Source organism: Martinezella lusitana (assembly GCF_014207095.1).
Classification (GTDB): domain Bacteria; phylum Pseudomonadota; class Alphaproteobacteria; order Rhizobiales; family Rhizobiaceae; genus Rhizobium; species Rhizobium lusitanum_B.
In genome coordinates this window covers 1-165410 of record NZ_JACHBG010000011.1, presented here as the reverse complement: position 1 = coordinate 165410, position 165410 = coordinate 1, and the positions used below count along the sequence as shown (strand labels likewise).

The following is a 165410-nucleotide window of genomic DNA, read 5'->3' as shown; positions in this document are numbered from 1 at the left end:
ATGATGAATGCATCCTCTCCCGGCCGAAATGGCCGTCGACCAATGCGGCGCTGTCAGCATAACTTCGCAAGGAGAAATGGTCATAGCATCTGGCTTTGGCGTACCGTCGATCAGATGGGCTTCGTCCTCGACGTCCTTGTGCAACGTTGCCGCAACACAAAGGCTGCAAATCAGCGCGGCACCTTCAGCATTTCGTCTCCATTCACGATCCGATCGCCAACCTCTGTCATATCCCGCGCAACGACATTCCATCTGCCAATGATCGCCAACTGTCAGAAGTCGCAATGGGAATGTGGTGCAAGATCGTCCACCTGCACGCTGCCTGAGACAAAGTAAAGCCGCAACCTCTCGTCTTCGCGCGGCCAACTTTACAGCGTGTCCATGATCAGTTCGCAATGAATATCTTTGCGCGTCAAAATTGGACCAAGCGCCGGCGAGCTGGAACCATTTCGCGAATCTGGACCGCCTCGATGATCCAAGACCGGTGCACCTTATCAGTCCAATAAAGCCATGGACCAAGGATGGATTGTTCATTTGTGTCGAGATCTCATCCAACGTTGCGTTTCATCGCGCCCCCGCCTGGATGCCGATATCGCAAGTTCGTCAACAGCGTCTTCGCGACAGAACTGATCGGCCTCAAATCCAGATTGGCGTTAGAGCGGTGTGAAACTGAACATCGATGTCCTACAGCGTGGTCGAGAACCTCAATGTCGCTCACATCTGCTGGCGTGCAGTCGCGACGTAGAACGGGCGCCTTGTTTCTTCCGGATTCTGCTGCTAGGGGATCTGTCGTGGCTTGAAGAGCCATGAAATCCGGTCGCAGCCCACCCGGTCAAAACAAGGGATCCTGAATTATGAAGACTATCGTCGTCTGCTCCGGCGGATTGGACTCCGTTTCGCTCGCCCATAAAGTTGCGGCCGAACACCAGCTTATCGGCCTCGTCTCCTTCGACTATGGCCAGCGGCATCGCAAGGAAGTGGAATTCGCCAGCGCCTGCGCCGAGCGGCTCGGCGTACCGCATCAGGTCATCGACATAACGGCCATTGGCAAGCATCTGACCGGATCGGCGCTCACCGACGATGTTGATGTGCCTGACGGACATTATGCCGAGGAGACCATGAAGGCGACGGTGGTGCCGAACCGCAACGCGATCATGCTGGCAATCGCCTTCGGCCTGGCGGCTGCACAGAAGGCGGATGCAGTCGCGGTTGCCGTTCATGGCGGCGATCATTTCATCTATCCCGATTGTCGGCCCGGCTTCATCGATGCTTTTCAGCAGATGCAAAACCATGCGTTCGACGGCTATGCCAGTGTTTCGCTCTATGCACCCTATGTGACGGTCTCGAAGGCAGATATCGTCACCGATGGTGCTCGGCACGCAACACCCTTTTCCGAAACCTGGTCCTGCTACAAAGGCGGTGAGCGTCATTGCGGTCGTTGCGGCACCTGCGTCGAGCGGCGCGAGGCCTTCCACCTTGCCGGCATTGAAGATCCCACCGACTACGAGGATCCCGACTTTTGGGTGGCAGCAACCTCGGGCTTCTCTGCCGAGGAGGTGAAGTGATGTTCAGCATCACCAAGGAGTTCCATTTCTCCGCTTCGCATCAGCTTTCGCATCTGCCTGACGATCATCAATGCGCGCGCCTGCATGGGCATAACTACATCGTCGTGGTGGAGCTTTCGGCCGCGGAGCTCGATGAAAACGGCTTTGTCCGTGACTATCATGAGCTTCAGCCGTTGAAGCGCTACATCGACGATGAGTTCGATCATCGCCATCTCAATGATGTCCTCGGTCATGATCGCGTTACGTCGGAGTGCCTCGCCAGGCATTTCTACGATTGGTGCAAGGTCCGCTTGCCGGAGACTTCGGCCGTACGCGTCAGCGAGACGCCAAAGACATGGGCGGAATATCGGCCATGAGTAAAGCACGCATTCGCGTGAGCGAGATCTTTGGGCCGACCATCCAGGGCGAGGGGATATTGATCGGTCTCCCGACGATTTTCGTACGTACCGGCGGCTGTGACTATCGGTGCTCCTGGTGCGATACGCTGCATGCGGTCGACAGCGACTACCGCGACCAGTGGCAGCCGATGTCTGTCGGTAAAATTTGGTACGAGGTGACGCAGCTCTCCGGAGGCAAGCCGCTGACGATTTCGCTCTCCGGCGGCAATCCCGCGATCCAGCCGCTCGGCCCGTTGATCGCGCATGGTCATCGGGAAGGCTATCGTTTTGCGCTGGAAACGCAGGGGAGCGTGCCCAAGGAATGGTTTGCACAGCTCGATGTACTGGTGTTGAGCCCGAAGCCGCCTTCGAGTGGGATGACGACGGATTGGGCTGTTTTCGACGACTGTCTGCGCATGGCAGGTGGCAAACCGCAGATCGCATTGAAGATCGTCGTATTCGACGAGATCGACTATGCCTATGCGCGGGAAACTTCATTGCGCTATCCCCAATTGCCTCTCTATTTGCAACCTGGCAATCACACGCCGCCGCCGCCTGACAAAGACGACGCCCCTGTAGATGTTGACGGCGTTGTTGAACGAATGCGTTGGCTGGTTGACAAGGTCTGCGATGATCGATGGTTTGAGCCGAGGGTGCTACCGCAATTGCATGTCATCATCTGGGGCAACAAGCGCGGCGTCTGAGCCATCGCCGGCAAATCGCGTATCCTCAATTGGCATTGTTGTGCAGTCATTCCCATTCTTGAACTGCGCCGATTAGGGATCTGGTCTCAGCCAACGACCTGCCGAGCAACAGGTGACCGCGTCTCAAGCTTGATCGTCAGACATAGGCGGTATCTGGGCATCGCTTGTCAAAGCGCGCCGCTACGATTGAGTGAAATCGCATGGACGTCCGCGGTTGCGGTTGTAAATAGCTTTCGCGTTGATTTGTGTCGAGGTTTCACCCGACTTCGCGTTTTGTCGAGACGCTGCCTGGACTTCGACACCGCAAATTCGTCGGTGGCGTCTTCGCGACTGGACGGATCAGCCTCAAATGCAAATCTGGGTCAACGCGTTATGAAACGGAAGACCTCTGCGACGTCTAGGAAGTATCGACAGTTGATCCATAGGACGATTGCGGCTGCGATGACGACAGCGAGGCAGTTTCTTGCGGTTTTCTCGAAATGGATACGATCTCTGGTGGATATGCTCGAATTCCGAAAAGCAGCCTTCGACCAAGGGCCGCTATCATTGGAGATGCTCATCGGGTGAATGCTACTGCGTACGGGAGGGATCGTTGGAAATGGCGTCGTGGCCCGATCGTCTACCGTGGCATCAGGCAGCTTGACAGTATCGCAGTACTCACAATCTGCTACCGCGAGACAGGTTGCTGCAGATGTTTTAGTCGTTTCAGTACCTCCCTGTAACGGCGTGAGAGGGGTGCTTCATAGCCACCTGGGAGATCCACATGCATGTCACCCGAGCCGGCGTTGCGAAGCCCGACTATGCGAGCCCCGTTGACCAGCCAAGACCGGTGCGTTCGTTCGAACCCGGACGGGGTCAATCGCTCCGTATAAGACGATAGAGTTCCACGGAGAAGCAGCCGCCGTCCGTCTTCCAACAACACTTCGACGTAATTGCCGGCGGCACGTAGAGCCAGTACCGCTCTTAGGGGAACCCGTACGGTCTGGCCCCTTACCCGGATGTCGAAAGTTGCTTCACGCTCGAACTCCGGAGCTTTGTCGCGTTTTGGGGTTTGCGCACGCGAGTGGCAGACGGTTAGTAAAGCCGTGATGAGCAGATAAGTTAGGACATCCTTGCGATATTCGTAAAAGCAATCACCTGGCTCAAAATGATAGTGGGCGCCCACTATGCCAAAGATGGTTATTCTCATGACTACCATGGTGACGACATGCTGCGCTGAAAAGCAGAGACTGGCGAACGCGTGGATGAAAACCATGAATAGCCATGGCATCTGACCGGGCCTTGCGTGTCTGAGAGCAAGCACAACAATCCAAAGTGCTCCTAAAATCGAGACACCGCTTGTTGCCTCGGTTACACTTGGGATCCATAATTCTGCATCCGGGCCATGACGGAGTGAGTTGTGGGCGAGAGTGAATATGTTCGAAAGATCGACCGCAGCTACGCCAGCCGCGATTGTCGTGAAAGAGGCCACATCCAGGCCAAATCGACCGACTTTCGTCACGTTGAAATCGCCACTCGTCCCAACACTCATTTTTTCATCCCTCTTGCCTCGCCAACCGTACCTCAATTCTTGTCCATGAAAATGGCTCGATCATAGTCCGGTTTAGCCGACCAGAAAACGCCAATGGTAAGGGAAGCATTTAACGAGCAAAAGCTACAGGGGCACGAACCATATGAGAGAGAATTGCATCTCCGCAATCGCACGGGGCATCGTCGCCATGCTTGCGGTAGCCGTGGCCGCATATTCGTCGCGATATTATGGCGTGCTGGAAAACGCATGGTTCGGTATCGATCCGAAAATAAAGGCGGTCATATTGCAGGCGCCACTGCCCGCGCTGTTGCACATGCTGATTGCTCCTGTTGCGCTGGCCTTAGGTCCGTTCCAGTTCTATCCGGGATTGAGGATGCGTCATCCAAAACTGCATCGCTGGTCGGGCCGAGTTTATGTCGTGACGTGCATTGCAGGTGGAGTTGGCGCGTTAGCTACAGCACCATTTGCGTCGGGTGGGGTGATAGCTGGCCTCGGATTCGGACTTCTTGCCGTATTGTGGATCGGCACGACCGCCGCCGCCTGGATCTCGGCCGTTCGACGAAGTTTTGCACGGCACCGGCTGCTCATGCGGTTCAGCTATGCAATGACCTTTGGCGCCGTCGTCCTTCGTCTCCAGATCCCGATCGGCTTCGCGTTGGGCTACGAGAGCTATTCGAGCATGTCGCCCGTGCTTGCATTTACGTCCTGGATACCCAATGTCGTGATCGTCGCCCTGTATTCGACATGGCAAACTTGGCGCTGTTCTCAGTCAGGTAAACTCAATGCAAGTTCCGCGTCGTCGAGGCCAAATGTCGTCAATCGATGAGGATCACGTCTGGTTGCGGCGGAACGGAATTTGTTCCGCCAGACAGACGGCGACGCCACCTTGTTTCATCGAAGTCAGAGGCAGCGGTTTTGTTCGCGAACTTACGCCGCTGCGCCGGTTACGGCTTTCCACTCCGCCATCGCGCGGATGCGATGAATGTGGGTGGCTAGGGCTGAGCGCTTCTGATGTGGCGGCACGAAAAGATTTCTGACCGCTGAAAAGATCGAGATGAACCATTGCAGACGGCCGACAGATCGGAAGCCCATGCATCATCTGCTCTCGTTTTCGAAGTGGCACATGAGATTTCTCTGCGCGATTATTCAGGCCCTTGTGCGATCGATGTTCGACGCCGGGCATCCCATCTCGTGTTGCCGTCCCCTATGAGCGCAACTTACCGGTGACGATGGGTTTCGGCGTCAGATCCCGCTTTCTCAGCAGCCTGAGTGGCAATCGCTTGGCAGCCTTGGTATCGCGGCGGGCCTGGACGATCTCGTCGAGACCATAGCCGTCCTGGTCAACCGCGCGCCAAAGCCAGTGCATTCTGCCGCCGATGGAAATCACACCTTCGTCCGGATGCCAGATATCCTTTCGCGACGGCTTCTTTCTGCGCAACCGTTTCACACAAGCTGCCCCGAATTTGCGGCCCCGTCGCTGGATCGTTTCGGAAGACACCATGATGTGCCCGCTGCAGAAGCATTTCCTCGACCAGTCGCAGACTTGCCGGAAATACAGTTATACCGCATGGGCATGATCTGCGACGGAAAGCGGCGGTTCTTATAACTGATCGTCGGTTCGCTCATTCCCGCCCAGTTTGCCACAAGCCGTTAAGCCACAAACAATGTGACAGCGCTCCGATTTGTCCTCGACGTCCTGGTGCAGAGCCGCCGCGATGCCAAAGCGGCAAAACGCCTAATGGGGAAATTGTTGAAAGGCCAAGGCGAGGCGCCGCGTGTTGTCCTCACCATAACGGCCTGCGGAAATAAGCACGAGAAGAGAATCAAATGATCGGTCGACTGATATTGATGTATCCGGACGAGATGCGACGGACGGGAGTGTTCTTCCTGCTCGGGCTCATCATGGTTGCGCTCTATGGGCTCGGCATCAGCCCAGCCTGGATCGGCCAAATGCTGCCGGCAACGGCGGCGGACTGGCTTGTTGCCAATCCCGTGCTCGTACGGCTCCTGGGCGCGGTGATGATCGTGCTCATCTCTGCCGCGAACTGGAACGCGTTACGGCAGTTGCCGCGTTGCTGCCAGGTGATTGGCGTTTGGATCGAGCTCTTCGTACTCCTGATGCTGTTCTTTTATTCCTTCAACCTGTCCTTCGCCTTCGTCGCCAAGAAGGCGGGTTTCTACACTCATGGAAAAATCCGTGGCGGACCTGAATGGCGAATGCAAAGAGGGCAAATAATGACCGTCGACGCACGCATTACGGCGTGGCGCCTGATCGGATCTCTTCACCCAATGCCGACCACTGACCGTCAAAATCTGAAAAGCTGCGAACGCAATCGCGCCCTTCTGTCTTGGCCCGGTACAGCGCCCGGTCGGCATGATCCAGCAGAACCCCTAACTCTTCGGCTCCACTAGCGGCGGCAATACCAAAACTTGCCGTAGGACACAGGCCGCCTTGAACGATGCCGGGCGCAGAAACCTTGAAAGCCTGTCTGAGGTCTTCAGCAACCTGGTGTGCCAAGCCGAGATCGGACGACGGCAGCAGAATGGCGAACTCTTCGCCGCCGAGCCGAGCGAGGATGGCGCCCGGAGGAGACTTATGTGAGAGTAGTTCTGCAAAACACTGGATGACCCTATCGCCTGTCGCGTGCCCGAAGCGATCGTTGATCGACTTGAAGAGGTCGAGATCACTCACGATCAAGGCCGATGAGCCTCGATTCGACCGCGCGTGCAGGATCGCGTTTGCGTGGCGCTCGAAGCCGCGTCGGTTCAGCAATCCAGACAGATAGTCGCGTTCAGCTTCAGATCGGATTTTTTCTGTAACGTCGACCGCGATGATCGCAAAAATACTGACCGCCAATGTCGAGCATATCAGCGTGTCGGATATCGAGATGGCAAGCCAATAAGCGCTTTCGAAATCCTCACCGACAAGGGAAGGCATTGCAAACAGAGGCCGACAACCGAAGGTAATCGCAGACGCCGCGACCAGCCAGAACAGCAACGATTCAACAGATGTGCGCTTCGGTCTTTCCGGTATTTCGTCGAGGATAGTTAGACAAATAGCGGCGAGGCCGAGTCCTATTATCGCAGCCCGTGCTACCAGGCTGTCATGCACGACCGTGTAAAATCCAAGGCCAGACAAGGTCGCGAGCACGATGATCACGAGAACAGTATAGTGAGGTCGTTTCTTATATTTCTGCGAAATCCCTACCGAAAGCAGCACCATCGTCAACAGGATCAGCGCGTTACTCACCAAGCGAAGCGGCAAGGTCTGCTGGTTCAGAGCAATAAATGCGATAATGAAGCAAACCGTGCGGATCGCATAGGACGAGGCAAAAATCGCGATGTAAGGCAACCTGCGATGCTGCCACCATAGCGCCAGCAGGCTTATACTAAAAATCGCCGACATTGCTGGGTTAAGTACCCCTAGTACAATGTAACTCATCGCCTCCTAACGCAACAGCCTCCACCGATCTGACCATTACAGAAATTACAGCACAGATCGGGTTTCAGGTAAGTAAAATGACATGGTAAACGCGAGGCGAAACAATACAGCATAAATATTGGGAAATTGAATATTCATGGCAACCAAACGAATATTTCCCGATCTTGTTCAAACAGGATCACGTTCCGCTCCTGCTGGCTCGGAGGCATAGGCGGGCGACTCAGCGTCGTGCGAAGTCTCCGTGAGGAAGCTGTCTCCCGTCGCCAGCTGGCGGCCGAGATTCTGCAAAAAGCTCTCAAACCTTTCCGTGCTTTTGGTGCTCGCGGCGGCCTGAGCGGAATCCGGCAGCGGCGTGATCGTCATCCAGAATCGAATGAACAGTGCGATGGTTTCGCCGAGCACGGCAACAGTAGCCGCTAAGATCTGGTATCTGCTTGTCGACGAACATATTGCGTCTAACTTCACGAAAGATCGTCGCATGATGTCGTCCGAGCTTCTCGGCGATGACCGAGACACCGAGGCCTGCCGTCCTCCAGCGAGCAATCTTACGGCGTTCATCCAATCCAATCTGGAAGTAGGTGCGTCTCATCGCGTCTTCCTTGCGAGTGATAACTCATTGGCATCGTTCACAAGTCGCACGTCATCCTTGAACCCACTGTGACGGCCAACGCAGGAAGGTTTAAGCGTATCGATACATTGCAGGTTGAAAACTGGTTGGCTTGATTTTTCCGCATAGACGAGGTCGGCTGTACTAGAATCGCAATTTTAGTACAGCCGATTGGGGACATACGCGTTGCCGTCTCGCTCGGGTGAACAAGTGATCTCGGTGCCCCAAAGAGCTTCCTCCTTGCACTGACAAAACCGGTGCCGATGACATCAGCTGAGGATCGAAGATGCCCCATCAAGCGCCACGACTGCGACCGCAACAAATTTCGTCATTGTAGAACTGCCGCAAATGGTCGGATCTGCAAGTTCGCTTGACTTTGCGCCGTCCTCTGACACCCTGAAGTATCTTCAGGAATTGGATGATCATGACCCCAGAGCGCTTTTCCGAATGCCTTCTGCATATCCGCTGGACGCCGATCAATCTGGCAAGCGCCCTGCAATGCGACCTGTCATGGGTGGAGGCGCTGGAGGCAGGCAATGTCGAAGTGCCGGCAGGATTGGCGACATGGCTGGAAACCCTCGCGCAATGCCACGAGGCAGCCGGCGTGCCGACCACCTATCGCGGCCGCGGGCACGAGTGATCCTTGTGAAGTCGAATCCGGAAGGCGAACGTAAATCCGGGAGCTGCGGATAGCTGACCCGAAGGGGAGGGATTTGAGATGAATGATGATTTTCGCCTAAAGCTCATCAAGATTAGAGACGAAAAGATCGCGCATCGCGACGAACTGCTTGAGATGAAGATGCGAGCCGCGAGTGCGAAGCAGGTCAGCGGTGATATCGATATTGACGGAATGATCGCCCACGAACAACTCGCGATCGATAACCTCGACGATGCGATTGCGCGCCTCAACTGAGGGCGATTGTTCGCTACCATTCGGCGAAATCTGGCCATCGAGTTTCTCAAGCCGCCGGCTAATGATGCGAAAAGTTGGAGATGTGATGACGAGATTCGCTTTGGCGGTCGGTGTGGTGATTGCTTTCGTTTCTCCGACAGCCACTCATGCCGCAGAGAAGGCGAAACACCCTTCGTCGTACCGAATTTGTTACGTAAGCCGCAGCGGCCAGCGGTGAAGACACAGAAGGCGCGCCGGAAACCTCGCAAAAGAACGGGACACACGAAAAGAGTTAGACCTGGTTCACTTCGCGGCGAAAGGCGCGGGCGATCTCCACCTGACGGATCCCCTTCTCATGCATACGCGCGATGACGCGACGTTCGTCCATACTCAACTGCACAATAGAGCGGGCCATTTCATCCTCCTCAAACCATGGCCATTATTCTCTTCGTTGCATTTGAAAATGGAATCTGCCCAGATGAGTTCCGTCCTAAACAAGGGGCCGATTGCAGAAAGAGTGACCATGAAGTGGCGTTTTGAGGACATACTCACTTTCGTGCGCGTGATGGAGTCCGGCAGTATCACCGCCGCGGCGGAGCGAATGAATTCGTCCAAGTCCGTGCTAAGCAGGCGCATTTCCAATCTGGAGTCCGCGCTCGGCGTCGAGCTTTTTCAACGGTCGACTCGGCACGTCAAGCCGACCGACAATGGTGATGCCTTCTATGAAAGGATGATCCCGCTCATCCACGAGATCAACCAAACCGTCGAGAGACTTTCGACTACGGGCGAGAAGAGCCTTCGAGGTCAGCTGCGCATCACCGCGCCGATGTCGTTCGGCGCGATGTATTTAGGTCCAGTCATTGCTGAATTCGCGCAGCGGCACTCCGGCCTCGAACTCGCTATCGACTACGAAGATAGGCTCGTTGATCTCGTCCAGGGTGGTTACGATATCGGAATTCGCATCGGCCACCTGCGTGATTCCAGTTTGCGAGCGCGCAAGCTATGCGATTGTCCGCGCGTCGTCGTATGCAGCCCCTCCTATGTTGAAGCCCACGGAGAACCCCAGTCGGTGGCGGAACTCGCAAATCACCAAGGCATCGACTATGCCTACGTTCACGCCAATCGCCTATGGCAGTTCGAGCCGGAAGGGAAGGGTGGTTCCCCGGTGAACGTCTCCATGCGCAGCCGCATTGTCATAAACAACGGCGGAGCCATGAGGGAGATGGCGATTGCGGGTCTTGGGATCGCGTCCTTGCCTATTTTTCTCGCGGCCGATGGATTGCGAGAAGGATCGCTCGTTCAAATCCTCCGGAATTACAGGCTGACGCCGTATACGATTTCCGCGGTTTATCCTCCCACCCATCACGTGTCGACGAAAGTGCGGACCTTCATCAACTTCCTCGTTCAGTTCTTCACTGCGCCCTTGCCATGGGAGGACGACGAAGCGGGGCAGCTGGCGCTTCGCCGGCTGCGTAGCATAAGGCGACCTGATGGCTGAAATGCCGGGAATTCAGTTACCGAAAACGGCAAAGCAGCGTCGGACGACGCAAACCCAGCGTAATTGCGGTGGCAAGCAAAGTGATGGCCCCTAGGATAAGAAAGGCGCCGGCATAGCTCAAGATGAACGTTTGTCGCTGCACAATGCGGTATCCGGATCGAGCTACCAGGCGAGTTTCAGCTCCCCACCAAAATAGTCGCTATCGTGACCGCCTGCATGTCGAATTGTGTTACCCACACCGAAATGCACATATTCCGCGGCAGCGGACAGGTTGGCATTTATCGCGTAATCCAATCGCAGCTGGGTATAGTATCCGGTCCAGTTGCTTCCCTGGCCGGCGGTCCCGGCTAGTGCATGGATGGGCGCAGCGTAAATGGCATCACCCATCGTTTCCCGCCACTGCAATCCAATCGCGGCCATGACGGTAGCGGACTCCGTCGGTTTAAAGGTAACCGACGGTTTTACATGGATAAGGTTTGCGTAAGTGGTATAGCCTGCAAGGTTAAAATAGGAGCCATTGGCGAACAGGCTATTGAAGGTTCCGACTGTGTCATCGCCCGAATGGCGGTCACCTGAAGCCCCGTCAAGTTGAAGGCCTAAGCGCGGTTCCCACGCTACATCCTCAAACGTGTAACCAAATCGAGAGCCGACGGCCCATGCAACGACGCCCTTCGACCCAACGGTTCCGAACTGGAACATCCCTTCGATGTCCCAGTCCCACGGCCCGGAGCGACCGAAATATCGGGCATCGATCCCGCTGCGGTTCTCATCACCAGACGCATCGAGGTAGGCAGCGCTTTCTTTATGGTAGAATCCGTAATAGCCCGAAATGCCGCCGTTAGGGACGTCGTGCTCAAAACGGAGGGCGCTGAAACTGATATTGCCGCTGGACGCATCGTCGAACGGCCCTTCGTCAAAATACTGCACGACCTGACTGACGAAGCCCTTGAAGCGCCAGGGTGTCGCGTCCCACTCTGCCCAAACGGCATCAAATGCCTGACGAACGTTCGGACCATCCCGTGACGAGACGAACCGCTGAAGGTCGAAACCGATCTCCTGGCGACCTACGCGGGCAAGAAGCGTGCCTGAATCGAATTCGTGCTTGTATCCGAGGAACGCTTGGCGGAGGTCAAGTTGGTTTTCGTCTGCGGGCGTCGGGGTTTCTTTTCCGAAAGCGCGCACGTCCTCAAACTGGGTGAAAATCTGCCAGGTGTCTAGGAGATGGACGTCGACATGGAATTGCAGACGCTGCAAGAGGTAAGAGTCCCCGCCCACGGCCCCGATGCCGAAGCCAGGCGCGTCGTTGCTTTCAAAGCGCTCGCGTAGATTCATGCCAAACGATATGTAGCTGTCCGTATCACCAACAAAAAGCGGAATGTACTTGAACTGGTCTAGCGGCTCGGTTCGAAGCTTCGGATCCGCAAGCACGGACCAATCTTCTTCCCATCGGTTCGATTTGATGGCCGGGCGCTTCCTTTGTTCGGCGGAATCACCAGCGGCATGTGCGCCAAATGCTTGGGCGTACAGCGCCAGCGCACTCAGACAGATGACGATGCAGGGCCCATTGGAGGTCATGAATTCTCCTCGTTGCATTTGGCCCTGAACGGGTGTGGGCGCCCGGATGCTGAGAGTCTCTCCCCGTGCCGGGTTGCGTCCGCTTTAGGCAAGTATGCCGCATCCAAAAACTGTAGATAAAGTCCACGGCGACGACTGTCGAGCCTTTCCTGCCAAGCTTGAGAAGCAGATCCTAACTCCGCCCTCAAAGGGGCCATTGGCCATAGTTGGGCGTGGCCCTCCTTCGCTACCGGCAGCTTTAAGAGTCGGTTCGAGCACTGAACCACACTTTTGCAGCTTTGGACTGCTATTCGACGCGATCCAAGAAGAACGCAAACTCCGTAGCCTCTACGTTCTTCACCCCGTTCTCGTGGAAATGGCGAATATGCGCCGATTCATTGTGATGCCTGTCCCGATGCTCCTGGGAAGCCCAGTGCTCAACAAAGACAAAGCGCCCTGGGTCGTTCCTGTCGACGTACAGGTTGTAGTTTAGGCTCCCGTCTTCCTTGCGGGACTCATCGGTGACCACTTTGAGATCACGCCGCAACTCATCTTCCTTGCCCGCCTTCGCGCGCAGGACGACGACAATGTTCAGTTCGCTCATTGTAGGAACTTCCTTGTTGTGACAGCTAAATAATAGAGGCCCGAGGAAGTTGGTCTTCCTCGGGCCTCTATTGCTATTAAGCTCGATCGTATCCGAACTGGATGCCTGCGGTGCCGCCGGTTTCAATGAACAGGTCTATGAACTGCGGCACAGTTTCCTGGCGCTTCCAATCCCTCTGCAACTCACAGAAGAGTTGGGCAACGCTGATCATCTTGCCCCCGGCTTGCTCGATACGGCGAAGGGCCGCCTCGTGTGCAGCGACAGAAGTACCACCGACGGCATCGGCGACGACATAGACTTCATAACCTTCCGCCAGTGCATCAATAGCCGGGAAAGTCAGGCAAGCTTCTGTCCAAAGAGCCGTCATGATGAGCTTCTTGCGTCCGGTCTGCTCGATGGCTTGGCGAAACTCGACATCTTCCCAGGAGTTGATGGACGTGCGGTCGTAAGTCGGCACACCTTCAAGTGCCTTCCGAATCTGTGGGATCGGCGGTTTGTTCAGGCCTGTCTTAACATTGACCGTCGAATGCACGATCGGCAACCCATAGACCTTGGCCGCCTTCGACGCTCCGACGATATTGTTAATGAGAAGCTGGCGATCCATCGACGCGATCGAATTCACTTGGACAGGCTGGTAATCGATGATCACAAAGGCTGAGTTCTTTGGACTAAGGAGCCGATCCTTAACAGGATCACGGATAGGTTCGCTGGTCATGGCGTAATCTCCTCTTTGTTTAGTCATTGGTTCAATCGCGCGCATTTAACGCTTGATTTTGAAACGTCGATCAAAGCGAGTAAGCCAAAAGGCCGACAGGTTGAGCGCACATTTGGCGGACGCTGCGTTTGACGGCGACGCCTATCTTAATCTAGCACCGCAGCAGCAGAAAGGGAGATTTGAAGGAGCGAACGCGGCGTTCCGTTCCTTGCAACGATGCTGAGCTTGATTGGCGTTTGCGAATATGCGCTAGTTCAGTCTGATGCCCAATTGTATCCCGTGGATGGTGATGTCCGGTTAACTGCGGCTGGAAGATCTACGGCTATTTCACCGTGATGTGCCAGAGGCCAGTCAGCTACAAACGCCTTCGCTTTCCGCCGTCGGTGATCGCCCACGCAGTCTGGCTGTGTTTCCGATGTCCATTCTGTCTGATGAAGAAACCGGGGTGCCGCCCCAAGTGCATCGTTACCGACAAGCTTGGTTCTGACGGCGCAGCACGACGTCAGATCATGCCGGCGGCCGAGCACCGATCACATAAAGGGCTGAACAATGGCGCCGAAAACTCGCATCTGCCGCTGCGAAAACGGGAGCGGGCGATGCAGCGGTTCCGCTCACCGGCTGCCCTGGATCGCCTCGGCGCGACAGCACATTGGAAGGCCCTGGCCGGAATAGCCGCCTGATCACTCCGAGCCTGCCGAAATGCATACTCGCTCCGATTAAGCTGACATCACCAGGTGCGGGGACTAGCCGCCGACTGATGCGGAGGTAGCCGACGCAGCAGCCATATTGTAGGGCGTTGCTTACGATTACAGACGATCTGCTGGCGTCGGCTCGAACTGGATAATACGACTTTTTGTCAAATAGGACTTTAGTCTGACGCGCTGAAAACCGTAACAGGGCGGGCGGAATTCTCAAATAAAAACAATGAAGGACCGAGTTGGCTTTGGATCGCATCTCATCCTTATGGGGTAAGACGAGATCATTCTATTAGCTAATATGAAAACACGCGGAAAAGCGTAGGCTTTTTCCCGTGTTGGGATGGAGCAATCGTCATCTGGGGGACTCTGATGGCCATGTTGCGGCTGCACCATGCGCAAGCCAGTTCGATCCTGTTCGAAGCCAACGCGACTCCCGAGATGCTTCGTCACGAGACACCGGTGAACCTGTCGCTCAATGCCGCGCGAGCGGGCAACAATTGGCCCGCTTCCGACCTGGGCATGTGGCCGCCCCAATCTATTCCGCCTTGTCGCGGCATGGGCGCATATTTCACTCCTCTCAGGAAACCTGATGCCCTTTGCCGTCCGGCCGTGTCGAACGGATTCAGCTAGGCCAGGGCAACAGCGTCCGCATCGGCGGCACGAGCGTGGCCGCCAAGATTGTCGTGAACATTCAGAGCAACAGTCAGGTGACAAAGGAATTCAACGCGCAGGGCATCCCACTCATTCAGAGCTCGCAGTCATTGAGATCTTGAAAGTCGGGATGGCGCAAAAATGTAGGGAGAATAGCCATGTCATTGATCTCCGTTACCGGCAACGTAATTGCTGACGAAGACCTCGGAATTGTGACTCTCGCGGCCGATAGCGACCCGACTAGCCCCGACAACAACGTTACATTGTCCAATTTTCAGACGGGTATTCCCGCATCGTCTTCGCTTGGCACATCGCTAACGAGCATTGGCCTTTATCCCTCGACGACGACCGGAACCGGCACGACGCAGGCGATCGGCATCTCGGAGAACGCGATCATCAGCGCCACCGTGTCGAATATGATTTTCAGCGATAGCAGCGGCAACACGTTGAACGGAGTCGATTCAGGCTTCAAGGCGATCGATGGTAACGAGATCTTCCTCTATTCCGACCCGACCAATCCAGACATCGTCCTTGGCCGTGAATCGAACAGCGCCGGTGCTGTCGCATTCGCTCTCTTGCTGCAGCCGACAAGCGGCGGCGCGACAGTCTGGGTCGTGCAGTACGAGGCGCTTACCAACACCAACCCTGCCGTGGGCGAGGACGCCAACACGCTCGACCTTGCCAACCGCGTCTATGTCAGCGGGACGTCAACCGCATCATTCAACATCGGCACCAAGGACCCTGGCCAGAACTACTGGTTGCCTTTCACGGATCCTACCACGACCACAACCGTCCTCGTGACCGGGCTCGATGCGAGCTCGGCTAATCCCGACACCGTCAACACCAGTTCGTCCGGCGACGGGAGCGACAGCCAGTCAATCACTCCCACTGAAGGGCTGCGCTTCGATTTCGTTTCCAGCTATACCGGCGGTTCCACAAAGGACAAAACGTTCCTCACCGACGGTACTCTCAACAGCCTCGTCTATAAAGAAGGCACGGGTGCGACCTTCGACATCAGCCAGGTAACCCCCACGGGTGACAAGGTCAACATTCAGATCATTGCTCAGAACGAGACCGGCGCCACTTTCGGCAGCACGCAGACGAATACCTCTGCGAATACCGTGGCATTGGGCGAAATCGACGTTTACACCACTGGCGGAACCTTGCTTGCCTCGTCGACGCGCACCACCGGTAACAACGGCATCACCTTCGGTGGCACCACCAGCGCGCCGAACGGCGTCGTCAACGGACTTGGCGTAGATGAAGTCGTAAAGTTCTTCTCCGCCGGCGGCGCCAACTTCGATCAGTTCGTGGTTGAGAATATCACCGGCACCGGCAACACACCCGGCTTCGACATTCTCAATGTCACGCAAACGCAAACGATTAGCGCGACGACCGAGGTCGGATCGCATATCCTGTTCGAGGATAGTGTGCCGATGGCAAGCGCAAATACCCAGGTTGCAACGGTCGACGAAGATGCGCTCGTCGGTGAAGCCACCGGCGAAACCGGCTTTGGTGGGACCGCCATTGGCAATGTCTCCAACCTCTTCACTCCCGGTGTCGATACGCCGCTTACCTACCGGCTCATTACGGACACATCGAGCCTGCCGACGAATGTGACGTCGCATGGCGTTGCGGTGACCTATGCGGTCACCAGTAGCGGCGGTGTCGATACGCTGACGGCGTCCGCTGGAGCAACGACTGTCTTTACCTTGGCGCTGACAGAGAGCACGGGTGCCTACACGTTCAAACTTTTCGCGTCGATCGACAACGAAACACCTCAGAACGGCTCCCCCGAAGGCACTTTCTCCTTCGATGTCAGCAAGCTGCTCCAGGCAACCGATGCCGACGGGCATTTTGGCGCTGGCGATACGGCCACCGCTGCGGCCAATGCCCTGAAGCTGACCATCATCGACGATCAGCCGACGGTGACGGCCAATAGCCAGACGGCGACGGTCGATGAAGATGCGCTGGTCGGTGAAGCCACCGGTGAGACCGGTTTTGGTGGCACCGCCACCGGCAATGTCTCCAACCTGTTCAATACGGGGGCGGATACGCCGGCGACCTACTCGCTGTCGGGTTCGACCTCTGGTCTACCGGCGCTGACGTCGCATGGTGTCGCCGTGACCTATGCCATCACCAGCAGCGGCGGCGTCGACACGCTGACGGCTTCCGCAGGCGCGACGACGGTGTTCACCCTATCGCTGACGGAAAGTAGCGGAGCCTACAGCTTCACGCTGTCGGCGGCGATCGATAACGAAACGCCGCAGAACGGCTCACCGGAGGGGACGTTCTCCTTCGATGTCAGCAACCTGCTGCATGTCACCGACGATGACGGCAGCACGACGGCGGCTGCGGCCAATGCCCTGAAGCTGACGATCATCGACGATCAGCCGACGGTGACGGCCAATACGCAGACGGCGACGGTCGACGAAGACGCACTCGTCGGTGAAGCCACCGGCGAGACCGGTTTTGGCGGTACCGCCACCGGCAATGTCTCCAACCTGTTCAATACGGGGGCCGATACGCCGGCAACCTACTCGCTGTCCGGCTCGACCTCTGGCCTGCCGGCACTGACCTCGCATGGTGTCGCCGTGACCTATGCGATCACCAGCAGCGGTGGCGTCGATACGCTGACGGCATCCGCTGGAGCAACGACTGTGTTTACCCTGTCGCTGACCGAGGCGACCGGAGCTTACAGCTTCACGCTGTCGGCGGCGATCGATAACGAAACGCCGCAGAACGGCTCACCGGAGGGGACCTTCTCCTTCGATGTCAGCAACCTGCTGCATGTCACCGACGATGACGGCAGCACGACGGCGGCGGCAGCCAATGCGCTGAAGCTGACCATCATCGACGATCAGCCGACGGTGACCGCCAATACCCAGACCGCGACGGTCGACGAAGATGCGCTCGTCGGTGAAGCCACCGGCGAGACCGGCTTTGGCGGTACTGCTACAGGCAATGTCTCCAACCTGTTCAATACGGGGGCGGATACACCCGCGACCTACTCGCTGTCGGGCTCAACCTCAGGCCTGCCGGCGCTGACCTCGCATGGTGTCGCCGTGACCTATGCGATCACCAGCAGCGGTGGCGTCGATACGCTGACCGCCACGGCTGGAGCGACGACGGTGTTCACCTTGGCGCTGACCGAGGCGACCGGCGCTTATAGCTTCACGTTATCTGCCGCGATCGACAATGAGAGCCCGCAGAATGGCTCACCGGAGGGGACCTTCTCCTTCGATGTCAGCAACCTGCTGCATGTCACCGATGACGATGGCAGCACGACGGCGGCGGCAGCCAACGCGCTGAAGCTGACGATCATCGACGATCAGCCGACGGTGACGGCCAATACGCAGACCGCGACGGTCGATGAAGATGCACTGGTCGGTGAAGCCACCGGCGAGACCGGTTTTGGTGGCACCGCCACCGGCAATGTCTCCAATCTGTTCACGACCGGGGCGGATACGCCGGCGACCTATAGCCTGTCCGGCTCGACCTCCGGTCTGCCGGCACTGACCTCGCATGGTGTCGCCGTGACCTATGCGATCACCAGCAGCGGCGGCGTCGACACACTGACGGCATCCGCTGGCGCGACCACGGTATTCACGCTGGCACTGACGGAAAGTACCGGCGCTTACAGCTTCACGTTATCTGCCGCGATCGACAATGAGAGCCCGCAGAATGGCTCGCCGGAGGGCACCTTCTCCTTCGATGTCAGCAACCTGCTGCATGTCACCGACGATGACGGCAGCACGACGGCGGCGGCGGCCAATGCGCTGAAGCTGACCATCATCGACGATCAGCCGACGGTGACGGCCAATACGCAGACCGCGACGGTCGACGAAGATGCGCTCGTCGGTGAAGCCACCGGCGAGACCGGCTTTGGCGGTACTGCTACAGGCAATGTCTCCAACCTGTTCAATACGGGGGCGGATACACCCGCGACCTACTCGCTGTCGGGTTCGACCTCTGGTCTGCCGGCGCTGACCTCGCATGGTGTCGCCGTGACCTATGCGATCTCGACCAATGCTGGTGTCGATACCTTGACCGCCATGGCTGGAGCAACGACGGTGTTCACGCTGGCGCTGACCGAGGCGACCGGCGCTTACAGCTTCACGCTGTCGGCGGCCATCGACAATGAGAGCCCGCAGAACGGTTCGCCAGAGGGCACCTTCTCCTTCGATGTCAGCAACCTGCTGCATGTCACCGACGATGACGGCAGCACGACGGCGGCTGCGACCAATGCGCTGAAGCTGACCATCATCGACGACCAACCGACGGTGACGGCCAATACGCAGACGGCGACGGTCGACGAAGACGCGCTGGTCGGTGAAGCCACCGGTGAGACCGGTTTTGGTGGCACCGCCACCGGCAATGTCTCCAACCTGTTCAATACGGGGGCGGATACGCCGGCGACCTACTCGCTGTCGGGTTCGACCTCTGGTCTACCGGCGCTGACGTCGCATGGTGTCGCCGTGACCTATGCCATCACCAGCAGCGGCGGCGTCGACACGCTGACGGCTTCCGCAGGCGCGACGACGGTGTTCACCCTATCGCTGACGGAAAGTAGCGGAGCCTACAGCTTCACGCTGTCGGCGGCGATCGATAACGAAACGCCGCAGAACGGCTCACCGGAGGGGACGTTCTCCTTCGATGTCAGCAACCTGCTGCATGTCACCGATGACGATGGCAGCACGACGGCGGCTGCAGCCAATGCGCTGAAGCTGACCATCATCGATGATCAGCCGACGGTGACCGCCAACACCCAGACGGCGACGGTGGACGAAGATGCACTCGTCGGTGAAGCCACCGGTGAGACCGGTTTTGGTGGCACCGCCATTGGCAATGTCTCCAACCTGTTCAATACAGGAGCCGATACACCCGCGACCTACTCGCTGTCGGGCTCGACCTCTGGTCTACCGGCACTGACCTCGCATGGCGTCGCCGTGACCTATGCGATCACCAGCAGCGGTGGCGTCGACACGCTGACGGCTTCCGCAGGCGCGACCACGGTGTTCACGCTGGCACTGACGGAAAGTAGCGGAGCCTACAGCTTCACGTTATCTGCCGCGATCGACAATGAGACGCCGCAGAACGGTTCGCCGGAGGGGACATTCTCCTTCGATGTCAGCAACCTGCTGCATGTCACCGACGATGACGGCAGCACGACGGCGGCTGCAGCCAATGCGCTGAAGCTGACCATCATCGACGATCAGCCGACGGTGACGGCCAATACCCAGACGGCGACGGTCGATGAAGACGCGCTGGTCGGTGAAGCCACCGGTGAGACCGGCTTCGGCGGTACCGCCACCGGCAATGTCTCCAACCTGTTCAATACAGGAGCGGATACGCCGGCGACCTACTCGCTGTCCGGCTCGACTGCCGGACTGCCGGCACTGACGTCGCATGGCGTGGCGGTGACCTATGCGATCACCAGCAGTGGCGGCGTCGACACGCTGACGGCATCCGCCGGAGCCACGACTGTGTTCACGCTCTCGCTGACCGAGGCGAGCGGCGCCTACACGTTCAAGCTCCTCGCCGCAATCGACAATGAGAGCCCGCAGAATGGCTCGCCGGAGGGCACCTTCTCCTTCGATGTCAGCAACCTGCTGCATGTCACCGATGACGATGGCAGCACGACGGCGGCTGCGGCCAATGCGCTGAAGCTGACCATCATCGACGATCAGCCGACGTTCGTCGCCAACTCGTCAACCTCCGGAAGCGTGGATGAGGATGGTCTTTCGGCCAATCTCCTCGGCGATGCAGGAAGCGCGACGGCCTCCGGTTCAGTGGCCAGCCTATTCAAAACCGGAGCCGATACGCCGCCGACCTACACCATGTCCACTACCACCTCCGGGCTGCCGGCGCTAACGTCGCATGGTGTCGCCGTGACCTATGCGGTCACCACCGCTGGCGGCATCGATACGCTGACGGCTAAGGCCGGTGCGACCACGGTGTTCACGCTAGCGCTGACCGAAAGTACCGGTGCGTGGACGTTCACGCTCGGTGCGCCCATCGATCAGGTGCCCGGCGCCAACGATGCAAGCAATAACGTGCTGAACTTCGGCAGCCTTCTCCAGGTGATCGACGATGACGGCAGCAAGGCAACTGCTCCGGCCAACGCATGGAGCGTCAAGATCATCGACGACGTGCCAGCGAACTTTGTCCCGGAAGCGATCGTCAGCGGCGACAATGTTCAAGACGTCGCCGGCTCCTCCTTCATTGGGGATCTGACGACCGACACGGCGCTCTCCGGATCCGGAGAACCTGCCGATCCCTATCCGCTGCTCAACATCCAGCAGCATGCGGGCGGCGATGGCTTCGGAGCTTTGACTTTCACCGGCCAGAATGGTTCCTTGCTGATGGGCCAGATCGGCAGCGGCGCGAGCCAGGATCTGCAAGCGAACGGGCATAACATCTACCTGTTTGGCTTCGGTACGGGCTTGTTGACGGCGACCACCGATGCAGCCGGCCAGGGGCTACCGGGCGGCGCAAGCGGAACGGCAATTACAGCTGACGAGGTGTTCACGATCACTACCAACCCGGCGAGCGATCAGTACACCTTCAATATGCTTCAGCCGATCGTGAACGGGGCGCAATTAATCTTCAACGATTTCGCTGACGTGCCGGCCGGCAACTACTCATGGTTCGCGCTGCCCTTTACCCCAGCGCCCAACAACATACCTCCGGGACCGGTGCAAAACACGCATTCTGTTGTTTTCACCGGGCTCAGTGCCGGCACTGACACGGTCAATCCGAGTAGCATCGGCGTCGGTACCGACAAGCAGGCGGTGGCCCCCGGCAAGGCGATCCGGCTCGACTTCGTCGATAATGTCGGCTCGATCAGCGCCAAGACGGCCATGGCAAATCTGACCGGCCTCCACTTCAAAGATCACTACGACGTCACCGAAGCCGGGTTCACGATCAGCCAGATCAACCCGACTGGCAAAACGGTCGATATCCGTCTCGACGCCTACAATGTGCCGACGGCGGCGACGACCTTGCAAACGACGGACACCAACCAGCAGAAGATCAACGACATCAAGATCGTGACGGAAGACAGCAAAGGCAACATAACCGCCACGCTCGCAGATTTCACCTCGAACGGGACCAAAACGATCACCGTCGGCGGCGTCACGGAAACCGTAACCGTCGGCTTCGGACCGTCGGGCGACGCCAATGGCGTGGATTTGACGGGTCTTAAACAACTGCCGGGCGTGTTCATTCTCGCCGGCTCCGCCAACGGTTTCGACCGGTTGCTCGCAACCAATATCGGCACCGTCTATAACAACAAGGACACGTTCGACATGGGCGCCGTGTCCGCACCGATCATCACGACCGGCTCGAATGTCAACATGGCGTTCAACCTCGCGCTGCAGGACTATGACGCTTCGAACAGTGGTCTTAACAGCAACCTGACCGAGGCAGGGACAGGCACGCTGAACGTCACACTGACGCCGAAGCCGATCGTATGACGGGCAACATAGAATAGCCTTTGGCCGGCGGCCCCCTGCGAAGGGGACGGCCGGCTCGGCTTCTCGGTCCTAGAGTTTGTGTGGAGGGTGATATGGACGAGTTGCTTGTAGAGACCAAACCACCCGCAGCCGAGCCGGAGCTGCCGCCGACATATCGGGCAATCGATGCCGGGCTTGCAGGACTGGCAATGATCGCCGGTTACTACCGCATCGCTGCCGAGCCGGCGCAACTTAGCCATCAGCTTGCGCTGACAGGGCGGCTCGCCGCGGCGACGGATATCGTCCGCGCTGCCAATATTTTGGGTTTGCGCTCTCGTATCCTGCACCGCGTCAAAACCAAGCGCCTTGCCAACATTCCCTATCCGGCGCTGATCGGACTTAAGGGTGGCGCCTTCGGCGTGCTGGCGGTCGGCTCCGCCAAGGGCATCGTCAGGCTCATCGATCCGGCCGCCCAGATCGGCCAGGAGATGGCGATTGAGGACATTGCAGCTCTGTCCTCCGGCGAGGTCGTGCTGATCACGCGCCGGCTGGGAGGGACGGGCACCAACCCCAAAACCTTTGGCCTCCGCTGGTTCCTGCCATCGATCTGGCGCTACCGGCGATCTCTTGCCCAGGTCATGGTCGCGTCGCTGTTCGTGCAGCTGTTTGCACTCATCACGCCGATCTTCTTTCAGCTCATCGTCGATAAGGCGCTGGTGCATAAGGGCGTGTCGACATTGACCGCGCTGATCGTCGGCATGGTGACGCTTGGTCTTTTCGAAACGATCCTACAGTTCCTGCGCGCCTATACGCTCAGTCACACGACGAACAGAATGGACGTCGAGCTTGGTCGGCGACTATTCTATCATCTATTCCGTCTGCCGCTGACCTATTTCGAAACGCGGGCGGCGGGGCAGACGGTGGCACGCGTGCGTGAGCTCGAGACGATCAGAAATTTCCTGACCGGGCAGGGGCTGACCTCGCTCCTCGATCTCATCTTCACCATCGCGTTTTTCGCCGTGATGTTCATCTATTCCGCCAAGCTCACGCTGGTCGTGGCGGGCGCGATCCCCGTCTATATCATCATCGCCGCGCTGATCCGCCCGGTCCTGCGCGAGCAGATCAGCGAGCGGTTCAACCGCGGTGCGCGCTCGCAGCAGTTCCTCGTCGAGTCGATCCTCGGTGCGCCAACCCTGAAGGCGGCTAGCGTCGAGCCGATGATGCAGGCGCAATGGGAGGAGCGGCTTGCATCTTACGTCTCCAAGTCCTTTGACGCGGGCATTACCGGCGCGCTTGGCCAGAACTTCATGCAGTATGTGAGCAAGGTGACGACGGCGCTCATCCTGCTGTTCGGCGCCTATGCGGTGATGGACGGAGAGATGACGGTCGGCGAGCTTATCGCCTTCAACATGATCGCTGGCCAGGTCGTGGCGCCAATCCTGCGGCTCTCGCAGCTCTGGCAGGACTTTCAGCAGGTCCAGGTTTCCGTCGCCCGACTTGGCGACATCCTCAATCAAATGCCGGAGCCGACGCCACAGAACCTGCTGACCTTGCCGCCAATACAGGGTGCCATTGAGCTGCGCGGGGTATCGCTGCGTTACAGACCTGACGCAGCAGAGGTGTTGCGCAATGTGACGCTGTCGATCGGCGCCGGCGAGGTTATCGGTTTCGTCGGCGCTTCCGGATCGGGCAAATCGACGCTGGTCAAAGTCGTGCAGCGGCTCTATGCGCCGCAGGCCGGACAGGTTCTCATCGATGGCGTCGATATTTCCCAGCTCGATCCCGGCTGGCTGCGTCGCCAGATCGGTGTCGTTCTGCAGGAGAACACCCTGTTTAATCGGTCGATTCACGAGAATATCGCCCTCGCTGACCCGGCAGCGCCGCGGGCATTGGTGATCCAGGCGGCAAGGCTTGCCGGTGCGGACGAGTTCATCGCGCAAATGCCACAGGGCTATGACACGATTATCGAGGAGCGCGGTACCAATCTCTCGGGGGGGCAACGTCAGCGCATTGCGATCGCCCGAGCGCTCGTCACCAATCCGCGCATTCTGATTTTCGACGAGGCAACCTCGGCGCTCGACTATGAGAGCGAGCGGATCATCCAGGATAATATGCGCGCGATTGTCCGCGGTCGCACGGTGCTGATCATCGCCCATCGTTTGGCGGCGGTGCGGCCGTGCACGCGCATCGTCGGCATGAGCCGGGGCGAGATCGTCGAGATGGGCAGCCATGATGAACTCGTCGCGCGCAATGGCGGCCTCTATGCAAGGCTTTGGGCGCTGCAGTCTGATCAGGCGCGCAACCCTGTTTTGGTGAGGGCGGCGGAATGAACGAGCGAACCACACCTCCACCTCCGCGGCCCCTCAGGCCCATCTCCAAGGATGCGGCGGAAATTACCGGCCGCGACCGCGAATTCCTGCCGGCGGCACTCGAGATCTTGGAAACGCCACCGCCGCCACTCTCTATTGTGATCATGTTGACGATCTGCGCCTTCTTCGCAGCTGCAATTGTCTGGTCCTTCTACAGTCGGCTCGACGTGCATGCGGTGGCCACAGGCGAGATCGAGACTGCCGGTCGCACGAAGGTGATCCAGCCACTCGATCCAGGCAAAATCGCAGCCATTCATGTCGAGAATGGGCAGCATGTGAAAGCGGGAGACCTGTTGCTAGAACTCGACCCTGCGGAAGCCTCGGCGGAGGAGCAGACACAGCGTGACGCGCTCGATTCGACCCTTACGGAAGTCACGCGCCGGCACTTTGCCGTCAAAACGGCCGAGGCTGCGCTTGAAGCGGCGGCCAAATCGGACGAAGCAAGCGCGCCTGCAGCCATTCTTGCGCCACTGACGCAAGCCGCCACCGATCCGGAGCCGCAGATTGACTGGGGCGCCGATTTGCCGAAGACATTCCGTTCGCGAGAGGCCTCAGTACTCTCGGCAGACCTCAACCAGCTCATAGGCGCTTTGCAGAGCCTCGATACGCAGATGGCCCAGAAGGATGCGACGCGCCAGCGCCTCGAAATGGGTATCGAGACCCAGAACAGCCTCATCCAAACACTGACTCAGCTGGTCAACCTGCACGAACAAGCAGTCAATCTGGCCGTCGGGACGAAGATCACGCTCTACACCGCCAAGGAGGAGCTGGAAAAGTCGCAATCGTCGCTTGCCTCCGACAAGGGCGAATTGATCGAGACCAGTGCAGCGCTACGCGAACTCGAGAGCGAGAAAATCAAGACGCTTTCGCAATTTGTCGCTGACTACGAGAACAAGACCGCGGACGCCGAGCGCAAGGCCGACGAAGCCAAACAAGCTCTTGTCAAGGCCAGGGTGCGCCTGGCACGCACCAAGCTCTATTCGCCGATCGACGGCGTAGCACAGCAGATCGCGGTGACTACAATCGGCCAGGTCGTAACGACGGGGCAGCAGCTGTTGATCGTAGCTCCGACCGAAGGCGTTCTGCAGATCGAGGCGCTGGTCGCCAATCTCGACATCGGCTTCGTAAAGCCTGGTCAAGCCGCGGTGATCAAGGTTGACGCATTCCCCTTCACACAATTTGGCGTGCTGCATGGCACGGTCACTCACATTGCGACTGCTGCCGTCGATGAACAGGAGGCCAAGCGCGCGCTCGCCAATGCACCCGCGGCCGCCAACGCCCCGGGACTAGCTTTGGACAGCCAGCCGGGACAGCCAACGAAGTTTGTTTTCCCGGTGACCATCGCTCCGGAGGAACTGGCCATGACCGTCGGCAGTTCAAAGATCCCGCTCACGCCCGGCATGACCGTGACGGTGGAGATCAAGACCGACAATTGGCGCGTCATTGACTACCTGATTTCACCGCTTGCCAAGATCGCTTCCGAAGCGATGAGGGAGAGGTGATGAGACCTGGGGCTCGACCCGTCAAAGGGTCTGCATTTTAACCTGTAAATCAGCATGGGGTCTCGACGCCGATAGGCACAGTAACCCTTTGTCGTCCCAAATACTGGTGGGGTTATTTATCAATGTCGAATCACGCCTTTATCTTCAATGAAAAATTTCACACGGCCCGTTGGCATCGCATTTCCCTCTTTCGCTTAGATTCTCGTCCTCGTTCGGCTGGTCCTTTGATGCATCAATCATTGCCACGGCGGATAGTTTGCTGGAGATTTCAGACGACTTGATTGCCGTTGCTTTTCACGCCTCGTGTCGAGCAGTATTCAAGCTCGATCTCAAGCAGCCTCGTTGCCTGGGCAAGTGCATCTTCTGTCTCTGCGAACAGTCGTGATTTATCACCCATCCTCGCTTGGCTATAATGTCTTGCACGCAGCAAGACGAGTTCGGCCAGGTCGATGCATTCCGATGTCGGGTGGACGAGGTTGAGGCAATACCGCAAATTGATGGCGACCTCGAGCACGAATTCGTCGACCGAGAAATTCAATACTGCACCAGGCGGAGTGGAGCGTGCCAGAAACCTCCTCCAGTGTTGGGTCATCACGGTACCCCTTCTATCGGTTCGATCGAATGAGCATTCATACGTTACATCCGCTGATTTTGCGGACATTGCTGGTTGCGCGACTATCGCATTTGTCTCGGCAAGCCCCTGGAATGTCGACAGTCATATCGGCCGGAGGAACTTGCTTTCAATAACGAAATCATGCAATTGGGCTTCAGTCCGTCTCAGTCTCAGACGTTCGTCTGACCAGATGCTGACGAAAGGCCGCAGGCGCGATTGCTGAAGTCCAAGTTTGACTTCTGGGTAAATTTCACACGGCCTCGACAACCATTTGTCACGAGAATCCAAAATATGTGTAGGCGCGACATCATCTCTCATGGGCGATGTCACGCGCAACGTCGCGCCGTCCTCCTCAAGCTGGCTTTGCTGCGAGCATCTCGTTGATGCACTCTTCGTTCAGCGCGTCAAACTGTTGCGTTGGAAAGGCATTGATGAAGGTGCGGATCGTCTCGTGAAGATCGGCGCCATCCAGACATGACATCCCCCCCGATTTCGCTAGGAAGGCTCAAAGCAAGGTCGGGCTGATCCGAAGTCAGGTAACCGATACCGCGCTCGAGCCAGGAGCGGATCAACGCTTCATCGTTCAACGTCCAGACACAGAGACCAACAGCCACGTGCTGCATAAAGTGGAGCTCAGCTATTTAATTAGAGAAACAGATTGAATTTCATCAATTAATCTATTGGACCGAACGTTTCTTGGGAGCCAAACTACAGCCCTAACGCACAAGATAACGGGAGGATAAACAGTGTCGAAGTGCCATATTCTGCACGACCTGATTCAGCAGCGGACAGCCTTGCCGGTTCCGGGCGTCTATGACGCCTTCAGTGCATTGCTCGTCGAACAGGCTGGTTTTGAGGCCTGTCAGGTGAGCGGTTTCGGCGTGGCCGCGGCCGCGCTTGGCCTGCCGGATATCGGCATCCTGTCGATGCGCGATCAGATCAGCGCGGTGCAGGCCATCGCCAATGCAGTTTCCATTCCCGTGATGGCGGACGGCGACACGGGCTTCGGCAATGCGCTCAACACCTATCACACCGTCCGGTTGATGGAGGCAGCGGGTGCCGCTGGCATCAACATCGAAGACCAGACCTTCCCCAAGCGCTGCGGCCATATGAACGACAAATCGGTTATTCCGACCTCCGAGATGGTACAAAAGATCCGCGCTGCCGTTGCAGCACGGAAAGATCCCCACTTCGTGATCAACGCTCGCACTGACGCATTCGCAACCGATGGCCTCGGCGCGGCGATCAAACGCGCGAACATCTATCTCGAAGCAGGTGCAACGCTGGTTTTCGTCGAGGCACCGGGCAGCTATGACGATATAGCGACAATCGTGGCGCAGGTCCGGGGACTGGTCAGCATCAATATGGTTGGGGCGCCAGGCGGTAAAACGCCTTCAGTCAACCTGGCGGACCTGCGGTGTTTGGGCGTCGCCCGCGTTTCGTTTCCGGGTCTCACCCTATCCAGCGCCGGAGCAGCCATGCAGCGCGCGCTCGAGGCCCTGATACGGGATGGCGATATTGGACGCATCGCACAAGATCTGATGCCCTTCGACCAGGTGACGGCACTGGTTGGCCTTCCTGGCGAACGGGCGCGTGAACAGGAGTTCGCGGCATGAGGGGGGAGACGCTCTTCGCAAAGATCTGGAAGCGTCATCAGGTGGCTGACCTTCCAGGAGATCGGGCCGCATTGCTGATCGACCGCATGACATTGCATGAACTGAGCGGCGGATACGCCTTGCGCGACATGCGAGCCGCCGGAGAAATGCCGTCCCTTCAGCCGGATCAGGCTTTCGCCGTCGCCGATCACGCGATCAGCACCGCGCCGGATCGTGGGCCGCACGATTCCATTAGCCCTGCAGGTTCGCAAATGATCGCTTCGCTGGAGGAGAGTTGCGCCGCACTCCGCTATCGCTATGTCCGCCCGCAGGAGAAGGCGCATGGCATCGTCCATGTTGCCGCGCCGGAACAAGGGTTTGTCCTTCCCGGAATCACCCTGGTCTGCGGCGACAGTCACACCTGCACGCTCGGCGCGTTCGGAGCCCTGGCTTTCGCCGTCGGCAGCAGCGAAGTGACGACGGTGTTGAGGCACAGCGCTCTTATTGTTGAGCGCCCCAAGACATTGCGGATCGATCTGACGGGCCACCTGTCGGCGCAGGTTTCGGCCAAAGATGTCGCCCTGCGCCTTCTCGCCCTGCATGGTGTGAAGTTGGCGCTTGGCTATGTGATTGAATTCTCAGGGCCCCTCGTTGGTAGCTTGTCCATGGAAGGGCGCATGACGCTTTGCAACATGGCTGCCGAAATGGGAACGCGTTATGCGCTGATCGCACCTGATGAGACGACGTTTGCCGCGTTGCGCCGCTCTGTGCCCGCAAGGCCGGAGCAGATCGAAGCAGCAATCTCTCACTGGCGGACTCTGAAATCAGATCATGACGCGGTCTTCGAGCGTGAATTGGCACTCGACGTGTCGAATTTGGTTCCACAAGTCACATGGGGCACCACTCCCATGCACTCGGTAGGCATACCGGACAGCGTACCGGATCCGAGCGAAGCGGGCGATGCCGCCGCCCAAGCCGCTGCGAAACAAGCACTCAACTATATGCGACTTGAGCCGGGGCAGCCTATCAGTTCCGTTCCCATTGACGCAGCCTTTATCGGCTCGTGCACCAATGCCCGCATCAGCGATTTGCGTGCTGCCGCTGCCATCCTGAAGGGTCGCAAGATCTCTCCTGGTATCCGTGCCATGTGCACACCCGGCTCGATGGCCGTGCGGGCCGAGGCCGAGGCCGAAGGGCTCGACCGCATCTTCATCGATGCCGGATTCGAGTGGCGCAAATCAGGTTGTTCGAATTGTGGTGGTCGTGAAGGACCGATCTGGCGGGATCTCCGCGTGATTAGTTCGACAAACCGGAATTTCGAAAACCGCCAGGGGCCCGGCACGCGGACGCATCTGGCCAGCCCCGCAACTGTCGCCGCTTCGGCCGTGACCGGCCGGATCACGGATCCGCGCGCCTTGTTAGGAGACCTGTAGCATGGCTCATCCCTTCCTTCGTCTGAAGGGCATCGCACTGCCGATGCCACGTGACAACATCGATACCGACGAGCTGATTCCGATCGCTGAGAACACGCGGACCAGCACAAAAGGTTGGGGCGACGGATTATTTGCCGCCAAACGTTATCTAGACGGCCTGGGCCATACGCCGGATCCCTCGTTCATCCTCAACCAGCCGCCCTATCACCGCGCCGAAATCTTGCTGGCGGGTACTAATCTTGGATGCGGCAGCTCGCGCGAGAGTGCGGTATGGGCCTTGCGCGACTTCGGCTTTCGCATTGTCGTTGCCGCCAGCTTCAATGAGACATTCAAACGAAATTGCGTGATCAACGGTCTGGCACCGCTGATCTTGCCGCGAGACGACGTCGAACGCTTGTCGCAGCAGGTGATTGCCGATCCAGCACTCGGCATGTCTGTCGATCTCCTGGATAGCGAACTCTGGATCGGTGGAGCGCGAGAGCAAGCCGGAACGATCCCATTTGTCCTCGATCCGTTCTACAGAACCCTGTTGACCACAGGCAAGACAGAAGACGACTTGCTTGGTGGGCTGCGCGGCGCGATTGATCAGCGTCGTGCCGAAATCACCAAAAGCCAGTGCTGGCTCGCCTCATGAAGCCTTGGTGCCGGCGCCCGGCGCCTTGGTCGCATCGTGCTCAAGGCACAAGGCGACAAAATTCCCGAGGACGGGCGCCGGATCGCCCGCACGCGCCACTACAATGATCTCGGTCAGCAGATCGGGTTCTGCGAGGGGGCAGTAGACGACACCGTCACGACGCACGCCTGACAGGACGGCTGGCACCAGAGCGATGCCGAAACCTGCGGCAGCAAGGTTAATGGCCATCACATATTCAGGCGTTTCCTGCGCGATTTTGGCCGTTGCGCCGAGACGAGCAAAAGCTGTAGCGATGCGCGTCCGCATCGCTCCGGGGCCGGATCGGCCATGCGGCAGGACGAGCGGTTCATCAGTAAGATCGGCCAGCGTGATGGCTTGGCGGGTGGCAAGGAGATGGGTGTCCGGTATGGCGCCGACCAGTCCTTCGCTGAGGAACGGCCAGGATCGCAGTTTTTCAGTCGTCGGTGCGGGCGCACGCATGAGTGCGACGTCGATAAGCCGTTCCTCCAACGCGAGGACAAGGTCGTTGGATCGTGCCTGAATAAGACTGAATTCGACACGCGGCCAGCGTTCACGCGCCTCTCTCATGACCAAAGTCAGCTGCGACGCGAAAGAAACAGTTTCCGTCATGCCGATGGCCAGTCGCCCCGTCAAGCCGCGCGCAGCCTCTTGCGCCGCGAAGGTTGCGATCGGAACACGATCGAGAATGGACTGAGCCTCGTGCCAAAAAACAGCCCCGGCTTCCGTCAACTCGATGCCACGACCAACTCGGCGCAATAGAGCGGTTCCGAGTTCATCCTCCAGCGCTTTGATCTGCTGGGTCAGCGCCGATTGCGACACATGAAGCCGCTCGGCTGCCCGGGTCACGTGACCGTCCTCGGCGACGGCACAGAAATAGCGAAGATGACGAAGTTCCATATCGATCTGCATAACTTATCAATTTGGCCAAATCAATCTATTGGACAACGCATTCGCCTGACGAAACACTTGATTGTCAAAAACAGCGCCAAAGCGCGGAACGGGAGGAAGGCTCTTGGAGAAGAAGGCGAAAATCATTGTTGCGCTCTGGTTATTCCAGTTTGTCAATTATCTCGATCGGGTGGCCATAAGCTTCGCTGGCCCGTTCATCATGGCTGATCTTGCTCTGGATCACACCGCGTTTGGCCTGGTGTTGTCGTCGTTTGGCATCGGCTATTTTCTGGCTCAGGTTCCAGGCGGAATGCTGGCCGACCGTTGGGGCGCAAGACCATTGCTCATCATCGCTCCAATTTGCTGGGCCGCCTTCACTGGGGCCACCGGCTTAATGGCAAGCGTGGCTGGCGTGATGACGGCACGCCTCTGTTTTGGCCTCTCGGAAGGAATATCAAATTCGGCTTGTTACAAGCTTATAGGGGATCATTTTGATCCTAGACGTCGTGCGCGAACGATCTCTGTCTGGCTGACAGCCTTCGCGGTCGGCCCGGCCGTGGCTGGCCCGCTGGTTGGCGCAATGATCCATGCATATGGATGGCGCTTCGTGTTCGGCATGCTGGCAGTGCCCGCATTGGTCGCAGCACTTATCAACGCCAGCTTCATTCCTACACGCACGCCATCTCAGGCAGGACCTGCCCAGCATCATTCCAGCCGTAGCTTTGGTCCGGCTTTGCGCCAGCCTGCTCTCTGGGTCATTTCGCTGGCATATTTTGCGTTCAACATCGGTTATTGGGGGTATCTCGGCTGGATGCCGAGTTACCTCGCTGGTGCTCATCACATTGACGTCAAGGCATTTGGGCTTCTTGGCGGCATTCCCTATGCCTGCGCCTTCATCGGGTTGCTGCTGAGCGGATGGCTCGCAGCGGGACCATGCCATCGCCATCGACCGCAACTGCTGCTCACCTGCCATTTGGCCACGGCTCTCGCGCTCTACCTGACCTATCAGGCCGAAACGTTGCCGATGGCACTGATCGGTCTGTCCGGCGCTGCTTTTTTTCTCTATGGCGGCTTGAGCCCATTTGGCGCAATTGTTCTGGATCTTGCTCCCGCCGCGTGTCGTGCGGCCTATTCTGGCGTGGTCAACACTGCAGGCCAGATCGGTGGCGCGGTGGCCCCCTTTGCTGTGGGGTTCTTGGTCGATGTCACGGGCAGTTTTGCGGCAGGCTTCGCCTTCATGGTTTGTGGCCTTGTCGTGGCCGCAGCGTGCCTCGCCGTCATCACGCGGATGCCGACTGCGTCGAAAGGCGAAGTACCTCCAGTGCTGCCTCATGAGACCGGTAACTATGCTAGAGTGGATACGAATTATTAGTGCCGGTTGGGCAATCACCTTGCCGAAAGTTTACCGGCTGTGGGAAGACCGCAGCGAGGACGAGGAATTTGCTGAGACGGACGCTGGGACTGCTTGGGCGGCTTTTCAATGAGATTGCTCGCACAGCTCGACTGGGACCATCTCGCGCGTAAAATCAGCCTCGCCTCGGATACATTTGGCATGTCGTTGACCACGACGGCCATGTTTTCGATGAGATCGTTCAAAGCCGTCGCGATACGAAAGCCACGAGGCGCGTGCCGATCAGGCTGTTGAAGAAGCAGGCATGCCGCCCGAGCGGATCGTCACTGACAAGCTCCGTTCGTATGGCGCGGCCAGACGGGACGTCATGCCGGCTATAGAGCACCGATCCGACAAGGGTCTGAACAATCGAGCGGAAAATTCTTATCTGCCGCTGGGCCTCGGGTCGCCGAAATCGGAGGTGATCCGGGCTGGTGTATTGAGCGGCGAGAGGAGGCTTCTGATCCATCGCTAAAGCCGAACTGAAGCGGCCCGGCGCAGGCTGCTGCGACCTCCAATTTGAGGTCGCAGCGTATCAATGAGGTACGGGTCACTCTGCTATGCGCGATTTCGTCACTTAATGATTATGGGACTGCTGGAAGCCGGCCACATCATACTGAGATACGCTCTTCGGATTCGTGGAGTTCTGCGGCGCGTTGCCGGCGTAGTGTGTTCCCGCGTTCCCATCTGGGTTGAAGGCCGAACCCGGGGCAGTGCTGGCGTGGCCCGGCGTGGCACTTCCGGTTTGAGTGGTGCCAATCGTTTGACTGGGCTGACCCGTCGTCCCTGTTACGGTGTGGACGTTGCCGGCCAAAGCCAAGCCGGTGGAACCTATGAGCAAGGATAGGCCAAGCATTGTCGGCGTGACGAGATGTTTCATGGTGTGTTCTCCTAAAAACATTTAGGCTGCGAGGAGTGAACACTTCGGCCCGGGATTTATTCGCTAGCGTTTTCATTCTTTCACCCTCTGCATAACCGGCTCAGTTCCGCGTGGAACCAACAGATGGCGCCTAGCCGAATTACGCGCCTGACTCGCAGTGATCTATTTGGCAAACTTTGCCAACATTGATTAACATGCTCACACTGTGGAGGCTCGAATGGCAACGATGAATGCATCTCTTGCCGGCGCTATGAAAGATTGGGTCGAGGCGCAAGCAAAGACTGGGCGGTATTCGAATGCTAGTGATTATGGCCGCGACTTGATTCGTAGGGACCAAGCTCGCAGCGATAAGATTGCCGCCATGCAGCGTTTTGTTGATGTCGGTCTCAAAAGCGGCGTTGGTAGCCGATCGAAGAATGAACTGTTCGCTGCGACTGTCGCGCGCGGAGAAACAACGCGCGGCAATCGCCAATGCATTTTAGCCTTTCAGTCGAAGCGGAAGAGGACATCATTGCGATCGCCGAATTAGGTGTGCGCATGTTCGAAACCACCCAGGCCAGACGGTATCATGATGACTTATTCGCTGTGCTTGATCTGATCGCTGCCGGCCAGCGAATGGCTCGTGATCGAAAAGAGATCTCGCCGCCGGTCAGAATTCACCCTTTCAAAGCCCGTCTTATTGTCTGTCGGATTGATGAGGGCGGAGCAATTTTCGTGATCCGAATAGGCGATGGACATGAAGACTGGATTGGCGATTCCGTTTAGGCCTTGCTGTGCGGACGGATAAGCATCGTTGTGTCAGAGGCCTAAAAGCGTGGCCGTGACGTGTATCAGACTATTTGCCGTTATTTAAATCGCTGTATCCTATGGGATTTAATTGCGCGGTCCGCAGTTCTAAGCTCATCAAGAGCTAAACCTTTGTGCAATCCGGCTACAGGCAAGTAGCAATTTCATCGGCTAGGCCAGGTCTCTTGAAGTGTTGCTCCTCGTCAGAACTGCCGGACTGGCGGCGTTGGTCAAGGCATATACCCAGCGATCGAGCGCAGTAGATTGTACGGTGCGACTAAGCTGTTGCTGATAGTGACTGGCTCTTGCGCTCAAATACAAGAAGGTGTCGGCCTCTGGCATTTTTGTCCCGCCCTGGACCAACTTCGAAAGCACCGAACTGTATCGCAAGGGAAGCCAAGGGGAATCCCTCAAGCTCGTCAGAATGGGGCTCGAGAGATGTGATGACGGGATCAGCGAGTGATATCAAGACGCTCGATGTGGTCATCGGCAATCCCATATTTGGACTCGCTGTGCATTTTCAAATAATAACGAAGTTCTTCGATGTAAAACCCCTGGTTTTTTAAACCGGAGCTTTCGCACTCCAGTGGCCATGCGCGACCCATAAGAGATGGATGAATGCTGCTGGCATCAACCTCCTGACCAATCTTGCAGGTGGTTTTCCACGTGCCAATTGGTACTGACGTCGCAGTCTCGAACGAAAAAGAGGCTCCAGCGGTCCATGCAGAGGCGTCCATCATGAGTGCTGTCGTGGTCGTTATCCTCTGGTCTCCCGAAGGCGCGGTGTATCCCCGTGCATTGTTTCTAGATTTTAACTGTATCAGACCCATCAATTCACGATCCATGGTGAAATTCGTGTAGTCTTCCTGAACGCGGGTCGTCCCGCCCTTGTGCGGCTTTATCGTGAACGTGGTCTCTCCGCCTAGTTTCGAGCCGTCTTTCGTTTTCATCGTGATCTTTGCTTCGGATATGACTGGGGCATCGGGCAGGATCGATCGAAGCTTTTCTGCGGCTGTCTGGACATTTACTGGGATAGAAACATCATCCAGCTCCGGGCCGTCGCGGTAGCCGGGTTTGTGGATCTCTTCTGCGATCGACTGAAATGATGCATGCGCTTGGCTCGAAATCGTGTCGCCGGGATGCTTGGCGCATCCGCTGAATGAGCGCCGATAGAGCTCTTTGACTTCCGTCTGGCCGAATTCGTTTCGAAAAATATTAGAACCGGACATGACCGACATCTCGATCAGGACGAAACCCCATCGGATTACTGCTTCGTTGTCCGTGCGCATCGCATCCACCAGGATCTGACACTTGGATTCAGGTGTCATCGTGGCAAGGAGCGTTTGCGTGGATTGGTCGAGAGATTCCATCAACAGTCGGTCCGCTGCGTTCGTACTCCCGATAGTTGTTGCAAAAGCCGCTGCGGCGAGAACTCCCAATGAAGCTAGTTTTGCCATTCTTACATTGTTCCCGTTTTCCTGCTGCAACTACTCCTGCAGGCTGACATGCAGGACTTCTCCCAGGCCATTACCCCTGTCGCGGCTAGTAGCCGACGTGACATCCGGACTTTGGGTGAGCAAGGTGGAGCGATTAGACGCTTGACGTGTCTACAACCGAGGGACGGAAACCTGCTGATCCAGACCCGCTCCATCGGACGTGTCGCTACCGTGTTTTCCACTATGTTCTCAACCGCGAGGCGGAAAGCGTTCGTCATCCGCTTTGGATAGGGCCAGCAAGGGCAAGTGGTCAACTCCAAGTTTCAAACTGGCGGCTCCGGCTGCTGTATCCACCGAGATCATTGACCATGAAGGCACCGTCGGAGATTGGGCTGCCCAATATTAGCTGTTCAGCGACGTCCGCTCCGGACACGCGAAGTGCCTCGGCAACAGTCAGTGAGTCTGCGACGGAGGGTTTTTGCAACAACAGCGTCACCGGTTCTGATCCCATCAAGAGCAATGTGACTTGGCATCGCATGGAGCTCCCAGTGGTCCGTGAAAACAATGGCTTACGTAGCGTATCGGCAAGATAATTGCGCCCCGATTCATACCCCCCTATTCATTCCGGATGAGCGCTTGTACCAATCGCGCCCCGCGACTGCGTGCTCGACCGCGGCACGGACCTTTGAGGATAATTGTCGCGTCGCCGGATAGACTGCGAAGAGGTCGCGTGCGACAGGCTGCCAGCCGTTAAGGTCGACTGTGACGAGTCCGTTCGAGGAGGCGTCGATAACCAGGCTCTCCGGCAGATAGCCGAAACCAAGGCCGCGTCGGACGGCGACAGCACCAAGCGCCAGGTCCTCGATCGTCGCACCTCTTGTCTGTGGTGTAATGTTTGCTTTTTCGCCGCCGCGCTCAAACAGCCAATGGTCGAGTGGTGGTGTCACGACACAGGGTAAGTCCGCCAGCTGGTCGGGGTGGCGTAAGGCGTCGGCGGATGGGGCGAGCTTCGCGCTCACGCATAAGACATAGCGTACGGGCCAGAGTTTGCGCGCGATCAGGCGGCTGTCTCGCAAAGGTCCGAATTGAAAGGCGAGGTCGATGTCGTCTTCCAAAAGATCCGGTGTGCCGTTCGTCAGGCGGAGATCCATCACGAGATCCCGGTGAGCCGCGGCGAACTCCAGGAGATAGGGGCCAAACAATTCCGAGCACGCAAAGAACGGTGCACTTACACGCAGCCGTCCCGTGAGTCCCTTGCCGTCACGGGAGAGGGACTGCGACGCGGCGTCGATGGACTCGATCGCCTCTCCGCAGCGCGCTGCAAAGGCGCGGCCGTCGTCGGTGAGGCCGATCGTCCTTGTCGTGCGGCGTAGGAGTTGGGTGTTCAGTCGGTTTTCAAGAGCGGCAACCCGTCGACTGACCGTGCTCGTTGGCATGTTCAAGGCTCTGGCCGCCGCGCTGAAGCTTCCATGTCGGGCGATCGCCAGAAAGATCACGATATCGTCGTAGCCGAAGCTCATTATGCCACCAATGCAAAAACTATTCCCATTTATACCCGATTGTTGCACTCAGCAAGCAACGATACCTATCCCGTGCAGCAATCATTCGCTGCGCATCTCGAACGCATTTTCGGAGTAAGGGACATGCACATAGGCATCATTGGTGCTACCGGTAACATTGGTCAAAGGCTTCTGGTTGAGGCCACCCAACGCAATCATCAAGTGACAGCGTTCACGCGCAATGCCGCGAATTTCCCGAAAGATGGGGGCGATGTCACCTGGAAAACCATCAATGTCTTCGACGTCGCAAGTCTGGACGAGGGCATGCGCCGCTTGGATGTATTGGTCAGCCTTTATCAGCCCGGCAACGCGTCAAAGAACTTTAACGACACGGTAGAGCGCTCTATCCAGGACCCTACCGTGTACGCCACTGTCGCCAAAAATCTGCTGAAGGCCATGGAGTCCTATCCAGCCTTACGATTGATTGTGGTAGGCGGCGCAGGCAGCCTGGAAATCAGGCCAGGTTTGACGCGCGCCGATGCGGACGGTGAGTTGCGTGAAAGCCTCAAGCTGCTTGGCCTTCCCGAAGACTACGCAGCTGCCGTGCGAGGTCATCGCGATGCGCTCAACATCTATCGCCTTTCGAACCGGCTTTGGACATATGTCAGCCCGGCAGAAGAGATCGGCCCCGGTAAGCGCACTGACCGCTTTCGGCTTGGTGGAGACCAGCCAGTCCTCGACGCAGACGGACGAAGCCGCATCTCCTTCGAGGACCTCGCTATCGCTCTCGTGGACGAAGCCGAATTGCCGCGATATGTGCAGCGACGCTTCACGATCGGCTACTGACATCTCTTCCTGGCATTTTTTAATCGACCGAAAGCCCGGAAGCCGTCGGACGGCAGCCCGTCCGATGGGCCGGCATGATTGGACATGTCGAGCCCCGAAAAGAGAGGCTGCATGGGCCAGATAGTGTGATCAACGGTGGAGTTGACAGGGACGCGGGTGGCTCCAGCAAAGCGCCGCGTCTCGCTCTAAGAGGGCAAGCTAGCATTTCCACGGTGCCACAGGTGCGAACAACCCCTTTGCCCAATCTAGAAATGCGCGCGTCTTTCCGGCAAGAAGGCGTCCGGACGGGACAACCACGAAGATTGCTCCTTCGCCTTCAAGGTCCCAGTCGGCAAGAACCTGCACCAGTTCATTTCGCGCTATGCGATGCTCGACCAGCCAGTTCGTTGCCATCATGATGCCGGAACCTCGGATCGCTGCTTCGACAAGTGCCTCTGCGTCATCGGCAAGGTAGGGCGATTTAACTCGCACAGTGATCCGTTCGCCGTCTGCACCGCGCACGAAACGCCAATTCGGGTGGAAAGCAAACCCCGTAAAGCCGAGACATATATGACGGATGAGATCCTCGGGGTGTTTGGGTAATCCGAACCGGTCGAGATAGGCCGGTGCGGCACAAAGCAACCGGCTGTGATTGGCAATACGACTTGCGACAAGCGAGGAATCTACGAGGTCGCCGATGCGGATTGCAACATCGAACCCGCCCTCCAGTAGATTGGAGTACCGGTTGGAGTACTCAGCTTCTATGCTCACTTCCGGATAACGGGCCAAGAATTCAGGAAGTCGCGGCGCCACCCACATGCGACCGAATGTCGATGGCAGTGTGAGACGAAGTCGGCCGTTCGGTGCTCCGCTGGCAAACTGAGAGGCATCGAACTCCGCCTCTCGCAATTCGGAAAAGCCCACCCGTAGGCGCTCGAAAAGCGCAAAGCCAGCCTCGGTCAGCGAAACCTTGCGCGTCGTTCGCTCCAGCAGCCTCACATTCAGTCGACGCTCCAAGGCAGTTACGCGGCGTGATAGTACCGTGGCATCTCGGCCAAGCGCCGCCGCTGCCTGGACGAACGAAAGGCGCTCGGCGACGGCAGCAAAAGCCATCAACTCATCAAGATCGCCAATCTCAGGCCATTGCTGTTTGTTGAGCATCATATTCATTCCATCTGACTATATTATCGGTTCTGTGCCAATAAACTAATGTCAAATCTCCACATCGCCAAGGAGGTTTCAATGCGCGCCATTCAACTCGATGCTCCGTCTCTCGACGCTCTTAAGACGGTCGATCTGCCCGAGCCTACATCCAGGCCATCAGAGGCTTTGCTTAAACTTCATGCCGCCTCGCTAAACTTTATCGACATCGCAGTCGCCACGGGCGGCCTCCCGGTACCCCGTTTCCCAATTATTCCTGTCGCCGATGGTGCCGGGGAGATCGTCGAGATCGGCGTGAACGATCTCGGGCTCAAGGCGGGGGACAAGGTGATTCCGCATTTCATGTCCAACTGGCAGGGTGGATCCATCGCTCCTCAGAAGGTAGCTGCGATGCGCGGCGTTACATCCGTTGGGTCGCTCGCCGAGTTCGTTGCCGTTCCGGTTTCGAGCCTCGTCAGACTGCCGACGCACCTCGACTTTACTCAAGGATCGACACTTCCGATCGTCGCCACGACGGCATGGAACGCGTTGCAAACTGGGAGGATCGGCCCTGGATCGGTCGTGGCCCTTCTGGGTACCGGTGGGCTTAGCATCATGACACTGCAGCTCGCAAAAGCCGCCGGCGCGACGGTTGTCATCATGTCCTCTTCCGAGGAAAAGCTTGCACGCGCAGCGACGCTCGGGGCGGATCACCTCGTGAACTACAAGGTGAGCCCGGAATGGGACGCCAAAGTGCTTGAGGTCACGGACGGTCATGGAGCCGATCTTGTTCTGGACACCGTGGGCCAGGCGACCTTTGCTCGCTCCCTGAAGGCCGCCGCATTCGGAGGCACGGTATTCACCGTCGGATTTCTCACCGGCACGGCTCCATCGATCAATCTACTCGATATTGTCGTCAAAGCCCTCAATGTCGTGGGCAACAACACCGGCTCCACGGACAATCTCGCGGCTGCGGCCCGCGCGATCGAAAGCCATCGCATCGTTCCGGTCATCAGCGAGACCTATGCCTTCAACGATGCGGCCGCTGCTTATGCCAGACTCGCGGCGCAAGGCCAGCATTTCGGCAAAATCGCCATCCAGCACTGAGGTCCATTCAAATGTCATCCGCTGACTTTCTACGGAAACAAACACATATGTCTTCACGCGTCATTTTCACCATGCTTACAGGATGCCTCATCCTTGTATCATTGATGGCAGCTCCGGCTTACGCTCAATCGCCGACAGCAGAACCTGTTGCCGTCGCGAAACCCGATCTTCATTTCCTGATGCGCTTCTACGCGCCGCTGCAAGCGCCCATAAAGATCGACGACAAGTTGGTAATATTCCAGCCGAGGGAGGGTGGTTATGTTTCCGGGCCTCGGGTGAAGGGAGAGATCGTTTCACCCACCGCTGATTGGGTCCGGACGTTGCCTGATGGAACGATGCGCATCGATGTACGAAGTCTCGTCAAGCTGAGCGACGGTTCCACTGTTCTCGTTACATATGGGGGCGTGCTCGCCAAACCTGCCGCCGAAAGCTGGGAGCGCTTCATGTCTGGGAAGAGAATCTCAGCGCCAGAATGGTATTATGTCGTAGCGCCGAACTTCGAGACTTCATCGCAGACTTTCGGTTGGCTCAATGGCATTCAGGCTGTGGGCAAGTTCGTCTCCATCCAGACCGGACCCGAGGCGCATGTCGCTTTCGACATCTATGAGGTGAGATAAGGGAAGCGTTCGGATTACCCGGTCGATACAAGACGTAGCCGCAGCGCCTTTCACCTGAAGAGACCTTATGGGCAAGCATCTTATCAGGTCGAGTTGCGGCTATCGGGCCTTACTTCCTAGTACAATCTCGTCATCCACGGGAAGCCATCTACCGCTGATCCCGCTTCCGTGATCGGCTCTCATGTCGTGCTCTTCCTGTCGATGCTGATAGCGGCGGCCGGCACGGCGGCGAGGCCGCCTACCGGTCTCTGTCACAATGAGACCTCGCGACGTGGGCTGATCGAGGCGTACGCCGACTACATTTCCCAGTTCCGACGGCCGTTTGCTGAATGTCGATTTTGGAACGCCAAGAGCGCGGTTTACTGCAGTAAAACCGCCGTTGTCTACGAGCTGAACGAAGGCAGCAAGGTCATCAAGATTCAACACGGATGCATACCGTCTATGTTTGTAAACGATAAATCCACAGATAGGCATCTACAGCATGCTCGCCGATTCCTGCATTCTTTGTCTGTCGAGTTTAGTTCGCAAGGAGACAAAAAATGGAACGTTATTCGGGCAAGAAAGCCGTCATCTTGGGCGGCACACACGGAATTGGACTCGCGACAGCAAAGATGCTGGCTGAAAACAACGCCAAGGTGTTGGTAACTGGTCGCAACGCCAAAACCGTAGAGGAAGCGGGCAAACTCGATGAGCACATTGTGGCGATTAAGTCCGACGCCGCTGTGCTTGGAGACATCGACGCCTTGGCAGAAGCCGTAAAGGGGCAATTCGGTCAGTTCGATTTTCTTCATGTCAACATGGGTATCGCGGAACTGGAACCATTTGACCAGGTAACCGAGGCCTCTTTTGATCGGCAGTTTGCGGTCAATGCCAAGGGCGCGTTCTTCTCCGTTCAACGCCTGGCTCCGCTAATTGCCGACGGGGGCGCGATTGTCTTCACCTCATCGGTAGCGGATCAGGGTGGAACGCCGGGGATGATCGTCTATAGCGCGACCAAGGCTGCAGTCATCTCCTTCACCTCAGGCTTCGCCGCCGAACTCTTGCCGCGACGTATTCGCGTCAATGCGGTTAGCCCGGGCTTTGTCAAGACGCCGACTCACGGTGTGGCCGGCCTGTCGGAAGAAGCCCGAGCCGGGTTTGAAGCATTGGGCGATCAGATCACGCCCATGGGGAGGAACGGGACGGTGGAAGAAATTGCCAGGGCGGTACTATTTCTAGCCTTTGATGCGACCTACACGACTGCTGCCAAGCTCGCCGTTGATGGCGGACTCGGACAGAGAATTACGCCGCCGCAGACCTGAGAGGAGGCTGTGGCGTATCGACCGGTCAGTCCGGTCGATCAGGGGCTTAGACTGCGCGGCCCGATCGCGCAGTCTAAGCCGATGGAGGTTCTCTGTGATCTGGCAAGGCCTGGAAGGTCACTCCCGGAGTGTGCCTATGAAGATCAGCGGCTACCTCACGATCAGGTCAGTATCCAACTCCGAGGCAATACAGTTGAAGGTCATCCAGTTTCAAAAGTACTCCGTAAGCCATGGCGAACAGATGTTCTCGGAGACGGATGTTCCGGCGCCAGTTCCTGGACCTCATGATGTTCTGGTTCGCGTTGAGGCAGTCTCTATCAATCCTGTCGATACGAAGATCCGCGCCGGCCATGTCAATGTGCCCGAAGCGGTCGGTACCCTGGGATGGGACGCCGCCGGGACGGTCGTTGCAGGTGGCGCCAAGACGCAGATCTTCAAACCCGGCGACGAGGTTTTTTACGCGGGGACGTTTACGCGGAACGGCGCCAATGCTGAGCTGCATCTCGTCGACGAACGCATTGTAGGTACAAAGCCATCCTCTTTGTCTTTCGCCGAGGCGGCCGCTCTTCCACTGACCAGCCTGACTGCCTGGCAACTTCTGTTTGACCGTCTTCAGGTGCCGATTGGCAAGACCTTTACGTCCGACTCGTTGCTCATTGTTGGTGGAGCAGGTGGGGTCGGGTCGGTCCTCATACAACTTGCCCGACGCCTGACCGGGTTGACAGTGATCGCCACCGCCTCCCGTCCGGAAAGTCGCGATTGGTGCACGCGGATGGGCGCGCATCATGTTATTGATCACAGCCGACCGCTGCGGCAGCAGATAGATGCCCTGGCAGTTTCTCCCGTGACCCTTATCGCATCCTTGACGCATACCGAAAAGCACTTGCCTGAACTGGTCAAGATTGTCGCTCCACACGGCAAGATCGGAGTGATTGACGATCATGATTATCTGGATGCCGTCCCATTGAAGGCCAAAAGCATTTCCTTGCATTGGGAAATGGTATTTACGCGCCCGCTTTTCGAAACGGCTGATTTGATCGGACAACACCGCATTTTGAACGAAGTTGCGTCGTTGGTCGATGCTGGCGTGCTGCGTACGACTATGACGCGATGCTTGTCGCCCTTCTCCGCGCAGAGCTTGGGAGAAGGGCATCGGTTGGTCGAAAGCGGTACAAGCCTCGGAAAGGTCGTGATGTCCCGAACAGCACAAGCAAGTCTCTGATGCGGCGACGCCTACCGATCAGCTCGCTTCCGATAAAGTCGGAGCGACCGCTGTATCGCAGCGCTCCGAAAAGTCAGCCGTTTGTAGATGGTCTGCGACCCTATCTGTCTCAAATGCAGGGGTAGCTGCCTTCGGTGAGGCTGCAAGTAAGCTGTAGCGAGTATTTTTGGTGCTGATTGTCGAAGCTTGCTCGTATTGGCGTGCCTGCTGCTGGTCGCTCGTAACATAGTTGGAATTGAGCAACGCGCCTCAGTCGATTTCAACAGGGGGCGGCGTAAATATAGATGCATACGGAATGTATATGTGACGAACTTAGCGTGACTTGCGGTCGAGTGAACGGCCGGAAGGGCGGGTCGCTCCGAAATAGCCTTTAGGCGTTCGGGGGATCCAATTGAGGGTGGAGCTTAGAAAAAGCAGAGGCAGCAATAGGTTGCCAATATGCCCGTTATGCAACGCGCCGCTTTTGGGTGGCGTGAAGAAAACTTATAACTGAAACAGGAGCTTACTGTGAGTCTGAAATCTCTTCTCCTTGGGACAGCCGCCGCCTTGGCAGCCGTTTCCAGTGGTCATGCGGCCGACGCCATCGTTGCCGCCGAGCCGGAGCCGCTTGAATACGTTCGCATCTGCGACGCATACGGTGCAGGCTACTTCTTCATTCCGGGCACCGAAACCTGCCTTAAGATCGGCGGCTTGGTTCGTACGGAAGGAAAGTGGTTCGACGCCTACAACCCGAATAGCCACAACGGTACTCTCTGGCACACCCGTGCCGAGTTAAGCCTCAACACTGCGACGGACACCGAGTATGGTCCGCTGAAGACCAATGTATTGCTGCGTTGGGATTGGCAAGACGGCGGCGCCACTGGCACGAACCTGAAGTTCGCGAACATCAGCCTCGGCGGCTTTACGGTCGGTAAGCTGGACTCGCAGTATAATCTTTACACGGGTGGTGCGGGCGATGTCATCAACGACGACGTGGTCTATGACGGTCCGTACGAACTGAACCAGCTGACTTACAACTATGATGCAGGCAACGGCTTTACCGCGGTGGTTTCGCTGGAAGACAGCAACTCTGGAGGCAAAGGCGCGTCCTATGGCGCAGGCTGGTGGACGAACGACAAGGCCAACCATTACGCCCCTGACGCTGTTGCCGGTGCTGGCTTCAAGTCCGGCGCATGGGGCTTCAAGGTCGTCGGCGGTTACGACTCGATCGTCGAAGAAGGCGCTGTGAAGGCTCGCGTCGATGCCGACTTCGGCGTGTTCACGGCCTTCTTGATGGGCGGCTGGAACACGGACGGCAAGAAGCTGAACAAGTATGCGGGCACCAACCTCAACCGCTCGGCTTGCCCTGCTGACCGTGCTGATCTTTGCGGCTGGGGTGATTGGGCCGTCTGGGGTGGCGTCGGCGTTCCAATCAATGAAAAACTGAAGTGGAACCTGCAGCTGGCCTACACCGACGCGAAGATCTTTGCCGCGACCACGAACGTCAAGTGGAACCCGGTCAAGAACCTACTGATCATGCCGGAAGTCTCCTACACCAACTTCGATTCTGTCAATCAGGATCAGTGGGCCGGCATTCTGCGCTTCCAACGCAGCTTCTAATCAAAGAATTATCTGGCTTCCTGGTGCCAGATAAGAGGGGCTTGATCTCACCGATCCGTCAAGCTTCTCACCTCGATCGGTTGACCTCCGATCCGAGAGGAAGGGCCTTGCTTTCCCGCAGGGCCCTTCTTTTTTGCGTCTGGCATCCACACTCAGCGTGGATGCTGCGCGTCGTGATTTTCGGCGACCTGGAGTGCTGTCGTGCCTACATCCGCGTCGCCAGATTCTATCGGCAAGCCTGCGCGACGTGGTGGTTGCGAGAGTTCGGCGACTAGTTGATCCGCGATCGCCCGGACCGACGGCAGCTGTCCGCGCCGGCTCGGCATCAGCAGAGTTGTCGTCACCCCGCCCGCTGTCCAGCCCGATAGGACGCGGACAAGAGTACCAGAATCGATAAGGGATGCGCAAAAGCTGCTTGGCAAACAAGCAACGCCAAGCCCGGCCTTAGCGGCTTCCAGCAAGGCGATAGCTTCGTTCGCAACATAGCGGGGCGACAACGCAACCTTCGCTACGGCGCCCTGGCCGTTCCAGAGTGTCCAGGTCATCTCCTGCGCTGACACCATCAGTCCATCGAGTTGGCCCGCGTCCTTCGGATGGGCCGGCGACCCTTTCCTGCGCACGTAATCCTGCGAAGCAACCAACCAGTTCGGATCGAAGCCAATCCGGCGTTGCACCAAATTTGAGTCTGGTAATGGGGCAAGGTGGGCGCGGATCGCGATATCGAAGCCTTCTTGTACAACATCTACGAACCTGTCCGTGGTGTCGAGCATGATGCGGACCTTGGGATATTTGACTGCCAAGCGCGGCAGGAGCGGTGCCAGCGAGAATTGAACCGTGGGCAATGATGCTGTGATGCGCACCGTGCCGCTTGGTTCGGCAAGGCGACCCTTGAGAACTTCTTCTGCGGCTTCCGCTTCGATCAGCATGGCAGCTGCATGGCGATGAAAGTCGCGCCCAGTCTCCGTCACGGTGAAGCTGCGCGTTGTGCGCTGAATGAGGCGCACGCCGACCGCCCTTTCCAGTTCCGCCAGCCGTTTGCTAAGCGTCGATTTTGGAACGCCAAGGGCACGGCTTGCCGCGGCAAAACCTCCATGGTCCACGACCTGAACGAAGACAACAAGGTCATTGAGATTCAACATGTGTGCATTACCCCAGTAGGAAGGTTGTATAGAAGTCTGCCAGTGCTTCGGGATTGGCGTCTTGCGCAATTTCACCGCGTGGCGGGTTTCTGAACGACGGCACGGACGGCGAATCTGTCATCTTTGGCGCCACAATCGGCGATTGCTTCTCGAAAACGAGTCTCTTTGGACCCGTCTGTGCTTGCGGCTGACCTCGGTCCGCAAATGCCGCTTAACAATCCTCTAAAACCTGCATGGCTCTGTCTATCGACGCCATCATCCGTTCCCTCGAGAATCCGTCACGCGCCTGGACCGAGAGCCCTTGCAGGAAGGTCGTATAGAAATCCGCCAATGCCTCCGGGTCGGCGTTAGACGCAATCTCACCGAGCTTCCGGCCTTCGCAGATACGGCGAAGGATCGCGGCATGCCGCGCGCGTCTTAGTGTCGACAGCCATTCTGAAATCGCATCGTTCTCCTTTGCGGTTCTTGGCGCTGAGAGGACCACCATGCAGCCGCGAGGTGTGTCCGGTCGCGTGAACAAGGTCACGGCATCTTCGAGCATGCGCCGCAGAGCAGCACGGGCGGTGGGTTCCTCAGACAGGGCGCGAGAGGCGAATCCCCCATCTTTGGCGTCGTAATCTGTGACAGCCTCTCGAAAAAGAGCCTCTTTCGACCCAAAGGCCGCGTAGATGCTCGCCGACGATATGTGCATGACATCGATAAGGTCGGCCAGCGAAGTGCCTTCGTAGCCACGTTCCCAAAAAGCGTCTCGCGCTCTTTGCAATGCCTGCTCACGATCGAATGCTCTGGGTCTGCCTGCCATCTCGCGTCCTTTCTGGATTGATCAACAAATAATTCACTTGACGACCTTTAACAAGATCCTATTCTGGATTGATCAATCTTGAATGGAGATGTCGAATGAGCACACTTGATGGAAAAGTCGCATTGGTAACTGGTGGTTCCCGGGGGATTGGCGAGTCGGTCGTCAGGCGGTTCGCATCTCTTGGCGCAAAAGTGGCGTTCACCTACCGGGCTGAGGAGCGTAAGGCGGATGCAATCTGCCGCGATCTGCGAGCTACTGGCGCGATGGTGGAAGCCTTTGCTGTGGATGTCACCGATGCGGCCGCGGTCGCCGAGCTCATGCGGAACGTAACGACCACCTTCGGTCACATCGATATTCTGATCAACAACGCCGGAACCTTCGGCGTTCGCGCCATTGGTGATATCGACTATGCATTCTACGCGGAACAGTTCAGTGTGAACGTATGGGGCACGCTTCAGGTCACGCAGGCAGCGCTCGCCCTGTTTCCGGAAAGTGGTGGCCGGATCGTCAATCTCTCCTCGCAAAGGGCGTTTTCGCCGAAGGATCGTACGGGCGTTTATGCGGCATCCAAAGCGGCGGTCTCTACCCTCACACAAGCACTTGCAATCGAGCTTGGGCCGAGAGGCATTACAGTCAATGCCGTTGCGCCGGCTGTGACCCGTACCGACATGACGGCCGCAATCCCTGAGGAAAAGCGTGAGCTTTTGGCGGCCTCGACCCCGCTGCGCCGGCTCGGCGAACCCGACGACATTGCCGCAGCGATCGCCTTCCTCGCTTCCGATGAGGGGCGGTGGATTACAGGTCGGACGCTCTTGGCCGATGGCGGCATTACCGGAGCCTGAGGAGGACGATCATGCCTATTGCCATATACGTGCTCGGCTTGAGCATATTTTGCCTCGGCACGACAGAGTTCATGATTTCTGGTCTCCTGCCGGAACTGGCACATGATTTCCACGTGTCGATCCCGACGGCCGCGTGGCTTATATCGGGGTTCGCTTTGGCGGTCGCAATTGGAGGCCCACCGCTTACGCTGTTGTCGCTGCGCATTCGGCAAAAAACAGCGCTGATTTTCCTGCTTGTGCTGTTTAACATTGGACAGATCCTGGGCGCTGTTGCGCCCAGCTATAACGTACTGATGGTTGCACGCGTGATTACGGCGCTTTCAGTCGGCGCCTTCTTTGGGATCGGTGCGGTGGTTGCGGTGAACCTTGCGGGTGAGGGGAGGCATGCGAGGGCGATCGCGATCATGTTTGGCGGACTGACTGTTGCAAATATCGTTGGTGTCCCTCTCGGCGCATTTATCGGGCAGCATTGGGGCTGGCGGGCGAGTTTCTGGATCGTTGCCGGCCTTGCTTGCATCAGTCTTGTCGCAGTCATCGCCCTGGTTCCAACGAGCAGGCAACCGCCTTCAATCAACGTGAGAGCGGAGCTTCGGCCACTAAAGCGCCTCGCGCTGTGGCCGGCGCTATTGACGACCGCACTCAGTCAAGCAGCCCTATTTGCCGTCTTCAGTTATATCTCCCCGATCCTGACCGAACTCGCAGGCTTCAGCTCTGCTGCGGTACCTCCTTTGCTTGTACTCTTCGGTGCCGGAACCTTCGTAGGGAGCTATATTGGCGGTCGTTTTGCCGATCGCCATCTGAGCCTGAATCTATATGTCGGGCTGCTCGCGCTTGCGCTCGTCGTCGGATTGTTTCCGATTGCGGTGGCCTTGAAATCGACGACGGTCGCCATCGTCTTGATGTTCGGGGTCGCTGCCTTTGCAATCAATCCGGCGCTCCAGACGCAGGTTATGCGCGTGGCGGCTGACGCTCCGACGGTTTCCAGCACAATCAATATTTCGGCCTTCAATATAGGAAACACACTTGGTCCATGGCTTGGCGGTATCGCCATATCCGCGGGATACGGATACGCGGCCCCGGAAATTCTCGCGACAGGATTGGTATTGGCGAGTTTGGTTGCGGCGGCCGTTACCGCGAAGCTTGTCCGTGCGAGTATTAGCAATATTCCAGACCGGCCGGTTCTCGCCGACATCGGCGCCTAGAGGGCATCCGTAGGAAATAGCCAAGCTAGTTGTGATGCAAGCGTGGGCACTGATCGGCATTCGCGTGGGTGGCAAGAGCAACGGCTATCAGAGGTGGGGGCGCAGGCCGTGGCGGAGAACGGATTGGTGATGTCCGGTTAACTGCAGCTGGAAGATCTGCGGCTATTTCACCGTGATGTGCCAGAGCCCGATCAGCTACAAACGCCATCGCTTTCCGCCGCCGGTGATCGCCCCGCCGTCTGGCTGTGTTTCCGATTTCCATTGAGCCTGCGCCGGGTAGAGGAAATGCTATTGGAGCGCAGCATCGCCGTTTCCCATGAGGCGATCCGATGCTGGGCAAAGAAGTTCGGCCCGAACTATGCCGGTCGCTTGCGGCGCAAAGCGCCGGGCCCGAATGATGTGTGGTATCTGGACGAGGTGGTCGTGACGCTAGGCGAGCGGAAACACTGGCTCTGGCGTGCTGTCGACTAGGATGGCTACATGCTCGACGAAATCGTCCACGCTCGCCGCAACGCCAAAGCAGCCAAGCGCGTTCTTGGCCGTCTGATTAAGAAACCGGGATGTCGCCCCAAGTGCATCGTTACCGACAAGCTTGGTTCTGACGGCGCGGCACGACGTCGGATCATGCCGGCGGCCGAGCACCGATCACATAATGGGCGGAACAATCGCGCCGAAAACTCGCAACTGCTGCAGCGAAAGCGGGAGCGGGCGATGCAGCGGTTCCGCTCGCAGCTGCCCTGGATCGCCTCGGCGCGATAGTACATTGGAAGGCCCTGGCCGGAATAGCCGCCTGACCACTCCGAACCTGGCGAAATGCGTACTCGCTCCGATTAAGCTGACATCACCGTTCGAATCCCCAACGGTCAATTGGTCGACTTTTGATCCCACGCAAACGCCGCGTATAGCGCTTTGAATGGTAAGTTTGCGCCCCATCTCGGCCGTTTGGGGCGCCTTTGCGACTCGCCAAATGCAGATACCGCCGACGGTGCTATTCCCATGCTGGGTCCCATCAAAAGGGGCCCAGCATATCTCCGAAGATCTCCCAGTTCCAAAGGCGTACGGCCTCGCCTGCTTTCAATATGGCTAATGGCTAGGCCGCTTGAACCGTTTCGGACAGTTCAGGAACGAGAACTTCTTTGGCGAACTGCCTGAACGTTCTGGCCTGCTTACCTAAAATCGCCTGAACAGCGTTTGTGGTGAAATCGCCCCAGCCACGCGAATAGGCCAGGAGGTAATCGTGAAAGCCTTGGGCGAACCATTCACCCAAGCCCATATCCCTGATGCTTTGGGCAAGAGCTTCGGGCGAGACCGGCCTGTATTTGATCTCGCGGCCAAGCTGCTCAGACAGTTCTTCGGCGATTTCATGGAAGGAAACCGAAGTTGGCCCCGTAAGATCGTAGGTGTTGCCATCCCAAGCCGAACTGAGCAATGCACACCTGGCGACGTCGGCAATGTCACGCGTATCGATCATACTGAGCTTGGCATTGCCAGCAGCGGCGTAGAGGGTGTCTTGCGCCTTCAGGGTCGGCACGTCCGCCAGCAGGTTCTGCATGAAGAAATGAGGCCGCAGGATAACGCTCGGAATGCCGCACACGCGAAGCTCGTCATCAGTTCCCCCGTGTTGTCTGTTGTTGTCCGACGGGCCGTCGGAGCCGGCAAGAAGGGCTGAAATCCGCACGATCCGCTTGATGCCCGCCCGCTTTGCCGCCGCCAACCCAGCGCTTGCCCATGCAGCGGCCTGCTCGTGCGGTGGCGTCACGAAAAGAAGCGTTTCGACGCCGGCGAAGGCCTTATCGAGCGACTCCGCATCTTCGAAGCTGGCAATGACTGTCCTTGCGCCCTGCTGTGCGAGCGTTGCCTCCTTGTCAGGCGAACGAACCATCGCGCGGACAGGTTGGCCTTGATCGAGAAGCGATGGAATGAGGTGCTGCGCGATCTTCCCGGTCGCGCCCGTAATGAGAATTGTCATGGTCGTCTCCAATGTCTGTGAATTGGCGCTGCGCTCGTTCAGTCTTCGGGGAGGAAGGCCGGGTTGTAGACCACTTCCCAAAGATGTCCGTCCGGATCCTGGAAATAGCCTGTATAGCCACCCCAGAAGGATTTGCCGGCCGGCTTAATCAGGCGAGCGCCGGCCGCGATCGCTTGGTCCATCACCGCATCGACCTCGCTCGCGCTCATGACGTTGTGGCCAAGGGTGAATTCGGTCGGACTGGTTTCGGCCTTTTCGATTCCGGCGTCGTGCGCGATGTCGGCGCGCGAAAACAACGCCAGCTTGACGCCGTGCTGAAGATCGAAGAAGACAACTGCCCCATGCTCGAACTCCCTGCCGATGATACCTCCTGTCGGTAGTCCCAGGCCGTCGCGGTAGAACTTCAGCGATGCCTCCAAATCGTCGACACCTATTGTGATCACACTGATTCTTGGTTTCATGGTTACTCTCACTCGCAGTTGCTTTTTGGTTTCGAAGGCCCGATAGGTGACTTGCCTGCCACGCCGGGTTGCAGGTTTAGCTTGAGCCAGAGGGAGGCTCAGTTCTTGAAGAATTCGGCCAACATTGTCGTGAAATCGATGCAACCACGACCAGCAGTTACCGTCGGTAGCTTCTGCGCACGGCCGGTTTCGCCGGGCCTGCGCTCGTTTTTTTCCGCACTCTGGATCCACGAAATGCCACTGGACCGGGCGCCGCCGATCATCGTTGCCCCGGATGGCACAATCGATCTGCAGTGGATCGATGGCATCCTTCGGATTGCAGGCCCCGACAAGGAGGCCAATACCGAGATCATGCCTGCGGGCGCGACCGTTATCGGGTTTCGCTTCCGTCCCGCCGCTGCTGCAGCGTGGCTGCGGATTCCGGCAAACGAGTTGGTTGGTAAGAGGCCGGCGCTTGAGCACCTCTGGGGTTCGAAAGCGACCCGCCTGGCAAACCAAATCTGGAAGTCACAGAAAGGCGGCAAGACAGTCGCGGCGATCGAAGCTGTGCTGGCTGAACACGCGGCAGATGGGCCGACTGATGCGGCCATGAGCGCGGCCTATGCCCTCATCGAGGCTGGTCCGCCGCCGGAGGTGCCACTTATTCCGTGGCTGGCGCGTTCGCTCGCCATGAGCGAGCGAACGCTGCGCAGGCGCTTCGACGAGAGCTATGGCTACGGCCCCAAGACGCTCGAGCGCATTCTGCGTTATCAACGCTTCCTCCGGCTTTCTCGAACGTCCCAATCATCGACGGCGGTAACGGCAGCAGAAGTCGGCTACTCCGACCAGGCGCACCTGGTGCGAGAAAGTAAACGTCTTACCGGCGTAACGCCGAAAGAGTACCGGCGCATCGAGTTTAGTGAACTCTAACGCAGACACAATTCTCGTCGCTAGCATTTACAAACCGCCCGACGATCTTTGAAAGCGCAAGCAGGTCGTCAGGTTGTAAATCGGCATGGGGTTTCGACGCCGATAGGCACCGTAACCCTTTGTACTCCCAAATGCTGGCGGGGTTATTTGTCGATGCCGAATCACATCCGCAAAGCCACGAGTATGACGGCTTCGGAATGCAATCAGAGACTGCTCGTCAGCAGGGCTTGTGAGCTTTTGCAGTTCAGCTCCTGCTGGCGAAAAGGATCGTCTGGGACATCGCCTTTCCGACCTCAGGCGCATCCCGCGATAGTTTCGCCCGTTTCGTCGGGTTGCCCCGGCGAATACCGGCAACGTTTGGCGGGACGGCGGAAAGCTGTTTATGGAGCAGCGGCCAATCGGAGTAAGCACTCCGCGGTAGCGTGTGTCGGATGTGCGGAAGGACGCCGCAGGATCTATCGTCTTTTCGCTTAACTCGCTGTCAACGCGGCCTCGGGAACAGTAGTGCCCCAATCGTTCATCGCAGAGAGCACATCCTGAAGTGAAGCGCCGAGCGGGGTGAGTTCGTATACTACCCTTGGTGGGATTTCGGCATAGGCCGTACGCTTCACCAGTCCGTGCTGCTCGAACCTACGCAGACGGTGAGTAAGCGTGTGCGCGCTAATGCCCGTCAAAGCCCCACGCAGCTCGGTAAATCGCTGCGGTCCGCGCAACAGTTCGCGTACGATCAGCGTAGCCCAGGGTCCGTCGAGAAGGATCAAGAACCGCTCGACGCCGCATTGCGGCAGAATTCTCCCGTTCATCGGATTTTCTTCTATTAGTGCATTTGACGTAACCGATGCACAGAATGCACCAATGGACATCCAATTTCCATAGCCAAAAAGGAGAATCTGATGTCTTACGTTATTCACGGCGCCACCGGCGCTCAGGGCGAGCCGTTGTTTGCACGCCTGCTTGCCGCCGGTAAGGCTGTCGTCGGTGCAGTGCGCAGTCCCGCGAAGCTAAAAGGTCTGTCGGCCGTCGCGATAGATAATGGGTCGGTTGACACGCTGACTGCTGCCTATCGCGATGCCGATGGCGTTTTCGTTCACCTGCCGCAAGCACCGGAGCCGGTGCGCGTCCAATACGCCCAGAATATCGTTGCTGCTATCGAGGCGGCAAAGCCGAAGCGCGTCGTCGCCTCGACCAGCGGCGTCATCATTGATCAACCCGGCACCGCGCTTCAGGCGCCCGACGACAGCGCGGTCATGATTCTCGTAAACGGTATCCGTCAAAGCAGCGTCTCTCATGCAATCCTTGCACCGCGCCTTTATCTCGAAAACCTGATGTTGCCGGTGGTTTTCGAAGCCATCAAAGCTGAAGGCAGGCTACGCTATCCCATCCGCGCTGATTTTCCCGTCTCTTGGTGCTCGCACCTCGACATCTCAGAGGCGGCCGAGAAGCTACTCGCCGATCATGCAGTGAGCGGCATCGTTGGCGTCGGCCAGTTGCCTGGGGTAAAGGGCGCTGATCTGGCCACCAGCTTTGCAGAGCAATTCAGCACGGCCGTCTCCTTCGAATCGCTGGCGCCCGACGAATTTGGCAAGCTGATCGAGCCGATGTTCGGCCCTGCTGCCGCCAATGTCGTCGGTCTCTACACGGCATTGTGGGAAGCCCCCGCAAATGTCATCGCCGAAGAGACCAGCGCGCAGCGTCTTCTGGGGCTAACGCCACGTAATGTCAGCCAATGGCTCGCAGAAGCCCTGGGCTGATATCGCACCCCCTCCATCCCCGACTGATGCCAGAAGAAGCGCTGGAGCAGCAGATGCGTTGCGGCCCAGCGCCAATTTTCGGATGGGCCGCTAGCTCAGCCTCAGCGATTCCAATGAAAGTCGCTATGATAATTCGATGGCACGGTTCCAAGCTGTGCCGTGAACTGCTGGCGCTTGGATAGCACCGTGGTTGCAACGCCGCGGCGACCTCTGCTGCAAATTCCGAGATTGGCGGTTCTGTTGCAAAAATTCCGCGAGGCTAGGGCGATACGTTGATTTCCGTTGTCGCGCATCCCGCATCTTCAAGATGCCGGACGAGTAAAGCGACCGCTTCCGCCAACGCGCCGATCCGATATCGAAAGCTTGCGCAACAATGCGTGCTTCTCGACGGACATTGCCCGTCAGGTTGAAGATTGCCGCCTGGCCCTTGCCTCAGGTGCGTATGATCTCGAAACCTTCGATTATCGAGTAGGCTGTTTTCTATGCTTGAACCATCTCACTGATTTGATCAATTGTTTCAGCGCTTCACGACAGGCTTCAACGACGTTGTTCAGATATTCGATCTGCCGTTGCGTCATAGCCTATTTCAAAATGGATTATCTCAACAGGGTAAGGTTAGATCAGGCGCGTCGGGCGGAACTCAACGCGTTGCCTGCGGCAGGGTAGGCAGGTAGTTCCAGATTCGAGCGAAAGTCATCGCCCACATAGTCGGTGTCGACAATTGCACGCCGCCGCAATTCGGGCAGCAACCCGTTCACCAACAAGTCCTCCTGGTCGGGATTGCCGAAGCCATGCAGAGAAACTACGTCGAGAATTCCGGCCCGGAAGCGCTTTTCGATCGCATCGGCAAGCTGCTCCGGCGTGCCAGCCGCCGACCAATGGCCGGTCTCCTGTGCCTGGATGATGAGTTGCCGCAAGGTTAGCCCCTCTCGCGCATAGCGTCGGAAGACTTCCACGCGTCCGCGCCGTCGGTTGATACTGGTAATTTCGGGCAGCAGAGTCTCCGGCAAAGGCTTGTCGAGCGACAGTTCGGAAAGGTCAAGATCACCGCCAAGCATATCCGCTAATTTCAGGCGCCCTTGCTCGTAGTCAATCTGCTCGTGTCTCTCCTTCAAGCGCCTTGCGACATCCGCATCCGACTCGCCAATGACCGAGTGGAAGGAGTTCATAATCAAAGGCAGGCCCACCGCGCGTCCAAAGCTTGTCGCCCGCCGCCGCAGTTCTGTGGCAAAAGCGATGGCATCCTCCAGTTTGGGTTGCGAGATGTAAACCACCTCGGCGTATCGCGCGCCGACGGTTACGCCTGCCTCCGACTGTCCTGCCTGGAACTGTACGGGGCGCCCCTGTGGCAACGGCGGCACATTGAGCGGGCCGTCGACCTTGAAGTGCCTACCACGATAGTCGATGGGATGGAATTTCGCGGGGTCGATACCGATTGCACCGGAAACTTTGCGCTCGGTCGCATTGCGTTCGTTGGCATCATAAAGTGCGTTCACGATTTCGATGAATTCTGCCGCTCGTTCATAACGCTCCTCCGGGCTTGGCAATGTCTCGCCAAAATTCTCTTCGCCGACCGAGGAGGTTACGGCGTTCCAGCCGGCCCGCCCGCCGCTCACATGGTCGAGCGTACCGATCTGGCGGGCCAGATTGTAAGGATGGTGAAAGGTTGTGGAGACCGTGGCGACCAGCCCGATGTGAGAGGTAGCTTGGCTCAACGCGGCAAGCGCAACGATCGGCTCCTGAATTCCGGCGGTTCCCGCAAGTCCGGCTGGATCAATCTGGAGCAGGTCTGCAGTGAACAGCCCGGTGATCTTTTCCGCCTCAGCCTTGCGGGCGAGTTCGACAGCACGTGTGATGCCCGCAAGGGAGCTTGCGTCGTTTCCCGCAGCAATGACGCTGCTTGCTCCGGTGAGTGTCTTCAGGCGTCGGGTGCGATTGTGGGTCATGGCGAATTTCCTTTGTAGCGGTAGGCGCCAGGCGGAGCCGGTGGTGTGGGCTATGCTTTTCGAGGTATGCGGATGTGGTTTGTGCGCACCGGCAGATCACGGGGTAATACGTCAGGAGAGGAGCCCGCGAGCGCTGAGGAACTGTGATGCTCCGTCACCCAGAAGCGCCGGTCCCCCAGCTCCTTTGCGCGTTGGGCAATGGCTACGCTGCATTGCAGTACTTTCTCGAGTCCATCAATCGGGCGCTTGTTGAGGAAGCTCAAGCGTAGGACATTTGTTCTCATCAGGCTTATCGGCATTATTAATCTTAATAATCCATAGTTTTAATAGATTATTAAATCGAGCAATGATCTTTCAATCGTAGATCGCGCAATGAAAGATTATGCTATGTGGCGCGCTCAAGTGTGCATAGTAAAGGTCCCGGAGAGCGACTAGTCAATTGCCGGGAACAGCTTGCGATCGCGATCAGTGTGCCTCGTGGCTCGTTTCAGCCTCCGGCGCTTTCTGCATTCGTTCTGCCTTAAGGTTGAACAGGCAGTTGAGCAACGACCCGGAACTCGGCGATAATTTATGCTACCGGGCAGTCCGCCGAACCGATAGTGCAACAGCCAGCACAACGCATACACCAACCGCCGCGCTGCAGATGGCGTTTGTATCTCTTCTGCGATATCGAAGTGACGCTTGCTTCCGGCCCCCCGTCAAACAACGCACTTGCAATCGCAACCAATTCTGCCGGACCAACAGCACTGCCGACTTAGAGGCCGGCAGGTGACATACCCGATCCAATGCCCCATTCCTTTGCATCGGTACCGGCCGCGGTGGCAGTCCATGTGCCATTCTTTCGGTCGGCGCTGAACATGATAAAGGTACTTTATGCCTTGATTGGTGATCAACATTCCTATGGGTGATACCAGCGTACAGATGCCTAAACCCTGCTTTCGGCCGGCGACATATGTCGCGCGGCAGAACTGCACGGACCGATGAAATATACTAAGTCGCTGGCAGCGCAGGAAAGCGCCGAGCGCTGCCAGCTACTATCGATCACACGCCTCTGCCCGACAGGGTGGCGGTGTCCGGCACAATGATAGCGAAGCGGTCGGCGAGTTCGGCCAGGGCTGTCTGGCGAACGATCTCGGCCGGGATCACGCCCTTTCCATCAACGAGCGGCAGGTCGCGTGAAGCAGTTGCATTGGCGACGACCGTATTACGGTAACCGAGATCAAGGGCCGCCCGCGTCGTGGTGCTTACACACATATGTGTCGCGAAGCCCGCGATAATCAACTCCTTGCGGCCGACCTCTTGAATTAGATGATGCAGATTGGTGCCGGCAAAGGCATTCGGGAGCGACTTGATCACCACCTTCTCATTCTCGATCGGCAACAGCTCGGGCATAATTGCCGTATAAGGTCCTTGCGGGTCGAAGGCTGCAGCCCCAGGCCGCCCATGATGGACGACATGAAAGACCGGGACATGGTAGGTGCGTGCCAGATCGAGCAGCTTTGCCGCTTCGGCGATGGCGGCTTCTATCCCGGACAAGGGAATGGCGCCGGTGACATATTCGAGCTGGTGGTCGATCAAAATAAGAGCAGAACGATCAAGAGGGCTCGGAGTGAGGGACGCTCCGGCAATCTGAAGCAGGGTCTTTGGAAGGGTCGTCATTGGGGTCTCCATCGGTTTGAATGCCCCGTTTAAATAGCCCGTTCCCTTGCGTGCGATAATTCAGTATCTATTCTCAATGACCGACAAAAAACGCACAGCATCGCTCGATTGGGAAGATGTCCGGTATTTTGTGGCGCTCGTCCGTCACGGCACATTGAGCGCGACGGCTCGAGCCTTGCGCGTCAATCACGCAACGGTGTCGCGCCGTCTGGCAAGTCTGGAAAGCGTGTTCGGACAGCCGCTGTTCGAACGCCGTCCAGAGGGCTTTGTTCTGAACGAGGCCGGTCGCGCCGTGCTTGACGAAACCATTGTCATGGAAGAGGCGGCATCTGCGGCATTCAGGCGCCTTGAGGCCGGCACGGCAACCGCCGGGCTCGTTCGCATAACCGTTGTTCGAAGCCTAGCCGACGGCTTTATCGCCGAACGTCTGGGGCAATTGCTGAGGGCACACCCGCAGCTCGACATCGAACTCATTGCAGATTCCCGAAACCTGAGCCTTGCCCGGCGCGAAGCAGATTTGGCTCTCCGCTTGGGACGACCTGCCAAGGGGGAGTTGCTAACCCGCCGTGTCGCGACGCTCGAGTATGGATTCTACGCTTCGCATGCCTATGCCGCCCGCGTCGCTGCGGGCGAGACGCCGATCTTCATCGGCTTCGATGTCGACAGCGAATCCGTGCCTGAAGCAGCCTGGGTCAAGCGCAGGTTTTCCGGGCGACGGTTCGCACTGCGCAGTAATAGCCAGACGGCGCAGGCTGCGGCGGCGGCCAGTGGATATGGCGTAGCGCTGCTACCCGATTGGCTGGCGCACTCCAGGCAAGATCTCGTTGCTCTCGACATGGGAGAGGCTCCGCCGCCACGCGAGCTGTGGTTAATCATGCGGCCTGATATTGCTCGGATTCCCAGAGTTCGGTTGGTTGCGGATCATCTCATCGATATGTTCGAGCGCAGTACAAGAAACCAGATGCCGTAATGGGCCGGCAGGAGTCGCCACAGCATTGGCGCCCCCATGTTCAGTTGTGACAAGACTTCGACGTGCCGGCAGGTGTAACGAACAGGCGAACCAGAACGAACAGGCTTCCGATAAGTGTCGCAGCACCAATGACCAGAAACGGGGCCTGTGTAGCCACAGCGCGTGGAAGGGAATTGGCGACCAGCGGCCCGGCCATGCCTCCCAACCCCGTTGTGACAATGAACACGGCGTTGGCAGTGATCCGCTGTGCTGCAGGCGCAGCTGCGTTCATTGCCGCGGAACCGAGCGGATAGAGACTGAACGCTGATGCGCCGAACAGCATGGCAATGATCATGATACAACTGGTGCTGCGATCTATGCTCGCGGCAAGCATGAAGGAAGTCATTGCCGTCGCCAACAAGGCGGTCGAAAGGCTGGTTCCGGTACCAAGGCGATCGGAGACGCCACCGGTCACCGCGAGGCCCAGCATCCCGCCGATCATCGCCATCGCCATGAATATTCCGGCAAGAGAACCATCTTTCAGGGCTGCTGCCGCAAAGAGCGGACCCATCCCGTAGAAACAACTAAGGCTGATGCCGGCCGCCAGTCCGACGGCCAATGCCGCCGACGAACTCTTGAGCAACGCAACAAGATCGCGGGTAGCACCAACCGGCGCCGTTGCCATCATGGCAGGTTTTGATGGGAAGCTGCTCCACCAAAACATGCAGGAGACAATCAGCGCCAGCGCACTCAACAATGAAATTGTGGGGATCAGGCCGGCAATAGCCGAGCCGGTTGCCTGAGCGGCATAGAAGATGATCATGTACAGTGCCAGCAACCGCTGCCGATGGGCTGGCGCGGCAATCGTGTTCATCCTGCTTTCAATGAGCAAATACAGTCCCGCTATCGCAGCGCCGGCGCCGATGCGAGCAGCGGCAAAAAGGACAGGATGCCCCGGAAGTAGAAATGACGCGTTCATCGCAGCGAAGATGGCAATGAAAATTATGAAGCTGCGCCGGCACCCCATCCGCGTGACGAGCGATCGCCCGACCAGTCCTCCGAGAAGTACACCCGTATAAAGGCAAGCTCCAAATAGCGCAATTGTCCGCGACGAGAGTCCATCTCTCGCCCAGCCAAGCGGCAGGGAGGTTGCGAGGATGCCGTTTGCTGCCAAAAGGACGGCAACGAGGATCAGAAGTGGGGTGGCCGGTCTCGACATGTTTCTCTCCGTCGGCGTTCGATGTGGACTAGCTGACGTGGTCTCGGTGTCCCAGGGGAGTTTGAACACCCAGCAGCCTGCTTCAGACGGATTGGTAGGAGTAATGGTGCTGCGCGCGAATTCGAAAACTTCGCACCGTGTCCGATAGAATTTGCACAAGACGTGGGTGGCTCATGTGCTACGAGCATGAATAACCCGCGCCATTCTCGACCGCTTCACCAGCGACGGCGAAAGCAAAATCGGTAAGTGCTAACCAGATGGGTGAAGCTTGATCACGACGACCTGTCCGGGTGTTAGTGAAACGGGCATCCGCGATCCAAAGGATTCAGTGCACCAACGAATTGAGATCCGTACGTAACATCAAGTGCATTGCGATGGTTACACTTGTAAAACGGGGGAAGTTGCAGTCATGACACTCCGACAGCAGTAGCCCGATGAAGGCGCGCTGGAGGAGGCCGCCGAACTCCTGCAGCGATGCCGAGGCGTTAGGCGCATACAAGCTCACCGCCTCGCTCGGCACTGACACCTCAAGCGACGCGGGTTCCCGTGCGGTCATGGAGGCGCTCCCACTGAATATCCGGTATTGGCGCACTTCGCCCGAGACTCACATCGGATTGAGATCAACTTCCGGCGGAAGCTATTCAGGCGGCATTTTCTCAGCTTTATGGCCGAGCAGGACGCTTCGGTTGTCGTGACTGAGGCTGGTTCGAGTGCTCATTGCTGGGCGCGCGCGATGACGAAGCTGGGCCATGAAGTACGACTGAAAGCGCTGCAATACATGCGCCCGCCGCAGGAGAATGCGACTGAGACGCAAGGTCAGACTATCACAATGGTCAGAGGTTAAATTGTTTCCATCATTCGACAGTCGTAGCGAAGCGAATGGAGCTGAATTTGACTATATTGGGACCTGTTTACCATCCTCGGCGCAAGTGGGGCCGATGATGAATTTCAAGGCAGCTTTCCTTTTTATCCCGCCCTTGGCAATTGCGATGGCCGGGTGCAGCAGTCTTCCCCTTAAAGACGCAGGCACATTGTCAACATATAGGAATCTCGGCCCTGCGAAAGGAAATGCGAGCAAATCGCGAACCTTTGTCGATAAGAATGGGTTGATCAACATTCCGCGCCGATTGACACCCAAACGGCCCTCACTCTCGGACGTTCGCAATCGCGACTGTAACCGGGATGGCAGGAGGGTTTGCTTAGGTCTTCAAGTCCAGCACGGGAGTTGTCAGCTTATCGAGCGATGATCGAACTGCTGCCTCGCGTCGCTGAGATCAGGCAACGGCGCCGGTCACGGCTTTCCAAAGCGCTATAGCGTGGATGCAGTGACTGCGAGTGGCTGGGCGGATTGCTTGGGACGCGGGATGACGGAGAGCTTTCGAAGCGCCGAGAGGATCGAAACGAACCGCTGCAAGCGACCAACTGATCGGAAACCCTGCATCGTGCATTCTTGGTTTCGCAGCGGCAGATGAGAATTTTCCGCTCGATTGTTCAGACCCTTGTCGGATCGGTGCTCGCCTCGCGGCTTTCGTCCAGCCGTAATTCCTCGACCAGGCAGGTTCAGCGGAAACTGAAAGTACAACCAGACCGTATGGGCAATGATCTGTTGCGGCAAACGATGACGCTTGCAGCCGATGGTGGGACGCTTCATTCCACCATCTCTACGCGCCACGCACCGACGCCGGTTTATGTGATAGCACCATTGCAGATATCGGCGCGAAGACCCCACGCTCATCTACAACCAAGTACTGCTGCAGACCAGTGGAGAAGGTTTGGTGGCAATATCAATTTTGTGACGATCGCCATGACCCCGATCCAAAGTCAATCGAACGGGAGTATAATGGCCGCCAAGGAGGTTCGCAGAGCAGCGTCATTGGTAAAGCACTTTGGCGAAGCCTCCGAGATCAGCAGTCTTGCCGGCGCTCGGTCTCCCAATAGTTCAGGTGGAAACGCAACTCGCTGGCGATGTTCAATTGGAGGGGTCGGTATGATGCTGGAAGATCTATACCGCCTGTTGCGAAGCGGGCATGCCCAGGCGCAGGGCGTGGTCGATACAATGACCCAGCCGATCGTTGTCCTTGACCAGAACCTGTGCGTCTCCACGGTGAACAATGCATTTCTTGAAACATTCAAGGTCGAACGAGAGGATATTCTTGGCAACAGTCTTTTTGACCTGGGCAACGGCCAGTGGGATATCGCCGAGCTTCGGCGGCTCATCGACGAGGTCATCCCAAAGGCCGCGGCCATTATCGGTTTCGAGGTGATGCATAACTTCCCGGCGATCGGCCAGCGTACCTTTCTCGTCGATGCACGCCGTCTCGTCCATACGGATGACAATAGCACCAACATCCTTGTCATCTTCGACGATGTGACCGAAAGGCAGCGCCGCGACGCCGAGAAGGATTTCATCATCGCGGAGACGCGGCACCGCATGAGAAACCTTTTCGCGGTGGTGCGATCCCTCGCGATGCGAATGGATGCGGAGGGCCTAACAGGCATCGACTACCGCAACCGCTTTCTGGGGCGCCTCGAGGTCACTCTTCGTGCGCAGGAGATTGCCGCCGTCAATGAAGCGACCGATTTTGAAACCCTGCTGCGGCGAACGGTCAGCGATTCTGGAGTGAGCCGTCTCCATTGCGAGGGGACTGCCATGCAGATCCCAGGTTCGAAGATCGTGCCAATCAGTATGATGTTCCACGAATTGGCAACCAATGCGTTGAAATACGGTGCGCTTTCCGCTCCATCCGGCGCATTGCATGTCGGATGGTTACAGGAGGGCGGATCCGAGAACCGTCCGCACTTGGTATTCCGGTGGCGCGAAACGGGCGGCCCAACGGTCGCGCCGCCAAAGCGAAGAGGGTACGGCACGGAGCTGATCGAAGGCACCTGCCGACATCTTGGCGGTACTGTGGAACTTAACTTCGACCCAGAGGGTTTGGTTGTTACAGTCAAACTCCCTTGGGAACCTCATGTCCAAACCTGAAAAAGGCGAAGTTGCGTATAGGGTCGTTCTTGTGGTTGAGGACGAATTCTTGATCGCTATGGAGCTTGAGAGTGCGCTGACGCATGGGGGCTTCCGGGTGCTCGGCCCGGCAAGCTCGGTCAATCAAGCGCTTGATCTTTTGGCCAAGCAACGTCCGGATGCAGCGGTGCTCGATGTCACGCTCGGTCACGAGAAAGTTACGCCCGTCGCTCAGCTCCTGACGTCATGGGACGTGCCGTTCATCCTTGCTACCGCAAGCGATGCGGCGGAACTTGCCAGGCACGATGTTTTGGCCAAAGTTCTCAATCTCGGGAAGCCAACCGACATGAAGCGCCTTGTGGAGGTGGTTCGCTCCCTTTAGCCCCGCGACTCCCAATGGCCCACATATCACAGCTTCTTTCAATTGTTTGCTGAAAACACGCCGCGGCCTCCGCGACGTCAATCTGACTTTTAAAGAAGCTCTTGCACTAATGGTTTAGCTTCTGCGCTAAATGCATACCAACTGTTCCAATCCTTTCAAGAGCAAACCACCATTTATATAATTCCAGTCGCTGGCGACTTGCGAACCGGCGGATTTCCAGAGCGCTGAGACCATACCCGCTAAACCCGCGATCGCACGCCTGATGGCGTGCAGGTGTGGCAGCAACTGTCGAGTGTCGGATGGAGCGGTCTTGTCTGCAGCTCATTCAATATGGTCGTGCGCGGGTGATGCATGTGGCCATCATTTGCCTTCCTTTGACAGCTAGGCTTTACGAAGGCTTGCAACGAGACATCTTTCGACTTGATCCACCCGCGCATCCCGTCAGTGCATTGGGGCTAGTTTTCAGTTGAAGCGCTCTGGACCATTTGGCAGCAATCGGTGATGGCATGGAGCTCGATAGGGACCTGGGTTGTGCGATCAATTCGGCGGGACAGCAGCAAGCCATAGAAACTCCTGCTCACCGTCACCTAGAGAAGCGTTCGCCGTCGGAACAGCAAATCAGCCCAGAAATGAACCGCGAAATCACCCGGTACTTTCTATTTAAGTATCGGAGTGAAACCATTGTGCCGGGGTTATAAGTGGAAACGACAATCCGGACGACAACCTCTGACGGTTTTGGCGAGGCTTCCGTTTCGCTGAACGCAAATTCTCAGTCCCGTCCAAACCGGGGTCCGATTTTTTTGTAGCCAAGCACTTAATCCCTTTACGCGCTCATGAAGGAAATGCCTTGAACAGACTTCACCTGACAACCATGACCCTCGCCGCCATGTTTCTGACCACTGCGTCCGTTGATGCTGCGGATTTCTCCATCACGCCGCTGAAAGATGGCGACAGCTTTACCGGTTGCCTCGCTCAGAACAGCGCCACAGGCGTCGGCTTTCTCGCCGTTGGCGACAAGGTCGTCCTGTTTGCCAACTCTTCGAAGTTCACTTTCGCCAAGGGTGACCAGGTGACCGGCTCCTGGTCGGTCGATGGCGGCGCGGCCACGAATTTCTCGTCGACTGCCGATACGGCAGCAACGGCAACGATCGACGTCCCGAACACGACCGAGGCCGTTACGGCGCTGACCAGCGGCAAGGCGCTGAGCTTGACCGCAAACAGCACCACCGTCGATTTCAGCCTCGATGGCGGCGAGAAGGCCTTTATGGGCCTGACCGAGTGTATGACCACCCAGGCGGCGCCGGCCGCCAACTAAGCGGCACCCATTTGCGATGATATGGCGGGTACCACGTTGCCCGCCATATTTATGATCAGCCGGACCACCAAAACGTCCTCAAGGACAGCGAAATGACTTGGATGTGAGGCCTATTCACACCAAGTGGGTACCTGCGTGTCTACGTTGACGGAGCGGATCTAGATTAGACGCTGCGACAACCAGGCCCTCAGTGCAAGTCCGGTCAAGACACAAACCATCAGTGCTCGTCAAAGTTCGGGTCACACGGCGAGCCCGCGATTGATGTGGAAAACACGCTCCGCAATCAGGGTCTTTCGCTCTCGCCCAAGCTTGTGATGTCGTCCTCATCGGGCGTGAGAAGTTTAACCGCCATTGCGACCTTTATGCTACTTCACGCCACTACTGAACCCGATAGCGGCAAGTCGCTGCTGGTCTTGTGGGAAGATCTCGGCATCGGCATCGCAAACACGATTTCGCCCTGCGGCCTTCGCCAAGTACAAGGCCCGATCGGCCTCTCGGCATAAGTAGGGCAAGTCACTTCCAGCCTGTGAGGCTCTTGCAATGCCGATGCTGGCGGTAACGGTGATGTCGGCGGGAAGAGAGGGATAGCGAAGGTCGCAAATCGCTTTTCGGATTCTTTCCGCGTGAAACATAGCATCGTCCGCTTCTGCCGGAAGAAAGACAATAAACTCTTCGCCTCCTTGTCGCGCAAGCAAAGCATGCGGCGGGAGGATTGCCTGTACCGCTTGGCCCATTATTTGGAGGACCTCGTCGCCCGCGGCATGTCCCCAGCGATCGTTCAACTGTTTGAAATGGTCGAGATCGAGATAGAGGATCGCGTCGCCGAGATGGAGGCGGCTAGGCACGGCCGAGTTGAAAAAGCGACGATTATAGAGCCCTGTGAGAGCGTCACGATCGGCCAGGCGCCTAATCTTGAGATGCTGGCGCTCGCTTATGAAGATCACGATGGAGATGGCGAGCACGAACTTGGACAAGATCATCAGGAAAAAACCGTTCGCTACGTCAAGTAGCGGAAACGTGTTAAACGCGAATTCCAGTCCCATTATCAAAGAAAGAACACTCGCACAGCCGAGTATCGCCGCGACCAGCTTGCGAATTGGGAGAGGTTCGCGATGGGCATCGAGTAGGACAATGATTGCAGTTGCAGCCATCGTTAAGCAGCCTAGAAATGTGAAAGTCGTCGCTCTGTATGTATTATTCAGGTGAAAGGCCGTGGTCAAACCAATGACCAGCGTCGCCGCTGCGGGTAAAGCGACGAGCCAGGTCTTGATTTTTCGGTCAGGGTTGCTGATCACGACAAACGCCAACCCCAGCAGACAATATCCGAGAACGGCAAGGACGATGTTCACCAGGCTCAGGGGACCGTAGAGCGCGGGGTGAATCTCGGCATGTCCGGCAAGCGTCGAGCCTCCCGCGAGGACAACAAAACTGGCGACCAGAAGTCCAACCCCACGGCTCTCCGTCGAGGTCAACCGCAAATACCCCAAGGTCAAGGCGCCCGCGATGTAGGATGTCTTTTGCAGAAAGAGGACTGTTGGCATATCCAGTTGGTTGATCATCGAGCACCAAAGCAAGGTCACAGGTTAGTGTTGCTCTAGCTGGTACAGTTAAATATTTTGCGAAGATCGATCGCCTAAATTAACCAGTGATACGCGCCCCAGCCAGGCGCTGTTGATAAAGTACGGCAGCCGTATATTGACCGCCGCCAAGGCGAGGAATGTCGAGAGTAATTTTCTGTTCTTGTCGTATGCGGTAGTACACAGGAGTGGCTTGACAACATTTTGAATGCCCTCAATCCAACGTCGCCCGCGGTCATCGCTGTTCGAATGCTATTGATAGTGACGTACCTGCATTATTTTAGGCCATTTGGAATTGGATTTTCCACTCGTGATCCCGTCGGACAAACAGGGAGCATGTCACCCTCAGCAGCTTGGTATTAGCGGAACAGTAGAGTCGTCACAGGCGTAACGACCACGCCAACCTCAGTCGGCGAAGATTAATGCCCCTGGCTTCGCAAAGCTGAACCTAAATTTGGTGGCCGCCCGGTTGGCGGACAACACGAAGTTTGTATCCGCTTCACAACAGGGCGTTATGCCAAGCGTGTTCGCCAAAGGGTCGTTGGTTCGAATCCGTTCAATTCCACCATTCGGTGCCGACATCAATCCACGTTCCTTTGGAATGGCATGGATCATTGTCAGGTACGCCTCACCCTCCGGTACGAGCTGTCCCAACAGCCGGCCAAAAGCGCGATCTCTGGGCAGATGTCCGGGAGAGAAGTACTCCAGAACATAGGCGATCTGCTGGCCCGGCCGGCCCTAAGCCGAGTTCGCTCCGCATCGCCGGATTTCATGTTGCGCGTCTCCTTGATGTCGATCGACAATCATTGATGCTGCAAGACGCTCAGGCCGCCATCGACCGTAAGGCAGGTGGCATTCATGAAAGGGCATTCGTCCGAGATCATGAAGACGGCAGCCATGGCGATTTCCTGCGGGGTGGCAATACGGCCGCATGGATGTAGTTTCATGGTCTCGGCCTTTGCCTGTTCTGGATCAGGAAAGCTGTTCCAGTAATCGATGACTTTCTGGGTCGCGACGTAGCCCGGCGCCAGGGCATTCACGCGCACGTTCTTCGACGCATATTCGATCCCGAGCGACTTGGTCATGCCGAGAAGTGCGTGCTTGGCGAGCGGATAGGGAAAGGTGTGCGGAATGATCGTGAAGGCATGGGTTGAGGCGATATTCAGAATGACGCCGCCACCGTGGGCGATCATCTCTGGCAGAACGGCGCGGCAGCAGTTCCAGGCGCCCTTGAGGTTGATGTCGAAACAGCGCTGCCAGTCTTCGTCCGTCAACTGCAGTGGTTCGGCAAAGACGTTGACGCCAGCATTGTTCACCAGTGCATTGATGCTACCGATCTCTTCACCAGCTCGAGCGACCGCGGTGCGCACGGCGGCAGCGTCTGTGATGTCGGCGGCCCTATAACCGACATTGGCGCCGTCTCCTTTCAGCTTGCCGGCAGCCTGTTCCAAGAGGGCCGCGTCGTGGTCGATCAGAAAGATGCTCGCGTTCTCGGCGGCATAGGCCTCGGCAATTGCCAGTCCGATTCCCTGCGCGGCTCCGGTAATAAAGATCCGCTTTCCGGAAAGGCGATTTGGCATTTGGTGTTCCTCTTTCAGCTTGTTCCGAAAATTCGGCCGATGAGCAGGTCGCGCTTTATTGCGGATATGATTGCGGCTGCAGGCGAATGGATGCTGCAAGGGTTTCCCCCGGCTGCAGGATCTTCAAGTCTCCCAGATCGGGAAGGTTATGACCATTGGCGATGTGCGACATCGGCTCGAAGCAGAAATAGTCATGGCGGTATGCTGGGATGAAATCCGTATCGGGAATGAAGACGAAGGCGTGCCTGACAGTGGCGTCCGCTGTCAGTCGCAGGCTGGCGCGCTTCTCCGGCCACGCAATCAGCGCCTCACCGCTCCAATCCTCGAGGCCGTTGTTGACCCAGCGACGGGGGAGCGACAACGGCCGCGAGAAATCGAGGTCGGCGGGAATGTCCGTTCGCTGCCCCGGCAAAAAGCCCTCGGTCTCGGTCCTAAAGTGCCGCGCCGGTGCAAAGAGCGTCGTTTGTGCGGTTAACGGAAAATAGGGATGCCAGCCGAGCCCGAACGGCAGCGCGTGAATGCCGGTATTCTCGACGCTCATATGAAGCGTCAGCCCTTCGGAAGACAGGGTGATAATCTGCCTGGCATCGTAGCGATAGGGCGTATCGGCCTCCTGATGGTGAAAACCGATCTGCACTTCGCTGCTGGTGCGGGAAAGAATGGACCATTCCGCCTGCCAGCCATCGCCGTGCAGATAATGAGGATCCGAGGCTGTGTTCGGCCGAAGCCGATAATCGCGGCCTTCGAACGTAAAGTGGTTGTTCCTGACACGGTTGCCGAAGGGAACGAGGGGATAGCAAGCAGAGGAAGACGCATTGGCGCCGTCTTTGGTAGGTCTCAATAGTGCAATTTTACTGCCATCCATCATCCAGGAGTAGTCCAGCAATGTGCCGCCGGTGGTCGATATGCGAGCCGAGAGCAAGCCGTTCTGCAAATTGATGATGCTCATGAAGCGGCTGCTTTCCTCTTGACGGCCAAGGCGGCTCCCGAATGGAGCGGCACCCTATATTCGCGCCATCCAATGTCAACAGATATATAGGATTTATTTTAACCGGATCCACGGTTCATTACAGGTGCGCGCATTGATTTTCTTGAGAAGTTTCCGATTTCCGAAATCGGGACGATATGAGTGTGGCATCCGTGCGATAAAAAATCATACACAAATATTGACTGGTATGATGTTTTTTTCTATTCAAACTCTGCTGCCGACCAATGGCAGAGCGAGATTTCAGGGAGAGAGACCATGCGCTTTTTCAAAGCAGCCATCCTTGCGGGGGCGTTTGCCGTTTTGGCAGCCGGCTCGGCGCTTGCCGAGGACGTCAAGATCGGATTCATCGTGAAGCAGCCGGAGGAGCCCTGGTTCCAGGATGAATGGAAATTCGCCGACCAGGCTGCCAAAGAGAAGGGCTTCACGCTCGTCAAGATTGGCGCCGAGGATGGCGAGAAGGTGCAGTCGGCGATCGACAACCTCGGCGCACAGGGCGCGCGGGGCTTCATCATTTGCACGCCTGACGTCAAGCTCGGCCCCGGCATCGTTGCTAAGGCCACGGCCAATCAGTTGAAGCTGATGACTGTCGACGACCGCCTGGTCAATGCCGAGGGCAAGCCGCTCGAAGACGTGCCGCATATGGGTATTTCCGCCACCAAGATCGGCGAGACCGTCGGCAAGGCGATCGTCGATGAAATCAAGAAGCGCGGCTGGGACATGAAGAATGTCGGCGCGATTCGCGTTTCCTACGATCAGCTGCCGACCGCTGTCGACCGCGTCGAAGGCGCAATCTCGGTCCTGAAGGCGGCAGGTTTCTCAGCGGCAAATATCTATGACGCGCCGCAGGCCAAGACCGATACTGAAGCTGCCCTCAACGCCGCGACCACGGTTCTTAACAAGCATGCTGATGTCAAGTATTGGGTCGCTTTCGGCCTTAACGACGAGGCCGTGCTCGGCGCTGTCCGCGCCTCGGAATCGGTCGGCATTCCCGCAGCGAACATGATCGGCGTCGGCATCGGCGGCGCGGATTCGGCGATCAACGAGTTCAAGAAGCCCGCTGCAACCGGATTCTTCGGCACGGTCATCATTTCGCCGAAGCGCCACGGCTACGAGACGGCCCTCAACATGTATGACTGGATTGCCAACAGCAAGGAGCCGCCGAAGCTGACGCTCACCTCCGGTTCCCTCGCGCTGCGCGGCGACTATGAGAAGGTTCGCAAAGATCTCGGCATCGAATGATTGTCCTGCCAGGATGATGTCCGTCCGGCGGCTCGTTGCCGCCGGCCTTCTCTCGATGGAGCAAGCATGGCTTTCCTTGAATTCAAGGGCATCTCCAAGGGCTATCCCGGTGTCCAGGCGCTGTCGGACGTTTCTTTCAATGTCGAAAGAGGTGCGGTACATGGGCTGATGGGCGAAAACGGCGCCGGTAAGTCGACGCTGATCCGGGTCCTCTCGGGCGACCAGGCCGCGGATACCGGCAGCATCGTCATCGATGGCGTGGAGCAGCACTACAGCTCCGTCCGCGATGCCTTTCACGCCGGCGTCATCGTCATCCACCAGGAGTTACAGCTGGTGCCGGAACTGACCGTTGCCGAGAACCTCTGGCTCGGCCGCTTTCCTGGCAAGGTCGGTGTGATCGACGGCAGGACATTGATCGAGACCGTTCGCAGCAAGCTCAAGGAAATCGGTATCGACGTCGATCCGGCAGCCAAGATTTCCTCATTGTCGATCGGCGCCCGCCAGATGGTGGAGATCGCCAAGGCCGTCATGGTTGATGCGCGGGTGATTGCGCTCGACGAGCCGACCTCGTCGCTATCGTCACGCGAGAGCGAAATCCTGTTTTCCTTGATCGACCGGCTGAGAGCCAATGGCACGGTCATCCTCTATGTCTCGCATCGCCTGGATGAGATCTTCCGGCTTTGCGACAGTCTCAGTGTGTTACGCGACGGCAAGCTTGCCGCGCATCATCCAAAGATCGTCGACACGACGCGCGAGCAGATCATTTCGCAGATGGTCGGCCGCGAGATCAGCAATATCTGGGGCTGGCGCGAACGTCCGCTCGGCGAGGTACGTCTCGAAGCCAAGGGGCTCTCGGGCTCGAAGCTACGCAATCCCGTCACCTTCTCGGTCCGCAAGGGTGAAATTCTCGGCTTTTTCGGCCTTATCGGTGCCGGTCGCAGCGAGATGGCTCGCCTTCTCTATGGAGCCGACCATCGCCACGAAGGTAGTGTCTCGATCGACGGCGTCGCCGTTTCGCCGAACAATCCGAAGGCTGCCATTAGTGCCGGCATGGTTCTTTGCCCGGAAGATCGCAAGTTTGACGGCATTCTTCAGGGACGATCGATCGAGGAGAACATCGCCATCTCCTCGCGGCGGCATTTCTCGCCCTTTGGCATTCTCAATCCGAAGAAGGAAGCCTCGGTCGCAGATCAGTTCATCGCCAAGCTCAGGGTTCGCACGCCCACACGCAAGCAGGATATCGTCAATCTCTCGGGCGGCAACCAGCAAAAAGTCATTCTCGGCCGCTGGCTTTCGGAGCGGGGCGTCAAGGTTCTCGTTATCGACGAGCCGACGCGCGGCATCGATGTCGGCGCCAAGTCGGAAATCTATGAAATTCTCTATGAACTGGCGGCTGGCGGAATGGCGATTGTGGTCATTTCCAGCGAGCTTCCCGAGGTCATGGGCATCTCCGATCGTATCATGGTCATGTGCCAGGGCCGCGTCGCTGCCAATGTTGCCCGCGCCGATTTCGATGAGCGGGCCATTCTGACCGCGGCGCTGCCCGACAAGAGCGCCGCCGGCACAATCTAATTCAGGAATGGTAGTGATGAATTCATTGAAAAAAATCCTCCTCGGCGAACAGGGGCTGGTGGTGATCTTCGCGATCGCATTCGTGATCGTCTCACTCCTCGTGCCGAGCTTCCTGACAGAGCGCAACATGCTCGGCCTGCTACAGTCGGTGGTGACGATCGGCATCGTCGCCTGCACCATGATGTTCTGCCTTGCCTCGCGCGACTTCGACCTGTCGGTCGGCTCCACTGTCGCCTTCTCGGGCATGATCGCCGTCATGGTGTCGAATTCCACCGGCTCGATTCCGCTCGGGCTTGTGGCGGCCCTGATCTGCGGCAGCGTCGTCGGTGTCGTCAACGGCATCGTCATCGCCAAGTTCCGCATCAATGCCTTGATCACCACGCTCGCAACCATGCAGATCGTGCGCGGCCTCGCGCTGATCGCCTCGGATGGGCGCGCTGTCGGCATCAACGATCCGACCTTCTATCAATTGGCGCTGTCGCGCTTCCTGACCGTGCCGACGCCGATCTGGATCATGGTGCTGCTGTTCGTCATCTTCGGCTTCACCCTTAACCGCACGGTTTTCGGCAAGAACACGCTTGCAATCGGTGGCAATCCCGAAGCGTCTCGTCTTGCCGGCGTCAACGTCGTCAATATGCGGATCTGGATCTTTGCCCTTCAGGGGTTGGTCTGCGCCATCGCCGGCATTTTGCTCGCCTCGCGCATTACTTCCGGACAACCGAATGCGGCAACCGGGCTCGAACTCTCCGTTATCTCTGCCTGCGTACTGGGCGGCGTGTCACTCGCCGGCGGTCGTGCCGCCATGACCGGCGTGATTGTCGGCGTCCTGATCATGGGCATCGCCGAAAACGTGATGAACCTGCTCAATATCCAAGCTTTCTATCAATATCTCGTGCGTGGCTGCATCCTGCTGATCGCTGTTCTGCTTGACAATCTGCGCTCTTCGGCGGCAGGGCGTGGCAGCCGCTGATAGTGACCAGATTTCTTGGGGGAAGTTTGCCGAGCTTGCAGTTGCGCATTGATGTCTGGGCGTGGCGCCACTCATGATCGCCACCGGGCCAGCGGAAGGGAGTGCAAGTGATGAGTACGCGTTTGGGGTCATTGCGGACAAAGCAGGGTGGAGCTACCCCCGAACAGGGGAAGCGCACCGTGCGCGAGGAGCTGCTAAAGAAACTCATCCGGCAGATCGTGTCGGGCAGTCTTGCCGAGGGCTCAATTCTTCCAAATGAGGCCGAGCTTTCCGACGTCCATGGTGTCAGCCGCACCAGCTTGCGAGAGGCGATGCAATATCTCTCGGCGCTGGGAATGGTGCGCTCACGAACCCGCGCAGGCACCACGGTTCTCCCACGAGAGAACTGGAACTATCTGGACCCGCTGGTTCTCGATGCTACTCTGGCGCTTAGCAACGATCGCAGCTTCTATGACTCCCTGCTTGATGCGCGACAGGTGTTGGAACCCGCCGCTGCGGCGCAGGCGGCCGCCAACGCCACAGCAAAGCAGCTCGCGCAGATCGCCGAGGCTTTCGAAGACATGGTCGCCGCCAACGCCCGTGACAATGAAGCCTGGAGCCAGGCTGATCTGGAGTTTCACACTGCCATCATCAATGCGAGCGGCAATTGGGTATTCCGCCAGTTCGCCACAGCCATCCGGGCTGCCCTGCTTGCCAGCTTTCGATTGACCAATCGCGCGAGCCAGTCGCATGAGTATGCGATCGCCCGGCATCAGGATGTGTTGGACGCCATCCGCATGCGCCGGCCTGACGCCGCCCGCTTTGCCATGGAGCAACTGATCGGAACCGCCAGGATGGAGCTCAGTGACGCTCTGCGGGCGGCCAACCCAAAGGATCAATCAGCCTGAAGTGAGTTGCAGCTATTCGATGCAGACGTCTCAATTGATCTGAACCGTGAATAGCCCCTAGATTTGTAGGCGCCTTCCTTCCTAATTTTTGAGGCAAGAAGAGCATCATGAGCGGATCAAATTTCAGCGAAGAGTTCAAGCATGACGCGGTGCGCTAGCTCTCTGCGTGTGTCTTCAGCCACGAGAGGATGTGCGGATCATCGGTCGGAAAGGGTCTCACGGCGCTCGCCTTCCATACGCATAAGGTCTTTCAGGATGGCACCCCATTTCTGAAACGATCATTGATCGGGTTTCGCAGCGGCGTGCCACTGCCAGAATATTCAGCACTGCCGATGAGAAGGGCCTCCTTACTGGCCGCAAAGGCCTGTGTGTCACAGAATAGCGTGATTGCGAAGATAAAAAAGCGGTAGATCATCACGGCTCTGGTGGTGGCGCCACTATTGGAGTTGCTGTCAGATAGATCAATGATGGCATCACGGTTGAAATTCCACCAGAAGGAAAGCGATTTTAGGATCGTAGGAAGACAAGCTCCTAGGGCTACTTTTATTTCGCGGGGCTTCCAATTAGTTGCAACTTCGGAAGCTTGCTTTTTTCACTACCGAATAATATTGTTTTATGGCTTATACTGAATGGTTTCCCACGGCAGACGGCATTTCCCCATCTCATTGAAACGTTTGTGTTTGCGGCCAGCTATGTTTAGGTTCCTCTCGCTCCAGAGCCTCTTTGGGTCAGTTATTCTGGCCATTGTTTTGCTGTCGGCAAGTGCTCCCACGGGCGCACAAGAGGCAGGCGATAGAAACATCAGCAGACGCGTCGCCCTTGTCATCGGCAATTCCGCCTATAAGACGCTGCCTTCACTTCCCAATCCCACCAATGACGTAGGGCAGGTGGCGGCGACCCTGAAAGAATCGGGTTTTGCAGTTACGGTCGGGATTAACGTCGATCGCTTGGCTCTGGAAGGCACTGTACGTGAATTCCTGCGCGCCGTTCAGCAAGCCGACGTGGCGCTGGTGTATTATTCTGGACATGGAATTCAGGTTGCCGGACAGAACTTTCTCGTACCAGTCGATGCAACGTTGGAGTCGGCTTACGATGTTGAGACTCAGACGATGTCGCTTGATCTCATCCTGGATCATTTGAAACAGGATTCCCGCGTTCAACTGATTTTCCTCGATGCGTGCCGCAATAATCCTTTTAATGCTCAAAAGTTCTGGATGGCACAGACTCTTCAGCCCGTGGGCACCACTCGTGGTCTTGCGCGCATCGACGGTGCCGTGGGCAGTCTGATCGCTTTCTCGACCGAGCCTGGGCAGGTGGCGCTCGACGGGAGCGGTGCACTCAGCCCCTACAGTGAATCCTTTGTGAAGCACGCCAGCGAGCCTGCAAAGGAAATCCGCCAGATCCTAACCGATGTCCGGCGAGATGTGATTGCGGCCACTGATGGAAAGCAGGTTCCCTGGGAAAATTCCTCACTGACCGACAACTTTTATTTCCGACCGGCGCCAGCGCCACCGTCCGTTGACCCCATGCAGCAGATCACCGTGCAAGCCGGTTCAACCACATCGGACCTGCCTATTATCCCCCCACACAACGAGACCGGAACCACACTCACGGTCACGATTAATCAACTGCCTCAAGCAGGCAAGCTTCTCCTCAACGACGGGCAATTGCAGCCAGGTGAAAAGCTGGCCGCATCGGACTTGCCACGTCTTTCGTACGATGCGACTGAGGTCGCAGCGGGAACGGTTGGGCTTCTGGGCTACAGCGTCGCCGACCCGTACGGCCAGGCCACGCAGGGCGTGGTGGCATTGACCGTTTCTGAAAATGTGAACGCGAAGCTAGCCGAGAGGAAGCGACGTCAGGAGCAACTGTTCCAAGAGATGTCCGCTTATGTCGACGGGCTGAACCGCTCCATGCCCGCAACGATCGGCGTTGGGCCGATCCCGACTCGTTTGCCTGAAGCACCAGCCACCATGACGGACCTGACTCTGAGGGTCACTTCTCTGCCGGACAAGGGCATCGTTCGTGCGGCTGACCGTGCCGTCGAAGCAGGCTATGTCATCGAGGCGAGTGAGCTTGCGAAGCTTACTTACGAGCCGCAGATCGGGACTGAAGGACAAAGCTTCAAGTTGACGCTCCAGGCGAGCGATCCTGGCATTGCACCAGCGACGCTGTCATTGAAACCTGTCCTTGATCCCTGTGACAGTGCAGCGGCAGCGCCGCTTGACCTGCAAGGGGTTACCACGGGAAAGTTGCCGAACGAGATAGATCCCAAGCTAGCACTTCCTGCCTGCACGGAGGCAACGAAGATCTATCCGCAGGTTCCGCGATTCCTTTATCAGCTAGGGCGCGCCCAGCTTGCGAACCGGCAATCCAAGGTCGCGTTCGAGACGATCAAGAAGGCTATGGATGCCGGTCATACCCGGGCAATAGAAAATCTGGCCAGTCTTTATGCGCTTGGCGTCATCGGTCCTAGCGATGTGCGGAAGAGCAGCGAAATTGTTCAGGCTGCAGCCGAGAAGGGCGATCCCTATGCCCTCTACGCCTTCGGCAAGGATCTCTACTACGGACGAGGTGTCACGACCGATACCGAACGTGGAATGAAACTCATGCTCCAATCGTCCGAGCTTGGACATACTTTTGCAATGAACGAACTTGGAAATATCTTTCTGAACGGCATTAATATCGCTGCAGATCCCCAGCGAGCCATAAGATTCTACGAGGTTGGCGTAAGGCACAATGACATCTATTCGATGAATAATCTTGCTCTGATCTATCGTTTCGGCAACGGCGCTCCCATTGATCTGGATAAGGCGCTTGATCTTTTCACCCGGGCCGCCGAAGGCGGGCAGCCCTATGCTCCAACAAATCTTGGCCGCATGTATCGTGACGGTGTTGGCGTTAAAAAAGATAGGGTTGCTGCAGCCAGATGGCTGGAAATGGGTGCCGAGCGGGGTGACTATTGGGGGGCGCTCGATCGGGCGCACCTGGCTCAAGAAGCAGATCAAGGTAAGCCCAACACGACGGATGCCGCGCACTATCTAGCCCTGGCGAGCGCGCTAAACATGCCGGGCACGGGCGACCCCAAAAACCAAGCTGCCACGGAGCTGGCTAACCTGCCGGAAGCAGCAAAGAAGAAGGCCGAAGCAGCTTTCTTGACGGAGTTCACAGCGCAGGAACGCACTTCCTTACCGAAAGCGAAGTCGCTTGACGAACGCCTCGCACAGCTGGCGCATGCGGCATGGGTTAAGCGCAATCCAAGGTATGATTTGTTCTAAATTGGGAGCTGAAGATACTCATGGCAATCAACAGAAAGATGTTCGTTCGTATCCTTATGTGCTCCGCCTTTGCCGTATGCTCTGCGGAGCTGTTGCAGAGTTGCGTGTTTTTTGACCGAGCTGCCGAAAATCGACCCGCCAGAAACCTAGCACCCTCCAAGCATGGGCATGCCAAGGCATTGATCGCCGATGCCGCGCGTGATTCCGGCTCTCATTCGTCTCCCGGCGGCGGTGCATCTTCTGGCTCATCAGGCTCTTCGGGATCATCAAGTGGTTCTTCCTCTGGTTCGTCGTCGAGCTCCTCCGGTTCATCAGGTTCGTCATCGGGCTCCTCCAGTTCATCGGGCTCGTCGTCAGGCTCTTCCAGTTCGTCGGGTTCGTCGTCAGGCTCCTCAAGCTCGTCAGGTTCGTCATCGGGCTCTTCCAGCTCTAGCTCAGGAGGTGGCTGGAACGGATCGGATCGGAGACTAAAGGCGGATATCCGCATGCTTGGCTTTTCGCCAGCGGGTATTCCCATTTACGTGTTCCGCTACATTTGGGGGGGGCCACGTTTCGTAGGCACGATGGCCCAGGATCTGCTGTGGCTCCGGCCCGACGCGGTGCGCCAGACATCTGGCGGTTTCTATCAGGTCGACTACGGCCGGCTTGACGTGCGAATGGTGTCGCTGGATGAGGAAGTTTCACTGGACGGGGACGACAACGTTATGCAGGCGATCGCGCGCGCTCTCAAAAGCGCTAAGTCTGACGATCGGTGTTTCGCGCTGACTCGATAACCCCATGGCTCCTGGAGTAACCAGGCTCGTACCGATTTCTGCGTTTCCGCATATCGGTGGGCTTAAAGCGCAACTTGTGACGCTGACCGGCGTCGCGATTGGTATCGTCTTAAACCTCCTTTTGCGCGTTGAGGCCGGCGCAGCCGTTTCGATTGCGCTGTCGAGCGTCATTGCGGCCTGGGTGTTGGGGGACGGTGCTCCGGTGGCGTGCCTCGCGTGGCAAGCTCGGAAATCCCGTTGTGAACCTCTGCCGGTCTTCTGGCGGCGTATCTTTGTGAAGTTTATCGGCCTTTGTGCATTGACAGGGACAATTATCCTTGCCTGCTCAACCTTTCCTTTTCTTGAGCAGTCCGCCGCTATCGAATGGTTGATTGGCGCCGGGACGATAGAGTTTGGATTGGTTGCTGTCGCCGTCGGAACCGCCATCGCTTATCTGGCTGCAACTGACCGGTTGAGCGAAACCCCGGATGATTATCTTTATCAAGTTGGGCGAGCCGTATTGCTGCTGGGCTTCCGCGAAGCTGACGTGTTATTTGCAATTCGCGTGGTCATCATCAAATGCTTCTTTCTCGTCTTGATGTTTTCGGCAGGTATGACCGCCTTTGCGGATCTTGCCAACGATCCGGCTTGGAACCATTCCGTATTTTCGGCTCACTGGTTCGATGGCGTGGTTCGGCTCATTTATTTGGTTGACGTCATTCTGGCAGCTGGCGGCTATATCGCGACGTTTAAACTTTTCGGCTGGCATATCCGGGCAACAGAGACCACGCCCTTGGGCTGGATTGCATGTCTGTTATGCTATGATCCCTTCTATCCGCTGATCTCGCGGTCGTTCCTGCCTTATGGAGACGGTCCAGGCTGGGCAGCCCTTCTACAAGAAGGCTCGCCAGTCTTTTACGCCTGGAGCGTGGCTACGCTAGTCCTTCATCTCATCTATGTATGGGCTACGGTTTGTTTCGGGCCACGGTTTTCCAATCTTACCGACCGCGGTATCGTTACCGGGGGCCCTTATCGACTTACCAAACATCCGGCCTACATTGCCAAAAATATGGCATGGTGGCTGCTGCTACTGCCAGGCTTCATTGCCAGCGGCCCGATTGAAGGCCTGAAGCGTGCCGGCATGCTGGCTATCGTCAGCTTCGTTTATTTCCAGCGCGCTCGCGCCGAGGAGCGTATGTTGAGCGCCAATCCAGACTATCAAGCCTATTGCGCGAAGATTTCAGAATGGGGCCTACTTGCATCTCTACGAAGGCTTTCGCGCAGATACATCGCTCTGTGCTTCAGGAGCCGACTCCCCTGAACCTGACTGGCTGGAACCCGCGCATAAGCAGGTTTCCCAACGGATAAACATTACGACAGACGCGTCCCTTGCAAGCGTTCGGCGATGCCTCCATCACCTCCACTTTGCGATCTTCCGTGAAACGCATCACGAGTACGACGTGAGATCCCGGCTTATTGAGTGCGTCGCCCGGCTGTAGAGACCATGGGTCGGGTAGCCGTCGGGCAATCTGTGGAATGTCGCTGGTGGCGAAATGCATCTTCAGCCCCCATGCCTCGCTGACGAAGCCGGAACAGTCAACGCCCAATATGTTGGAAAGCGGGGGGCTCTTGGTACAGACATTGCCAGCAGGCACACCCTTCTCAACACCGGTAATAAAATCGGAAACACCCGTCTTGCAGCCCCAACAATAAGGCATTCCAGTTACAGTCTCGCCAAGCTTTCCAAATAGATAAAGCGGACGTCGAATGCGATTCATATTCGGGCATTTGGGCCCGGAAGCCGAACCATAGGATTGGGGCGTTACCACCCAATCCACCGCTTCGAAGCCAATCGCGCGCTCGATGATGTCATTTCGCGTTTTTGGTAACACAGCCACCTGAGGACCAGCTATAACCCTCTTTTCCCTGGTGGGCTCCAGCGGGATTCTGACAGAGAGTTTCTTTTCCGGTTTGCGGCCCGCGAGCTTCAGAACCTGAACGCCTGTCTGCTGCGAGTTCAGGAATAGTACCTCTCCGCGCGGCGCGATCGCGACGAAACGCCGGGAAAACACGCTGTCAGAGTCGATCGCCAGGTCATATACGTTTTCGATGCGCCCCTCCGGCGTATAGCGCACGACCATCATTCCAGTCTTCCGAGGCGAACCGATCAGTTCGACCAGGATGTAAGGCCGGCCGGCCGTATCGATGTCAAGAAGTTCGATGGATCCGATCGGCGTATCGGCGGAGAGCGAAAGCGACAGAAAGTTTTCTTCCGATGTGCTTCGTCTGAGCAGTATTTGCGCCATATCCTTCGCATCGAAGCGGATGTCGGCGACGACATCGCCAAGCCCGCGGCTCGGCACATATTGCGTAACGGCAGGTCTCTTATCCGGCCTGGCGCTGCGTCCGATCTCGTTGACAATGCTGGTCAGCGGTCCTGGCGAAACCGAACCCATCGAGGCGAAGACCGAGCGGGTATAGAGATCGGCGTTGCCGCCATCGAGTGCACGCAGTGTTTGGCCGCCTCCGCCTGCGGCCTCAGTCTTTTCCACTGGCACTATGCCTTCGGACCAAAGATAGAGAGAATTGTGCACAACAGCGAGATCCTCCGGCTCGACATTGGCGGGCAGGGGCAGGACATCCGGATTGTCCTGAGCGCGCTCGCCATTCACTGCCAGAACGCGCGCATTGTTCTGATCGAGAATATAGATGGTACCGTCATCTCCAACGGTAATCGCGGCCGGTCCGGAAGCTTCGACGTCGTTACTGCTCGACACGATGCCAACAGAGCGGGCACCATCACCGCTCGTTAGTTTGATGACGGTGTCGTCGCGCGCGGCGGCTGGCCCTGAAACTGCGATGGTTACTACAACGGCAATGTACGACCAAGGGTTGCGCATAGTTTAGACTCCGGAACGCCCCAAAAGAAAGGTAAGGCAGATATTGAATCCAGGCAATGGAGGCGCTCTCCAAAGAATTTGGAGATATTCCTTGGTGCTAGTACAAGAAACGAAGGTGCCCGTTTAGCGAGAGGGTCTTCGATGATAGATTGGACAGGTGAAGAACTTGCACTTGACGCTGCTCTGCTTGAAAAGATCAGGACGGCGAGGATAAATTTCTCCGACAACGTCTGTGCTGCATCGACGTCGTCGGACGTGAGGCATCTTGCCCAGTTGCGCTCTGAGCCGACCTATCTCATGGCTGAATTCCTGTATTCTCTGAGGGTCTTCGGCATTTCCACGGTGGAAGACATTGAACGCTTCGCGGATCTTCACAACGATTATGTTGTTTCACTGACACGAGATGCGGCAAAGCTTGAACGACTCGGGCTCACCCAAGAGCGAGCGCTCGGCTCGATGTTTACTTCTGACACGAAACCGCGGCTCATCCAGAACTGGTCGGAACGACCAGGGGCGATTGACCAATCCAATCTCGCCCGCTTCCTTGTTGCCGTCATGTCGAGCGAAACCTGTCGTAAGATCCTGATTGATTTCGAGCTTGCCGGATTTGTTGAGCGTAAGCGGTCGCCTTATGGTACCGTCATTATCTGGTCGACCGGCAGAATTGAGAACATTTTCGGCCTGATGCTGCGGAATCTCCGGCAAGCGGTTGAGGTTCTGAACACCGCCGACAGCCAGAAAATGAGCTCAAATTGATGATATCTCTCTGCACTTGAAGCTTTCCAAGGCGATGGATCAGTTGGGCCATCGCTGCTGTTCCAAAACCCAATCATCCCTCCAAACCATTTGACGCTGATCGGCGTTGCCGTGGCAGCGCTTGCTCAGTATTGTTCTTTTGAACCCGTACTTATGCGTCAGTGACCCATTGCAAAACTGGATTGAGATGATGATGAAGCGGAAATTCCTTTTTCTTCCGATCTGTTGCGGCGTCCTCGCAGGTGCATTCGGCCAGACCGCCAGTGCAGGCGATGTGGGTGATGCGCTTGCGGCCCGAAATCCGGTGCTCGCTGAACTGCGCAAATATGATGCGAAGGCCTTCGATGCTGCGGTCGCAATCATTGCAAAGAGCGAACGCTCGCAAGGCATTGCGCCTGGGGTGGGCCTGCTGCCCCAGGCTACATCGCCGGGCCGCGACATGGGTAAAGGCCTGGGTCAGGAGTTTACATCTGGCAACCCGGATGTGTTATGGCTCTACAATTCTTCGTCAGAAGGCATGAATGACCTCATTTCAATTTTGAAGACTGCCGGGCAGAAGCCGAAAAGCTAATCGCCGTTTGCTACCAAAATTGAACATTCAAGTATCCTATCAAGGCCAGTCGATGCTTTTCGACTGGCCTTTTGTGTTCGTTGCTTGTCAGTTCCAAGTAAATTGGAGGCCTCCGCTTTGTCGGGTGAAGAGATTCGTCCCAATTTTGCAGGACAATGCTATTCTCAAGGCAGAGACAATGTGAGATCGTCCGATAAGGGGATTATCCGATGCCACACCGCAAGGCAATTCTGACCACAGTAACCTTCTTGTCCATCTTTCCCATCGCGCCGATATCGGTCTTTGCCCAAACCGACCGAACGTTAACGGAGGCGCCGGCGCAAACTGGTCCGATCAGCGTCACTTTCGATCGTACCGAGGCCAAGTATGCGGTCGGCGAGATTGTGGGCATGTACATCCAAGCCAGCAGTGACTTCTACGTGACGGTTCTCGACATATCCCCGAATGGGGAGGTTATTAAGCTCTTTCCCAACAAATATCAGACGGAAACCTTCGTCGCCGCTGGCAAACGTATCCAGGTTCCCGATCCGGCGAGCGGCGCGAAGCTGCAGGTTTCAGGCCCTGTCGGTAAAGAACAGATCAGAGTACTCTACTCTCCAAAGCCGCTGGAGCTTTTTGCCAATCTGGGCAGCAGCGGCGCCGGTATGTTTCGCTCCATCGACGGAGGTGTCGAAGCGGTTTCGCGCAGCCTGGACGATGCACGTAGCCTTGGCGCCAAAATAGGTAGTGAGACAACGACACTCACGACCGTTGAGAGCCTGCCCGCTGCACCCACAATGCCGCCGGTCGCACAGGTGCAGCCTCAAAAGCCAGAGTCGACCCAGGCTGCAATACAAGCAATAAGACCGAAGGTGCCTGTCGTCACGCCCGAGAAGCCTAAAAACCAGTTCGCTACTAAGACCGGGAAGCCTGCGAAACAGGTTGCAAAACCAAGTACACAGGCCGCGAAAGAGCCAAAGACCTATAAAATCGTAACTCACCTTGCGCCAGGACAGGTACTTGCCGACGACGAACTGGAACTGATCGGCAAGGTTCCGGACAATACGATTGCAGTGACCGAGTTGCGACCCTATCGACCGCAACAGTCGCAAGGTCAGAGGCCGCAGATGCAAATGCCCCAGATGCAGGTGCAAATGCAGATGCCGCAGATGCAGATGCAGATGCCACAAATGCAGATGCCGCAGATGCAGCAAATGCAACAAATGCAGATGCCCCAAATGCAGGTGCCACAGATGCAGATGCCGCAGATTAAATTGCCGGGCGGGCTGCAACTGCAATTGCCGCAAATCCAGCTTCCCATCGGCCGTTCTTCCGAAAAGCCGCAGGGCTCGACCGTGGACGTAGCCAGCACCACACTTCCGATCTGCACGCAGATGCTCGACAAGCTGAATAATGATGTTGCCGCAAAGGACATCGATGCTGCGGCACAAGGCGTCGACGCGATTGCCACCAGCGCTGATTGCGGACAATATCAGGTTGTGGCGCAGCGCCGCATCGCAGCGCTGCGGCTTTCCACCGCTCAGGACATGATGAGCAACAACAAGCCGGCCGCGGACTATGAGCCGCTACTGGCTGCTGCCGACGGCCCGCAGGTCTTGTGGCAGGCATCGGCGACACTGGGTGAAGTGCATTTTTCCGAGCGCCGGTTTGCCGACGCGGCGGGCGACTATCAAAGGGCAATTGAGATTATCAAAAATGAGAGCCGCACACCGAGGGCGCCGCCGCCTGACACAATCGACGACCTGATCCAACATGCCGCCAAAGCCCGCATCCTTGCTGCGAATCCGTCCACTGACAACCCGAACGGCACATTCGTGCCCGTGGAGAAGGACCATCGCAGCGGTGATCTCGGTGGTATCTATTCACAGGATGTGCGTGGAATCGTGCCGGTCTCCATCCCGGTTCCAATCACGTTTGATTTCAATAAGTCGACCTTTACGCAAGTCGGTTCGCAGGCAGCCCAAGAACTGCTTGAGGCGATTAAGCAACAGAAGCCTGAACACGTCGTGCTCGTGGGTCACACCGATCACCGCGGCGCGGATGATTACAATGAAAAGCTCTCAGTTCGCCGCGCTCAGGCTGTTGCGGACTATCTGAAGAGCAACGGCATCGATGTGACGATCGAGGCCAAAGGTAAGGGAGCGGCGGAGCCGATCGATGTCACGGCGTCGGATAATCTCACAACGGACGACATCGACGCGCTCAACCGCCGCGTCGAATGGCGCCGGCAATAAAAGGAAGGCGGAGGAAGAGCCATGTCCAGCCTGCCTTCGATCACCTTCGCCCTAGCGTTGCTCCTGCCCTCAGTGTTGATTGCGGCCAACCAGAAGATCGAGGCGCCCCATCATGGCTCTGTCAGGGCAATGTTGATCGGCATCGATATTTACCGGAATGTTCCGCAACTGCATGGTGCGGTTGCCGATGCAGAGGATCTTTCTTTGTCTCTGCGATTGATGGGCGTCGAGGACATGACGCTGCTAAAGAATGGTGATGCGAACCGTGATGCCATCTTAAGCGCGATCCAGGCGCTGACCGAGAGGACGAAGGTTGGCGATTTGGTGGTACTTGGAATTGCGGGTCACGGTTCGAGCGAGCCTGAGCGCGTAAAGGGCTCCAAACCAAGCGGGCGCGATGAGGTCTATGTGCTTGCGGGCTTTGATACGCGCCCGCCAGGGACGCACGAACGCATTTTCGGGGATGAGTTCAAGACGCTGATCCGAGCCATTGAAGCGAAGGGAGCTGATGTTCTCTTTATCGCCGATACCTGTCACGCAGGGGGGCTCACGCGCCAGGCTGATCCGCGTGCTGGTTCCCTGAGCTGGCGTCAAACGCCAGCCTACACTATCGAACAGGACGATCTGAGCCCGATTTCAACGGTCGCCGATGCTGTCTCAAGTCCGTATGACTTTAAGAATTTGACCTTTCTTGCGGCCGTTGACGATAAATCGAATACGCCCGAAATTACCATCCCCGGTGTAGCGCAACGCCGCGGCGCTCTCAGCTATGCGACCGCGCGCGCTTTTCAGGGGGCGGCGGATCGCAATGGCGATGGGATCGTGAGTCGCCGAGAGCTCTTCGAATATGTCCGCCAGACGGTTTACCAGTACACGGACGAGCGTCAGAATATTTTCACGCAAAGCGCACCGGATGAGGATCTGGACAGGGTGGCGGTGTTCTTCCTCAAAAAAAATGACCTTCCTCTGACTGCAGGCGAGGTCGCTGATGCTCAGGGAAATCAGACGGTTGCCGATCCGTTGAAATCCACACAGGCCTCCTCTGAGGCCGCTCCGTTGCAAAAGGCTGTCGTTGTCACGAAGATCGCAGCTCTCGGCGGCGAAGCTGCGCTCGAAAATCTAAAGCCCGCATTGACGCCCATCAGCAAATCAAACGCAGCCGGGGCCGATCTCGTGTTCGATCCTGCGAAACATGAGGCGATTGCTTCTGGCGATGTGATCGCATCCGATATCGATGCTGCTGATCTTCCTTTCGTCGCCGATCGGATGGCAACGCTTGCCATGCTTAAGACGCTGGCGGGCGCAGCCCCGCAGACCATACGCCTAACGCCGTCGGACGCTGTTTACCGCGAAGGGGCACGGGTCGGGATTTCTGTTCCCGATATCGCGGGACGACGGCTTGTGCTCTTCGACGTTACTGGCAACGGTACCGTGCAATTCCTCTACCCGGTAAAGAAGTACGAAGGTCAACCATTGGACCGCGATTTCGAACTGAAACTCGGTGTCACGAAGCCGTTTGGCACTGATCTCCTGGTGGCAGTAAGCGCCGAGACCGAAATGCCGGATCTCGTTGATTTCCTGAAACAGAACGCCAATCGCCGGACTGCGGGGAATATCGCAAAGCAACTACACGACTTTCTTCCATCCGGCGCCCGCGTCGGATTCACGGTCCTTTACACAGCCGCGGGAGCCAAGCCATGACGAGCATGGAGTCGACCATTTGCCGCATCTTTTGCATCCTCGCCATTTCAGTGTCGATGGTGTCTCCGCTTCATGCACAGCAAACCCCGAACGGCGACGAGGACGGGGGGAGAGTTATCGGAGGACAACCGGCAGCTAAAGGAAAATGGCCTTGGCAAGTTAAGATATTTGCCCCTGATCCCGCACAGCGCGGCCGGTTCGGTGGCCATTGCGGCGGCGCGCTCATTGCGCCGCGGTGGATCCTGACAGCGGCGCATTGTGTGACTGATGGACGTTCCGGGCTCCAGGACCTCTTTGCTCGGGATCTCTTGATTGTCGAAGGCAAGTCCAAAGTCGACAGAATCATTTCGGTTGATGGCCCCGATAAGGCGGGCCTTGCCGTTGAGCGTGTCATTATCCATCCTGACTTTGATCGCAAGGTGTTTGCCAATGACATTGCACTATTGAAGCTGTCGGAGCCGGCGATTTCACGGCCCGCGATGCTTGCTTCCCAAGCCGATCGAGCCACAGTCGAACGCCCTGGACATCCTGCGGTCGTCAGCGGATGGGGTTATACCAAGTCCGACCATGGCTGGGACGACAAATATCTGCCGACCGAATTGCAGGAGGCCGAGCTTCCGATCGTGTCACGAGAAGATTGCCTTGCGGGCTACCGAGACAGTTCAATGCGCACGAATTCCATCGACGACCGAAACATCTGCGCCGGCTACGCAGAAGGCGGCAAGGATGCATGCCAAGGCGACAGCGGTGGTCCGCTTGTCGCGCAACGGCCGGACAAGACCTGGATTCAAATCGGCATCGTCAGTTGGGGTGCAGGCTGCGCAGAGGCACATCATTACGGTGTATATACGCGTGTTGCCGCCTTCCGAGACTGGATTGCCACGGCAACAGGCGGCGACATACCGACATCCGAGGCCTCCCAGCAACTTGCGTTGACACAACCAACTGCGACCGCAGCCGGTTCGCCCGATGTCGAAATCGCCAATCTCTCTGCAGTCAGCTCTCTGACCGCAGGTGCAGCTGCACCAACGCAACAACCAAACCCGCAATCGGCCACGCAACCGATGACATCAGCCGAACAGGCTGTTACCCGTTCGCCCGGCGATCATGCTTTGGTGATCGGTATCGACGACTATGAAATCCCCGAGGCCCGTCTCCAAGGATCGGTCGATGACGTTAAGCTCATGCGGGATTTCCTCAGCGGCACGCTCGGGTTCAAGCCGGAGCAGATCCACACGCTGACAGACCGCAAGGCGACACGCAACGCCATTCTTTCGGAAATCGACGACTGGCTCGTGCGCCAGTCCCGTCCCGGCAGCCGTGTCTTCTTTTACTTCAGTGGCCAGGGGTCAGAGGACGCTGCAAGCGAATTCGCTACTAGCGCCACGCTTGTCGCTTCCGACGCGAAGATAGAACGGAGTGGTGGCAAGATGACCATCACCAATCAAATCCGCGAAACCGAGATCGCGGCGCGCCTGAACAGCTTGAAGGACAGGCATGTAACACTGGTGATCGATTCCTGCCATGTCGGCCCAGGCAGCAGCAGCGCTACGGCGGCGCCATCAGGGATGGTGCGCTGCCTCGGACCTGCGTTGGCTTCGTTGAAACCACCACGGCAGTCCGGCAAGGAAGCGAAGTTTTCCTTCGGCGGGGAAAGTGCGATGGTCTGGTCGGCGGTCGACGCTGGACAATGGGCGTTGGTCGACCACGGGGCCAATCCTCCAACTGGCGTCTTCACCCGTCAATTCATCGCGGGCATTGAGCAAGGAATTGCCCGTGCCTCCGACAAACCCAATGTTAGTAACGCGGCGCTGCTCGACTATGTTCGACGCAAATCCGATGAGTATTGCCGAACGCACGCGGACGAATGCCACTTCACGCCAGTGCCGCAATTCTATGGACAACCAGACGCGCTTGGCCGGGACGTTGTTACCGGTGAAGAGGCAAAGACACCGGTAGCGGCAGTTGAGAACACGTTGAAGACCGACAACAATGCCGGTGTATCGGTGGAGGTTCTGCCGGGTGCAACCGTAAATGTCGGCGACAAGGTCGCAATGCGTGTGTCGACAAAGAAGCCCGGTTATTTAATCCTGATCGATATCGATTCTGGCGGCAAGCTGACGCAACTTTACCCAAACAAGCGATCCATGGGGCTTAAGCCGCCTGCAAAAAACGGAGACAACCGGCTCGACCCGGCTCATCCAGTCACCGTACCGGATGTCCACAACCCCTATACTGGCTTCGAATATGTTGTCGAAGGACCGCCCGGCGTCGGCATGGTCGTTGCTATCCTGAGCGACAAGCCGATCTCGGTGCTGGACCTCCCTGATCTACCGGCCCCGCTTGTGGGGCAGCGCGCCGCTTTTAATTACGTCTACGATTTGGCCCGCAGCCTGCGCGTCGTTGGTAGCGACGAGACGGCCGGTCAGTCAGACAAGTGGTCCTTCGATTCCAAGTTCTACCGCATCCGCTGAATGGGGAGCGAACAACATGATAAGGTTCAAGCTACTGGGCAGTCTCGCCGTTTTACTGCTATCCCTAGGTTCTGCGCGAGCTGCGCAGGAGGTTGATGGCCCAAAGGTACTTGCCGCGCAGGCGAGCCTTGCGGTCGGTTTGATCGAACATTCAATCGAGAGCGCAAATTCGGCCAATATAACGGTCTCGCCCGCCACGCTGGCGGCGGCCTTGGCGCTTGCCTCGCTTGGCGCGACGGAGCAGGGTAAGGCGGCGATCGACCAATGCTTGGGCTTTTCGGGCGCGCTCCAAGGCACCGAAGACATACTGACCGCGATCACCACAAAGACATCGGCAGCCGACCCCTCCCTTAGAGCCGCGGTGACTATCGTCTTCGACAGCAAACTTGCGCTCCTTCCGGGCGCTGCAGGAATCTTGTCATCCCATCGCGTGCATCCGGCCATTGCCGACCTCGATAGTCCCGCGGCGGTCAAGATGATCAACAATTGGGTAAAAGAGACAACACGCGGAGCAATTCCAACGATTCTTGATGCTCCTCCAACTGGGGGTGGCTTCGTCAGTCTCGGCGCGCTTGCTTTCAAAAAGCAATGGAAAACTGCATTCGAGCTCGATGGATCCCCCGCGTCGTTCAAGCGGCCGGACGGATCAAGTGTTTCCGTCCCAACAATGCACCTTGCCGACTCCGAACAGAAGTTTCGTGTCGATGATCGGTTTGCCGCCGTTGATCTTGCCTATGAGGGCGATGTTTATCGCATGGTTATCATTGCCGATCGTGCTGGCAACGGTATCGTGCCCGGTGACCTTAAGGCGCTGGGATCTTGGCTTACGGGTCAGGATTTTCAGACCGGTAAGGGTGAGGTAAAATTGCCGAAGTTTTCATCGAATGAAGGTCGGGACCTGATGCCGGTGCTCAACGCAATGGGACTTGCGCCCGAAGGCGGCTTTCCAGGCTTCACTAAAGACAGTGTCAAATTCGCGCGGATCGTGCAAAAAACGATGATCAAAGTCGACGAGAATGGCACGGAGGCAGCTTCAGCTACGGCAGCCATTGCCGAACGAAGCGCCGACCTCGACGCCACACATGTGATTGCCGATGCGCGCTTTCTCTTCGCCCTGAGAGACACGAAAACTGGTCTGCTGTTGGCCGCAGGTCTGATTGGCGATCCGCAATTTGCTGATGAGTAGAACCAAATTTGTTCCGACGCATTGATGTTGAGGGGATGTAGCGCATGAGAAATGATCTAATGGAACGCTACGCGATCGGCGAGCCTCTTTATGAAAACGAGTTCATTGTCTACCCTGCTGAGGACAAGCGCATGAACCGGCTTGTTTCGATCGTCGTGCCGGATCAATCTCTGAAGGCCGATAAGCCTCGTTTCGATCGCGTTTGGGCATCGATAAGTGAGGCAAAATCGCTCTCAGCGCTCCGCTTTGTCGAAATCGAGGATCTGATCGCGCCGTCGCCGGAAGACGGAAATTTCTACATTGTCGAAAAACGACCGTCGAAAACGCTGCGACAGTATCTGGACGAACAGGAAATCGTCGCCTTCGATCGTGCGGTTGCTATCTGCGAGCAGATTCTTGAGGGCGTGGCGACGTTGCATGGAGCGGGATATGCCCACAACGCGCTCAACGATCAGTGCATCTACGTGTCGGAGGATTATTCCGGGCTGCAGGTCCGCATCGGCAATCTTCATTTGATATCGAAAACTGGCGAGCACATCATCCCGCCCTATGTCCCCGAATTCGGAGCGCCGGAAATCTACGCCTCTGGTACGTTCAGCGCTTCGCCGGCGCTCGATATCTATTCCACCGGTATGATCGCCTATAAGATCTTGCTGCCGCGGCAGACTTATACCGATGTGTTCCATAGCGTGATGATATGGGAAAACGATCACCAACGTGACCAGAGCTGGAAGAATATCCATTTGGATCCTTCCAATATTCTCCCTCGTCTCGACGTCCTGATCAACGGCTTCCCGATCGGGCTTGCGAGTGTCATCGAGCGCATGCTGAGCCGCGATCCAGGACAGAGACAGCGCAATGGGGCTGACGCATTGCAGGAGTTTCGGCAAGCCGCAATGGGGCAAAGCGTCGGTATTTCGATCGCCCCGCCACTCATCGGATCGAAAAAAGCGACAAAGACAAAATGGTCGCCGGTTACAATCGGGCTGATTGCCGCGCTGGTGCTGGTCTGTGCCGGCGTCGGGATCGTTACCATCCCAAAGATACTCGGTCCTGACCCCGAACTTGTTGCAAGCGTTGAGGCATGGAAGGCTGAGGCCGAAAACCGTCGTTCGATGGCGATTGCTGCCAAGGCACCGGAACGTCCCACACAAGATGAGGCGAGGCTTGCCTTCGACGCCGGCTCGACGGCCGCAAGTTCCGCTGAAGCTGCAGTGAAAAAGAGCGACTACGATCAGGCCCTCGCACAATATAGGACGGCGGTTGATCGATTCGGCTCGTCACTGGTCGACATTGCCAAGGATGACGCGATGAAGGCGAGAGCGGCAGCTGTCGATGCTGGCACGGAGAAAGCGCCGTCCTTCATCGATGCCGACAACGGCCTGAAAGAGGCAAATACCAAGATTGCCAAAGATCTGAAAGGGGCGATTGCAGGCTTCGGAAATGTAAGGCTGACTTTTGACGCCCTGGCCAAATCGATGTCCGCAATGTCAGGCGCGCAAAAGAAGGCAGCCGAAAAGCAGGACAGGGCCAATCGCATCGGCGCGCAGGAGGCCCCTGATTTTGGCAAGGCAGTTGGCCTGATAACCGATGCCAAGGACAAGGCAACCCAATGGGATCTCTCGGCGGCAACTATTGGCTATACCGATGCGGCCAAGTTATTCGATGCAATGATAGCGGATGTCCTCGCTTCCAAGGACGATGCCGCGGCCGCCAAGCAGAAGGTTGCCGACGTCAGCCAGTCGATCATTTCGCGTGGCGGCAATTTCGATCCGCAATTTGCAAGCTTTGCACCAAGGATTGCCGCAGCGGACGGACGTTTCGATGCAGAGGCCTACAAACAGGCGATTGCCGCATATCAGCCCATCCTCGCCGACCTCACTGCCTTCGCAGCCCAGGGGTTTTGCCCCGGATCGGCGGGCCTGGCATTTCAGCGCGTTACTGTCGGCAGCTATCCGTTGGCTAACGTCAGGCTGATGACCTCGTCACTTGCTGAGCTCGGCCCAATGCTTGGGATCGCCAACGGAGCCATCAAAATCGACAAAGCCTTTTGCATTCAGACGCACGCTGTCACCCGGGCAGAAATGGCTGCTTATTATAACGCTATCAACGATGCTGGGAGCGCAAGGGTGTATCAGGGTAATTCTGACATGCCGGCCGATGACGTGCCTTTCATGACCGCGCAAAGTTATACGGCTTGGCTCTCGCAACAGCTCAAAACCAATGTACACATTCCCTCTGCGTCGGAATGGATGGCCGGGGCCGCAAAGATCGCGACCGAGAAGCAGCCTGACAATGGCGGCATTGTTCTGCAGTGGAGTGCAACGCCATGCAATTCAAATGGCAACATCGCTTTTATGGCGCAGGAGGGGTCGACCTTCGTTGTCTGCTCTGACGCGTCGGCCGGCGGCATTTTCCGCATTGCGTCGGATCTTCGTTGACCGTGGCAGCGCTGTAATGCACGGCCCGCTCTGGGCGAGCCCCTGGCCGTTAAGCGAACCTCGTCAGCACAGCGCCGCCTGTCCGCAGGCAGGACTTCATGGCTGCGCTCACCTGCCTGCCTGCTGGCAAGCCTTCAGGATTTGGAATCTGGCGCGGTTGCCGCACGCCGATCCATAACGAATCGTGCTGCCGAGCAGTTGATATCGGGCACGGCATCGAAAGCCTGTTGATAGAGACTGTGGGCCATCGGCAGATTGCCTCGGATTTCGGAGGCGACCGCTGCGAGCGCCAAACGTCTGTAGGTGTCGGCGATCGGTGCGACAGCCTTGCCAAGCGAATCGTCGTCCGATGGATCGGCTGAGGCGGCCAGACTGGCGTAACTGACGGTTTCTCCAGTGCTGCGACCACTCACTGCGCCGTCGAAACTCGCGGCGGATATTGTATGCATGCGTCGCGCGCTCTTGATGCATTGAAGGATCCCAGCCGCCTCGGTGTTAACCCGTTCGGACGAGCTGCCACCGGTCGTGCCGTCATCCGAAAACAGCGTGAATGCCACGGCAGTCATTGCGCCGAGATAGACGATCGCGATTGCCGCTAGAAATTCCGGTCGCTTCAGAAGCGGCTTGCCGGGCTTTCCCGCGGTTCCTTCGCTGGGCTTGTCCGCTTTAATCTGGCTTGCTGGAGGTTTTGCGAGAAATTGAAACTCGATATCCGTGGACAGGCGAAAGCTGTCGCCCGGCTTCAGCGATGCGGTTTGCAGTAGCGGCTCGCCTCGCAGCGAGATCGGGTTCAAGCCCATTCGGCGAATAATGAACCCACCATCTGTCTGGCGCTCGATGCGAGCATGAATCGGCGCCAAGTAGGGATCATCCACGACAATATCGGCATGGCTCGCTCGGCCGATCGTGGTCTCCGGTTTGACAAGGGCGTGGTTTCGATTCAAGCCCTTGGGACCGCTCTGGCGCAGGCTCGGTTTGTTTCCACTAAAAAGGAAAAATGCCATGATCAGAACATCCCGCTTGTCGTCATTTCAACAATTGCCGGCGCTAGTACAAGAAGCAGGATAGACACGACGATCAGCATTGCCGGCATGACGATCTTTGCCCGCAGTGTTTCGCTTGCCCTATCTGCCTTTTCCCATCGACGAAAGCGCAGGTCCCGCGCGTGTTCACGTAGAAGCTCAAGTCGGTTGCTGCCTTCGATCTCGCCCTGGATCATCGCTCGGATCACACGCAACACTTCCTCGGCCCTGATGCGCGTTTCCAGACGCTGTAACGCTTCGATCAAGCCTGTGCCGAGAGCGATATCCTTCAGGACTTGATCGATCTCCTCGCTCATGGCGGTATCGGGCGCTGCCTCGGAATAAAGCCGCAAACTCTCCGGCAGTGTCGCCTGGGCCTGCTGCGTCATGACCACGAGATCCAGGAAATACGGAAATTCGCGGGAAATGCGTTGTTTGCGGTTTTGCATCTTGTCGTCGGCAACAACCCAAAAATAGACGGAGGGTAGAGCGCCGAACATGAGGCCTGCGGCGATGCCGCCGATCAAACTGCCGGTTGCCATAGCGAAGAGGACGGAAAGAACGACAAAGCCGATGAGGCTGGAAACGATCAGAAGCGATACATATTCGATACCGGTGACACCGCCGAAGGGTCTACCGGCGTGGATCAGCTTCTGTTCGATCTGATCGCCGAAACCCGAGATGATCGGGCGAAAATGCGCGATGAGGAATTCGACGGGCGTGCGCATGCCGACGCTGTCGACAATGTTCGGCGCCAATCCATCGCCGTTTGCCGATCGGCGCACGATCGGCACCGAACTCAAGAGATCACCGATCCACCATGCAAACAGCATGGCTGTCATTCCGGCACAGACGATTACCAAGGGAGCGGTAAGGGCAACGTTCATCATACCGACACCTTCATCATCGAACGCATCCAGAGGAAGCCGCAGACATAAAGGATAACACCGGCAAATGCGATGACGATGCCGATACCGCTGCCGAGGACCTTGTCGATCAGTTCTGGCTGGGCAAAGAAGATCATCAATACCATCATCAGTGCACCGCCATTGACCACACGAAAATTCATGCGCGCCTGGGAAGAGGAGGTCATGATTTTCTGGTCAAGTTTCCAGATCTCCTTGAAGGACTTGGACATCTCCGTCAGTGGCTCGGCAATATCCCCGCCTTGGCGCGCAAATAGGCCGAGCGCGGCGTCGACCATCTTGAAATGCAGACTCGGGACGAGACGACCGTGGCGATCGAGTGCCTCGACCAGGCTTATGCCCAGCTTCTGCTCGCGGGCGATCCGTTCGAATTCATTTGAGCTTGGCATCTGACCGGTATCGGCGACTGCGTTAACGGCAACCGCGAGTGGCTTGCCGGTCCGCACCGCAGAAACAATTTGATCAACCGCGTAGGGAAGCTGGGCCTCGATTTGCCGCCAGCGCCGCTGTAACAAATATCGGATCGTTGCCTTGGGGAGAAATATGGCAATCGGAACTGCAATGATAAGTCCGAGCAGAGGGCCGAAGATCGCCGCGACGAGGATAAAGACCAGCAGCCCCGATATCGCGTGGGCCAGGATCATCATATAGGGTGGCACAGCGTCTCGGCCGAAGACCTGGGCGGCCTCCGACGCCAAAGCCGTATCGCGCTCTGTCGCGCGCAGCAACGGATCCGGCCACCGCACCGGCGCGCCGGCGACGAGCAGGCCGACGGCGACTGCTCCGAGAATGATGCTGCCAAACTGCAGAATATTGATATCCATGCGGTAGCCCTCAGACGAACATGTCCAATTTTCCGATGCTGCCATCCTCGCCGACATCGATGAGTTCGGCGACAAAGCTGGGCAGATAGCCAGTGAAGGAATGGATCGCGCCGCCGCCGACGCGGCCAACCAGGTTGAAGATCGGTTCCACGATGATCATTCCGGTTTCAGGATCGATTCCGATTACCTCCGATATCTCGGTGATGGCGCGCCGGCCGTTCGAGAGCCGGTTCAGTTGCACCACAAGCTCGACTGCCGCGACGATTTGCTGGCGTATCGCCGTTACCGGCAAAGAACTCTGTCCCTGCAGTACCATGACCTCGAGGCGCGTCATCATATCGTGCGGTGTGTTGGCGTGCGCGGTGGTCATCGAGCCTGCATGCCCCGTGTTCATGGCCTGCAGCATGTCGATCGCCTCAGCCCCGCGGCATTCGCCGACAATGATGCGATCCGGGCGCATTCGTAGCGCATTGCGGACGAGATCGCGGATGGTGACGCTCGTCTCCGATTCTGCCGTCTTCGGCCGTGATTGCAGGTAGACGACGTGGACCCCATCGAGTTGCAGTTCCGATGTGTCTTCGACGGCAACCACCCGCTCGCCGATAGGAATGAACTGGGAGAGGCTATTGAGCAAGGTCGTCTTGCCTGAGCCAGTGCCACCGGAGACGACAATATTCTTACGCGCCCTGACCGCCGCCTCAAGGAAGGCCTTCATCGGCTCATTCAACGCGCCTGCGGATATCAATTTGTTGATGTCTAGTCTGGACTTGCCACCGAATTTGCGGATCGTCAGGCACGCGCCCTTGACTGCAAGCGGGGGGATGACCGCATTCACGCGCGAGCCATCTGGCATGCGAAAGTCCGCCATTGCCTCGCTTTCGTTGATCGACCGCTTGCTGTCGATGCCGATGCGCTCGATGACGGTCATCAGCTGCCGCTCATTGGCGAAGGCGAAGGGATAGCGTTCGAGAAGGCCGAACTTTTCGACATAGATTTCGTCATAGCGCGTCACCATGATTTCTGAAATGATGTCCAGATCCATCAATTCGGAAATTGTCCCCCAGCGATACATCAGATCTTCGATATTGGATCGTAGATGGGCGTGAGCGATTTCATAGCGGTCGCCGGCATTGAACAGGTTCTGGCGGGCCTGGAAGGCCGTCCCGAAGCGCGTGTCGAGCTGCAGGAAATCCGATCGCGTGGACTCGAAATTGAGCTTCAGTTGCAGTGAGTTGATCAGGGCCTTGCCGACATCGAACAGGCGGCGATTGTCCTGGTCTTCGCGCGCCAATTCGGCAGCGTTGGCTGAAACATCGCGACGGGTGGTACGAGCCACCCGTCGCGCGAGCCAGCGATAGACGGCGTTCTTGACAATAAGGAGAGTAAGATCCTGCGGCGTCTGGTCAAGCGCCTCCTTGATGAAGGTGTCGAGGCGCTCGCGGATGCGGCTTCGTGTCTCGTCACGGCCGAAATCGGATGATTTGACCAAACGGTCGTATTGCGTATCTTTGAGTAACCTTTCGTGGATTTGTGTCTGCAAGGCCAGGACGCGCTCCTGCTCTGGAAAAAGCGCAATCGTCTCCGTGACGGCAACCGGCTCGAAGAGCTCGATCATCACGTTTGGTACCCAGATGGACATTCCTGCCTGGACGGCAACCGGCATCCCGGCCCGTAGTGGCTGGTCGTCTAGCCGTGTCGGGTTTCGACCGTAGTGTTGAATAAGCCAGTTTGATCCCGATCTCCGAAGCGCAAATTGTGGAGAGGAGACGTGACTTCCGCGCAACTTGACGACAGTCGCGCTGGGCGGCAAGTTCGATGACGGTCCGTTTTCGCCGATAAAGTATGTCTCGTCGCCGGAAAGCGCCAGGATCTCCCGCCCGCTGCCATCCTCATAAGCGATCTTGAGTTGCATCGTCGATGCTCCTTGCAAGGCGATTACATTTTTGTCCAGTTTATGCTTGGCATCTGCTCGATCGTGCTGTCGCCCGGATTGCGCAGTGCTAGGTTCAGACGGCCGTTCGCCTGCCCCATGGCGAAGATGAGCATCTCAGCCTCTGATGGCGAAACCTCTACCGTGACGTTGGTATAGGTGTTGCCGCCGGTCGTCACAGCACCTTGGGCAGTCGTCGCCGTGCCCACGGCCAGAACCTTGACGTTCTGGAGAAAGGTGCGGGTGACGACGCGGGTACGCGAACTGATGCCGAGTTTGAAATCTTCGGACTGCTTTTTGTATGTCTGAATATCGTCCTGTGCCGCGTCGGGATTTTGCGCCAGATAGGTCTTCAATAATTGGTCGACGGGATTGCGTGGCGTTGCTGTCGCAGGCGTTTCGGCCGGCTGCGGCGCGGTGACTGTAGGTGCGACGGGTTGAACGGGTTCATCGACCGTGCCCAAAATGTCGACATGGCTTCCCGGCTCAACGAAATGGCCAACAGCCTGTGCCGCGTCGACAGGCAGCGTTAGGGCTCGCTTTCCAGGCGTGATCATTTTGGTCAGCCGACCGCCGTCTGCATCATCGAAATATTGGAATAGAAGGACAGAACCGGCAGGAATGTCGACAGCTGCGGTGCGATCCTTCAACCATTCCTGGTAAGCGCCTGCGGCCGGAATCGCCAGGTTTTGCAGTGCCCCAAATCCGGAGGGAAGCATGACGGGATCGCCCAGCATGTCAGGCGTGATCGGCTGGCCACGCGTCACCTTCTTATCCGGCAGCAGCCGAATGAATGCGTAGGCCGTCTGCTGGTTTTTAATGCTCTCGGTCCAGAAATAGAGCAGCGCCGCCGTAACGATGCCGACGACGACGGCGGCAATGAGCTTCCAGTTCATGGCATGTTTCCTTCGATAAGCGGTTGTCTTATTTCGACGACTTCGATCGTTTTGTCGGTATCCTTGCCTCGAGTGTAAATGACATCCGCCTCAACGTTTTCGTGACGAGCATGCAGGGCAAGGACACCACCCCGCCCGGTCCGTGGCGGATCCACGTTAAAGCCCGCGCGTCCGAGGAGGTTGGAGCGCGCGTCCGACCACGCGCTGACTGAGAGATTTCCGGACGAAATGATCGTGCGCGAAATATGGCCGTCGCCCCGATCGCCGATGTCGCTCAACACCTCGACGCCCGCAGGCGGCTGCAATGACGATGGCAGCTTGCGGCTATCGGCTGGCGCGGCAAAAGCGGCGAGGGTGGATCTCACATCGTCGAAGCGGCTCATCAGAGCCTCTGTTCGGTTTGAGCCCGGCAGACGGCGGATTGAAACGGCAATCCCTTGGACCATCGGCACCTGCGATCGCCGGCCTTTCATAGCGTCATTCTGTGCATGCAGGAAATCGCGCGCGACAGCACCGTCACCGTCAAAGAAGCGAACGATCACCGCGTAATTGTCGCCGATATGGCTCACTTTGGGCTGGATGAAAATGTTGGCGGCGCTAGTGAATTGTGCCTCCGATACATCCCCTTCAGGCGCTTGAACTGGCCTCGTGTCGGCTTGTAGGACCTGAAGCCATTCAGCGGTGATATCGGATACGGCACGATTGCTCTGATAGGGCGTGAAGGTGAGCGGTTGGCCATTGACCATAAGATCACGCGGTCGTCGCTCCGGCGAGCCTACGATTGCTGCGAGCAGACTGCTCGCGCTTGCATGCACGGTTCGATAAACATCGGCCATGCCTGGTTGCGCTGTCAACACCTCGCCGAAGAGCACGGCAAGGCTTGCTGCGGCAACGAGGGAAAGCGAATGGAGAGTTCTTCGCGTCATCTCACTTGGCTCCCGGGAAAATGCCATCGAAAAGATCGCCAGCCCCGGATGCTACATTGCGAATCGACTTGCGCAGGGTCGGGTCGTAGCCGCGTCTCGTGGTGTCATTCGTCGAGGCAAAAAGCGTGGAGTCGTCAACCGTGAACCTGTCCGTCCAGCGAAAAGGCTTGGTCAAAGGATTGGTGCTGTATCGATAGACGCGCGTCGCGGTCGCGGTTACGAGTGTCGGCTTTTCATTGGCAAGATCACCGGCGAGATTGTCCGATACGGATTTGGCCTTTTTATTGACGTCGTCCCAGACGAAGGTCCGCGACGGGTCGCCGCCGCCCCCGTTGGAAGGTTGGCTTGAACAGGTCGTACGCTCCGGCCCCTGGCCGGCCGGCAACGCGCTGGCTATTTGCGGAATGGGAATTGGTATTGTTTGCGAAAAATCACTCGTGCAGGTCAGGCCACTGGCCTCTGCAAAAGCAGCGCTGCGGACCTCACGCATGGTATCGATGCGACGAACAGACAGCAAGTTCGCCTGTCTGACGGCTATGACAATCAACAGAATAACCGGTGCCGACAGAATGAATTCGATGGAGGCAAGTCCACGTCCGTCCCGATGCAGACGCATCAGTATCCCAGTTTTCTTTTTCTCATTAATGGGTGTTGACAGTTGACCAGGCATTTGCCCCTCCCTTGTCGAAAGTCGACGTGAGTGCCTTGTAGCTGTCGGCAGCCGGACTGCGTTTGATGGTCTGCGAAACCAGCGAGACGTCATCGACCAAACTTGTCGGTGCGAGCGAAGCAAGCCAGTCCTGCGTATAGAGATCGAAGGATGTATAGTTGTGCACCCAACTCTCCGCATAGGCGAAAGCCGGGGTTTTGTCGCGAAACATCTGGGCCTGCAGCCGCACACGCGGCGCCCTGGAAACCACCACAAGAGCCTTGTACGGCTTGAGTTGATCGCCGGTGGCGCGGACAGTTAGGGGATCCATCGCGTAGATTGGTCGGCCTTTCAGCCAATAGGGCTTCGGCAGCACACCGATGAGAGAGGCGATGCCACCGCCGACGCCGCAAACCTGGTTCCACGTCTTATCAAATTTCCGGGTGAAATCGTTCTCTTTCTTTCTCTGAGCATCTTCATAGCGCGGGGGGCTGTCAATCGGCAGTTGAAACGGGTTAACAACGCCAAGATCAATGCCGGTGAAGTCCTTGAGAGCTTCTTCAGCGCCATCGATCAGAATGTCGCCAAACCAGCCGAGATCGCCACTGAATTGCTCAATGAGCGATTTGACCGGAATTGATGTATAATAGCCCGGGCCGAATGCCTCGTAGAACTCGTAGAACGCCGGCAACTGAGTGTCGGTCCCGCTCTTGTCGTTGACAAAGTCGCGGATGTGGCGCCCGTCTGTGCCGCCAGCCGTCAACGGCCCCTTTCCTATCGGGAAACCGCGTTTTGCGAATTCGCCCCGCATTTGCAAACCGACAGCATAAGATTGCGTACCATTGGTCATCGCAGTGCAAAGTTCATAGTAGGAGGCAGCACTCTCGGCAGTGTTTCTTTCCACGGGTAGGTCGCCGCCCTGACCTTCTTTTGAATGATTGCAGCTTGCCCCTGCATCGCAAGCCGGATGAAAGACAACATGATCGACGTCGTCCAGACGTGCGAGATGCAAAGCCTCATTGCCTACTCGCTCTGGAAAACTGTCAACAAGGTAGTCGTTCATGTCGTTCATTGCGCTAATGATGTCATGTGACTTGCTGATTAAGCCGGGGGGATTGTATTTCAGCATTGAGGCAGCGACGTAGCCAAGGGCCTCCAATGCGCCAGCCGATCGAATGCCCTGGAAGCCGACGCAAGCCGCGTAAAGAATTGGTCCAACTATCGGGATATCGTCATAGACAGGGCAATAGGGTGCACCGGTTGGCAGTCTCCATGTCGGATCGCCCCAGCCGTTCTCGGTGGAATATTGACCAAGCTTTGCCAGAATGGCTGCCGATCGCACCGAAAGCTCAGCAATGGTCAACTGATATGCCGTCGATGTGGCAAGGATCACGGTCGCCTGCGAGGACGCGACATTGTTCATCGCCATGATATTCAGGTAGCGAGCATCCCAATCCGCATGCAGGAGCGCAACCGCGTCGGCAGTATCCTGTGTCCGTTGTTTGTCGTAAACGACTTGGCCGGTATTCAGGATCCAGATGATCATGTAGGCAAGCGCAATCACCATGAAGAGAATGATCGGCGAAAGATAGCCGCGCTGGTCGCAATGGAGGCGGCGGAGGAAAGAAGCGGTCATAGAAGCGTGACCTCCGCCGTTGACAGCGTGTAGTAATTGCCGTCCTTGCGCTGACCGGTCGCAAAAATCCATCCGGCATAGTCAAGAAGCAGGAAGCGGACTTGGACCAATGCGACCACGGGCAATGCCGGCGTGCGCTTCAATGTGGAGTAAGTCGCAATGGGCGCAAGGGCAATCTTGACCTTAACGTTGTCCGTATCGAACATATAAATCGCCTGACGCTGGATCGCGCCCCAACGCGACGAGACGCGCGTCGCCTCAGTGACGTTCTTCAACAGCGATTGCGGCGGTTGGCAGCCGCTGCGGCAATGCAATTCCTTGTAGGGGGCTGCCGGAATGAGCGCGATCCGCGCTGCCGTCTCCGCCTTCTGGTTGGCAATGCTGTTGTCGCAGACCTTGATGTTGAACATCGTCGCATCGACGAACGAGCCAACGCTGATCGGGATCGTCGGGCAGAGATAAACTCTTGCGCTACGGGCTGCCATATAGGCGGCGTAATGGGTGAAGATATGGTTCTTGGCCAGTATCGCAAACTGGAAAACCAGAAACATGAAGAAAACGAAGAGCGGAGTGACCAGAACGAAATCCATCATCGTCGTGCTGCCGGAAGTATCGGCGTGCACAGAGGCGATGTGACGGCGACGCGCTGACAGACGCGGTAAGATGAGCATGGAAGCGAAGGCGGCGAGTGCCAAAGCGAAAGTGAAGAAAAGCAGGCCATGGTCTCGCGGAACCCAGAACGTGCGAGAGTGCAGCATGGAATTCCAAAAGCCGAGATCGGCGAGAGATGCTTCCGGCTGCGAATCCATGACTGCTACCTCACGAATGATAAAGGAGTGAGTTCAGGCAGAAAGAGGCACCAAAGGAGGCCACCGGCAGCTGCGATGCCAAAACGCAACGTATGACGTTCTTTCGGTGCGAGGAGTTGAGCGGCATTTTTGACCCCTGCAGGCAGGAGCAGGGCGAAAAGTCCCACCGATCTCAAAACCTCAACAATATTGGCCCGACGAGCCATCAGGACGATTGCAATGACGCCACCGACCATTATGGCTGCAAGTGTAACATCGATGGCCGGCCAAAGGCCGAGAATGGCACCAAGTGCCGCCATGAGCTTGACATCCCCGCCACCGCAGCTTCCGGCCGCAAAAGCGACGAAGAAAATGAACCCCGCCGCCAGAAGACCGGCGACGGCAATTGCAAGACCGACAAGTCCTCCATGTAGCAAGGACAGTGCGAGACCCGCCAGAAGGCAAGGATAGGTCAGCGCGTTCGGTATGAACCCGCGGCGGTGATCGATCACCGCCGCGGCGGTAGCGCAGGCGACAGCCAATGCCGTCGCCGCTGGAACCTGAGTAAGGTCGTAAGTAAGGTCCATTGCGCCCGCGCCTCCTATAGCGCGTTTGGAACGTCTTTAGCCTTGCTGGTGAGAGACGAGTTTTGGTCCTTGAACCACCCGCCAATCTGCTTGCCGAAAGCAAGAAGCATAAGCATCAGCGGAATGACGATCAGAGCTACGGCCAGCACGATCTGAGCCATGTCGCCGCGTTCGTCATTGTGAACTGCAACTGCAAGAGTCTTCAACTTAGCGAGCATCTTCCTGTTCCTTACTGCTGGTTGGTGACTGGTCGACGTCCTTCCAAAGGTGAAAGCAAACGCATGTCGTCGGCTCGAACGAGCGCTTGCCCGTTCAGATGAACTTCTGCTTTGCTTCGACTTCCCCGGGGGGCCATCGCCCTATTGACGAGACCCATTAAGACCTAAGACTGCGCTCAAGACTAGCCCCGCGTCAAGCAAACCGAACGAAGGGTTCCAATTGCTTTGGAGGGTTGAGGTGACTAATTCGCATAAAATACACTTATCTCCTGTAGCGGCTTGATTGATAATTGTTTTTTTCTTAGTCGCTTGTGACGCTATTTCCAGGCTATATTTATGATATTTGATACCTATCTCTAGATAATGTATATTTTTCAATATGATGTGGCATGTGCCAACATTAGCCGAACAAATGCAACGGCTGGCGTCCGGTCCTTTATCTCCCATGGCGCAAAAGCGCGTTCTGGACTAAGTTTTCTTTTATCGCTGTAGAAATGGGTTGTCGCTGAATGCGCGGGGAGGACTGAGATGGAAATGACGACCAGCGTATTGATACTCGGATTACTTCTCATTCCATTGATGACATTCTTTCCGACCGCACTGCAGATGATGAGTGATCTCTTCACCATGAGTTCGGTCCTGACCGGGATGCCCTTCTGATGAAGGCCGTTTCTGACGACGCTGCGGAACAAGCAACCCACCAAGTGCTAACGCGTGCCCTCGACAAGCTCCTGGATCCGATCCAGCCGTTGCTGAAGGATCCGAGCGTGTCGGAAATTCTTATTAACGGCATATCCGACATTTTCGTTGAGCGACGCGGCAAGCTTGAGAGAGCGGACGTGCGTTTTGCCAGTCGTGAGGACCTGGAGTCGGCGGCTCGCAGCATCGCGCAATATTCCGGTAAGCGGCTTACGCCGGAGGAGGCAAGCGTCGAGGGCCGGCTTCCCGATGGTTCACGTGTGCAGATGATCCAACCGCCTGCTGCACGCACCGGTCTCTGCATCTCGATTCGACGGTTTCTGCGCGAGCACCGAAGTATACGTGATCTTGTGGTCCAGGGCAGCTTGACGGAGGAATCGCTTTCCTTGCTACAGGCGGCAGTTGGCCTGCAGAAAAACGTCATCATATCCGGCGGCACCGGCACCGGTAAAACGACCATGTTGAATGCATTGTCCGAGGCCTTCGCCGACCATGAACGTGTTATCGTCATCGAGGATACATCCGAGCTCCAGATTCGTAAGGAACATGTTGTCTATCTGGAGGTGACCAAGCCCGACCGTTTCGGCAGAGGTGGCGCAGGCATTCGGGAGCTCTTTCGATCCTCGCTGCGCATGCGGCCGGACCGGATCATCGTCGGCGAATGCCGTGGGGGCGAGGCGCTGGATATGATCCAGGCTATGACCTCCGGACACAGCGGCAGTCTCTCCACGGTACACGCCAACACTCCCTACGACGCACTGCATCGGCTCGAGACGCTCGCACTTATGTCCGACATTGATATGCCACTGAAGCCATTGCGCGCTCAGATCGCCTCGGCAGTCGACGTTGTCGTACAGATTGCGCGTTTCAAGCGGACGGGGCGGCGCCGAGTCATTGAGATTTCCGAAGTTAGCGGTCTCAATGCCGACGGTCAGTACGTCATCGAAAGCATCTATAAGCTCGACGGCGGGGGGCATTCTCAGTCCGATGGTTCGTTGCGCTGGACAGGCGTGGTGCCGAACTTTGCAGCAGAGGCGAAGGAGGAGATCGAGCTGCTCGGCACGAGGTCTCCAGAATGGACGGGGCCGGCCAATATGGAAGAGGGGGCTTGACCTAGATTTGGCACAAAGGCTTGCCAGCGATGCCTGGCATTCGGAGGCCACGCCGGCGAGATTGAAAAATGCCTTTTTGCAGGGGGGATGTTGTGAAACTCGACAGGCATGGACGTATCGGTTAAATTTACGCGTCAATCCACCTCGACATCGCCGTCGCCATCACTTTCCCGCTCAGGTCATCGCCCACACCGGACAGTTAGGTTTGTGATGCCCGCCGATTGACCCCGTCGCGGTACGCCGTGTGGTCGTTCGATCAACCGTCATTCTCCTCCCTGATGAATACCCTTCTGTCCCTTCAAGGGCGGTTCCTTTGGTCGTTTGTCTTGCGTGCTACTGCGGGTTGATCCTGCCACTATCGATGACAGAGCAAGCACGCGTGCGAACCTCGCTCACATAACATGTGTCACCCATCGTAGCGATGCCTCCCGCAAAACATCGCGCTGCGATATCGCTAAAATGTCATCCTCCCACGACCATAGGACCTATGCCTTGTGTATTCAGACCATAGTCTGACACGCCATCATAAGGCACTCCTTGGCCCCCACATTATTCGAACGAATGTCAGTTCTTTCTCGCTGGCGCGCCACCTCGATTAGGGATGATATCCAGGCCCATCGTCTATACCACAGGCTCCTTCGGACAGCACTGATCAGGCCTGTCGTTCTTGGGCCGCTCCAAAGGCTGGACAGGACGTCGTTACGCGATCCTGGACCTGATCGTTAAAATGCGACTGACTGTTTACACCATTGGGCAAGGCACGGGCTGTTACCGGGACTACGTTAGATCAACAACGAGAAACCTTAAATGCGACAAGCACATGATGTGGTTGGCGGCGTACGCAAATCAATGAATGACCTAGCTGAAAATCTTATAGCTTTGATCGCCGCAAACCATCCGCCGGCGGTCATTCTCGCAACGCTTATGGGCGAGGCCGCCCTGACTTTCCCGGGCTTGCGGGACGTGGATCTCATGAAGCTGATCGATGATCTTTTAGTGACGGCGGAATTACAATTTGCGCACCGCTCCAAGGTCATCCGGTTTGCAAGATCTCATGCAGTCAGAGCAGCAACCGCGCTGGTGTAATGATCCGCTAAGTTACTCGCTATGCTAGTGAATGGGGCTATCAAAGTGCAAATCAGGCCCTTGATTATTCGCCGTGAAAAAGCGAGACAAAATTGTTACGGTACGAACCTCATCATTTTTCTGGATGCCCCCATGTTCAAGAATCTTGCTCTAGCAGCCACTGCACTAGTGCTGATCATATCAGCAACACCATCGTTCTCACAAAGTATTGAGATCGGTCCTGGTGGTGTGCGCGTCAATCCCGGCATGGAGCCGCCGCCCGTTGACATGGGTATTAGCGAACGCCAGGCCATTCGCATCGCTCGGGATGAAGGCGTGCGCGAGGTCGATAATGTCGCCCGCAGGCGAAATGTGTTTATCGTCGAAGGTTCGGATCGAGATGGCGACGACATAAAGGTTGTGATCGACCGGCGAACGGGTGAAGTGCTTTCGGTTGAGTAAGTATTGACGGCGGACGATGTCGCGCAGTTTTAGAGTGCTGAGCTGCGGATTCTGCCGCAGCCAGGCCTCGATCCGCCGCCCGACCTGGTGGGTTGGTAAGCGTGCTCGTTCAGGTGGTTTCGCTTCGCGCGACCATCTGGACTTTTTCCCAGACGAGATCGGACTTGGGAATGTTGAGCCTGAAAATCGTATTGAACGTATCCGCGAGATGGCCCGCACTTGTGATGCGCTGTTCGCTGATCTTGTCTGCCGTCACGCTGCGCAGGCAATCGTTCTTCAGGGCGACATAGCCATCCGAAGTATGCCGCAGGATGGCAAGCGCGTTTGTGAATGGTGAACCGGGATCCTGGGTCAGCCAGCCAAGCGTGGCGGCAATGGCGCTCTCGTCGCTGTGATCGGGCCGAAAATCGAAGCTGTGCGCGAGGCCGTTCGCATGGTTATTGAAGCGCAGCCAACCGTCGTCCGTGGGCGAGATCGAAAAATCAAAGCCGCGTTGGCTGATCGGTCCGACGGCAAGCGGTACCGGTTCGACGATGGCATCGGCCAGGCCAACCTCGGCAAGGTACGGCCGGTCGAGATCGACACGCAGAGTAAGATGATTGCCGATAGCGGCATCGCCTATCATTTCGCGATTGACGCCGCCGCATAGGCGCGTCACGCGAAAGCCGAGCGCTGTAAGCGCCGCACCGAACAGACCGTTCATCTCGTAGCACCAGCCGCCGCGCTTGCCCTCCACCATTTTGGCGAAGGCGACGGATGGGGCGATCGAGGACGGCCAGCCCATGAAAGCATCCAGCGCCTCCCAGGTGAAGGCCATGAGATGGGCGCGGTGAAGCCTCGACAGACTGTCGACATCGAGTGAAACCGGCCGGTTCACTCCGATCCTTGCAAGATAGGCGTCCAGTTGGCCGGACGTCAGGGTCATTGCATGTTCGCTTGAAGAGGCGCTTGTCATCCTTTGGTTCCTTTTGATGGACTGCTTTCGAGATTTCCGATGCGGCTATGCTGTCAGCCGGCGGTTCATGGTCTTGGTTCCCCTCAAGTGCTGACACGGATGCCTGCCAATGAGGCAAATGGGCGTAAAGCTCCTTCGTTCGCCGATGCGGAGGCAACGACGTTGGGCAGGAGGAGAGGATTTGACATGGTGCCGGTCGCGATGTTCCTGCCGCGATCGGTGGGTGTCAATCACGCGGCGGACAGTGCTCCTTGGGCAGACCTTTGCACGAAGTCCTCAATTTCTGCGACGAGCCGGGCCGCCCCCGGGCCCTCTTCTGCGATGGTACGCCCGAGTGCCAACACCCGGTCGCCAAAGCTCGGCTCGGAAAGGACGCGTCGCACGGCCTCGCAGAGCATTCGCGGTGCTGCCGAAGGATCGAGGCGCAGGCCGACACCGTGATAGGCGACGCGGGCGGCATTGTCGTTCTGATCGCGCCCCATTGGGAGAATGACGAGGGGGACGCCGTGGTACAGCGATCGCATGATCGTGCCGTGTCCGCCGTGGGTGACGACGGCGCCGGCTTTGGCCATGATGTCGTCATGCGCCGCATTGGGAAGAATTGTGACATTCGCCGACGACTGAAGGTGAAGTGCCTCAAGCGCTTTTCCGAGGGTAACGACCACCTCGACCGGCTCCCCAGCCAAACCGGATATCACCCGCTGGAGCACATCGGCCTGCCCTTGATTGGTAGTGCTGAACGATACGAGCACGAGTGGCCGCATTGCGCGCGCCGGCTGGCCCGTCCAGCCTTCGTGAGCCCAACTCGGCATCTCCAGAAGCGGCCCCACATAGCGCACATGGCCCGGCAGATGCTCGGTGGGAAAATCGAAGCTGCTGCTGGTGGCAAGGAGGTGGCGTCCGGCGCTCAAGGGCTGTTCGTGAACATGGGCCAGCGGCGCGACGCCGAAATGAGCGCGGGCGGCGTTGAGGCAAGGCAGGAAGTTATCCCATGCTTGTTCCACCATTGCCGAAACTTCGGCATCGCGTGCCCTGTCCGCCGCCAATCGAGCAGGCTGAAAGCCCGGACCGAATGGCGGATGTCCGGGGAGGGGCCAAAGCGAGATGTTACTTGCGAGCAAGGCGGTCGGAACCCTCGCAACTTCGCCCGCGAGCATGCTGCCGAACAACAGATCCGAGCCGATAAGGATATCGCAAGGCCCCGCTGCCAGTGCTTCGAGAATATCCTCGGCGTAGGCTTGCGCCGGTCCGACGAAGATCCGTTCGCACCCCCTTTGGAAGCCGGCCAGGGAATCGGCGGTTTCCCAATCTCGAATGAAGCAGCTTTCGAAGGTCCGATCCGGCCGGTTTGGCGCGCGCTTCCATGGTAGGAATCGGGCTCCTGCTGCGATCGCCTCCGCTCTCATCGTGTCGTCGGCGATAAGGCGCACGTCGTGGCCCCGGTCCGCCAGCGCGCGCACGGCCGCGAGCGTCGGTGGCACGTTGCCGCCGCCTTCCCATCCGGCTACCAGGATGGACAGATGCTGCCTCGCATCTATTGTCTTTATCATCGCCTTAGTCCCTTCTCGATGGAGACCGGATTAGTGCGCTCCATCCTCCCGCAGCAGGCGCTCGATCGCCTGCGTCATAAGCCGCTGTGTCTCCATCGTCGAATGTCCCTGCGCCCGACGCAACAGATGCCAGATCCAGACATCAGTCTGGACCAACAACTGGGCGAGCCGATCCCTGCGGGCCTTGTCATCAAGCTTGTCGAGCCAGGCCTTGAACATGTCTGCGATCCACTCGCGATGACCTTCGCGTCCGCGATCGAGAATGGGAGCGAACTCGGGAAAGCGCGCTTCCTGCCCGAGCGTGCGCACGATGACGTCGCCGGTGCGTTCATAATCGTCCATCAGGAGCGCGACGATGTCGGCCACGCTTTCTGCGGGCGTGCTCCAACGCTGGGCTTGGATCGAGACATCCAGCCGGGCCGCCATGGCGCTGAGAACGCCGGTCTTGCTGCCGAAGCGCCGTATCACGGTTTGGCGGGTGGTGCCGGCCGCGGCGGCGATGTCGTCGAGAGTGATCTCGTCGAACCAGCGCTCCGCGAGGAGCGCGGTCAAGGCGTCGACGATCTGCTGCTCGGTATCCAGAACCGCATCGGCGCGCGCCGACTGACGATAAGCTCGCGGAGACATGCTGTTGACGCTCTCTCAATTTAATGTTACGCAATGTAACGCGAAATTGAGAGAGTGTCAACCTGGGCTCTGTTGTGATCTGACACCTTCAAATTGGACCGGTTTTGGTTGGAGTTTTCAGATGCATCTTCCTGGTCAGGAATGGAACGGAAAGCGTGCCGGTCTTTGAACCGGGCATGTCAGCTGTCTTTCAGTCTTCATTCAGCAGGCTTAGGAATGCCAACAACGTCGCTGTGACGAGGGATAATTTCAATGGGCCGACTGAAGCGAGGACTTCATCTTGGAGATCGACGGCGCACTCAGGCAAGTCATCGAAAAGCAGCCATTCGTTTGCTTGGCACTTGAATGCGGCACCGTTTAATGTGCATAATAATATGAATTATCGAGCAGTGGCAAAATTACTACGGGGCCCATCGCTGCCCAGTCAAACGGCGAGAGGCAACATTGTGAGGGCATTATGCAGCGCCTGGAACGCCTTGCAAAAGGTAGTTTGCCCCCTAAGAACCTAGAAACGCTCAAGCGGGTATTTGATCAGGTGGTCAGGGGGGCGTGTTTAGATTTCGACGAAAGTCGCCGCGACCGCTTGGCTAAACGACTGATCTTCTTGTTTCAATCCGGATTGATCAATCCCGCTCAGTTAGAAAAAATTGCGATGCTCTGGGAGCTGACCGATGACCAGCTTGCCAAACCGGCGACAGTTTATAAGACGAAACAGCCGGTTTAGAAGTCAGGTGGGCTATGATGGACCCCGTTTAATCTGGCTCCTGTCTCATCAAGAATGTGAGGAGCGCCGCCGATGGTAAATCGTGGGTTTTGATTGGCGCAAATCTGGTGGTTACCGTGGCGATTTGCATTGCGAGTTGTTCAGCCAGTGCGGCCAATCCGGTTTCGTTCATTCGCGATCGAAGCGCTGCATCGTATTGCTTATTCCAGGCCCTCATCTGAAGGTCCAGTCTCATCGTTGACGGATCTTAAGTTCCAGCGCCAAGATCGAATTGCATCGACCACAACTGGACGAGGTTGGCCGAAGCGCGTTAAGGGCGCCGCGCAACTCGCCTGTCGATGGCACGGTTTCGAATATTCCGGCAGAGCTGTAACTTGAAGGTTGTCGAGTGCCGCCGATATGTAGGCCTCTAGATTTCATGAGCCTTCCCCATTTAAGGTTGAGAGAACATATCAGTTCTTTCGCGCTTCGTAGCCTAGCCCGAAGGGTTCAAGTCAGTCTTCTGTGCAACCTAATTGTCCATGGCAGGAGCCTTGGTGGCAGACCTCATGTCGCCCTCCTTCGTGCAGGAGACTGAGCGGGGTCTGTTGCTTTGAACGTGAAGTGATGACCATTCTTTGGGCATACTAGCGATCAGATCGCCACTTACGATCTCGAGGCGAGCACCTGGAGATGCTGATACTGCCGCGCGGTTCACGACATGAGCGCGCAATAGCTTGCGGACCGGGCTTTCGCCTTTATCACTCTGGCGGCAGGCAACGAGTATGATTGCTAGACATTCTTGGAATGTAATCACCGACCTTCAAAGGACTGGACAGAGCTTCCGAGCTCTGAGGAAATCAGCTCGACGGCTCCCTCCGTTGTGGTAGCGACATAGTGAAGTTGGTCTAACGGATGTACTTCTTGAATCGGAATTTACCCGGCCTGGAGTTATTGGCATTCTTCCGGAAGATTGAGAGCTGGTGGAGGACGCGATGATGCCTGCTGATACAATGCACTTCGACAAGTCAACTGGGAACCATGCTGTCGCTTTGGACGTGCCTCGACTAAACGACACGTCCGTCGATGCGATGCGGCATAAATCAGAAGAGGTACTTCGCTTAAAAGCTGATGGCAGATCAATTGATGACATAGCAGGAGAGGCGGGCGTCACCCGATCGACGGTGACCAGGATCTTGCGCTATGTGGAAAGAGCCGCCGCCAGTTAGCTGAAATCTGGTCCGACAAACTCGGCGGACGCTCCCCGAAGGAATTCAATAATTTGGTTGTTGGATTGAGCATCAATTCTATACGCGCGACATCGCCGGTCGTGACGTGAGGGACGGCGTGCCTCATGGAGCCTTCGCCCTGTTCTAGGTTCGCTTCAGCTTCAACGTGACGACGATGACGACGGGAAGGGGCGGGACCGGCACCTGTTCAACATGGGCCAGGAAGACGTTCCCGTTCATCGCCCCACCGTGGACAAACGGTTCGGTCATTCCGGCGAGGCGCAACGCTCACCTCGAAGTGCGCGCCCCCTTGGACTTGCCATCTCAGCCGGGAGAGTTCGGCGGGCCTCGATGAAGATCAGCTCTCTGGATCGAGGTCGAGCTGACCATCGAACCAGACGCGCCGGGCGCTTCAGGACATCCGATCGGTCTTGCTCCAGGGCATGCGGACTTTTTCTAAAGCTCCATCCGTGGCCTCGCAACCAGGCGCCAAGCGCACTCTGGCTGATCCTCACCTGCCGCTCGACGGACAAGCGCTCGACCATTTCATTGAGGGTCACGTCCTTGCGCCCTTCGACCAGTGCGACAACGAGCGCCTCTCGTGCATCCACGGCCGATGATCGTCTCCAGCCTTGTGGCCGAGAAATCAGTTCGCCCTCATTCGCTCTTGCTATCCACCGGATCGCGGTCGGAATTCCAACGCCGAACCGGGCCGCAGACTGCCGAGCTGACATACCCGCCGCAGACGCTTTCACAACCCGTATCCGAAGATCATCGCTCAGTGCTTGTCCCTTCGTCCAACTCTTTGCTGTGGATGTTGAATGAGCTTCGGCGTGTGTCGTCACGTTACAATCGATGCATCGATCGCAGGACATGCTCTAGAATTTCGGACGCGATAACCGAAGTATTATTCGCGCGTTATCTTGAATCAAGAGATGTAGAAATTACTTATATACATAAGCGTGAAGTTCACGCTGGATGAAGCCTTCGTTAGGTTTCTTGGTGAGGAGGTTGCTATGGCAAGCGCTTTTATGAAAGGAAAAAGGACGCAGGATTGGGCAAATCTGCTCCTGGCTGCATGTTTGTTTGTCTCCCCCTGGATATTCGGCTTCACAGCCGAGGTGATGCCGAGCTGGAACGCATGGATCGTTGCTGTCTTGCTCGGTGTGTTGGCGACCGCAGCACTTTCGATATTTGCGGAATGGGAGGAATGGGCCAATCTGGTGCTCGGTCTGTGGCTGATCGCATCTCCCTGGTTGCTCGGTTTTGCCGCCAACGCAAACGCGATGTGGACGGATATCGTTCTCGGCGTGCTCGTTGTCGCGGCATCGCTTTGGGCAGTCTGGGATGTTCATCATCCTCATGCCCACGCTTAGGCGTGGATGCGAGCCCGATATTGACTAGACCCGCCGCGTAAAGCGGCGGGCATGTGATGACTGTTCGGATCACGGCGACCAATTAACGACTGGCATCAGGCGGCGCACTTTCTTGCGCATTTGTTAAACCCGCGACGCCGGAGGTGAGGAACCGTGGGGCTCAAATACTCCGGCCGTCTCATGCCGCCGTCCCGTTCAGAGAATCTTGGCCTTCTTATCTGCCCCGCGAATGCCATACTCGTCGTTGGGCTGGAGCGCTTCTCCATTCGGTTATTTCTCATTGATCGCGCTGCTTTGGGCGCGATTGTTCTTTTCGGGATGCTCGTCTTCGGCTGAGGCTGAGCCATATTGCGAGCTTTTGATACACTGTTTCAGGAATGGCCGGATGGTGCCAGGCCTTACGGACCAGCCCCGAAAAAGGTCAGTCTCGTGAGGATCGTGTAGTGCGATTCCGAAACCATCAGAGCGACGAAGACAAGTATCAGGACCGGGGGAAACAGGATGGCATAGATCAACGCCAGCCGCTCCCACGCCATGTGCATGAAAATCGCAACGATCAGCCCGGCTTTCAGGATCATGAACAGAAGGATCAGAGCCCATCGGAGATAGCCCTGGATGGCGAAATAGTCGACAAGGTAGGAGAAGGTGCTGAGGACAAAAAGCAGTCCCCAGACGAGCATATACAGCCTTATCGGATGCTGTTGTCCGGAATGTGCCTGCCCTTGTGTCATGATGCTATCCTCACCACAGATAGAAGAATGCAAAGATGAATACCCAGACCAGATCCACGAAATGCCAGTAAAGCCCGGTGATCTCGACGATCTCATAGTGCCCCTTGCGGCTGGTGAAAAACCCCCGCCTTTCCTGATCGAAGTCTCCTCGCCACACCTTGCGTGCCATGATCAGAAGAAAAAGAACGCCGATCGAGACGTGGGTGCCGTGAAAGCCGGTGATCATGAAGAAGGACGAACCAAACTGTGCCGCCCCCCATGGGTTCTCCCAGGGGCGGACTCCTTCCCTGATCAGTTTGGTCCATTCGAATGCCTGCATTCCGACGAATGTCGCGCCGAGGACCGCTGTCGCCAACATTAGCAGAGCGGTCTTGCGACGATCGTGGCGGTATCCGAAGTTGACGGCCATGGCCATCGTGCCGCTGCTGCTGATGAGGACGAAAGTCATGATGGCGATCAGGATCAACGGAATTTCCTTGCCGCCAATCGTCAGGGCGAAAACCTCGCTTGGATTGGGCCAGGCGACGGTGGTCGACATGCGAGCCGTCATGTAGGCCAACAAAAAACAACCGAAAATGAAGGTGTCGCTCAAGAGGAAGATCCACATCATCGCCTTGCCCCAGGAGACGTTCTTGAACACCCGCTGGTCCGACGACAGGTCGGCCGCAACACCGCGCAGTCCCGCGGGCCGCAAATGCGGATCATTTGCCGGTCTTTCTATGGATTCCGTCATTATCGAAACTCCTCAAGTAACCAGCTGACGGCAGAGATCGACGAAACTATTCGCCCAACCGGCGAAGAGCGCAAAAAGGATCAGCCAGACAACGAGCATGAAATGCCAATAGATGGCGCACAGATCCACGCTTAAGCGAACTCTTGTGAGGACCGGGCTGATACGAGCGCGGATTGTCGTCCGTGCAAGCACGAAAAGCCCGCCCGATATGTGCAGGCCATGCAGTCCCGTGATCATGTAGAAGAAGCTATTCGATGGGTTATCCGCGAGAACATAGCCTGCCGCCACCAGCTGCCGCCACGCCAGAGCTTGCCCAATCAGAAACAGAACAGCCAGTGCGAAAGCCACTGCAAGAGCCGTATTCAGCATCTCGCTGCGGTCGAGACGAGCTTCGGTTTTTGCCCATTGCAGGGCGACGCTGCTGGCGGCAAGGGCAGCCGTATTCACCCAGAGCAGCCGCGGAATGGGGATACTCCACCAGTCCGAGCCGCTGAGGCGAGTGAGATAGGCGCTGATGAGGAGTGTGAACAAGGCACCGACAACGGCAAGAAAGATGCCAAGACCGACTTTCGCTGTGGTCGCCGACGATCCGCGCATCTCCGCCGCATCGCCCGCAAAACCGGCTTCCAGCCAGGGCTTTGAAGTCAGCCGCTGCCGCGCCATCCACCAGGCGATGATGCAGGCGATACCCGCCATGAAGATCAGAATGGCGCTCATGACAACGCCCTTTCGGATGGCCCGCTCGAGGCCGGCTGATTTTGCGGCAGGAAGTCCTGATCCGCTCCGGGGACACTGTAATCATACGGCCAGCGGTAGACGACCGGTAGCTCCTTGCCCCAGTTTCCGTGAACGGGTGGCGTTTGCGGCGTCTGCCATTCCAATGTTGTCGCTCGCCATGGGTTGCCGCCCGCTGGTTTGCCCCAACGTAGGCTCCAGGCGAGATTGAGCAGGAACAGAAGCTGAGCGGCGCCGACGACCAGCGCAGCGACAGTGATGTACATGTTCAGCGTATGCGCAGACGGCGGTATGAAGGCCGTCTCGCCAAGCTCGTAATAGCGGCGCGGCACACCCATCAGGCCGAGATAGTGCATTGGGAAGAAAATCGCATAGGCGCCGAGAAAGGTGATCCAGAAGTGAATATGGCCCATCGTCACGTTCAGCATGCGACCGGTGACTTTCGGATACCAATGGTGGATGGCGCCGAAGATCACCATGAGCGGCGCGACCCCCATCACCATGTGGAAATGGGCAACCACGAACATGGTATCTGAAAGCGGCACGTCGACGACGACATTGCCGAGAAACAGGCCAGTCAGCCCGCCATTGATGAATGTGACGATAAAGGCGAGGGCAAACAGCATCGGCAATGTCAGATGGATATCGCCGCGCCAGAGCGTCAGCACCCAATTGTAGACCTTGATCGCCGTCGGGATGGCGATGATGAGCGTCGTGGTCGCAAAGAAGAACCCGAAGTTAGGATTCATGCCGCTGACATACATATGATGCGCCCACACGACGAAGCTTAGCGCTGCAATGATGACGATTGCCCAGACCATCATCCGGTAGCCGAAGATGTTTTTGCGCGCATGGGTGCTGATCAGGTCGGAGACAATGCCGAAGGCCGGGAGCGCCACGATATAGACTTCCGGATGGCCGAAGAACCAGAAAAGATGCTGGAAAAGGATAGGGCTCCCGCCACTTTGTTGCAATTGCTGGCCCATCTCGACGATGGCGGGCATGAAGAAACTCGTTCCGAGTAACCGATCGAACAACATCATGACAGCGGCAACAAAGAGCGCCGGGAAGGCGAGAAGCGCCATGACGGTTGCGGTGAATATGCCCCAGACTGTTAGCGGCATCCGCATGAGCGTCATGCCACGCGCGCGTCCCTGCAGCACCGTCACGACATAATTCAATCCGCCCATCGTGAAGCCGATGATGAACAGGATCAACGATGACAGCATCAGGATGATGCCCCAATCGCGCCCTCCGGGCGTACCCGACAGAAGAGCTTGCGGTGGATACAATGTCCAACCAGCACCTGTCGGTCCGCCGGGCGCGAAGAAGCCGACAACCAGGACTATGACGGCAAGAAGATAAAGCCAATAGCTCAGCATGTTCGCATAGGGAAACACCATATCACGCGCGCCAAGCATCAAAGGGATCAGATAGTTGCCGAAGCCACCGAGGAACAGCGCCGTCAGCAGGTAGATCACCATGATCATGCCATGCATGGTGATGAACTGATAATAATGGTCTGCGTCGATGAAGGAAAAATAGCCGGGAAAGCCGAGTTGCAGACGCATCAGCCAGGACAGCGCCAGTGCCACCATGCCTATCGATATGGCGGTTAGCGCATACTGAACGGCGATGACCTTGGCATCCTGGCTGAAGACGTATCTCGTCCACCAGCTTTTCGGGTGATAAAGCTCCACATCCTCGACTTCGGCGGGCCGGATGACCTGCTCGGTGCCGGATCCGATATCGACCATATTATATCCTCCCTGTTCCCTCCAATGCAGTTTTCCGCCTCAACTACACTTATTTACTTGGCCGCCGATTTTTCCGCCGACGCCAGCGACTGCGAAAAGGTCTGCTGTTGCTGCAGCCAGGCTTGATAGGCGGTTTCGGTCTCGACCACGACCGTGCCGCGCATCTGCGGATGGCCGACGCCGCAAAGTTCCGAACAGAGAACTTCGAACGTTCCTGTCCGCATTGGCGTGAACCAATAATAGGTGACCGTGCCAGGGATCATGTCCATCTTGCCCCGGAATTGCGGTACGTAGAAATCGTGTATGACGTCGATCGAGCGCAGAAGCAATTTGACGGGTTTGCCGACGGGTATGTGCAACTCTCCACCCTGGACGATGACATCGTCCATTCCTGCAAGATCATTCTTGTCTAAACCGAGCGGATTTTCCGGGGTGATGTTGCGCGTATCAGCCCGCCCGAGCCGCCCGTCCGCGCCCGGCAGTCGGAAACTCCACTGCCATTGCTGCCCGACGACTTCGACCACGCTGGCATCGGCTGGAACCGTCACGAACTGCTTCCAAACGACCAGGCCCGGCGCGAGCATCGCAGCCACGCCAATTGCGGTTCCCCCGGCAAGCCACCATTCCAGCCGCTTGTTTTCCGGCTGGTATGCCGCCTGGTTTCCGGCGCGGTGCCTGAAGCGAAGGATGCAATAAGCTATGAACAACACGACCGCCGTGAAAACGAAGCCGGTGATCCAGAACGTGATGACAATCGTGTTGTCGATATAGCTCCAATTGGAAGCGATCGGCGTCCACCACCAAGGGCTGAGCAGATGGAACGCAATCGATCCCACCACCAGTAGAACGAGAACCAATACGACAGCCATCGTCTCCTCCCTGACCCGGCCGCGAACGTTTCCACAATCCCATCGCGAAACGTTTTAGTATTATCTCATGAACAAATCACACGGACAATTGCAGCAACGGCAGGAATTCATCCCGGCAAACCGCAAGGGGCATCTCAACGCCGAAGACCGGGTCAGCGGCGTCTATCATTGAACCGAACCCCCGCCGATCCAACCGGCGGCCCAAAAAGCAGCTCGTCCACATCGTGCATCTCGCTATTTGGAGTACTGCTTCAGATAGGCGATCAGATTGGTAATTTCTGTATCGTCCTTAAGCCCCGGGAAGGTCATTTTCGTGCCTTTCACCTTCACCTTGGGATCGTGCAAATAGTCGCGGAGCGATGTCTCACTCCAAACGAGGCCGTCTTTGCCTGCCTGCTGCATTGCCGGCGAGTAGGCAAAGTTCGGATGTGTTCCAGCCGTTCTGCCGAATAGACCGTTCAGCGAGGGGCCGATCTTGTTCTGGTCTGTTTCGGCTATATGGCAAATGGCACATTTCTTGAAAACAATAGCCCCTGCGGCCGCATCGCCCTCCTGCGCGAGAGCGTCAAGCGGGACAGCAGTGGCAAGAAGCAGGCAGATCGGAAGAAAACCGTAAGACATGGCAATCCTCATTCTCTTCATCGCTATTCCAAACGACGCGACTCCCAGCGGACAGGTCGTAACGGCTTGGAGGATGATCCTCGGGGACAAGTTTCCTTTTTTGAATTCAAGGCATGCGGTTCGGATAGGCGGCAATCAATTTCCGATATAAGTGCCAGGTCGAATGCCCGAGGATGGGCATGACGACCGCAAGGCCGACAAAAATCGGGATTGTGCCGACGACAAGCAGCGCGGCGACGATCAATCCCCAAAGTGCAACAGGCCCTGGATTGGCAAGCGTGGCACGTATGCTAGCATTTACGGCTGCGATTGCGCCGACATCCCGGTCCAGCAGCAGCGGGAAGGTCACCACCGTCGTCGCCAACACAATTATTGCGAACGCGAAACCGGCCAGGTTCCCCCAAAGCATAAGGGAGGCACCTCGAGGGGTCGTCAGCACATCTGACAGGAAAGTGAAGACTGAGGTCAGACCGGCTTCGCCGAAAGTTACGGTGTAGATGCGCTGTGCGACAACTAACCAAGCGATGAAAAGCGCAAACAGCATGAAACCTACCGCTATAATCGATGGCAGCGCCGGAGAGTGACGAACCTCCAGCGCATGATGCCATGCGCTATCCAATTGCTGTTCGCGGCGTCGACTGATTTCATAAAGGCCGAGGGCCGCAATCGGGCCAACCAATGCAAAACCTGAGATCAAGGGATAAATCAGCGGTAGCAGGTTAGCGCCGGAACTCCACATGATGAGGAAAACGCCTGTGATCGGATACATAAGACAGAGAAAAACGTAATGTGATGGCTTCTCTGCGAAATCATCAAGCCCCAATCTCAGTGCGTCCATAAGATCCGCGACGGTTATCTTGCGCACTTCGGGGCGCACAAATTCGCCGCTCGCACCAGCCATGATATGGAATGCCACCATAACATCTGTCCTCTTACACCGGGTACCGGCTGGTGGTGCAAAGACGTTCGGCGAATTTTTATCTACAAATCAAGCCACAACCGGCTGCCGCAAACATAGCAAATCTTATCGCTTTTGTCGCCTATTCTTTATATTTTTAATATTATGCACTGTTAATCTATTGCGCCAAATGATCGGCGATTTTGAACGGGGACACGTGGTAAACAATGCTCGCCCGCGGCAGCGAAATCTTACCCCTTACGTGTCCGACAATCGGCTCGCCCCTGTTGCGTCGATGAAATCGAATAAGCGGTCTGTCGAGCGTGACAATCAGGTGGGAAGCAGACTGATGGCGCTTGCCGTATTCAAGCCCAAAACCTTCAGCGCTCTATCCGTCGAAGTGGAACCCTAGCTTTCCACTCCGACATATCTCCCGGGAGGCTTGCACGTTTTGCGTCATCATTTGCCCGGTAGAGCTGTTTCAGTCGGGAATTGGCGGCAAACAAGGTGCATCCAATCCGCGAAACGGATCGCGCCAGGCTTCGATCTGGTTCAATCGATCAGACCAGCGTCTTATGGCTGGATAATCCTCTATCGGGAGGCGCGCCGCGTCGTTGAAGGGCAAGAACGTCGCCATGCGAAAATCGGCGAACGAGATCGTCTCGCCGAGGATCCACGACTGATTGGACAGCTCACTTTCAAGAATAACTGCCGCCCTGTTGAATTGTCTTAAACCCTCCGCAACCATCATGTCGTCACACGGCCCTATATTGTAGCGCAGTTTCGTGCCACGCTCCCAATGAACGGTGTCACACGCCTTCATGAAATTCTCCTTCGCCCAACTGATCCAGCGGATCATGTCCGGCTCTTCGCCGTCGGTTCTCCAGAAGTTCGAGCCGGCATGTCTGGATAGCCAGCAGGCGATCGCATCACATTCCCAAAGCGTTCGACCGGAGTGCTCCAAAATTGGCAAAAGAAGATTGGGGTTGAGCGGCAGATATCGCTCCGATTGTCCCGGAGCCATCGGTGCAGCGAACTCGAACGCGACATCTGTTTTTAGGAACCGCGCAACGGCAACTGCAAGGCGCGGATTGGGGTTTCTGCTGAAATACAACTTCATCTGGTTTTGCCTCCGGTGTCCTTGTCGAAAAGACGAACGAAGGTTCCTCTTTTCGACAATCGCGGATCAAAAATCTTCTCCGAGATACTCGGCAAAGGTCGCACTTTTCCCACGCCAGATGAGTAACGCCGTATGGAATTCAAACAATTTTCAGCGAGCGCTCAAGCCAATGCGCGCGCTAAGAAAACTGCCCCGAGGTCCAAATCCTCAGACGTTGTTCGAACGTAAGTCTCTGATGCGCAATTCGGGGCAAAAATGTCTCGACCGAAGAGCCTTGCGCCTACCAGGCTGTCCGAGCGGTGCTGAGAGCATATGAAAGGCACGATGAAACGTGCGCTGCGAGGGGATTGACCGTGATGGCGCAGTTTCCGGGATAGAACAGCTTATGCGCGTTGAGATGCTTCAACAGCTCATCAACAGTACGATTGTCTGTAAGCGGAAATGAAATTGTCATTGCGCGTTTCCTACAGCGGACAAAAATAGCGTAAGGGAGTTAGGGACGATTTTCTTCGCGCTGCAACAAGAATTTTTTAATGAACAAATTAAAATCGATTAGCTTCATATCTTGATTTTTTAAAATCGATTTAAATGTATGTGGTCGAATTTCGGCCTAAGGCGAACCTCGCATTGAACGCCTTCCTGAACCAGAAGATCCCGCACATCGAACAGGTCGCGGGTGGTGACGATCAAGCGCCGGCATAAACTTTCCAGCAGAAAGGTCAGCAAAGGAAACGAGCCGCATTTTCGCGGAGCGGAAATTCTCGTCAACTTGTTCGCATACAGATCGCTCCTCCGGGCAACTCCGATTGCTAGACCCATCCCATGACGACGCCGTAGACGAGCCCAAGGATCGAGCAGGTTGCAAGCGTCGTGAGCATGCCGACCTTGAAACGGAACACCGCGACCATCGCACCGAGCGTCAGCGCGAAGGAGGCGATATTCAGCGAGCTTAGGACCGGCGCGTCAAAGCTGATCCCGAACCCATGGATCGGGTATGTTTGAGAAAACAGGACATGCAGCGCGAACCACACTGCCAGGTTCAGGATCACCCCGACAATGGCAGCGGTAATGGCTGAAAGTGCCGCCGACAAAGCCTTGTTGCTCCTCAGGCTCTCGATGAACGGTGCGCCGAGAAAGATCCAGAGGAAGCAGGGGACGAAGGTCACCCAAGTGGTCAGCAATCCGCCAAGTGTGGCGGCAAGCAAGGGATTGAGCGAGCCGGGTGCGCGATAGGCGCCCATGAAACCGACGAATTGCGTGACCATGATCAACGGCCCTGGTGTCGTCTCGGCCATGCCGAGACCATCGAGCATTTCTCCGGGTTTGAGCCAATTGTAATGGTCGACCGCCTGCTGGGCGACGTAGGACAGGACGGCATAGGCGCCGCCAAACGATACGGCGGCCGTCTTCGAAAAGAAAAAGCCGATATTCGTGAAGATATTTCCAGACCCGAATACGGCCCACAAGATGAGCGTAGGGGCGAGCCATAGCAGAAGGCAGATTCCAGCGACCCTGAGTGACCAGCCAAAAGACGGCCGCGCGTGCGCCGGTGTTTCCTCACCAAGCGCGGTGTCCGCATCGGCGACCTGTTTCCCGCCGACCTTGGCATGGTTTCCGCCAGGCGAGAACGCCGCCCATCCGGCGCGATTGCCGAGATAGCCAATAATGGCGGCCACAAGCACCACGAGTGGGAACGGAATGTGAAAGAATGCCAGTGCCACGAAGGCTGCACCTGCCAGTCCTCTCAAAACGTTATTTCTCAAGGCACGTCGGCCGATCCGGAGCACCGCTTCGACGACGATCGCCAGCACTGCCGCCTTCAGCCCGAAGAACAGCGCCTGAACCGCTCCGACATTGCCGAAGATGGCGTAGATCCAGCTAAGCGCCATGATGGCGATGAGACCGGGAACTACGAAGAGAATGCCGGCGACGAGGCCGCCCTTGGTCTTGTGCAGAAGCCAGCCGATATAGATCGCGAGCTGCTGGGCCTCCGGTCCGGGTAGAAGGTGGCAATAGTTCAGCGCCTGAAGAAAGCGGTTCTCGCCGATCCAGCGCTTCTCCTCGACGATGATGCGGTGCATGACCGCGATCTGGCCGGCGGGACCTCCAAAGCTCAAGGCAGCCACGCGTGCCCAGACGCGGACCGCTTCGCCAAATGGAATACCGTGGGATGGCGCGCCAGTATGCGGAGAGGGGGAGGCGGGGAGGTTTTCAATCTTGCTCATGGCATGCGCCTCCTTGTCTCAGCCGCGCCTTGCGCGGAAATACTGGTAGAGATTGTCGAAGACCGGCCCGCCATGGAGGATACGCTGTTCGTCCTGCGGGTTGGCGGCGCAGATGCCAGTGATTAGGCTGGCGATGCCCATCGTTTCCTCGCGACCGAATTTTGCATCCTTCAGATCGATGTCATGGACAATCTCGGCGATTGCCTGCAGTGCGGGATCTGCGATGCCAGCCTTGGTGAGGAGGACTTCGAAGCTGCAGCGATCGCCCTCGTGTGTGATCTCGCCCTCGAACATGTCGAAGCGGATTTCGCCCGGATCGGGGACGTATCCCTTGCCGGGTGCAAAGTGGATGGCGGCATCCGGATCGATGAAGCGGCGAATGAGCCAACTACAGGCAATCCGGTCGACATGCACGCCCTTGCGCGTGACCCAGATGCGCCGCTTCAGATCGGCTGATGTGAGAGATTGCGTCGCGGGCTGTTCTTCGACCATGTCCTTGTCCTCTGCGAGCGCTTGCTCCAGTTCCGCAATCAGGCCCTCCGCCGACAGCCGGCCCGTCGCTCCGAAGAAGTCGATCACAGCGATTTCTGCGAGACGCTTGCGCAGGCGATTGGTCTGTGAGCGGATCTCCGCGATGTCCACAATGGCCGCGCCTGCAGCTTCCAGTCGGGCGGAAAGCGTGCGTGCCTCGGTGGCAATCGTTCCGTAGTCTTCATCGCGGGCCGCATCGAACAGGGCGTGCGCCTGCGCGTCGGTCAGGCCGTCGATCAAACGTGCCTCGCACACCATGGCCTCACCGCCGCCCTCAACAATCTCCTTGAGCAACCATTCGAAATCTTCCTGTGTCTCCGCGTTCGCAGGCAACGCGTAGACCGTGCTCTTGACGGCGACGGCGCCGATACGCTGCAGGCGTCGCCAGACCTTCACCCGGAAGTAGGCCGGCTTGCTTGGCAGTTGATGAATCAAAAGCAGCCAGCGGCGCTCGGCGGGTAAGGCATCAGTGCTCATATGCAAACCGTATCATCAAAACTTTAAAATGCAACACTTGTATCATTTTTGATTCAGGCGTAGCGTCGAGGCCGTTGTGTTTACCTAGCGAGGGCACCATGCACCGGATCATGCCGCTCCCTTTCAAACCGCCGCGGCTCGATGGTCTTTCCGAGCGGCTGCTGGCGAGTCACTATGAGAACAACTACGGAGGCGCCGTGCGCCGCCTGAATGCGATCGAGAGACGGCTCGACGAGCTCGATTGGAGCTCCGCCCCCGTCTTCGATATCAATGGGCTCAAGCGCGAGGAGCTTATCGCGGCGAACTCCGCCATTCTCCACGAGATCTATTTCGACGGTCTCGGTGGATCGGGGGATGCGGCCGGAGACCTGGCCGCTGCGCTGGAGCGCGATTTCGGCAGTGTCGCCGGATGGCGCTCGAAATTCTCGGCTTGCGCGAAGGCGCAGGCGGGCGGGTCGGGATGGACCTTGCTCGTCTGGTCGGAACGACATCACCGCCTGATGATCCAATGGGGACAGGATCACACCAATTGCCTGGCCGGCAGCATCCCCATCCTGGCGCTCGACATGTACGAGCACGCCTACCACATCGATTTCGGGGCCAAGGCGGGCGCCTATGTCGACGCCTTCATGCGGAACATCCATTGGGAACGCGTCGCCAACCGCTTCCGGCGGATGACCGCGCGATTGCCCGACATCACACCGGACGAAACCACGGCGCACGAACAGGATATTGCGCCGGAGGATCTGCTGACACGCCTCCAGAGGCAGGAAGACATCGTCGTGCTTGATGTCTGTCTTGCCGAGGACCTGCCGAAGCGGAGCGACATGCTGCCGGGTGCGATTGTCATGCCTCCGGAGACGATCGAAGGCTGGGCCGACGAACTGCCCAAAGACAAGCCGATCATCGTCTACTGTGTCTACGGTTTCCAGGTCAGTGGTGATGCCGTGGCCGAGCTGCGCCGCCGAGGCCTGAATGTGCAGGGGCTCTCCGGCGGAATTGCCGCCTGGCACGCGATCGGCGCCTCGACGGTCCCATTCGCAACTGCTGAAAACCATTAAAGGAGGACAAATCCATGAAATGGGTTACTCGTGAACGCCCGGTCATCGACCGCATTGCCTGTCCCTGGTTGATCGCGAGGTTCATCGACAAGGAACCGGACTTCCTGTTCGTATCGCCCGACCAGGTGCTCCGGGTGGCCCAGGAGACGGGCGCCATTCCGTACGATGTACCTGACGTCGAATATACCCATGTGGGCGAGGGATGCAGTTTTGATGCCTTCGTTGCGAAACATGGTCTCGACAGCGATCCGGCAATCACAACGATCGCCACGATCGTTCGTGGAGCCGATACCGATCGACATGACCTCACGCCGCAATCGGCAGGGTTGCTCGCGATCTCCATGGGCCTCCGGGACCTGACCCCCAATGATCACGAGGTGCTGAAGCATGGCTTCGTGATCTATGACGCGCTCTATGCCTGGGCCTCGCGGCGCAAGGCGGAAACGCATAGCTGGCCGCCCGGTCTGAAGCCGCCCGCGGCTTGATCTCAACCAGATGCAGGGGGCATTCAAGAAGGAGCAAGATGATGCGAAGAGCAGCAGCCATCATTGCAATCCTGCTATCGATCCTCGTTACGTCGGCCCATGCCGACCCCGATTGGGTGGCGGTTGGCAAGGCGCTCGGTCGAACCGGCGCGCAGGTGGCTGGCGGAGTCTATCGTGTCGGGCTGCCGCGCTCGGATCTAAAGGTCATGTTGGACGGTGTGCAGCTCAAGCCGGCGTTCGCACTCGGCTCCTGGCTTGCATTCAAGCCGATGGGCGACCACGATGCCATGGTGATGGGCGATCTCGTCCTGACGCAGCCGGAGGTCAACCCGGTGATGATGAAGCTGATCGAAAGCGGGATCGACGTCACCGCTCTTCACAATCATCTGCTGCGTTCCGACCCTGCGACCATGTACATGCATGTCCTCGGACATGGAGATGCGATCAAGCTCGCAACGATCCTGCACGCGGCGTTGCAGGAGAGCGGAACGCCGCTTTCGGATACGCAGGGTAGTGTTTCCCCGGCTGCGATTGAGCTCGACACCGCCCTTATCGATGAAACCCTTCGCCACAAGGGCAAGGTGAATGGCGGCGTTTACCAGATGAGCTTCCCTCGAGCCGAGGCGATCAAGGACGACGGCACGGATGTGCCCGAAGCGATGGGCTCTTCGATCGCCATCAACTTCCAGCCGACCGGCAATGGCAAGGCGGCGATCACGGGTGATTTCGCGCTGATTGCTTCGGAAGTCAATGCGGTGTTGCGGGCGTTGCGGGAAGGCGGCATCGAGGTTACCGCCATCCACAATCACATGCTCGACGACGAACCTCGGCTGTTCTTCATACATTTCTGGGCAAACGACGATGTGGGCAAGCTGGCTCGAGGTCTGAGGTCGGCTTTGGACAAGGTGAGCCTTTAGCATTCGTGACCGTCTCGGATTGCTCTCAGGCAATCTCTCGCGCGGGTGGTCGCCAACGAAGCCTGTACTTTCTTGTTGGATCCTGGCGTGCTGTCGGAATTCGCAACGTGCAAATTCCCGGGACCGATATTGTGCGCTTAGAGAATGCTGGTGATGAAGCGATCGACACGCGTTTCCGGTTTGTAGAGGGTTTTGACCAGGATCGCCGCGACAAGCGCCGTCAGCGCGCCGCCCATGACGTCGCTGACGTAATGTGTGCCGATATAGACGCGCGAAAAAGACACCAGAATTGCTGACATCAGGAAGAAGAGCCCACGCTTCGGCAGCTTGTGGATAAGGAAGGCCGCGGCTATCGCAAAGCTCGCCGTTGCGTGATCCGAAGGGAACGAAGGATCGCTGCTGCGCTCGATCAGAAGCCGAGTGATCCCAGCATCATATGGGCGGATGCGATGATCGAAGAGCAGGATGATCTGGTTGATTCCGAGCCCTATCAGGAAGGTCAATCCAGCCGCGACCAGGACGTGGCGCGTATTTGCCCGCTCTGAGCCGCTCCACCATTGAGCGGCGACCGCAAGGATGAGCAATGGAACACCGATGTTGGAGATCGCGATCAGGACATGATCCACAAGGCTGTTTCCGGACAAGCTGTTGATCCATCCGGTGATAGCGGCGTCGAGTTCGTACATCTGGTCTCCTATCATCTCACAAGGGGATGCCTCAGTCGGCTGACACCTGCCTGAAGCGCCGAAGCGAGTGAGGACGACGGTGGGCGCTTCAAGCCCTCTTGAAGCGTTCCTTAAAGGCGAGCAGGATCAAACCCGCAATGGAGGCGAAAGCAGCGCCAGCGACGAAGGTGCTGTCAGGCCCGATCCATTCCCATAGTCCGCCGGCAAGGATGCTGGCGCATAGCAGGGCAATTCCGGAAACGAGATTGAAGACTCCGAAGGCTGTTCCCCTCAGATCGCTTGGAGAGGCGTCCGCGACCAGCGTTGCAAAGATTCCTTGCGTGAAGCCCATGTGCAGACCCCAGAGCAAAACGCCAAGAACCAGCCCCGGTAGCCCTGGAACGAAAGCGAGCGTCAGATCTGCTGCAATCAGAAGGCCGACACCGATCAATAGCAACGTGACACGGCCAACACGGTCGGCAAGGGCTCCAACCGGATACGCAGATAGCGAGTAGACGAAATTCATGCCGATCAGCACCAGCGGAACCAGCATGACGGGCATATTGAACCGTTGGGCATCGAGCAGCAGAAAAGCCTCGCTGAACCGGGCAAGCGTGAAGATCGCTGCAACACCCGTTACAAGCCAGTATGTGCCTGGAAGACGCAAGAGATCTGCTTTTCGCAACGGAAATTTCGCGCCCTTGTCGCTCGGCGCTTTTGGCGGTTCCTTGACGACGAAAAGGATGAGGCCGACCGCTACGAAGGCTGGAATAACCGCAACCCAGAAAACCGTGGCGAACTGATCGGATGTCCACCACATGAGAAACAGCGCGAGCGCCGGGCCGAGAAAGGCACCGACCGTGTCCAGGGACTGTCGCAGTCCGAAGCTTGCGCCGCGAACTTCCGGTGGAGATATATCCGCGATCAAGGCATCCCGCGGCGCACCGCGAATACCCTTGCCGATACGGTCGATGAAACGCGCCGCAACCAGCCAGCCGATCGACGGCGCAATCGGAAAAATCGGCTTGGTCAGTGCGGCCATCCCGTATCCCAGCAGGACCAGCAGCTTTCGCTTGCCGAGCCAATCGCTGATGGCTCCGGAGAACACCTTCGTGATCGCCGCGGTCGCTTCCGCGATGCCTTCGATGATACCGACGGAGAGCGTCGATGCTCCAAGAACGGTGACCATGTAGACAGGGAGCAGGGCGTGGATCATCTCGGAGGAGACGTCCATGAAGAGCGAGACGAAGCCCAGTGCCCAAACACCTCCCGGTATCGTTGGCGTCGACCGCCCGCTCTTTCCTGTGACATCGACCATCGGCAGGCCCTTTCGGCGCATCTTGTTCAGGCGCCCTTGTTTTCTTCGTTGGCTTCAAAAACCTGGCGCGCATAATCGTCCAGCAGTGTCTCGCAGGCTTTGAGCTTCTCGGCAGCTGAGGTTGCCAATTGTGCGTCGTAAAAATCGAGCTTCCTGATCCGCTCGAACCATTCCTGAAGCTTCCTCAGGTCTGTGTCTTCTTCTTCGAGCTCGGCATATGTGAACTTCTGCTTGGATATTTCCTTCGCGATTTCCGCCTCGAAGTCGTCGCAGCGTCCGATAAACTCCCGATAGAGTTCATCGCGGTCTGCATTGAAGCGTTCGATCACCTTGTTGAGCTGAGCGTCATCGAGAGGTGCCGAGTCCAGCAGCACGGACTCTCCACCCATCTCGGAGATGTCCAGCTCCGACATCTTCAGCCGTCGAAGGTTCTCGTCTGTGCGGGGCAGGAGACAAACCCCGTTCTGAAGGTAGATCGCGCCCAGTCCCTTAAGGCGCCGCCATAGGGCGACCCTGCGCGCAGCAGGCTCGGCGGGCACCTTATAGGTCAGCAAGATCCATTGACCCAAGCCGTTTCTCCACTCTGTTACGGCCGTTACATTTTCTGTGTGCGATAGCATAGCCTGATCGTTATGGTCAAATCTGTGCCTGAAGCGAGTTGCCTCCGGTCCCGCCAGGTCGGCGCGACAGAGACAAGGCATTCGACGTCGGTATCGCGGGAGGAAAGTTCACGCGCTGCGTAGGCGGCATGGCCCGCAGCGACGACAACAGTCGGCTTCAGACGGCCCAGCGTTTCATTGAGGGACTGGCAGAGTATATCCGGAGGCCAGTTGATCCGTGATTGTGGCTCTGTTCCAAATCCGGACCAGCCGGCAGGGGCTGCCTTGAACCCCAACTTAGGCGCTGCCCGCGGCGGGGTCATTTCCAGTTACGTCGAAATCGAACTGAGTGCGGGCAGGAGCAGGATCGACCGACCTTTTGCGACTTCCTTGGGATACACCGACGACATGAAGCTTCCTATTTCAGGTAGGCGCGGAGCACGTCGATCAACTCGGCCGCACCTTCGTCGCGCTCCTCTTGCGATAGTTCCGCTGCTGCGACATGCATCAGGATATGATCCTCGATGACCTCGGCCATCAACCCGTTGACCGCCCCACGGACGCCGGCGATCACCTGCATGACTTCCGCGCAACCTTTTTCCTCCTCCAGCATCCGTTCGACACCTTCCATCTGCCCGCGAATGCGGCGCACGCGGTTGATGAGTTTCTGCTTTTCGCGAACGGTGTGGGTCATACGGGCACTCCTTATGGCGGCGAGTTCGAACCTTGATCCTATCGCCTAGCACAGGAAGGCATAGAATTTCAAAGTTGACAATAGTTAATATACCCCCCTATGGTATATGAAGAAGTTGCCCGTCGAAAGTTTGCCCCCATGTCATCTCTCGCAGATCTCCTGCAGCAAGGCGCCGCGCACGCCTGGCTGTTCATCCCCACCGCCATCCTCCTCGGAGCCCTGCACGGGCTGGAGCCGGGTCATTCCAAGACCATGATGGCTGCGTTCATCATCGCCATTCGCGGCACGGTCGCCCAGGCAATTATGCTCGGACTTGCCGCCGCCATCTCGCACACGCTGGTCGTCTGGGTCGTTGCGCTCGGGGGGCAATATCTCGGCCGAGGGATGGATGCCGAGACGACGGAACCATATTTCCAGATCGCGTCGGCGGTCATCGTCATCGGCATTGCCGCGTGGATGCTCTGGCGCACCTGGCGCGAGCAGCGGAACGAAGCTGGCCACGATCATCACCATCACCACGATCATGCCCACGATCACGGCGAAGAGGTTCGCAAGATCGATACGGGTCACGGTGTGATGGCACTGGAAGTGTTCGAGGATGGTGTGCCGCCACGTTTCCGTATTCGGTTCGAAACGGGTCATGGCTGGCATGCAAGGGATGTGACGATCGTCACGGAGCGCGCCGATGGTGCACGCCAGGCTTTCGTCTTCGCCGACAGGGGAGGATATCTTGAGAGCCTCGTCGAGATTCCTGAGCCGCATGAGTTCAAGGCAACCGTCAGTTTGGGTCACGGCGATCATACCCATGACTATGAACTGATGTTCGACGAACATGGCCACCATCACGAAGGCCTCAATCTCGGAGGCGATGGCGAGTACATGGACGCCCATGAGCGCGCCCATGCCAATGACATCGCCCGTCGCTTCAAGGATCGCAACGTGACCAATTGGCAGATCATTCTGTTCGGTCTGACGGGTGGCCTTGTTCCTTGCCCGGCCGCGATCACGGTTCTGCTGCTCTGCCTTCAGCTCAAGCAGTTGTCGCTCGGCGCGGTCCTGGTCGTCTGTTTCAGTATTGGACTTGCGGTGACGATGGTGTCAGCCGGAGTTCTGGCCTCGCTCAGCGTGCGCCATGTCCAGAAGCGTTGGTCGGGCTTCAACACCTTTGCCCGGAGAGCGCCTTACGCCTCGGGCATCCTGATGCTCGTGATCGCTCTTTATATGGGATATTCAGGAGTGCGTGGCCTGGAAGGTGGTCACGTTCCGGAGGCGGCTGCGATTACAGGCTCTGCCGGGTCTTGATTGTTATTGGGAGCCGGGAAAGCGGTGATCTTCGGCTTCATATATTGAGATGCGCTTCGGCGTGCGTCGCCACCTCACAATCGATGCATCGAGCGCAGGACATGCTCTAGTCTGTTGAAAGCTGTTTCGATTTGACCTCCGGTTGGTACTGACCCGGCTAAGCGGAGGCAACGCAATAAATACGCCCTTTCTTGCAATGACTGTAATCTCTCGCACTCGATATCGCGTTGTCGCCGGCGTGACGATGTCTCCGGTTGAGAAATGCCGGCCGATGGCTATCGTTGGCTCGGTTTGCCGCGATGCCGTCTTCATTGCATCTCAGTCAGTCATCTCGCTCATCGGAGCCGCGCACCACTCCTCGCCTTCGCCAAAAGGCAGCCTCCTCCTCGGCGGTGATATAATCGTCTGTTTCCAATGATGGCGGATCCGGCTCTTCGGGGTAGCCTGCTTCCAGAAACTCTTCCGCTTCCAGATAAGCCAAGGCTTCCGGTCGAACCTCGACCTCCAGCACATGGACCGCCACCTCGCCGGAATATTCCTTGATCGGCTCGACGTAGGAATAGCATGCCCAAGGGAAGAGCTGGATCATCAACTCATGAAGATCACGTGCCCGAATGCGATAATCGATCCGCATCTCCGGTTCACCTTCGTCCAGAATGATGCGCAAATTGCCGAAGACTGGAGAGGAATCGACCCACTCGTCCCAAATGAATATTGCCGTCTGTTCGCCAATTCTTTCCATCAAGGCGCGATCGACCGCAAATGCCGAACGCAACAATCTTTGCTGATCCGATGAGATGCTTTCCTCGAAACCCAATCGAGCCGATGCATCCAGTGTGTTGGATGCCGGAATGGCGAGCAACGGCTCTTGTCCGAATGCATCGTATGGTTCCCTCTGAACCCACTGCCACAGAACGTCACCCCGATCGGGGTCGAACAGGAACACGCAAACCGAAAGGGAATGGGATGCCCAGTAATCCAGGCAGTGCCTTTCGACCTGATGAAGGTAGTTGCCGCTGTCGTCCGTGCCAGACGACATCAGCCTGATCTGCATCGGCAGAAAACGACCGGTTGACCACCCGTCCTTAAGGATCTCGGCGCGGGCATCCAAGCCGCTCTCCTGAGGATACGATACCCGCCGAAGACACCAGTTAAAGTCTCGGACAAAGATCTTTTCGACAGCGTCGATAGCAGCGCAGATGGCAGGGTCCGTGTGAGCGGCGCTCAGGGCCACGAGGCGCCGCCGTCTTCGGGACAACTCCCCGCTACCGGCTGTCGCAAAGAAGCGATATACCGCCATCCCCGCGGCAACGATTGTCGGAATAACTGTCTGTAGACGTCCAGCCATTGAACTTTGCCGTCGAACTAGCCGGTTCCCTCGCTTACGTGATCGAGCACTGCCAGCAAACCCTTCAGAATGTCCGTCGGGGACGGCGGGCAGCCGGAAATATGCACGTCGACCGGCACGATCTTTGACACACCGCCGACCACGGCGTAGCTCCCGGCGAAGCAACCGCCATCGCGCGCACAGTCACCCAGCGCAACGACCCATTTGGGATCCGGCATGGCATTATATGTCCGCTCGAGAGCTTCCGCCATGTTCTTCGTCACGGGACCGGTGACCATCAGCACATCGGCGTGGCGAGGCGAGGCCACGAACCGCATGCCGAACCGCTCGATATCGTAGAAGGCGTTGCCGAGAGCCTGTGTTTCGAGTTCGCATCCGTTGCACGATCCGGCATCGACGAAGCGGATCGCCAGGCTGCGACCGAGCCTGCGCCGCGCTCTCCTGTCAACGGCAGCCGCGAGCTCTTCCGCCGCCGCATCCGCGCTGACCGGTGCGGGTTCCGTCAAAGGCGGACGGATCAGGCTTTCGAACAGGAGCTTGCGCATGGTCTCTTGCCTCTACAGATCGTGCCCCGAATATGAGCAGTTGAACGACTTGTTGCAGAGCGGAAAGTCGGCGACGATATTGTCCTTGATCGCAGCCTCCAGCAGCGGCCACTGAAACCAGGACGGGTCGCGCAGATGGCAACGTTCGATCTTGCCCGCGGGCGTCAGCCGCAGCCATGCCAGGACATCACCGCGGAACCCTTCCACAAGCGCCACGCCCTCCCGCGTTTCATTGACAGTTGGAACGTCCGCAAGGATCGGGCCATCCGGCAGCCGGTCGAGAATCTGCTCCATGAGCAACAGGCTCTGTTCAACTTCGCGGATGCGGATCCATATCCGGGCGTTCACGTCACCGTCGCGAAGCAGCGGGACGTCGAAGCTCAGTTCGTCATACGGCGGATAGGCAAGGTTACGCCTGATGTCGAAGCCACGGCCCGCTGCCCGACCGACATAACCGCCGGCGCCATACTGGCCGGCAAGTCCACTCTCCACTGTGCCCGTACCGACCGTCCGGTCTTGAAGCGAGGCCGTGTTATCGTAGAGTTCCACGAGCGCGGGAAATTTCCGGCGGAGTTCGACATGCAAGGCCCGTAGACTGGTCATTCCTTTGCTGTCGAGATCAACCGCAACGCCGCCGGGCACGATACGGTCGCGCATCAGCCGGTGCCCGAAAGCGGCCTCAGCCGCGCGCAACACATGTTCACGCAACACGGCGCAATGGGCGAGCATCAGCGCGAAGGCTGCATCATTGCAGATGGCGCCAATATCGCCCAGATGGTTGGCGAGCCGCTCCAGCTCGGCCATCAGTGCGCGCAGCCAAACGGCGCGTTGCAGCACTTCAAGCCCAAGGGCTGCTTCCACCGCGCGCGAAAAGGCATAGGCATAGGCGACGCAGCTGTCGCCAGATGTCCGCCCGGCAAGCCGCAGCCCGTGAGCCAGATCGCCGCCTATCATCAACGCCTCGATCCCCTTGTGGACGTAGCCGAGCCGCTCCTCGAGGCGAACGACGGTTTCACCATTGGCCGTGAAGCGAAAATGCCCAGGCTCGATGATCCCGGCATGCACCGGTCCGACCGGAATTTGATGCAAGCTCTCTCCGTCGGTGGGCAGAAAGGCGTAGGAGAGCTCGGAGGCAGGCGCACTGCACTCTCCGAGCGGAAAGCGCAGATCCCAGCGGCCATGGTCGAGCCACGGCCTATTATCCGGGAGGCCCTCCGGCACCAATCCCGTCAGGTCATGGAGCGCTCGTTCCAGGCGCAGTGCCGGCGGGTGGTATTGCGCGATGGAGGGATAACCGCTCTGCAATTCCTCGAGGCTGAGGACCGCGACCATGCCGGTTTGTTCGTCGAGCAGCGCCAAGTGCACGGCGCCGCGCTCACCCCACAGGCCAAGCATCGTCAATTGTCCCTCTGACAATCTCGACGCAGCCGAGATCCAGGTGGAAGAATCGACAACGGCGCGCGGCCAGGGCTTGTGATGCGAAACTGGACGACTGTTGCGTATGAGATCATCTAACATCGACATAATCCGGCCTCGCTTCATCGAAGAAGATTGGCGATATGCTGAAACCAGGTAACCATCTGGGGCGGCAGGTAAATTCCAGCCGCCAGCACCAGCGCCAGATGCAGGAACATCGGCAGGTATGATGCTTCGGCCGGGGCGAGACTGCCGCGCGGCTGACCGAAAATGGCTCCCGTCAATCGCAGCAATAGAGCTCCGAATGCCACCAGCAGGCCAAATACCAGCGGGATGGCGAGCAACGGCTGCTTTGCGAAGGTCGAACTGACGATGAGGAACTCACTCATGAAGATGCCGGCCGGCGGCAGGCCGGCGATGGCGATTACGCCTGCCAGCAAGCCCCAGCCGAGCCCCGGATGCGTCTCGGTAAGGCCGCGAATGGCGGAAAGCCTCTGCGTCCCCTTGATCTGGGCGATATGCCCGACAGCGAAGAAGATCGCCGATTTGGTCAGCGAATGCATGACCATATGCAGCAGGCCGGCAAAATTGGCGAGCGAGCCGCCGAGCCCGAAGGCAAAGACGATGATGCCCATATGTTCTATGGAGGAGTAGGCGAACAGGCGTTTGATGTCGCGTCGGCGGTAGAGCATGAAGGCGGCAAAGATCAGCGAGATGAGCCCCATCGTCATCATAAGCGGCCCGGGGCTGATGGCCTCCGGCGTGGCGGCAAGCAATATCTTGAAACGCAACACGGCATAGAGCGCGACGTTGAGCAGCAGGCCGGAAAGTACTGCCGAGATCGGTGTCGGCCCTTCTGCATGGGCGTCCGGCAACCAGGCATGAAGCGGTGCCAGTCCGACCTTGGTGCCATAGCCGAGCAGCAGGAAGATAAAGGCGAGGTTGAGAAGAGCCGGGTCGAAGCCGGCGGCATGTTCTACCAATGTCGTCCAGACCATGGCGTCATAGCCGGTGCCGACAACCGCCTGCGCAGCGAGATAGACGAGAATGGTGCCGAACAGCGCAAAAGCGATACCGACGCTTCCAAGAATGAAATATTTCCAGGCAGCTTCCAATGCCTCGTGGGTACGGTAGATGCCGACCATCAGCACGGTGGTCAGCGTCGCCAATTCCACCGCCACCCACATCAGGCCGATATTGTTCGACACGAATGCGAGGTTCATGCCGAACATCATGATCTGGTACATGGCATGGTAGAATCGCAGGTTGGCGGGTGTCAGGCGGCCGATCTCCAGTTCATGGGCGATGTAATCGGCGCTGAAGACGCTGGTGGTGAAGCCGACGAACGCATTCAGGACGATGAAGATGATGTTGAGATCGTCTACGAGCAGATATCGGCCCGGCGGTGGCCTGGCGCTGAAAAAGAGCGAAAGCGCCGCAAGCAGCGTCAAAAGGCTCGCGACAACGTTCAGCCGCGCCGTCATGCGGTAGCCGGGCAGCAATGCCAGAAGGGCGGCCGCAGTGATCGGAATGACAAGGACGGCTGTGACCGCATCGAAGCCGAGAATGGAGGGGGAGAGGGCGCTCATTTCCGCCTCCTCCCCTTGAAGTCGTCCAGTGCCCGGACATCGACCGTATCGAAACGCTCGCGGATGCGGAACAGGAAGACGCCGATGACGATGAAGGCGATCAGGATCGAAAAGGCGACGCTGATCTCCACCACCAGCGGCATGCCCTTGGCGCCGGTCGCCGCCAGCACCAATCCGTTTTCCAGTGACATGAAGCCGACGACCTGACTGACGGCATTGCGGCGCGTAACCATGATCAGCAGTCCCAGCAGCAAAACCGACAGGGCGAAGGCGAGATCTTCCCTAGCGATCGGATCCGCCGACGGGGTCACCCGCAACATGACCACCGTGGCCAGCGCCACCAGCCCCAAGCCGGCGAGCATGGTGGGGCCGATGCCGACGACGGTCTCGATCTCGCGGTGGATGCCGAGTTGACGGATCATGCGGTGCAGCACGACAGGAATGATGATCGCCTTGAAAATGAGAGCGATCGCCGCCGTCACGAAGAGATGCGGTGCATCCTGGATGACGGCTTGCCAGGCGACCGATAGTGTCAGCACCAGCGAATGAAGCGCAAAGACGTTCAGCAGAGCATAAAGACGATCCTGATAGAGCATCATCATGCTGACAAGCACCAGGCCGCCAGCGAGCATGTGAGCGATGTCGAAGACCGAACCGGTCATCAGAGCCCCCTCGACACGAAGCGCAACAGCGCCGCCAGCAGGCCGAGCATCAGCGCTGCGCCGAGGAAATCCGGCACGCGAAACACGCGCATCTTGGCCGTTGCGGTTTCGAAGAGTGCCAGCAAGGCTCCGCATGCAGCAAGCTTGGCGAGATAGGCGGCCAGTCCCACTAAGTAGGCAAGCGGCCCGGCTCCGAAGGCGACAAGTTTCCAGGGAACGAAAAGGCAGGCGATCAACGAAATATAGAGCAGCAGCTTGAGCGATGCGGCAAGCTCGATCATGGCAAGGTGCCGCCCGGAATATTCGAGCACCATGGCTTCGTGCACCATGGTCAATTCCAGATGGGTCGCGGGGTTGTCGACCGGAATGCGGGCATTTTCGGCAACGGCGACCATGATGAGAGCAATGAGAGCAATCGCCAGCGAGACCCGCAGCCCGACCTGCGGCGAGGTCATGAAGGCGGCGATTGAGGAAAGCTGTGTCGAGCCGGCGACCAGGGCAAGCGTGAAGATGATGAGCAGCATCGAAGGCTCAGCAAGCGTCGCAATCATCACCTCGCGGCTCGAGCCGATGCCGCCGAAGCTGGTGCCCACATCCATACCGGCAAGCGCCAGGAAGAAGCGCGCGCTTCCAAGCAATGCGATGATGGCGATCAGATCCGCGGTCCAGCTGAAGAGGAGGCCGGTGGCGAAGGTCGGGATGAGGGCCGCCGCCACCCATGTGGCGGCAAAGATCAGGTAAGGTGCGGTTCTAAACAGCCAGGACGCGTTTTCCGCAACCACCGCTTCCTTGCGCAGAAGCCGGATGAGGTCGCGATAGGGCTGAATCGGGGAGGGGCCACGGCGGCGCAGCAGCCGCGCCTTGAAAAGGCGCACGAGGCCCGTCAGCAGCGGCGCCAGCAGCACGACGATCGACATCTGGAGGGCTTGGACGAAGAGGGCTGATATCATGACCATAACGCCAGTGCCAAAAGCAGGAGGACGAGCGTGAGAAAGACCAGGCTCAGGTATCGCCGGATGGTCAGGAATTGCAGGTAATTTAGTTTTTCGGCCGCAAAGCCGACCGCGCCGACGATGGGCAGATAGACACCTTCCCAGACATGATCATGCATTTCCAGCGTGAACCGCGCCGGCCTGATATCGCCGGGTGGCGGCATGGTGACCCGATCGCGCGCGCGAAAGATCAGCGTGCCGAAGACGCGCCGGATAGGCTGAGCGAAACTGCTGGCGGTATATTGCGTTGCCGGATCGCTTATCGGGAAGCCGCAATCCCAGGCTGGCGCCCGGCGGATGCGTCTCGAGCCAAAACGGTGGACGAGATAGGCGGTGAGCGACGCCGAAAAGAGAATGAAGAGGAAAACGAGCAAGCCGTTATAGGAGCTGCGGGCTTCGGCGATCGGTACGATCGACAGCCATGGAATGTCGGTTTGCGCCGGCATGCGCTGACCGATCAGCGAGAGCGTCACCGGCGCGAGTGAGTCGATGACGATCCCCGGCAGCACGCCGGCGGCAAGGCAGAGGAAAGCCAGCGCCGACATGGCGGAAAGCGAGAAACCGTCGACCTCCGTTGCCCGTTCTGCCAACCCGGTGCGGGGGCGACCGAGAAACGTCACGCCGAAGACCTTGACGAAACAGGCAGCAGCAAGGGCAGCGGCAAGGGCGAGCAGGCCGCCCACCGCTGGCACCAGAAGCTTCAATCCCCACTGAGGCAGGGCAGGGCTCTGCAGGACGGCCTGAAATGTCAGCCATTCGGAAACGAAACCATTGAAAGGCGGAAGAGCCGAGATTGCGATGCAGCCGACAAGAAAGACCACGGCCGTTACCGGCATACGATGGATGAGCCCGCCGAGTTTTTCCATGTCCCGTTCCCCGGTCGCCGTCAGCACGGCTCCGGCGCCAAAGAAAAGCAGGCTCTTGAAGAATGAGTGGTTGAGGACATGGAATAGTGCGGCCGTCAGTGCCAGGGCCGCAGCCAGCCCCATGCCGTTCGCCTTGAAGGCAAGCGCCAGGCCGAGGCTGACGAAGATGACGCCGATATTTTCAATGGTGCTATAGGCGAGCAGACGCTTGAGATCGCTTTCCATCAGCGCGTGCAGTATGCCGAGAACTGCAGTGATGCCGCCGATGGCCAGAACGACGATGCCGAACCACCAGGTCGGCGTGCCGAGCAGATCAAAGACAACACGGATGAAGCCGTAGACCGCGACCTTGGTCATGACGCCACTCATGAGCGCGGAGACATGACTGGGGGCAGCCGGATGCGCACGCGGTAACCAGACGTGTAGCGGCACCAATCCAGCCTTTGATCCGGCGCCGACCAGCAGCAAGGCGAGCACCAGGCCTGAGGTCAATGGTGCGTGTTCGGCGGCTTGCATGGAGGCGAAACTGTAGTTGCCATCCGGTCCGGCAAGCAGACCGAAGGCGAGCAAAAGGGTAAGCGTGCCGAAGCTCGCCATGACGATGTAGAGATATCCGGCTTTCCGGTTGTTGGTATCCCGATGATGGGAGATCACGAGCGCCCAGGAGGCGAGCGACATGAACTCCCAGGACATCAGGAAGGTGAAGGCGTCGTCCGCGAGGATAACGAGGCTCATGCCGGCGATAAAGGCCGGAAAGAACGGCAGCACTCGGTGCGGCGCGTGCTCGTGGCGGCCATAACCGAGGGCATACAGGCTCGAAAGCATGCCGCCGAAATTGACGACCGTCAGAAAGAAGGCGGATAGCGCGTCCAGACGGAAATGACTGCCAAGCCACGGCAGGCCGATGGGAAGCACGAGCGAGGATGCGGCGTCGGGAGAGGTCGCCGTGGCGAGTGCGTCGACCGCTATGGCAAAAGCGATTGCCGACAGACCGAAGCTCAGACCATAAATGAACTTTATCGCCTGTTTCGACCGGGCGATGAAGGCCGCAAAGATTGCAGTTGCGAGCAGGAAGGCCGAGCATGACAGGATCGCGGATAGGGCGGTCATGAGCGAGATCCCGTTCCTCGCCCGTACGTGCCGGGTGCCCCATGTTCCGGCCGCCTGGCCTTCAGCCTCACGCCGCGCCCTCCATCCTGGCTGACGGCGCCCTCGTTGATCACCTCTATGCCGGCTTCGTTTAGGGCCGCTAGCAGCCGCATCAGGGAATCGACATTGCCGCGCACGACATCGGCGCTTGCCTCCATGCGTTGGATTGTCGGAACGGATATGCCCGCCAATTCGGCGAGCTGGCGCTGATCTATACCAAGAAGGGCTCTGGCGGCCCGCATCTGAGCGGCGGTGATCATGGCGGAACCATCACTTATGCTTCATAAGCTCTGATGTTAGAAATTTAGCGTATGCTTACTGATGTTTCAAATCACAATTTTGATGCGGCATCTGCACGTGGAAACGGGCACGACCTAGTCCTTAAAAAAGAGAGAAGGAAAGCCTGACGGTTTTCCGTCCGGCTTCGGAAAGATGTTCGCTCTGAAATCCGGGAAGGAGCAAAGAGCTCGGATGTCTCCGATACGCATCCGCTTTTTCTCTCAAAGATTGTGCGCTCTGAAGCGCAACATGGGGCGTTCGGGAAGACGTTGCTACAGGACCGTTCAGTTCTGGGGCTGGTGATGCCAAAATATCAGATGAACTGGACCCTCTGCATGGCGCCCATGGAATTCCACATCCAGCTCCACGATTCACCCAAAAGTTGGGTCCGGCCATAGCGTCACCCATCACGGCATGGTGCGTCGGGATCCTGTCTCAAGGGCGCAATTTCCTGAACGGCTCGAGTTCTTTTGCGAGATGGCTTGACAAGACGTCAACAATGCCACCTTCTGAGTGAATCCAAAACAGCGGACATATGTCCGAAATATTGGACAGAACAAATGTCACATCAGGGGAACGCCATGACGTCTTCTTTTCGGATCGGCCTGATCGCGCTGGCCGCAACTACAATTCTTTCCAGCCCAGTTTTCGCCGCAGGAAGTAAGCTCGATGAGGTGCTTGCCCGCGGCCACCTCGTTATGGGGACGGGCAGTACAAATGCGCCCTGGCACTTCAAGAGCGCCGATGACAAACTTCAGGGTTTCGATGTCGATATGGGCCACATCATCGCCAAGGCTCTCTTCGGCGACCCTGACAAGATCGAGTATGTCAACCAATCGTCTGACGCTCGCATTCCGAATATCACGACAGACAAGGTCGATATCACCTGCCAGTTCATGACCGTCACCGGTGAGCGCGCGCAACAGATTGCCTTTACGATCCCATATTATCGAGAAGGCGTTGGGCTCATGCTCAAGGCGGACGGCAAATATGCCGACTATGCGGCGCTGAAGACTGCCGGGTCATCTGTCACGATCTCCGTCCTGCAGAACGTCTACGCAGAATCGATGGTTCACGCGGCGCTCCCGAATGCAACCGTCGACCAGTACGACTCCGTCGATCTCATCTACCAGGCACTAGAGTCCGGTCGCGCGGACGCTGTTGCCACCGACCAGTCGTCGCTGGCTTGGTACATGACCCAGAACCCGGGGAAATATAAGGATGCCGGCTACGGCTGGAACCCGCAGACTTACGCATGCGGCGTCAAGCGCGGCGACCAGGATTGGCTGAATTTCGTCAACACCGCTCTTCATGAAGCCATGACGGGCGTTGAATTCGATGCCTATGCCAAGTCGTTCAAAACCTGGTTCGGCAAGGATCTGGCGCCGCCGCAAATTGGCTTCCCGGTCGAATATAAGTAACTGGCTCGAGGGGGCGGGGCTTTCCCGCTTCCTCCTTTAAAGGGCGGCCTGCCATGGGTTATACACTGAACTTCGCTGCCGTCTGGCGCAACTTCGATTTCCTTCTTAGCGGCTTGATGCTGAGCCTCGGCCTGGCGGTGATCTCGATCTTGATCGGGGCTATCCTCGGTTTGTTCGTTGCCTTCGCACTGCTGTCCAAGAACCGTGCCGTGGTCGCGCCGGCGCGAATCTATGTTACCGTAATTCGCAATCTTCCCATCCTCGTGCTCGTCCTGTTCGTGTTCTTTGCCTTGCCGCAGATGGGCTTCCGGTTAGACAAGATAAAGAGCTTTGTCCTGGTCCTCTCGCTCTATTCGGGAGCTTACCTCGCAGAAGTATTCCGCGCCGGTTTGCTATCGATACCAAAGGGACTGACCGAAGCCGGGCTGGCGATCGGCTTGACGTCGATGCAGATACGCACGTCAATCATAGCGCCCCTGATGATCCGCAACGTTCTCCCGTCGCTGTCGTCGACCATTATCTCCCTGTTCAAGGATACCTCGCTTGCGGCGACGATTGCCGTGCCCGAACTGACCTTTGCGGCGCGCAAGATCAACGTCGAAAGCTTCCGCGTCATCGAGACCTGGATGGTTACCTCCGCCCTCTATGTCGTGACCTGTTTCCTCATTGCCGCCGTGATGCGTGTCGTCGAGCGGCGTCTGGCATTGCCGAGGTAAGCCGATGTCCCACACGTTTCTCGAACAACTTTGGATCGCCCGCTACGTCATCCTGAACGGGATTGCGATGACGGTGTCGATTTCCTTCCTCGCCATTCTTGCCGGTTCCATTCTCGGCGTTTTCGTCGGCCTCGCGCTGGTTTACGGAGGCGGCCTGCTGCGACTGATCGTGCGAGCCTATACCGACGTCATCCGGGGAACGCCCGTTTTGGTACTCGTTCTCGCCAGCTACTACGTCTCAAGCGCGGTCGGCATCGAGCTCGGACCTTTTTCGGCAGGCGTTCTGGCGCTGGCGATCTTCTGCTCGTCGCATGTGGGGGAGATCGTGCGCGGCGCCCTACAGGCAATCCCGAAGGGACAGACGGAAGCGGCAAAAGCGATCGGGTTGACATTCCCGCAGACGTTTACTTCCGTCCTTTGGCCGCAAGCGCTGCGCCAATGTCTGCCAGCCTGGGTCAACACGGCGGCGGAAATGGTGAAGGCATCGACACTGCTGTCGGTTATCGGGGTCGCTGAGCTGCTGCTGCGAACGCAGGAGATCATCTCCCGCAACTTCATGAGCCTGCAGTTCTACTTCCTGGCCGGCGCTCTCTATTTCATCGTTAACTTCGGTATCGAGCGCTTCGGCAAGTTCGTCGAGCGCAAGACCACCCTACCATCCTGAGGAGGCCGCGAGATGGCCAAGACAATGCTTGAAATCAAGGGCCTGCGTAAGACCTACGGGCAGCACGAGGTTCTCAAAGGCGTAGACTGCTCCGTGGAAGAAGGCGAGGTCATTTCTATCATTGGTTCGTCCGGTTCCGGCAAGACGACGATGCTTCGCTGCGTGAACATGCTGGAAGAATTCCAGGGGGGCACGATCAGCCTCGATGGCGAGGAGATCGGCTATCATGTCGAGGGATCGACGCGTCGGCGAAAGAGCGAGAAGGAGATCGCTCGTCAGCGCGCGCTCACGGGGATGGCCTTTCAGCAGTTCAATCTCTTTCCGCACATGACCGCAGCCCAGAATGTCATGCTGGGGTTGATCAAGGTCAAAAAGATGCCGAAGGCCGAAGCGCGGGGGATCGCCGAGCGCTGGCTGGATCGTGTCGGACTATCGGCACGCACCAATCATTATCCCGGTCAGCTTTCCGGTGGGCAGCAGCAACGCGTGGCAATCGCCCGCGCGATCGCGATGTCGCCGCGGCTCATGCTGTTCGATGAAGTGACCTCGGCGCTTGATCCCGAATTGGTTGGCGAAGTCTTGCAGGTCATCAAGGGTCTGGCGGCAGACGGCATGACCATGCTGCTGGTCACGCATGAAATGCGGTTTGCCTACGAAGTGTCGTCGCGCGTCATCTTCATGAACCAGGGTGTTATTTGCGAACAGGGTGATCCAAAGGAGATGTTCTTGAAACCTCAAACGGAGCGGCTTGCCGAATTCCTCAGAACGTCCAGCTTCAACTAGAGTGAACCTCCGAACAAGGGTGACCCAGTGTCATAGAATGGGGAAGGGGCCGTCAGACAGAGGCCTGTTCCGTGTCGCTCGATGAAAGACGATCGCCGCCAGGTTGTCGAAAAGCTGATTGCCATACTTACGACGGCGGGTTACAGCGCCGAAGACGCCGTGTACGCAGGCGTGCGACCAAGGGACCGGCGCACGCCTGGCATATTAACGGCATATCTGTTTCGTATCCGTCGACGTGAGTGTGTGCCCAATCGCGCATGCTGGTCGACTGCGAAGTCGAAGGCCGTTGCCTGGCTTGCCGCGCGATACGCGCCAAAAATTGGAGAAGAGCATGGCCGAGACTGGAGTCGACACGATATCGCGGCGCACGCGTGGATTGGATCGTGCCTTTGAGATACTTGAATTCCTGAGGGTCAAGCGCCAGCCAATGCGACCAAACGAGATCGCTGCGGAAATCGGTGCGCCGCGATCCTCGGTCTACGAACTTGTCAATCTCCTGCTCAGCCACGGTATGCTCGACTATTACGGGGGCGATGGCCGGGTCTTTCTTGGTCGTCGGCTCTATTTCCTCGGAACGGCCTATGCCGAACAGTTCGATCTGATGCGAGAATGCGAACGCATGCTGGGACACCTCGCTGAGGAGACCAGGGAAACAGCCCAGATGTGCCTTCTTGAAGGCAACAAATATACGGTGGCGATGATGCGCGAAGGTGTCAGGCCCTTTCGTATTTCCTCCAACATCGGCGAACTCGTACCCATTCCATGGACCGCTTCGGGGCGGCTTCTCGTTTCGCATTTGTCCGATCAGGAAATTCTCGATTTCATCCCGCCTGACGACTATGTGCTGCCTGACGGCAGACGCCTCGATCCATCGAATTTCATCGGCCAGGTCCGTGGCGCAGCACGCGACGGCTATTTTACGTTCAACAGCGAGGTAGAAAATTTCACACATTGCTTCGCAGTGCCGATCCGTCAGGCCGAGGGCATATGTGTTGCCACGCTTTGCCTCGTCGCTCCGCGAGAGGATGGCCTTCGCCATCGCGAGCCATATTTGGCTAGCCTTCTTTCGGCAGCCAATGAGATTTCTGAGAAGCTTGGATACAATGCCATCGACAGAAAAGTCGCCAATCTAGGAAGCTAGACCCGCCAGTTGCCTTGGCTCGGTGCCGTAGGCTCCATGACAACTCGCAGTGTTGTCAGCGCGCGATCAAGGTGACAGTAAGCCAATTTCTGTCCATACCCGAGGTACGGATCGAATCCTCGGGGTGCATGGCATGGCGATCCGCGCTGTCGATATGTGGCGCAGAATGCCTGTGGCTCCGTAGCCGCGTGCCGAAAGTGTGCTGTCTGAGCTCCAGGCAGGCGCGTCGACGATGCCCGACATCCCTGCGACCGAGAATGCCAATCCCCGAAGGCGGATGCAGCATTTCACTGTATCGTCACTCATTGACGCGGGCATACTTCGCCACGATAAGATCGAGCCGAAAAATGTGGCAAGCGCCAGCGAGACAATAACAGGAGTGTAATAGTGAGCGAACCGACCGTAGCAGATGCAATCAACCGTGTTTATGAATCGCTCCAAGCGGACAATGCCGACATCGACTTGCATATCACGACTCTCAAGGCAGCTTTGACCCGAGCCGGTTTGAAGGAGGCCGTGTTCGATCCGGCTAGACTCGCGCATAATAATCGTTCCGGCAGGAAACTTATGCAGGCCTACTTTCGGCAGCGCGGCGTAACGGTGAAATTCACCGCCTCGTGACGCCTTTCAATGATGTGTGACGGGCCGCAACATACATCGAGTGGATCACCCTCAATGAGGCCGGAAACCAAAGTTTGGCCTTCGGACACGCATTGAGGCGCCGCACCCGTTCCGGGGTGCGATGCTGTCAAAGAAACTTGGCAGATCTCCACCCCGAAGCGGTCATTCCATCGAGGTTGAGCCGGGTGAGGCCCGCTGCGTTAAAGTTTAGGAACAGACGCTCAGTTAGTCACCGATCTTGCCCGGTCGTATCGACATGCTGGCGGTGATGGTTTCGTCTTGTTCCAGAACTTTCATTCCGTGACGCGCCGCGCCTCCAGGCAAATTGAAGGCGTCGACCGGATGGGAGACCGGTTCGAAACAGAAAAAGTCGGCGTCAGCGGAGGGTGAGAAGACGACATACTGGTCGAGCTCTTCGCTTGCCGTGATCGTCGCGTTGAGGCCGCGCCCTGGCCAGGAGATCTGCGCATTGCCATCCCATCCGCGGAACCAGTTGTTGATCCAGCGGTTCGGCAGTTGACGCGGCTCGTTGAAGTCCATGTCGGCATGTTGGGCAATCGCATTCTTTGCAGCGGGCAAATGGTCATCGCGCTCGAGCCAGACTTCGTCAGCCGATGCCGTTAGGCGGGTATCGCGGTCACGGACAAACCAGGGATGAAAGCCGACCCCGAAGGGCAGCCGTATCCCTCGGTTGATCACCGAAAGATGCATCACGAGTGATGGTCCTTCGAGAGCGTAGCGCATCTCCGCGTCATAGCGGAAGGGGCCGGGGCCAGCGGCGGAGAGCTCAAGCGTCAGGCTTTCTCGCGTCTGTCCTGTGATGCTCCAAGGCATTGCAAAGGCATTGCCGTGGATCGGATATTTTTCCGTCGAAATGTTGCGTTCGATGGCATGGAACTGCCCCTCGAACGTGAAGCCTCCGCCGGATACCCGGCCGGAAAACGGAACCAGCAGGACATTGGAAAGCTGGAACGGATGCTCGGTGCCGTCCGCAACGCGGCGGAAGATCGGCTGCCACGCGACCCCATTATAGACATCATAGCCTATTGCTCCGGCCCCGAGATCGGGGCGGATGCTTATCCGCGCCAGGTCGTTGTCGAGCGTGATGGCCATCACCAGCCGCCATCGATTGCGATATTCTGGCCGGAAATCATGTCCGAGGCCGGCGAGACTAAAAACAGGGCCAGCTCCGCTATATCCGCGGGCTGGATGCGTTTCTTCAGCGATTGGCTCTCGATGATCCAATCATTGTATTGCTGCAGCCGATCCCCAAAGACGCGCTCCTCGGCTTCAGAGACGACCGCGCCTGGCGAGATCGCATTAACCCGGATCCCATGCGGACCGAGTTCGCGGGCAAGCGATTTGGTAAGCCCGTACATGGCGCCCTTGGACGCGACATAGGGCACATAGCCATCCCATCGTCCGTTGAGCGTGATCGAGCAGAAGTTGACGATCTTGCCGTACCCCTTCTGCTTCATAGCCGGCGCCACGGCGCGCGTCAGTGCGAAGGCTGCTGACGAATTCACCCGTAACTGGTCTTCATATTCTTCCAGAGAAAATTGCTCGAAGGGCTTATTGATGATCAACGCTGCATTGTTGATCAGTATATCGATACCGCCATGGGCCGCGGCGAGCTCGGCTATTTTCTGCTCGCTCTCGGCGAGGCGGTTGAGGTCCTGTCCAACATAGAGCGCATTGCGACCGGTTTCAGAGGTGATACTTGCGGCCAATGGCTCGCCATTCTCTGCCCCCGGCCGGTCGAGCAGGAGCACAATTGCCCCCGCTTCAGCGAGCATTCTTGCCTGCGCCCGGCCAAGAGTACCGAGCGCACCGGTCAGTAGCGCAGTTTTTCCCGAGAGAATTGCCATCTCAGCCTCACAAGAGTTCGTGGACTTCATCTATCGAGGTGTCTGCGGTCTGCCGATCGAAAACGATCTCGCCGCGAGCCATCGCTACGATCCGGTCACAAGATTGGAAGACATGCTGCATGTTATGTGAAATGAAGATGCCCGTCAGGCCCTGCGCCTTCAGACCACGCACGAAACCGATGACCTTGTTCGTCTCCTTGACGGAGAGGTGGTTGGTCGGCTCGTCGAGGATCAGCACCTTCGACTTGAAATGCATCGCACGCGCAATCGCCACGCCTTGCCGCTGGCCGCCGGAGAGCTCTCCTACCAGCGCATCCGGTGAGCGCAGATGCAGGTCGACATCGGCGATCGCCTTGACGCTCTCGTCGCGCATGCGCTTCTGGTCCATGATACCGAAATTGCCGATGCGCCATTTCATCGGTTCGCGGCCAATGAACAGGTTCCGGGCGATCGACATGGTCGGAACCATCGAATTGTACTGATAGATCGTCTCCAGCCCGTGATGCATTGCATCCTTGGGAGAGCGGAAATTGACTTCCCGGCCCTCGATGAGGATTTGGCCGTCATCCTGGTGGTGGACGCCGGACAGGATCTTGATGAGCGTCGACTTGCCTGCGCCATTATCGCCCACAAGGCCGACAGACTCGCCGGGTTTGATGGTCAGCGACACGTTCTTCAGGGCATGTACGCCGCTATACCACTTCTGCAGGTTGCGGCACTCGATAATCGGCTGGGTCATTTGTGCGCCTCCACCTTGATCTTGCGGGACATCTTGCCCATCCAGGCATTGGCGATGACGGCGAACATGGTGAGCATGCCGATCGCGAATTTGAACCAGTTGGCGTCGACGCGCGAGAGCACGAGGCCGTTGTCGATCGTGCGGATCAAGAGCGTACCGATGATCGCGCCGAACACGGTGCCGATGCCACCGGCCAATGCGGTGCCGCCAATAACGGCGGCGGCGACCGCCTGCAGTTCCAAACCCTCGCCGATCGACGGCAACGGCGAGCCGAGGCGCAGCACCTGGAGCAGGCCGGCAAAGCCCGCCAGCATCGAGCAGAGCATGAAGCAGACGATCTTTACACGGCGAACGGGAATGCCCATCGACGCGGCAGCCTCGTTGAAGCCGCCAACGGCGCGGATCCAGTTGCCGAAATTCGTCAGAGAAAGGAAGGCCGTCGCGACAATGGCGATCAGCGCGAACCACAGGAAGGACATGCGCAGGATCGCACCCTGCCAGATGTAGTCTGTAAATAGCCAGGTGGGAAGATTATCAGGCAACAGCGGCGGAAAGCCACCTGAAATGACGATGGTCAGAGATCGCGCGATGAATAGCATGCCGAGCGTGGTAATGAAGCTCGGAATCGAGAACTGCAGCGTGACATAGCCGTTGATGAGGCCGATGACCGCACAGAGAGCCAGTCCCAGCAGAAGCGAAAGACTGAATGGGATTCCATCGTTCAGCATCACAGCCATGGACATCGGCATCAATGCGAAGACCGAGCCAACAGACAGGTCGAATTCGCCACAGATCATCAAGATGGTCACGCCGATAGCAACCAGCGCCATCTCCGGAAGCAGCCCCATGATGCCGCGTATGTTCTCAAACGACAACAATACGCCGTTCGATTTGATCTGGAACAGGACGATTAGAATGATCAACAGCGCAAGCCCTGCCAGCTCGGGCTTATCGAGATAAACTTTCAGAAACCGCTTCATCGGCGTATCGCTCGTAGTAGGTCGGCGTCCCGTTCCGTGGAGCAAGACGCCGGGTGCAACTGAATGGTTCTATTAACGCAGGCCGCGCTTCGACATTTCCATGATCGTGGGAACGTCCTTGGGCGTGACAATGCCCTGGCCGGTATCTATGTCCGACGGTGCAAGGCCGGCGGTCTTCCAGAGATAGGCCTCCATGACGGGCATGAAGCCCTGCATGTAAGGCTGCTGGTCAACCTGGACCTGCACATAACCGGCCGTCATCTGCTGCAGAACCTCAGGAACGAGGTCGAAGCCGCCGAGCAGAACCTTGCCCGGTGCGATGCCGCGGTCCTTCAGCACCTTGGCAACGCCTGCACCCCAGAAGCCGGTGTCGAAGTAGGCCGTCGTGTTTGGATTGGCGTTGAGATAGGCGCCGATGCGGTCGGCGGTGATTGCAAGGTCGGTGGCTGAATCGATGCGCGTGATATTGACCTCGCGATCCTTATGTTCGGCCTTGTATTCTTCGAGGAATTTGGTGACGCCGGCGGCGCGCTGCTCGGACCATGTCTGCCCCGGGGCGTTGACGCCTACGAGCAGGTTCAGCGGGCCGTCCTTCGGAAAGTTCAGGGATTGAGCCTTGGCGAGCGAATAACCTGCCGCGACGAAACCCTGGCCTATGAAAGCCTTGCGTGCATTGCCCTTCGCACCCTGGCTGTCGTCGACATTGACGGCAAGCACGAGAATACCGGCATCGGTGGCCTCCTTGATCGCTGCATCATAGGCCTTGTCGTCGACAATGGCGACGAAGATCGCATCCGGCTTGGTGGCCATAGCTGCCTGAAGGTTTGCGACCGCCTGCTCGACCGAGCCCTCGGTCTGGGTCAGGACGAGCTGGCAATTGGCCGCGACGCGGGTGCACGCATCGTCAAAACCCTTCTTCACCGACTGCCAGAAAGTGTTGGAGGCCGAGGAGTGGCTGATGAATGTTATATTCAGTCCCCCGGCAGAAGCACCGGATGCCATCAACGACAGGCCGAGCGCCGTACCGGCGATCAATTTCTTAAGCATGCTTTCCTCCCTTGTTTTGTAGTAATATGTGCTGCGCTCACTCCGTATCGTCGAACAGCTCCGCGCGAGAGCGGGCGATTTCAGGCAAGGACGTCAGTATCTCGCGCAGATGCAGCCGGATCGCCTCCTCCGCGGCGGTCTTGTCGCCGGCAGCAATGCCATCGATTATTTTCTCATGCTGTTCGATCAACCGCCCGATATGCAGATCGTCGACGGAGAGAAACCGCACGCGGTCCATCTGCGCCTTGACGCTTTCGATCACGCTCCAGGCATAGGACTTGCCGGCTGCGGCAGCGAGCGTGTGATGGAAAAGTTCGTCGAGGCGCAGAAACCCCGTACGGTCGTCGTGCGATACCTTCCGCTGTTCGGCGAGTTGACGGCGCAGCTCAGCGACGGTCTCGGCCGCAGGATCTCCGGCGACCACGCGCACGATATCGGCTTCGATCGCCTCACGCACAAAACGTACGTCCATGACCGACGCCACCGAGATCTTGGTGACAAACGTGCCGCGCTGCGGAAGCACCTGCACCAGCCCTTCCTCGGAGAGCTTGATGAAGGCTTCCCGCACCGGCTGTCGGCTGACCGACAGGGATTTGGCGGCATCCGATTCGGAGAGCCGTTCTCCCGGCAGTAGTTCCGCCTGAATGATGCGCTCTCGCAGGATGCGATAGACCTGTGGGCCAACGGACTCGCCCATCGCGACCACTTTGGCGGGTCTGGCGTTCTGCATGCGACGGTTCTCCTCCCGGTATCGGTCCAATGCGAATTGTCTACTAACCTACTACCATACAAGTCAAGTGTTTTTGCATGGGTCATGCCTCTATTCGGGCCATGCGCCGGTAAACCGTGAATTTTCTGTCGAGATCCACCGCCAGTTCGATACCGTGGCCAGGGCCTGGCGGAACGGTGATCATTCCGTTGGTCACCGTCGGCAATTGCGTCGTAAGGTCGGCGTACCACGTGCGGTAATAGGCGCGCACGCTCTCCTGCACGAGGGCGTTTGGTGCATTGAGCGACAGGTGCGTTGATGCTGAAAGAACGACAGGGCCTGTGCAATCATGCGGCGCGACAGGCAGGTGCCAGGCTTCGGCCATGGTGGCGATCTTCTTTGCCTCGGAGATGCCGCCGCACCAGGAAAGGTCGAGCATGACGATCCCGGCGCTGTCGGTCTCGAGCAGATCGCGAAAAGCCCAACGCGTCGCCAACGTTTCTGAGGCGCACAAAGGTGCGGAACTGGCGGCCGCATAGCGCTTCAGACTGGACAGCGAATCCATCTTGATGGGATCTTCATGCCAGAAAGTGCCGTAGGGTTCGAGCGCACGTGCAATCCGGATCGCCGGGGTAAGCTGCCACATCGAATGGAACTCGACCATGATGTCCATCTTGTCGCCGACCCGCTTACGAATCTTTTCGAAAGGCTCAAGCGCCTTGCGCAGATCAGGTCCCGAAATATATTGGCCGCCGCTTGCTTCCGCAGCGATGTCGAAAGGCCAGATCTTCATCGCCGAAATGCCTTCGGAAAGTAGATCCTCCGCCAGATCGTCTGCGTGTTCGAGGAAGCCGTTGAGGTCGTCATAGTCGCGACCGGGACCGCCTATGCCGTAATTTCCCGTCTGCTGGCCGCTTGCTTCACGCATGTAGGTGTTGCCGGCGCAGGTATTGTAGGTTCGGATTTCCTGGCGCGAAAAGCCGCCGAGCAATTGTGCAATCGGTAGGTCGGTTGATTTTCCGAACAAGTCCCAGAGACCGATGTCGACGGCGGAGTTGCCGCGCATCTCGACACCTGTGGAGCGGAAGCCGAGATAGCCGGTGAGGTCTTTTGAGATGCGATCGATCTCCAAGGGGTCGCGACCAAGCAGTTTCGGTGCGACGACCTCATGGATGTAGGCCTCCACCGTTTCCGCCATGAAGAAGGTTTCGCCAAGCCCGACGAGACCTTCATTCGTATGAATCCTCACCCATAGAATATTCGGGAATTCCTTGACGCGGACGGTTTCGAACGCGGTGATCTTCATCAGTATACTCCCGCCGCTAGCAGTGCTTTCACGGTGAGGTCGAAATGCTCGACCATCGCGGCCTCGCCTCTGGCCGGATCGCCGTTGGCGATGGCCTGCGCGATCGCGAAGTGGCCGTCGATGCTTTCCTGTCGCGTTTCGTTGCTGCCGCGGCTCGCCCAGCCGATCGGCCAGGTGTGGCGCGTCACCACATGGAAGGAGCCGACGATCAACGAAAACATCGGGTTCTTCGATGCCGAGCCGATCGCCTCGTGAAAGGCGATGTCGTGCTCCATGACTTTCTGCGGCTCATAGAAATCGCGCTGCATGGCCTCCGCCAGCGCGTAGATTTCTGCCGCTTCCCGATCGCTTCGGCGCAACGCCGCAAGCGCTACGGTTCGACGCTCAATGGTGCGGCGCACGTCGAAAATCTGCTGGATGGTTGCCTGGTTTGTATGGACGGCGTGATCTGTGATCATCGCCAGCACATCGGCCTTCGGTGCAGCCACCCGCGCCCGGCGTCCGTTGCCGATATCGATCAGCGTCAATGCGGCGAGGGAACGATAGGCCTCACGAACGATGGTTCGCGATGTGCCGGTCTGTTCCGCAAATGCGCCCTCGCTTGGCAGTTCGTCGCCGACCTGCAGGCCATTGTCACGGATATAGGCCTTTACCGAAGTCATGACGCTGCCGAGCAATCCCTCGGCTCCAGCGTGACGTTCTCCGGCATCCTTCGTATCAGAAGAGAATTCCATAAAGCTCTTCTCCAACCTGTATGATAGGTATAAATTAAGCTTGATTTAGATCGTCGATTTCCTATTGTCAATCGCAAGTTTCACTATGAAGAGGGAGGGAATATGCGGGTCCGCATTTTATTCGATGCGCAGGACATCGTGGGTGAGAGCATTGTCTGGTCGAGTGAGGAGGGTGCGCTCTACTGGGTCGATATCGGCGGCAAACGCATTCATCGGCTGGAAGTAAAGACGGGCATGCACCAGACCTGGTCTACACCGGATTTCCCGACATCGATCGGCATGTGCAAGAGCGGTGGCTTTATCGTTGGGCTTGCCCGCGACGTCTGCCTCTGGCGGCCCGGGGGGGTATTCGAGCCTTTTGCAAGGCCGGAACCGGCAAGACCCGAAAATCGGTTGAACGAAGGCCGGGTCGCACCCGACGGTTCCTTCTGGGTGTCTACGATGCAGAACAATCTCAATGCGGATGGAACGCCGAAGGATATGACAGCCAATGCCGGCGCGATCTATCGCATCGATCCGTCGGGCGAGATCAAGCAGTTGACGCCGAATGATTATGGTATCACCAACACAATGGGCTGGACCCGGGACAATCGCTTTCTGTTTGCCGACACGCGCGCCAACGAAATCTATTCCTTTGCCTACGATCCAGAGGCAAAGACGATCTCGGGTCGCCGCACCGTGGTGAGTGGGTTTACGCGCGGCTTGCCCGACGGCTCATGTCTCGATGCGGATGATCATCTCTGGAATTGCCGCGTGGTCGGCGGCGCCGCCGTCGCCCGTTTCAGCGCCGAAGGCGCGCTGCGAGATCTCGTCGAGCTGCCGGTTTTATGGCCCACGAGCTGCACCTTCGGCGGAGCAGATCTTTCCACGCTCTATGTTACATCTGCCCGCTTCACCATGACCCGAGAACATCTTTCTACCCATCCACTCGAAGGTAGTCTGCTGGCGGTCGAAACCGGCTTTCGCGGTGTCGCAGAACCCAAATTCGGATATTGACATACTGGTATGGTAGAATGTTAATAAGCGAAAACGCGTGGAGGAGCGCCCTTTATGGAATTCGAAGGCAAGAGCATCATCGTCACCGGCGGTAGCCTGGGCATGGGGCGTGCTTGCGCGGAGCGCTTCGCAAAGGCCGGTGCACAGGTCCTCATCGTTTCCAACGACCGGCAGTCCGTCGATAAGACGGTGGGTGAGGCCGGCGGCAAGACAAGCGGCTTTGTCGGCGATGTTCGCAAGGCTGCGGATATGCAAGCTGCCGTCGAACAGGCGGTAGCAGAATTTGGTGGTGTCGATATTCTGGTCTGCAGTGCTGGCATCCAACGCTACGGCACGGTGGTCGATACGTCGGAAGATGTTTGGGACGACGTGCTCGACGTCAATCTGAAAGGCATCTACCTCGCCTCGAAGTTTGCCATTCCGGAAATGAGAAAGCGGGGTGGTGGTGCAATTGTCGCCATCTCGTCGATACAGTCCTACGCCTCGCAGGCAAATGTAGCCGCCTACACCGCCAGCAAGGGCGCCATCAACGCACTCGTGCGTGCCATGGCGCTCGATCATGCTGCCGACAACATCACGGTCAATGCCGTTTGCCCAGCCTCGATCGATACGCCCATGCTGCGCTGGGCCGCCGATCTCTTCAAGGGTGACATGACCCAGGATGAGATGGTTGCTCAATGGGGCAAGGGCCATCCGGTCGGCCGCGTCGGCAAGCAGGAAGAAGTTGCCGATCTGGTAGCATTTCTTGCCAGCGACAAGGCTCGTTTCATCACCGGCGCTGACATAAAGATCGATGGCGGCACCATGGCCAAGCTCGGCATCGTGCTGCCGGAGTAAGTTATTGCTTTCATTTGAACGGAGACCTGCATGAAGCGGCCCAAGATCACCGACATCCGCGCAACAACCGTGACCGTGCCGCTCGAAGCGCCGCTGCGGCATTCCAACGGCGCGCATTGGGGTCGTTTCGTGCGCACGATCATCGAGGTGGAAACGGATATCGGCATCGTCGGCCTCGGTGAGATGGGGGGAGGAGGCGAGAGTGCGGAGGCGGCATTCCGCGCGCTCAAGACCTACCTTGTCGGGCATGACCCGTTCGAGCTCGAGCAGCTGCGTTTCAAGATCTGCAATCCGACAGCCAGCCTTTACAACAACCGTACACAGATGCATGCGGCCATCGAATTTGCCTGCATCGATATTATCGGCAAGTTTCTGGGCGTTCCCGCCTATGACGTCCTCGGCGGCAAGATGCGCAATGAGGTTGGTTTTGCAAGTTATCTCTTTTTCCGTCTGCCGAATAAAGAGACCGGCAAGGGAGAGATCCGCACTGCCGACCAACTGATCGAACAGGCGCTGGAACTCAAGCGCAGTCATGGTTTCAAGGCGCATAAGCTCAAGAGTGGCGTCTTTCCGCCTGACTATGAACTCGAAGTCTTCCGCGCACTTGCAAAGGCTGTTGGCAGCGATTCCGTGCGCTATGATCCGAACGCCGCCTTCAGCGTTGAAGAGGCCATCCGCTTTGCCAAGGGTATCGAGGATCTCAATAACGATTACTATGAGGATCCGACCTGGGGTCTGAATGGCATGCGGCGCGTGCGGGAAAACACACATATGCCACTCGCCACCAATACCATCGTCATCAACTTCGAGCAGCTTGCAACCAATGTGCTGAACCCGGCCGTCGATGTGATCCTGCTCGATACCACCTTCTGGGGTGGCATCCGACCCTGCATCAAGGCGGCAGGCGTGTGCGAGACATTCCAGCTCGGTGTTGCCGTGCATTCTTCCGGCGAGCTCGGCATCCAGCTCGCCACCATGCTGCATCTTGGTGCCGTCTTGCCGAACCTCGTCTATACGGCGGATGCGCATTACCACCAGCTCACCGACGACATCATCGCCGGCGGTCCGATGAAATATGTCGATGGCGCCATTGCGGTGCCGGATGGTCCCGGCCTTGGCGTGACGCTTGATCGTGACAAGCTCGGCCAATATGCCGATCTTTACAAGTCGCTCGGCGGTTATCTTTACGATCGCGATCCCGCGCGGCCCGGCTGGTTTTCGACCGTGCCAAACACGCGCTGGGCCGATCCATTGGACGGCAGGGTGGTGGACTATTGAGATTGCATCTTGGCAGGATGCTGCTAGCTACGCGGTGAAACGAACGCGCAACGTCGCCGGTAACCGGGAAGGCCTTATGCTCGTGCGATTGGAAAATATGGAGTGGAAGCCTCTCTTCGCGGATTGTCACCGGAGCGCTTCACTCTCTCTTTTCAGGGATCAGACGTATAAAATTTCCCTTACGTGTCGTAACGTTGATTGCTGTTGATATCTGGCGAAGCGATCCACGCGCGACCAGCGCCTCCGGTCGAGGGATCTTTCCGGGACCTGCATCGATAAAGGCGGCCCACTCGTCTTCGGAGTCGAGCAGCGCCATGAACGATGTCGCAACGATTACCTCGCCGCAGGCGGCGCATCGAAGAATGTATGAGCCGCCGTGGACGACCGGTTCGGCTTTGTCTGATCCACACGCCGTGCAAGTCAACATATCGCTCATTGCGTTATCCCAAATTCCACTGGCTAGAAGACCTCTCGACAACAGAATTCGATATCGCAAATTCGTCAATGGGTTCCCAGCCACCGAATGGATCAGCCACACATGCAAATGCAGATCATAGCGTCGTGAAACTGAAGACCTCTGGCGCATTGAGGCGGTTCAGGGCATCCTATGATGGCTGAAAGTTGTGTTTATGGCAGTTGGAGGAACGCCGATGCGCTGCTTTACCGTGCTTGGACCTTCGCAGACTGGAAAATCGACAGTCGTGGAAAAGCTCGGCTCCCTGGAGGGGGCACCGAAAAAATCCAGCTCCCCTTATGGATTGAACATCACAGAATTCACCTTCGGAAACGAGGCGTGGTGCGCGCTCGACGCGCCGGGGCCCAACGAAGCGCTGGCGCATGCGCAGCACGCGCTTCTTGCCAGCGACGCCTGCATCCTGTGCGTTTCACCGGCACCCGAGGAGGCCGTGCTCGCGGCGCCCTATCTGCGGATAATCGAAGCCTCGGGGACGCCTTGCATCCTCTTCGTCAACCGGATGGACGAACCGAGAGGGCGGCTGAGGGACGTGATCGCCGCGCTTCAGGACTACGCCAACCACACCCTTTTGCTTCGTCAGATCCCGATCCGCGAGGGGGACAGGATCGCAGGTAGTTGCGACCTGATTTCGGAACGGGCGTGGCGCTACCGGGAAGGCCAGACTTCGGCGCTGATCGCAATACCCGATGGTGCCGCCGAACGCGAGCGCGAAGCACGCGCCGAGCTCCTGGAACACCTGTCCGAATTCGATGACTGGCTTCTTGAAGAACTGATCGAGGACCGCGAACCACCCAGCGACGCGCTTTATGCCATCTCATCACGGGTTCTCCGGGAAAACAGGATTATCCCGGTTCTGATCGGTGCTGCAGGTCACGGCAACGGCATGATGAGGCTGATGAAGGCGCTGCGTCACGAGGCGCCGCCGGTCGGGGTTCTGCGGCAGCGTCTCGCTCGTCCAGCAGCCGTCGACGAAGGCAAGCTGGTGGCCGTGAGCTTCCACGCCTATCATCGCCAAAATGTCGGCAAGACGGTGCTCGTGCGCGCGCTTGGTGACGGATTGCGGCAAGGCGCATTGCTTGGCGGCTCAAGCCTTGGCGCGGTACAAAATCTTGCCAATGGACGGTCCAATTCGGCGGTTCTGCCTGCGGCGGGGGATGTCTTCGCCACGGTCAAGTCCGACCACCTGTCTGTCCCTTCGCTGCTGACTACTGGCGCGGTGGTTGCCCCGCCTGAATGGACGGAACCACCGACGCCGATGCTTGAAAGGATCCTGATTCCGGGCAGCGAACGCGATGAAAACAAGCTTTCAGAGACGCTGGCGAAACTCTCCGAGACGGATCGCGGTCTGAAAGTCTTGCAGGAAGAAGGTACGGGCGCTCAACTCGTCCGTGCCCAAGGGCCCGTACATCTGCGTGATCTCTTCCGAACACTGTCCGATGTCTTTCACATCTCAGTGACCGACCGAACGCCCAGCCCGATCTACCGCGAGACGATCACGAAACCGTCGGAGGTTCACTACCGTCATCGCAAGCAGACCGGCGGCGCCGGGCAATTTGCGGATGTGAAGCTCAGCATTTACCCCAACGAGCGCGGCCGGGGCTTCACCTTTGACGAAACCATCAAAGGCGGCGCCGTTCCCCGCAATTACATCCCCGCCGTCGAAGCGGGTGCGCGCGAAGCAATGGAGAAAGGACCGCTAGGCTTCGAAGTCATCGATGTTGGTGTAACGTTGTCAGATGGTCAGCACCATACCGTCGACAGTTCGGAACACGCCTTCCGGACTGCGTCGAAAATGGGGGTGCGTCAGGCGCTTTCGGAAGGATCGACCGTCTTGATGCAGCCGGTTTTTCGCAGCGAGTTTCATATTCCATCGGTCTATTCGGGCAACCTCGTCCAGATCGTCTCCGCTCTCAACGGCCAGGTTCTCGGCTTCGACCGCGATGAAGCCGCCAAGGGATGGGACATCTTCCGGGCGCTCGTTCCGGGCGGCGCACTTGACGATCTGGCGCGAGCGCTGCGCTCGGCGACGCAGGGCATTGGTTATTTTTCCAAGACCTTCGATCACTTCGAGGAACTATACGGCAAGGAAGCGGACGCCATAGTGAGGGCACAAGAGAAATCAGGCGCCGCACACTGAACCGTTCGCGCTGGTCCGTCGACGAGAGAGCGTCGCGAACCACGATATCAAGTTCCTATTTGGAGCAGGTCCAATTGACGATACGGCAGCCGCGATCATTTTCCCGGCAATTTGCAAGCGCGGTATACCGAGCCTCGTCACGCCTCGCGCTCCAGCCATAGCCGAACCCCCTCCTGCTTCCGACGGCGAGAGCCCCGCAGGCATTGCGGAAATACACCACGATCCGACAGTCGTCGGCAAAGGAGGAGCAGTTGGACAGTGCCTCGTCCTCGGCATCGGCCCGCGTGGAATAGTTGTGGGAGGAACCGTATGATCCCGTGCTTCTCGAGTAGGCCAAAGCGCCGAATTCCGCAGCAGAGGCGACGCTCGCAGCCATGGTCAATGTTAGCAGCGCAGTCATTGCAGCAAATTTCAAAGGTGTCATTTCCATATCCTAACAGGGGCTTGAAAGGGGGCTGAACCAACGGGCACTTTTGCGCATCCTCTACGAAGTATCTAATCGAGGTCGCGCGTGGTCGGCACGGTTTCTGAGAAAGGAAATGTACGGGAAACGTCACCAGAACTGGGCGTTGCCTTGGCGCGGTTGTCGCCGATCAGTGCAAAGTGGTTCGATTGCGAGCGAAACGTCGTCATTACATTGACCTGTGCGGTTACAAGAATTCTGAGTGAGAGCAGGCGTGTGCCATTCTTGATCGAGAGTTCCTTGTCGAAGACGTCCTCCAATGTGTCAACGGACTATTTTTGGGTACATTTTCACGCGCAGCCATAGAGACTTCGCCTTCTCAAGCAAGTTCCAATGTCAAGCAGCGCCGAGCATGGCATCGTCAACTTGAGGGAAATCGGACGCGTAGTGACAGGCCATGTCAGCCCGTGATCCGCTCTATCGTCGCCATCGCTTTCCTACCGGAGTCATTTCCAAGCGATTTGGCTAGGCTACAGCAATCTCGCCGCTCCGATTGAATGTGCGGTTGGGTCGACGCACACCTGATTGCGTCCGTTCAGCTTCGCCGCGTAAAGGGCGAGATCCGCCCTTCGATAGAGATCATTGACATCGTCGCCACGCAGGGCAGACGCGATACCGGCGGAAAACGTGTAAGAGAAGTCGGGTTGGTCGGGCAGGGGGCGTGATTGCCTCACGGCAAGCAGCATACGATAAACGATCGTCTCTGCGCGGTCCGGTGTGATTTTGGGGAGAATTAGAGCGAATTCTTCTCCTCCGATGCGCCCAACAATATCGGTCTTGCGGGCGATTTTCTGGAGCGTTGCCGCAAAATCTCTGAGAACAGCGTCGCCAATGCTATGGCCGAAGCGATCATTGATCGACTTGAAGTTATCGATGTCGAGTATGGCAAAACACCCAACCTGCTCGGCTGCACCACCCTGACCACCGACGAGTTCGCCAAGCTTTGGCATGACGAATCTCCGGCTTGGAACGCCCGTCAATTCGTCGGTCTGCGAGGCTTTTAGCGCAAAGTCGCGGTCTTGCCGCAGGGAGCGTTCGTCCGATCGGATCGTGGTGATGTCGCTTGCAACGCAGAGCATCCAGCCACTGTGCTCCATGGTCTCCGTCATCCAGAGCCAGCGGCCATCATGAAGATCTGTCTCGAAGGCGCGAAAGCCGGTTTTCCCTCGTCTTGCCTGTGTCGTCAGCAGCCAGCTCTCGAAATCAGTGGTTTTGATGATCGTTCCGCGCATGGCATGATAGTTACGGCGCATGAGGTCGGACCATAATGGATGCTCGTTATCGTCGATGAACCAGGCCATTCGAAACGCACGGTTGGCGAAGCGAAGACGATCATCCTGATCGTACACGGCGACGAGCGCACCCGACCCTTCGATCAATTGCGCCATGCGCAATATGTATTCTGCGTTACCCAAGGCCATCATGCCCTCAGACTGGTTGTATCGCCCTGAATTGTGACCGGCAGGGATAAAATTTATGTTAGTATGTTAGGATGAGCGAGAAATATTGTCACGCCGTCCGCGGTGTGACGGGCCGAAAATTGACCTTATCAAAGACGAGTCTTGCCGTGGGGCTCATACCGCCGTTGACGCTGCGATGCAGTCGAAAGCCTCATGCCGCAGGCAGCACGCTGATTGGGATGTCGTCGTTCTCGTCTCCGCGTTCGAAGGCCATTTGGTCGGCGAGCTGGCGGAGTTGGTTGAAATCGGTCGGGCCGTCGAAGGAGATGCCGCCGAGGCGGATGGCGACGGAAAGCGGCGCGCCATCCGCGCTGAAGGTGGCGTCGGAGACGCGCGCGCGGATGCGGGTGCCGATGTCGTGGGCGTTTTCGATGGTGGCGCCAGGTAGGAAGATGCCGAGTTCGTTGGTTGCAAGCCGCGCCACCAGATCGCCACTGCGAACCGAGGATTGGATGATCGAGGCAAGCGATTGCATCACGGTGTCGGCCCATCGCGGCCCGTAGCGACGGCTGATGTCGTCGAGTGTATCGATGATGACGGCGACGACGATGCCGCCGGCATCGGCGTCTGAATGCTTGCGCCGGTCGATAAAGTGCTCGACGGCCGCGGCAAAGGCGGTGCCGTTCAGCGTCTTCGTCACGCTGTCGTAGCGCGCCGCCTGGGTGACGTTTTCCTGCATCTTGCGGAGGACGCTTTTGTTGAGCTGCAAGGCAAAAAGCAGCGGAAAGGCCACAAACGCGGAAACAAGTGCTGCACCGACAAATCCGACCAGAAATGGCCGGTCAGGCATCAATAGGTTTAAAATAAGCAAAAGACCAACGGAACCGACCACGGCGCATAATGCGCCGAGCGTGGCCCTCCGCAGGGCTTTGAAAATTGTGCCGGAGGGATGTCGGTGTTGTAGAATCATGTCGGAGTTATACCCGTTCTTAATGCTGCGTTAGCTAAACAGGGGCCTGAAAAAAACAGCTTAAGAAATCCTGTAAAATTTGTTGCTTCGCATGGTTGTTTTCGCGAATTGGCGGCGTTCGGATGAATATCTGGAACCGTTGTCGAGAAGACAAGGGATGGATCCACTTGAGCGCGGATCAAGTGGAACATATTGGCGGCGATATCCGGAGTGCCTTGGGCGATCCGGGGAGCGAGCCAGTTCGTCTGTTGATAGCCATGATCACCCGGATGGCTCGCTTCTTCGACACGATCGGCGCCTCGGCGACCACAGCCGAGCCGGTGCCGCCAAGCCAGGCTGAGTTGGCCAGCTTTTTAAAGCAAGTCGCCGATTTCGGCCGCTGGATAGCTTCCCCCGGAGGAGAGTGTGGCTATCGGGTGTGATCTTGTCGCACCGTTTGTGGGCCGCACAGTTCGCCTCTACTACGCGCCGTCCGAGCCCGGAGAAATCGCCGGCCTCAATGCAGCAAAGAAAAAGGGGGATGGGCGCGGATCCGGATTTCTTACTTTGAGGAGAATCGCGTATTACTAATAAAGCAATACGAAACGTTATGGGATGGGCGATGGGCGTTCAGCAGACACATCCGAGACGTCTTGCCCTTCACACGAGCACCACATTCGAGAGCCTTTCGGCACCCCAATTCGGCGCCTTATGTTTCCGGACTATGGAGAATGGCCGCCCTGAAATATTGCTGATCACCACGCGGGAAACACATCGTTGGACGATACCGAAGGGTTGGCCTATCAAAGGGCTTAAACCTCACGAAGTCGTGGAACGTGAGGCTTGGGAAGAGGCTGGCATCAAAGGCAAGGCAAAAAAGAAGCCTTATGGCTTTTACACCTATCTGAAGCGGCTCGCTGATAGCCGGACAGTAACAGCGTCCGTGGAGGTTCATGCCTTGGAGGTCAAGGAGATCTGTCTCAATTTTCCGGAAACCGGTCAGCGAACATTGATCTGGTTGCCGCCCATTGAAGCTGCGCTCCAGGTTCCCGAGCCGCAACTCAAAGAGTTGCTGGCGGGCTTTATGGCAAATGAGATAGGTAAGATCGGTTCGTGACGTAACCGATACAAGGAATGGCAGGCCGACGAACTGTGTCTATCCTGGAGCCATTGCAGTCAAAATGAGTGTAGATGAGGCTGCGTCGGTAGAGATCGACAAGGCGACTGGAAACGGGAAGTCACCGAGTTTTTCATTCTACGTATGGAAAGTTGGCGAAATCGCTTCGATCGCGGCTGGAGCATGGCTCGATGGTTTCGAAGACGAGCGGCGTCACCACCAGAGCTGAGGATGCGCGGCGTCGGGCGCGAGGTGGACGACGATCTAGCCAAAACTGCGTGCCGGGGCGTGCCATCGACGGTCGCGTGGCGACACGATCTGGATACTCGTCCTATAAGCAGCGCAGCACGCGCATAGCTGCATTGCACAATAAATGTTTTCCATTTGGTCAAAAAACGGGCATAAAGCCCATAGCTGATGCACATGACGGTCTCCTCCCAGTTCCGTCGCAGCAGCTGTTCCCCTCTGGAGGTCTTTGACCTTCACACTTTATGGGCCGCGGTTTCGACCGGCGGCCCTTTTTTCTGCAAGTCCCTCCGCTACCTCGCACTGCTTGGACTCGATGCGCTCGCAACTGCGGGCCGAGGTCTTAGATGGCAGAGTTCCGAAGCTGCATGTCCTTTTCCCACCACCCGCGTGTGCTCACGTTGGTGGCGTCGGCGAGAGCTTCCAATTCCGCGATGTCGTCGCCGGTGAGTGTCATGGTGCTGGCTCGTGCCAGGCCATCGATGTAGCTGGGCTTGGGGACGCTGATGATCGGCGTTGTACCCTTGGCGATGGCCCAAGCCGTCGCGACATCGGCGACCGCAGGCTCCCTGCGCCTGGCCGATCAAGGCGAGCTTCTCCGCCAGCACCTTCAATTGAGACAGAATGCCATTGTAAACTTCTGCCCGGCCACTGCCTTTCGGCAGCGGATTTTCGGGGCTGTACCTGCCGCTCAAGGTGCCCTGTTCAAGCACCATATAGGCGAAGAATGGAATGCCTTAGGTAATCTATTGCCGCACAAATCGGCTGTTTCACACTGGCCCAGTTGATGGGTAAGCTGAAGAACCCGATCTAGATTGGAAACTGCAACACACGGTTGTCGGTGCCAATCCTGCCAAAGTGTCATTCATTTCGGGCTCGTCTCCTTGGCCCGTTTTGCCCGTGTTCTTCGCCGTGATAACGACGCTCTCTCCAACACCATCGACCTGCCCCGGAGCAATGTCAGGCAGAAGGTCGCATCAACCGCCTGAAGACGATTAAGCGGCGATGTATGTAGACACTCCAGCGCTTCTCAGAATGCGAATGCTGCCGATCGAATGGCGATCTCCACACAGCTTGAGGACAGCCCGAAGGGTTCACTCCAAAGTCAGAGGAATAAATTTGCTAAGTAGAGCTTATTATTTCCGAGTGGCAAAATTGTATATGTACGGTTTGCATGTTTATATATGTACAACCAGTATGTTTGTATAAATATATCCATTCCGCATCTATCAAAATACTTAGAAATATCTGGCGCAATTTGATGTATTTTTGCATCTATGAAATTTTTGTGTAGAGGAATACTGACCTCAGTGGAGAAATAGATTTCCCGCATCACCATGATGACTCTAGGTTGCTGAGAGGAGCGATTGGGCTCCTGATAATAGGGAACGGCCGGATTGGCGAACCCCGGAGATGATCTTAGGCGGATCCAAATCTGGCACATCGATTGGAGAGAAAATGAACATCAAGAGCCTTCTTCTTGGCTCCGCTGCTGCGCTGGCAGCAGTATCCGGTGCTCACGCAGCCGACGCAATCGTCGCTGCTGAGCCGGAGCCGCTTGAATACGTCCGCATCTGCGATGCATACGGCGCTGGTTACTTCTTCATTCCGGGCACCGAAACCTGCCTCAAGATCGGCGGCAAGGTTCGTACCGAAGGTCAGTGGTACGATGCCTACAACCCTGACACCCATTTCGGCACCAAATGGCATACTCGCGCTGAGCTGCAGCTGCAGACCGCTTCGGACACCGAATACGGCCCGCTGAAGACCAACACCGAAATGCGTTGGGACTGGAACGACGGCAACCCAACCGCGACCAACCTGCTGCACGCCAGCATCAGCCTCGGTGGCTTCACCATCGGTAAGGAAGACTCGCAGTTCAACGTCTTCACCGGTTATGCCGGCGACGTCATCAACGACGACGTGGTCTATGACGGTCCATACGAACTGAACCAGATCACCTACAACTACGACGCCGGCAACGGCTTCACGGCTGTGATCTCGGTTGAAGACAGCAACTCCGGCACCGGTGCTACCGGCGCCAACGGCGAAGACAGCCACAACCACTACGCTCCTGACGCCGTTGCCGGTGTTGGCTACAAGGCTGGCGCATGGGCCTTCAAGCTCGTTGGCGGTTACGACTCGATCGTTGAAGAAGGCGCCATCAAGGCTCGCGTAGACGCTGACTTCGGCGTATTCTCGGCCTTCTTGATGGGCGGCTGGAACACGAACGGCGATAAGCTTAACAAGTATGCTGGCGCCGGCGGTGCAGGCCCGGCTGCCAATATCGGCTGGGGTGACTGGGCTGTTTGGGGCGGTGCAAGCGTTCCGATCAACGAAAAGCTGAAGTGGAACCTGCAGCTCGCCTACACCGACTCCAAGATCTTCGCCGCTACGACGAACGTCAAGTGGAACCCGGTTAAGAACCTGCTTGTCGAGCCGGAAGTCTCCTACACCAACTGGGATTCCATCAATCAGGACCAGTGGGCCGGTATCCTCCGCTTCGAGCGCACCTTCTAATCTGATCTGAAATAGACCTCCGATCAGAGACGGAGGAAGGCCCTGTTTCCATGAGGGCCTTCCTCTTTTCGGTAGAAGCTCTTTCCGAGACGGTCACTTCGACGCGAACTTGTGTCGGGGAACTATTGAAACCTAATTTGCTGCGAGACCGCGATAGTTTTCCTGATCGGCATTGTTCAGTTCGCTTCTTCATCTGCGAAAACAAGAGCGGGTGATGCAGCGCTGCCGCTCGCCGGGCGCCCGCAACATTTGGTTAGCGTGTTCGCCGCACTCCGGAATCCCACCTCAAGCACTCGCCGTCGACAACCTGAGCCTGGAGGCCGCGCGCCTGATTATGGAGTAGGGCCGCCATTCAATCGATGTCGTCGCGCGGGAAACCGGTTTTGCTGATCGCGAACGTATGCGCTGCGCCTTCGGTCCAGCCACCGCAAGCCATTCGCCGTTTGGCGCAGCTGGAGGAACGGACGTAATGAATCCATCAACGCGTAATTCCTCACTCCGATCTTGGAACACATAGGATTGTCGTCATAAAACCGATACAACCATATCGTCATTGCAGTTGCAGTCTGGAGCAAACCAGAGCTTGGTTCAGATCAGAGCCAAGGTTTCAGTACCGCTGAACGTCCTGTCGAGTTTGCGTTTGGCGGGTAAGGCGAAGCATGATGCCACATCGGCCGACAGACAAGGGAACTACCGTGCGCGCGATATCACTAGGAAGCATTGAAATTTCCAACTCGAAGCCAATGGTCTTCATCGGCGGTGTCAACGTGCTGGAAAGCCGCGATCTGGCAATGCAAGTCGCCGAAGAAATGAAAAGAGAGACGGATCGCCAGCAAATCCCGTACGTCTTCAAAGCCTCCTTCGACAAGGCCAATCGCTCCTCGAACCAATCCTTTCGCGGCCCAGGCATTTATGAGGGCATGAGAATCCTTCAAGAGGTTCGCGACACTTTCGGTGTTCCGATCCTGACGGATGTTCATCTCCCCGATCAGGCAACAGTGGCCGCCGAAGTATGCGACATCCTGCAGCTCCCCGCATTTCTCGCCCGCCAAACCGACTTGATCGAGGCCCTCGCTAAGACGGGAAAAATCGTCAACGTGAAAAAGCCTCAGTTCATGAGCCCGCGCCAGATCGGAAATGTCATCGATAAGTTCGCAGATTTCGGAAACGACAAGGCGATCATCTGCGAGCGCGGGAGCTGTTTTGGCTATGATAACCTGGTGGTCGATATGCTCGGATTTAGCGTCATGAAGGAAGTGAGCGCTGACGCGCCTATTATCTTCGATGTGACGCATTCGCTGCAGATGCGCGACCCGAGCGCAAAAAGTTCCGGCGGCCGCCGAAAACAGGTCTTCGAGTTGGCTCGTTCTGGCCTGGCCTTGGGGCTGGCAGGCATATTCTTGGAAGCGCATCCTGACCCTGATCGCGCCTTATGCGATGGACCTAGCGCATTAGCACTCGACAAAGTTTCCGCTTTCTTGAGCCAAATGAAAGCCGTCGACGAGTTGGTAAAGTCTTTCCCAGCCGTCGACCTTGCCTAATTAGAGTGACATTCCGCGTTTGAGCGCATCTTGGTTACAGGGAGCATGCTGGGGAAGGCGACAGACGCACTTGGAAATAGAATGTACCCTGCTACATGAGATGTGGCGGAGGAGTTGGAATGTCTTCTGTCTGGCAAAGTAGAAATGTCCGCTTGGCCGCCACGCGGCACAACGACCAGCCACGATCTGATCG

At 57.6% G+C, this 165410-nt stretch carries 146 protein-coding genes and 13 pseudogenes; 77 read left to right on the top strand and 82 right to left on the bottom strand.

The genetic code is table 11. From position 1 onward, the window contains the following. Positions 1-854 precede the first annotated feature (854 nt). From queC to queE, 3 genes are read left to right on the top strand one after another with little or no spacing between them, the layout of a single operon-like run. Positions 855-1565, top strand: coding sequence for a 7-cyano-7-deazaguanine synthase QueC (gene queC, locus GGD46_RS21575; RefSeq protein ID WP_184707691.1), 711 nt, complete (start codon positions 855-857; stop codon positions 1563-1565). After that, complete coding sequence (gene queD, locus GGD46_RS21570; protein ID WP_184707689.1) at positions 1565-1921, top strand: 6-carboxytetrahydropterin synthase QueD; 357 nt, start codon at positions 1565-1567, stop codon at positions 1919-1921. The genes queC and queD overlap by 1 nt, the downstream gene beginning before the upstream one ends. Then, positions 1918-2646: a 7-carboxy-7-deazaguanine synthase QueE gene (gene queE, locus GGD46_RS21565; RefSeq protein WP_184707687.1), complete on the top strand. Its 729-nt coding sequence runs from the start codon at positions 1918-1920 to the stop codon at positions 2644-2646. The genes queD and queE overlap by 4 nt, the downstream gene beginning before the upstream one ends. A 667-nt stretch (positions 2647-3313) precedes the next feature. Here queE and GGD46_RS21560 read toward each other — a convergent pair. Next, positions 3314-4177: a LytTR family DNA-binding domain-containing protein gene (locus tag GGD46_RS21560; RefSeq protein ID WP_184707685.1), complete on the bottom strand. Its 864-nt coding sequence runs from the start codon at positions 4175-4177 to the stop codon at positions 3314-3316. A gap of 187 nt (positions 4178-4364) precedes the next feature. Between GGD46_RS21560 and GGD46_RS21555 the strand changes: the two genes are divergently transcribed. Then, positions 4365-5003: a DUF2306 domain-containing protein gene (locus GGD46_RS21555; RefSeq protein ID WP_184707683.1), complete on the top strand. Its 639-nt coding sequence runs from the start codon at positions 4365-4367 to the stop codon at positions 5001-5003. Between the two features lie 101 nt (positions 5004-5104). Here GGD46_RS21555 and GGD46_RS21550 read toward each other — a convergent pair. Continuing rightward, positions 5105-5781: pseudogene (locus tag GGD46_RS21550) on the bottom strand (IS6 family transposase). 77 nt (positions 5782-5858) lie between these two features. Between GGD46_RS21550 and GGD46_RS33910 the strand changes: the two are divergent. Both GGD46_RS33910 and GGD46_RS34425 read left to right on the top strand, forming a co-directional pair. After that, a pseudogene (locus GGD46_RS33910) lies at positions 5859-5966 on the top strand (IS6 family transposase); the annotation flags it as partial. A 38-nt stretch (positions 5967-6004) separates the two neighbouring features. Further along, positions 6005-6355, top strand: a pseudogene (locus GGD46_RS34425) (amino acid ABC transporter permease); the annotation flags it as partial. 76 nt (positions 6356-6431) lie between these two features. Here GGD46_RS34425 and GGD46_RS21545 read toward each other — a convergent pair. From GGD46_RS21545 to GGD46_RS21535, 3 genes and pseudogenes are all read right to left on the bottom strand, one after another. Continuing rightward, complete coding sequence (locus GGD46_RS21545; protein WP_184707681.1) at positions 6432-7619, bottom strand: sensor domain-containing diguanylate cyclase; 1188 nt, start codon at positions 7617-7619, stop codon at positions 6432-6434. 168 nt (positions 7620-7787) lie between these two features. Then, a complete protein-coding gene (locus GGD46_RS21540; protein WP_184707716.1) occupies positions 7788-8021 on the bottom strand; it encodes a hypothetical protein in 234 nt (77 codons plus the stop codon). A gap of 1 nt (position 8022) precedes the next feature. Further along, positions 8023-8208: pseudogene (locus tag GGD46_RS21535) on the bottom strand (helix-turn-helix domain-containing protein); the annotation flags it as partial. A 442-nt stretch (positions 8209-8650) separates the two neighbouring features. On the opposite strand from GGD46_RS21535, the gene GGD46_RS21530 reads away from it, so the two are divergent. Both GGD46_RS21530 and GGD46_RS21525 read left to right on the top strand, forming a co-directional pair. Continuing rightward, the gene (locus GGD46_RS21530) at positions 8651-8866 is read left to right on the top strand and encodes a hypothetical protein (protein ID WP_184707679.1); all 216 of its coding nucleotides are present in this window, start codon (positions 8651-8653) and stop codon (positions 8864-8866) included. Positions 8867-8944: 78 nt separating this feature from the next. Next, positions 8945-9139: a hypothetical protein gene (locus GGD46_RS21525; protein ID WP_184707677.1), complete on the top strand. Its 195-nt coding sequence runs from the start codon at positions 8945-8947 to the stop codon at positions 9137-9139. Between the two features lie 271 nt (positions 9140-9410). Here GGD46_RS21525 and GGD46_RS21520 read toward each other — a convergent pair whose 3' ends face one another. After that, complete coding sequence (locus GGD46_RS21520) at positions 9411-9533, bottom strand: helix-turn-helix domain-containing protein (RefSeq protein WP_184707675.1); 123 nt, start codon at positions 9531-9533, stop codon at positions 9411-9413. Between the two features lie 108 nt (positions 9534-9641). Here GGD46_RS21520 and GGD46_RS21515 point away from each other — a divergent pair, with 108 nt between their 5' ends. Next, on the top strand, positions 9642-10616 hold the full coding sequence (locus GGD46_RS21515; RefSeq protein WP_184707673.1) for a LysR family transcriptional regulator: 975 nt from the start codon (positions 9642-9644) through the stop codon (positions 10614-10616). A 162-nt stretch (positions 10617-10778) separates the two neighbouring features. Here the strand turns inward: GGD46_RS21515 and GGD46_RS21510 are convergent, their stop codons facing one another. The 3 genes from GGD46_RS21510 to GGD46_RS21500 all read right to left on the bottom strand — a co-directional run bounded on the left by GGD46_RS21510 (position 10779) and on the right by GGD46_RS21500 (position 13489). Beyond that, positions 10779-12191, bottom strand: a complete 1413-nt coding sequence (locus tag GGD46_RS21510) for an alginate export family protein (RefSeq protein WP_184707671.1) — start codon at positions 12189-12191, stop codon at positions 10779-10781. Between the two features lie 286 nt (positions 12192-12477). Then, positions 12478-12774 carry a putative quinol monooxygenase gene (locus GGD46_RS21505; RefSeq protein WP_184707669.1) on the bottom strand — a complete coding sequence of 99 codons (297 nt, stop codon included), beginning with the start codon at positions 12772-12774 and terminating at the stop codon, positions 12478-12480. Positions 12775-12850: 76 nt separating this feature from the next. Beyond that, positions 12851-13489 (bottom strand): hydrolase, encoded by a 639-nt coding sequence (locus GGD46_RS21500; protein WP_184707667.1) that lies wholly within the window; start codon positions 13487-13489, stop codon positions 12851-12853. 428 nt (positions 13490-13917) lie between these two features. Here GGD46_RS21500 and GGD46_RS33905 point away from each other — a divergent pair. The 5 genes and pseudogenes from GGD46_RS33905 to GGD46_RS21475 all read left to right on the top strand — a co-directional run. Then, a pseudogene (locus GGD46_RS33905) lies at positions 13918-14121 on the top strand (DDE-type integrase/transposase/recombinase); the annotation flags it as partial. Positions 14122-14556: 435 nt separating this feature from the next. Beyond that, positions 14557-14817 carry a hypothetical protein gene (locus GGD46_RS21490; protein ID WP_184707663.1) on the top strand — a complete coding sequence of 87 codons (261 nt, stop codon included), beginning with the start codon at positions 14557-14559 and terminating at the stop codon, positions 14815-14817. A 179-nt stretch (positions 14818-14996) separates the two neighbouring features. Beyond that, on the top strand, positions 14997-22316 hold the full coding sequence (locus GGD46_RS21485; protein WP_184707661.1) for a DUF5801 repeats-in-toxin domain-containing protein: 7320 nt from the start codon (positions 14997-14999) through the stop codon (positions 22314-22316). A gap of 92 nt (positions 22317-22408) precedes the next feature. Then, complete coding sequence (locus GGD46_RS21480) at positions 22409-24625, top strand: type I secretion system permease/ATPase (protein ID WP_184707659.1); 2217 nt, start codon at positions 22409-22411, stop codon at positions 24623-24625. After that, complete coding sequence (locus tag GGD46_RS21475) at positions 24622-26166, top strand: HlyD family type I secretion periplasmic adaptor subunit (protein WP_184707657.1); 1545 nt, start codon at positions 24622-24624, stop codon at positions 26164-26166. Before GGD46_RS21480 ends, GGD46_RS21475 begins: the two co-directional genes overlap by 4 nt. A gap of 268 nt (positions 26167-26434) precedes the next feature. On the opposite strand, the gene GGD46_RS21470 is transcribed toward GGD46_RS21475, so the two are convergent. Beyond that, positions 26435-26758 carry a hypothetical protein gene (locus GGD46_RS21470; RefSeq protein ID WP_184707655.1) on the bottom strand — a complete coding sequence of 108 codons (324 nt, stop codon included), beginning with the start codon at positions 26756-26758 and terminating at the stop codon, positions 26435-26437. 337 nt (positions 26759-27095) lie between these two features. Between GGD46_RS21470 and GGD46_RS21465 the strand changes: the two genes are divergently transcribed. Then, the gene (locus GGD46_RS21465; RefSeq protein ID WP_184707653.1) at positions 27096-27257 is read left to right on the top strand and encodes a hypothetical protein; all 162 of its coding nucleotides are present in this window, start codon (positions 27096-27098) and stop codon (positions 27255-27257) included. Here the strand turns inward: GGD46_RS21465 and GGD46_RS33900 are convergent. Then, a pseudogene (locus GGD46_RS33900) lies at positions 27184-27381 on the bottom strand (hypothetical protein); the annotation flags it as partial. The gene GGD46_RS21465 and the pseudogene GGD46_RS33900 overlap by 74 nt on opposite strands. A gap of 144 nt (positions 27382-27525) precedes the next feature. Here GGD46_RS33900 and GGD46_RS21460 point away from each other — a divergent pair. From GGD46_RS21460 to leuD, 3 genes are read left to right on the top strand one after another with little or no spacing between them, the layout of a single operon-like run. Then, the gene (locus tag GGD46_RS21460; RefSeq protein WP_184707651.1) at positions 27526-28395 is read left to right on the top strand and encodes an oxaloacetate decarboxylase; all 870 of its coding nucleotides are present in this window, start codon (positions 27526-27528) and stop codon (positions 28393-28395) included. Then, positions 28392-29807: a 3-isopropylmalate dehydratase large subunit gene (locus GGD46_RS21455; protein ID WP_184707649.1), complete on the top strand. Its 1416-nt coding sequence runs from the start codon at positions 28392-28394 to the stop codon at positions 29805-29807. The genes GGD46_RS21460 and GGD46_RS21455 overlap by 4 nt, the downstream gene beginning before the upstream one ends. Before the next feature lies 1 nt (position 29808). Continuing rightward, entirely contained in the window at positions 29809-30441 is a 633-nt protein-coding gene (leuD, locus tag GGD46_RS21450) for a 3-isopropylmalate dehydratase small subunit (RefSeq protein ID WP_184707647.1), read from the top strand. Here leuD and GGD46_RS21445 read toward each other — a convergent pair. Continuing rightward, positions 30436-31359, bottom strand: a complete 924-nt coding sequence (locus GGD46_RS21445) for a LysR family transcriptional regulator (RefSeq protein WP_184707645.1) — start codon at positions 31357-31359, stop codon at positions 30436-30438. The two genes, leuD and GGD46_RS21445, sit on opposite strands and share 6 nt — an antisense overlap. A gap of 115 nt (positions 31360-31474) precedes the next feature. Here GGD46_RS21445 and GGD46_RS21440 point away from each other — a divergent pair, with 115 nt between their 5' ends. After that, positions 31475-32722, top strand: a complete 1248-nt coding sequence (locus GGD46_RS21440; protein WP_184707643.1) for an MFS transporter — start codon at positions 31475-31477, stop codon at positions 32720-32722. 176 nt (positions 32723-32898) lie between these two features. Next, positions 32899-33137: pseudogene (locus tag GGD46_RS21435) on the top strand (DDE-type integrase/transposase/recombinase); the annotation flags it as partial. A 180-nt stretch (positions 33138-33317) separates the two neighbouring features. Here the strand turns inward: GGD46_RS21435 and GGD46_RS21430 are convergent. Further along, positions 33318-33620 carry an adenylate cyclase gene (locus GGD46_RS21430; RefSeq protein ID WP_210325668.1) on the bottom strand — a complete coding sequence of 101 codons (303 nt, stop codon included), beginning with the start codon at positions 33618-33620 and terminating at the stop codon, positions 33318-33320. A gap of 217 nt (positions 33621-33837) precedes the next feature. Between GGD46_RS21430 and GGD46_RS21425 the strand changes: the two are divergent. After that, positions 33838-34086: pseudogene (locus GGD46_RS21425) on the top strand (type II toxin-antitoxin system ParD family antitoxin); the annotation flags it as partial. Positions 34087-34091: 5 nt separating this feature from the next. Then, positions 34092-34385, top strand: a complete 294-nt coding sequence (locus GGD46_RS21420; protein ID WP_184707638.1) for a type II toxin-antitoxin system RelE/ParE family toxin — start codon at positions 34092-34094, stop codon at positions 34383-34385. Positions 34386-34858: 473 nt separating this feature from the next. Here the strand turns inward: GGD46_RS21420 and GGD46_RS21415 are convergent, their stop codons facing one another. Then, positions 34859-35863 (bottom strand): hypothetical protein, encoded by a 1005-nt coding sequence (locus tag GGD46_RS21415; RefSeq protein ID WP_184707636.1) that lies wholly within the window; start codon positions 35861-35863, stop codon positions 34859-34861. 584 nt (positions 35864-36447) lie between these two features. Continuing rightward, positions 36448-37362, bottom strand: coding sequence for a LysR family transcriptional regulator (locus tag GGD46_RS21410; RefSeq protein ID WP_184707634.1), 915 nt, complete (start codon positions 37360-37362; stop codon positions 36448-36450). Between GGD46_RS21410 and GGD46_RS21405 the strand changes: the two genes are divergently transcribed. Then, positions 37312-38187 (top strand): NAD(P)-dependent oxidoreductase, encoded by an 876-nt coding sequence (locus tag GGD46_RS21405; RefSeq protein ID WP_210325667.1) that lies wholly within the window; start codon positions 37312-37314, stop codon positions 38185-38187. The two genes, GGD46_RS21410 and GGD46_RS21405, sit on opposite strands and share 51 nt — an antisense overlap. A gap of 198 nt (positions 38188-38385) precedes the next feature. On the opposite strand, the gene GGD46_RS21400 is transcribed toward GGD46_RS21405, so the two are convergent. Further along, positions 38386-39330, bottom strand: a complete 945-nt coding sequence (locus tag GGD46_RS21400; RefSeq protein ID WP_246806429.1) for a LysR family transcriptional regulator — start codon at positions 39328-39330, stop codon at positions 38386-38388. Positions 39331-39408: 78 nt separating this feature from the next. Between GGD46_RS21400 and GGD46_RS21395 the strand changes: the two genes are divergently transcribed. After that, complete coding sequence (locus tag GGD46_RS21395) at positions 39409-40413, top strand: zinc-dependent alcohol dehydrogenase family protein (protein WP_184707632.1); 1005 nt, start codon at positions 39409-39411, stop codon at positions 40411-40413. A gap of 47 nt (positions 40414-40460) precedes the next feature. Then, a complete protein-coding gene (locus GGD46_RS21390; protein WP_184707630.1) occupies positions 40461-41030 on the top strand; it encodes a DUF3237 domain-containing protein in 570 nt (189 codons plus the stop codon). Between the two features lie 99 nt (positions 41031-41129). Here GGD46_RS21390 and GGD46_RS34515 read toward each other — a convergent pair whose 3' ends face one another. Continuing rightward, complete coding sequence (locus GGD46_RS34515) at positions 41130-41504, bottom strand: LysR family transcriptional regulator (protein ID WP_409527699.1); 375 nt, start codon at positions 41502-41504, stop codon at positions 41130-41132. 65 nt (positions 41505-41569) lie between these two features. Between GGD46_RS34515 and GGD46_RS21380 the strand changes: the two genes are divergently transcribed. The 3 genes from GGD46_RS21380 to GGD46_RS21370 all read left to right on the top strand — a co-directional run bounded on the left by GGD46_RS21380 (position 41570) and on the right by GGD46_RS21370 (position 45152). Continuing rightward, on the top strand, positions 41570-42331 hold the full coding sequence (locus GGD46_RS21380; protein ID WP_184707626.1) for an SDR family oxidoreductase: 762 nt from the start codon (positions 41570-41572) through the stop codon (positions 42329-42331). A gap of 193 nt (positions 42332-42524) precedes the next feature. Next, a complete protein-coding gene (locus GGD46_RS21375) occupies positions 42525-43553 on the top strand; it encodes a zinc-binding alcohol dehydrogenase family protein (RefSeq protein WP_409527702.1) in 1029 nt (342 codons plus the stop codon). Between the two features lie 507 nt (positions 43554-44060). Next, positions 44061-45152: a porin gene (locus tag GGD46_RS21370; RefSeq protein ID WP_184707622.1), complete on the top strand. Its 1092-nt coding sequence runs from the start codon at positions 44061-44063 to the stop codon at positions 45150-45152. A gap of 152 nt (positions 45153-45304) precedes the next feature. Here the strand turns inward: GGD46_RS21370 and GGD46_RS21365 are convergent, their stop codons facing one another. Next, positions 45305-46291 (bottom strand): LysR substrate-binding domain-containing protein, encoded by a 987-nt coding sequence (locus tag GGD46_RS21365; protein WP_184707710.1) that lies wholly within the window; start codon positions 46289-46291, stop codon positions 45305-45307. Positions 46292-46502: 211 nt separating this feature from the next. Next, the gene (locus tag GGD46_RS21360; RefSeq protein ID WP_184707620.1) at positions 46503-47093 is read right to left on the bottom strand and encodes a TetR/AcrR family transcriptional regulator; all 591 of its coding nucleotides are present in this window, start codon (positions 47091-47093) and stop codon (positions 46503-46505) included. 95 nt (positions 47094-47188) lie between these two features. Between GGD46_RS21360 and GGD46_RS21355 the strand changes: the two genes are divergently transcribed. The 3 genes and pseudogenes from GGD46_RS21355 to GGD46_RS21345 all read left to right on the top strand — a co-directional run. Then, complete coding sequence (locus GGD46_RS21355) at positions 47189-47935, top strand: SDR family NAD(P)-dependent oxidoreductase (RefSeq protein ID WP_184707618.1); 747 nt, start codon at positions 47189-47191, stop codon at positions 47933-47935. Positions 47936-47946: 11 nt separating this feature from the next. Further along, a complete protein-coding gene (locus GGD46_RS21350; RefSeq protein WP_184707616.1) occupies positions 47947-49137 on the top strand; it encodes a Cmx/CmrA family chloramphenicol efflux MFS transporter in 1191 nt (396 codons plus the stop codon). A gap of 175 nt (positions 49138-49312) precedes the next feature. Continuing rightward, positions 49313-49866 (top strand): annotated as a pseudogene (locus tag GGD46_RS21345) (IS6 family transposase); the annotation flags it as partial. Positions 49867-50227: 361 nt separating this feature from the next. On the opposite strand, the gene GGD46_RS21340 reads toward GGD46_RS21345, so the two are convergent. Beyond that, the gene (locus tag GGD46_RS21340) at positions 50228-51106 is read right to left on the bottom strand and encodes an SDR family oxidoreductase (RefSeq protein WP_184707614.1); all 879 of its coding nucleotides are present in this window, start codon (positions 51104-51106) and stop codon (positions 50228-50230) included. A 38-nt stretch (positions 51107-51144) separates the two neighbouring features. Then, positions 51145-51567, bottom strand: coding sequence for a VOC family protein (locus GGD46_RS21335; RefSeq protein ID WP_184707612.1), 423 nt, complete (start codon positions 51565-51567; stop codon positions 51145-51147). A gap of 105 nt (positions 51568-51672) precedes the next feature. Here GGD46_RS21335 and GGD46_RS21330 point away from each other — a divergent pair, with 105 nt between their 5' ends. Further along, entirely contained in the window at positions 51673-52476 is an 804-nt protein-coding gene (locus tag GGD46_RS21330; protein ID WP_246806428.1) for a helix-turn-helix domain-containing protein, read from the top strand. A 470-nt stretch (positions 52477-52946) separates the two neighbouring features. On the opposite strand, the gene GGD46_RS21325 is transcribed toward GGD46_RS21330, so the two are convergent. Beyond that, positions 52947-53279: a winged helix-turn-helix transcriptional regulator gene (locus tag GGD46_RS21325; protein WP_184707610.1), complete on the bottom strand. Its 333-nt coding sequence runs from the start codon at positions 53277-53279 to the stop codon at positions 52947-52949. A gap of 90 nt (positions 53280-53369) precedes the next feature. Between GGD46_RS21325 and GGD46_RS21320 the strand changes: the two genes are divergently transcribed. Then, on the top strand, positions 53370-54227 hold the full coding sequence (locus GGD46_RS21320; protein ID WP_184707608.1) for an SDR family oxidoreductase: 858 nt from the start codon (positions 53370-53372) through the stop codon (positions 54225-54227). Positions 54228-54847: 620 nt separating this feature from the next. On the opposite strand, the gene GGD46_RS21315 is transcribed toward GGD46_RS21320, so the two are convergent. Further along, positions 54848-56173, bottom strand: a complete 1326-nt coding sequence (locus tag GGD46_RS21315; protein WP_184707606.1) for an NtaA/DmoA family FMN-dependent monooxygenase — start codon at positions 56171-56173, stop codon at positions 54848-54850. A gap of 1041 nt (positions 56174-57214) precedes the next feature. Beyond that, complete coding sequence (locus GGD46_RS21310) at positions 57215-57832, bottom strand: isochorismatase family protein (RefSeq protein WP_184707604.1); 618 nt, start codon at positions 57830-57832, stop codon at positions 57215-57217. 76 nt (positions 57833-57908) lie between these two features. Here GGD46_RS21310 and GGD46_RS21305 point away from each other — a divergent pair, with 76 nt between their 5' ends. Then, positions 57909-58802, top strand: a complete 894-nt coding sequence (locus tag GGD46_RS21305; RefSeq protein WP_184707603.1) for a LysR family transcriptional regulator — start codon at positions 57909-57911, stop codon at positions 58800-58802. Between the two features lie 40 nt (positions 58803-58842). Here GGD46_RS21305 and GGD46_RS21300 read toward each other — a convergent pair whose 3' ends face one another. From GGD46_RS21300 to GGD46_RS33890, 3 genes and pseudogenes are all read right to left on the bottom strand, one after another. Beyond that, positions 58843-60000: an MFS transporter gene (locus tag GGD46_RS21300; protein WP_409527701.1), complete on the bottom strand. Its 1158-nt coding sequence runs from the start codon at positions 59998-60000 to the stop codon at positions 58843-58845. Between the two features lie 325 nt (positions 60001-60325). Then, positions 60326-60556 (bottom strand): hypothetical protein, encoded by a 231-nt coding sequence (locus GGD46_RS21295; protein ID WP_184707598.1) that lies wholly within the window; start codon positions 60554-60556, stop codon positions 60326-60328. A gap of 718 nt (positions 60557-61274) precedes the next feature. Then, positions 61275-61525, bottom strand: a pseudogene (locus GGD46_RS33890) (DDE-type integrase/transposase/recombinase); the annotation flags it as partial. Positions 61526-61987: 462 nt separating this feature from the next. Here GGD46_RS33890 and GGD46_RS21290 point away from each other — a divergent pair. From GGD46_RS21290 to GGD46_RS21280, 3 genes are all read left to right on the top strand, one after another. Continuing rightward, positions 61988-62983 (top strand): PAS domain-containing protein, encoded by a 996-nt coding sequence (locus tag GGD46_RS21290; protein ID WP_184707596.1) that lies wholly within the window; start codon positions 61988-61990, stop codon positions 62981-62983. Then, positions 62970-63344: a response regulator gene (locus tag GGD46_RS21285; RefSeq protein ID WP_184707594.1), complete on the top strand. Its 375-nt coding sequence runs from the start codon at positions 62970-62972 to the stop codon at positions 63342-63344. Before GGD46_RS21290 ends, GGD46_RS21285 begins: the two co-directional genes overlap by 14 nt. An 847-nt stretch (positions 63345-64191) precedes the next feature. Then, the gene (locus GGD46_RS21280) at positions 64192-64659 is read left to right on the top strand and encodes a hypothetical protein (protein ID WP_184707592.1); all 468 of its coding nucleotides are present in this window, start codon (positions 64192-64194) and stop codon (positions 64657-64659) included. Between the two features lie 365 nt (positions 64660-65024). Here GGD46_RS21280 and GGD46_RS21275 read toward each other — a convergent pair whose 3' ends face one another. The 3 genes from GGD46_RS21275 to GGD46_RS21265 form a co-directional block, all read right to left on the bottom strand. Then, a complete protein-coding gene (locus GGD46_RS21275; RefSeq protein WP_184707590.1) occupies positions 65025-66218 on the bottom strand; it encodes a GGDEF domain-containing protein in 1194 nt (397 codons plus the stop codon). Between the two features lie 821 nt (positions 66219-67039). Further along, entirely contained in the window at positions 67040-67816 is a 777-nt protein-coding gene (locus tag GGD46_RS21270; protein ID WP_184707588.1) for an SDR family oxidoreductase, read from the bottom strand. A 55-nt stretch (positions 67817-67871) separates the two neighbouring features. Next, positions 67872-68765 (bottom strand): aldose 1-epimerase, encoded by an 894-nt coding sequence (locus tag GGD46_RS21265; RefSeq protein WP_184707586.1) that lies wholly within the window; start codon positions 68763-68765, stop codon positions 67872-67874. A gap of 294 nt (positions 68766-69059) precedes the next feature. On the opposite strand from GGD46_RS21265, the gene GGD46_RS21260 reads away from it, so the two are divergent. The 5 genes from GGD46_RS21260 to GGD46_RS21240 all read left to right on the top strand — a co-directional run bounded on the left by GGD46_RS21260 (position 69060) and on the right by GGD46_RS21240 (position 76750). Then, positions 69060-70043 carry an arabinose ABC transporter substrate-binding protein gene (locus GGD46_RS21260; RefSeq protein ID WP_184707584.1) on the top strand — a complete coding sequence of 328 codons (984 nt, stop codon included), beginning with the start codon at positions 69060-69062 and terminating at the stop codon, positions 70041-70043. 66 nt (positions 70044-70109) lie between these two features. After that, positions 70110-71615, top strand: a complete 1506-nt coding sequence (araG, locus tag GGD46_RS21255) for an L-arabinose ABC transporter ATP-binding protein AraG (protein ID WP_184707582.1) — start codon at positions 70110-70112, stop codon at positions 71613-71615. A 16-nt stretch (positions 71616-71631) separates the two neighbouring features. Then, positions 71632-72585 (top strand): L-arabinose ABC transporter permease AraH, encoded by a 954-nt coding sequence (gene araH, locus GGD46_RS21250; RefSeq protein ID WP_184707580.1) that lies wholly within the window; start codon positions 71632-71634, stop codon positions 72583-72585. A 110-nt stretch (positions 72586-72695) separates the two neighbouring features. Beyond that, positions 72696-73472 carry a FadR/GntR family transcriptional regulator gene (locus tag GGD46_RS21245; RefSeq protein ID WP_184707578.1) on the top strand — a complete coding sequence of 259 codons (777 nt, stop codon included), beginning with the start codon at positions 72696-72698 and terminating at the stop codon, positions 73470-73472. Between the two features lie 692 nt (positions 73473-74164). Beyond that, positions 74165-76750, top strand: a complete 2586-nt coding sequence (locus tag GGD46_RS21240) for a caspase family protein (RefSeq protein WP_184707576.1) — start codon at positions 74165-74167, stop codon at positions 76748-76750. 211 nt (positions 76751-76961) lie between these two features. Here GGD46_RS21240 and GGD46_RS33885 read toward each other — a convergent pair whose 3' ends face one another. Continuing rightward, positions 76962-77267, bottom strand: coding sequence for a hypothetical protein (locus GGD46_RS33885; RefSeq protein WP_246806427.1), 306 nt, complete (start codon positions 77265-77267; stop codon positions 76962-76964). A 46-nt stretch (positions 77268-77313) separates the two neighbouring features. Here GGD46_RS33885 and GGD46_RS33880 point away from each other — a divergent pair, with 46 nt between their 5' ends. Both GGD46_RS33880 and GGD46_RS21230 read left to right on the top strand, forming a co-directional pair. Continuing rightward, positions 77314-77523, top strand: coding sequence for a hypothetical protein (locus GGD46_RS33880; protein WP_246806426.1), 210 nt, complete (start codon positions 77314-77316; stop codon positions 77521-77523). 4 nt (positions 77524-77527) lie between these two features. Next, positions 77528-78823: a methyltransferase family protein gene (locus GGD46_RS21230; protein ID WP_184707574.1), complete on the top strand. Its 1296-nt coding sequence runs from the start codon at positions 77528-77530 to the stop codon at positions 78821-78823. On the opposite strand, the gene GGD46_RS21225 is transcribed toward GGD46_RS21230, so the two are convergent. After that, a complete protein-coding gene (locus GGD46_RS21225; protein WP_184707572.1) occupies positions 78804-80402 on the bottom strand; it encodes a hypothetical protein in 1599 nt (532 codons plus the stop codon). The genes GGD46_RS21230 and GGD46_RS21225 overlap by 20 nt on opposite strands. Positions 80403-80543: 141 nt before the next feature. Here GGD46_RS21225 and GGD46_RS21220 point away from each other — a divergent pair, with 141 nt between their 5' ends. From GGD46_RS21220 to GGD46_RS21190, 7 genes are all read left to right on the top strand, one after another. Beyond that, the gene (locus tag GGD46_RS21220) at positions 80544-81158 is read left to right on the top strand and encodes a hypothetical protein (protein ID WP_184707703.1); all 615 of its coding nucleotides are present in this window, start codon (positions 80544-80546) and stop codon (positions 81156-81158) included. A gap of 190 nt (positions 81159-81348) precedes the next feature. After that, positions 81349-81729, top strand: a complete 381-nt coding sequence (locus GGD46_RS21215) for a hypothetical protein (protein WP_184707701.1) — start codon at positions 81349-81351, stop codon at positions 81727-81729. A 209-nt stretch (positions 81730-81938) separates the two neighbouring features. Continuing rightward, positions 81939-83963, top strand: a complete 2025-nt coding sequence (locus tag GGD46_RS21210) for a DUF4384 domain-containing protein (protein WP_184707570.1) — start codon at positions 81939-81941, stop codon at positions 83961-83963. Positions 83964-83984: 21 nt separating this feature from the next. Beyond that, positions 83985-85664 carry a caspase domain-containing protein gene (locus GGD46_RS21205; RefSeq protein ID WP_184707568.1) on the top strand — a complete coding sequence of 560 codons (1680 nt, stop codon included), beginning with the start codon at positions 83985-83987 and terminating at the stop codon, positions 85662-85664. A gap of 5 nt (positions 85665-85669) precedes the next feature. Beyond that, the gene (locus tag GGD46_RS21200) at positions 85670-88138 is read left to right on the top strand and encodes a trypsin-like serine protease (RefSeq protein WP_184707699.1); all 2469 of its coding nucleotides are present in this window, start codon (positions 85670-85672) and stop codon (positions 88136-88138) included. Between the two features lie 16 nt (positions 88139-88154). Next, positions 88155-89324: a serpin family protein gene (locus GGD46_RS21195; RefSeq protein ID WP_184707566.1), complete on the top strand. Its 1170-nt coding sequence runs from the start codon at positions 88155-88157 to the stop codon at positions 89322-89324. Positions 89325-89368: 44 nt separating this feature from the next. Further along, positions 89369-91765, top strand: coding sequence for a protein kinase domain-containing protein (locus tag GGD46_RS21190; RefSeq protein ID WP_184707564.1), 2397 nt, complete (start codon positions 89369-89371; stop codon positions 91763-91765). 134 nt (positions 91766-91899) lie between these two features. On the opposite strand, the gene GGD46_RS21185 is transcribed toward GGD46_RS21190, so the two are convergent. From GGD46_RS21185 to GGD46_RS21135, 11 genes are read right to left on the bottom strand one after another with little or no spacing between them, the layout of a single operon-like run. Continuing rightward, positions 91900-92769, bottom strand: a complete 870-nt coding sequence (locus tag GGD46_RS21185; RefSeq protein ID WP_184707562.1) for an FHA domain-containing protein — start codon at positions 92767-92769, stop codon at positions 91900-91902. Positions 92770-92771: 2 nt separating this feature from the next. Continuing rightward, a complete protein-coding gene (locus GGD46_RS21180) occupies positions 92772-93674 on the bottom strand; it encodes a type II secretion system F family protein (RefSeq protein ID WP_409527700.1) in 903 nt (300 codons plus the stop codon). After that, positions 93674-94537 (bottom strand): type II secretion system F family protein, encoded by an 864-nt coding sequence (locus tag GGD46_RS21175; RefSeq protein WP_184707558.1) that lies wholly within the window; start codon positions 94535-94537, stop codon positions 93674-93676. Before GGD46_RS21175 ends, GGD46_RS21180 begins: the two co-directional genes overlap by 1 nt. A gap of 10 nt (positions 94538-94547) precedes the next feature. Beyond that, complete coding sequence (locus GGD46_RS21170; protein WP_184707556.1) at positions 94548-96449, bottom strand: CpaF family protein; 1902 nt, start codon at positions 96447-96449, stop codon at positions 94548-94550. Between the two features lie 23 nt (positions 96450-96472). Further along, positions 96473-97363, bottom strand: coding sequence for a Flp pilus assembly protein CpaB (cpaB, locus tag GGD46_RS21165; protein WP_184707554.1), 891 nt, complete (start codon positions 97361-97363; stop codon positions 96473-96475). Next, positions 97360-98289, bottom strand: coding sequence for a hypothetical protein (locus tag GGD46_RS21160; RefSeq protein WP_184707552.1), 930 nt, complete (start codon positions 98287-98289; stop codon positions 97360-97362). The genes cpaB and GGD46_RS21160 overlap by 4 nt, the downstream gene beginning before the upstream one ends. Before the next feature lies 1 nt (position 98290). Then, the gene (locus GGD46_RS21155) at positions 98291-98959 is read right to left on the bottom strand and encodes a TadE/TadG family type IV pilus assembly protein (protein ID WP_184707550.1); all 669 of its coding nucleotides are present in this window, start codon (positions 98957-98959) and stop codon (positions 98291-98293) included. Further along, positions 98931-100574, bottom strand: coding sequence for a TadE/TadG family type IV pilus assembly protein (locus GGD46_RS21150; RefSeq protein ID WP_184707548.1), 1644 nt, complete (start codon positions 100572-100574; stop codon positions 98931-98933). Before GGD46_RS21150 ends, GGD46_RS21155 begins: the two co-directional genes overlap by 29 nt. Next, positions 100571-101383, bottom strand: coding sequence for a TadE/TadG family type IV pilus assembly protein (locus GGD46_RS21145; protein WP_184707546.1), 813 nt, complete (start codon positions 101381-101383; stop codon positions 100571-100573). The genes GGD46_RS21150 and GGD46_RS21145 overlap by 4 nt, the downstream gene beginning before the upstream one ends. Before the next feature lie 5 nt (positions 101384-101388). Further along, positions 101389-101949, bottom strand: coding sequence for a prepilin peptidase (locus tag GGD46_RS21140; RefSeq protein WP_184707544.1), 561 nt, complete (start codon positions 101947-101949; stop codon positions 101389-101391). A 14-nt stretch (positions 101950-101963) separates the two neighbouring features. Continuing rightward, complete coding sequence (locus GGD46_RS21135) at positions 101964-102167, bottom strand: hypothetical protein (RefSeq protein ID WP_184707543.1); 204 nt, start codon at positions 102165-102167, stop codon at positions 101964-101966. 548 nt (positions 102168-102715) lie between these two features. Here GGD46_RS21135 and GGD46_RS21130 point away from each other — a divergent pair. The 3 genes and pseudogenes from GGD46_RS21130 to GGD46_RS21120 all read left to right on the top strand — a co-directional run bounded on the left by GGD46_RS21130 (position 102716) and on the right by GGD46_RS21120 (position 105505). Beyond that, a pseudogene (locus GGD46_RS21130) lies at positions 102716-103978 on the top strand (CpaF family protein). Between the two features lie 807 nt (positions 103979-104785). After that, positions 104786-105064 (top strand): hypothetical protein, encoded by a 279-nt coding sequence (locus tag GGD46_RS21125; RefSeq protein ID WP_184707541.1) that lies wholly within the window; start codon positions 104786-104788, stop codon positions 105062-105064. A gap of 132 nt (positions 105065-105196) precedes the next feature. Further along, complete coding sequence (locus GGD46_RS21120) at positions 105197-105505, top strand: PepSY domain-containing protein (RefSeq protein ID WP_184707539.1); 309 nt, start codon at positions 105197-105199, stop codon at positions 105503-105505. Positions 105506-105614: 109 nt separating this feature from the next. Here GGD46_RS21120 and GGD46_RS21115 read toward each other — a convergent pair whose 3' ends face one another. The 3 genes from GGD46_RS21115 to GGD46_RS21105 all read right to left on the bottom strand — a co-directional run bounded on the left by GGD46_RS21115 (position 105615) and on the right by GGD46_RS21105 (position 108637). Next, entirely contained in the window at positions 105615-106460 is an 846-nt protein-coding gene (locus GGD46_RS21115; protein WP_184707537.1) for an arylamine N-acetyltransferase, read from the bottom strand. 230 nt (positions 106461-106690) lie between these two features. Then, complete coding sequence (locus GGD46_RS21110; RefSeq protein WP_184707535.1) at positions 106691-108010, bottom strand: nucleotide disphospho-sugar-binding domain-containing protein; 1320 nt, start codon at positions 108008-108010, stop codon at positions 106691-106693. A gap of 30 nt (positions 108011-108040) precedes the next feature. Further along, entirely contained in the window at positions 108041-108637 is a 597-nt protein-coding gene (locus tag GGD46_RS21105) for a TetR/AcrR family transcriptional regulator (RefSeq protein WP_184707533.1), read from the bottom strand. A 457-nt stretch (positions 108638-109094) separates the two neighbouring features. Between GGD46_RS21105 and GGD46_RS21100 the strand changes: the two genes are divergently transcribed. Next, on the top strand, positions 109095-109361 hold the full coding sequence (locus tag GGD46_RS21100; protein ID WP_184707531.1) for a hypothetical protein: 267 nt from the start codon (positions 109095-109097) through the stop codon (positions 109359-109361). A gap of 974 nt (positions 109362-110335) precedes the next feature. Beyond that, positions 110336-110569, top strand: a complete 234-nt coding sequence (locus GGD46_RS34510; protein ID WP_184707529.1) for a helix-turn-helix domain-containing protein — start codon at positions 110336-110338, stop codon at positions 110567-110569. A gap of 162 nt (positions 110570-110731) precedes the next feature. On the opposite strand, the pseudogene GGD46_RS21090 reads toward GGD46_RS34510, so the two are convergent. Beyond that, positions 110732-111303, bottom strand: a pseudogene (locus tag GGD46_RS21090) (IS630 family transposase); the annotation flags it as partial. 282 nt (positions 111304-111585) lie between these two features. On the opposite strand from GGD46_RS21090, the gene GGD46_RS21085 reads away from it, so the two are divergent. Further along, positions 111586-111945: an SPW repeat protein gene (locus GGD46_RS21085; protein WP_184707527.1), complete on the top strand. Its 360-nt coding sequence runs from the start codon at positions 111586-111588 to the stop codon at positions 111943-111945. A gap of 398 nt (positions 111946-112343) precedes the next feature. Here the strand turns inward: GGD46_RS21085 and GGD46_RS21080 are convergent, their stop codons facing one another. From GGD46_RS21080 to GGD46_RS21035, 10 genes are all read right to left on the bottom strand, one after another. Beyond that, positions 112344-112676: a cytochrome C oxidase subunit IV family protein gene (locus GGD46_RS21080; protein WP_184707525.1), complete on the bottom strand. Its 333-nt coding sequence runs from the start codon at positions 112674-112676 to the stop codon at positions 112344-112346. Positions 112677-112686: 10 nt separating this feature from the next. Beyond that, complete coding sequence (locus GGD46_RS21075) at positions 112687-113409, bottom strand: heme-copper oxidase subunit III family protein (RefSeq protein ID WP_184707523.1); 723 nt, start codon at positions 113407-113409, stop codon at positions 112687-112689. Positions 113410-113421: 12 nt separating this feature from the next. Further along, positions 113422-114126 (bottom strand): cytochrome c oxidase subunit 3, encoded by a 705-nt coding sequence (locus GGD46_RS21070; RefSeq protein WP_184707521.1) that lies wholly within the window; start codon positions 114124-114126, stop codon positions 113422-113424. Next, positions 114123-115901, bottom strand: coding sequence for a cytochrome c oxidase subunit I (locus GGD46_RS21065; protein WP_184707519.1), 1779 nt, complete (start codon positions 115899-115901; stop codon positions 114123-114125). The genes GGD46_RS21070 and GGD46_RS21065 overlap by 4 nt, the downstream gene beginning before the upstream one ends. Positions 115902-115954: 53 nt before the next feature. Beyond that, entirely contained in the window at positions 115955-116770 is an 816-nt protein-coding gene (locus GGD46_RS21060) for a cytochrome c oxidase subunit II (protein WP_184707517.1), read from the bottom strand. A 234-nt stretch (positions 116771-117004) separates the two neighbouring features. Then, the gene (locus tag GGD46_RS21055; RefSeq protein WP_184707515.1) at positions 117005-117391 is read right to left on the bottom strand and encodes a cytochrome c family protein; all 387 of its coding nucleotides are present in this window, start codon (positions 117389-117391) and stop codon (positions 117005-117007) included. A gap of 106 nt (positions 117392-117497) precedes the next feature. After that, on the bottom strand, positions 117498-118310 hold the full coding sequence (locus GGD46_RS21050; protein WP_184707513.1) for a DUF2189 domain-containing protein: 813 nt from the start codon (positions 118308-118310) through the stop codon (positions 117498-117500). Positions 118311-118770: 460 nt separating this feature from the next. Then, positions 118771-119409, bottom strand: coding sequence for a glutathione S-transferase family protein (locus GGD46_RS21045; RefSeq protein WP_184707511.1), 639 nt, complete (start codon positions 119407-119409; stop codon positions 118771-118773). 809 nt (positions 119410-120218) lie between these two features. Then, entirely contained in the window at positions 120219-121634 is a 1416-nt protein-coding gene (gene chrA / locus GGD46_RS21040; RefSeq protein ID WP_184707509.1) for a chromate efflux transporter, read from the bottom strand. A gap of 18 nt (positions 121635-121652) precedes the next feature. Beyond that, on the bottom strand, positions 121653-122642 hold the full coding sequence (locus GGD46_RS21035) for a chromate resistance protein ChrB domain-containing protein (protein WP_184707507.1): 990 nt from the start codon (positions 122640-122642) through the stop codon (positions 121653-121655). Positions 122643-122740: 98 nt separating this feature from the next. On the opposite strand from GGD46_RS21035, the gene GGD46_RS34420 reads away from it, so the two are divergent. Genes GGD46_RS34420 through GGD46_RS21020 form a run of 3 tightly spaced genes read left to right on the top strand, consistent with a single transcriptional unit; the run spans position 122741 to position 125105 of the window. Then, positions 122741-123703, top strand: coding sequence for a Fe-Mn family superoxide dismutase (locus GGD46_RS34420; RefSeq protein WP_184707505.1), 963 nt, complete (start codon positions 122741-122743; stop codon positions 123701-123703). A 14-nt stretch (positions 123704-123717) separates the two neighbouring features. Then, on the top strand, positions 123718-124188 hold the full coding sequence (locus GGD46_RS21025) for a chromate resistance protein ChrB domain-containing protein (RefSeq protein WP_184707503.1): 471 nt from the start codon (positions 123718-123720) through the stop codon (positions 124186-124188). A gap of 41 nt (positions 124189-124229) precedes the next feature. Continuing rightward, positions 124230-125105: a DUF1259 domain-containing protein gene (locus tag GGD46_RS21020; RefSeq protein WP_409527698.1), complete on the top strand. Its 876-nt coding sequence runs from the start codon at positions 124230-124232 to the stop codon at positions 125103-125105. Between the two features lie 137 nt (positions 125106-125242). Here GGD46_RS21020 and GGD46_RS21015 read toward each other — a convergent pair whose 3' ends face one another. The 4 genes from GGD46_RS21015 to GGD46_RS21000 form a co-directional block, all read right to left on the bottom strand. Next, on the bottom strand, positions 125243-125791 hold the full coding sequence (locus tag GGD46_RS21015) for a phosphatase PAP2 family protein (RefSeq protein ID WP_184707499.1): 549 nt from the start codon (positions 125789-125791) through the stop codon (positions 125243-125245). An 88-nt stretch (positions 125792-125879) separates the two neighbouring features. Then, the gene (locus tag GGD46_RS21010; protein WP_184707697.1) at positions 125880-127088 is read right to left on the bottom strand and encodes an MFS transporter; all 1209 of its coding nucleotides are present in this window, start codon (positions 127086-127088) and stop codon (positions 125880-125882) included. Positions 127089-127114: 26 nt separating this feature from the next. Further along, positions 127115-127642, bottom strand: coding sequence for a Chromate resistance protein ChrB (locus tag GGD46_RS21005; protein WP_313206326.1), 528 nt, complete (start codon positions 127640-127642; stop codon positions 127115-127117). 463 nt (positions 127643-128105) lie between these two features. Next, on the bottom strand, positions 128106-128381 hold the full coding sequence (locus GGD46_RS21000) for a metal/formaldehyde-sensitive transcriptional repressor (protein ID WP_184707495.1): 276 nt from the start codon (positions 128379-128381) through the stop codon (positions 128106-128108). A 138-nt stretch (positions 128382-128519) separates the two neighbouring features. Between GGD46_RS21000 and GGD46_RS20995 the strand changes: the two genes are divergently transcribed. Continuing rightward, a complete protein-coding gene (locus tag GGD46_RS20995; RefSeq protein ID WP_184707493.1) occupies positions 128520-129683 on the top strand; it encodes a nickel/cobalt efflux transporter in 1164 nt (387 codons plus the stop codon). Positions 129684-130005: 322 nt separating this feature from the next. Here GGD46_RS20995 and GGD46_RS20990 read toward each other — a convergent pair whose 3' ends face one another. The 8 genes from GGD46_RS20990 to GGD46_RS20955 form a co-directional block, all read right to left on the bottom strand. Next, positions 130006-130917 carry a DUF4365 domain-containing protein gene (locus tag GGD46_RS20990; RefSeq protein WP_313206325.1) on the bottom strand — a complete coding sequence of 304 codons (912 nt, stop codon included), beginning with the start codon at positions 130915-130917 and terminating at the stop codon, positions 130006-130008. A gap of 131 nt (positions 130918-131048) precedes the next feature. Then, positions 131049-131576, bottom strand: coding sequence for an NADH-quinone oxidoreductase subunit B family protein (locus tag GGD46_RS20985; RefSeq protein WP_184707489.1), 528 nt, complete (start codon positions 131574-131576; stop codon positions 131049-131051). Positions 131577-131588: 12 nt separating this feature from the next. Continuing rightward, the gene (locus GGD46_RS20980; RefSeq protein WP_184707487.1) at positions 131589-133100 is read right to left on the bottom strand and encodes an NADH-quinone oxidoreductase subunit C; all 1512 of its coding nucleotides are present in this window, start codon (positions 133098-133100) and stop codon (positions 131589-131591) included. A 14-nt stretch (positions 133101-133114) separates the two neighbouring features. Further along, a complete protein-coding gene (locus GGD46_RS20975; RefSeq protein WP_184707485.1) occupies positions 133115-134581 on the bottom strand; it encodes a hydrogenase 4 subunit F in 1467 nt (488 codons plus the stop codon). Further along, on the bottom strand, positions 134578-135243 hold the full coding sequence (locus GGD46_RS20970) for a hydrogenase-4 component E (RefSeq protein WP_112512487.1): 666 nt from the start codon (positions 135241-135243) through the stop codon (positions 134578-134580). Before GGD46_RS20970 ends, GGD46_RS20975 begins: the two co-directional genes overlap by 4 nt. Then, a complete protein-coding gene (locus tag GGD46_RS20965; protein ID WP_184707483.1) occupies positions 135243-136199 on the bottom strand; it encodes a respiratory chain complex I subunit 1 family protein in 957 nt (318 codons plus the stop codon). The genes GGD46_RS20970 and GGD46_RS20965 overlap by 1 nt, the downstream gene beginning before the upstream one ends. Continuing rightward, on the bottom strand, positions 136190-138211 hold the full coding sequence (gene hyfB, locus GGD46_RS20960; protein ID WP_184707481.1) for a hydrogenase 4 subunit B: 2022 nt from the start codon (positions 138209-138211) through the stop codon (positions 136190-136192). The genes GGD46_RS20965 and hyfB overlap by 10 nt, the downstream gene beginning before the upstream one ends. After that, positions 138208-138510 carry a DNA-binding transcriptional regulator gene (locus GGD46_RS20955; protein ID WP_184707479.1) on the bottom strand — a complete coding sequence of 101 codons (303 nt, stop codon included), beginning with the start codon at positions 138508-138510 and terminating at the stop codon, positions 138208-138210. The genes hyfB and GGD46_RS20955 overlap by 4 nt, the downstream gene beginning before the upstream one ends. A gap of 600 nt (positions 138511-139110) precedes the next feature. On the opposite strand from GGD46_RS20955, the gene GGD46_RS20950 reads away from it, so the two are divergent. The 6 genes from GGD46_RS20950 (at position 139111) to GGD46_RS20925 (ending at position 143875) form a co-directional block, all read left to right on the top strand. Further along, positions 139111-139950, top strand: coding sequence for a transporter substrate-binding domain-containing protein (locus GGD46_RS20950; protein ID WP_184707478.1), 840 nt, complete (start codon positions 139111-139113; stop codon positions 139948-139950). Positions 139951-140003: 53 nt separating this feature from the next. Beyond that, positions 140004-140666 carry an amino acid ABC transporter permease gene (locus GGD46_RS20945; RefSeq protein WP_184707476.1) on the top strand — a complete coding sequence of 221 codons (663 nt, stop codon included), beginning with the start codon at positions 140004-140006 and terminating at the stop codon, positions 140664-140666. A 4-nt stretch (positions 140667-140670) separates the two neighbouring features. Further along, complete coding sequence (locus tag GGD46_RS20940; RefSeq protein WP_184707474.1) at positions 140671-141330, top strand: amino acid ABC transporter permease; 660 nt, start codon at positions 140671-140673, stop codon at positions 141328-141330. Between the two features lie 12 nt (positions 141331-141342). After that, positions 141343-142113, top strand: coding sequence for an amino acid ABC transporter ATP-binding protein (locus tag GGD46_RS20935; RefSeq protein ID WP_184707472.1), 771 nt, complete (start codon positions 141343-141345; stop codon positions 142111-142113). A gap of 331 nt (positions 142114-142444) precedes the next feature. Beyond that, positions 142445-143254: an IclR family transcriptional regulator gene (locus tag GGD46_RS20930; protein ID WP_184707470.1), complete on the top strand. Its 810-nt coding sequence runs from the start codon at positions 142445-142447 to the stop codon at positions 143252-143254. Between the two features lie 384 nt (positions 143255-143638). Beyond that, a complete protein-coding gene (locus GGD46_RS20925; RefSeq protein ID WP_184707695.1) occupies positions 143639-143875 on the top strand; it encodes a hypothetical protein in 237 nt (78 codons plus the stop codon). Between the two features lie 225 nt (positions 143876-144100). Here GGD46_RS20925 and GGD46_RS20920 read toward each other — a convergent pair whose 3' ends face one another. The 8 genes from GGD46_RS20920 to GGD46_RS20885 all read right to left on the bottom strand — a co-directional run bounded on the left by GGD46_RS20920 (position 144101) and on the right by GGD46_RS20885 (position 151258). Beyond that, the gene (locus GGD46_RS20920; protein WP_184707468.1) at positions 144101-144991 is read right to left on the bottom strand and encodes an aldose 1-epimerase; all 891 of its coding nucleotides are present in this window, start codon (positions 144989-144991) and stop codon (positions 144101-144103) included. Next, complete coding sequence (locus tag GGD46_RS20915; protein WP_184707466.1) at positions 144988-145743, bottom strand: SDR family oxidoreductase; 756 nt, start codon at positions 145741-145743, stop codon at positions 144988-144990. The genes GGD46_RS20920 and GGD46_RS20915 overlap by 4 nt, the downstream gene beginning before the upstream one ends. 7 nt (positions 145744-145750) lie before the next feature. Beyond that, positions 145751-146482, bottom strand: coding sequence for an ATP-binding cassette domain-containing protein (locus GGD46_RS20910; protein WP_184707464.1), 732 nt, complete (start codon positions 146480-146482; stop codon positions 145751-145753). Then, positions 146479-147462 (bottom strand): ABC transporter permease, encoded by a 984-nt coding sequence (locus GGD46_RS20905; protein ID WP_184707462.1) that lies wholly within the window; start codon positions 147460-147462, stop codon positions 146479-146481. The genes GGD46_RS20910 and GGD46_RS20905 overlap by 4 nt, the downstream gene beginning before the upstream one ends. A gap of 72 nt (positions 147463-147534) precedes the next feature. Next, a complete protein-coding gene (locus GGD46_RS20900) occupies positions 147535-148509 on the bottom strand; it encodes a sugar ABC transporter substrate-binding protein (protein WP_184707460.1) in 975 nt (324 codons plus the stop codon). Positions 148510-148546: 37 nt separating this feature from the next. Continuing rightward, complete coding sequence (locus tag GGD46_RS20895) at positions 148547-149239, bottom strand: GntR family transcriptional regulator (RefSeq protein ID WP_184707458.1); 693 nt, start codon at positions 149237-149239, stop codon at positions 148547-148549. Between the two features lie 82 nt (positions 149240-149321). Then, entirely contained in the window at positions 149322-150524 is a 1203-nt protein-coding gene (locus GGD46_RS20890) for a mandelate racemase/muconate lactonizing enzyme family protein (protein ID WP_184707456.1), read from the bottom strand. Continuing rightward, positions 150524-151258, bottom strand: a complete 735-nt coding sequence (locus GGD46_RS20885; RefSeq protein ID WP_184707454.1) for a FadR/GntR family transcriptional regulator — start codon at positions 151256-151258, stop codon at positions 150524-150526. Before GGD46_RS20885 ends, GGD46_RS20890 begins: the two co-directional genes overlap by 1 nt. A gap of 102 nt (positions 151259-151360) precedes the next feature. Here GGD46_RS20885 and GGD46_RS20880 point away from each other — a divergent pair, with 102 nt between their 5' ends. The 3 genes from GGD46_RS20880 to GGD46_RS20870 are packed head-to-tail and all read left to right on the top strand — an operon-like array spanning position 151361 to position 154369. After that, positions 151361-152254, top strand: coding sequence for an SMP-30/gluconolactonase/LRE family protein (locus tag GGD46_RS20880; protein WP_184707452.1), 894 nt, complete (start codon positions 151361-151363; stop codon positions 152252-152254). Positions 152255-152308: 54 nt separating this feature from the next. After that, positions 152309-153091: an SDR family NAD(P)-dependent oxidoreductase gene (locus GGD46_RS20875; RefSeq protein ID WP_184707450.1), complete on the top strand. Its 783-nt coding sequence runs from the start codon at positions 152309-152311 to the stop codon at positions 153089-153091. Between the two features lie 30 nt (positions 153092-153121). Next, positions 153122-154369 (top strand): enolase C-terminal domain-like protein, encoded by a 1248-nt coding sequence (locus tag GGD46_RS20870; protein WP_184707449.1) that lies wholly within the window; start codon positions 153122-153124, stop codon positions 154367-154369. A 139-nt stretch (positions 154370-154508) separates the two neighbouring features. Here the strand turns inward: GGD46_RS20870 and GGD46_RS20865 are convergent, their stop codons facing one another. Beyond that, positions 154509-154805 carry a hypothetical protein gene (locus GGD46_RS20865; RefSeq protein WP_184707448.1) on the bottom strand — a complete coding sequence of 99 codons (297 nt, stop codon included), beginning with the start codon at positions 154803-154805 and terminating at the stop codon, positions 154509-154511. Between the two features lie 214 nt (positions 154806-155019). Between GGD46_RS20865 and GGD46_RS20860 the strand changes: the two genes are divergently transcribed. After that, the gene (locus tag GGD46_RS20860; RefSeq protein WP_184707446.1) at positions 155020-156981 is read left to right on the top strand and encodes an elongation factor G; all 1962 of its coding nucleotides are present in this window, start codon (positions 155020-155022) and stop codon (positions 156979-156981) included. 55 nt (positions 156982-157036) lie between these two features. Here the strand turns inward: GGD46_RS20860 and GGD46_RS20855 are convergent, their stop codons facing one another. The 4 genes from GGD46_RS20855 to GGD46_RS20840 all read right to left on the bottom strand — a co-directional run bounded on the left by GGD46_RS20855 (position 157037) and on the right by GGD46_RS20840 (position 159694). Then, the gene (locus GGD46_RS20855; protein WP_184707444.1) at positions 157037-157405 is read right to left on the bottom strand and encodes a DUF4189 domain-containing protein; all 369 of its coding nucleotides are present in this window, start codon (positions 157403-157405) and stop codon (positions 157037-157039) included. A 71-nt stretch (positions 157406-157476) separates the two neighbouring features. Further along, positions 157477-157704: a hypothetical protein gene (locus GGD46_RS20850; protein WP_184707442.1), complete on the bottom strand. Its 228-nt coding sequence runs from the start codon at positions 157702-157704 to the stop codon at positions 157477-157479. Positions 157705-157914: 210 nt separating this feature from the next. Continuing rightward, positions 157915-158832, bottom strand: a complete 918-nt coding sequence (locus GGD46_RS20845) for a GGDEF domain-containing protein (RefSeq protein ID WP_184707440.1) — start codon at positions 158830-158832, stop codon at positions 157915-157917. 223 nt (positions 158833-159055) lie between these two features. Next, a complete protein-coding gene (locus GGD46_RS20840; protein ID WP_246806424.1) occupies positions 159056-159694 on the bottom strand; it encodes a GGDEF domain-containing protein in 639 nt (212 codons plus the stop codon). A gap of 242 nt (positions 159695-159936) precedes the next feature. On the opposite strand from GGD46_RS20840, the gene GGD46_RS20835 reads away from it, so the two are divergent. From GGD46_RS20835 to kdsA, 6 genes and pseudogenes are all read left to right on the top strand, one after another. Then, positions 159937-160236 (top strand): hypothetical protein, encoded by a 300-nt coding sequence (locus GGD46_RS20835; RefSeq protein ID WP_184707436.1) that lies wholly within the window; start codon positions 159937-159939, stop codon positions 160234-160236. Positions 160237-160415: 179 nt separating this feature from the next. Beyond that, entirely contained in the window at positions 160416-160910 is a 495-nt protein-coding gene (locus GGD46_RS20830) for an NUDIX hydrolase (protein WP_184707434.1), read from the top strand. Positions 160911-161662: 752 nt separating this feature from the next. Further along, positions 161663-161944 (top strand): hypothetical protein, encoded by a 282-nt coding sequence (locus tag GGD46_RS33865; protein WP_246806423.1) that lies wholly within the window; start codon positions 161663-161665, stop codon positions 161942-161944. 670 nt (positions 161945-162614) lie between these two features. Continuing rightward, positions 162615-163676 (top strand): porin, encoded by a 1062-nt coding sequence (locus tag GGD46_RS20820; protein ID WP_184707432.1) that lies wholly within the window; start codon positions 162615-162617, stop codon positions 163674-163676. Positions 163677-163965: 289 nt separating this feature from the next. Then, positions 163966-164146: pseudogene (locus GGD46_RS33855) on the top strand (GlxA family transcriptional regulator); the annotation flags it as partial. 192 nt (positions 164147-164338) lie between these two features. Continuing rightward, the gene (gene kdsA, locus GGD46_RS20815; RefSeq protein WP_184707694.1) at positions 164339-165217 is read left to right on the top strand and encodes a 3-deoxy-8-phosphooctulonate synthase; all 879 of its coding nucleotides are present in this window, start codon (positions 164339-164341) and stop codon (positions 165215-165217) included. Positions 165218-165410 lie beyond the last annotated feature (193 nt).

What these genes read in the sequence shown, in the direction of transcription:
- queC (WP_184707691.1), top strand. Translation starts at nt 855, where the DNA reads ATGAAGACTATCGTCGTCTGCTCCGGCGGATTGGACTCCGTTTCGCTC.
- queD (WP_184707689.1), top strand. Translation starts at nt 1,565, where the DNA reads ATGTTCAGCATCACCAAGGAGTTCCATTTCTCCGCTTCGCATCAGCTT.
- queE (WP_184707687.1), top strand. Translation starts at nt 1,918, where the DNA reads ATGAGTAAAGCACGCATTCGCGTGAGCGAGATCTTTGGGCCGACCATC.
- GGD46_RS21560 (WP_184707685.1), bottom strand. Translation starts at nt 4,177, where the DNA reads ATGAGTGTTGGGACGAGTGGCGATTTCAACGTGACGAAAGTCGGTCGA.
- GGD46_RS21555 (WP_184707683.1), top strand. Translation starts at nt 4,365, where the DNA reads ATGCTTGCGGTAGCCGTGGCCGCATATTCGTCGCGATATTATGGCGTG.
- GGD46_RS21545 (WP_184707681.1), bottom strand. Translation starts at nt 7,619, where the DNA reads ATGAGTTACATTGTACTAGGGGTACTTAACCCAGCAATGTCGGCGATT.
- GGD46_RS21530 (WP_184707679.1), top strand. Translation starts at nt 8,651, where the DNA reads ATGACCCCAGAGCGCTTTTCCGAATGCCTTCTGCATATCCGCTGGACG.
- GGD46_RS21525 (WP_184707677.1), top strand. Translation starts at nt 8,945, where the DNA reads ATGAATGATGATTTTCGCCTAAAGCTCATCAAGATTAGAGACGAAAAG.
- GGD46_RS21520 (WP_184707675.1), bottom strand. Translation starts at nt 9,533, where the DNA reads ATGGCCCGCTCTATTGTGCAGTTGAGTATGGACGAACGTCGCGTCATC.
- GGD46_RS21515 (WP_184707673.1), top strand. Translation starts at nt 9,642, where the DNA reads ATGAAGTGGCGTTTTGAGGACATACTCACTTTCGTGCGCGTGATGGAG.
- GGD46_RS21510 (WP_184707671.1), bottom strand. Translation starts at nt 12,191, where the DNA reads ATGACCTCCAATGGGCCCTGCATCGTCATCTGTCTGAGTGCGCTGGCG.
- GGD46_RS21505 (WP_184707669.1), bottom strand. Translation starts at nt 12,774, where the DNA reads ATGAGCGAACTGAACATTGTCGTCGTCCTGCGCGCGAAGGCGGGCAAG.
- GGD46_RS21500 (WP_184707667.1), bottom strand. Translation starts at nt 13,489, where the DNA reads ATGACCAGCGAACCTATCCGTGATCCTGTTAAGGATCGGCTCCTTAGT.
- GGD46_RS21490 (WP_184707663.1), top strand. Translation starts at nt 14,557, where the DNA reads ATGGCCATGTTGCGGCTGCACCATGCGCAAGCCAGTTCGATCCTGTTC.
- GGD46_RS21485 (WP_184707661.1), top strand. Translation starts at nt 14,997, where the DNA reads ATGTCATTGATCTCCGTTACCGGCAACGTAATTGCTGACGAAGACCTC.
- GGD46_RS21480 (WP_184707659.1), top strand. Translation starts at nt 22,409, where the DNA reads ATGGACGAGTTGCTTGTAGAGACCAAACCACCCGCAGCCGAGCCGGAG.
- GGD46_RS21475 (WP_184707657.1), top strand. Translation starts at nt 24,622, where the DNA reads ATGAACGAGCGAACCACACCTCCACCTCCGCGGCCCCTCAGGCCCATC.
- GGD46_RS21470 (WP_184707655.1), bottom strand. Translation starts at nt 26,758, where the DNA reads ATGACCCAACACTGGAGGAGGTTTCTGGCACGCTCCACTCCGCCTGGT.
- GGD46_RS21465 (WP_184707653.1), top strand. Translation starts at nt 27,096, where the DNA reads ATGGGCGATGTCACGCGCAACGTCGCGCCGTCCTCCTCAAGCTGGCTT.
- GGD46_RS21455 (WP_184707649.1), top strand. Translation starts at nt 28,392, where the DNA reads ATGAGGGGGGAGACGCTCTTCGCAAAGATCTGGAAGCGTCATCAGGTG.
- leuD (WP_184707647.1), top strand. Translation starts at nt 29,809, where the DNA reads ATGGCTCATCCCTTCCTTCGTCTGAAGGGCATCGCACTGCCGATGCCA.
- GGD46_RS21445 (WP_184707645.1), bottom strand. Translation starts at nt 31,359, where the DNA reads ATGGAACTTCGTCATCTTCGCTATTTCTGTGCCGTCGCCGAGGACGGT.
- GGD46_RS21430 (WP_210325668.1), bottom strand. Translation starts at nt 33,620, where the DNA reads ATGAAACATCTCGTCACGCCGACAATGCTTGGCCTATCCTTGCTCATA.
- GGD46_RS21420 (WP_184707638.1), top strand. Translation starts at nt 34,092, where the DNA reads ATGCATTTTAGCCTTTCAGTCGAAGCGGAAGAGGACATCATTGCGATC.
- GGD46_RS21415 (WP_184707636.1), bottom strand. Translation starts at nt 35,863, where the DNA reads ATGGCAAAACTAGCTTCATTGGGAGTTCTCGCCGCAGCGGCTTTTGCA.
- GGD46_RS21405 (WP_210325667.1), top strand. Translation starts at nt 37,312, where the DNA reads ATGTCGGGCGATCGCCAGAAAGATCACGATATCGTCGTAGCCGAAGCT.
- GGD46_RS21410 (WP_184707634.1), bottom strand. Translation starts at nt 37,362, where the DNA reads ATGAGCTTCGGCTACGACGATATCGTGATCTTTCTGGCGATCGCCCGA.
- GGD46_RS21400 (WP_246806429.1), bottom strand. Translation starts at nt 39,330, where the DNA reads ATGATGCTCAACAAACAGCAATGGCCTGAGATTGGCGATCTTGATGAG.
- GGD46_RS21395 (WP_184707632.1), top strand. Translation starts at nt 39,409, where the DNA reads ATGCGCGCCATTCAACTCGATGCTCCGTCTCTCGACGCTCTTAAGACG.
- GGD46_RS21390 (WP_184707630.1), top strand. Translation starts at nt 40,461, where the DNA reads ATGTCTTCACGCGTCATTTTCACCATGCTTACAGGATGCCTCATCCTT.
- GGD46_RS34515 (WP_409527699.1), bottom strand. Translation starts at nt 41,504, where the DNA reads ATGCCTATCTGTGGATTTATCGTTTACAAACATAGACGGTATGCATCC.
- GGD46_RS21380 (WP_184707626.1), top strand. Translation starts at nt 41,570, where the DNA reads ATGGAACGTTATTCGGGCAAGAAAGCCGTCATCTTGGGCGGCACACAC.
- GGD46_RS21365 (WP_184707710.1), bottom strand. Translation starts at nt 46,291, where the DNA reads ATGTTGAATCTCAATGACCTTGTTGTCTTCGTTCAGGTCGTGGACCAT.
- GGD46_RS21360 (WP_184707620.1), bottom strand. Translation starts at nt 47,093, where the DNA reads ATGGCAGGCAGACCCAGAGCATTCGATCGTGAGCAGGCATTGCAAAGA.
- GGD46_RS21355 (WP_184707618.1), top strand. Translation starts at nt 47,189, where the DNA reads ATGAGCACACTTGATGGAAAAGTCGCATTGGTAACTGGTGGTTCCCGG.
- GGD46_RS21350 (WP_184707616.1), top strand. Translation starts at nt 47,947, where the DNA reads ATGCCTATTGCCATATACGTGCTCGGCTTGAGCATATTTTGCCTCGGC.
- GGD46_RS21340 (WP_184707614.1), bottom strand. Translation starts at nt 51,106, where the DNA reads ATGACAATTCTCATTACGGGCGCGACCGGGAAGATCGCGCAGCACCTC.
- GGD46_RS21335 (WP_184707612.1), bottom strand. Translation starts at nt 51,567, where the DNA reads ATGAAACCAAGAATCAGTGTGATCACAATAGGTGTCGACGATTTGGAG.
- GGD46_RS21325 (WP_184707610.1), bottom strand. Translation starts at nt 53,279, where the DNA reads ATGAACGGGAGAATTCTGCCGCAATGCGGCGTCGAGCGGTTCTTGATC.
- GGD46_RS21320 (WP_184707608.1), top strand. Translation starts at nt 53,370, where the DNA reads ATGTCTTACGTTATTCACGGCGCCACCGGCGCTCAGGGCGAGCCGTTG.
- GGD46_RS21315 (WP_184707606.1), bottom strand. Translation starts at nt 56,173, where the DNA reads ATGACCCACAATCGCACCCGACGCCTGAAGACACTCACCGGAGCAAGC.
- GGD46_RS21310 (WP_184707604.1), bottom strand. Translation starts at nt 57,832, where the DNA reads ATGACGACCCTTCCAAAGACCCTGCTTCAGATTGCCGGAGCGTCCCTC.
- GGD46_RS21305 (WP_184707603.1), top strand. Translation starts at nt 57,909, where the DNA reads ATGACCGACAAAAAACGCACAGCATCGCTCGATTGGGAAGATGTCCGG.
- GGD46_RS21300 (WP_409527701.1), bottom strand. Translation starts at nt 60,000, where the DNA reads ATGTCGAGACCGGCCACCCCACTTCTGATCCTCGTTGCCGTCCTTTTG.
- GGD46_RS21295 (WP_184707598.1), bottom strand. Translation starts at nt 60,556, where the DNA reads ATGACCGCACGGGAACCCGCGTCGCTTGAGGTGTCAGTGCCGAGCGAG.
- GGD46_RS21290 (WP_184707596.1), top strand. Translation starts at nt 61,988, where the DNA reads ATGATGCTGGAAGATCTATACCGCCTGTTGCGAAGCGGGCATGCCCAG.
- GGD46_RS21285 (WP_184707594.1), top strand. Translation starts at nt 62,970, where the DNA reads ATGTCCAAACCTGAAAAAGGCGAAGTTGCGTATAGGGTCGTTCTTGTG.
- GGD46_RS21275 (WP_184707590.1), bottom strand. Translation starts at nt 66,218, where the DNA reads ATGATCAACCAACTGGATATGCCAACAGTCCTCTTTCTGCAAAAGACA.
- GGD46_RS21270 (WP_184707588.1), bottom strand. Translation starts at nt 67,816, where the DNA reads ATGCCAAATCGCCTTTCCGGAAAGCGGATCTTTATTACCGGAGCCGCG.
- GGD46_RS21265 (WP_184707586.1), bottom strand. Translation starts at nt 68,765, where the DNA reads ATGAGCATCATCAATTTGCAGAACGGCTTGCTCTCGGCTCGCATATCG.
- GGD46_RS21260 (WP_184707584.1), top strand. Translation starts at nt 69,060, where the DNA reads ATGCGCTTTTTCAAAGCAGCCATCCTTGCGGGGGCGTTTGCCGTTTTG.
- araG (WP_184707582.1), top strand. Translation starts at nt 70,110, where the DNA reads ATGGCTTTCCTTGAATTCAAGGGCATCTCCAAGGGCTATCCCGGTGTC.
- araH (WP_184707580.1), top strand. Translation starts at nt 71,632, where the DNA reads ATGAATTCATTGAAAAAAATCCTCCTCGGCGAACAGGGGCTGGTGGTG.
- GGD46_RS21245 (WP_184707578.1), top strand. Translation starts at nt 72,696, where the DNA reads ATGAGTACGCGTTTGGGGTCATTGCGGACAAAGCAGGGTGGAGCTACC.
- GGD46_RS21240 (WP_184707576.1), top strand. Translation starts at nt 74,165, where the DNA reads ATGTTTAGGTTCCTCTCGCTCCAGAGCCTCTTTGGGTCAGTTATTCTG.
- GGD46_RS33885 (WP_246806427.1), bottom strand. Translation starts at nt 77,267, where the DNA reads ATGGGAATACCCGCTGGCGAAAAGCCAAGCATGCGGATATCCGCCTTT.
- GGD46_RS33880 (WP_246806426.1), top strand. Translation starts at nt 77,314, where the DNA reads ATGGCCCAGGATCTGCTGTGGCTCCGGCCCGACGCGGTGCGCCAGACA.
- GGD46_RS21230 (WP_184707574.1), top strand. Translation starts at nt 77,528, where the DNA reads ATGGCTCCTGGAGTAACCAGGCTCGTACCGATTTCTGCGTTTCCGCAT.
- GGD46_RS21225 (WP_184707572.1), bottom strand. Translation starts at nt 80,402, where the DNA reads ATGCGCAACCCTTGGTCGTACATTGCCGTTGTAGTAACCATCGCAGTT.
- GGD46_RS21220 (WP_184707703.1), top strand. Translation starts at nt 80,544, where the DNA reads ATGATAGATTGGACAGGTGAAGAACTTGCACTTGACGCTGCTCTGCTT.
- GGD46_RS21215 (WP_184707701.1), top strand. Translation starts at nt 81,349, where the DNA reads ATGATGAAGCGGAAATTCCTTTTTCTTCCGATCTGTTGCGGCGTCCTC.
- GGD46_RS21210 (WP_184707570.1), top strand. Translation starts at nt 81,939, where the DNA reads ATGCCACACCGCAAGGCAATTCTGACCACAGTAACCTTCTTGTCCATC.
- GGD46_RS21205 (WP_184707568.1), top strand. Translation starts at nt 83,985, where the DNA reads ATGTCCAGCCTGCCTTCGATCACCTTCGCCCTAGCGTTGCTCCTGCCC.
- GGD46_RS21200 (WP_184707699.1), top strand. Translation starts at nt 85,670, where the DNA reads ATGGAGTCGACCATTTGCCGCATCTTTTGCATCCTCGCCATTTCAGTG.
- GGD46_RS21195 (WP_184707566.1), top strand. Translation starts at nt 88,155, where the DNA reads ATGATAAGGTTCAAGCTACTGGGCAGTCTCGCCGTTTTACTGCTATCC.
- GGD46_RS21190 (WP_184707564.1), top strand. Translation starts at nt 89,369, where the DNA reads ATGAGAAATGATCTAATGGAACGCTACGCGATCGGCGAGCCTCTTTAT.
- GGD46_RS21185 (WP_184707562.1), bottom strand. Translation starts at nt 92,769, where the DNA reads ATGGCATTTTTCCTTTTTAGTGGAAACAAACCGAGCCTGCGCCAGAGC.
- GGD46_RS21180 (WP_409527700.1), bottom strand. Translation starts at nt 93,674, where the DNA reads ATGAACGTTGCCCTTACCGCTCCCTTGGTAATCGTCTGTGCCGGAATG.
- GGD46_RS21175 (WP_184707558.1), bottom strand. Translation starts at nt 94,537, where the DNA reads ATGGATATCAATATTCTGCAGTTTGGCAGCATCATTCTCGGAGCAGTC.
- GGD46_RS21170 (WP_184707556.1), bottom strand. Translation starts at nt 96,449, where the DNA reads ATGCAACTCAAGATCGCTTATGAGGATGGCAGCGGGCGGGAGATCCTG.
- cpaB (WP_184707554.1), bottom strand. Translation starts at nt 97,363, where the DNA reads ATGAACTGGAAGCTCATTGCCGCCGTCGTCGTCGGCATCGTTACGGCG.
- GGD46_RS21160 (WP_184707552.1), bottom strand. Translation starts at nt 98,289, where the DNA reads ATGACGCGAAGAACTCTCCATTCGCTTTCCCTCGTTGCCGCAGCAAGC.
- GGD46_RS21155 (WP_184707550.1), bottom strand. Translation starts at nt 98,959, where the DNA reads ATGCCTGGTCAACTGTCAACACCCATTAATGAGAAAAAGAAAACTGGG.
- GGD46_RS21150 (WP_184707548.1), bottom strand. Translation starts at nt 100,574, where the DNA reads ATGACCGCTTCTTTCCTCCGCCGCCTCCATTGCGACCAGCGCGGCTAT.
- GGD46_RS21145 (WP_184707546.1), bottom strand. Translation starts at nt 101,383, where the DNA reads ATGGATTCGCAGCCGGAAGCATCTCTCGCCGATCTCGGCTTTTGGAAT.
- GGD46_RS21140 (WP_184707544.1), bottom strand. Translation starts at nt 101,949, where the DNA reads ATGGACCTTACTTACGACCTTACTCAGGTTCCAGCGGCGACGGCATTG.
- GGD46_RS21135 (WP_184707543.1), bottom strand. Translation starts at nt 102,167, where the DNA reads ATGCTCGCTAAGTTGAAGACTCTTGCAGTTGCAGTTCACAATGACGAA.
- GGD46_RS21125 (WP_184707541.1), top strand. Translation starts at nt 104,786, where the DNA reads ATGCGACAAGCACATGATGTGGTTGGCGGCGTACGCAAATCAATGAAT.
- GGD46_RS21120 (WP_184707539.1), top strand. Translation starts at nt 105,197, where the DNA reads ATGTTCAAGAATCTTGCTCTAGCAGCCACTGCACTAGTGCTGATCATA.
- GGD46_RS21115 (WP_184707537.1), bottom strand. Translation starts at nt 106,460, where the DNA reads ATGACAAGCGCCTCTTCAAGCGAACATGCAATGACCCTGACGTCCGGC.
- GGD46_RS21110 (WP_184707535.1), bottom strand. Translation starts at nt 108,010, where the DNA reads ATGATAAAGACAATAGATGCGAGGCAGCATCTGTCCATCCTGGTAGCC.
- GGD46_RS21105 (WP_184707533.1), bottom strand. Translation starts at nt 108,637, where the DNA reads ATGTCTCCGCGAGCTTATCGTCAGTCGGCGCGCGCCGATGCGGTTCTG.
- GGD46_RS21100 (WP_184707531.1), top strand. Translation starts at nt 109,095, where the DNA reads ATGCAGCGCCTGGAACGCCTTGCAAAAGGTAGTTTGCCCCCTAAGAAC.
- GGD46_RS34510 (WP_184707529.1), top strand. Translation starts at nt 110,336, where the DNA reads ATGATGCCTGCTGATACAATGCACTTCGACAAGTCAACTGGGAACCAT.
- GGD46_RS21085 (WP_184707527.1), top strand. Translation starts at nt 111,586, where the DNA reads ATGGCAAGCGCTTTTATGAAAGGAAAAAGGACGCAGGATTGGGCAAAT.
- GGD46_RS21080 (WP_184707525.1), bottom strand. Translation starts at nt 112,676, where the DNA reads ATGACACAAGGGCAGGCACATTCCGGACAACAGCATCCGATAAGGCTG.
- GGD46_RS21075 (WP_184707523.1), bottom strand. Translation starts at nt 113,409, where the DNA reads ATGACGGAATCCATAGAAAGACCGGCAAATGATCCGCATTTGCGGCCC.
- GGD46_RS21070 (WP_184707521.1), bottom strand. Translation starts at nt 114,126, where the DNA reads ATGAGCGCCATTCTGATCTTCATGGCGGGTATCGCCTGCATCATCGCC.
- GGD46_RS21065 (WP_184707519.1), bottom strand. Translation starts at nt 115,901, where the DNA reads ATGGTCGATATCGGATCCGGCACCGAGCAGGTCATCCGGCCCGCCGAA.
- GGD46_RS21060 (WP_184707517.1), bottom strand. Translation starts at nt 116,770, where the DNA reads ATGGCTGTCGTATTGGTTCTCGTTCTACTGGTGGTGGGATCGATTGCG.
- GGD46_RS21055 (WP_184707515.1), bottom strand. Translation starts at nt 117,391, where the DNA reads ATGTCTTACGGTTTTCTTCCGATCTGCCTGCTTCTTGCCACTGCTGTC.
- GGD46_RS21050 (WP_184707513.1), bottom strand. Translation starts at nt 118,310, where the DNA reads ATGGTGGCATTCCATATCATGGCTGGTGCGAGCGGCGAATTTGTGCGC.
- GGD46_RS21045 (WP_184707511.1), bottom strand. Translation starts at nt 119,409, where the DNA reads ATGAAGTTGTATTTCAGCAGAAACCCCAATCCGCGCCTTGCAGTTGCC.
- chrA (WP_184707509.1), bottom strand. Translation starts at nt 121,634, where the DNA reads ATGAGCAAGATTGAAAACCTCCCCGCCTCCCCCTCTCCGCATACTGGC.
- GGD46_RS21035 (WP_184707507.1), bottom strand. Translation starts at nt 122,642, where the DNA reads ATGAGCACTGATGCCTTACCCGCCGAGCGCCGCTGGCTGCTTTTGATT.
- GGD46_RS34420 (WP_184707505.1), top strand. Translation starts at nt 122,741, where the DNA reads ATGCACCGGATCATGCCGCTCCCTTTCAAACCGCCGCGGCTCGATGGT.
- GGD46_RS21025 (WP_184707503.1), top strand. Translation starts at nt 123,718, where the DNA reads ATGAAATGGGTTACTCGTGAACGCCCGGTCATCGACCGCATTGCCTGT.
- GGD46_RS21020 (WP_409527698.1), top strand. Translation starts at nt 124,230, where the DNA reads ATGCGAAGAGCAGCAGCCATCATTGCAATCCTGCTATCGATCCTCGTT.
- GGD46_RS21015 (WP_184707499.1), bottom strand. Translation starts at nt 125,791, where the DNA reads ATGTACGAACTCGACGCCGCTATCACCGGATGGATCAACAGCTTGTCC.
- GGD46_RS21010 (WP_184707697.1), bottom strand. Translation starts at nt 127,088, where the DNA reads ATGGTCGATGTCACAGGAAAGAGCGGGCGGTCGACGCCAACGATACCG.
- GGD46_RS21000 (WP_184707495.1), bottom strand. Translation starts at nt 128,381, where the DNA reads ATGACCCACACCGTTCGCGAAAAGCAGAAACTCATCAACCGCGTGCGC.
- GGD46_RS20995 (WP_184707493.1), top strand. Translation starts at nt 128,520, where the DNA reads ATGTCATCTCTCGCAGATCTCCTGCAGCAAGGCGCCGCGCACGCCTGG.
- GGD46_RS20985 (WP_184707489.1), bottom strand. Translation starts at nt 131,576, where the DNA reads ATGCGCAAGCTCCTGTTCGAAAGCCTGATCCGTCCGCCTTTGACGGAA.
- GGD46_RS20980 (WP_184707487.1), bottom strand. Translation starts at nt 133,100, where the DNA reads ATGTCGATGTTAGATGATCTCATACGCAACAGTCGTCCAGTTTCGCAT.
- GGD46_RS20975 (WP_184707485.1), bottom strand. Translation starts at nt 134,581, where the DNA reads ATGAGCGCCCTCTCCCCCTCCATTCTCGGCTTCGATGCGGTCACAGCC.
- GGD46_RS20970 (WP_112512487.1), bottom strand. Translation starts at nt 135,243, where the DNA reads ATGACCGGTTCGGTCTTCGACATCGCTCACATGCTCGCTGGCGGCCTG.
- GGD46_RS20965 (WP_184707483.1), bottom strand. Translation starts at nt 136,199, where the DNA reads ATGGTCATGATATCAGCCCTCTTCGTCCAAGCCCTCCAGATGTCGATC.
- hyfB (WP_184707481.1), bottom strand. Translation starts at nt 138,211, where the DNA reads ATGACCGCCCTATCCGCGATCCTGTCATGCTCGGCCTTCCTGCTCGCA.
- GGD46_RS20955 (WP_184707479.1), bottom strand. Translation starts at nt 138,510, where the DNA reads ATGATCACCGCCGCTCAGATGCGGGCCGCCAGAGCCCTTCTTGGTATA.
- GGD46_RS20950 (WP_184707478.1), top strand. Translation starts at nt 139,111, where the DNA reads ATGACGTCTTCTTTTCGGATCGGCCTGATCGCGCTGGCCGCAACTACA.
- GGD46_RS20945 (WP_184707476.1), top strand. Translation starts at nt 140,004, where the DNA reads ATGGGTTATACACTGAACTTCGCTGCCGTCTGGCGCAACTTCGATTTC.
- GGD46_RS20940 (WP_184707474.1), top strand. Translation starts at nt 140,671, where the DNA reads ATGTCCCACACGTTTCTCGAACAACTTTGGATCGCCCGCTACGTCATC.
- GGD46_RS20935 (WP_184707472.1), top strand. Translation starts at nt 141,343, where the DNA reads ATGGCCAAGACAATGCTTGAAATCAAGGGCCTGCGTAAGACCTACGGG.
- GGD46_RS20930 (WP_184707470.1), top strand. Translation starts at nt 142,445, where the DNA reads ATGGCCGAGACTGGAGTCGACACGATATCGCGGCGCACGCGTGGATTG.
- GGD46_RS20915 (WP_184707466.1), bottom strand. Translation starts at nt 145,743, where the DNA reads ATGGCAATTCTCTCGGGAAAAACTGCGCTACTGACCGGTGCGCTCGGT.
- GGD46_RS20910 (WP_184707464.1), bottom strand. Translation starts at nt 146,482, where the DNA reads ATGACCCAGCCGATTATCGAGTGCCGCAACCTGCAGAAGTGGTATAGC.
- GGD46_RS20905 (WP_184707462.1), bottom strand. Translation starts at nt 147,462, where the DNA reads ATGAAGCGGTTTCTGAAAGTTTATCTCGATAAGCCCGAGCTGGCAGGG.
- GGD46_RS20900 (WP_184707460.1), bottom strand. Translation starts at nt 148,509, where the DNA reads ATGCTTAAGAAATTGATCGCCGGTACGGCGCTCGGCCTGTCGTTGATG.
- GGD46_RS20895 (WP_184707458.1), bottom strand. Translation starts at nt 149,239, where the DNA reads ATGCAGAACGCCAGACCCGCCAAAGTGGTCGCGATGGGCGAGTCCGTT.
- GGD46_RS20890 (WP_184707456.1), bottom strand. Translation starts at nt 150,524, where the DNA reads ATGAAGATCACCGCGTTCGAAACCGTCCGCGTCAAGGAATTCCCGAAT.
- GGD46_RS20885 (WP_184707454.1), bottom strand. Translation starts at nt 151,258, where the DNA reads ATGGAATTCTCTTCTGATACGAAGGATGCCGGAGAACGTCACGCTGGA.
- GGD46_RS20880 (WP_184707452.1), top strand. Translation starts at nt 151,361, where the DNA reads ATGCGGGTCCGCATTTTATTCGATGCGCAGGACATCGTGGGTGAGAGC.
- GGD46_RS20875 (WP_184707450.1), top strand. Translation starts at nt 152,309, where the DNA reads ATGGAATTCGAAGGCAAGAGCATCATCGTCACCGGCGGTAGCCTGGGC.
- GGD46_RS20870 (WP_184707449.1), top strand. Translation starts at nt 153,122, where the DNA reads ATGAAGCGGCCCAAGATCACCGACATCCGCGCAACAACCGTGACCGTG.
- GGD46_RS20865 (WP_184707448.1), bottom strand. Translation starts at nt 154,805, where the DNA reads ATGAGCGATATGTTGACTTGCACGGCGTGTGGATCAGACAAAGCCGAA.
- GGD46_RS20860 (WP_184707446.1), top strand. Translation starts at nt 155,020, where the DNA reads ATGCGCTGCTTTACCGTGCTTGGACCTTCGCAGACTGGAAAATCGACA.
- GGD46_RS20855 (WP_184707444.1), bottom strand. Translation starts at nt 157,405, where the DNA reads ATGACACCTTTGAAATTTGCTGCAATGACTGCGCTGCTAACATTGACC.
- GGD46_RS20845 (WP_184707440.1), bottom strand. Translation starts at nt 158,832, where the DNA reads ATGGCGCAATTGATCGAAGGGTCGGGTGCGCTCGTCGCCGTGTACGAT.
- GGD46_RS20840 (WP_246806424.1), bottom strand. Translation starts at nt 159,694, where the DNA reads ATGCCTGACCGGCCATTTCTGGTCGGATTTGTCGGTGCAGCACTTGTT.
- GGD46_RS20835 (WP_184707436.1), top strand. Translation starts at nt 159,937, where the DNA reads ATGAATATCTGGAACCGTTGTCGAGAAGACAAGGGATGGATCCACTTG.
- GGD46_RS20830 (WP_184707434.1), top strand. Translation starts at nt 160,416, where the DNA reads ATGGGCGTTCAGCAGACACATCCGAGACGTCTTGCCCTTCACACGAGC.
- GGD46_RS33865 (WP_246806423.1), top strand. Translation starts at nt 161,663, where the DNA reads ATGATCGGCGTTGTACCCTTGGCGATGGCCCAAGCCGTCGCGACATCG.
- GGD46_RS20820 (WP_184707432.1), top strand. Translation starts at nt 162,615, where the DNA reads ATGAACATCAAGAGCCTTCTTCTTGGCTCCGCTGCTGCGCTGGCAGCA.
- kdsA (WP_184707694.1), top strand. Translation starts at nt 164,339, where the DNA reads ATGCCACATCGGCCGACAGACAAGGGAACTACCGTGCGCGCGATATCA.